The following is a 230686-nucleotide window of genomic DNA, read 5'->3' on the forward strand; positions in this document are numbered from 1 at the left end:
AAAATGTTGAAGACTTAAAAAAATATTTTTTCATAGATACTTATAACTTCTTCTGGACGGTAAGCCCGAGAGAGTTTTTTGCAAAATTTGAAGATCAGTATAATGAATTCTGGACCAGTGAAAGAAAAAACAAGGAACAGCAGTCCGGTTTAACAAGAGATCAGATCTATGCACTGGCGTCTATTGTGTATAAAGAATCCGGAGGGAAAAAGGATGAAATGAAAACGATAGCGGGATTGTATCTGAACCGTTACCGAAAAGGAATGAAACTTCAGTCTGATCCTACGGTAATCTACGCCATCAACAAGCAAACTAATTTTAAGGAATCTATTAAAAGGGTTTTATATAAGCATTTATCAACTCCTTCTCCGTACAATACCTATGCGAATGCGGGTATTCCTCCAGGGCCAATCTGTGTGGTGGATAAGAATTCTGTAGATGCTGTTTTAAATGCAGAAAACAATAATTATATATTTATGTGTGCTGATCCTGCAAAATTTGGATATCACAAGTTTACGGCAAGTGCAGAAGAGCATGCTGTAAATGCAAAAGCCTATCAGGATTGGCTTAATTCAAAAAATATAAAATAGGCTTAGCAAGCACTTAAAAAACTTTATACAGTAAAAAATTAATAAACGAATCATAACGGTATGATAATCAGAACAATCTGAAAACCTATACTGTTAAGGGTATCCCCTCATGATTTTATACAAAAAATAACCTATGAATAAGACGGAAATTGTCAATATTTTCACAAAAAAAACGCTAGGGCTCACCTTGGTTCTTTCAGCCGCCGCTATGGCTTTTGCTCAAGAGAAATCAGGTATTTCAGGAATTATTGTCAATAAGAAAAACCAGCCTGTACCTTATGCTTCTGTAACGTTTAGCAACAAAGCTAACAAAACATTAAGCGATGCTGTACTCACTGATGAAAAAGGGCAATATAAGCTACAACTTGTTCCCGGGGATTATGACATTACAGTAGAAGCGATAGACTATAAGAAAAGCATAGTCAGCAAAAATATAACCGCAAACGGAAATATTGGTGCGCTCTCCATAGAGCCCGAAGCTTCCACTACTCTGGATGGAAAAACCCAGGAGTTACAAGGTGTTGTAATTACGGCAGCAGCCACTAAAGCCTATAAAGTGGAACTGGATAAAAAGACTTATGACCCATCACAGGATATTGTAAGTAAAGGAGGAAGTCTTCAGGATGTTTTAAGTAATGTTCCTTCTGTTACCGTAGATACGGATGGAACGGTTTCTATGCGAGGAAGTACTAATGTAAAATTCCTGATTAACGGAAAACCTTCTTCTCTTCTGGGAATTGATGACGGAGCTAACGCATTACAGAGTATTCCTGCTGATCAGATCGAAAGAATTGAGGTCATTACCAACCCTTCATCAAAATTTGAAGCAAGCGGAACTTCGGGGATTTTAAATATTATTCTTAAAAAGAGTAAAAAAGTAGGATTTAACGGAAGTGTAGTGGGTGCTTTAGGATATTTTCCGAGGACATCTCTGAATGCCAACCTAAGCTGGAGAAAAAATAACTGGACCTGGTTTGTGAATGGCGGCGGAGGCTATACAGAAAATAAAACCAAAAACAATTCTGAAACAACCTATCATAATATTGTATTCCCTGATCTAACTCCAGGTATACAGCCTAAGGATGTACCTGTACATCAACAGCAGAACTCTGTCAATAAGACCTACAACAAGAACTATAATGTAAGTGCCGGTTTTGTATATGATATTTCTGACAAAACATCACTAAATCTAACTGGATTAGTGAGAACTTTTGACGGGGACGGAAATGAACTTGTAAACACTTACGATACTTTTTACAGATATACAGGAGATGCCTCTAATCTTTGGAGTCTCAAGAATCCTTATACTCTGAGAGATTCCAAGACCATTTTTAACAATCTTGCCTTCCAGGGCGATGTAGGTTTAGACCATAAGTTTGACGATAATGGACAGAATCTATCGCTATCTGTAAGTTTACAGAGAAACAGAAGCAATAATAATGCTGATATTCTGGAAAGTGTTGATTATGTACCCTCAGTACAGGATATTACCAGAAGACATTCTGTAACCAAAACGGTAATAGGTAAAGCAGATTATGAATTACCATTAGGAGAAAACTCCAAACTTGAAGCCGGCTACAGATTGGATGTCAATGATAATACTTATGATAATTTTGTAAGCAGTACTTCTAATAATCCTCTTATTCCGAATTATAACAACAATACGGATTACAGAGAAATGTTCAATGCTTTCTATTTGCAGTTTAAAAGTAAGCTCGGAAATCTTAGCTATCAGGTAGGATTAAGAGATGAGCTTTCAAATGTTAAAATCAATTATATCAGTCAGAACCCTGATAAACCTCCATTAAATAAAAACAAGAATTACAACAATTTATTTCCAAGTGTATTCTTAAGCTATGATATATCCAAGAATAATCAGATCTTAGTAAACTATTCCCGCAGAATAGACAGACCGAGATCATTCTTTATGGTTCCTTTCCCCAATTATACCAATAACCAGAATATTTTTGAAGGAAATATCGACCTTAACCCATCGTATGTAGATTCTTATGAGGTAGGTTATAATATTACCAGAAAGAAATTCACCATCAACCCTACTCTATATTACAGGCATTCAACAGACGATACAAAGATGCTGGTTTACAGACCGGATGAAAGACAAAGAGTTTTCTATACAAAGCCGGAAAACCTGGGTAATGATGACCGTTATGGTTTGGACCTGAACTTTACCTATGACCCTTTTGCCTGGTTCAAAATTATGGGTAGTGTAGATCTTTTCGGGTACAAAACGACCGGAATTGCATCTTATGAAACAAAGGATATCAACGGACTTACTCAGGTACGTTCATTAGATTTTACCGGAAGTGGTTTCTCTACAAGGTTACGTCTTAATACAACATTTAAACTTGATAAGACATTAAGTGTACAGCTGCAAGGCTTCTACAGAGGGGGACAAAAAACCGCCAGCCAGGACAGACAGGATATGTATGCATTAAACCTGGGAGCCTCCAAAACGATCTGGAAAGGAGACGGAACTATTTCCTTCAACATTCAGGATATCTTTAATACAAGAGGAATGACGACAATTAACTACAGCAATGACTATACGCGTAGCAGCTATATGCAATGGCAGCCAAGACAGTTTTCTATTTCTTTAACCTATAGATTCAAACAAGGTGAAAAAATAGAACAGACCAAAAAGAAAAAAGACATCAATGCCAATGAAACCGGCGATGACCAGCAAGGTGGCCCAATGTAATAAAAACAAAATCCCGAAATTATTTTCGGGATTTTTTATTGTCTTATTTTACAGATTCTTTCTTTGTATCTTTTTCTTTTTCTGCTTCGTAAATTCTTCGTCTCAGATCACTTGTAGAAAATCGGTGATCTCTTTTGTTATAAAAGATCTCTATCCCTTTTTCTTCACAATATGTTTTTCCGGTAAAATCTCTATCCATATAATCGTCTCCTATGATCCTTATATCGATAACAAAAGATTTCAAAATATCCAATAGATCTTCTTCTGTATAATAAGGGATAATCTCATCTACAGCATTCACAGCCTTCAACTGAATATATCGTTCAACGATAGTCTGGCTTGGCTTATTCTTGTTCGGACGGTCGTGGGATGGATCAATCTGAAGTCCAACGATCAAATAATCGCATACTGTTTTAGCTTCTTCAAGCATTTTAATATGCCCTGCGTGTAATAAATCAAATGAGGAAAATGTAATACCTATTCTTTGTGTCTTCATATTAATTTTAAAATTAAAACTTCGCTGAAATAAATGTTCTTTTAAATGGATAAAAGACCGGTGATTCAGGGAAGATGTTTTGTAATTCGTTTTTATAATCGTTTTTAAATTGTTCTTTCATATCATCGGGAAGCCTCTCAACATAAGGAAGCATAGCTGTTCCTGAAGCCCATGTAAATACCGCATCGGCATTGTTCAGAACATGGGGGAATACTTTTTCATAAACGGTGATTTCTCTACCTTTATTATCGAATAATATTCTCGCATAATCTTCAATATGCAAAACAGTATACGCTCTCTCCCAAGAATTGTACGCTGTTTTATAAGGTTCCTTCGCTGCTATTTTTCTAAGCAACTGATGCACTACATATTCATGATTGGATGGAATCTGTACCGCCAATTGACCGCCTTCTTTAATCTTACTTATAATCCTTGGAAAAAGTTCCTTATGGTTATCACACCATTGAATCGCTGCATTGGAAATAATCAGATCATACATCTCGGTAAGATGAAGCTGATCCTCAATACTCCTTTTCTCAAAGGTCAGTCTGCTTGTTTCAAAATGAGCAGCTTTCTCCAGCATCTCTTCAGAAGAGTCTATTCCCAACACCTTAGAATCTTCAAGATAATCTAAAAGTTTAGAAGTAAGTTCTCCGGTACCACAACCTAAATCTATAACGGATAAACCGGATCTTGACTCTACGAGCTTCAGTAAATCAAAAAAGGGAGCTGAACGCTCATCTTTAAACTGGTCATATACTTCAGGATTCCAAGCCATATTATGTGATTTTAAGGATTAATTTCTAGTATTCAGATATTTCTGCCACTCCCAGGTTGTACGCAAAGATTCTTCCAGTGAAGTTTCAGACTTCCATCCAAGCTCTTTCTCTGCTTTACCAGGGTTGGCATAGGCAATCGTAATATCACCTTCCCTTCTGGCGCATATCTGATAAGGGACTTCTACATTATTTGCTATTTCAAAAGCTTTTACAACTTCCAAAACAGATGATCCTTTTCCTGTTCCCAGGTTATAAATATCTATGACAGCTTCTTCAGATTGATTTTCAATGAGTTTTCTTAAGGCTGCCACATGAGCTTTGGCCAGATCAACTACATAGATATAATCGCGAACTGCAGTTCCGTCTTCTGTTGGATAATCATCTCCCCATACACTTAGCTTCTCACGGATTCCCGAAGCAGTCTGCATAACGTAAGGAACCAGATTATTGGGAATTCCAATGGGTAGCTCTCCAAGTTTTGCAGACGGATGTGCTCCAATGGGATTAAAATATCTTAACAACGTTATTTTTCTGTGATACGCTTTTGCAAAATCAATCAGGATCTCCTCTCCCATTTGTTTGGTTTTACCATATACACTTTCGGGCATTTTTAAAGGAGTCTTTTCATCAATTGGCATTACATCAGCCTGCCCATATACTGTACAGGATGAACTGAAAATAAAATTAGAGATTTCTCTTTCTTTAAATTCCTGAAGAATATTAATAAGAGTAAACAGATTATTCTCATAATAGTCTACAGGCTTTACCTGACTTTCTCCTACTGCTTTATACGCAGCAAAATTAATACAGCCATCAATCTTATGGGCTTCAAAAACCTGATGGAGCAATTCTTTTCTTTTTAAATCAAAAGGATAGAAAACCGGCTTTTTACCTGTAATTTCCTCAATATTATTTAAAATAAATTTCTCTGAATGGGACAAATCATCTACAATAACAACCTCAAAGCCATTATTAAGAAGCTCTACCACTGTGTGGGAACCAATGTATCCAAGTCCTCCTGTTACAAGTATCGTCATTTTTATTTTTTTAATCTTCGTGTTTTCCTATGTTTTCTATTTCGTTGATTCCTCTGTTTAGTCTTACTTCAAACATATTTACAATGATTAAAATAAGTATCAATAAAATCCAAAAACTAAATCTGAGATTCCATACATCATAATATTTCCCACTTAAAACCTTCAATAATATAGGGTATCCCAGCGCAATTATGAATAAAGATAAGCTAAGGTTTAGAAATAAAACTGCTCTATCGTATTTTTCAATCAAATTAATAAATGCAAATAAATTAATAACAATTGAAGTACAAATAAATATCGTTTTAAATATACTGAAATCATTAAATAAATTCAGAATTGAAAATGCTGATATTATGAAAAATAATAGGCTGGCTGCTACCGCTAAGTAATATACCAGCCTATATTTAAATATCTTTCTTTTCATTACTTCATAAACTCAAGCACAGCATCTGTAATATACTTCAGTTGCTCTTCGTCTAATTCTGTGTGCATTGGCAGAGAAACTACCTGATCCAACAGCTTGTCGGTATTCACAAAATCAGCATCATTGCTTTCCTGAAAATAGGCTTTCTGCTTTCTCAATGCCACCGGATAGTAGATCATAGCCGGAATTTCTTTCTCTGTTAAGAATTTCTGAAGTTCATTACGTTTTCCATTCAGAATTCTTAATGTATACTGGTGGAAAACATGGGTAGAGTCTTCGGATCTTTTTGGAGTCAAAATATTGGCATTACCTGCAAATGCTTCATCATAATAATCTGCCGCTTTTCTTCTTGCTTCGTTGTAAGAATCCAGGTGAGGAAGTTTTTTTCTTAAAACTGCCGCCTGAATACTATCTAAACGGGAATTTACGCCTACTTCATCATGATAGTATCTTTCATACATTCCATGGTTTACAATACCTCTTAGACGGTGTGCCAGCTCATCATTATTGGTAAAAATAGCACCACCATCACCATAGCATCCCAGGTTTTTTGAAGGAAAGAAAGACGTTGTTCCAACAGTAGCCATTGTTCCGGCATACTTTACCGTTCCGTCAGAGAACGTATATTCTGCACCAATTGCCTGTGCATTGTCTTCAATAACATATAAATTATGCTCTTCTGCAATTTTTAAAATCTCCTCCATATTGGCACACTGTCCAAATAGATGTACCGGAATAATTGCCTTTGTTTTTGGCGTAATTGCTTTTTTTAATTCTTCTGTTGAAATCGTGAAGGTATCGTAATCAACATCTACCAAAACAGATTTTAATTTAAGCAGGTGTATCACTTCCACCGTTGCAGCAAAGGTAAAATCAGCAGTAATAACCTCATCCCCTTCTTTCAGGTCCAGCGCCATCAGGGCAATCTGTAAAGCATCCGTTCCATTAGCACATGGAATCACATGTTTTACGTCTAAATAAGACTCCAATTCATTCTGGAAAGACTTTACTTCAGGACCGTTGATAAAAGCCGCAGAATCCATTACATTTAAAACTGCATTATCTACATCATTCTTTATTTTGTAATACTGACTTTGCAAGTCAACCATCTGAATTTTTTTCATAAATAAATATTTGTGTAAAAATAAGGAATTTAAAATCCTATCAAAAATTTTATTGATTTTGTTTTTATCTTTATACAAAATAATACTATGAATAAAATTTTACTCTTTTGTTTATTAGCAGGTTATTCTATTTTTCAGGCTCAAACACAGCTTGTTTTTGTTTATTTTACAGATAAACCCAATAAAGCCGCTTTTTTTGCCAATCCACTTTCAGAACTTTCCCAAAAATCACTTAACAGGCGTACTGCACTGGGAATTTCCCTAAATGACCAGGACGCTCCTATTGAGCTTTCTTATTTACAGAATCTGCAAAATATGGGGTTCACTGTTACCGATTATTCCAAATGGCTGAATGGAGCTGCTGTGAATGCCACTCCAGCCCAGATAGTCAGCTTACAGGCTCAGCCTTTTGTGCTATCTGTTCAAAGTTTTGCAAGAAATGGATCGGGAGTTCCTAAAATAAAACCCATTGACAAATGGAAAAATAATTCAGACACCGGTAAAACGCTTACGACCTTTGATTATGGAGCGGGTACCGCACAGATAGATCAGCTCAATATAAAACCCCTTCATCTGGCAGGATATACGGGAACAGGAGTTTCTATTGCTGTTATTGATGCCGGATTTCCTTTTGTAAATACCGGTTCTGCATTCTCAAGATTACGAACGAATAATCACATAAAAGGTGGTTACGATTTTGTGACTAAAACCGATGATATTTATAATATTTCCTTAAGTGAGCATGGCTCAATGATTTTAGGGGCTATGGGAGGTTATTTGGAAAATACATTTGTAGGATCTGCTCCGGATGCTGATTTTTATCTTTACCGCAGTGAAAAGGCTGGAGTAGAAATCCCGGAGGAGGAAGTATATTGGATTGAAGCCGCTGAGGAAGCAGACAGAAAGGGAGTGGAAATGATCACCTCCTCCCTGGGATATAGTGTTTTTGATGACTCCCAATATAATTACACATATGCAGATATGAATGGAACAACTTCTTTTATTGCAAGAGCGGCACAAATAGCCGCCGAAAAAGGAATATTTGTTCTTGTTGCTGCAGGAAATTCCGGTCAGGAACCCTGGCATTATCTGCTAACACCTGCGGACAATGCAAAAGTATTCACGATTGGAGCAGTAGACGGTTCAGGGAATTCTTCAGGATTTTCTTCCTACGGACCTAATTCTTCGGGAACTATAAAACCTGACGGAAGTGCCCAGGGTACAGCCACTACCACAGTCTACAATAATGCTACCATTATTCTCAATGGAACATCTATTGCCACTCCTATCGCAGCAGGCGGTGTCGCCTGTTTCATTCAGGCATTCCCCACCATGGACAGAGAACAGATAAGAATAAAACTCAGACAAACAGCTTCTCTTTATCCCAACCATACCGATCAGATGGGATATGGCATCTTGAATTTCGGAAGTTTATATAATTCAGTATTAAATACTTCGGAAATTCTGAAAAAAGAGACTTCCATCATCTATCCGAATCCTGCTAAAAACATGCTGAATGTAAGAACTGAAAATGAAATAACATCACTGGAGGTTTATGATCATTTGGGAAGACTGATCAGAAAAAACAACAACCAGAAATCTATAAAGGTAGAAGATGTTACAAAAGGGGTTTATTATCTTAAAATTCAGATGAAAGACAAGTTTTATTTTGAAAAATTCATAAAAGAATAAGAAGTTTTCTATCTGCTTTTTTAAACACTAATATCACAAATATCTTTCACGAATGACACTATTTTCATCTCCGTTAATTTAGCTGAATTAGGAAATAATAAGGCAGAAAGACCTTCGTAATTTATAGAAGATTTCAATGGTATCTTACCATACAAAGAACCCTATTGTTTTCATGAATATGATCTGCTTTTGTCATAGAAATTAAATTAGGCTGAAACCATTAGGCTTAGACTAGATATCAAAAAAAAACGGACTGAAGCCCGTTTTTTTTGATATCTCTTATTATTGTACTTGTACGAAAATTATATTAAGCAGAATTTCTGCTTGCATTAATATTTCCGAATAAGGAACGGGTTACCAGCTTCTCATAGGCTTCTTTATTGCCCTCTCCTTTCTGAATCTTCATCAATGCATACTGCTGAATACTCAGTAAAGGAAGTACAATTTTTTCACGGATTTTCACAGATTTTCTGGATAAAGGATCTTCTTCCTGAAGCATTTTAAAACCGGTAAGTTCCAGCATGATCTCTCTTGAAAGTTCATATTCATCAAACAGAACGTTCCAGAATGCACCGAACTTCGGATTATTTTTGATATAATATGTCAAAGGAAAATAAGACTTGTTCATACTCATCATAGAGTTTAAAACTAAAGTTTTAAAGAAATCCGAACCTTTGTACAGTTCTCTTACTTCTTCAAACCTTCCCTCCTCTTTCATCTGCTTCATAGCATACCCGAAGCCAAAGAATCCAGGGACATTTTGTTTTAGCTGAGACCATGAACCTACAAACGGAATAGCTCTTAAATCTTCAAATTTCAATTCATTTCCGTTTCCTCTTTTGGAAGGGCGACTTCCAATATTGGTTTTCCCATAATATTCCAAAGTACTCATTTCCTGCAGATAGGGAACAAACATTGGGTGCGCCTTAAGATCTGAATATTTTTGATAGCTAATATTAGCCAGTTCAATAATTAATGCTCTTTCTTTTTCAGTAAGGTCTTTTTTAGCATTTTTAAATACATCATTTTCAACTCCGGCCGTCAGAAGCTGTTCGAAGTTGTATTTTGCCTGTTCTTTATTTCCAAAAATACTGGTAATGGTTTGCCCCTGAATAGTGAGCTCAATTTTATTATTGGCAATTGTTTTTCCCTGTGAAGCATAGAAGTCATGGGTTTTACCTCCTCCTCTTGCTGGCGGGCCACCTCTTCCGTCAAAAAATACGACTTTAATGTTATTCTCTTCAGAAAGTTTAGTAAGAAGTTCTTTTGCCTGATAGATTTCCCAGTTTGCCTTCAGATAACCACCATCTTTCGTTCCATCAGAAAAGCCAAGCATAATGGTCTGCTGATAGCCTCTTTTTTCAAGGTGCTTTTTATATACCGGATTCTGATAGAGCTCATTCATTACATTTTCCGCATTGGCAAGGCCTTCCATTGTTTCAAAAAGCGGAACAATGTCCATATTGATCTCTTCATCTTTGTATCCACATATTTTGAAGAAAGCATATACGTTCATGACATCTTTCACGGCATCAGAATTGGAAATAATATAACGGTTCATTCCTCTTAATCCATTCAGACGCTGAATTTCCGATACCTGTGATACTGTTAACAGAGTATCCTTTACAATATCTTCAAAATCATCCGCATTTACTTTATCCGAAATCTGAATCAGTGTATTGAATTTCTGTTCTGCATCGGCGTCTTCATTTCCATATATTTTCGCAAAAACATCATCTATTACCTTCTGATGGATCCTGCTGTCCTGTCTGATATCTAAAGTCGCAAAATGAGTTCCAAAAATTTTCACACGGTCCCTGAAGTTGACCAAAAGATCTAAGAACAAAGAATTATGTTCATTGATTAATATTTTCTCTGCTTCATCAGTTCTCTTTAAAATTTCTTCTGCCGTAATACTTTTACCATCAAAAATAGCAGCATACAATTCTTCACTTACCTGAGTTAAAACCTCCGAAACCCCTCTAAAGCTTAATCTTCTTCTGATAAATTTCAAATGGCTGTAATACGATTTCAAAATTGCAGAGCGAAGTTCTTTTGATACTCTTTTAGTAACATCTGCAGTAACAAAAGGATTCCCGTCTCTATCGCCTCCAGGCCAGAAACCAAGCTGAATAATATCTTCATGCAGGTGGAAATGTCCGTTTCCAAAAGTTTTCTTAATCTTCGTAAACAGCTCACCAATAGTATCGTAATAGACATACCTCAAATAGGAGATAATACTCAGCGCCTCATCTATTGGCGTCGGTTTTTCCTTATTGACAAAGGGTGTTTTCCCTAACTGCTGCAAAAGGGTATCAATCTGTGTGACAGAATCACTGGTAATGGCTCCTCTTAAATCCTGTATAATTCTCTGTACTGAGCTTGGATAAAACTGGGTAGGGTGAGCCGTAAATACAACCTTAACTGTAAAGTCCTTCAACTTTTCGCGTACTTTTTCAATTTTATGATCCTGAAAAGAACGTTCAAAAAGATTGGTCACAGTTCCGCTGTCACTTTCAGAATGTAGGTTAGGAAAGGCAGCATCTTCAATACTGTCAAACAAAACAACCTGCCTCTCTATATATTGAATAATTTTAAAAAGAAGCTCCAGCTTTTGTTCCTCCGTCTGAAGATCTGTATGGTTTTTAAAAAATTCTTCTACAATTTCCTCAGGGGTCTTCCCTGCTTCATAGCCGGTTCTGCTTTCTTCATAAAGAAACGGAAGAAGCATCCCGATATTAGTCATTTTATCATAAGGCAGGCTCATAAATAATGAATTGTAAATCTGGAATTTATTCTCCACAATCTGCCTGAATTTTTCTGCGCGTTGGTCGTGTATCATATAACAAATGTAAGTGATTTTGAAATTAAATTAATTGACAAATGACAAAAAAGAGGGATAGAAAATGTAAATATCAATGTTCCCTATTCTCCATAAATATTCTGTAACTTTGACTTCTAATTTTTTCTTAAATATAATCAGTAATACACTGAAATTATAACAATTTACTCAAAAAATTCCTATGGGTTACATCAGAGCATATTACGAACAGATTGTCAAATTGCAGGAGTCGGAATGGGCATTTATTGCAGGGCATTTCCACAAAAAAGTATATGCCAAAAATGAAATTATTACCCAGCACGGAGATACCGAAGAATTTTTATCCTTTATAGAATCGGGATTGGTAAGATTTTATATTCCTGATGATGAATATGGGTATACCTTCAGTTTCGGTTTTGAAAAAGAATTTACCTGTGCCTATGATTCCTTTCTTACCCAAACCCCTTCTGAATATGAAATGCAGGCTTTAACAGAAACTGTGGTATGGCAGATTTCTTATGATGATTTACAGAAAATTTACAGCCACACCAACGTTGGAAATCACCTGGGCCGTTTTGCTTCTGAGAAATTATTTTTAGCTAAGAGTAAAAGAGAGCTTTCTTTACTAAAACTTACCGCCAAAGAGCGTTACTTAAAATTATTCACCGAGCAGCCTCAAATGCTGAAACGTGTTCCTTTAAAATATATTGCTTCTTATATTGGAATCACTCCACAGGCCTTAAGCCGAATTCGCAGACAGATTAATTAACATAGGTTCATTGTATACCTGCAAGCTTCTGCAGAACTTTGCAAAAAAATACGACAATGAAGTTATCTATTTGGGCATATGGAAACGCTATTTTAAAACAAAAATGTTCGAAAACAGAAAGGGATACCCCGGAAATTCAGAAGCTCATAACCGACATGTGGGAAACCATGGAAAATGCCGATGGCTGCGGTTTGTCATCTTCACAAATAGGAAAAGCGTTACAGCTTTTCATCGTTGACAGTAAAATTGTTTTTGAAAACCTGGGGAGTGAAGAGCAGATACTCTACTTTGGTAAAAATGATAAGGGAATAAAAGAAACTTTCATCAATGCTAAAATAATCAATAGCTCAGCAGAAACATGGGAAGACTATGAAGGATGCTTAAGTATTCCCGGTCTTTCGCAAAAAGTAAAAAGACCCTGGGAAATCACCCTCGAATATCTGGATGAACATTTCCTGCTGCAAACCAAAACCTATATAGGGCTTACTGCCAGAATTATTCAGCATGAATATGACCATACGCAGGGAATCTTATATACTGACCATCTGAAACCTCTGACCAAAAAAATGATGGAATCTAAGCTTAAAAAAATCACCACCGGAAATGTTGCAGTGGGATACCCGATTAAGTTTTTGTAGATTTGACATCAATCAAACATGTCAAATTCTATGAAATGATAAAGTTTAATTTCGGTATTATTTTTTACACGATTTTTGGGATTTTAGCCTTATTGACAGGTATTTATCTACTACAATATTTTATTCCTCTTTCTATTATTTTTTTCATTGCTACATTCATCAATGGAGTTTTCATTCATAAAGAATATTCTCTTCATAAAAGTGATAAAATTAAATATACTGAGAATTCAGTTCCTGATGAAATTATAGTCAAATACTCGCGTTCAGGTAGAATTATTGCTATTGCTACTTACAGTATGTTTGCAATTCTGGGACTATTTTTTCTTTCAGGTTTTAAGTTCAAATTTAATGGAACAGCAATATTTGTATTATTTATACTTCTTGGATTTACTGGTTATTTTATTTTTAAAATAATTTCCGAAATCAAAAAAACATCACAAATGATCATCTCCATCAATGGAGAAGGAATTCAGATAAAAAATAATGCAAGGTATTTGTGGAATGAAATTCAACTTGAAAAGATTATTGTAAAACGTTTGGTAAGCCGTGATTCTAAACATGATTATAAACCTGAAATAAATTATTTATACTTTTTTCACAACAACGAAAAAATAGAAATCAATATCGATGATTTTGATATCACAGATGATCAGCTTGCACAGCTTTTGAAAATATTTAGAGCCCGTTTTAATAATTCAGGGGTAGTATCGTTTTGATTACAAAATATTAATAATTAATTTTACTCTTCATACCATCCATAGTCCATGAAAAAAATATTCTTATTCTTATTCTTATTAATAACTTTCATATTCACAGCCTGTGAAAAAGATTGTTACAATGCACCTCTTCCGATACTTTTTAAGTTTGTAGATTCTAATGATGAAAATCTTATTACAAACGGAAAACTTACTTCTTATTCAGTGGTTGAAGAAAATCAAGCTGGAGTAAGTCTGACAAAAACATCTGATGATATGGTTATTTTGGAAAATGTAGGTGCATATAATGGTATAAAAAAATATACTTTCTCTTCTAATCTTAAATCTTTTGATTTTTCAATACAGTCATCGGAATTTAAAGGAGGTTGTGATGGTTATCAAATTAATAAATTAACATTTACAGGCATAGGTATTGATGTAACTGATGAAAAAGGGTATTATAAAATTATATTGAAATAATTCTCTTTCTTAAATTTGCACTGGAAACACACTCTCTATGAAAGTAATCATCGCATTTTCCCTTATTCTTTCCAATCTGCTTTACAGCCAGATCAAGGTTCCTGATGATTATAAAAAAATCCCTGATATCCTCGATACCGTAGATTATCTCTATCCTTTCATTGTACCTAATAAAGATTATGCTTACTGGCGTGTTCTCAGTAATGATTCAGATTATGAAAAAGCAGTGATCTACGAAAGCCAGGCTCCTGAATTTATGACGATTAATGAACCCGTTCCTGAAAAAGGTTTTTTCCAGAAATGTATAGGTAACAACTGCTTTTCATACATTCTGGCTTGTAAAAACGAAAGATCTATTTATTTTTCCAATGAGCAGCAATTGAGAGATTTTATCGGAACCGTTGATAATCTTCCAGAGGCTATTCTGCTGGCAAAAACTTATGGATATTCTGTTGACACGAGTAACCGCTTTACGGGAGCGTATAAAATTGAAGACCGTCATATCTCCATGTTTCTTATGCAGTCTAAGGGCTGTCCGGCTGTGAAAGAGTCTTTTTCCGTTAAAATCAACAGAAAAACCGGAAAACTGGAAGCGAAAACTAATGGTATTTATACAAAGGATGAGAACTGTTCTTCTTTGTAACTGAAGCTAAGACGCAAGGATTTTATCTGTTATAAAATCGATAATCTAAAATTTTAAACCATTAAGATTGTTGAAGAAAGTAAGAATAATTAAGATTCATCTTAGATGAAAAAATAAAGCACATTGCTAAAAAAGGGCTTTAGCTATTTCCTTAACTATTTTTATCAGCTTCAACAATCTTAATGGTTTATTTTTTATATATTAATTGCACCCTGGCCTGATGCAATCAAATACGCTTCTTTCAAAGTTTCAGAATAAGTGGGATGGGAATAAGAAATACGGAACATATCTTCTGCCGTCACTTCATATTCCTGAGCAATAACCCCTTGTGCGATCAAATCTGCGGCTCTTGCTCCTATGATATGAATCCCTAAGATTTCTCCATATTTAGGGTCTACCAAGACTTTTGAAAATCCATCTGTATCCATAGAAGCTCGTGCTCTTGCACTGGCAGAGAATGGAAATTTCCCAACGGTATAAGCTATATTATTTTTCTTTAAATATTCTTCTGTATATCCTACAGAAGCTACTTCAGGCCACGTATACACCACAGAAGGAATACGATCGTAATGGATATGATGTTGCTGCCCGTTGATTGTTTCTGCTACAAAAACACCCTCTTCCTCAGCTTTATGTGCCAGCATCGCTCCCCCGATTACATCACCGATAGCATACATATTGGGAACAGCTGTCTGGTTTCTTTCATTTACTCTAATAAATCCCCGGTTATCAATCTGTATATCTGTATTTTCCAATCCCAACCCTTTTATATATGGGCTTCTTCCCACGGCTACCAAAATATACTCTGCCTCCAGTTCGTTCTCTGTTCCGTTTTTATCTTTAAAAAGAACTTTAGCTGAGGAACCTAAGTTTTCAGCTTTATAAACGCTCTGATTTAAACGGATGTCAATACCTTCTTTTTTCAAAATCTTCTGAAGGTTTTTTCCTAATTCATGATCCATTGTGGCAATCAGATGGTCGGCGTATTCCAGAATGGTTACCTGTGTTCCGATACGGTTAAAAATAGATGCCATTTCAACCCCAATCACTCCTCCACCGATGATCACCATAGATTTTGGCTGTTCTTTTAAAGCGAGGGCTTCTGTAGAAGTAATGATTCTTTTTTTATCTATTTCTACCCCCGGAATACCTGAAGGTTTTGAGCCTGTAGCAATGATATAATGTTTAGCGGTAATATTTACAACGCCCTCTTCATTAACCACTTTTAGCGTAGTATTATTTACAAAACCTGCCGTCCCTTTCAACCGGGTAATTTTATTTTTATTCATCAGAAAATGAAGCCCTTCCGTATTTTTTGAAACGACTTCAGATTTTCTTTTGTACATCTGGGAAAAATCCAGGGCTAGCTGATCTACTTTAATTCCATGTTCGTTAAACTTATGCTGAACTTCCGCATAATGGTGGCTACTGTCCAGCAAAGCTTTTGTCGGAATACAGCCTACGTTGGTACACGTTCCTCCCAGTGTATCATATTTTTCAATGATGACCGTTTTATATCCAAGCTGTGCACTTCTTATCGCAGCTACATATCCACCAGGTCCGGAGCCGATCACGGCAATATCATAATCTTCCATTGTATGTATTCATTTTTATGTTTAAATTTACTTGCAAAATAAAAGCAAAATTAGAATAAAGACTTTCATTTTGCAAGTATTATTTTAAAATTAACATTATGGGTAAGAAAAGATCAGACTGTCCTATCAGTTGCTCCCTGGAAATCTGGGGAGATAAATGGTCATTATTAATTATACGGGATCTCATGCTTAAAAAAGAAAGCACCTATGGCGAATTTCTAAAAGCAGATGAAAAGATTGCCACCAATATTCTGGCATCAAAACTTCAGCATCTGCTGGAAAATGGTATCATCGATAAGAAAGACCATCCTGAAAACAAGTTGAAAATCCTCTATTACCTTACAGAAAAAGGCATTGATCTCGTTCCGGTAATCGTTGAAATTAACCTTTGGGGAGATAAATATCTCAGTATCCCGGAAGATAGAAAAAAACTGCTGGAAGACATTAAAAAGGATAAAGAAGGTTTTATAAAAAGAGCAAAAAAACACCTCTCCGCTAATCTATAGAATGTGATCACGGGAGTATTGCCCAATCTATATTGTTTGCAATAGCTTTCATTAAAATCAATCATAGGAATTTTAAAACTTCCTTAACTCATTTTTCTTTTTTCATTCCGTAAATTTGGCTTAAAATAAATTTAGAACAATGCTTAATTTCGAGTTTAAAAACCCAACTAAGATACTTTTCGGAAAAGGCGAAATCGCTAAAATTTCCAATGAAATTCCTAAAGACGCCAAAATATTAATGATTTATGGCGGAGGAAGTATCAAACACAATGGTGTTTATGATCAGGTGAAAGATGCTTTGAAAGATCACGACTTACATGAATTCGGCGGCGTTCCTGCCAATCCGGAATACGAAGTGCTGATTAAAGCGATCAGCTTCATCAAAGAAAATAACATCACTTATCTTCTTGCTGTAGGAGGAGGTTCCGTAATTGACGGTACCAAATTCATTTCTGCAGCGGCTAACTATAACGGAGAACCATGGGAAATTCTGAGAAAACAGGTAAGAACATTTGAAGGGGAAGGAATGCCTTTCGGAAGTATTCTAACCCTTCCTGCTACAGGTTCCGAGATGAATTCCGGGTATGTGATTTCCAGAAGGGAAACTAATGAGAAGTTATCTTCCGGGGGTCCGGGATTATTCCCTCAATTTTCTGTTTTAGATCCTGAAGTAATCAGGTCAATTCCTAAAAATCAGATCATTAATGGAATTACCGATGCTTACACCCATGTTTTGGAACAATACATGACTGCACCGTCTTCTGCTGATCTTCAGGAAAGAATTGCTGAAAGTATTTTGATCAGTCTGCAGGAAACAGCTCCAAAAGTATTGGCTGATGATTTCAATTATGATGCTGCCGGAAACTTTATGTGGTGCTGTACAATGGCCTTAAACGGGCTGATCCAGAAAGGAGTAATCACCGACTGGGCTGTACACGCAATGGGCCATGAACTGACAGCTTATTTCGGTATCGATCATGCAAGAACTTTAGCGATCATTGCTCCTTCTCATTACCGTTATAATTTTGACGATAAGAAAGGAAAACTGGCACAATATGCTGAAAGAGTTTGGGGTATTAAAGACGGAACTGTAGAGGAAAAAGCTGAAGCAGGAATCAAAAAATTGGAAGACTTCTTCCATAGCCTACAGATTAAAACAAAACTTTCTGAATATACAGAAGACTACAAAGGAACTGCTGAAAGAGTAGAAAAAGCTTTTACAGACAGAAAATGGCTGGGACTTGGAGAATATAAAAAACTGACTCCTCAGGATGCTTCTAAAATTGTAGAAATGAGCTATTAATATAGACTGGAAAACAGTAATTGATATCAAAAAAGCGGGCTATGGTCCGCTTTTTTAGGTTTCTTACTAAAGCTTCAAACATATTATAATGATGGTGTTCATTGAAAATAGTATGTTTGGGTTAATTCCGGGGATTTTTTGGTGGAGATTATAGAGAAATTAAAATTCACTTCTATTGAATTTTAATAATAAAGCCCTGAATCTTTAAATGAATTGTTTTCTGCGTACCAGCCTGGTAGCTTAAAAGCAGTACAATAATTCCAAATTATCTTATTTATAAACATTTGTTTAAAAAATAGTGATTTCATTATAGATATTTCAAATTTATTTATATTTTAGCATATTCTTAAATTTGTGAAAATGAAAAAACAGCTACTTTTATTTGCCTTTTCTGCTTTGGCGCTTACTTCTTGTAAAGATGATGATATGCAAGCTTATGAAATGGATATTATTAAAGGAGATTGGAAAGAAGCCAAAAGAGAAGTTATTTCCGGAAAAGATAATAAAACGGTGCTTTCTTCTTCTACTCCAGAAGGGTGCGATCAAAAAAATACTCTTTTCTTCAGAACAGACTTTTATGTCAGCTATACAGCTTACTCCGGAACAGGAGGTGCAGACTGCCAGGTGAATGGGAAAAGTGAAGGAAGATACACCTATGATGCTGATGCTAAAATTTTAGGGATCAAGTTTGACCAGGATGAGAACAATAACTATAAAGTTGATATCCTATCCAATACAGAACTTAGATTAGCTCAACAGTTTGGTAACTATGACCAGGATGGAGATAAGATCCCGGATGTAACGTATGTAACCTACAAAAGATAAATGATAAACTCCCGTTAATCGGGAGTTTTTTATTACTTTTATCTGAAATTAAAAATTGAAACAATGAAGAAGATTCTCTCAGCATTTCTCTTGCTGTTTTTTGTCATTTCCTTTTCTCAGGAAAAAAAGCCAATGTTCTGGCAGGATATCCAAAATTTCAAAAAAGAAGATCAACAAAACCCACCAGCTAAGGATGCTATTTTGTTTTTAGGAAGTTCATCTTTTACCAAATGGACTGATGTAGCGTCTTATTTTCCCGACAAAACCATTATCAACAGAGGTTTCGGTGGCTCAAGGCTTACAGACCTCAATGATTTTGCAGATGATCTTTTAGCACCCTATCAGCCTAAACAGATCATTATTTATTGTGGTGAAAATGACTTCGCAGACAACCATCAGCTGAAAGCGCAAAAACTAGTTAACCGTTACAAGGCTTTCTATAAAAAGATCCGTGAAAGATTTCCGAATATTGAAGTGGATTATATTTCAATAAAGTACTCTCCGAGTAGAGAGAAGCTGTGGCCCCAGATGAAAGAAGCCAATAAAAAAATTGCTGCTTTTATGAAAAAACAGCCTAACGCTGAATTTATTGATGTTACCAAAGCCATGGAAGATGCTAACGGAAATGTAAGAAAAGATATTTTTGTGGAAGATATGCTTCATTTTAAACCTGAAGGATACCAGATCTGGAAAAAGGTTTTGGATCCTTATATGAAATAAACTATTTTCAAGAATAACATAAAAAAAATAGGCTGTCTCAAAAGCGAGGCAGCCTATTTTTTTATTTCTTTCTCTTAGATTTTGATATTGCCTTTTGCTGAGCTCTGTTGGCTCCAAATTTTTTCGGCTCTTTCCTTTTTGAAGGTCCACCCCAGTTTTCCTTTTTATTCTTATCCTTTTTCTCGTGAAATGCTCCTCCTCCTTCATTCAGTTTTACCTGTACAGGGTTCTTCATGATCACTTCATCTTTCTCAGAAGCAATCTTGGCAGGATTAATTTTCACCCCTTCAGGGAAATCATTAAAGATTAATTCTTTATCCATCAATAGCTCGATATCAAGAATCAAAGGCTCTTCTTTCTTCGTTACGAAAGTGATTGCTTTACCGTCTTTATCTGCTCTACCGGTTCTACCGATTCTGTGGATATACTGTTCCGGAATATCAGGTGTTTCAAAATTGATAACATGAGTAATATTGGAAATATCAAGACCTCTGGCCATAACATCCGTGGTAATCAACCCTCTGATCTCTTCATTTTCAAAACTTTTCATAGCCTTAAGCCTGTAGTTTTGAGATTTATTTGAGTGAATTACATCAAACTGACCAGGAAATAACTCATCAATTTTAGTAAAAAGAAGGTCAGCATGTCTTTTATTGTTATTAAAAATAAGCACCTTAGACATATCAGTCTTAGTCTTCAATAAGTGTTCAAGTAAATTGATTTTGGTATTGAAGTTTTCAACTTTATACGCCGTCTGTTCTATTTTTTCAAGTGGAGTACCGGATTTTGCCAATGAAATTTCTATTGGACTGGCAAAATACTCATCCAGCATCACATCTACAGCTTCAGTCATGGTTGCAGAGAAAAGAATATTCTGTCTCTTCTCTCTCATCATTTCAAAAATATGGGTAAGCTGTGGTCTGAAACCTAAATTAAGCATCTCATCAAACTCATCGATAATCAGTCTCTGAACTTCTTTCAGGGAAATGGCATTGTCTATAGAAAGGTCCATTACCCTTCCTGGAGTACCTACCAAAATATCGCAACCGTCATTGAATAACAGTTTTTGAGTATTGATATTTTTCCCTCCATATATTCCAATTACTCTTGCAGTAGTATTTACAGTCAGTTTTTCAAGAATTTCAGCTACCTGAACTACTAATTCTCTGGTAGGAACAAGTACCAAAACAGTTGGATTCCCTGCTTTATTATATTTCCATGTTTTAAGAACTGGCAGAAGATAGGCTAATGTTTTTCCGGTTCCGGTCTGTGCAATTCCCATTACATCTCTTCCGGAAAGAATAGGCTTTATACTCTTCTCCTGAATTGGAGTAGGTTCAAATAATTCCATATCCGCTAAAACATCAAGAATTTTAACCGGCAGGTCAAAATCTGCAAAAGTGAGTTTTTCCATTTTGCAAAGATAGGTATTAAAATGTATAATGTAAAATTTAGGTTGTAAGAGGTAAACAGAAGGCGCGGTGACAGTATTGGAGAAGAAAGGGATATAGAGACAGCAGACGGAGTGAATTGGAGATTTGAGACTTGAGACTGTATAACCAATAATCAGCAGCTTTTGATGCCAAAGATCATGTTTTTCAGAGAATAAAATCCGGATATAAGATGTGAGATTTCAGACCTGAGTAAAAACCGGATAATCATCAGTTTTTAACCTCCTATTCTTAATTTTTAATTTATTTTAAGGCTTTTACTGCTCACTTTAATATCATCATTTTCCCATTTGCTTGAGGTAATGATGACATATCCTTTCTTTTTAGGGTCTTTTTTAATAGGAAATTTTTCGTCTTCCCATTGATTACAGTGTGTAGAGATAGGAGGAACTAAAGGTTTCCAGCCGGCTTCACTTAATGTATATGCATAAAATGGGTGCCAGCAGCTTGTGCACCATCCGGGATAAAAACCCATCTCATCTTTTCCATCATCATTAAGATCTCCCAGGTTATATAAAGCACCGTCAAAGGCTGGAGAAATTATGAATGGTTTTATCTTTTTATCACTGAAATAAATAGTTGTTTCACATTGTCCGTCACAATCATCATTACAATCACTGACTTTAGTATAAGCATATTCTTTTGTTCCATTGCCATCAAAATCTCCCAATACCCCTTTTTCAGAAGTGATCTGAGCCATAAACAGTGAACTACAGAAGATAAAAGCAAGTATACTAATTGTTCTCATTGTTATTTTTGTTTTTTATGGGATAGGCGATTTTAAAGTTCAGGTTGTACATGTATTCATCTTATTTCAAAAACTCTTAACTCTTAACTCTCCTCCTACTTCCTTGTTATTCTGAGTAAAATGACTAGAACTAAAATGACTGAAAAAACAAACCCTAACACCGCGACCAGAGAAAGCTCCCCTATCCTCGGTCCTGATTCGGAGGCAAAAACAATGGCCGTAGCAATAATATTGGCTCCCAGCACCATCGTAAGAATCAGATTGGTCACACTGGATTTTATCAGCTGATTTGTCTTTTCTATATTTTTGATTTCACTGGAAACTGTAAATTTATTTTCATCCAGCTTTTGAAGTACAGAACGGAGTTCTCTGGGAATTTCATCCACATTGTCAGTGAAATTCATCATTTTATCCAATCCTGTTTTTAAAATATTCTTGGGATTGATCTTTTTTGTAAATATTTTTTTAGTGTAAGGATGAAGACTTTTTACAATATCCAATTCAGGGTTGATATTCCTGCCCACTCCTTCTATCAGGCTGATTCCTTTAAACAGAAGATAAAAATAATCGGGCATATAAAGCCTGTTATCTTTCAGGATATCCTTCATTTTATTGATGATAACCTGAATATTAATTTCCTGCAAGGATGAGCTGTGCACAAAATTCAGAATATCTTCTACATCATTTTCAAACCTTCTTTCGTCAGGAATCTCATAGCTTATTGCCATCTTTTTGAGATAGCGAACTATTTTATGTGGGTTTTTGGCCACAAAGCTTACGATCAGGTTTTCAAGAATCTCTTTATCGTTAGGCTGAATTTTACCTACTGCACCAAAATCAATGAAGACAATCTTTCCATCCTTTTTTACTAAAATATTTCCGGCATGTGGGTCTGCATGAAAAAATCCATAATCTAAAATCTGAGAAACAAAAAGCCTCAATCCGGCTTCTGAGACTTTTACCGGATCAATATGATTGGCTAAAAGAGCTGATTTATCGGTAACCTTTATTCCATCAATAAACTCCATACAAAGAATATTGTTATTGGAAAATTCTTCGTATATCTTGGGAACGTAGGTTTCTTTATTGTTTTTAAAATTAAGACGAAACTGCTGGATATTATTTTTTTCGTTGATCAGGGAAACTTCTTCCAGTAATGATTTCTCGAAAGTAGAAATGGCCTGTTTCAGGTTGAGTTTCTCTCCTATTTCGGAATAAGCAGACAAAAGCTTTTCTAAATCTTTGATGAGCAGCAAGTCATCTTCAATCACAGATTGTACATCAGGTTTTCTGAGTTTTAAGATCACCGGACTTCCATCCTGTAAAACGGCTTTATAAACCTGGGCAATAGAAGCTGTAGCCAAGGGTGCTTTCTGAATCTCCAGAAAATGGTCTTTTACAGAAATATTAAATTCATTTTCGAGAACATCTTCTACGTCCATCTCTACAGTTTCTACTTTGTCCTGTAGTTTCTGTAGTTCCTGAATCAGCTCCGGTGGCAAAAGATCTTCCCGGCTGCTAAATGTCTGTCCCAGCTTTACAAAAGTAGGTCCAAGCTCTTCCAGCACCAATCTGATCCTTTCATAAACGGTCCCTTTTGAGATGATTTCATCTGAATTGGCTGACACTTCTTCCTGTTTATTTCCCCCGTTCATTCTTGCCAGCATATCTTTAAACCCGTATTTACTCAGTACGGAGATGAGCCTGGCAGACCTTTTCAGTTTTCGTTGCTGCTTGTCGAACATAATATATCTATAATAGGTGCAATTTACTCCAAAAACCGTTCCCAAGTATGTTTTTATAAAAGTGTTTAATAAAAAAAACTGCCAGAACACTGACAGTTTTTTTGCACTCATCTTTTAGATTTATTTATCATTCTATTCTAGTCATTATCTACTACCCTGACATTTTCTGCCTGAGACCCTTTTGGACCCTGTACGATATTGAATTCTACAGTCTGCCCTTCCGACAAAGATTTCGAAGCGCCGACAATCGCTGAATGATGACAAAAAATGGTATTTTCACTTCCTTCCAAGGTAATAAAGCCATATCCTTTCTCTGTGTTATACCATTTTACAGTTCCTTTTTGCATAATTTTTTAGTTTTTATTAAAAAATAAATATAATCATTCTAAAGCAGATATTAAAAATTTCAAATACATAATCAATATTTTACAGCATTAAAACCAATCATAATAATAAAATTCTAACATTAGTGATAAAATGTAATATATTTTTCTATATTTACAGCGTACAAGAAAACAAACCAATAAAAGTATTACAAAATGAAAAATTTACGTAACAACAAACTTTCAAGAGAACAATTAAAAGGTATTGCAGGGAGTGGTATCATCATCGGTAACTGCTCACATCAGTGTTGTCCTACTGATGGAAGACCTCAGTGCCCGGGATTAATTTGCCCCGCTGTAGTATGTCCGCAGTATAAATAATAATAAATTCAGGTCCTGACAACGGATAATAGTTAAATCCGGAGAATTATCTCCGGATTTTTTTTGTTTTATTTATCAAATTAAAAAAATATATCTACAAATGGAGAATTTTGAACAATAAAAAAAGGATTTTGGATAATAAGAAAAATTCTTCTGCAACATACATTTGTATCATAATACAATAAATAGTAAAAAACCAAATTATGTTGCGAAAAATTATTTCAATAGGTCTGTTTACCATATTATTTACCATAACAGCTCAGTTAAAAGCACAAATGGGTTCTGCCAACTCAATTGCCGAAGCAATGACTTCTAAAATGGATTATTTAAATCTTACTGAAAGCCAAACCAATAAAGCTTTATATTTTAATAAAGTAGCAGCTGAATCTCTGGATACACTCGATGAAAAAGTGGGAGACAATTCCAATATCCTGAATAACAAAGCTATTTCCAGTGAATTAATAGGGATCATGGTACAGCGTGACAAATCATTAAAGACAATCCTGACACCTGAACAAATGACTAAGTTTGAAAACAACAGGATAAAAGAACTGGCAGGCTACAGAACTTTAGTGATGATCTCTTTACTGGATCTTACTGATGAGCAGATTCCAAAAGCTTATACGATCAATCTTAAAGCAGCGGAAGGTATGCAGAATGTGCTGGATAAAAGGAATAAAAGCAAGAAAAAAACAAATGATCAGGAAGCACGTCGCATCATTACTGATGGATTTAAAAGTGCCAATAAAGATTTTGAAGCTATCCTGAGCCCATCACAGTTAAAAACATATAAAGAGAATGAGCAGCTACTCGTAGATGCAGTAAAGCACAATAAAAAAGTATAAGGAAGCCCTTACTTAAACTTCTCCAATTTATTTATTCATAGATCCGTTTTTAAACCACCTCTGTTACTGAGGTGGTTTTTAAGTATTACATTTTTATACCCGTTATTTCAGGTAAGTATCATAAAGGTCTTTTCTCCTGTCATTCATGACCTGTACTGATCCATTATGATGAAGATCTTTGAGTAAGTTTAAGTCTACATCCACAATTAAGGTCATTTCCGTATTTGGGGTAGCTTCCCCTTTCACGGCATTAGACGGAAAAGCAAAATCTGAAGGAGTAAATACAGCAGCCTGTCCAAACTGGATGTCCATATTATTAACCCCCGGAAGATTTCCTACACATCCTGCAATGGCTACATAACATTCATTTTCAATAGCTCTTGCTGCAGCACAATGGCGCACTCTGATATAGGCATTCTGAGTATCTGTAAGATAAGGGACAAATAATATCTTCATGCCCTGATCTGCTAAAATTCTCGGTAATTCCGGAAATTCTACATCATAGCAAATTACCAGGCCTATTTTGCCACAGTCGGTATCAAAAACTTTAATTTCATTCCCTCCTTTCATTCCGTAATATTTTCTTTCATTCGGGGTAATATGGATTTTTCTGTATTCATCTATGCGGCCGTCTCTGTGCAGCAGATAGCTGACATTATACAAATCATTATTATCATGATCAAAAACAGGCATACTTCCGGAGATAATATTTACATTGTAGCTAATCGCCAGTTCGGAAATTTTGTTTTTAATATCCTCACTTAATTTGGCAAGTTCTATCATACTGTCTCTTTCTGAAAGTTTATTGAAGGGTGCCAGCAAAGGGGTATTGAAAAGTTCAGGGAATAATACGAAGTCTGATTTGTAGTCTCCCATTACATTGACAAAAAACTCTACCTGCTCATAAAAGGCTTCAATATTCTTAAAATGCCTCATCTGCCATTGTACCAGTCCTAAACGGATAATGCTGTCCTGCATGGTATTCGGTTTTTTACTGTAATAGATATTATTCCATTGCAGCAAAACAGCATTTTCCAGTGACGACTCGTCTTCAGGAAGGTATTTTTTCAGAATCTTTATGGGCAGAAAGTTATTGGAAAGCTGGAAGGACAATACAGGATCATAAATTTCCTTGTCTCTCACCCTGCGTATATATTCTCTGGGAGAAAGCTCATGACTGTATTTATGATAGTTCGGAATCCTTCCACCCAGAATAATTGATTTCAGATTAAGAAGCTCGCATAATTCTTTTCTGGCATCATAAAGTCTTCTTCCCAGGCGCAGCTCACGAAACTCCGGATCTACAAAAACCTCGATTCCATATAATACATTTCCTGTTGACAAATGGGTATTAAATGTATAATTCCCTGTAATATCCACATAGGTGTGGTCATCCCCGAACTCATCATAGTTCACAATAATGGAAAGCGCTACGGCAGCCAGTTTTCCATCTACTGTAATACAGATCTGACCTTTGGGAAATATCCTTGTAAGTTTTTCAATGCTTTTTTTAGACCAGATTGATTCCGACATCTGGGGATAGGCACGCTTCATTGTTACAACCAGTTCATCATAATCCTGAACACTCAGGGGTCTTGTTTCTATTTGCATTTGATGTAATTTTACCTAAATTTAGGGAAAAATAATTAAGAAAATATAATAGAAGTGGGTACTTACATAAAATACACTGATGAAAATAATATTGAAATACCGAAAGAACAGCTTCATAAGCTTTCAGAATTTAACTGTTTAACTTATGATTCTACCACTAATGAGCTTAAAAAAATAGAACGGTTTTTAAAAAACTACAGAACACAGCAAATTGAACAATTAGGAGGTGAAGTTTATCTTTCTCCTGAGGAAGAATCATCAGAAATCATTAATAATCATATAGATATTGGATCATTTGGCAAGCCCTGGACATTCTATTATAATAAAGAAAAGAACAATCAGGGAGATACACAATGGGAGTACATATTTTATCGTAATCGAAGTCTGTTGGGCAAGGGTATTTTAGTATTTGATAATAGAAATAGAAAATTAGCCGGCTGTGCAATAGATCTGATAACAGGATTTAAAACTGAAAAATTTAAAAACTTCTATGGTGATCCTTCTGTATTTGATTATGAATTCCAGAATGAAACAATACCTAATATTGAATTTAAATATAAACAGGATGATTCTATCGAAGAAGTTTATTTCCGGGATGATGATTATTCGTTAAGAGACTTCCTTAATAATGATGAAATAATTACAAAATTTCCCTGGAAAGAAAACCAATATTATCACTCTTTTGATCCTATGCTTTACTAAAAATAAAATCCTGCCCAAAAGGGCAGGATTTATATTGTCAATTCAATTCAAGATTATTCCCACTCAATAGTTGCAGGTGGTTTACTTGAAATATCATAAGCTACTCTGTTGATTCCTCTTACTTCGTTGATAATTCTGCTTGAAACAGTATCTAAGAATTCATAAGGAAGTCTGCTCCATGTTGCAGTCATGAAGTCAATGGTATTAGCAGAACGAACTACTGCTGTATATTCGTAAGTTCTTTCGTCTCCCATTACTCCTACAGATTTTACAGGAAGAAGAACTACAAATGCCTGAGATACTTTTTCGTAAAGGTCATTTTTATATAATTCTTCAATGAAAATATCGTCAGCTTCCTGAAGTATTCTTACTTTCTCAGCATCTACAGCTCCTAATACTCTGATTCCTAATCCTGGTCCAGGGAAAGGGTGTCTGTATACCATGTGGTGAGGAATTCCCAATTCTTCTCCTACCCTTCTTACTTCGTCCTTGAAAAGCTCTCTTAATGGCTCTAATAATTCGAATTCCATATCTTCAGGAAGACCTCCCACATTGTGGTGAGATTTAATGACTGCAGATGGTCCGTTTACAGACTGGCTTTCGATAACATCAGGATAAATGGTCCCCTGAGCAAGGAATTTAGCACCTTCAATTTTGTGAGATTCTTCATCAAAAACGTGAATAAACTCGTTTCCGATAATCTTTCTCTTCGCTTCCGGATCATCTACTCCCGCCAATTTTGAAAGGAATCTTTCCTGAGCATCTACCATTTTAATGTTCATATGGAAATGTTCTCCATATTGATCCATTACTTTTCTCCCCTCATCTTTTCTCAATAATCCTGTATCTACAAAGATACAAGTCAACTGGTCACCAATTGCTTTATGAATCAACACTGCTGCTACCGAAGAGTCTACACCTCCTGAAAGACCAAGGATTACTTTGTGGTCACCTACTTTCTCACGGATTTCTTCAACTGTTTTTTCGATATAGTTAGTCAGCTTCCAGTTCTTCTCTGCATTACAAATTGCAAAAACAAAGTTTTCCAGCATTTTCCCTCCTTCTTCGGTATGCGAAACTTCCGGGTGGAACTGAACACAGTAGATTTTGCTTTGTTCATTGGAAATAGAAGCAATTACTCCTGATTTTGCATTTAATTCAAAACCTGCAGGAAGCTCCCCCACTTCATCAAAGTGGCTCATCCAAACCACAGAGTTTTGAGTAACCCCTTTTAATAAAGAGCTCTCTTTAACGATTTCCAGGTTTGCTTTACCGTATTCTCCTTTTTCTCCTTTATTTACTTTACCTCCTAAAAGGTGAGCTGTCATCTGCATTCCGTAGCAAATTCCCAATACAGGAACTCCCTGCTCATATAATGCTTTCTCAACCAGGTGAGCATTTTCTGCATTTACAGAGCTTGGCCCCCCGGAAAGGATGATTCCTTTAGGTTGTTTTGCTAAAATATCTTGTAAAGGTGTATTGTAAGGTAAGATTTCAGAGTATACCCCCATCTCACGGATTCTTCTTCCGATAAGCTGGTTGTACTGGGATCCGAAATCTAAAATAATAATACCGTTGTTCATTTTTGATGATTGATTTTTTAAAGATATCAGATGTAAGACATCAGATTTTTAGGTCTGAAGTCTGAGATCCGGCATCTTATTTAATATTAACTGTTTTACAAAAAAAGACTTGGAATGTCTCCAAATCTTTTTCCGTGATTTTTATTAGAACTTTCCGATGTCTTCTCTGTAGAAGCCGTAATCGAAATGTACATGGCTTGCATCTTCGTAAACTTTCTTGCGGGCATCTTCGAAAGTAGCTCCTGTCGCTACAATGTTCAGAACTCTACCGCCATTGGAAACCACTTTGTCTCCTTTTCTCATAGCCCCTGCGTATAATAATTTACTGTGGGTTACTTTATCTTCTCCTGTAATCTCGAAACCTGTTTCGATATTTCTTGGATATCCTCCCGAACACATAACAAGACATATTGCTTTTTCGTCTTTAAACTTAAGCTCAATATCTTTTCCGTCCATACAATCCTGAATTACATCCAGAAGATTGTTTTCCATAAGAGCCATCAATACCTGAGTTTCAGGATCTCCGAACCTCATGTTGTATTCAAGAAGATAAGTTCCTTTTTTAGTGATCATTAATCCGAAGAAAATGATTCCTTTAAAGCTGAAACCTTCTGCTTTAAGACCTTTAACGGTAGGCTCTAAAATATTCTGTTCGAAGTCTGCATAATGCTCCTGAGTAAATTCAGGGCTTGGTGCTACTGAACCCATACCTCCTGTATTAGGTCCTGTATCTCCTTTTCCAGCCTTCTTATAGTCTTTTGCTGCGATACAAGGGAATAATTTTTCTCCGTTAGAGAATGCAATAATTGAAGCTTCAAAACCTTGTAAATATTCTTCAATAACTAAACGGATACCGGCATCACCATAGATTCTTCTGATCATGAAATCATGAATGGTAGCTTCTGCCTCTTCAAGTGTATCACAGATTACCACTCCTTTTCCGCCTGCTAAACCGCTTGCTTTGATTACTAAAGGATATTCCTGTGTCTGTACATATTCTTTAGCTTCGTTATATGAATCAAATACTACAGCTTTTGCTGTTTTGATATCATAGGTCTGCATAAACTTCTTAGAGAAAGCTTTACTTCCTTCCAAGCTTGCCACTTTTTGAGTAGGACCAAAAACTTTAAGATCGTGCTGCTTAAATTCATCCTTTAAACCGGCTACCAATGGAGCCTCAGGACCTACAATCGTTAAGTCAACTTTTTCTTTAATAGCGAAATCTCTAAGTTCTTTGATTTCTGATAAATGAACATTTTTTCCTATTACATCGGTAGTAGCATTCCCGTTGGCAAAAAACATTTTAGAAATTCTAGGGTCATTCTGAAGTTTTGCCGCCAGAGCAGATTCTCTACCGCCTTCACCTATGATTAATATTCTCATACTTTATTTATTATCTAGTCTAATTTACAAATATATAATTTTGAATGCTATAAATACAATCCCTAATTATTTTTTAATTCTATTTTAATTAGTGGAAAAAGTGTCTCACACCTGTAAACATCATTGGGATGCCGTGTTCATTGGCAGCTTCTACACTGTCCTGATCTTTTACACTTCCTCCTGGCTGAATGATAGCTTTGATACCTTCCTGAGCGCAGAAATCCACTACGTCACGGAAAGGGAAAAATGCATCAGAAGCTAATACAAGATCTCCTGAGAATTTTTCTTTTGCTCTTTCAATAGCCTGTTGTGTTGCCCAGATTCTGTTAACCTGTCCTCCACCGATTCCGAAAGCCTGAACTCCGTTGGAAACAACAATTGCATTTGACTTCACGTATTTTACCACTCTCTGTGAGAAAAGTAAAGCTTTTTTCTGTTCTTCAGTAGGCTGTACCTCAGTAACTACCTTGATATCATCAGAGAAGTAAGTATCGTTATCCTGAACCAAGATACCACCGTCTACTTTTACCCAAGTCTGCTTATCAGAAACAGGGTTTACAATTTTGATGATTCTTAAGTTTTTCTTTTTTCTTAAAACTTCCAGCGCTTCTTCGTCAAAATCCGGAGCCATCACAATCTCAAGGAATGTTTTGTTCAGCTCTTCAGCTGTTGCAGCATTTATTGTGTAGTTCATTGCAACAATTCCGCCAAAGATAGAGACAGGATCACATTCGAAAGTTTTTTGGTAAGTTTCCAAAGCTGAAGTTCCGATAGCCACACCACAAGGTGTAGAATGTTTCACGGCACAACAAGCCATTTCTTCTTTGAATTCAGTAACTACTTTCCAGCAAAGGTCCATATCACGTAGGTTATTGAAAGAAAGCTCTTTACCTCCAAGCTGTTCGAAGTCTTTCATTGCCCCGTTTTCAAAAGTAGAAACATAGTAAGCTGCTGTCTGATGAGGATTTTCACCGTATCTTAAGTCAGAAACCTTTTTATAAGATGCATTTAAGTAGGTAGGATATTCCTCATCTAAAAGCATTCTTGAAATAGCAGCATCATAAGCGGAAGTAAGGTTGAATACTTTTCCTGCCAGCTTTTTACGGGTTTCGATGTAAGTATCTCCGTTTTGTTCCATTTCCAGTTTTACTGCTGTATAGTCTTCCACATCAGTAATTACAGTAACGGAGTCAAAGTTTTTTGCTGCAGAACGAAGCATTGAAGGGCCTCCGATATCGATGAATTCTACCTTTTCATGTAAAGAAATGTCTTTATTTACATTTTCAAAGAAAGGGTAAAGGTTTACGATAACCATGTCTATCAAACCAATTCCGTGTTCCTGAACGGTTTTCATGTGCTCCTCGTTGGTACGAACAGCCAGTAATCCTCCGTGAACTTTAGGGTGTAACGTCTTCACCCTACCGTCCAACATTTCAGGGAAATTGGTAACCTCATCAATCTGAATGGGATTTAAACCAGCGTCTTTCAAATGTTTGAACGTTCCTCCTGTAGAAATCAACTCATAATTCTGAGCTTCCAAAAACTGCGCGAATTCAATTAATCCACTTTTGTCAGAAACACTGATTAAAACTCTCTTTTTACTCATTTTACTTTCAATTTTTTACTTTTTACAGCTATTTCAAACTGTGTCCGGGTCTTTCACCTCCGAACTTACTTTTATTTTACTTAGATTTTCTTATCAATGTATCAATCTAGTAATGTAACAATACCTTTAGTATTGGTAAACTGCTACACTAGTACATTGGTATATTTATTAATTTCCCAGGACCTTATTGATCGCTATCGGAAATATTTCATATTCAATCTGGTGAACTTTTCCTGCCAATGTTTCAGGAGTATCTTCCGGTATTACTTCAAAAGACTTCTGAAGAATAGCTTCTCCTTCATCAATTCCCGGAGTCACAAAATGTACCGTAGCACCACTTTCTTTTTCTCCGGCTTCTATCACGGCATGATGCACGTTCATCCCCCACATTCCTTTTCCTCCGAATTTGGGAAGTAATGCAGGATGAATATTGATTATTTTACCTGTCCAATTCTCACAGAATTCAGATTTTAAAATGGATAAGAATCCTGCCAATACAATTAAATCTGTATTTTCAGGGATTATCTTAGCCAGCTCACTGCTGAAATTTTTTCCTCTTGGAATGAGTACAGTATCTATATGATGGTTTTTTGCTCTTTCCAATCCGTAGCATTCTCTGTCAGCTACTACCAAAGCTACTTTTGCATTTTGGATTTCTCCAGCTTCAATAGTATCTATGATTCTCTGCAGATTGGTTCCTGAACCGGATACAAGTACAACGATGTTCTTCATATTTTTTTTGGCAGCCTTGTCAAGGTTTAGAACCTTGACAAGGCTTTCTTTAATTAGCCCCGATTGCAGCGGCATCCTTTTTTGAAATGGCTTTGTAAAAAAGCATTGGCGAAAAAGATATAGCGAAAAGCGGGATTAAGCTTCTAAAATTTTAAATCGATTTTTTCTGCTCCTTCAGTGATTTCTCCGATTTCGTAAGCATCATCCAAAAGGTGCAATACTTTTTCAGCATGCTCAGTATCAACTACGATGATCATCCCTACTCCCATATTGAAAGTTCCGTACATTTCTTCACGTGCAATTCCACCTCTTTTCTCCAATTCAAGCATAACACTTGGAATTTTAACTTTGGAAGCGTCAATAGAAGCACATAATCCTTCCGGAATAATTCTAGGAACGTTTTCGTAAAGTCCTCCACCCGTAATGTGAGCAATTCCTCCTACTTTCACTTCTTCCAATACTTTATGAATATCTTTGAAGTATAATCTTGTTGGAACTAAAAGTGTTTCATATAAAGGTTTTCCTTCAAACTCTTCTTCAAAGTTCGGGAATACTTTTCTTACTAAAGAGAATCCGTTTGAGTGGAATCCTGAGCTTGGTAATGCAATAATCTTGTTACCTGCTTTAATTTTAGAACCGTCAATAATCTGGTCTTTTTCTACAATTCCTACACAGAATCCAGCAACATCATAATCTCCCGGCTGGTACATTCCCGGCATTTCAGCAGTTTCTCCACCAATCAATGCACAGTTGTTGTCCTTACAAGCTTCTACCATTCCCAGCACGATTTCTGCTGCGATTTCTGAATCCAGCTTTCCACAAGCTAAATAATCCAGGAAGAATAGTGGTTTTGCACCATGACAAAGGATATCATTAGCACACATTGCAAAACAGTCGATACCAATGGAACCATATTTTTTGGTATCCAAAGCTACTTTCAGTTTTGTTCCTACTCCATCTGTTCCTGAAACAAGGACTGGGTTTTTATATCCTCCGATTTCATAGAAAGCACCAAAGCTTCCCAACTGATTCAGTACATTAGAATTATGGGTTTCACCGACCGCTTTTTTGATCTTGTCAACCGTTTTGTACCCTTCTTCTTTGTCTACTCCTGCTGATTTGTAAGTGTTGCTCATGTTTAATAATTTAATAATGTAACAATATATCAGTTTAGCAATATAACAATAGCTTCACTTTGGAAACCGGAGAATTGGTAAATTGGTACATGAGTATATTGGTACATTTTATTTTAATAATTACTTTTTATATTCAATTTAGAAAACAAAAAAGCCGACAATCTTTTCAGATTATCGGCCGTTATTTTATCTCAGAATTTCAGAGCCCACAGTTTTCCCTTTCTCAGAAAAACATTGTTTATAGGAGGTCTGAATTTTCATCTCTTTTCTTTTTGCAAAAATAGTAATTTTAAATGAATATTCAAATTCTATTTTTCAAGGATCGATTCAATGGCTGCAATCTTCTTAATTTTTTCTTTTAATTCACTGTCTTTCTCTTCGTTAGAAATCTTCTGACCTGCTTTATCAAAATTATCATTAAAGAAAGGAAGCGAGAATGTTTCTACTACATTTCCACCATGGAAAGGGAAACGCTTTGATGCTGCTTCCAAAACTCCGGCTCCTCCTCTACCTCCAGGGGATGTAGACATCAATAACATTGGCACTTCATTCCATACGGTTCTGTCCTTGATTCTCGATACCCAATCGAACACATTTTTAAATGCTGTAGAATAGGTTCCGTTATGTTCTCCTAAAGAAACCAGTAATAAGTTTGCTCCATCAATTTTGGCTGCAAAATCATGGGCTTGCTGAGGAACACCTCCTGCTAATTCTCTCTCATGCTTATAGATGGGCATTTCGAAAGGATTCAAATCCACTACCTCTACTTCTGCATTTTCAAATAATGTTGATGCATAAGCCACCAACTGCTTGTTCATTGAAGCCTCAGAATTACTTCCTGCTATTGCTAAAATTTTCATATGTAGTATTTATTTTTTTTGTATACAATCACCATCTGCAAGAATTTTGTTGATGATCATTCTATATTGTTTTTAATTTTTAAGGATACAAATTTAGTTTTTTATTTAAGATAAGCAGGCAATTCCATGGGCACTTCCATTAATAGTACTTCTGTGTCTTCCTCTGCTTCAATATTAAAGCTTTGGGTATCCCAGATTCCCAACCCGTCTCTTTCATTGAGGATACGGTCGCCCACTTTAGCACTTCCTTTTAAAACAAAAGCATAGACTCCGTTTCCTTTTTTGTTGAGCATATAGTTTTTACCGTTTCCTTTTTTAAAATTAGCCAGATTAAACCATGCATCCTGATGGATCCAAACTCCGTCATCATTTTTATTTGGTGACAAAATCTGTTGAAAACCATTGATCTTTTCTCCTTCTTTTATGCTTTTCTGATCATATCTCGGTTCAACATCCAATTCTTTAGGAAAAACCCAGATCTGTAAAAATTTCACCGCTTCATCTTTATTTTTATTGTATTCACTGTGCATTACACCGGTTCCGGCACTCATCACCTGGATTTCTCCTTTTTTGATCACTGCTGTAGTTCCCATTGAATCTTTATGTTCCAGATCTCCTTCTAAAGGAATGGATATAATTTCCATATCTCTGTGAGGGTGTGTTCCGAATCCCATTCCCTGAGAAACGGTATCATCATTCAATACTCTCAAAACACCGAAGTTTGTTCTTTCTCTGTTTTGATAGTTTGCAAAACTGAATGTATGGTATGAATTTAACCAACCATGATCGGCATGGCCTCTTGAATCTGCTTTATGATATACTGTTTTCATTTCTGTGATTATTTATGGTACAAATGTACGGGATGTACAATAGGAAATTGTTGATGTAGGTTAAGAAAGGAAATTGTTGAGAGAAAAGGAGGAAGCTAAGATTTCCAATAGGCTTATGAAGTTCCTGTATGATATATTGTTTACACGCAAGGACGCTAGTTTTTTTTTCTGCCTAATGCTTTAGGGCGCAAGGATTTTATCTGTGATAAAATTTTACAGGTGTTTTTTATGGATGATCGGGTGATTGATAAGTGATTGATAAGCTAATGGATGAAGAGATTATTAAATAATCCGTATTTAGATTCTTTCAGGGCGCCCTAAAAAATGCAGGGTATAGGCTGGGGCTGAAGCCTTTGGAAATATTGGAAAATATAAGAGTGGGCTAAAGCCCACTCCTATTGAATATTAATTTTGTTGTTTTATATTATAGATGCTATACCTGCGGTTTCATTTTTCCATCTCCCAAGCCTAGCTCCTAGCTAAAAATGTACCTGTTGAATTTCTTTTTCAATTTTTTTGGGTGTTTCGTTATCTGACTGAATAAAAATCATAGTAACCACAGCTCCAATCAGCATACAAACACCTCCTACCACGACATAATCCATTGCCTGTTTACCAAAAACATTGCTTACAATAGGCCCACCAAACAAACCATTAATGATCTGTGGGATTACAATAAAAAAATTGAATATTCCCATATAAACTCCCATTTTCTTTTGTGGAATTACCTCAATCAACATTGCATAGGGCATTGCCAGAATACTTGCCCAGGCAAAACCCAACCCTATCATGGAAACCCAAAGATGGTTTACATCTTTAATGAAATACATAGAGATCAGTCCCATACCCCCGCAAAGTAAAGCTAATGCGTGAGTCTGTTTTTTACCAATCCATTTGGCAATAGGTGTTAGTAAAAAGGCAAATGGAACTGCCCAAAGGTTATACATTCCGAATAATTTACCGGTTAAATCTCCGGCATTATTAAATTCTTTAGAATGGGTATCTTCCGGGGAAAGCCCAAAATGGTGAGTTGCCAGCGCACTTGTGGTAAATACCCACATGGTAAATAATGCAAACCAGGAGAAAAACTGAACAATCCCCAGTTTTTTCATCTGGGTCGGGATCGTTGCAAAATCTTTAAAGATATCTGAAAACCTGGAATGTTCTTTTTCTTTTTCATCTTCCTCGAATTCGGCAAACTCCTTAGGAGAGTATTCCCGGGTACTTATAATGGTATATAGGATAGCTGCCAAGAGCAACGCTGCCCCCACATAAAAAGAATAAATCACATTATCTGCCACAAAGCCTTCTGGAGCGACATTGGAAACGCCTAGTTTTGTTAACCAATCCGGCAGGTATGAGCCAAGGACCGCTCCAATACCAATTAAAATCGTCTGTATGGAAAACCCTAATGTTCCCTGATGCTTCGGAAGCATATCTCCCACTAGTGCCCGGAAGGGTTCCATGGCAATATTAACGGAAGCATCCATCATAGCGAGAAAAATAACAGCTAATAAAAGTGCATTGGCGGCAAACATCTGAGTTACGGAAGCAGCATTAGGAAGTAATACCAATCCTATTGCGCACAAAACGGCTCCAATCAGGAAATAAGGCTTTCTTCTTCCTAAAGGACTCCAGGTATTATCTCCCATATGCCCGATAATGGGCTGAACAATCAGTCCGGTAATGGGGGCTACGAGCCAGAACCATGACAATTCATGAACATCAGCTCCTAAATTGGCAAGGATACGGCTTGCATTTCCATTCTGCAGTCCGAAAGCCATCTGGATTCCCAGGAATCCCATACTCATGTTGATAATCCGGCTAATTGACAGCTCCGGTTTTATTTTTTTAGCCATTATTTTTATGATATTATTTAGTTTTCAACTGTTGGATCAGCACATCTTCAAGGGCTGTTTTTTCAGCAACTACTTTATCTACCACATCATTAGGAACCGTCACAGAAAGGACATATTGCTTTACCTTCCAGCTTCCGTTGATTTTTTCTACCACTCCTGAACCCCTGCATATTTTCATTTGAGTATCCAATAACTCATCAAACCAGGCCAGCTTTCCATCTTTACTGAAATAAATATTTCTTTTAAGAGAGGTAAAATTCCAGGTTCTCTTTTTGTCAAAGTGAGGTTTTGCCCAAACCATGAATTCTTTTTTATTCCAAACTTCAGTAGCATCTGTTCCAATAAAGGTAGATTCATCCGCAAAGAAATTAAAATAGGCGTTGTAATCTGCTTTTGCTGCAGCTACATTGAATGCATCAAGCATTGTACTGATTTCCGACTTTTCTTTCTCAAATCCATTTTTTGATTGTGCGGAAAGTACAGAGAATCCTAATAAGAACAGGATCAGTGTATGTATTGTTATTAATTTTTTCATAAAGTAATTATTTTTCAAGTTCGATGATCAACGGGGTTTTTGCAGGTACCATTACGCTGTTTTGTATTGTCAGTTCTTTTCCTGAAATAACATCTTTTCCTTTTGAAAATCCTTTGAGTGATTCTTCAAAACGTTTTAAGTCTAACGTCTGATCTTTTTCATTATTATTCACAATCACCATTACGCTTTCTTTTTCGTTATATCTGAAATAAGTAAAAATACCATCCTGAGGAACGTAATTTTTAGTTTTACCGTTATGGATCACCTCTTTACCTTTTCTCCAGTTCAGTAATTTGCTGGTGAACTGAAAGAATTCTTTTTGTTCAGCGGTTTGTTTTGACGGATTGAATGCATTCTGTTTATCTGATTTCCATCCGCCGGGAAAATCTCTGCGGATATCTGCATCTCCTCCTTTGTTTTTATCTCCACGCATTCCTATTTCAGATCCGTAATAAATCTGGGGGATTCCGCGGACTGTGGAAATCATGGCAAGGCCCATTTTATAAGCTTTGGGATCTGCATTGAAGATTTCGTTCCATCTTTCGGTATCATGATTTTCAAAGAATACCAGTACATTATTAATATCCGGATACAGGAAATCGCTGGTAAAAGAATCGTAAATTTTTATCATTCCCGTATTCCAGCTTTCTTTTTCTTTAAAAGCCTTTGGCATATCTGCAAACAGCATAAAATCCATTACTGACGGTAAATTGGAATTATAGCCTGCTGCTTCCCCTGTTTTGGAATTTTTCTGCCAGGCTGAAATTTGCCCTGCTGTATATAGCCAGGTTTCGCCTACGATATTAAATTTGGGATATTCGTCGGTAATCGCTTTGGCCCATTTTGCCATCGCTTCTTTATCGTTATAAGGATAGGTATCTACACGAAAGCCTCCTAATCCTGCATATTCTATCCACCAGATCGCATTTTGTGTCAGGTATTTTAAAACTAAAGGATTGTTTTGATTGATATCAGGCATTGTTTTATCAAACCAGCCATCCAGTGCATATTTTCTATCAATATCTGAAGCATTGGTATCAAACTGTGTGGTGGTTTTATAATTGGAACGTTTGAAGCCTTCATCTCCATCCTTAAACCAATGAATCCAATCTTTTGTTGGAAGATCTTTGATCATCCAGTGTGAAGTTCCCCAGTGGTTGGTCACATAATCCATCACCAGCTTCATATTCCTTTTATTCAGTTCGTGGGATAAACTTTTGTATTCTTCGTTGATTCCGTATCGGGCGTCTATTGTATAGAGATCAGTTTGGGCATATCCATGATAGGAATAGACTTTTTCATTGTCTTCATTCACCGGAGTTAACCAAACTGCTGTGGCACCAAGGTTCTGAATATAGTCCAGGTTATTAATGATTCCCCGAAGATCTCCGCCATGTCTGCCATTGGGTAAACTGCGGTCTACTTTCTCTGTCAGTTCCGGTTTGGAATCATTCTTTTCGTCACCGTTGGCAAAACGATCCGGCATAATCAGGTACATGACATCTTTTGAGGTAAAAGATTCCCGGTTTGCAGAATTAGGTTCTCTCTGTTTCAGTTCGTACATATAAGAGGCTAGATTCTTCTTCCCTTTTTTGATATTGATAGAAAACTTAGGAACATTTATTTCACCGGTATTGACAGTAATAAAAACATAGTTTGGATTTTCAACTTTCTGAACATCCTTAATCTGTATACCATCTGAAAGAGTGATTTCACGATTCGCGATATCTTTCCCGTACACTAAAAGCTGTAGTTCGGGGTTTTTCATTCCCTTCCACCAAAATGCCGGCTCTACTTTTTCCAATGTTCTTTGAGAAAAAGCGGCAGAAGCTACGGAAAGGGCTAATGCTGCATAAATTGTCTTCATAGTAATGGACAATTTAGCATTAAAAATTTAAATAGAGGGTATTTAATAATGACTAAAATTTTACAATTCAATTCTACCAGATTATAATGACCAATTGATTTTCATAATTAAATGATCTTTAAAACCTATATCAATAAAATAGCCAACTCAGAGAGCTGGCTGTTTTATGATATGCTATTGAAGGTATGAATTTATTTTTTGAGGATTATTTTTTTTAGAATATCCAGTCTCTGATCTCCATTTATTTGTTTTCCGGTAAGATCATTCTTAAAAATTTCACTAATAGTATCATTTTTAGTAAAAAGTTGAACACTTTGCCCTGCATATTTTCCTGCATAATTTCTGTTAAAATAATCTCGTGACCATACCATTATACTATCATTGAATATATACTTAACATCTACTTTGGAGAAGCTTGTAAAAGCTTTCTCAGAATTGGCTAGTGGTAATTGATGTTCACAATACCAATATGTCCCTTTATTCAAATATAAAATAGAATCAAATTTATAAAAGGTAGTATTCTTTTTATTGATTGAGATTGTCTTTACTGAATCTTTCTCTTTAAATATCTGATAAAAATTTCCATTATAGGAATCAATATCATTTATTTTTTCAATACCTGACAAAGAAAACTCATTAAAGTACTTATAATTAACCTCCTTAGTTATGTTCTTGTCTTTTTGGGAGCAAGAACATAATACCAAGAGCACGAGAATATTACTTAGTGCTATCTTTTTTATTCCAATTGAACCATCCATTTTGTCTAATTTTTAAATCATATACTTCTTTTGATTTTTGATTGGGTGAAAAAATATGATAATCATTTACATCACCACCTTCACTTGCTTCGGGAGAATTTAAATAACTTGAATTCCCCTTATAGGTATAACCAGAAGGTACACTATGATCAGAGGTAAACACCATTGATTGTGTAATATCTGAAAATGACTGCATCATTTTTTTGGCATCAGCATCATTCTGGGCTGTAACGAGACATTCTCCAATAAACACCAATTTACCTTTTAATAAGTTACCTAAATGTTTAAACTGAGAGCTTGTACTCTCCAGTATTTTCGTTTCTGTACCATTTGGTGTTTGAACCTCCACTGGACCACCGTTTGGCATTTTTGCATGATATGCAGATTCACTTCCTATTTGGAAAAACCCCTGATTACCATGTTGAGAGACAGACAAGGCACTGAAGTCCACATTTTGACTTTTCAATTTTTTAATTGACTGGGCAAGGCCATTTATTCCTGATACAAAAATCATAGGCATGCCCTGTTGCTTGGCTGATTTATATTCGGACAGCATAGCAGCATCTGATTTATAATTTAAAGGCAGGACTAAAACAGTACCATAGTTTTTATTTTTACTGATATTTTCATATCTGTATCTAGGGCGAGGCTCTCTTCCATCGGGATCTATCAGATTTATTGGATTGTCAAATGTATAAGCATATGGATTCCAGCTAGCATAGCTTCCTGCCATAGGATCCACTCCATACCAAATACTCAACCTAGGATTATAATATCTTGCTCCATAATAATACAGACTAGTTTCTTCATCTAGTTCTTTAGCATTAAATTTATAAGGATTATTATAAGCTCCAGTCATCTGCTCTGCCATAGTTTCTCCAAAAGGTAAATTTAAGAAAAACTGAGTAGGTTTCATATCCTGGTTCGTCACAAAAGTAGCTGTTCCCAAATGATCTCCATGCAGATAATAAACACCTGCCTGAAGTTGTGGTCCCTTAGCTAATTCAATTTTTACCTGACTGAAATCTATTCCTGCTTTTTCAAGATACCGCTTCAGATCAGCTCCATTATTTTTATCTTTTGAAGCAATCCCGGGGTTAGCCTGCTGTCTCATGGTTGGAAAGTCAAAGTCCATAATTCGGCTTGCTACTCTTTCTGATCCTGCAAAATAGTGTTTTGTGAGCATTTTATTTGAATTCTCCACATGATAAGCATTAGGATATATCTTAAAACTATTGACCTGGATTGTTCCTGGATCTATAACCTGTCCATTCTGGTAGAGTTGCGCTCCTTGTTCCAGGTTACATTTAATTATTCTTTCTCCTTTATCATCGTAAACATAATACTGGAAAACACCTTGACTTTCTCTGTTAACAGCCTTCAAACGATCCTGCTCGTCCCATAATAACTGGTCGGATTCTCCATACTTATTATATCTTGTTACATTCCCATTATAATCGTATTCAAATTTTTCATACTGCCCGGTACTTGCATTTTCAATATGCTCTACTTTATGGGTACCTGATACATAATAATATCTGTTATCATATGAATTCAAATCATTTACATTACCATCCTGATTATGTTTCTGATACTTCTGTTCAATTCCACCAGCATTATTGTATGCCATAGTCATTTCAAAATCTGAAGCGGTTGTACCAAAATGAGTCTGTGGATCTCCGGTAAAGCTTCCATCAGAAGAAGTAAGCCTGTTCAAATGATCATATTTATAATTGAAAATATAATTCCCTCCCATTTCATTATATACTCCAGCAGTATTTTTCAGCTCTGTGATATTCCCTACATAATCATATTTATAATCATTTCTCAGAAGATCCGTTCCATAATAATCTTTAAGACGGTGGGTATTCAGTTTTCTGTCAGCTGCAGTGTATGTAAATTCCGATTTCGTACCATTACCTAGCTCAATAGAGGCTCTCTGCTCATATTGGTCATAAACAATCTCTTTAACATATTCATACCCCTCCTTGTTGTGTATTCTTTTAAGATTACCTCCAAGATCGTATTCATACTGTACAAGCTCTCCATCTGCATACGTAAGGTTTTGGATTCTGTTCCAGCTGTCATACTCAAATAAAGTCCTGAATTCCATATTGGGAATTCCATATCCTGAAATCGTTTTATGCTCCATTACCACTTCCCCCATATTTCCATATTCAAACTTGGTTGTTCCGGAATTATCTGATTGGAAAATAACTTTTCCAGCATTATTTCCTGAACCTGGAGGCCCATATTCATAATGAACATTAGAAGGATTAGCTCCTGGCAGATCCGGGAATTTTACATCAGAAAGTCTGTTAATATCATAAACATAATGAATATACTGCTGAGCAGAACTTGTGTTTTCCATATTAGTAGTAAACAATCTGATCATATTTCCAGCAGGGTCATATTCATATTTATTTACACCATGATCAGGATGTTCCACCTGGGTTCTTCTTCCTCCCTTGTCATAAGTATACAATGTTTTAATACCTGTTGGATCTTCAGTGGACTTCAATTCTCCAATCGTATTATAGTTGTACTTCGTAGTCAATGCCTGTCCATTCAGATAACTTTTAACCTGCATCGTTTTTCCTTCTGAACTTGTAAATGTTTCGGATTTAAGCTGAGTATTACTATTCTGAAATAGAACTAACGTACTCTTTAACATATTATTTTCAACAGAATACATTGTATTAGCTGTATGGAATAATTCATCGACCGTAACTGCAACTCTATCTTTAGTATCTCTTTGGATTGAGGAATAAAAAGGTGAAGGCGCACTCATATTAAGCCACACATTTGTATGATTCGGATCATTAGGAGGATACTTATTTTCAAAGATCGGATGATGCTGTGAAATAGCCCTTCCCACCACGTCATAAATAGTTCTTCCTGACACTGACATTTTCTCCTCTCCATTCAGCAGTATATCTTTTTTAGTCTGCACCACTTTCCCCCAACCATCTGAAAACGTCATCGTTTCTATCGGATTGGATGGGTCCTGTGGATTATAATTTTGTGTTAAACACCAATAATAATTACTAACATATCCCAAATTTGGATTGGGTGTTCCATATGTATTATAAGAATATTTAACGGTATAGGGTGCCCCTGCTTCTTTTTCTTTAGGAGCCAGTATTTTGGCAATACGTCCTTTAGCATCATATTCATATTCGGTAGTATTCCCAGAAGCATCGGTAGTTTGTCTTACCACATCAAATTTTGGATCATAATCTGATGATGAAGTAAACCCAAAAACATCCTTTGTAGTCACTACATACTTATGGGTATCCGTATCATATTGATAATCTAAAATATACCGTTCTCCGTTTTCATTCTCTGGATACATAATGTTCACTATATTTCCAAAAGAATCGTAGGTAATATCGGTATTTGCTATTTCTGAACTGTTCAATTTAGCGGAAACCTGAAGTATTAGACCTGTGTTAGGATCTATCTTTGTTGATCTTTCACGGATTGGATTGGATGTGGATAATGCTTCATAGACCTTTATTGATCTAGGTACGCTTATAATATTGTTAGGAGACGGATAATTATGATAATCAATCACGGTATTATAAGTAGCAGAATTGCTAAAATGCATCATTTGCTTAACAAAACCTTTATCCGTATAATCTAATCCTTCTCCCACTTGGGTATATCCTCCATTTTCAATATTTTTCTTTCTGGTATTCACCAATAATGCAATGGCCATTTTTCGACCTTCCTTACCTCCTGTATCAAAAGTTTCAGCAAGGGAACTGTTCATATCCAGTCGTGTGTTATTATCCTTAAATTTATAAATATTGTAAGTATACTCTGTTGAAGCATTAAGGTCATTTACACCTGTATACATCTCAACTTTTTTCAATTTACCATTTAGAAAATAACTCTTATTTTCATAATAATCTATCTGTGATCTGTAGATATTATTGCTATACCACATATCATAAGTAGTTACTTTTTCAAATCCAAAAAACTCACGTTCACGTCTGTCATATTTTCCCCCTTCATATTTAAATGTTTTTACAATATCCTTATTATTTGTTGGTGATAGGTACGTTGGTGAGAAGATATCCGGATTCATCACTCTGACTTCTTTCATCACCAATCTTCCATGAGAATCATTATAAGTGGGTTTCACAAACTCGTAATCCAAACCAAAAACACTAAATGGCGCTTTATCTTTGAAATTGGTAACAGTTTTCAGTTTATTGGTTCTTCCAATTGTTGAATAATTTACTACAAATCCGTTGTCTTTAGAAACTACCAGATCCGGGAAGCCATCACCATTCATATCTTTAAAGGATTTATCTACTTCAGCAATGGAAAGCCCCATATTTCCGGTCACCTGACCTCCTATTTTCAGATAGATCAGTGGAATTGGTGGGAATGGCCACCATACAATCGGGAATGTGTAGTAATAGCCTGCTCCTACAGAAACTCCCCCTCTATAGGTTTTAGATTCGTTATTATAGTCTAATCCTCCACCATTTCTGAACAGTTCAACAGCATTAGAAAATCTGTTTCCAAGGTTGTACTTTACATACGTATTAGAACTTCCAACAATTAAAATATCTGCCAACCCGTCAGCGTTGATATCTTCAAAAGTGGTTTTAGATGAACCTAATGCTGCAGATGCACCCGCACTCGCACTTACTACCAGTCCGCTCATCCCTCCAAAATCAAATCCCAGACTGAAACCAAGTGATCCTACAGGACCCGATGCAAAGGTTTCTGCGTTTTTATAACTGTAGCCACTATCCAAACCATATCCTAAATTAAGGTAATACTTCATATTGCTTGAACCTCCGCCTGTGATTCTATCTGCTAATCCATCTCCATTCACATCCATCCAATAAGATTCTCCCGAATCTTTAGAATCATAATTTACAGAAGCCTGTGCAGACCATGATGCAGAGGTTTCGATTCCACTATTCATTGCTACATTAGGGCTATATGAGTACTGATTGGTATTACTTCTTACTTCTCCGTTTCTGGATGAAGCCCCTGTCTGGATAAATTTAGCCGCTGAATATTGTGGAGACAATGATTTGGAATAACTGTCTGTGTTTGATATATAAGCATTTACAAAAGGATTACGCAATCCTCCATGTCCTCCAGTAGAATTAGTGATCTGCATAGCATCTTTATACACCACATCCGGATAACCATCACCATTCATATCCATAAAGTCCTGTAGTGCTATATTCCCATCTCCTACTAAAACAGAGCTTGCATTTTGAATTCCAAAATTAAATAAGCTTCCGCTTAATGTATTCGTTCTCGATTTACTGTAATATTTTTTATTAATAGAGAACATTTTGGTATCTACATTACCCTGAAGAAGCAAATTATCCGGTAAGTCAGGATTTGCAGTCTGTGGATTAAAGAAACCACTGGCTGTTTCATTATCCTTAAATGAATCTGCCATTGCGTATTGTTCAGGACCTACTCCAATCCATTTTTCAGTATAAGTTATTACCTGATCCTCTCTAGGACCTGTTACCTGCTTATATACAGTTGGGTTTAATACCGTTACCGGTTTAGGCCCAAAATTAGCGGGGTTTTGATAGAATCCTGTATTGCTGATCTGCTGGGCAATACACTGTGCTGTTTCATCCTGTGTAGCAAGGTTATTGCACATCGGGAAGTTAAGGTTTACCGGTATATTCACTTCCTGCATGGATGCAAGATTGATCAAACGTCCATAATTATCTGAAGGAGTTGCAGGATTCAGCATAAAACCATCAGTATTCCCAGTAGGAACTACATCAGCATATTCATTATAAAGGAACTGGCTCCAGTTATGATAAAACTGACCTATATTTTCCAATGCTGAAGAGTTGATTGAAGTATGATTAACTGAAGCCAAGAAGACATTTCCTCCATAAGAAATATTAAAAGGTTTATTTTGGACTACAGCGCTATATGCCTTATAAAAATCATAATCTGCTTTAGTTTTGCAGTATACCTGAATATTTATAGCATCCATAAATATAAAACCGTTATTCAAATCACCTGTGTAAAATGGAGCAGGCACATCTCCAGAAACAGTCTGATTATTATTAGCCATATCCACTTCAACAATATTTCCGGAATTATTCATCGGAGCTATTATTCTCCTTTTACTGATAACCGTACCTTTCTTTTTAACGATGTAATAAAAACTACCACTAGGCAATCCAGAATTGAGCGGAATATTTTTATTGATTCCAATTCTATAAGTATTAGTACCCGTTGGAGTATTCGGAATCTCTTTTAAATTTATGGTAGGATTAAATTCAGTAATAACGTCTGATGGATATCCCGCTACAGCAGTATAATTTTGAGAATTCCCCGTAGTTGGATAATAATCTACATTGATTCTATTCCAGTTAGTATCTTTAAATGCAGTATGAGAATCTGATTCTACCACAAAACTGATAGTAGCAGGAATATCATTTTGTGTAAAAGACAAGCTCGTTACATTTGCTACCCCGGGATATAATGGAACTGTATCAAAAGGAATATCACTTTTAGCATAGGTCTTTGAATATATTACATCTCCAGTAGTTGAAGTTGCTGTAGTTTTAATAATTTTAAAGGTAATATCATCCTTAGAATCCGGAAAAGTAATTTTTGGCACCGTGATACTAACCGTTCCCGGAGTATCTATAGAAATAGGCTTTGTATGATTATTTAATAAAAAATTATTACTATACTTACCATTATTAAGGCTAAATCCATCTTGATTAAGGCCAATCATAATAGGTTTTGGAAGCCATCCATAAGTTATGCTTGGATTAGACATTACTTTAAAACTATAATTATCGTTTTTATGTAATCTTATAAATATCTTATCCCCAGAATTCACATATAATTGTCCTGGATTATCAATCCCCAAATGATTCACACCAACAGGGGCCATAGATTGTATATCAGCATAATGCATATTATAGTTAGATATATTTATATTTTCTACAGCCATACCTGCTGTAAACTCCTTTAAATATATCCTTCCATTCTTATCGGGATTTGAAGGATTTTTAATTTCAACAGAATACAGAGCCTTTGCGTTAGGTACATTTTCCACCTGTACACTATCATCAAACTGAATATATCCATCCCTTGGTGCCACCCAAACTTTAACAACATCATTTTTAGAGATATCCTGCCAAGTTCCTTCCAGTGGAGAATTATGCTGGATCATGGTATCTGCAACAATCACCATATTTTCTGTATTGTCACTATATTGAGTCATTTCAACAAATCCATCTGTTGGATTGATTCTTCCGAAAAGGACCCGCCCATCCTGGGCTACATCCATCACTCCGTCAGAGTTGGCATCCAAAATAAAAGATGAGGTTTCACTTTTACTGGTGGCCCACATCTGTGAGAAGTTGAATCCAATTCCAAAAACGTTGACACCAGCATCATAACCTATATTCTGGGTTTTGGTTTTAGTAAGGGAAAAATTACTGTTCAGATAGCGTATAGGTCTTTCCTGTCCGAAACTGATATTCGCACCCGAAAGGTTTCCTGAACGAAGAAATAGTCCGCTACTTGGCTTTCTATAAATCAGATCTGGAATTCCATCGCCATCAAAATCCATAAGTTCCTGGGCTTTTTTAGCTTCTGCTTCTGAATGGCCCAAATTAAAAGATGCCATTACATGGCCATACGCTCTGGTAGGACCAGGCAGAAGAAAGTCTAAACCAACCCCTGGTACTCTTCCGTTCACCCCCCATTCAAATGTATTGTTAGCTGAAATCTTAGAAGGTTTCAAAAAATTAGGTAAAATGGGAAATGCATCTCCCCCACCTCCGGCATTAATATCTACAGAACCTCCAAAATTGACAGGACTGCTATTGGGTGTACTTTTGATATCATCAAAATATTCAAAGTCAAATTGTTCAGTTAGTAAGCTATTGTAAGCAACATCATTAGATGTATCCTTGTGTACTACACTTCTCAATAATGTTTTAAAAAACTGACCTTCCTTATAGGTGAATGTATAGGTTCTTATCAGTTCTCCATCATATTTTACATATATTTTAGATAGTTTATAGGGTTCTACTTCCTTCACTCCTCTTTTAGCATTGATACTGATATCCTGTCTGGTAATCCTGCTTTCTTTTTCAAATTCAACGGTATAATACTTGAGGTTTTGACCATCCATCTTCGTATAAGTGATTTTACTGATATGGAAATATTGTCCTCCGTTTAAGTTTTCATTTTCAGCAGTAAGCCCCTGTAATTTTATATTTTCATATTCATATTCAATGTAATTTTTGAGAGCGTCCTGCTCTCTCCATACTCCCCAGTGAACAATATTACCATTGCCATCTTTAATAACCGTATTTTCAATAACTCCAGATTCATTACCTCCATAGTAGACTTTACCTCCCTTCGTGTTGGTAACTACCCATCTGTAATCTTTAGGAGTCGTTCCATATCTCTCAATTTTTGAAAAATCGTGATTTCTTCTAAGGAAAAAAGTCTTTTTATTATCGATTAACAGAGTATCCCGTTTTTGCTTCCTAGTAGTGAATATACTGCTGGTTTCACTGATATCATTATGCCTATGAGGCAAATAATTACCGTCATATACTAGGGTTTCACCATTTAAAGAATATAATTCAGTTTCTGTCTGACTATCAAAGCTTGGTGCACCCCAACGAGTATCTATACTGAGCGATAAAATGCCATTAACATCCCATCCTTCTCCCATCCAGCCATTAGATTTATTACTATCATAAGAAACACTGATATTAGGCTGCATCCCTTTCCTTCCAGATGGAATTACAATAGGGTACGACACATTTGATCCTCCCTTTTGATTCGCACTTGGAGGAGAAATAAAATTCCTCGCAGCTGCTGCATCACCTGCTTTCAATCCACTTATTCCCGTAGGATTAGAGGCACTGAGTTGTGGAGATTCTGGTACGGAAATAATTCCATTGATATAATCTCCATCCCCGTCTGTTTCTACTGTTACCATTTTGGTATCCGTATTCACTACAGAAGTAGGGTCTTCAATCCATTTTCTTGAATTATAATCAAAATGGAATGCTTTAATTTCTTTAGCGGATCTTACTCCAAGCTTTTTCTCATCATAAGGAAAGGACAGTTTCACTTTTTTGGTAAAATTTCCTGACTTGGTATTTATACGATACGCAGCAGCATTTACAGATAGATTTTTAATCTCTCCGACAACAGAAGGGTAATCCTTTTTTCTTAATTTCAGTATTTCAACCTGCCCGGATTCTGCTACTGAATTCTTTTCAATGCTTACCGTAGCATTCTCATACTTTTCATTGTATTCCGAATCTTTTGATACAGTGACAATGAAAGGTGTAAACCTGGCTTCATTTACAATTTTAAATGAAGGCACACTTTGAGACAGCGGATATTGTTTTGTACCGGCAGAAGAAGAAACAGATACAAATCCTCTTTTCTTATCTTCATCTGAAAGTTTAACAAGTGTTTCAAATTCTCCTCTGGAAGATTCCACCATCTGGCCATTGATGTTTACAGCCTGGGATCCCCAATGGCTATCCGAACCTTTTACATATAAATGGTCTTCGGAAAGAAGTGTAGAAATCCCGTTTTGTGGATTCAGATTTTTTTCAAGTACTATTTTTACATTCTTTACCCGATATTTTATTCCGTTCAATGAAGAGGTAAAGAGAATCGTATTTTTCCCCTGATGTAATGAATTTAGGCTGATCTCTTCTTTTTGTGCACTCCATTTATTCCCCGGAACAATAATATCCCCACCGAACGCAACATTTTTGTTGATGGATCTGGAGACTGATTGGTAAGAATCAAGCCCGAACAGGTCATACTCCAGATATGCTGCACCATTTTGGTTTTTAACTTCCGGAAGGTTTATGGTGAAGAAATTATCTGTTGCATCATCTGATTCATCATCAGAGAATTCACCGATAATACCTTGTTTTTCTATTGATTCAAATACATTCGCCGGTTTTTCAATACGTGCGGATACTATTTCATGGAATCCTTTATTCTGAACACTCAAGCCTTCTGTGGGAGAAGGAGCTGTCGATATTTTATTCAGCAGAGGAGTGGAATGATTAATATGATCGGATAAGGAGGATGCTGTAGTGCTATCATTTTGATGATAGACATATTTCTTCATAAGCTGAAGTTTGAAAGCCCTCACTTTCTGTCTGTCCTCTTTCGTAAAACTTGCAAAAGTAAATACTGAAGCAAAGAATACTAAGATGAGAAGATGCTTTCTTCTCAACCTAATGGGTAATTTAGTTTTCATATATTAAGGGAAATAGTATTAATTAATCAACGACCACTTTAAAAGCCTTAATCAGTTTTTTGTTTTGAGTAAGTACGACCAGGTAGGCCCCTTGTATCTTGAGGCTGTTTTGATATATCGTAATTTTCGAATCTATTTTTTCGGTAGAAAGAATTCTTCCTCCTCCGTCATAAATGGCAATCTCCAATCCTTCTGTCGGTGGGAACTTCACTGTAAAATTATTGTTCATTTTCACAGGGTTCGGATACAGCATATATTGGAAATCTGAAGTAGCATCACCCGGTCCTTTTGTATAGGCTGGATCATGAATATTATTTTTATCCGGTTGCTTTTCTCCGGTACTATTGGTAGCAAAAGTAAAAACAGCTGAATTTTTATCTTCAGGAAATTCTACTCCCGAATATTCTACCATTTCATCGTTAGCCTTTCCTTCTATTTTTTTTAAACTGCCATCCTCATTTTTAATAAGCATCCAGTAGTTCAAACGTGAATTTTCAGGATTCATCAGCTTTTTAGCAATCTGCAGCACATATCCTTTTTTAGGAATAGTATTGCCGATAAAGTTGATTTCCCAATTTCTCTTCAGTACCCTTAAGTTTTCTTTCTCTTCAAAACTGAGATCTTTGTTATCATCAGACCATATCGCAAATGTATAGTTGTCTAACGGAGCATTATTTTCAAAATTAGTCCTTGAAATCTTTTCTCTTCCAATACTGATTGTCTTATCCTCCTGGTTACTGGATTGCTTCTGATTAAGCTCATTGGCATCATCTCTCCCAATACCGGTAGGTCTGTTTTTAAAATCTTTATGTTTTTCAGGATCCCAGATGACATCCCCTTTACTGTTGACATATTTTACACCCTCCAGCGAGATCCCGTATTTAATAGACAAATAGGTATGAACCTTTTCCAGGTCCTTTTTTGAAAGCTTCCTGGGAACAAAAATAGCCTCATAAAGATTTTTATCTTCAAGGCCTATATTCAGACGGTCTTTAGGGTTACTGGAAATTTGTTTAGATCCCAGATAAGAAAAAATACTGGGTTTCTTTTTCAGTTCAATAAGCTTGTCGCTTCCACTGCTTTTGAAAGAAGTATTGCTAAGCTCTGCAATAATATCTTTATTATACCAGATGTTTTCGTCTTCACCTGAATGATGTACAACGATTAGAGATTGGGCATCATTTTTACTGTAGGTAATAGGCTTTGGAAAGTGTTGCCTTATATTACAATTGAAGTTGAGCAATGAGCCATAATCGCATTTTGAGGTTTCTCGCAACGATTCGGGTTTTGCTTTTTCCCAGATCTTATTTTTCTGATCAATAAGTTGTGCATTACCATAGAAGATACCTAAGCACAATGCAAGGCAGCTGCACACATTTAAACGGTACTGAGTTTTCATTCTCTATGAGGGTTATTAGTACAGCCAAATTAGCAAAAAATATGAAACGAGCATTAAAAATTTAAAAAAATTCAATATTTTAATAAAAAATAACCTTTACAAACCAATAAAACAAGTAAATAAATCTTATTTCACTATTGTAATAAAAAACTGAAAACAGCTTCAAACAGGACATTTTCTTAGAAAAGTAATAAGTATTGAGAGCTTAAAAATCAGTTAGGTTAGAAAGTAAAAAAAATATTTTTTTTCCCCTACGAGAGAATTTTGACTTAACATAATAACAAATTATTTTGAATAAAAACACCTTGAAAAGTCAATTTACACATTGAAAATAAGTTAATTATGTTCAAAATTTATTATTTCGCATGATATAGTCCTCTATTTTTGAAGACCGTAACAATTATCCCCAAATAATGATCATCCTAAACCTTATTATTCTTTTTTTATAAATTTTTGAAAATATCATAGGAGGTAAACTGGAAACATATTTTAATTTATCTTCTGTCTTTTCTTAAAACAGCATCCTTTTATTCATAATAACATCATCATTTTTCCATTTTAATTCATTTATTATGGATTTATATAAAAAATATTGTGTGGGGAAGAATATTTTTCCTAAAAAACTGGCTTACAATCTCTTTTTATTTTTAGTTTTACAGAAAAAATGTTTGATTTTAGTACTATGTTCCATACTGAGGGCCCAGACGTTGTTTACACATGGACCATTCCTGTATTTGCTGCTATTATTTTTATAGAGATGGCCTACAGCCATTTTAATAAAGAGAAAATTTATGAAACCAAAGATGTAGCAACCAATGTTCTTTTTGCCCTGTTAAACTATGGACTGGACATTATCATGAAGGGCTTTTCTCTTTTTGTTATGATGTTTTTTTATCATCACCGCATTTTTGATTGGGAAGTTGGAATATGGTATTGGATTGCTGTATTTCTTGCCCAGGATTTCGCTTATTATGTCCACCATTATGTAGACCATCACTCACGGGTGTTCTGGGCTGTACACATTACCCATCACAATTCTGATTATTTCAATATCAGTACAGGCTTCAGAAGCCCTGTATTCCAGCCTTTGTACAGGTATTTATTTTTCTCCCCGCTAGCATTCATGGGATTCCATCCATGGCATATTTTAGTAGCGTATTCGGCCATACAAATCTATGGTACCTTTGTGCATACTCAATCTATTAAAAGCATGGGATTTTTAGAGTACATTTTGGTAACTCCTTCGCATCACCGTGTACATCATGCCTGTAATATCAAATATTTAGACCGTAATATGGGAATGGGACTGATTATCTGGGACAAAATCTTTGGGACATTTGAAAAAGAAGACCCTGAAGTTCCTGTAAAATATGGAGTATACCCAAAAATAAAGTCTAAAGACCCTGCTACTATGCTCTTTTACGAATGGAGAAGAATTGGAAAAGATATTCGCCAGCCAGGACTTTCTTTTAAAGACAGGATAAAATATCTTTTTTACTCTCCGGGCTGGAAGCACGATGGCACCGGAAAGACGGTAAAACAATACCAAAAGGAATATAACGAAAAGATAAAAAATAAGCCGTTACCTGAAAAAATAGAAGTTCCAGAACCAGAATATCAATATTCAGATCAATAAAATATTCAATGAAAAATCAATACTTTATTTAAAAAAATAACTGCCCCGGCTCTGTGAGCCGGGGCAGTTTTATAAGCAATTATAAAAATTTATTTTACAGGTTTGATAGAAACCGCGAAACCACCGCTTCTTACCATTTTAAAATTAATCTTAGACTTGCTGGTAATCTCTTTCTTGTAGATATTATAGCTTTGAGGGTTGTCGATATAATCAGCATCTTTTCCATCTTCATAGATGGTTGCTTCATATTTCTTTCCTTTATCCAGGAATGAGAAATCTACGGTATACTCACGCTTATTTTCGTCTGTAATACCACCTACAAACCAATTTTCAGTACCTTTTGCTTTTCTGGCAGTGATCACGTAATCTCCTGGCTCTGCAGATAAGATTTTAGTATCATCCCAGTCTGCAGCAACATCCTTGATAAACTGGAATGCATCCATATGCTTCTTATAGTTTTCAGGAAGGTCAGCTGCCATCTGAAGAGGCATATACATCGTTACATATAATGCTAACTGCTTAGCTAATGTAGTTTTTACAAAACGCTTATCTCCAGGGAAATAATAGTCTAATTTAGTTTGGAAAATTCCCGGAGTATAATCCATTGAACCACCCATCCATCTTGTAAAAGGAAGGACAGTCTGGTGATCAGGCTTATTTCCTCCGAAAGCCTCATATTCCGTACCACGTGCTGCTTCTGCAGAAATATAGTTTGGATAGGTACGGCTTTCACCGGTAGGACGTACAGATTCGTGAGAGTTGACCATAATCTTATACTCATTGGCTTTTTCAGCAATTCTGTAGTAATGGTTGATCGTCCATTGAGAGTAATGATGTTCTCCTCTCGGGATAATATCTCCTACATATCCTGTTTTTACTGCATCATACCCATATTTATTCATCAGCTGGAATGCTTTATCAGACCATCTTTCATAGTTGGCTGCCGAACCGGATGTTTCATGGTGCATGATCAGCTTTATTCCCTTAGAATGAGCATAATCATTCAGCATTTTGATATCAAAATCCGGATAAGGAGTAATGAAATCAAAAACAAAATCTTTAGAATGTCCGAACCAGTCTTCCCAACCGATATTCCATCCTTCGATCAACAGTCCCTGGAATCCATTTTCAGCGGCAAAGTCGATGTATTCTTTAACTTTTGTATTGTTGGCAGCATGTTTTCCGTTTGGAGTCAGTTTCGAGAAATCCGTTTTATCAATATGAACATTCTCCGCTGTAGAATACGCCCACTGTGATTTTCCGATGATCATTTCCCACCAAACACCCATGTATTTTGTAGGGTGAATGTAAGAAGTATCCGTATACTTTGTAGGCTCATTAAGGTTAAAAATCATCTTAGAATCCATCACCTGTTCCGCTTTTGGAGCGACAATAATTGTTCTCCACGGTGTTGTTGACGGAGTCTGAATATACCCCTTAGCTCCCTGTCTGTCTGCTGTCAGGTGCGTTTTGAATCTGAAGTTCTGTGCATCAACTTCAAGATGGGATGCAGGGTAATCCAATACTGCAGCTTCAGCAACGTTGATATACAAAGGTTCTTTTCCTTCTCTTTTAAGCATTAAGGGTGACTGAACTGCATTTTTCACTAATGACTGTGATGCATTGGCATCGAATGCCTGATCCCACTTAGCAGGAATTTCAGAAACTTTAGTTTCCTGATATTGATATTCCTGAGAGTCATAGTCTGCAACCAACCACCAAGCTTTCATATCTGTTGGGAAATCAATTTCAGAATCCTCTTCTCTGATAACGAAATAATTAAGGTTTTTCTGTTGTGGAAATTCATATCTGAATCCCAGACCATCATTAAACAATCTGAATTTTACCACAATACTTCTATCTGTAGAAGCCTGGTTCAAAGTAACTGCCAACTCATTGTAATTGTTGATGTAGTTTTTCTTTTCCCCAAGAACCGGCTGCCACGTTTCATTTTTAGAATCCCTCTTTTCATCTACCTTAGCAAAACCGTTGTTTAAGTCGAATTTTGCATCTTCCGGTTTAGCAATTTCGGAAGCGAATTTTATGGCTGTGTCTTTAAATAATCTTAATCCTAACTTAGAATCTTCAACCACTACTCCTCCATTATAGGTAAGGTTATAGTAAGGTACTCCATTTTTCAGCTGAAAATTCATTTCAAACTTTCCATCCGGAGATTTTAAAGATTGTGCTTTCACACCTACAAACATCATGGAGAGCAACATTGCTCCAACTGTAATTTTCTTCATATTGACTATTTATAATCTTAAAAATAGATAAAGTGCTGCGGTAAAGCAACACTTTACTATATAATTCATTTAACTTATTATAATGGCTCGATTTTGTAGATTCCCAGTTTCAGGTCTACAGAAATTTTATAGTTTCCTCCGTTTCCGTTAAACATAACATTTCCATTATTTCCTTTTGGAGCCAGATATCCTGTATTGCCATCTCCTAAAAGATTTCCCCAATCCAGCTCTCCAAAGCTCTGCTGGCCCAGAAATTTAAACTGAGAGCCTGCCGGAAGGGCAAGGGTATGCTCAAACTTACCATCCCCCATGTTGGTCATAGCAATTGCTGTCGCAGCATTCCATGAATTAATCGTACCTACGATGTACAGGTTTGCAGGATTCCAGACTGTGATTGGAGATGCAGATACTGTGATTGTTTTTTTTGTAGCTTCTGCATCAATAACAATTTTATACATTCCAGTCGCTCCGTTAAACTTAATATTTTCCGCCGGTGCAGCAGATAAATTGGAAGACCAGGTTTTAAAATATTTGTTTTCCTGTTTCATTCCTGCGAAATCTAAGCTGTAATTTAATGGGTTCCAGTCCTTCTGTCCCAGGAATCTGAATGTTTTACTGCTTTCCAAATAAGTATATATTGTAGAGATATTCTCATTTTTATATAACAACTGGGCCTTACTTGCATCCCAGCCTATAGCAGACGCTTCACCTACTAAATAAAAAGAAGGGTATGTAGTCAAATAAGGAGTTACCTTCATTGAAATCACATTAGAATAAAATACAGCATTCCCTATGGAGGCCTTCATTCTTATTTCAATATTTTCTGCAATTTCAGGAAGAAATCCCGCATCGATAATAATTTTATTAAAATCTTTTACGGTATAAGTAGCAGTCAAATCACTGGCTATAAGATCTGTACTTTTAGCATCTTTAAACCCGGTTCCGGCTTTGGCAATGTCCAGCGCATTATTATTTACGACAGCAAGATTAAATGTCGGATTAGTCCAGGTAAATTTTACAGCTTTATCATTTTCGTTAGCCTTCAGCATAACCAATGTAGTAGCATCCGCTGATAAAGTAGGAGTTTTTGTCATCTCCAGTACAGCTTTGTCTTCATCCTTCTCACAAGAAATCATGAATATCCCAATGAAAACCGCAGCTAATATCTTGAATAAATTTTTCATTTTAAACGGTATTTAAAGGTTAGTAACCAGGATTCTGGATAAGATTAGGATTCGCAACAATATCCCTGTTCGGGATAGGGAAAAGGTTTCTATAGCTTTCCACCGCTTTTCCTTCTTTTACATTTCCTTTCCAAGGCCAAAGGTAATCCCCTGTGGTATACTTGTTGAAACGAATAAGATCTGTTCTTCTGGTAGTTTCCCAGGAAAGTTCTCTTGCTCTTTCATCTAAAATGAAATTCAGATTGATAGAAGTTACATTCCCATTGGTATTACCGTACGCACGTTCTCTCAATTGGTTAACGTAAGTAACTGCAGTTGCTACACTTCCACCAGAACCACCTCTGAGAACAGCTTCCGCATACATAAGGTAGATATCGCCCAAACGGTATAAAGGAATATCCGCCTCTACCCAGTTATCGTGAGCGCCGGGAGTTCCGTTACTTTTAATATTTTTATACTTGATAAATGCATATCCATCCGTAAAAACACCTAAATTATTAATTTCCAGATTCTGTCCTGAGGTAAAGAATCTTCCTCTTTTATCAGCTCCATCGGCAGGAAATAAACCTACAAATGCCTTTGTGGTCCTCAAACCACCCCATCCGCCACTGACTCCAAAATCAGAAGCCTTCATATCTCCACCTATTGCCGCATGCACCAAATAAGTCGTTCCACCGTTGGTCTGAGTATTGATTCCGTCAAAATTTACACTTAGAATTTGCTCTGGATTATTGATGTTGTTATCTGCAAGGAATAGCTCGTCATATTTTGGTTTTAAAGAATATCCTGCTGCAATTACTTTATTGCAATAAGTGATACAATCTGTATTTCTCGGTGTTCCCGTATATACTTCAGCATTCAAATATAGTTTTGCAAGCAGTGACCATGCCGCCGCTTTGTCTGCTCTTCCATACTCATTCGTTTTAGGGTCTTTAAGTTCGCCAGCTACTGCCAAGAGTTCAGACTCAATAAAAGTAAACAAAGCCTTTCTCTCTATTCTCTGTGGAGGAGTTAAAGATCCCGGTACATAGGTTTCATCTACAAAAGGAACATTCCCAAACATATCAATTGCATGATAGTAAGACTGTGCTCTCAGGAAACGTGCTTCAGTTCTCATTAGCTTAGCTTGTACAAGATTGTCACCGGTAATATTATTTTCCGCTAATTTTTCATCCGTCACATTTCGCAGAAATTCATTACAGAAAGCAATTTCTGTGTACACTCTGTAATACATGGCTGTGATAAATTCGTTGGAAGAATCCCAAGTCATTTTATGCAGTGTGTGAAGATTTCCGTCATTCCAGCCGATTACAGCTTCGTCCGTCGTTAAAACATTCAGGTTGTACATCAGCCTCGTGTATTGGGAAAAACCTCCATTAATTCCGTTGATATCACTGTCTGGCTGGTCACCGTCACCGCTTATCTGCCCTCCCATAGCAAGACCTCCATATAGTTTTGCCAGAATATTTTTATAATTGGAAAAATCTTTATAGATCACCTTAGCTGTAACATCCGTAATCGGTTCTCTTTCCAAATCATTAACGCATGACGCTGTGGTCAGTAGAAAAGCCGCAGAAAGAGGCAGTACTATATTTTTAAGTTTGATTGTATTTAGTTTCATCGTAATTATTATTTAAAATTGAAAGTTAAAGCCTAAAGAATATATTCTAGGCATCTGATAGTATCCGTTATCGATTCCGCCAAAAACTTCAGGATCTACTCCTGTGTATTTTGTGATCACAAAAACGTTTTGCGCCATACCGTATACTTTCAGATTACTTCCTTTAGAAAAAATTTCTCCGAAATTATAACCTACGTTGATATTGTCAAGTCTTAGAAAGGATGCATTCTCTACATAAATATCTGATTTGTATTGAGGTACTGAAAACTTATATTCCGGTGCTGTAGAAAATACATTCTGAAGATATTCGTTGGTAGATGCAGACTGTAAAGAACTGTTGGATGCCATATTGTTATACACATAGTTTCCTAACACGGCTCTTGCACTAAGGGCAAAGTCCCAGTTTTTATGAGAAACCTTGGTAGAAAAGCCTAAAATAGCATCCGGAGTAGTCGATTTATAATAATACATATCTTTCGTATTAATCACCCCGTCTGCATTTCTATCTACATAAGCTCCGTCTACAGGTTTTCCGTTCGTATCATATACCTGCTGATATACCCAGAATGCGTTGGGAGCATACCCTACCGCATGAGCCTGAATTCTATTTCCAGAACCACCCTCAATACCTCCAACTTCCATATTGAAAGATTCATCAGCTCTGTCTTTTAACTTCGTTATTACCGGCTTGTAATGAGTAGCATTGAAACTTACTTCCCAGGTTGTTTTTTCATTTTTAACAGGAACAATAGTAATACTTCCTTCGATCCCTTCATTTTTCATATCCCCTACATTCTGCCAGCTGGCGTTGCTCAAACCTCCTGCAGGCTCATCAGCATACACCAATAAGTCTTTAGTATCTTTTCTGAAAAGGTCGATGGATCCCGTAATTCTATTACCCGCAAAGCCATAATCTATACCTATATTCTTTGTAGTAGTAGTTTCCCAGGTAAGATTTGGGTTATAGTTGGTCGGTCTGAACATAAAATAATACTCATTCCCAAATTGATAGCCCGCTCCCGGATAACTTGGATTGTAGGAAGCAAAAGCAGGGTAATTATTGGGTTTATTCCCATTAACTCCCAGTGCCGGAAGTTCTTGCTGTCCTGTTTTCCCCCATCCTGCTCTCAGTTTCAATGTGCTGATTGCAGAAATATTTTTGATGAAACTCTCTTCGTTAAGCTTCCATGCTAAGGAAACCCCCGGAAAGACACCCCATACATTATCTTTCGTTCCGTTAAAGAATCGCGAAGAACCATCTCTACGTACAGATCCTGAAATAATGTATTTATTAGCTACCGTGAAAATTGCTCTTCCATAAAAAGAGATCAGTGTATTTTGCGTTTCAAAATTCAGGTCCTGTGCATTGATTCCGGTTCCTCTATAGGTAACGGCTCCTGGAATACTCAAACGGAAATCCTGATAAGCATATCCTGCTGTAATGTCTACACCAGTATTGATTGCACTTATATTCTTTACATAATTAAAGTAGGTTTCCAAGAGCTTGTTATTCTTTTCCATAGAATAAAAATTCGAGCTCCCTTTATCGGTATACCCTTGTCTTAAATTACCATCCTTAAATTTATGTCCTTTACTTTTTGTATAATCGTATCCGGCATTTACGTTGAAATGCAGGTCAGGAAGAAAATGAAATTTATAATCTAACTGGATATTCCCCAGTCCTCTTGTTACTGATGATACATCTCTTACCCCATTAATCATTCCCAGCGGGTTTGAATTCGCATTGGCATTAAATCCGGTGGCAGCTCCCGGATCCAGCCACTCATAGTAACCTCCATACTTAGTATTTCCTGAATACACCGGCTGTGTAGGATCAAAATAAGTAGCAGCCTTGATTACTCCACCGTCTACAAATTGGTTATCCGTAAAAGTTCCTTTCGCATTTACATTCACTGATAAATGATTGTCAAAGAATTTTGGATTTAAGTTCAAACCTACTGAAGTTCTTCGGAATGAATTTGACTTTACAATTCCATTCTGCTCGTTATAGCCTAATGATAAGCGGTAAGGCAGTCCCTTAATACCTCCTGAAAGGGCCACATTATTATCTGTACCCCATGCTGCCTGATAAATCTTGTCTTGCCAGTTGGTATCTGCATTTCCCAATTTTGTTTTGTAGCTGTCCGGAGCATAAGTATTGACAAAGTCTCTAAATTCCTGCGCACTCAGTACATCTACATTTCCCATTTTGGTAGACACTGAGGTAACAGTGGAAAAATTCAATTTGAACTTTCCGGAACTTCCTTTTTTGGTTGTAATTAAGATCACACCATTGGAAGCTCTGTTACCATAAATCGCAGTAGCTGAAGCATCTTTCAGGATATCAAATGTTTCAATATCATTAGGGTTGATGAGGGATAACGGGTCAGAAACCCCATTCATTCCTACAAAATCCTGAGGAACTCCATCAATAACAATCAATGGAGAGTTTTCCCCACTTAAAGAAGAAGTACCCCTGATTCTGATTTTTGTTCCGGAACCCGGAGCACCACTGTTATTGGTAATCTGTACCCCGGGTGTTTTCCCTTGGATCAGCTGTCCGGCAGAAGTTGCCCCTCCGTTGAAGTCTTTTGCAGTGACAGAAGTAATAGAACCGGTAAGATCAGATTTTTTCTGCTTTCCATACCCAATCAAAACCACTTCTTCAATCTTTTTTTCTTGAGGAATAGAATCCTTGTTCTGCGCATGCATTACTGTACTGGCCAGTAAAAAAGCAGGCGCGATTTTTAATACTGTTGTAAAGTTATTCACAATCATATTTTTTTATAGTTTCGTTTTTTCAGTCATATTTTGGCCTGAAGCCAGACTCGCAATTTATAAAAAAAATAGAATTATTATAAATTTAATATAATTTTAGTTAAAATTATGTATATTACGAAACCTATTTTAGTTAAAATTTTAAATTCCAATATTTTACAACGACTTATGCATAGCATAGTATTTATGCTAAATTAACAAATTGTTAAACATTTGTTTAACTTTATTTCATATCCACATGGAAAAAAATAAAGGTGTCAGGCATAATAACTCCACAAAGAGCGGTATTCAAGAGATAATCCTTATCTTTGCAGTCAAAACTTTACTATAAATGTCAAACAGAAAGATGATTACGGCAGCTTTGCCTTATGCAAACGGACCGGTTCATATAGGGCATTTGGCAGGTGTCTATATTCCTGCGGATGTTTACGCAAGATTTCAGAGAAGATCAGGAAAGGATGTAGCGTTTATCTGTGGATCAGATGAGCACGGAATTCCTATTACCATAAGAGCTAAAAAGGAGGGGGTTACCCCACAGGATATCGTGGATAAATATCACGAGATCATCAAAAAATCCTTTTCAGATTTAGGAATCTCTTTCGATGAATATTCAAGAACAACTTCCAAGAACCATTATGAGACCAGCCAGGATTTCTTTAAGGTTCTCTATGAAAAAGGAAAGTTTACTGAAGAAATTTCTGAGCAGTATTTTGACGAGCAGGCAGGAGAATTCCTTGCTGACCGTTATATTGTAGGAACCTGTCCCAACTGTGGCAATGAGAATGCTTATGGTGACCAGTGTGAGAAGTGTGGGTCTACCCTTTCTCCTTCAGAACTGATCAATCCGAAATCCATGCTCAGTGGAAATGTTCCTATTCTTAAAGAAACGAAGAACTGGTATCTTCCTTTAAATGAATATGAAGACTTCTTAAATGAATGGATTATTGAAGGGCACAAAGATGACTGGAAACCGAATGTATACGGACAAGTTAAGTCATGGTTAAATGACGGACTGAAACCACGTGCAATGACCAGAGATCTGAACTGGGGAGTTCCTGTTCCTCTTCCGAATGCAGAAGGAAAAGTACTTTACGTTTGGTTTGATGCTCCTATCGGGTATATTTCATTCACTAAAGAATGGGCTGAGAAAAACGGAAAAGACTGGAAGGATTACTGGCAAAGTGAAAACAGTGACTTAGTACATTTTATTGGAAAAGATAATATTGTATTCCACTGTATTATTTTCCCTTCGATGATGAAAGCTCACGGAGACTATATCATGCCTGACAATGTTCCTGCTTTTGAATTCCTGAACCTTGAGAACGATAAGATCTCAACATCAAGAAACTGGGCGGTATGGGCTCATGAATATGTGGAAGATTTCCCTGGCCAACAGGACGTATTAAGATATGCTCTTCTTTCTTCAGCTCCTGAAACAAAAGATAATAACTTTACATGGAAGGATTTCCAGACTAAGAATAATTCTGAATTGGTGGGGATCTTTGGAAATTTCATCAACAGAGTTGCTGTTCTTGTTCATAAATATTATGATGGTGTCATTCCTCAAGGAGATGTAAACAGTCCTGAATTACAGGAAATAAACAAAGCAGCAAAAGAAATTTCAGGATTCCTGGAAAACTACGAATTTAGAAATGCTTTATCTGCATTAATGAATCTTGCCCGTTTTGGAAACCAGTATCTTCAGACAGAAGAACCATGGAAAACAATTAAAGACAACCCTGAAAAGGCTGCACAGTCTTTATTTGTAGGAGCACAGATTGCTGTAGCTTTAGCTCAGTTGTGTGAACCTTTCATGCCTTTCAGCTCTGAAAAGCTATTGAATATGTTCAATGTTGAGAAGAAAACATGGAATGATATTGAAACCCAATCTGTTTTAATTGAAACCGGACACAAAATCAACGAATCCTCTCTTCTTTTCTCAAAAATTGAAGATGACGTGATTGAAGCTCAGATTCAAAAATTAGAAGATACCAAACAAAACAATAAAAAAACAAACCCTAACGCAACCCCTATGAAAGAAGAGATCTCTTTTGATGATTTTACTAAAATAGACCTTAGAACAGCAACCATTTTAGAAGCTGAAAAGGTAGAAAAAGCAGATAAACTATTGAAACTTACTGTAGATACGGGAGTAGATGTAAGAACTGTTGTTTCAGGAATTGCCGAAAGCTTCACTCCGGAAGAATTGATTGGAAAGCAGGTAATGATCTTACTGAACCTTGCTCCAAGAAAAATCAGAGGAATTGAATCTCAGGGAATGTTACTATTAACGACTAAACCTGATGGAAAATTATCTTTCGTAACACCGGATGACAGCAATGTCGAAAACGGTATTGAGATCGGATAATTACCCATTCACTCATATACAAAGAGGCTTTCTTCCAAGATAGCCTCTTTTTGATTCTATATGATCCGCAGTATCATTTATAAACACAGGATAAGGTAAATATTTCAATATAAAAACGTTTTTACAAATATATATGGTAAATAAAAGCGTACTGAGGAAACTCTCAGATTCCGAATTAGAAAAATATATAAAAGAAGGCAATCGTTTTGTGTCAGAAGCTGTCTCGATGGCTTTTGAGCTATTAAAAGAAAGAGGACGGGTTTTTACCGAAGAGGAAAAAGCCGCAGTTCAGGAGTTGATTCAAAGTAAAAAAAATGCAGAAGAAGCAAAGCTTACGGAAGAACAAGAGCTTTGGAAGGATCATATTACAGAAGATTCTACTGCTATCAAACTGTATTCCAGGATGACCGTTTTTATAAGCAGTGTTATTCTGGGCACCATTCCTGGAGCTATTCTATTGTGCCTGAATTTAATAAAATTAAAAAAATATTTCCCGGCTCTCCTTACATTGATATTCGGCTTTCTTTTTTTCTTTTTGCAGGAATATGTATTTCAATCTCATTTTGACTTCACCACCACCTCACGATCCAGTCCTGAAATGGGAATTATAGTAATCGGAACATTAAGCCTGGTCGGTATCTGGGTAGCTACTATTCCCAAAAAGCTTCCTTATCAGGCAGAGTCCTATATTTTCCCTGTTATTTTATGCATTGGAACGGCAGTTCTGATGTCCTATTATTACCGGGATTGGTTTTCCATATATCCATTGCTTAAGATTCTCCGTTTATTCAGATAAAATATTGGTTTTACCATACGTTTTTAGAAGCTGATTCCCGCTATCCACTTTTACTCCTCGCGCCCAAGCTAAACAGGCCAAATCTGGCTGCGGGGTAACCGTTTCTATCGGGGCTAAAAAAATCATTCCGTAAGACTGGATCTTACGGAATGACAATATATATGAACATCGGCAAAATTGCTTCGTAGGCCGATGATTGCTATTTCTTGGTCAGTTTTGCCAAATAAGAATCCTCATCCTTCAGAATCCGTTCTATTTTAAATCCATTATGCTCCGCTGCATTTTTAAGGGTATTGAAATCGAGATACAGCCATGTGATCGGCTCCTCAGATTCCCCTTTATAATGAACCACATAGTCTAGCTCCCCATAATATCCACCGGCAGGAATATACACACCACCATCTTCATCCCGGTCAAACATATAGAGAATATCAGTACTGTCGATCAGAATTTGCCCGTTATCATTTAATAAAGCATGTAATTTTTGAAGATAGGGGTCTATTTTAGGTAGACTTTCAAAAATTCCGGTACCATTCATCAGTAATAAAACAGTATCGAAAGTTTCTCCCGAAAAATCAAGAATATTTTCACAGACAGCATTTTTGATCCCTCTCAGTTTACAAACCTCAACAGATTTTGGTGAAATATCCAGCGCCACTACCTCAAGGCCTTTTTCATTCTGAAGATACAAAGCATGAGAACCGGCCCCTGCCCCTATATCCAAAACTTTTCCTCCGGATAACTGCAGTGCCTTCTGCTCAATACCATTCATTTCTTCAAAATCTCTGAATAAGTAATCTACAGGAAGTTCATCCAGTTCAGAAATTGATGTTTCAGTCTGCAGATCTTCCGGATTGTCATTGTGATAATAATCCCAGATTGCTCTGCCCATTAAATCTTTCATGCTGCAAAGATACAAGTTAAAAATGGAGAATTAAAAGTTGAAAATTGAAAATTTGCCGTCCCAATCTCACTAATACAACATCCGCAACACTGTCAACCGAAGGCTTTGCTTCGGTCTTTAAATGATAAAGATGAGTGGAATAATTAATATTTTAGGTTTTGGCTAAAGCCAGATGATATTTGATGGATATGGTAAGCAGACTAAAGTCCACACCTCTTGAATTTTAACAATACATCCTTATTTTTTACTTTCTTTTGTAAAAAATAAATCTTCTCTTCACCACAACCTATCACCTATTACCTACTCCATCGAATCCTTCTCCCTATGTCTGTCCGCCTGAGACTCATTTTCAGCTACTCCCGCTTTCCAGTAAGAATACGCATATAGTTCCTGGGAAGTCCAGTTTTTATCTTTTCTCAGATAAGTACGGATTTCTTTAACACTTGAAAACTCGCAGGCCACATAACCAAACTTCCGGGTTTCAGGAATTTCGATATTTTTTACCGCTTCCGGCATCTTACTACCGGTCTGAGGTTGTGCATTATGAAGCCACTTAAAATCAATATCTGCTTGAGTTGCTAAGAGCTGCTCATCTTCTTTTCCATGAACTTCAATGATACAGACCCCTTTTGCAGTTGCCGGCAGGGTTTCTAAAATAGCACTTAAAACAGGAATTGCGGTAGCATCTCCCACCAATAAATACCAATCGGCTTCCGGATACAGCTCTTTTCCATCCAGCCGCATCATCACTCCCAGTTTGGAACCAGCTTCTGCATCTCTCACCCACTTTGAGGCCGGACCACCGTCTCCATGATCTACAAAATCAATGATCAGCTCATTTTTCTCAAGATCAATTCCTCTATGTGTATAAGTCCTGATAGCCGGAGCAATTTCCTTAGCAGGATATACCCATTGATGATTTTCATCCAGGGTTGGAAAATGAATTTCGTTTAACCCAGCCGGAGGAACTGCAATTTTATTATTATCTCCTACCACTGTGTTTTTAAACAAATGGGCTTCAGGTGAATATAAATAAACCCTGATAAAATGGTCAGTGATGTAATCTTTTCTGGTCACTTCGGCAACAATCTGCCCTGTTGAAATTTTCGCCATAACTGAAATTTTTTTTAAAATTAATATCCGGTTTCCAGCTAGCGTCAGAAACCGGATGTCTAAGAAAATATCATTCAGATTAAGGCTGTATACCCTAATCTATTTTTAAAAATCAAATGTATAAGACAGATTGAATGTTCTTCCTCTTCCTTTGTAATTAAACAGTTCAGGAAGTCCGTAAGAAGAATATAAAACCTGAGAACGCTTGCTCCAAATCGTCTGATAATCCGTATTAAACAGGTTCTGGATTCCTACATTGAATTTACCCCAGTTGAATCGGTAGCCAATCATTAAATCAGAGGTATTATATCCTTCCACTACATTATTAAGCTCATCTTTCTGTTTGAAATTCTGCAACGATTGGAATCTGAACGACCAGTCCTTAATAGTATATCCGATATAAGTCACTAATTTTGATGGAGAAGCGTTATAGATCTCCTGCTTTTGCCATTCTCCTTTATTATCTACCTCAGATTTAATCAAAAGTCCGCTGGCTCCGAAGTAAACCCCATTGCTTAAAGCATAGGAAACCTCAGCTTCGATTCCCATATTCCTTAATTTCAAATCATTCACCAGGATCTGAAACGTTTTTTTATCTACTGCAACACTCTTGTCAGAATTACTTAAAAATCCTGCAACCTGTGCTCTCAATCCACCTTTATTGACACGGTACCCCACTTCAAACTGATTGGTTTTGATCGCCTGTAGTGGCTGATCTTTTACATTGATACTTGATACCACATCCCAGTTCGTCCCATTCAATTTATAGGTCCCGATGCCATAAAACTTTGCAGGATCTGCCAAACTTGCCCCCTGAGAAAATGTTCCCCAAACCTGGTGCTGTTCATTGAATTTATACAGTAATCCGGCATTCGCAAGGGTTACATTGTAAGAACTCTCCCCGCCGGGAATGGCAGATGCTGATGTTCCGTATCCCATTGCTACCTGAGTCTGCTGCTCAGAGCCTACAAAATCATCCATTTTTACAGTGATGTTCTGATAACGGACTCCTGCATTAACCTGTAACTTGGGAAGGATATTGTACTTTGCCTGAACATATCCTGCATAACTCTGAGAATGGTTGGTAGGATATCTTCCTAATCTGTATTTTGTTTCATTGATCAATCCACCGCTTGACATTGTTTTAGCAATATCATAAACCGACTGATTTCCTTCAAATTTTTCAAAATCAATATCCGCTCCATAAGTAACATTCAGTCCTCTCCATGATTTTGATAATAAAGCTTTGATCCCTGAGTAGTAGGTATCCTGCTGTGAAGATGACATATAGGCTATTTTTCCGCTCTGCAATGTCACATTTCCGGGGAAAGGATAAAATCCTAATTTCTCACCACGGGTAGCCAGCTGTACATATAGGTCCTGTCCGCCAAGAATTCCGGTCCCGGTATAGGCTACGGTTCCCATATAACGTTCTGTTCCTACATTTTTATCGGAAGAAAAACCGTCTCTCATTTCCAGCAAAGAAGCATTTTTCTTTGTAAAAGCACTTAAATTTTCTCCTAAAAACAGGCTTCGGTCTCCATTAAACTTAGAGTTATAATACTGAAGGGAAGCTGTTATTTTATGTTTATTATTAAACTGGTATCCTCCTGTAGCCATGATGTCAACAGACTGGTTGTACTGAAGGTCGGTTTGGGTAATATCGGTAAAAAGCTGATGCTGGTCTGCACCATAGACTCCCCCATTTTGCTGGTAAGCAATTCCTAATCTTCCGAAGAATTTTTCTCCTTTTCCTGCAATAGACTGTGCAGCACGGAAGTCATGGTCATCTTTACCCATAAATCCTGAACGTGCTCCCAATTCAGTTTCTCCACTGATTCCTTTTTTGGAAGGGGTTTTTGTAATAATATTGATGATACCCCCGGTTGCATTTCCTCCATAAATGGAACTTGCTCCGGAAAGCACTTCAATTCTTTCAATATTAAACGGGTCAATAGCATCCAGCTGACGACTGATGGCACGAATACTGTTCAATGAAACTCCGTCAATCATTACCAGCGCAGAACGTCCTCTCATATTCTGTCCATAGTTGGTTCTTCCCTGTGGACCAATATCCATACTTGGAATTAGGATCGAAAGCATTTCTTTAATAGGAACCCCGCTTTTGGCCTGTTCCTGAATTTTTTCTTTCTGAACCACCCAGACTGTTCCTGGAATTTCAGAGATTTTTGTAGGTTTTCTGGAGGCTACGATCACCACATCGTCAATACCTTTAGAGGCTATAGAATCCTTAGCGGTCTGGGAAAATAATAATCCTGAAGCTAACAGACCTATGAATGCATACTGCTTTTTCATTCTTTCTACTCGAAGTTTTATAATCCCACAAAGATAATTTTTATTACTTCTAAATAAAAATAACTAAAGCTGAAATTATTCATAATTTAAAAGACTATGCAGTCTGGATTTCATGTATAAAATTCATAAAAAACGTAAAATCCCAGCCTATACAGGATCCGGGATTTTACTAGTGAAAAACAAGGTTATTTTTTATACCGCAGGTCCGGCTGCGTCTTTTATTTCTTCTAATAATTTTTTTCGTTCATGAAGTCTTCTTCTTGCAATAACAGATTTTCCGCCAATTACTCTTACAAATCTCAGGTATTGGAAACGTTTGGCTCCAAAATGATGGGTAATTACATAAAACAATACTCCGAAACCAACCATAATGATATATCCGAATATCTTTTTGGTAGCTATAATAATAGCATTCAGCTGGATAGCCTTCATATTGGCAGCTACATTCTGAGGAGTAACCGTCATTCCGTCCATATAGACGGCAAGGTCTCCTACTGCTGTAATCTGAAAACGGTATTGAAACCACGAATACAGGGTTGAAAAAATACCTACAGCCAAAAAGGTTCTCCAAACCAATACCAGCCCTATTGCGGCAAGCATTTCATCCATTTCAAGCTTATCTAAAGTATAAAACCATACTGAAATAAACAGTGAACACATTCCATAGCCTTTTAAGAACATGGGCAGATACCAATGATCATAACTAAATTCCAATACCATCGAAAAATACATAATGATGGCATATCCTATCATCCCGGCAAAACCTGAAAATATATACATCTTCAGCGGTTTTTCCTTTTTAAACCAGAAAACAGCAATAGCTCCGGCTAAGATAATTCCGGGAATCATCAGTAGACTAAGACCGGCATTCGTCACTTGGTCATATCCCAAAACTCCCACTGCAAAAGTATTCTGAAGAGAGGCTGTTCCTAAAAACATTCCCAACCAAAACAACATAAACAAACCATGCTGAACATTATTTTTGGTAAATATTTTAAATGAAAGGTAAGGCCGTTTTAAAGTTAACTGACGGATACTAAGCAGAGCAAAGCTTATAAAGGCCGCAATACTTGCATTAATGATATGTTTTGAATTCAGCCAATCCTGTTGTCTTCCGAAAGCATACACATATGCCGAAAACATAAAAGTGGATATAAACAGCAGTATACTTAGCCAGTCGATGTAGTGCAGAGGGACTTTCAGTGCAAAATACTTATTGTGCATGAAGATCCAGTGGATAAGCGCCAATGCAAAACATAAAACTGCAGTAAAGATGTAAAACTGTTGCCAGTTGTACAGAAGGGCAAACTTAGCAGCGTAATAAGCTGCTACCTGGTTCATTACCAGAACAAATGTATAAAACAATCCGTAAAACATTCCCCGGTTACCGATCATCATCATTAATGGCAGAAACAGTTCTATAGTCACCATCATTTTCATAAATCCAATCAGAAGAGAGGTAGAAACAAAAATCATGGGTTCTAAAGTAGTGGCATTCACATAGCTCAAAAGCCCCAAAAGCACAAGCAGCAATACCATTTTATCTCTCACTTTGAATCTCATTTTCATTCTGAGAACAACCGGCATACACGCTCCCATCCCAATGGTAGTGGCATAATTGGCCCACATGAAATATTCTGTTAACGCGCCGGTACCGCTCACCAAATGGCTGATATTCCCGGTATACACCCCACCAAGCGGCATTACCACTGCAAGCAGTAATACAATCAGCAGCAGCTGTACGGGTTTAGGTACCCAGTCGTTATATAATCCTTTGTTGTACATGTTTTTTTTAGATAATAGATTTCAGATATCAGATAACAGACTTTTAATTCATCTTCAGTTCTCATTCAAAGCATTTGGTCTGAAATCTGACATCTTCCACCTTTTAGTCTTGATTAATATTCACATTCATGTTCATTCCTGCACTTAGTTTATCCATATCTTCTTTTTTATTGGAAGCTGTAAATTCAATTCTTATAGGGATCCTTTGCTGCACTTTAATGAAGTTTCCGGTAGAGTTATCGGTAGGTACGCTTGAATATCTTGATCCGGTGGCCGCAGACACTGCTGTCACCACTCCTTCAAACTTTTTACCCCCCAAAGCATCTGCCGACATTGTTATTTTTTCACCGATTTTAATATTAGGCATCTGACTTTCAAGGAAGTTAGCGGTAACCCACTTCTGACCGTTCAGTACAATGGTAGCTACCTGCTGTCCCGGCTGAATCAGCTGTCCTTCAGAAATCGTTCTTCTTCCCATTACCCCATCATAAGGTGCTGTGATGACCGTATATGAAAGGTTGATTTTTGCCATGTCCAAAGCAGACTTCGTTCTTTTAATTTCTGCATCATTGATTCCCAATCTGCTCTTCACTTCTGTTGTAGAAAGATTCGCCGACTGCTTTTGATTGACCAATGTTTCATAAGCTGCTTTCTGGGCATCATATTCAGTTTTTATCTGGTCATATTGCTGTCTTGTCACTGCTTCAGCGGACAGAAGATTTTTATATCGGTTTAAGTTTTGTTCGGCATTCCAAAGTCTGGCTTTGGCACCGGCAATATTGGACTCCATTACATTAATGTTGTTGGAGACTGTGTTTACAGAAGAACCTGTAGCTGTTTTCTGAGCTATTGCATTCTGATAAGCAGCTTCAGCTTGTCCCAATTGTGTCAGGATTTCACGATTGTCAAGAACCACCAGGGTATCCCCTTTCTTTACCTTTTGGTGTTCTATAAACTTAATGTCTTTGATATAGGCAGAAACCCTTGTATTGATTGGATTAATAAATTCTTCAACCTGAGCCGCTTCCGTATAGGTTTTATTCCCGATATGGAAATATTCACGGATTAACCAAAACAATCCGAAACCAATCAACATAAAAACGATGATGTTGGAAATGATTGCTCTGATTTTATTTTTTTTATTTTGCTTTTTTTTACCTTCTCCACTTGGTTTTGCAGGAGTTTGAGGTGTATTTTGAGTCGTTTGTTCCTTGTTTTCCATTGTGCTGATTTTCAGTTTAAAATTAAAGTGTTCCTGTAGATTTCAAAAGGTTATAGTACTGGTACAAAACATTGATCTCCGCATTGGCATAATCAAGTTCTGACTGCAGTTTCTGGTTCTGGGCATCAATCATTTCTGCCTGCACGGCCAATTGGTTCAGATACTTAGCTTCCGTGATTTTATAGTTCTCTTCCGCCAGCCTTTTTGAATCATTCAGGATATCCGCCTGCTGAATTGCTTCCTGGTATTTTGTATAGGCTGCATTCACTCCCATGTCTATATTCTGCTCTGTCAACGTTATGACATCATCAGCCTGGTTCTTTTGCAGTTCACCTAATTTTACCTTTTCTTTTGTTTTATACAGTGTATCTATATTGTAGCTAAGGGAAACACCGGTCTGCCATCCTCCGGAATACATATCCAACACAGGGTTTCTTGTGGTAATTGGCCTTTGCAGGGTATACCCCCCAAATCCAGCTATGGTAGGCATGTTATCAGTCTTTATAATTTCGATATTCTTGTCAGCTATAGCTCTGTTTTTCTGTGCTGATTTCAGCAATGGATTACTGTCGTGAGCAAGGCTCATATAATAATCCATACCGATTCCTGATTCTTTATTTTCAATACTTTCGGTAGGAACAATTTCAGTATCAGATGGTAGACCTAACGCAATATTTAAATTATAGTTAAGGATTTTTTTATTGTTGGAAAGGGTTAGAATTCCCTGGTCCAGGTTTTTAATAGCCAACTCACCACGGATCACTTCATTTCGGGTTACCATACCCTGCTGGTAGAATTTCTGGATATTTTTAAGACGTTCCTGAGCCAGCTTTTTGTTGTTTTGAAATACTTCTTGCTGATTTAGGGTTTTGTATACATCCAGATAATTTGAAATCACTAATAATTTCACATCCTGCTTGTTCTTCTCCAAGTCCAATTCTGAAAGCTGCTCCCGAAGGCTGGCCATTTCAACAGACTTATTCACCAATCCTCCTTTGAAAATCAGCTGTGTCGCCTGTACCGCATACGAACTTCCGTAATGAGGCATGGGAATAGTGGTGGAATTTGAAAAATCTTTGTCAATAGCTACTGCATCTCCCAAATAGAACTGGCTTGTAGAAGCCGTAATGGTGGGTAATTTTTGAAGTTTTACAACATTGGTGTTCTGTTTGGCGATGTCAATATTCTGTGCAGAAACTTTTAACTGCTGGTGATTTCGGACTGCCAGTTCGGCAACCTCCCCGGCGGTCATCTGTTTAATCTGTTGTGAAAAAAACAGCGCAGGAAAAGCTGCTATCAAAAGAGATAGTGCTGTTTTTATTTTCTTTGTCATTTTACCTTGTTTTACGGATACAAAGTTAAAGCAATAACAAAATCAATCAAATGTTTGATTTTTGGAAAAAGATGTTCAAATGTAGGATTTCAGTTTTCAAACTGATGCCTGTATTGTTTAGGGCTTACCTCAAGATGTTTCTTAAAAAAGTGTGAAAATGAGTATTGATCACTAAATCCGAGAATAGAAGAAACCTCTGAAACCGGTTTATTAGAGGAGTTTAAAAGCACTTTTGCTTCATTAATGACAATAACGGCAATAATCTGGCTGGCGGATTTTCCTGTAATAGACTTCACGACCGACGAAAGATGTCTGGTTGTAATGGATTGCCGTTCTGCATAGAATTCTACGGTCCTTTCTGTAAGATGATACTCTGCAAGATCGGTAAGAAATACAAAAACAATCTCTTCCTGTCTGGACATCTGGTTCATAGAGTTGTTATCCTCTTTGGAGATAATTCCTGCCATCTGGTAACAGAAAACAGAAAAAAGATGTTCCACCATTTCTTTTTTGTACAGCATTTCCGTTTCAGAATCCAGGATATACTTCAGGAAATTGACGCTTTTCCAAACCACCTCCATTTCACTTTCCAGAAAAGGGACTCCTTTGTTCATCTGCTGTCTGAAGTAACGATAGGTGATCAAGCGATTGAATTTCAATGATAAAGTAGAAATAAATTCTCTTTTATAGGAAACCATTCGGGATTGGAAATCATCGCTTACCGCTACAACTTCATAAATCGTTTGTGGATCGGTTACCATAAACATATTGGATGAAAGCTCCAGGTCATTGAAATGCTGCCTAAGTTTTAGAGTTCCGGATTTAATAAAAATAAACGCCGGATTATCGGGACGGAACGGCTTGTCAACAGCAATTCTCTCAAAGATATTGCGTTGGGTAAAAATTTCAACTCCGAATTTTTCTAGGGCAGACATATCACAAATTTAAGCAAACTTATTCCCGATTACAAAATTTTATTATTTTAGCATTTACCAAATTCACTATAACTATGAGAAAGGTTGATTTATTATTTGCAGAATATAGCAAGAGCCATAGAAACGCAACCAACAAATTGATCCACTGGATCTGTGTACCTTTGATTTTCTGGGCTCTCCTGGGCTTCGTTTCTCTCATCCCATCACCACATTTCTGCTTTTATTACTTTGGATGCATCAGTATTGTAAGTATGATTACCGTTTTATTGGTTACTTTTTTCTATCTACGGCTTTCCTTCCTGATCAGTGTCATCATGATTTTCATGATGCTGGCAACGGAACACTTTATCTATCTTACTAATGTCCAATTTGGAAAACAATCATGGATCATCTATCTTACCATATTTATTATGACATGGATCTTCCAGTTTATCGGTCATCAAATTGAAGGTAAAAAGCCTTCCTTTCTAAAGGATCTTCAGTTTTTATTGATCGGTCCAATCTGGCTGCTGGGTTTCATCCTTAAAAAAACAGGAATCAGATACTAACCTTCTTCAACATTTGCACTTACCACCGAACAATCTCTTATCTGCCATTCAGAGTTCCCTTAAAATATTATTTTTATTTGTTTGCCAAAGATAATTCGGGTTCCTTACAACCTTTACCATAATAAAAGCATCCTTTATAGTATATTAGGCAGTATTGCCTTGGAAATAAATTTTTCAAGCATACTTTTTGATAACATTATAATAAACTATTTATGAGAACTCTATTGTTACCCCTATTTTTTATTATCCTTATAAATTGCAGTAAATCAAATGCTGACAAACAGGCCGTGAGTGTAGATTTAATGGAGGTAATTCCTGAAGATAAGGTTTCTTCTGCTCCACCACCACCTCCACCACCCGCTGAAATTTCAAAAGCATCTGCATTAACCTCTACCGGTATTCCCAAGAAAATAGATACGATTTCAAGAAAAGTGATTAAAAACGGAGACATGAGAATCCAGGTAGGAGATATTAAAAAAGCACAATCTCAGATCAATGATATCTTAAATAAGAATAAAGCTTATATTCAAAAAGAACAGTTTCAAAATACCGATACCGATGATCATCTGGACCTGACCATTCGTGTTCCCCATAAAAATTTTGATGAACTTGTTAATTCTTTTTCAAATGGGGTGGGCTCTGTTCTTTCCAAAAACATTTCATCCAACGACGTTACTGAAGAATACACCGATATCTCCATAAAACTTGCCAACAAGAAAATATATCTTGAAAAGTACCGTGATATGCTCAAAAGTGCTGCCACCACAAAAGATATGCTGGAAATCCAGGAGAATATCCGGGAACTGGAAGATGAAATTGATGTAGCAGAAGGAAGGCTTCGTTTTATTGACGACCGGGTCAATTACAGTACTCTGGAGGTAAGTTTATATAAAGAAAAAGTAAGAAGTTCAGCGACTTCCAAAATAGGATTTGGAAGCCGGTTCATAGACTCCCTTACAGAAGGCTGGAATGGTTTTGTAAGCTTTTTCCTTGGGATTATCTCATTGTGGCCTTATTTCCTGCTTCTTCCATTCATTGTTTTTCTTTGGAGAAAATGGAAATCACGTAAAAATAAATAAAGGAGTTTTCTCTTTACAACACCTATAAATACAGAAAAAATCCGGGCATCTGCGATGCCCGGATTCTTATTGCACTATCACAATGTAATCATTAAAATAACTTAACTTATCTCTACATTTTTGTCATCCGCATATTCTTTAAGTTATATGATAATAGACAAGAATGATGCAAAGGATGCGTTAAGGGCTGTTAAATATTATGAGATAAAAAGATAAAAAAAACTTAATAAATTCATCCTAGGAATTATTGAGTAAAACAAGCCAATCCTAATTTTTTACCGCTCTCAGATTAAATACTTAGATTTTATTAAACTCTGTTTTCATTTCAACAAACCTGCAATCTAAATCATTCATATATATATAGCATTTTAGCTCTAACAGGTTGAGCAGATCCTGTATTTTTTTATTGCTGAAATCAACTTTATTTACTCAATCTCAGAGAGAACTTATTTTCCAAGAACAAATACTGCCGGGATCTTATGAAGTTCCGGCTTTTGTTTTTGCCAGTCTTTTATTGTTTTTGTTTTTATAAATTCATGTTCAGGATCGTTGATATTGGCAGCGATACACAGCTTCGTGTTGGAGGGTAAGAATTTCGTTAAATCTTCAAAAAGCTGATTATTCCGGTAAGGTGTTTCCATAAAGATCTGTGAATACCCTGTTTTTTGAACCAAACTTTCCAGGTGCATAATCTGTTTCTTCTTCTCTCCTTTATCAATAGGGAGATAGCCGTGAAACGTGAATTCCTGTCCATTGAATCCGCTTGAAATCAAGGCAAGAATGATGGATGATGGCCCGGAAATAGGAATAACTCTGATATTCTTCTCGTGACACCATTTTACAATCAAGTTCCCCGGATCAGCAATACAAGGCAACCCGGCCTCTGAAAGCAACCCAAAATCCTGTCCTTTTACCATAAGATCCTGTGCTTCTTTAATATCAGCTCCTTCCGTGTATTTATCCAGTAAGAACAGCTTCAGATCAGCCTGTTTCTTTTCCGGAGCAAAGAATTTAATCACCTTTCTCGCCGTCTTTTCATTTTCGACGAAGAAATAGTCCGTCTGCATGATATAATCCTTCAAAACGGGCGAAAAATGGTTAATAGAAGTGTTTTCTGATAAATAAGCTGGGAGTAAAAAAAGCATTGTATTATTTTTTTGTTCTTTCGTTGAGTGAAGGTTGTGGGAAATATTTGGTAAGATCCATAGAAAAGGTAACGGAAGTGATTTTCCAGACGCCATTGATTTTCATTAATGTCCAGATTTCTTTTCCCCAGTTTTCCATTTTACCGTCATACCAAAAGCTGTAATCAAAATTGGCTGACGCTATGGCTCCGTCTTCAATAATCTTTATATTGTCAAATTTTTCTTCAGATTTGTCATCTGAAAAACTCTTGATAAAGGCCTTATAATCATCTGCGAAGTATGCACCGGCTGTAGGACTTTTCTCCTTACGTTTTTCCTGACTTCTTTCTTTATAAATCCCTGTCCAAAGTACGGGTTCCTGGAATAAAGATAAGTATTTAGCTTCATCCCTTGTTTTGATGCAGGCCATAAAATCATCCATCAGTTTACGGATTTCGGTTTCATCTTTGGTTTGGGCAAAAGAGAAACTGAAACTCAATAAAAATAACAACACTAGTTTTTTCATGATTATTATTTTGGTATTTGTTCTTTGATGGCATTACAGCCTTTGTCCAACAATTGAAAAACGTTTTCAAAGTCTTTCATATCGCCCCAATAAGGATCCGGAACTTCTGCATTTTTATGATCTCCTGCGGCTTCTAAAAATAAGGATATTTTCTGGTGCTCGTCTTCATTTTTAGCTTTTGAGACCACATCAGCATAAACATCAGTATCCATACAGTAAATCTTATCAAAAGTCTCAAAATCAGTTCTGGTGATTGGTCTTGATCTTTGTTTAGAAATATCAACCCCATGGTTGGCAGCTGTTTTTATCGCTCTTTTATCGGGATGCTCCCCTTCATGCATAGAAATTGTTCCTGCAGAATCTACAATAAAGCTTTCCGGAACTTTTGTTTTCATAATTCCTTCTGCCAAAGGACTTCTGCATATATTTCCCAAACAGACCATTAGTATTTTCATTCTGAAAAAAAAATTAATTATAAGACCCTTTTACTTCAGCAAAACTAAATAAAAAATGAAGAATAAACCTATTCTTCATTTCTATTATTTAATTTCAGTGATTATTTTCTACTGTTTGATTCTTTCTGTAAGGTCTTTGACGTACTTCTTTACTTCTTTGTCTATTTTTGATACATCTTTAATGGTATCACAAGCATACATTACAGTTGAATGATCTTTTCCGCCCATTTCTTCACCAATTTTACTAAATGTAGAATTCGTGAATTCTTTAGAGAAATACATAGCCAATTGTCTTGGAAGAGCAATTTCTCTTTTTCTTGTTTTGGATAAAAGCTGTTCTTTTTTGATTCCAAAATAGTCACATACCACTTCCTGGATATAAGGAATATTGATGATCTTCTTCTGGTTGGCAGCAATCCTGTTGATGGTTTCTTTTAACAGCTCTAAACTTAAATCTGTTTTATAGATCGTAGAATAAGCAATTACAGAGTTGATGATACCAATAAGCTCTCTTACGTTTGTTTTCGCTTCAGAGGCAAGGAACTCAAGCATATCGTCAGGAAGAACAATTCCGTCTCTGCTCAGTTTATTCTCAATAATTCTTTTACGTGTTGTTAAATCCGGAGATTTTATTTCTGCAGAAAGTCCCCACTTGAAACGGGAAACAATCCTGTCCTGAATATCCATAATATCTGCAGGAGCTTTATCAGAAGTAAGGATAATCTGCTTTCCATTTTGATGCAAGTGATCAAAAATGTGGAAGAAGCTGTCCTGCGTTGCTGATTTTCCTGATAAGAACTGAATATCATCAATGATCAATACATCCACCATTTGGTAGAAGTTGGCAAATTCTGTTTGCTTATGTGCTTTAGCAGCAGAAATAAACTGCTGAATAAATTTTTCTGAAGATAAGTAAAGAACCACTTTATCCGGAAACTGGCTTTTTACTTCAAGACCTACAGCCTGCCCTAAGTGGGTTTTCCCAACACCATAACCTCCGTATAAGAATAATGGGTTGAAAGCGGTTGCTCCCGGTCTCTTTGCAATTGATCGGGCTACTGTAGCCGCAAATTTATTACTTTCTCCTTCTACATAATTATCGAAAGAAAAATCGGCCTTCAGATTAGAATCAATATTAACTTTCTTAATTCCTGGAACTACAAAAGGATTTACAATATTGGAAGAAAATCCCTGAGGCATTGTTTCCTGTACTTTTGGGGTTGGAACGCTTTTTCCTTTCATATTCATGGTAACAGGTTTTTCCAGTCCGCTTGGTCTGTTTTCCATTACCGAATACCATAATTTCACTCCTTTTCCAATATTTTTTTTCAGGGCTGCAGAAAGAAGGGATAGGTAGTTGTCTTCTATATATTCTTTGTAAAAATCACTGGGAACAATTAATGTAAGGTTGTTGTCAGCAAGGGAAAGTGGCTGTACTTTATCAAATAACAGGTCGAAAGATTTCTCAAGCTTTTTCAAATCAGAATCATCCTCAGCTGCGTTTAAATTATCACGCATAAACTGAAGACACCTCTGCCATATCATCATTAAATTTTCGTCCATATTTGGGCCCCGATTAATTGTTTGTTAGTATTGTTTTTAGAAGGATGACAAAGGTCCAATATTTTCTTTTTAAAAAAAAATATTGCAGGTATTGATTATTTAAAAATATATTTGTATGTATAATTTAACACTAAAAATGATACACACAACACACTCAATACGAGTACGTTACGCAGAAACCGACCCTATGAAATATGTCTACTATGGCAACTATGCCGAGTATTTCGAAGTAGGGAGAGTTGAACTCTTCCGAAGCATAGGAATTTCATACGATGAAATTGAAAACCAAGGAATTTGGCTGCCTGTTTCAGATTACAAAATTAAGTATATTCGTCCAGCTTTGTATGATCAAAAATTAGAAATCCATACCTACATCAAAAAAATTCCGGGAGTAAGAATTGAATTTGAGTATGAAATATACAATGAAGACCGTGTTAAGATTACTGAAGCTTCCACTACGCTCTTCTTTTTAGATGCAAAAACCAACAAGATTATAAAATGTCCTGATTTTTTGATGAAATTCATTGAAGCCAACTGGAAATAGATGACAGACAGCAGGGACTAGAATTAGAGATCAGGAAAATGGCTTTTATTCAATGATTCATACGTTTAGTATTGCATTTTAGGCTTTAAACCTTGAATTTTAACTCTTTTATATCTGAATTAATTTGCACCTTTGCATTTCAGTTTAAACAAAACCTTATATAATTTATGAAGATTGCATTTTTGGGACCTCATGCCAGTTTTACACAGCTTGCGGCAGCCCAGCTCTTTCCGGAAGATGAAATTTTACCTCAGGCGAGTATTTTAGATTGTTTTAATGCAGTGGAAACCGGTGAAGCTGTAAAAGCGGTAGTTCCTTTGGAAAACTCTATAGAGGGAACCGTTTCAATGACTCTGGACTATTTATATAAGACTCCGTCTATCAAAATAGAAGCAGAAGCGGTAATGCCTATTGCTCATCATCTGATGATTCATCCTGAGAACACCGTAGAAGATGTAGAAAGAATATATTCTCATCCGCAAGCTTTAGCGCAGAGTTTCCATTTTCTGGATACTCATTATAAGGGAATCACTAAACAGGATTTTTCCTCCACTGCTGCAGCTGCAAAATATGTTTCAGAAAATAAAGATCTTAAGATTGCCGCTGTTGCCAATCAGTTCGCAGCCAATTTATATGGTCTGAAAATAATCAACCGTAATATTCAGGATTTTGAACAGAATCATACACGGTTTATTATTATTTCCAAACAACAGAACCAATATCATAGTGATCATCTTGAAATTTTAGGCGAAAAATCAGGGATGCTTATCACTCTACCTGAAGATCACGCAGGAGGATTACATCAGGTCTTATCAGTTTTTGCCTGGAGAAAAATGAACCTCAGTAAAATAGAATCCAGAACTCTGAAAACAGGATTGGGCAATTATTTCTTCTTCATTAATGTTGTAGGCCAGTGGGAAGAAATCCTGCATGGGAATGCACTTAAAGAGCTTGAATCTATCAATGCAGAAGTAGATTTTCTGGGAAATTACAAAGAATTTCTTTTAGAAAGCTAAACTATACATTTTATTACAAAAAATATAAAAAACACTGTCATTATGGCAGTGTTTTTTGTTACTGAATACACAATAATAAACTGTATATCAATAATATACATATAGAATCCATGAGTTTAAAACACACCAAAGAAAAAAATACAATTCAAAACTGTAAGATATATTATATTTTTTATTAAATTTGATACAGTAAAATTTAAAGAATTCAAAACCGTAACCAAATTATGAAATACACTAAAAAATGATATAAACATATGTTTAATATATTATCAAATAATTAATATTAAACTTACGTAATCAGCAACCGAAAGCAAATCACTGCTTTTACCCAAAAAATAGAAACTAATTAAAAAAATTCGATCATGAAAACTAAAATTTACAGCTTACTACTAGCTTGTTCCACCCTATCTCTATTTTCCCAGGTTGGTATTAACACAGCAACTCCCTCAGCAACATTAGACGTCAATGGAAACGCTAAACTACGTATCACCCCGGCAGCACCTTCATTAACAGGATATCAAGTGCTGGGTCTTAACACTGCAACCTCGGAGATGACCAGCATAGACCCTCAGCTTCTTTTCGCCGGAGCCAACACCAATTCTTCTCTTTATGCTGCAAAGAAAACTGCAGGAATCAGCCTTTTGAGTCTTGGACTATTCCCTTCAGGATTCAGAGCTGTTAACTTCGTAGCAGCTGAAAGAACTATTGGATCTGCAGCTTTATTCAATGACACAGACAACACATTTACAATCCCATCAACGGGGGTGTATGCTATAGGATTCGCTTTCCGTTATGGAACAGGATTACAGGCTTCTATATTAGCAAACTCTCCGGGAATCGGTATTGTAAGAACAAGAGCCGGAGTAGCCACTACTATTGACAGCCGTGCATTTAGTGGTGCCAATCTTATCTTGTTAAGTTTGACGATTTCTGAAAGTTCTCTTAGCTCAGTATATTCATTCCAGGCAGGAGATAAAGTCTCATTTGGTCTTGTAGGATCCACAGCTTTGGACGTAGGTTTACTAGGATCCAGTGTTGCTTCCTTCTATATCTACAAGGTATCCAACTAGTAAAAACATATTGTTAGTTATTTATATAGTTAATCCATCACATGAATTGTGGTGGATTAATTTTTGCAAGTCATTTCAAACATTTAGCTATATTTGATAAAAACTAAGAAATGAATGAATATCTCTTTGCTATATTAATTATTATCATTGCAATTATTTTCAATAATCTGAATACTAAAATCAGAAAACTTGAAAAAGAGGTATCGGATCTTAACTCCAAAATCAACCCGTTATCGAATCATTCTCAGCCTGTTCAGGAAGAAGCTCCTGCTGAAAAAAGTACTTCTCCGCAACAGATTCAACCCCATGAAATTTATAACAGAGAAAGCCCGGCGCATATTATCCGTGAGGATCCACCAACTCCTCAAAAAGACTGGCTTAGTCCAGTTTTTGAATTCTTAAAACAAAATGCACTCACCATTGTAGGTATTTTCACCCTTGTATTAGGGATTGGCTATTTTGTAAAGTATGCTATTGATAAAAACTGGATCGGAGAAACAGCACGGGCCGGAATAGGACTTTGTACAGGTATTGTCATTATCCTAACCGGACATTTCTTACGAAAAAACTACGCAACATTCGCTTCAATTATCACAGGAGGAGGGATTGCCGTTTTATACTTTACCGACACCATCGCTTTTCGGGAATATCATCTTTTCACCCAGAATACTGCATTTATTATCACTACTTTGATCACAGCAGGTTCTATCGCACTATCCTATTATTATAAAAGCGAGGTACTGATTATTTTTTCTCTGTTAGGTGGATTTTCAGCTCCTTTAATGATCAGCAGCGGACAAAGTAATTATACTTTCCTTTTCATTTATATCAGTCTTTTAAATATAGGAATGCTTACCACCGCCTTTCTTCAGCATTGGAAAAGTGTTGGCTGGACAGCCTTTATTTTCACCAGCCTCTATTTGTTTTCCTGGACTACAGAAAAACCGCAACTTTTAAGTATTGTATTTTATAGTATCAGCTATATTATTTTCTATATTTTCGCCCTTCAAGACTATATCAAGAAGAACAGCCTTTCGACTTCAGGGATTTTAATGCTTGCCCTAACTAATTTCTTTAGTGTTATAGGCCTTGTTTATATTTTCAATAAATTACAATATGAACCTGTCATTATATTTCCTGTAGTGTTTGCCATTATCAATGCACTGCTTTTATTCAGAGAATATGGAAGAAAAAATTCAGGGATTTCTTATTCTGTATTTGCAGGAATAACAGTGAGTCTTATGACTATAGCCACCGCACTTCAGTTTGAAGCCCACCTCATTACCAGTGTATGGGCTATAGAAGCGAGCCTTCTGCTTTTTATCTGGAAAAAAACCGGACACAAAATTTTCAAAAACTGTTTTTATATTTTATTTCCCCTTGTTATTGTTGCACAGATAATCACCTGGACAGAATATTTCAATGCAAAAAATCTGAACATCATATTCAATCCCGTATTTTTAACCAGTCTGGTAACGATTGCTTCAACCATTATTAATTTATTCCTATTAAAACAAACACAGGAAAGACAAACCCCAAGGAGCAATATACTTGAAGAGCTCATTACAATGATTAGCTATGGAACCATCTATACGGCTTTATTGTCTGAAATGATTTACCATATTTCCGGAATACCCTGGGAAGCCATCATCAATGCGGCACTGTTATTTAGTATATATTACGTCTTCATCTTATTACTTTTCAGAAAAAAACTGAATATCAACCCTAGTATTCAGACTGCATTTATTTATCTTTTCCTTTTTTTACTGATCACCATCTCGTCTGTTTCCACCCTATCAGTGGTTACAGCAATACTGTCAAAAAAACTTCAGACCGGATTTTATTTCATCCATCTGCTGCAATGGATTCCTTTTATTTATATATATGTCAGCGTAATTCCTTCATCAGATTTCAACAAAACAAAAATCTCTTACTGGATCTTTGCACTGGCACTTACTATTGCCGTTAGCTGTGGGCTTCACCACACCTATCTCTTGGTTAACGCCAACGATGTTCTTCACTCCTATAAGATCACAGAACACTTCAATATTTTATATTTACCTATAATATGGACTATCTTAGCCAGCGTTTTTATCTATGCAGGGTTAAAAAAGAATATTCAGGAATACAGCAAAATAGGTTTTGCCCTTATTGGTATCATGGTCCTCAAGCTCTACAGCTATGATGTATGGCAGATGGATAATATCTCAAGAGTGATTGCATTTATTATCCTTGGACTGATCTTGCTATTAAGCTCATTTACCTTCCAGCGCCTTAAAAACATGATCACAAAGATGGTGGATAAAAAAGATAAAAACACAGAAGAAATACAGCCACCATCTGAATAATCCCCATTATCAGTAAACAAAATTTAAAACATCCTGAAATTATATTCACATTTCACAAAAAAGAACTATATTTATCACGTTTTTAACAGTTACATATTCTGATTATGAAAAAAATACTCTACTCTTTTTTACTTCTTTCATCTGCAATGTTATTTGCACAGAAAAATACATCTGCAAAATTTGCAATCGCGCATGATATCGTCGGGACAGTAGATATGTTTAATGCAAACAAAAGCATTATCCAAAGTTCAAAAGTTTATAACACGCCAGCCAGCCTACCCCAAAATCTGAAAAAATACAGTTTCATTTCAGAAAACGGGATTACTGAATACAAAATCAAAAGTAACTATGGACTGGACAGAATTTCATTAGCCTCTCTGAATAACCAACATAACCTTCCGGAAACCAATCCGGTATTTATTGAAGGGTATGAATTCACGGATACCAGTACTTTAATATATGGAGATATCCTGGCAAGATCGGAAGTCAAAGACCATAACGGGCAAAAAACACTGTATATTTATACTACCCGTTAATTTAATAATATAAAAAAGGATACTGCACTACAGTATCCTTTTTATTTTAATATTTATTATTCCATTTTTTCTTGAGTTCTTCATAGATTTTCTTTTCCGTTGCATTATTTCCGGGCTCATAAAGCTTTATATCTTTTATTTCTTCCGGAAGAAAAGTCTGATCTACAAAATTTCCTTCATACGAATGGGCATATTTATATTCTTTACCATAATCCATATCTTTCATCAGCTTTGTCGGGGCATTTCTCAAGTGGAGAGGTACAGGCAGATTTCCGGTTCGTTTTACCAATGCCAAAGCTTCATTAATAGCCATGTATGCAGAGTTACTCTTGGGAGAGACAGCCAGATAAACAGCCGCTTCACTTAATATAATCCTTGCTTCAGGGTTTCCGATTACATTGACCGCCTGAAAACAGTTATTGGCAATAACCAGAGCATTAGGATTGGCTAACCCAATATCTTCTGCTGCCAGGATAAGCATTCGTCTGGCAATAAATTTAATATCTTCACCTCCAGCAATCATTCTGGCCAGCCAATACACGGCCCCATTAGGATCACTCCCGCGCATAGATTTGATAAAGGCCGAAATAATATCATAATGCTGCTCTCCATTTTTATCATACAAAGCCATTGTCTCCTGAAGGATCTCAAGCACGTTGGCATTATTGATTTCTTTAATTGCTGAATTTTTATACTGATTCAAAACCAACTCTACAGAATTGATCAGTTTTCTGGCATCACCACCGGAATATTGTAATAAAGCTTCTTTCTCAATAAATTTAAAATCCGTTTTCTCATCTTTATTATACCGATCAGAGGCGGTATCGATAAGCTCTTCCAGTTTTTCATAGCTTAAAGCTTTCAAAACATATACCTGGCTTCTCGAAAGCAAGGCCGAAACCACTTCAAAACTTGGGTTTTCTGTGGTAGCCCCTATTAAAACAATCCAGCCTTTTTCTACCGCATGCAGTAATGAATCCTGCTGGGATTTATTGAAACGGTGAATTTCATCAATAAATAAAATGGGTGATTTTCCCGAAAACAAATTCTGCTTTTTAGCATCATCAATCACATCACGTACATCTTTCACCCCTGAAGAAACCGCTGATAACTTATAAAACTTCCTCCCGGACTTCTCAGAAATAATTTCCGCCAGTGTGGTTTTCCCCGTCCCGGGAGGCCCCCAAAAGATCAGAGAATTCAGGGTATTATTTTCAATCATCTTCCTGATGGTCCCTTTTTCTCCGGTAAGGTGCTCCTGCCCCAGAACTTCATCCAGGTTTTTGGGTCTTAATTTTTCAGCTAATGGAATATTTTGATTCAAGGTAATTTTATTTTTTATGATCAATACTTCAGATTTCAGATCCCTGAAACTTCTAACAAAATTAAACTAATTTTAAATTTTTTACCCTATTTTTGCATTGTTTTGAAACTTACATTCAATAAAATCATTACATTTCCGTTGGTAATTTTGATAAAATTTTACCAGTGGTTCATCTCGCCATTACTTCCCAAAAACTGCCGTTATGAACCTACATGCTCTCATTATATGTTGGAAGCTCTTCGGGTTCACGGTGTCTTTAAAGGATTCTGGCTGGGGTTCAAAAGAATTTTAAGGTGTCATCCCTGGGGAGGAAGCGGATACGATCCTGTTCCCCACAAACATAAAAATCAGTAAACAAACTATTAAATCAATAGAAATGAATAATATTTTTTTCAGACTCTACCTCGTAATGCTTGCATTCGTCACACAATTCCTTTTTGCACAGCAATATCCAGGAGGTTTATCTGACGGAACTTTAGAAATAAACGGAAACAATGTTCCTGTAAAAATCTATTCTACGACGGAAGTTGGCGACCTTAATGCTTTTCCGGAAAGAGGAATCAATAATGTTCTGGTCATTCTTAATGAGTCTAATTTTGAACCTGCCTATTTTAATTACAGTGCAGAAACTCTAACAAGATTCAAGGATTCAAAATATCAGTTTTTTGATAAAAATTTTAAACTATTAAATTCTCCGGTTACCCAGGATAATATTACAGATTATAAATATGCAGTAAAGTCTGATAAAGTTATTACTACTTCTGATACAGTAGCGCTTGAAACTCCTTTTAAAATCTGGGACCCTTCAAAAGGGATTAAGATCTTTTCATTCACCCTGCATTTCTATAGCCTGATGTTTGTGTTTGCATTTGGTTTCGGATATATTGTCATGACAAGGATATTCAAAATCGACAATATAAACCAAAAATACCTGGAACCTCTTTTTACATGGACCTTAATAGGAACCATTCTTGGAGCAAGATTAGGACATGTTATTTTCTATCAGCCTGAACTTTTTAAAGAAGATTTCTGGAGTGTATTTTTACCAATCAGTACGAAAAACGGTTTAAAATTCACAGGTTTCTCAGGACTGGCAAGTCATGGTGCTGCTATTGCTTTAATCATGACTACTTTATACTACTCGTTTAAAATCATCAAGAAAAATCCTTTTTGGGTATATGACAGATTAGGTATTGTAGTGGCTTTAGGGGGAACATTTGTAAGAATGGGAAATTTTTTCAATTCAGAAATCTTAGGAAAACAGGCAGATCCAAATTCTCCGTTTGCTTTACTTTTCCCTCAGCAAAGCAGTGAATATGGTATTACAGTACCACGTTACCCAAGTCAGTTATTTGAAGCTGTGGGATACCTTGCTCTTTTCATTTTACTATGGGTGTTATATAGAAAAACAGACAAAAAATACCAACAGGGCTGGTTATTTGGTTTATTCTTTATCATCCTTTGGGCCATCAGATTCTTTGTAGAATTCTTAAAAGAGCCACAAGGTGATGAGTTCATCCAGATTGGAGGTTTGAACACCGGGCAAGTTCTTTCTATTCCATTTATGATCGCCGGAGTTATTATCATGATTGTTTCCAAAAAATTCAAAATCACTCCTGAAGAAAACGGAAAACCGGAATAATTTCAAAGACAAAAACAGATTCGTTCAGCAGGATGACAACATCCGATACTGGCAGATCTCAGATACTATAAAAAAAAGGCAAATTTGTAATTACAAATTTGCCTTTTTTTATAATTGAATTCAGTAGTTCTTAAAAATTCTTAGCCCTCCTTTTGTTCAGCTCCTTAAAAACACTTCCTAATTCATCAATAACATCGGTAGGAAGCATGGCTTCTTTTGAATATTTCACAGACGCCCAATCAGCAGCTTTCCCGTGAAGCCAAATCCCCAGTATACATGCCTGTTCTTCTGAATATCCTTGTGCTAATAGGGATGTGAGAACTCCTGTAAGGATATCTCCGCTTCCTCCTTTTGCAAGACCGGCATTTCCTGTTATATTATAAAAAACGTTTCCTTCCGGAGTAACAACCTGCGTATGATGGTCTTTTAAAACAATATAGATATTCAGTAATCTTGCTTTTTCCCGAGCCAAATCCAATCTTTCAAAAGAGTTTTTGGTAGTCCCGAATAATCGTTCAAATTCTTTTGGGTGTGGGGTAATAATTGATTTCTCAGGAATTAAACCATTTTTCTTCTCTTCTTTTGAAATGATATTTAAAGCATCAGCATCCAGGACCAAGGGTTTAACATAATGTTTCAGAAATTCCAAAAAACTTTTTTCCGTCTCCGGATCAGTTCCTAACCCAGGGCCAATTCCACAAACCGCATCTGAATCTGTATCAAAATCCTTTATAAAATCCACTCCTCCTTTTATAAACATAGCCTCAGGACACACAGTTTGCAGTACTTCATAACCACATGCAGGAGCCAAAGTAAATGTTAATCCCGCTCCCGCTCTTAAGGCAGCTTTTGTAGCTAATACTACAGCACCTATTTTCCCATAGCTTCCTCCTACAATATTCGCTTTGCCGTAGTTTCCTTTGTGAGAGAATTCTTCTCTGGGAACAAAAACAGAATCCACGGTTGGATCATCAATAACAAAATATCCGGTATCTGTTTCTTCAGAATATTCTTTATTCAGCCCAATATCGAGAATAATCACTTTTCCTGTATATTTTCCAGCTTCAGGATGCAGAAAACTTCTTTTCCAGCATTGAAAACTCAGTGTGTAATCAGCTTTCAGAATCACCGCATCTCTCTCCAACATTCTATCAGCAAACATTCCGGAGGGAATATCTATTGAAATTTTAGTATTTCCTTTTGCATTCAGCTGGTCCACCAGTATTTTATATTCTCCTTCTAAAGGCCTTGACAAGCCAGTTCCCAAAAGAGCATCAATAATAAGTGTTTTATCATCCAGATAATGGCTATCAATATCCCGGAATTTTCTGACGGAAATCCCGGAAAAATCCCGGAGTCTTTTCAAATTCACTGATGCATCTCCTGAAAATTTTCCTTTCGGATCATATACAAATACATCTACATCAAAACCTTTTATATAAAGCATCCTTGCAACAGCCAAACCATCACCTCCATTATTCCCATTCCCACAAAACACAGCCAGTTTTTTGTGATTCTTACAGTTTTCAGAAATCCACCCTGCAACAGCCATAGAAGCTCTTTCCATCAGCTGAACCGAAGAAATTGACTCATGGGAAACAGTAGCCAGATCCCAGTTTCGTATTTGTTCTGTAGTAAATATTTTCATAGGCTCCCTCAAAATTGTAAGCAAATTACAAAAGATTTTCCATTGTTAACTGCCTATTCAAAGAAATGAGGTATCAAAAGACGACTCAGTTTACGATCCATTATTACCCATATCTTTCTTTATCATTCTGGGGTAAAATTTCGGCCACTTTAGACCTGATCCCATTTATTGAGGTACCAGCCTGCAGTATATCTACCGCCCCACTTAAAAGATTATAAGGAAAAGGCAATTGAGGCATTGATAATACGTTCAATAATTCTAAGTCTTCTTCAGACAGTTTCAGTTCTGAAGCTTTTATATTCTCTTTCAGCTGATCCAGGGTTCTTGCTCCAAGCAAAGTTGAGCTAACACCCCGCTGCTGCATTACCCAGCTAATAGCTATAGCGGAAACCGGCATATTTCTTTCCTTTGCTATCATGTGAAGCTTATCAATTATTTCATACGCTCCTTCAGAAAGCTCGGGGCTTAGTCTATTATTATTTCTTTGACTCATCTTTTGCCCTTTATTTTCTCTGGTATACTTACCACTCAAAAGACCTTCCTTTAATGGAGACCAGGGCATTACTCCTAACCCCATTTCCAGAGCCATTGGAATCAGTTCATTTTCTACTGAACGTTCTAATAGAGAATATTCCAATTGCAGACCAATAAAAGGTGCCCATCCACGGAATTTGGAAATCATTTGAGCTTCTGTTATTTTCCATGCAGGGGTGTCTGAAATAGCGATATAACGTATTTTACCATCCCTTACCAAATCATTAAGTGTTGAAATCGTTTCATCAATGGGAGTATGCGGATCAAAGGCATGCATCCAGTACAAGTCAATATAATCCGTTTTCAAACGCGTTAAGGAACTCTCCAATGCCTGTATAATACCCTTTTTTCCTGCACCTCCGCCATTGGCATCGTAGGGGAACATATTTCCCCAGAATTTGGTAGATAAAACCAATGAATCCCGACGAACATTCTGTTTAGCTAAAAAGTTACCTATGATCTCTTCTGAATGTCCCTTAGTGTAAATATTAGCTGTATCAATTATATTTCCACCCTGATCAATATAGTGTTCTAAAATTTGATGGGCATCTGCCGGACTCGTTCCCCAGCCCCAATCTTCACCAAAAGTCATTGTTCCTAAAGTAAGAGGACTGATTTTCAATCCCGATTTTCCTAACGTTCTGTAATCTGCCAAGCTCATATTATATTTTTTAAATTTTAACCAAAATTATAGCAAGCCCCAGAATAAGAATAGCTGTAATCAAGCCAAGGCTATCGAAAATCAATCCGCATTTAATATACCAACGCTCTATTTTAATACATTTGTAGAATGAACAATTCTGATGCAATAGCTGATTTCTATAAAAAGAAAAACATCAACATCCCCACTCATTATCAATGGGGTACAGGATATTTTGACATTATAAGAATTGACAATCTACAAAGACGGGAAGAACTTATTTCACTGATATCCTTTACGAGAAAAAACTTATATAAAATCAAATTGGTAAAAGGAAAATGTAAGTGCCATTACGCTGATAAAACTATTGAAATAAACCAATATGCGCTGATGTTTATCAATCCCACTATTCCTTTTTTACTGGAAGAAAGTAATGGGCCTATAGAGGAATATTTCTGTTTATTCAATGAAGAATTTTTCAGTAATTATGGGAATATAAAAGAATATCCTGTATTTCAAAATACACAGGAAAATATTTTTGATCTGTCAGAAGTACAATATCTGGAATTTGAAAACATGCTGAACAAAATCCAGACAGAACTTTCATCAAATTACGATTTCAAATTTGATGTAGTCCGGAATCTAACTTATGATCTTATTCATACTACTGTAAAAATGCATAACAGCCTTAGTACATCCTCTGTAAGAAAAAATGCCTACAACCGGATCACTTTACTTTTCGAAGAACTGCTTGCTTTACAATTTCCATTGCATACAGCAACAGATTATATCAGGTTCAAAAAGCCCAAGGATTTTGCAGCCCAGCTTTCCATTTCTATTAATCATTTAAATAAAGCGGTAAAGCACACACGGAATAAAACCAGTTCTGAAATCATCACAGAAAGAATCTTGCAGGAAGCCAAAATTTTGCTAAAACTAACGGATTGGTCAGTTTCTGAAATAGCATATCTCCTGGGCTATGAAACACCTTCCCGCTTTACCTTTACATTCCGAAAGAAAATCGGTATTCCTCCACTGCTGTATAGGAAGGATCAGGCAAAATAAATAAGACGCTCACCATATGAATGTTATTCATGTTTTAAGAACCTTATCAATAAGATTACTTTTACTTCAGACTCTTATTTTTCATGAATAAAAAACATGAGTTTTTAATGTTTTTACATTTATAAATTATATTTTTGTGTGTATACTAATTAAAAAAATATAAATTATGGGATTTATTAAAGAATTTAAAGCTTTTGCTTTTAAAGGAAATGTTCTCGATCTGGCTGTCGGTGTTATCATTGGAGCAGCATTTGGTAAAATTGTTACCTCTTTAGTAGAGGATGTTGTAACTCCTTTATTACTAAACCCAGCCCTGAAAGCTGCAGGTGCTGAGAACATCTCTAAGCTTACCTGGAATGGTGTTGCTTATGGTAACTTTCTTTCTGCCGTTATCAGCTTCCTGTGTATTGCAATGGTTCTTTTCTGGATCATTAAAGGAGCCAACAAAATCAGCAAGAAGGAAGAAGCTGCCCCTGCAGGACCTACAGATGATCAAAAATTATTAGCAGAAATCAGAGATTTGTTGAAAAGCAAGAACAATCTATAATAAAAGATATCGATGCTGTCACACAGCAATCATTTGAAAAACCGGAGAAGCTTTGCTTCTCCGGTTTTTTTGTCCTATCCGAAATTTCAAATTGTTCAGTTGATTTTACTTTCTGCCCGCTGTATTAGTCCGTTCAGCAGAGAATGTCAGCTTTGCTGAGTGAATCACTATTGCAATCCTACATACTTTAAGTTGTTAAAACATTTTGTACTCTATACCTCTTAAAGAAACCGTTTATTAATATCGTATACCGAAACCTGATAATATGAATAAAAAAGCGGATTCAAAAAAATGAACCCGCTTGCATTCTATTGGCTTTAGCCTAAACTTAATATAAAAAAGTTAAGAGTTAGGAGTTGAGAGTTGACAGCACTATTGCCTACCACCTATCATCTGTTACCTATTACCTATATCAATTTCTTGATTATTGAATCTGTAAAATACTTGAAATCTGTTCTGCTAAGGAAAGTCCTATTCTATCCTGAGCTTCAAGTGTAGAAGCTCCTGTGTGAGGAGTCAGAGAGATTTTAGAATGATTCAGTATCTCTTTCGAAGGTGTCGGCTCATTAATGAAAACATCTAATCCTGCAAATTTCACTTTCCCGGAATCCAATGCTTCAATCAATGCTGCTTCATCAATCACTCCACCTCTGGAACAGTTAACAACAGCAACCCCATTTTTCATGATTTCAAACTCATTCTTACCTATCATATATCCGTCTTTCTGAGCAGGCACATGCAAAGTAATAAAATCTGAATGTTTCAGAACATCCTGTAAAGGTTCTGTTTCTATATCTACATTGATAAACTGGTTATTGTAAAACTTCACCTTAATACTGGCTTTTCCTACATTATTATCAGCTGCAACGACTCTCATACCAAGACCTAAAGCAATTCTGGCAACTTCCTGTCCTATTCTTCCCATTCCTACAATTCCGATTGTTTTTCCTCTCAGTTCAATACCGGCAGCATATGCTTTTTTAAGTCCAGCAAATTCTGTATCTCCTACTAAAGGCATTTTTCTGTTGGAATCCTGAAGGAATCTTGCTCCTGAGAACAAATGTGCAAAAACAAGCTCAGCCACTGATTCTGAGGACGCAGATGGAGTATTGATCACATGGATTCCTTTTTCTCTAGCATATGCTACATCAATATTATCCATACCAACTCCTCCTCTTCCTATAATTTCAATGGAAGGACAACCGTCAATAATATCTTTCCTTACCTGAGTTGCGCTTCGTACCAATAAAGTACGGATCTTATGCTCATTAATGTAATCCACCAAAAACTCCTGTGGAACTTTTGCTGTAATAACTTCAAAGCCTTTTTCTGCTAATGCATCAATTCCTGATTGATCCAGGCCGTCGTTTGCTAAAACTTTCATAAATACAACTATATTTAAAATTAAAAAGATTTAAAAATTAAAGAGATAGGCTCTCATTTAATCTTTAAATCTTTGAATTATTTTTTTATTCTCCGTCTTCTTTGAATACTTCGATCGTCACTTGCTTCTCTACCAAATCCGTAAATCTGCCTTTGTATCTTGTTGCTCTTACCAGGTGATTATCTATCCAGTGATAATTTCCGCCTCTTGGTTTTCCGCAGAGTACACTGTGGTACTTGAAGCCGTGTTTATCCAGCCAATCAATGGTAATTTGTTTAAGATTTTCTGTTCTTGAAGTAAAAAAACAAATCTGGTGTCCTTCGTCATACCATTTGTTTACTGTTGCCAATGCATCCGGGTAAGGTTCACAGGTAACCATTCTTTCCGGTTCTTCATTAGGAACATCATCTGTAATGGTTCCGTCAATATCAATTAAGTAATTTTTTACTCCATCCTTAAGAATAGGACTTATGTGCTCTATGTATTCTAATTCCATCGGTTAACATTAAGTAACAAAGTTAGGGTTTTTACAACTATCAAGCACATGAATCTTAGTTTATGTTAAAAATTTACTACAAAAAACGCTATTTAATGAATAATATAAACATTTTATTCATCATTTTACCATTTATGATTAAAAATTTTCGTTTCGGAAATTCATTTTATACAGGAAATATAGTATTTAGATAAGAAATAAGGTTAAAGTTCATTTTAAAACACCAGAGTCCGAATTAGACTTTTTATATAAAAGCTTGAAACCGCTGTTTTATTCTTTTTTCAAGCCTGATCCTGTCGCTTTATTTCTCAATTTCATTACAAACGCATGATGTTTATCTAAAAATTTCCAAAATACATTTATTACGCTTACATTTGTAGAAATGGAAGAATTAGTAGTTTTAGTAAATTCTAAAGATGAAGTTTTGGGTCTGATGGAAAAACAACAGGCTCATATCAATGGCTTATTACACCGTGCTTTTTCTGTTTTTCTATTTAACAGTAAAGGAGAAATGCTTCTTCAAAAAAGAGCTTCGGGAAAATACCACTCCCCCAATCAATGGACCAATGCAGTGTGTTCACATCCCAGAAAGGAAGAAACCTATCTGGAGGCCGCAAAACGCAGGCTGAAGGAAGAATTGGGTATTGAAACAGAACTTTCAGAAAAATTCAATTTTATCTATAAAGCTGATGTAGGCGGAGGTCTTTGGGAGCATGAACTTGATCATGTGTTCGTAGGAAAACATGAGTCTGAATCTGATTTTAATTTGAATAAAGATGAAGTGGAAGAAATAAGATTTATATCCGCGGAAGATCTGGATAAAGAAATTGTTGAAACTCCTGAAAATTTTACAGAATGGTTTAAGATCATTCTTGAAGAATACAAACACCATTTTTAAAGATGAAAAGAATATTGCTTGTATCTGCTTTATTTTTTGGAAGTCTACTTTTTGCACAAAAAGCAAATGTTTACGACAGTCCCAATTATTCTATTAATGTTCCTGAAGGCTGGAAATCTACCAATGACAGTGATATTGTCAACATTTTTCCTACCAGCGAAATCGGAGCTATTACCATTTCTGAATATCACGATCTGGGTCTTCCAAAAGAAGAAATGAAAAAATTTATCCTGGCATTGTATAAATCAGAAGATTCTGAGAATAAAATAAAGCAAAATAAGAGTAAAAAAGGATACACAGAATATTTCTACGAATATTTTGATGAAAAAGAGAAGCTTTTCTGGACTACCAGAGCTTTTCAAAAAGACAAAGATCTATATCTGGTAACAATCAACTGTGGTCAGAAATTCTGGAACGGAAATTATATGACCCTTTTTAATGAAACTTTCAACAGTTTTAAAATAAAGAAATAAATTAAATATGAAGAAAACAGCCTTGTACGACACTCATGTTTCTTTAGGAGCTAAAATCGTACCTTTTGCAGGTTTTGAAATGCCTGTTCAATATTCAGGAGTAACGGAAGAGCATTTTGCAGTAAGAGAAAAAGCAGGATTATTTGATGTTTCCCACATGGGACAATTTTTCATCGAAGGTCCCGGTTCAAAAGACCTTTTACAGTGGGTAACAACCAATAATGTAGATGCTTTGGAAAACGGAAAAGCTCAATATTCATGTCTTCCTAACGAAGATGGGGGTGTTGTGGATGATCTTATCGTTTACAAAATGGAAGATGATAAATATTTCGTGGTTGTCAATGCTTCAAATATAGATAAAGACTGGAATCATATTTCAAAATATAATACTTTCGGAGCTACAATGACCAATGCGTCTGATGAGATGTCATTATTGGCAATTCAGGGACCTAAAGCTACGGAAATCCTTCAGAAGCTTACAGAAGTTAATCTTTCTGAAATCCCTTACTACCATTTTACAGTAGGAAGTGTGGCTGGCGTAAACGATATCATTATTTCAAACACAGGATATACCGGAAGCGGAGGTTTTGAGATCTATTTTAAGAATGAAAGCGCAAAACAGCTTTGGGATGAAATTATAAAAGCAGGTGAAGCTGAAGGAATTATCCCATGTGGATTAGCTTCCAGAGACACTTTACGATTAGAGAAAGGATTCTGTCTGTACGGAAACGATATTGATGATACCACTTCTCCTATTGAAGCAGGCTTAGGATGGATCACAAAGTTTGACAAAGATTTTGTTTCCAAAGATATTTTTGCAAAACAAAAAGAAGAGGGGGTTACAAGAAAGTTAGTTGGATTCGAATTACAGGATAAAGGGGTTCCAAGACATGATTACCCTGTAGTAGATGCAGAAGGCAATGTAATTGGAAAAGTAACTTCAGGAACACAGTCTCCAATGAAAAAGATCGGTTTAGGTCTTGCTTATGTAGACAAGCCTCATTTCAAATTAGGTTCTGAGATCTTTATTCAGGTAAGAAATAAAAATATTCCTGCAAAAGTAGTGAAAGCTCCTTTTGTATAATATCAATACACAAAAAACCGCAGTTTAATAAAGCTGCGGTTTTTTTTATCAATTATTTTTCAGACAGGTGGATACCGGATTATACATTATCTCCTTCACCATCCATCCATCTTCTCATCTGCACTCTATGAGCCGGGGTCTCCTCTATTCCTCCAGCTAAAACATGTAAGATTTTATCCCATAGATTTTTCTTCTTAGACTGTAATTCTTTTATTTCGCCATAGGCAACCAGATATTCTTGTTCATACTGATAGGCATCTTCGTCAGAGTAATTCCAAGGGATATGATTAAGAATGTCCTCTGTTAAGGTATCAATCTCATCAGGTTCCAGTGTTTCCATCATTTTTAGCTTGAGATGATAGGTTTCAGATATTGACAATATTTTGTTTAAAGAGGTCTTTATATCTTTCCAGATACCTTCCCATTTTTCAAGATTGTCGTCCATAAAAATGGTATTCCCCATTCTTTCCAGTGTCACAAAATTGTCCAACACCAAATTTTTATATTCTTCGTGGGTTTCCCAGATTCCGACCAAACTTGAAGCATCTTTTTCTTTAAATTTTTCTTCAATTTTTTCCAAAACCTTAAGCAAAGCATTAGAATTTTCTACCAGTTTGGATTTTTCTCTTATCCATAAGTTAATAACCATACTATCATTTGTAGTGGTAATTAGCTTTCCGCAGTCTTCAATTTTCCGTCTTATTTCATCATCACTTGTTTGAATTTCTTTATTTGTGGTCTTAATATCCAACGAAAGTTTCCTTAAGCTTTGTACCGCTTTAATTACGGGATTGAATTGTTTTTCCATCATAATCTGTTTTAATTATTTTATTGTAAAAGAATGAATGTGTTTTTTAAGGGAGCCAAGAAATTCAATGTCTCGCGGTCACTAATTTACGAACTTCCCAATAAAACAACCAATTAACAATAGAAAACAAATCAATTATGAATCAAATTCAAATTATCAATATAAAAAATCACAATAAAATAATAAAACACAAATAAAAAATAATATAAAAAATCATAATGGATAATTTTTTTTAATCACCCTACTGATAGAAACTTCTATTTACTTTCAAATTCATTAAAAAAAAGAGGTTGTATTTTCTACAACCTCTTTTTTTTAATAGCAAATACAGCAAATCTTTCTGTCCGGGCTACAGGCGTCGCCTACTCCCGGTGTATTGGAAATGACACCCCCTGCTGGTCCACATAGGGTATAGCAGTTAACAATAAGAGGTCTTGCTCCTCCATCAATCTTCTTTAATGCTGATCTGTTAAGACTTTTCATTTTTAAAAAACTTGTTTTCATGATTTTATTTTTTGGTTATCATAAATATAAGTATTTAATAATTAAGTGTTTAAAAATAAATCACAAAATATGGATAAGAAAATTACTTCTTCAGCAAAGGAAAACAGACAGTATTTTTATGCATGGGTTTCAAAGAACTCATGCAAAGCTTCCACATTTTTCTTATCATTCCCTACAAAAATTTCTTTATCAGTAAGGAAAACCGGTCTTTTTAAGAATGTATAATGATCCAGCAACAGTTCCTTATAATCTTTTTCAGTTAAAGACTTCACATCCAGCCCTCTCAATTTGATCTGAGTAGACTTTTTGCTGAACAATGCTTCATAAGACTTCGTTTTCTTATGCATCTCTGCAAGCTCTTCTTCTGTAATCGGTTCTTTTTTGATCTCTCGAAGCTCCCAGCCTGTAAGGTCAAACTGTGCTAATATTTTTCTGCAGGTATCGCAGGTATTGAGATGAAATACTTTTTTCATTGTTGTTTACGAATCTTAAATTAATAAAAATTCTCGTCTGTAAGAATTTAGTCTTTCAAAAGTAGGATTTAATCTAAAAATTTGAAAATTATTAAATAACTTTATTCAAATTTTATAAAGATGCAGAACAAACCTATTACATTTCAGTTTATTTCAGAGCCTTCGGATGTTAATTACGGAGGAAACGTACATGGCGGAAGCGTTATGAAATGGATTGATCAGGCTGGTTATGCATGTGCTACTACCTGGAGCGGAAATTACTCCGTAACAGTGTATGTGGGTGGCATTCGTTTTTATGACCCTATTAAAATAGGTGAGGTAGTAAAAGTAGATGCACAGGTCATCTTTACCGGAACTTCCAGCATGCATATCTCGATCAATGTTTTTTCACGAAATCTGAAACAGCCAACATTTGAAAAAAAGACCCATTGTATCATTGTCTTTGTTGCGGTGGATGAAAACGGAAAAAAACTCCCTGTTCCCAAATGGATTCCTGAAACCGAAGAGGAGAAACAACAGGAGAAGTATGCCAAGCGCCTGATGGAACTGAGAACACAGATTGAGGATGAGATGAAACCTTTTCTGTGAATACGGGATAAAAAGCTAGATAATGAGCAAGTATAAAAAATTTGCTATTTAGATTAATATCATACAACATCATTTTTAATATACATAGTATGAGAAATATTTTCACATTATCTGCTTTACTGCTTATCATTTTATGCCCGTCCCAGATACATCGATTTATCTATGAAATGCAATACAAGATGGATTCTACAGAAAATGGGCTTGAAAAACTGAATATGATCCTGGATATTGGCTCCAAAGAAGTGAAGTTTTATGGGCAAAATCTGGCCATTACGGATTCTTTGAATAAAAAATTCGGAATGAATTCTGACTATACAGACATGTCCGGCCAAGTGATAAAAAGGAGAATCAACTCTTTTGATAATGAAAATTACATCAATATCAAACAAGGGTATTATTCTTTTAAAACAACGGATAAAATCAATTGGACTATTTCTGATGAAATTAAAAAATCTGAAAATTATATTTTGCAAAAAGCAAGTGCAAGATTCGGGGGAAGAAGCTGGACGGCATGGTTTTGTAAGGATATTCCTTTTAATGAAGGCCCATTTAAGTTTCGCGGACTTCCAGGCTTAATTTTTGAGCTCTCCGATGCAGGGAAAAATTTCATCTATACTCTTGTCAGAAGCCAGGTACTTCCAGATTCCTATTCCACTGAAAACTTTGTAGAATCCAACTTTGGAAATAAAGCAGTCCCTATCAACGAAAAACAAAAGCATAAGCTAATGATAGAGTTTTACAATGATCCTTTTACTTTTGAAAGAAATACTTTCAGCAAAACAAATAGTGATTTAAAGATTAATATTAATGGAAAAGAGATCCATAGTGTTGATGAACTCAATACTCAGACCAAAAGTATGCAGGAAGTGATTAGAAGGTACAACAATCCTCTTGAAATTGATAAAGCTGTTCATTATAAAGAATAATAAAATTTAAAACTTCTTTAATTCTTTTCAGTTTTTTTGAAAAACAGATTCTTCTTTTTATATTTGTATCATCAAAAAGGAAATGGTGTTCTTCCTTCCCCAACCGCTCCACAAAAGCTGATGACGCCTGATTGAAAGATTATTAACAATAACTGATCAGGATTATTATGTCAAAAAATCAAAGAACACTTGCTAAAAAAGCAGTTTTTCACACCCATTTTTTCTTCAGAAAATTTCCGGCACTGCCCTATATTTTAAAATGGCTGTTAATCAGTATTATTATCGGTATTTTGGCAGGAACCGCTTCAGCAGGATTTTTACAGTCATTGGAATGGGCCTCCCGTTTTAGGGAAAACCATCTTTGGATGATCGCTCTACTCCCTGTTGCCGGTTTTCTGATTGGGCTTTTATATTATTATTGGGGGAAAGATGTTGAAGCAGGAAATAATATTCTGATCGATAATATTCTGGATCCGAAAAAAATTATCCCTTTTAAAATGGCTCCCTTTGTTTATCTTGGAACAATGGTCACTCATTTATTCGGAGGTTCTGCCGGCCGTGAAGGGACCGCTCTTCAGATGGCCGCGGCTCTTGCGGATCAACTTAGCAAGCCTTTTAAACTTGATCGAAATGAAAGAAGAGTATTACTGATTGCTGCCATTGCTGCAGGTTTTGGGTCTGTTTTCGGAACCCCGCTGGCTGGTGCGGTCTTTGGACTTGAAGTATTTCTTATCGGAAAGATACGTTACAATGCTATTTTTCCAGCTTTTGCTTCAGCTATACTGGCAGACTGGACAACCAATTTATGGAACGTTAAGCATACTCATTATCATATTGATTTTATTCCTAAATTAGAATTTTTGCCCATTTTATACAGTATTCTGGCTGGAATAGCTTTCGGAATCTGTGCTGCAGGCTTTAGCAGAATAATCCATTGGGCAGGAGTTTTTTTCAAATCAAGAATTCAGTATCCGCCATTTCGCCCGGTAGCCGGAGGTATCATAATAGCTTTGGCTGTTTTTGCGCTGGGTAGCACAAGATATATCGGACTCGGTGTTCCCGTCATTGTAGAGTCTTTTCAACAACAACTTCCCTTATATGATTTTGCCTTGAAAATGATCTTTACGATCGTTACCCTCTCCGCAGGATTCAAAGGAGGTGAGGTCACTCCACTGTTCTTCATAGGAGCCACACTGGGAAGCGCTTTATCTCTATTTATCCCGCTTCCATTTGGATTATTGGCAGGAATGGGCTTCGTAGCTGTATTTGCCGGAGCCACCAATACCCCTCTTGCCTGTATGCTAATGGGAATTGAATTGTTCGGAGCTGAATCTGGTGTGTATGTAGCGATTGCCTGTATTGTTTCTTATCTTCTTTCGGGGCATAACAGTATTTACAGTAAACAAAAAATAGGAGCTGCTAAAAACAAAAGATATGAAAGCCAACAGGATAAATCTATTTCGGACTTTTTATAGGAGACTGTTTGTGTAATGTGTAATGTATAATGTATAGTGTATAGTGTATAGTGTATAGTGTATAGTGTATAGTGTATAGTGTATAGTGTACTAAAATAATACTGTTATACTATCCGCTAAAACTCTCAGACTCTAAAACTCAAATAACAGCTGCTATTTCTTAACTTATAAGTATAATTCTTACCTTTGCAGCATGTTCGATTACAGGTTAAAAGTTTTTCATACTGTGGCTTCAAGACTAAGCTTTACCAAAGCTTCGGAGGAGCTTCATATTTCTCAACCGGCTGTCACAAAACACATCAAAGAAATTGAAAATCAACTGTCTGCAAAATTATTTGACCGTAAAGGAACTTCTATACAACTGACACAAAGCGGAAAGATCCTGTATGAATATGCTGAAAAGATCAGAGGGCTTTATCGGGATCTTGAATTTGAAATCAGCCAGGTCAATCAGCAACACAAAGGAAAACTGATCATTGGAGCAAGTACTACCGTTGCCCAGTATATCCTTCCGGAAATTTTAGCAAAATTCAATGCTTATTATAAAGATATTAAGATTGAACTTCTTACGGGGAATACTGAAGCTATCTCTGCTCTTTTAAAAGATGAAAAAATAGATCTTGGCATTATTGAAGGAGAATCCCAATCTTCTTACTTTGATTATAAATCTTTTAAAGCTGATGAAATTGTGCTGGCTGCAAAAACCAATCATTCATTAGCCCACAAAACATTGAATATAAAAGACCTGTACTCTATCAATCTGATTTTCAGAGAACAAGGATCAGGAACACTTGAATTCATTCAAAACAGACTTCGAGATAACGGAGTTAATATCAATGAATTAAACACTGTTATTCAGCTGGGAAGCAGCGAAAGTATCAAAAACTACCTCCTCCATTCAGACTGTATGGCTTTTCTCTCCATCAGCACGATCCTTACCGAACTGAAAAACAATATCTTAACTGTCGTAGACATTAAAAATTTCAGTATTGAAAGGGATTTTCACTTCATCCTTCCAAAAGGGGAACAATCTGAGCTGATAGAGCTTTTTTTAAGGTTTACGGAATTATGATGTATGTTGTATAATGTACAATGTAGAAAGTATAAAGTACAATGTATAAAGTACAATGTAGAATGTTCTTTGGGAAATTATTTAAGTTATAACCTATAGTTATTCAAGATAACAAAATACGATTTACTTTGTAATACTATATTGCCGAATTTTGAAACATAATTTAAAGTTCGCAATATGAAAGATTTCATTCAACATGAAACAATACGCAAAATCGTTTTTATCATACTGGCTGTATTATGCCTTACTCCACTGATCTCCTCTCCTATAGCTCTGGCGTTGGGTTTTTTACTGGCCGTTTTTATCGGAAACCCTTTTGAAAAACATCTTCATCAATACATTCATCTGCTACTACAAATTTCCATTGTAGGCCTGGGATTTGGATTAAAATTGGATGAAGCGTTACATGCAGGAAAAACAGGGTTAGTGTTAACAGTAGTGAGCATACTAACCGTGATGATTTTAGGATATTTTTTAGGAAGATTATTCAAACTTGAAAGACCGTTATCCTATCTTATTTCTGCAGGAACCGCCATTTGTGGTGGGAGTGCTATTGCAGCTGTTTCTCCTATTATTAAACCCAGCACAAAACAGATTTCCCTGGCTTTAGCTATTGTTTTCACATTGAATTCTATTGCTTTATTCGTATACCCGGCTATTGGACATCTGCTTCATCTCTCTCAGGAACAGTTTGGTCTTTGGTGTGCCGTGGGAATCCATGATACCAGTTCTGTAGTAGGTGCCGCCAGTAAATATGGCGATGAAGCTTTAAAAATTGCAACCACTGTAAAGCTGGCAAGAGCATTGTGGATCATTCCCGTTTCCCTGATCACGATGTTTATCTTTAAAAATAAAGAATCAAAAATAAAAATCCCCTGGTTTATCGGGTATTTCATCCTTGCTATTCTGTTGAATACTTATTTTCCTTTTATGGACCGTTTCAGCAGTGAGATCACCACCTTTGCAAAATCAGGATTGAATCTGACATTATTTTTTATAGGCTCCAGTCTTTCTATTCAAACATTGAAAACAATAGGGATTAAACCTTTAGTGACGGCGGTACTTCTTTGGATCACCATCAGTATAGGCAGCCTTCTTTATATTATTCAATAAAAGCAGCGGGACCCTTTTGAAATCAAAAGGGTCCCGCCTGTTAAATGTGGAAATGTTTATTTCAGTTGAATAGTATCTTAAATAACCAATCGGTTAGCAAGTCATCACCTGTGGGCATCCAATTAGCTCAACACAGTATTTAGGGCCTGTTACAGCTCCCGTACAACTGCATCCGCAAAGTGAAGCATCCGGAGTTCCAATTCCGGAACCTCCAATACCACCTGTAATATTCTTCAGATCTTCTTTTCTTAATTTTTTAGCATTTTTAATAATGTTCATGTGATTTGATTTTGATTAAACAATATAATTTAGTTGCCTCCCAAAGTTAAACAAATATTAATTATTCGCAACATAATTTAATATATTTTTAACTAATACATTGATTTAAAATTAATTAATATATTAAAAATCATAAATCACACTTTGCCAATTATTAAACAGATATAAATATTACTTTAATCCAAGACGTTATCAATATAGTACATAAAACAGTTTTTCTTTTTGACTGGTTTTGGTACAGCTTTCCCAACTAAACAGGCTCAAAAAAATAAATATGGCTATTTTCATTGTATTTTATCCACCCCAGACTCCTTTTACTTTATATTTTTTAAGAGGGATTTCTTCACTTTCACATTGTACAGACAGCTTCATCTCATTATACATAAAAGTTGGTGTGATTATAATATCTATTGGCTTATCCGGATATTTTGCTTTTAATTTCTTGAAAATATCAAGCATTTCCATATCATCAAAAAAAACTTCAGTATAATATTTTGTAAATGAAAATTCCACATTATAAGGAATTCCATCCTGCCTGTATGTTTCAACTGCTTTAGCATCCATTAGAAAGCCAGACTCTCCATCATAATTAATACGGTAAATTCTTCTAATCTTATCTTGTTCATCATAAGATCGTAATGCAAAACGATACTTATATTTCTCTCTGTATTGATCCCATATCCCAAAAGGAATACCATTTTCTTTGATCTTCTGTTTAGTACTGTCAGGAACTAATATTTTATATGATAATTCATAGAACTGTTCCTGAGTTTCCTTAGGATCAATTCTTCTCATAAACTCATCTTTATTGACAAAAGTTTCTTTGGCCTGCAAACGGCAAACCTCTCTTTTATGATGGTTGCCTGACAACCAGACCACTATCACACCGCCCGGAGCGGCTCCTATGGTAAGTTCGTCATAAGTACTCTCTTCCCAGGGAAATTCACCTTTATCATCCGGATTACCCTGTATCATAAAACCTTCTCGAAATAACTGAAGTATTTTTTCCTTAGGAAGATCAGCATCCACCCGCCAGAACTTCTTTTCCACATAACTTACATAAGTAAGATCCAAATGAGAGGGAATCGTACTCCCTCCCTGACCTGCTTTAGCTCCGTCATACTGCCAACTTCCCGTTGTAACCCCGGCCTTAGGCACTCCACAGATCAGTTTTTTTTTATCATCAGTTAATACTCCTATATGTACTTCTACAGGATATTCATCAGGTGCTGTCATTGTTACCATATAAGGAAATTTTTCTTTTTGGCTGTTTTTCATCTTTGATATATCATTTTTTTTGCACGCCTGTAGCAGAAATATGCTACAAAACAGGCCTAGAATATATACTTTCATGTGCTAACTTTCTTACTATCTTTTATTCCTGACCATCATCAGGTTTCATTAATATATTTTCCTTTTCCGCTTACCATTGACAATATTAGGATAATTTTTCTGAGAAATAAGGTCAGATCCTGACTGTCCATATGTAGCATTCCAATGCAGGTAATGGTTTCTTAGAAATTTAATTTCCCTGTTCTTTTTATGGGCTTCTACATTATTACGCTGCTGGCCTTCCAACTGGCGTTGCTGCCACTCAAAAACCGCATGTCGGTCACCTGTGGCATGTACTACCGGAGGTTCTTTATACACCTCAGGTTCGACAAATGCCAAAGGACTTCCCCCATTAAAGGTATACTTTTTCAGCTTCTCTTTGATGCCTTCTAAAAATACAATATTACCAGCAATCCAATTGTCCTGAAATTTATATGCTCTTTCTTCAATATTAGCTTGATCAATAGGTATATGTTTTTTGATACAGAACTCTGCCATCAGATGCAGCGGAATAAAACTATACTGATTGCTTAATTTTCTCTCTCCTTCCAGTCTGTAATTGTTAACACTAAGTCTATAAAAAGGATCTTTTTTAATACTAAGCTCTCCCTGCAGAAACCATCCCTGCCTGATAAGCTCCTCAGAAAGGAAATATAATGAGTCTTTCACAATAGTGGCATCAATTCTTTTGGGGTTATCAGTCCACCCTTCTACATAAGCACCTCCTACATCACAATGTACTCCCGGATAGTATAATTCAATTCCTCCTTTTTTTCCACTGTCCGGTGACGTTTTGGGTACAGAAGAAATATCGACCAGACTGAAATTCGCCCGGTGTTCATCTGCAGCTACCATATGGACTACGTAGTCTGCTTTGTTCACATCATTCAGTCCAAGATCCTTGCTGTCATTCGACTGAAACAATCCATGATGGGGTACAGTATCATAAATTCCCACAAATCTTATCTGCACTTTTGTCTGCTCATCCATCAATCCGGCTTCGGAAAGCAATTGTCCCAGGTAGCCAAAGGCAGGCATCACCCCATTAGCATAAGACTCAGCCAGATTGTATCCAAATTTATCCTTTACAATAAACCCTTCCTTCCATGCTTTTGTATGAGCCTTATATCTTCCCTCTGTCACCACATGAACAAAATGCCTTGCTGCCGCTGCCCCCCGACTAAACCCAAAAACATCAAAAGTAAGAGTTCCTACTGTTTTAAATTCTTTTGAAATATTATTCAAAATCTCAGTTTTAACATCGTTAATCGATTTTCTTACCCTATCCATAATTCCGGCTGCTCCCATTCCAAAAGCAGGTCCCATCATCAGATCATCCCCTTTATAATCATCAACCTCCAAAGCATCTCCATAATATTTAGGTGCTGTGTTGGTTCCCATTCCTTCTGTATAAATTTTAAAAATAGTTTTTGAGTCTATAATATAGTTCTTAAATAAAATAGCCGGATTAGAAAGATCGTTCTCAAAACTGGTTTCCCCTTTGGATGGATCTCCATCTACAGCACCCCCTTTTTTCCTATAAATATTTTGGGCTTCCGCAGCACTTGCTTTTGATCCTTCAGCATTCTTTACTCCTTCTTTCTCAGTCACTTTTTGCCTTAGTTCTGTATTGTACATATTATTCAATGTGCCATCCAGGAAAACGCCAAATGTAAAGTTCACATGTTCTTTTTTTAGTTTGGCAACAGATTCCGGTTTACCCACCACTACAGGCATATTGGTGGCTTTGGGCGTATCAATATGCGTTTTGAGTTCATTTTGTACCACAAGCTGTATCTTCTCCTGGGTATGGTTTATATGATTTTTGTATTCAACCTTTACATAGTACTCGTGTTCACTTTCATTTACATAGTCTATTTTGTTAAGCTTAGCCTGATAAAGACTGATGTTATTGAAATAAAGATAGGCTCTGCCTTTATCATCCACTCCGGAAGTTGTATACGTACCCATAGAGCGGTCTCCTGTTACATCATCTTCATATACAGAAACCTTCAGTGTATCTCCCTTAGGAATATTGAGGGTCTTTACAGCCAACTGTACTTTATCCAGATAACCTATTTTCCTTGTTCCCACAGGTCTCCCTCCGGAATCCTGCCATTCCATGGAAAGGAGTTGCGGTTTTCCAGCCAGAATATAGAGATTGATGGAGTAATTTACCTCTCTTCCGTTCTGGACTACTACAGCGATGAGTTTTACTGTTTTTTCAGCCAGATTTACAGCAAATCTAAAAACCCCTTTTGTATTGCTGCCAAGGATTTTACCATTATATTCTATTTTCCATTCTTTTACCATCACCTGTACTGTAGCATTCAATATGGAATACTGATAGGTTGTATTCGTCAATGGCCTTGTTTCCCCTATGACTTTCATATCCAATTAATTACAGGGTTATAAAAGTATCATATCCGTCTGTTTCTTCCTCATCACGATACAGATTTATAAATGGAAAGAGCTCTGCAAGTACCTCGGGATCTGCATTTTTCACATTCTGTTCGGAAGCTTCAACGGTTTGCCCATGAAATATAATTTCTATACTGGCTATTCCGCTGATGGCACATACAGCCTTACTATCTTCCAGCAAGGCTTTTCCATTATTATCTGCTAGGGTAATGTTTTCATAATAACCTTCCCAGCCTGTAACCGTGGGAGTACAGGGATTATTATTCATTTTAGCACAATTTCCGAAGGTATTCTTCTCAAAAGTAGATCCGATATCCACATGAGTAGCCATCAGTTTTTCTGCTCCGTCTTTGTCGTTGATGTATCTTTTGCTTTGGGTTTTTACCTTAAGTGTATCAGGAGTAGTACCAAACCGGCATTGGCATACCGCCCCCTGGCATACGAGATGTTTTTCGCTCATTGTGTGTGTGTTTTTTATACTTACAATTTACTAATTTTCTGTAAGTACACAAACATTTTCAAATATTAAATCTCTTTACAGGGAAAAAAAATAAAGCATTATTCAAGCTGAAAGACCAGGTAAAACAGACTTACTAAAGTTCTCTTGATCCGGGTTTCAATTCTATTCTATGAATTCAAGATCTTTATCATGGGTTTCTGAGATCGTAAGTGCAGAATAAAAGGCAAGTCCAAATACAATCACTCCCACGATAGCGGCACTCCCAATTACAGAAAAATAAGCTTTAAGAGAATCAAAAGCCAGAATCATGACAGGAACCAACCCTCTTACCATATTCGGAACCGTAGTGGTTGCTGTATTTCGGATATTGGTTCCGAACTGTTCTGCGGCCAATGTCACAAACATTGCCCAATACCCCGTTCCAAGACCCAGCCATATGCAAAACAGATAGTATTTTGTTTCGGTATTGGTATTTCCAAACAACATAATTGCGGCTCCAATCAGAGTAAAAATCAACATATAAAATATGGCCATCTTACGGGATTTTAATGCATGAGAAATAAATCCACTCATCAGATCACCGACAGAAATCCCTACATAAGCCCACATGATTGCTTTTCCGGGATTAAGATCTTTAATTCCAAATTCAGGAGCAAACTGATTGGCTAAAACCGCCAGAATACCTATGCAATACCACGTGGGTAAGCCTACGGCAATGCATTTTAAATACCTTATCAAACGGTCTTTATGGGTAAAGAAGGAAAGGAAATCTCCTTTGGAGACACTTTTATGTTCAATATTTTTATAAATTCCGGATTCTGAGACGCTTATTCTAAGCACTAATAACAAGATTCCCATAACTCCACCAATGATGTAAGAGATATTCCATCCCCCTGATAATTCTACGGTCAGCTGAGCGACTACCGCACCCATTAATCCAAATCCGGCAACAACGGACGTCCCAATTGCCCTCAAACTCTTCGGCAAGCTTTCAGAAACAAGGGTAATTCCGGCTCCAAGCTCTCCGGCGAGACCAATCCCCGCAATGAACCTTAATCCGGCATATTGATACACTAAATGTTCTTTTGGAAAATAAGGCAGAAAACCACATGCTATATTTGCTATGGAATACACCAGAATAGAGCCGAAAAGTACAGAAAGCCGTCCTTTTTTATCTCCAAAAATACCCCAGAAGACTCCTCCAATCAGAAGTCCTACCATCTGGCAGTTTAGAATAAAAGTGCCGTCAGCATCAGGATTGAGCCCTAAAGCCTTCAGGCTGGGAATCCTTACAATCCCAAATAAAAGGAGGTCATAGATATCTACAAAATAGCCTAGGGCAGAAATAATAACGGGAATAGAGAAAATGTACTTCATTTTTGAAGACAGGGACAGTTCTTGCATTTTTAAATTTTGATAAAAATAAAAAACCTTTCAATTTCTTGAAAGGTTTTTATATAATATCTTAATCCGATTATTATCTTGCAATATTCACAGCTCTCGTCTCTCTGATTACTGTTACTTTTACCTGACCTGGATAAGTAAGTTCGTTCTGGATCTTTTCAGAGATATCGTAAGATAGCTGAGAAGCAATTTCGTCATTTACTTTTCCGCTCTCTACCATTACTCTTAGCTCTCTACCTGCCTGGATTGCATAAGCACTGGACACTCCGTCAAAGCTTAATGCAGCAGATTCAAGGTCTTTCAGTCTCTGGATATAAGATTCCAATACCTGTCTTCTTGCTCCCGGTCTTGCTCCTGAAATAGCATCGGCTACCTGAATAATCGGAGATAATAATGATTTCATTTCAATCTCGTCGTGGTGAGCACCAATAGCATTCACTACTTCCGGATTTTCACCATATTTCTCAGCCCATTGCATTCCTAATAAAGCGTGAGGAAGTTCAGACTCCTGCTCAGGCACTTTACCGATATCGTGTAACAGACCAGCTCTCTTAGCTAATTTTACATTTAATCCCAGTTCAGCAGCCATAGTTGCAGCAATGTTCGCTACCTCTCTTGAGTGCTGTAACAGGTTTTGTCCGTAAGAAGAACGGTACTTCATTCTACCCACAATTTTAATCAATTCAGGGTGCAATCCGTGGATTCCCAAATCAATAATTGTTCTTTTTCCTACTTCAATGATCTCCTCTTCAATTTGCTTTCTTGTTTTTTCTACCACTTCTTCAATTCTTGCAGGGTGGATTCTACCATCTGTAACCAATCTGTGAAGTGATAGTCTTGCGATTTCTCTTCTTACAGGATCAAAACATGAAAGAAGAATGGCTTCCGGAGTATCATCAACAATAATTTCTACTCCTGTAATCGCTTCCAAAGCACGGATATTTCTACCCTCTCTACCGATAATTCTACCTTTTACCTCATCAGATTCAATATTGAAAACTGATACTGAGTTTTCGATAGCCTGTTCTGTTCCGATTCTCTGAATCGTCTGAATAACAATCTTTCTGGCTTCATTCTTAGCATTCAGCTGAGCTTCTTCCATAATACCCTGAACATGAGCCTGAGCTCTGGTTTTAGCTTCAGCTTTCATGGTTTCTACCAATTCTGCTTTGGCTTCATCTGCGGTATAATTAGAAATTTTTTCAAGAACTTCAACCTTTTTAGCGGTAGCAGTATCCAATTCCTGTTGTTTTCTTTCTAAAACTTCATTTTTCTTAGAATAATCAGCAATCTGCTTATCTAAGTCTTTTTCAAGTTTTCCTACCTTGCTAAGTTCGTCATTCAGTTTGTGTTCTTTGTCTTTTGTTCTTTTTTCTACTTCCTGCATTTTCTTTTCGCGAGACTGAATGTCAGCGTCATGCTGAGACTTCAATTCCAGGAATTTTTCTTTTGCCTGAAGGTTCTTTTCTTTCTTTATGGATTCAGCTTGTACATTAGCTTTTTCTATAAGGTTTTCGGCATTTTTATTGGCATCATCGATGATGAATTTTGCTTTAGTATTCAGTGAGCTTTTGGAAAAAAACATTCCAACGACAGCCCCGATTACTAAACAAACAACGCCGACTATAACTTCTATCATAATTTATATTGAGTTTTAATTGTATTTATATTTTTCAATAAAAAAAGCCCACAATAATCCAGGGATTGAGAGTAAACTCCTAATCAACACGATTTGAACTGATTTCCACTATCTGTAATCCGGGAATCCGGCACGCCATTTAATGGACATTCGTTCGGCAATTGCTTAGCGTTGAGTTTACCTTTAATGTGTTAGAATTATTGTAGGCAGTCTTTTTCAGGAAAAAAAATCTATTTCCCGATTTCATTCAACGATTGATTAATCTGTGCTAACCTCTCGTTGGTAGAATTAATATTTTTTTCGTAGTTAACAGAAACTACTTCTGCATTGGTTCCCAGTTTAAGGGCACACATGGCTAAAGCATCCTGTTTATCTCTTACGTCAAAGTTTTGTTCAAAATCTTTAATCATATTCTCTATCTGCTTCCCTACTTTACGCAACGTTTCTTCTTCTGCTGCGGGTACGTTCAGCGGATATACTCTTCCTGCAATGTTTACGGTTATTCTCCTTACCTCCATTATAATCCACTGTTTTGAAGCTGTGCAATACAGAAATCTATTTCTTTCACCAATCTGTTGATATGATTTTTCATTAACCTATTGTGTTCAGGATTTCCTGATATTGCTGAATAAAGTTTTATATTTTTTTGTTCTTCTGCTAATACCTGATTTCTTCGTCTTTCCTCATCATATTTCACTTTCAGTTCTTCATGCTCAACACTTAGTTCTGATAAACTTTCAGTAAGATTTTTATAATTCTTTTGTAGAGCCAAAATCTTTTTTTCTAATTCTGAAAAATTGTTTTCTAAATCTTGAAGCATTTCAGGTTTGTATATTCTAACTAGAAGCAAAAATAAAAAAATAATAACACTAACAAAAATAAAAAGCCTTATATTTTGGTATACCCACAAAAAAGGAGATGCTAAAGCACCTCCTTTGTATTTTTAATATGAATTTTTCTTATTCAAATTTCAGAACAAACATGATTGCTCTTGTCTGTAATGTAGAAACTGCGGACGCCCAGTAAGGAGGTGTATTGGCATTATCAGCTACTTTTTCGTTATTCATGAAAAATGTTCCTCTAATGGCAGGAGTTAGTTTAAATTTGTTGAAATAAAACTGGATTCCCATTTCAGCAGACCATGCAAAGTTGTGCGTGGTAGATCTGAAAATTCCCTGCATATTATCATCCGTAGAAGCTGCATTAGACTGAAGATTTACGATATAGTTTACCCCAGCTGCAACGTAAGGCCTTGAATTGTACCATCTTTGCCCATGAAGTTCCAAAAGCACGGGAACATCAATCAATGTAGATTTGATTTCTCTCACTTTATCTTTATCCTGTAAAGGGAACGGCATGAAAGGAGGATTGGTTAAAGATCCACCTGCATAGATGTCATTAGATTGAGTATTAAAAGTCAACTGTCTTTGTGCAAACTGTAAACCTGGTTCTATTCTCACGTCCAGATAGTCATTCAGTCTCCATTTTGCAATAAGCCCGGCACCGAAACTGTAGCTTTCTTTAGAAGTCACAAGATTCTGATTATCGTTCATCCCATATCTTGGGTGCAATACGATGCGGTAGTCCAGTCTATTCCCGTTCAAATAAAAACCCCAACTGAATTTCTGCTCGTCGAAGTCTTCCAACTTGTCCATTCTGTTTCGGGTTCTAAATTGCGCGTCTGCAAAAACGGCAACATTTACTGAGGCTAAAACCAGTGCTCTTAATAAAAATTTATTCATAGGTTACTTTGTTGCTTTATAAATTGTGGCTATACCTAAACTTAGTTTTTTATATTCTACTTTCTTAAATCCCGTATCTAAAAGAATTTGCTTCATCTTCTCCCCGAAAGGAAAAGCATTTACAGAATCCGGAAGGTATGTGTATGCCCTATTATCTTTGGAAACCATTCTGCCAATGGCAGGTAATATATTTTTAAAATAAAACATATACAGTGGTCCCATCAACCCCTCAACCTTTGAAAACTCCAGTATATAAACACTTTTGTTATCCTTAACTACTCTTCTTAACTCTGCTAAACCTTTGGTAAGATTTTCAAAATTCCTTACTCCAAATGCAACGGAAACAGCATCAAATCTATTGTCCTCGAAAGGTAAATTTTCCGCATCTCCTTTTTGCATGGAAATTTTGCCGTCTAATTTAAGTTTTTTTATTTTAATAACGCCAACATTCAGCATTTGTTGTGATAAATCTAAACCAACTACTTTTGAGCCGGTTCCTTTTTCGATGGTAATAGCCAGATCTCCCGTTCCTGTAGCCACATCCAGCACTTCCTGCGGGTTATCATTTTTCATCCATTTTACCAGTTTATTTCTCCATAAAACATCAATTTTCATGGATAAAACACGGTTTAAAAGGTCGTACTTCGGTGCAATATTGTCGAACATATCCTCTACCTGGCTCTTCTTAGTAGCCTCTGAATTGTAGGGAGTAACTTTGGTGATATCTTTTGTCAAAACTTAAAACTTGTAATATTCTTTATAATAATTTAGGTAATCCTGCTTTCTGAAGATTTTGGATCTTGATTCCACTTTCTGGATATTTTTGATCACTTTATCGTAATCTTCATCCACATTGTAATAAAAATCTTCAGTGTAAAGCTTATTGAAGCGCTTTGCTCCTCCGAAATAATCTTTTCCGTCAATTTTAGTCTTATCAAGCGCTAAAAGTAACGAATCTTTTTTAAGGTTATATCCGTAGTACTGATCGTTAACATAATAATCCTGGTGGGAAATGTTAATCAAACCACGAAGTTTGTTTACTTCAAATGCTGAATCGTAAAGCATTTTTTTATTCTGATCGAAAACCTGAATAGAGTTTTTTCCCTTATTCAAATCCACATGCACATACTGCCCCGCTGAGATGATTCCTTCAGAACCGTTATTGATTTTAAAGTAATACGTATTGGGGGTAGGATTATCTACAACATAATAATTCTTCTTGGCTAAAAAAAGGAAGTAGATCCCAAAGGCAACGATAAACGCCACAGCTGCAATGAGTAAGCCTTTTAAGGACGGATTGTTTTTCATAGATTGTAAAGTACAATTTTTGCAAATTTAATAATATTTTTAATTCTCCGTTATTAATATTAATTATTAACTTTGCATCTTTAAAAAAATCATATAAACGAATGCCGAATACGATCATTATTGGCTCTGGATCTTACATTCCGAACAGAGTTATTGGTAGAGATTACTTCATGAATTCTGAGTTCTACACAGAGGATGGGGTAAAGATAGAAAAGCCTGTGGAAGAAACTATTGCGAAGTTTGTAGAAATTACAGAAATAGAAAACAGGAGATTCATTGAGGACGGTCTTTCCAATTCACAGATCGGTTATGAAGCCGCAAAAATTGCCCTTGAAGACGCAAAAGTAGACGGCGAAGAACTGGATTATATTATTTACGCGAGCAATTTTGGAGAGGTTACCGAGAATGGATATGCTGATTTCATGCCTACTATGGCTGCAAGAGTAAAGAATAAACTAGGCATAAAAAACAGAAAATGCGTAACATACGATATGCTTTTCGGGTGCCCGGGATGGGTAGAAGCAATGATTTTAGCAGATAATTTAATTAAAGCTAAAGTTGCAAAAACCATTTTAGTAATCGGAGGAGAAACTCTAAGCCGTGTTACAGATCCACACGACAGAAACAGAATGATCTTCGCTGACGGTGCCGGAGCAGTCGTGGTAAAAGCTACCGATAACGAAAATGTAGGAATTATTGCCCACAATACAATCTGTGACAATGGCCCTGAATTAAATTATCTTGAGAATGCACCTTCTATCAACAAAGAAGTAGATCAAAGACGTCTTTATGTAAGAATGCTGGGAAGAAAAATCTACGAGTACGCTCTTAAAAATGTACCTGTTGCGATTAAAGATACAATTACAGATGCAGGACTTTCTATTGAAGATATAGATAAAATCCTTATCCACCAGGCCAATGCCAAAATGGATTATGCTATGATTGAAAGACTTCACAGGCTTTATGACATCAAAGAATACGATCATTCAATCTCTCCAATGACAATTCAGGATTTTGGAAATACCTCTGTAGCAACCATTCCAACCATGTATGATTTAATAATTAAAGGAAAAATGGATGGTCAATCGTTTAAAGAGAATGGGAATGTTGTGATGACTTCGGTAGGTGCCGGAATGAACATCAATGCTCTCGTTTACAGATTTCCTTAAAAGATAATTTTTAACATAAAAATATAAAAAGCACAAAGGAAGTCTTCTTTTGTGCTTTTTTTGAAAACAGACTTATGCAAAAGAACTTTTTAATCATTGCCGGAATTTTCCTGTTTCTGGAAATTTACATCTATCAGGCCATAAGAACTCTGACCGATAATTTTTGGTTACGAACTGGATATTGGGTAATATCGTTACTTATTTATGGAGTTTTCGCTTATGAAGTAACTCATTATCAGAGATCGGACCGCAGTACGATAAGACCTCAAATTATGATTTCATTATTTTTGATATTTATCTTTCCGAAAATTTTCGTGGTTTTATTTTTATTAATTGATGATTTATTCAGAATAGGGGGCTACTTTGTAAATATGATAGGCTCTAAGGAAACATTCTTCCCGGAAAGAAGGAAATTCCTGAGTCTTGTAGGCCTGGGAATGGGAGGTGTTCTTTCAGCCCTTTTCATAGATGGAATTACTTTTGGCAAGTATCGCCATACCGTAAGAAGAGTTAAGGTAAAGTTCGCCAATCTCCCAAAGAGCTTCAAAGGATATAAGATCATTCAGATTTCTGATGTTCATAGCGGAAGTTTCTCTGATCCGGACAAATTGAAGCATGCAGTAGATCTTATCAATGAACAGAAGCCTGATTTGGTTTTATTCACAGGAGATATGGTGAATAATGTAGCTGATGAATTCAAACCTTTCATTCCTCTTTTTTCAAAAATAAAGGCTAAAGACGGCAAGTTTGCAGTCCTTGGAAACCATGATTACGGTGATTACGTAAGCTGGACTTCTCCGGATGCCAAAAAGAAAAATCTTGATACGCTGATCGACTATGAGAAGCAGGCAGGTTTTGATATGCTGAGAAATGAAAACAGGGTTATTGAAAAAAACGGAGAAAAATTGTACATCCTGGGCGTTGAAAACTGGGGACTGAAACCATTTCCACAATTCGGAAAGATCGATGACGCTTTAAAAGGAGTTCCGGAATCCGCTACAAAGATTTTAATGAGCCATGACCCTACCCATTTTGATTATGTGGTAAAAAAACACCCCGCAAACATCCACCTGACCCTTTCGGGACATACACATGGGATGCAGTTTGGGTTGGATCTAAAGAATATAAAATGGTCACCGGTTCAGTACCGTTATCCAAAATGGGCAGATTTATATGAAAGTGAAGGTAAATTCCTGTATGTCAACAGGGGCTTTGGAGTGCTTGGATATCCCGGAAGAGTGGGCGTACTGCCTGAGATCACTCTTTTTGAATTGAGTTAATGGGAATGGAGTGAGAGAGCTGGAGCGTTTGAGAGCAAAAAGGTTTGAGCATGCAGAAGCAGCGTTCGAAGCTCAAAGTTTAGAGTAAGAGAAATCAAATGGACTTGCAATGGAAAAAGGATTCCTAACCTCTATCACCTAACCTCCACTACCTATCACCTGCAACCTAAAAAATATAATCTTTCATACGGGAAACGGCAAGTTCTTTCTCGTTGATAAAAGTAAGGAGGGCATCTAATTTGTCCTCCATTTTTTTGCCCGAAAACAAGCTTCTGTAAAAGGGAATATCAAAACGGTATTTTTTAAAATCTGTAAACTGCCACGAGTTCAGATAAATCAGTACAAACTCTTCATTCTGCAGGGTCTCTAAAACCATATTCTGATAATACTTCATGGGTAGAATCTGAAATACAAAATCATTGTATGGGAGCTGACTGTAGGGAGAGATGCTTTCCGGGATAATACTTAAGCCATCCTCTTCTGTAATTTCCGTATCTCTTTTGAGACGTTTGAAAGGGAAAAGTATATCTGCATTATCGATATTGGAGACATAATTAAACTCCAATAATTTCAAATTTTCCTGAGGTATTTTCACCTCCTTCTGACGAATTCCTCTGATCTGTTTTTCCAAAAGATCCTGAATTTCTTTCTTGGCATTTTCAATTTCTGTAAGGTTGGAGTCTTTATTATAAAAAGCAATTTCATGCCCTTTGGATGAAATTGCTTTTATAAGATTCTGCAGTTTTCCGGAGAGAGAAACCTCTACAAAAAAACTGGCTTTAATATCATGAATATCTAAAATTCTAAGAATTGCTTTGGTGTTATCTTCTGTGATTTTCAGTCTTTCTTCATCGGTAATTTGAAACCCTTCTTTTGGGTCAGCATCAATATTTACCATGTTAAAAGTTAATAATATCATTTAAATTAAATTTTATATAAAAGTTATAATATATTAAAAATCAGAAGTTAAAGCAATTATTAATTAAAGTATTACTTTACATTATTAATCCTTAGCTAATTTTACTTTCAGATTCTTGATCATGTCTTTTGACATTTCAGAAATTCCGAAATCATACGTCAGCCCCCAGTCTTTTTTAGCCACTGAATCATCAATTGAAGCCGGCCATGAATCTGCAATTGCCTGTCTGAAATCGGGTTGATAATCGATGGTAAAATCCGGAATTTCTTTTGCAATTTCCTCCGCCAATTCTTTTGGAGTAAATGACATTCCACCCAAGTTATAAGAAGAACGAACCGTCAGACTTTCTTTTGGAGCTTCCATTAATTTTAGTGTGGCGTTGATCGCATCATCCATATACAACATCGGCATTCCGGTGTTCTCAGAAATGAAGCTTGTATACTTCCCCTCCTCTATTGCCTTATAGAAAATCTCAACAGCATAATCTGTTGTTCCTCCACCTGCAGGAGTCTTCCAGGAAATTAATCCGGGATACCTGATGCTTCTTACATCCACCCCATATTTATCAAAATAATACTCACACCATTTCTCTCCTGCCATTTTAGAAATCCCATAAACTGTAGTTGGATTCAAAACAACATCCTGCGCTACATTCTCTTTTGGAATTCCTTTTCCAAACACAGCGATAGAACTTGGCCAGAAGATCTTTTTAAGAAGCCCCTCCTTTGCCATTTCACAAAAATGCAGCAGAGGTTCCAAATTCAGTTTCCATGCAAAAATAGGCTGCTTTTCTGAAGTTCCGGATAAAAGCGAAGCCAGGTGATACACTGTAGTGATATCATAATCTTTCACTACCTGTCTCACCAATTGCGTATTGGTAACATCCATTCTTTCATAGTGTCCCGCAGCGGTAATTCCTTCTTGCCATCTGTCCAGTCCTGAAGCAACTACATTTTCTGCTCCATGGATTTCAACAAGTCTATTCGTCAGTTCGGTGCCGATTTGTCCCAAAGCACCCGTAATCAGTATTCTTTCCGTATAGGATTCCATTTTTAGATTTTTTTTAGAATGGTACAAAAGTAAAAAAAACATGTTAACCATAATAAAAAAGGTGTATTTAAAAATACACCCATGGATTGTTATAGAAAATTATTTATATACTGAACTCAGGATAAGGCATTTCTATATTATAATTAAGAAAGGAAGCGGTTATTAAGAATATAAAAAAATGAGTGAAACCTATTTCATTAGCTTTTAAACATTTACAGATCAGCAGTATCAACCAGTAACTTCTAGCCCTTTTCCCTGTCTAAACATGACTAAAATTTATAAGCTCAAATTCATCCTTACAAACAGAAACCTTCCATTCATTCCAAACTGTGAAACATTTCTGGAATACACAAACTGATCCTGATTGGAAAGATCTATACTATTAATTGGGCTCCCAGAGGCATCTACAGAAGGCGTTTTCAGAGATCTGGGTCCATAATTTTTATCCGGATAAATATCAAATAAATTATTAGCACCAATGGTAAGCCTTAAGCCTTTTGTAAATTTATACCCAATCGACAGATCGGTAATGACTTTGCCTCCCCAAACCGGATGCTCGACAGGCACCTGCTTCCCATTGATTATATTGCTATCGACAATACCGTCTCCATTCACATCTGTTGTATTAGGATCAGTCACTTTTCCAAAATATACGTTCCTCACAAGGATACTAAAATTATTAAGCTCTAAAGCATTATTCAATGACACTTTAAACCTTGGGACTGCCTCTTCCAGGTAGACGCGACTGGTTTCAGAATAATAACGGTTTACCTGACCAGCCTGAATCAGAATATCCGAACCATGGATCTCTCCCACCCTATTGGTTTTGGATACCGTTGCTGCTAAATCAGAATTCAAAGTAACCTTTTCAGAGATTTTCAACCTGTGAGAAATTACACCTTCTATTCCTTTGGTCTGAGTGTCAATAGCATTGGCAAAGAATGTTGCAGCGGTGGCATTAGCCTGATCAAAGCCTTTCTGAAGATTATATTCAGGGCTGTCCACCGGAAAAACTCCGGAAGGTCTGGAAAACTGATCCGTTAATACTACTCTGTTTTTTATTTTAATATAATACCCATCTACCGTAAATGTCAGATTAGCACTTGGTATTTTAGCGGTAAAGCCAGCAGAAAAACTATTAGACTCTTCCTGCTTCAATTGGGGGATTCCTAAAATCTTTGCCACTTGAGAATCATTAGAAAATGTCCCGACTTCATACGCCGTCCCTCCCACAAACTGGGTAGCTGTTGCATTGAAATAAATTTGCTGTAAGGAAGGTGCCCTGAATCCGGTGGAATGCGCTGCCCGGATGTTAATATGATCCGTAAGTTTATATCGGGATGCAATCTTATAATTGAATGTAGAGCCAAAATCTGAATAATTTTCAAACCTAAATGCTGCACTCACCAACCAACGATGGGTAACATCCAATTCCGTATCCAAGTAAGCCGCTACAGAGCTCCTCCCTTTTTTCAATGCATTCTCCGGTCTGAAGCCAGGAAATACCTGTGCCCCGCCGGGTCTTGTAGCCCCCATGAAATCTGTCGGTTTCAACGAAGCTGCAGTTTCCGGATTCTGAATATTTCCGTTAATATCATAAAGAGCCCATGAGGCTTCTTCTCCACTTTCTATTTTATATCTTTCCAATCTCACCTCTCCGCCAAAAGCCATATTGAAGCCCTGCAGCCAATCAAATTTGGTATCAAAATCAGCATTGATCGTATTCTGTAAGAACCCCAGTCCCCCAGCTCTAAACTCCCTTTGTATGGAAGACAGCATGGATGCATTAGCCGTATTTTTTATAGTATAATCAAAGGTATTCTGTCCAAAGGTATTACTGATATCATAATTTACATTTCCTACTTTTCCTTTAAAACCCGCTGCTAGTGAAAGGTCAATCACATCAGATGCAATCTCCGGTAAAAAACCGTTGGGATACAATGAAGTGGAAGTCCTGCTTTGGTTAGGTCTTCTGTAAAATCCTGCAGCATTTCCGCTTCTATAAGAAATTCCTCCAAATGCATACCCACGTACTGATGAAGAAATATCAAATTCGGAATTCATAAAAACCTGTCCCGATCCAAGCTTAGACTGCCCTACTCTCATATTAAAATCATTTCTCTCAAGCCCTCTGTAAGTTAATTCATTAGCTGTAACATCTGCTCTTAAAATCGCTTGCAGTTCCGGAATCGTATTGGCATTCTGAATACTCATCAGCATCCCGGGACTGAAATAGTTTACATAAGGAGCATATTGATGAATGTAATTAACGATCTGTTGAGTATTGGAAGTGTTTGTAATATTACCAAATAGAGAGTTAATATTAACTCCATTTTCAAGTGCTCTCTGCTCAATAGCGTTGTAGGCGTTGAAAATATCACCCGTAGCCGTTCCAGCTCTTCCTGTAGCAGCTCTATTCAGAAAACTGGCTGTAAAATTCAAAAATCCTGTAGCACCAAGCTTTGCACCATAATTAAGATCCAGCTGATATTTTTCCCCATCCCAGCCACCACTGTGGTCATTAGAGCCTTTCGAATTAAACCCTCCTGCTGTAATGGCTGCAGTGAGGTTATTTGTACTTTTCTTCATAATAACATTGATAACACCCGCAATAGCATCAGAACCATATTGCGCTGAAGCACCATCCCTCAGTACCTCTAATCTTTCAATCGCAAAGGCAGGGATTGCATTTAGGTCTGTTCCTACCGAGCCTCTTCCCGGTGAACCATTGATATTCACCAATGAAGAAGTATGTCTTCTTTTTCCATTAAGCAATACAAGAACCTGATCGGGACCTAATCCTCTCAACTGTGCAGGATCTACATGATCTGTACCATCTGCAACTGTGGTAGAATTGGAGGTAAAGGAAGGTGCCGCATAATTTAAAATTTGATTAAGATCTGTCTGAGGACTCAACACTGACTGTGATCCAATATTAATCACATCTACAGGAACCGGTGTGTCGGTAGCCACTCTGCTTTTGTTTCTGGATCCCACTGTAATTTTAACTTCATCCACAGTTTTCACCTTAATCGAATCCCCGGTTTGTGCATAAAAATTTACAGAAATAAAGAATAGCGCCCCTAACGAGACAATTTTTTGACTGTTTTTTTTCATGTGTTTTTTTTCAAATGTACAAATCATTTTAAAAACAACACAGACATTATCAATAAAATATCATAAATTATTAAAAACAAATCAATAAAAACCATTATTTATTAATTTTTAAATACAGATTTTTAACAATCAATACCAAATAAGCAAAACCAAACAGTCCTAATCCTGCCAGGTCAGGTGAAAAAATTAAAAATACATTTCATGAGACCAGCATCGGCAATGATTTACAAAAAAACTATATTTTTGTTATAAAGAAAATCATATGAAGAAGTTTTTAATTGTTTCGGTCCTGTTAGCAAGTCCATTAAGCTGGGCCCAGTTTACAGATATCAGTATCGTAAAAGAAGTACAGGTAAAAAAGAAGGGTGTAGTAGTCTCTGCTCATCCTTTAGCCAGTGAAGCAGGGGCAAAAATTCTAAAAATGGGAGGAAACGCCTATGATGCTATTACGGCGACACAGTATGCATTGGCAGTTGTATACCCTCAGGCAGGAAATATCGGTGGTGGTGGATTTTTGGTGGGCGTAAAAAATAATGGTGAAAAATTCACATTAGATTATAGGGAAACGGCTCCCAAAAAAGCTTCCCGGGATATGTATCTCGATAAAAAAGGTAAAGCAGATACTGATCTGTCTCAAAACGGAAGACTTGCAGTGGGTATTCCGGGGAGTGTAGCTGGTTTTTTCGCTACCTTAAAGTATTGTAAACTTCCTATGGAAAAAATCATACAACCTGCCATTGATCTGGCAGAACAAGGTTTTACCATTACAGAAAAGGAAGCCGATATGCTGAATAACAATAAAGAGAAATTTCAAAAGCATAACAAGTCCTCTATTATTTTTGTAAAAGACACTCCCTGGAAAGCCGGTGATATTTTAGTGCAGAAAGAATTGGCAGAGACTTTAAAGCTTATCCAAAAATTAGGGGCAAAAGGTTTTTATGAAGGAAAAACAGCGGATCTTTTGGTGGCAGAAATGAAAAGAGGTAATGGAATCATTACTCTGGAAGATCTTAGAAATTATAAAGTTGCAGAAAGAAAAGCTTTAGAATTTGAATATAAGGGAAATAATGTAGTATCCATGCCTTTACCCTCAAGTGGAGGTTTACTGCTGGCTCAGATGTTGAGAATGGCGAGTTTTGAAAATCTTGAAAAATACCAGCAGAATTCTACAAAAGCTGTTCAGATTATGACTGAGGCTGAAAGAAGGGCTTTTGCAGACAGGGCTGAGTACATGGGTGATCCTGATTTCATCCAGGATAAAACGGCTTATCTGATCTCTGATGCCTATTTAAAAGAAAGATGGAAAAGTTTCAGTTTTGATAAAGCCACACCTAGTGCTGAAGTGGGTAAAATTATAGAACAACCGAAAGAGTCTACCCAGACTACCCATATTTCTGTACTGGACAAAGACGGAAATGCAGCTTCTGTAACCACTACCCTTAACGGATATTACGGAAGCAAAGTACTGGTTTCAGGGGCAGGATTCTTCCTCAATAATGAAATGGACGATTTCTCCATCAAGCCAGGTGTACCCAATATGTTTGGAGCTGTAGGCGGAGAAGCCAATGCGATCCAGCCTAATAAAAGAATGCTTTCTTCTATGACACCTACTATTTTGCTGAAGAACGGAAAACCTTATATGGTGGTGGGAACACCAGGAGGAACAACCATTCCCACTTCCGTATATCAATCTATTGTCAACGTTGTTGATTTTAAATTAAACGCCAATATGTCCGTGAATGCACCCAAGTTTCATCACCAATGGCTTCCGGAAGTTATAACAGTGGAAAATAACTTTCCTGAAAGCACTATTTCCGAGCTGAAAAGCAAGAATTATGTTATTGAAAAAATAAAACAAATCGGAAAAACAGAAATGATTGTTCTTGATGACAATGGTAGTATTCACGCTGTAGCAGATGGCCGTGGCGACGACTCTGTTGCTACTGAATAATTAAAAGCAACTTTACTCACATAAAAAATCCTGTTTTAATTATTTTAAAGCAGGATTTTTTATTGAAACTTTACAATACAATCCTTTATTTACCAGAGGTCGGCACATAAAGACAAGTACTCCCCTCACTACGTGATATCCTGTATTTTTTTTAAAACTTTAATGATATTCATCATGTTTTTGGAAAAAATTCATAATTTCGCCCTTCTAAAACCACTTCTATTGAAAGCAAAACAATTTTATCAGCAGCTTTATTTTCAGGTTATTATAGCCATTATTGCAGGTATTCTTCTCGGAAGATATTATCCTGAGCTGGGAGAAAAAATGAAACCATTAGGCGATGGTTTTATTAAGCTGGTAAAAATGATTATTGCTCCGGTTATTTTCATTACCCTGACCCTGGGAATTGCGCATATGACCGATCTTAAAAAAGTAGGGAGAATTGCAATAAAGGCAATGATCTATTTTTTTACGTTCTCAACTTTAGCACTCATCATTGGACTAATAGTGGGTAACCTTTTACAGCCCGGTCATGGTTTAAACATTGATCCGGCTACCCTTTCAGGAGATATTTCACAATATAAAGAAAGAGCTCATGATTCTACACTTACCAGTTTCATCATGAATATCATTCCGGATACTCTTTTCAGTCCTTTAGTGGGTGATAATATACTTCAGGTTCTCCTTGTGGCAATTTTAATGGGTGTTGCTTTGGTACTGACTAAAGAAAAAAGTAAGAAAGTAACTGATTTTCTTCAGGATTTGTCTACTCCTGTTTTTAAGATTGTCCATATGCTTATGAAGCTTGCCCCTATCGGAGCCTTTGGTGCTATGGCTTTTACGATTGGAAAATATGGACTTCATTCTGTGTTGAACCTTATTTTTCTGGTAGCCACATTCTATATCACATCTATTCTTTTTGTGGTCATTGTTCTGGGCGCTGTTGCATGGTACAATGGGTTTAGCATTTTCAAACTCTTGTACTATCTTAAAGAAGAGCTTCTTCTTGTATTAGGTACAAGCTCTTCCGAATCGGCTCTTCCGGGTCTTATGGAAAAACTGGAAAAAGCAGGCTGTTCAAAAGCTATTGTAGGTTTAGTAGTTCCCACCGGTTATTCTTTTAACCTGGACGGAACCAATATCTATATGACATTGGCTTCACTTTTTATTGCTCAGGCATTGAACATCCATCTTCCTCTTGAAAAACAGCTCATGCTTCTGCTGATCGCCATGTTGAGCTCTAAAGGTGCTGCGGGAGTTACAGGTGCTGGATTTGTTACACTGGCTGCTACATTGGCCGTAGTTCCTGAAGTTCCTTTAGCCGGAATGACATTAATTTTGGGAATAGACAAATTCATGAGTGAATGCAGAGCATTAACCAATGTTATAGGAAATTCTGTGGCTACAGTAGTTGTTGCTAACTGGGAAAAGCAGCTTGATAAAAAACAGCTACAATACTGCCTCGATCATCCACAGGAAATTGAGAAAAAACTTGAAGTCTGAACAGGTCTTTACACCAGGATATTAAGGCTTGCAGGCTGTACTTTAACATGGATGGGTGATTCTATTTTATTAAACTCACCATCAAGATGCCAGTTTTTGGTATTCACCTCGAATGAAATTTCGGAAACCGGAAGATAGGTAACATATTCATCGTCCTTTAGTCTTTTGGTAAACATTCTGAAAGCAAACAATGCAGAATAGGTCAGAGGAAATTTCTTCACCAAAACCATATCAACCAAACCGTCGCTTTTACTTGCTTTTGGAGCAATATAGGCGTTATTACCAAACTGACGGGTATTGGCAATATTCAGCATAAGATATCTGCCATTGTACTGCTGATACTCTTCACCAAAAAATTTCACTTTGATCGGTTTGTAATTGAAGAATGTTTTCAGGGAAACTTTAATATAGTTTTTGAATCCACGGCTTGTTTTCTCAAACTCTTTAACCACTTTTCCATCAAAACCTGTTCCTGAAACATTGATAGAAAGCCTGTCATTAACCGTAAATGTATCGATTTTTCTGGATTGCTTTGCTTTTATTTTCTCTAAAAGTCCATCCAGATTTTTACTGAAGCGCGTTTCATTGGAGAATCCATTTCCGGAGCCTGCCGGAAAAATAGCCAGGATCTTATCTGTAGAAATAAGATTTTTAGCCACGGTAGAAATAGTTCCATCCCCCCCAATTGCCACAAAAATATCGATATGATCAAAATGAGTTTTAATAAACTCATCTGTTCCCGGAATAGATTCGGAGACGTAATACAAAGGATTTCCAACCTTTGCTTTAAGTTCATTCAGAAACGGCTGATAATTTTTTTTGGCCGAAAAAGGGTTGATGATAAAAGCTACTTTTTCCATTACCGCAAAAATAAACAATGCTTCCTGAACCGGAAGCATTTATTTATTTAATTTTCATTCTTTCTTTAAATTCTGCATTCAATGTCACGCCTAATTCTTCCCAAGAAATAGGAATGGTGATATCTCCTGCTGCAAAAGCTGCAATTTCGTACGGGCTGTAATGAAAATAAAGGTTTTTCTGATCAAAATAGAAATTATTGTTCGCCGGAATTTTTTCCACCAGCAGCATTTCGGAATTTTTAACTTCTCCTTCAGCATCTGATGTTCCACTATTAATATTATTGATATTCTTCATCAGAATAGCTTCAATTTTAGCCTTTGGCATTGAGGTGATGTCCTTCAGCTCAAGTTTTTTATTCTTCTTAAGATCAAAAACCCTTTCAGAAAATCCGTAATTATCATGAGCCCCGCCCTCATAACCGCTTCCTACATACTGAATATGCATATATCCATTGGTATTGGATATGAGATTCATGTAAGAGCTGGTATACCAATCCTGAGCATAGGTGATATCTGAAAGCCAGTCTTTATTGTCATTTTTTACAGAAGAGAAATATCTTATTTTCTCATTTTCCAAATAATTCTGAAGCCCGGTTTTGGAAAAATCTTTAATATCTTTATTCTGAAAATAAATACTGTCTAATAAGGTTTTATCTTTCAATTCCGGGAAGACCAGCAATTTTGAAGTATATTTTACTTTTAAAGAGTCTGTGATTTTTGTAGAATCACTTACTTTAACAGAATCTACTATCAGTTTTCCGGATTCTTTGTAGTCTGACTTTTCGGTAGCCGGTCCTGTTGATTCATTTTTCTTACAGGCCGTAAAAACAAAGAATGAAGATAGTGCCAAAACAGTAATCGTATTTTTCATAATTAATTTTTTTGGTACTAATACAAAAACCATTCAAAAGCTGAATGGTTTTAAAAAAATATTATCGATAGTGTTGATACACATTAAAAATCAAATACTTATGATTTCTTCACTAAACTAATCACCTGATTTTCATGTTTTGATGCAACTCCCCAAATTTGCTTGAAAGCCGGGTAATATTCTTTTGGATAATCCGGACTGGCTACTTTAGTGGTAGCTGTTACCTCCAGCTTATTCCCTTTTTGTTCCACTACATAGCTGTATTCTATTTCTTTATCCTCTGTAACAATTTTCTTAGTTTGAGGAATCTCTTCAATAGTATATCCTTGAGGGATTTCCAGGATAACTTTTTTCACTTTCGTAGAACCCGATCCAAAATCTATAGGATGTTTCCGAGCTTCCGTCTGATCAAAATCGTTAGAATTCCTATTCAAAAACAGCATGGGGTTGATAATTAATTTTTTACCTACCCTGTCTACCATATCTGTAGATTCGAATTTCATGGTACTCTCAAATTCCCCGTTCTCTAATACTTTTGAATCAATTCCAGTAAAATCTACAGAAAAATTTTCTTTATACTGTTTTTTATATTTATCGGGATTCTCATCATAAGCATCCTTAACATACATAGCAAAAGTCCCGGTATCTTTATCAGAATACGTCCCGGAAACACTTCCATCCTCATTAATTTTAGCATCCACAGTAAGATAGGTATTACTTAATTTATTGTTGACCATCTGAATCTGTACAATTTTATCATTCGTCATCAGAATACCATACTGATTCCAATCTCTTAAAGGAAGCTGATCCATAGAAGACTGTTTTGAAGTTGCATCATAAATATGAAGCCCTCCCGCTGTTTCAATAGCAGCCAATACAAAGTTCATATTTGATATATTGGGTGATATTAAATTTACCCATCCGTTATCAACAGTAGAAATTACAAGTGGATCCGCTTTAATTCCAGCTTCACGAAGAAGCATTACCAGATAAAGATTAATTTCTGCAGCATTCCCTGTTTTAGTATCTAAGAGCTTTTTAATACCATCTTCAGTATAAACTCCTTTCTCTTTATTCCAGGTAAAGTTTTTTTGAACATGTTTAAATATTGCATTCGCTTTATCAAGATCACTGCTCTTCATTTCTGAAATCCCAGCCGGCATATTATCTTTGGCAAGCTTTGATTTTTTCAGCTCGCTTCCAAAATAACTATTTTCATAAAGTCTTTTTCTGATTTGCTCCCAGGAAGAAGAATACAGTTTAAGCTCACGGAAATTTGTAGAGTTAAGTTCGGTGCTCACTTTTGTACGGAAATTCCTGCTGTTTCTTACAAATTTTTCATTTTTAAAGCCTTTTACATTTTCAAAACCAAATCTATAAGTCTTATACTGGGCGCCATATAATGTCTGTGGCTCTGCTTCTCTAAATTTCGGAGCTAAATCACCCGTATAGTTGATATTATAGTCTATAGTATAAGGTGTATCCAAAACGTATTCTGTATACAGTGAAGGAGTATCAGATTCAATCACTATTTCAGGAATAGCAAACAAACCCGGAGATAGTATTTCATATTGATACTCTAAAATTGATCCATCTTTGACATTTGGAAAGGCAAATTTGTTTACTGTCACAGATTTGCTCTCTTTACTTTTATATTTAGAGCTATTCTCCACTTTTACAGGAACCACCTTTCCATTCTCCAGATTATAGGTTAATGCCTTCATTTTATACAAGGACTCTTCCTGGTCTTTACCGCCACCATAGCTATAAATAGGAACCTCAAGATTTAACCATTCCTCAGCTTTATCTTTATTATAAATTTTTACTCTATAAAAAAATTTCTTGTGTAGCAAACCTGTGCTTGTATCAATCATGAAGTGAACAGATCTGTATAAAATTTCAGCAGGTGCATTTTCATCTAATAAAGATTTTGTCTTAGACAAATCCGCATCATTAAATTTCGGAACGTTTAAAAACTCATGTTTTTGAGCCAAAACCATAATATTAGCTGAACAAACAATCAACAATATAATTTTCTTCATCTTTATATTTTTGTAATTAAAATTTTTGAATTATCCATGTTTATTATTTTTTTTCTGAAGCCTACATATTCATTGTATTTTTCCTTTGTGTACATTCCTTTATTAACCTGTACTTTTCTTTTTACTTTAATTTCTTCTCCATTTTTAACAAAGCTTAAATTATAATACCCAAATTCAGATTTTAAATTGATGTCTTCCGGAGCCTCATCAATTTTATATCCTTTAGGAATGGTAAAATTAATTTCATACTCGTCTTCAAAAGATTGTCTGATTTCAAAAGGAAGCTCACGGCTTTCTTCAGTTTTGTAAATAGTATTATTATAAATAGGAACAGCTCTGAATATAAGACTGTTTCCTGCTTTTTTTGCAAAATTACTGGCCTTGAAATCTATATCATACGTTATAAAAGCTTTATCCTTATCGTTGACAAAGTTTTTCATTTCAACTTTCTCAAAGTTTAAAACATCTAACGAATTTCTCAGCGCATCATTTTTTTCTTTGGGATTAAGTCCGGTAAAGCCTAAAGTATAATCATACTGACTTCCTGTATAATAGAAGTTACCCTCTCCTGAAATACTGTTATCATCTCCTACTTTTACCTTCAGGACTTGTTTTTCTTTATTTTGATCAGCAGTATATACGGGTGTATTAATCAGTTCTATGCCGTTTTTCTTCACAGAAAGTACATTTCTATCTGTTGTACTATACCCTAAATGATTAAATGCAATTTGCTGTGATGTATTTTCAAGCCATATATTTCCCTTTTCGGTAGGAACCATTAAAATAGCATGATTCCCTCCCATTTTTGGAAATTCAGGATCAAAAGACACTTGGGAAGGACTGGAATTAATTACACAATAATGTGAAGGGATTCCTGCTTCATCCAATAAAATCTTCATATAGTTGGTAAGACCTTTACAATCTCCGTATCCTTTCTTATCCACCTCTTCAGGCAGCATAGGAAGCCATCCTCCAATTCCTAACCCCACAAAGATGTATCGGGTTTTGGTCTGCATATACTGATAAATTTTCTTTACTTTATCTTCTACCGAACCTTCCAGTTTCAGGGCTGCTATTTCTGCCTTGATCGCAGGGGTAGAAACAGCAACAGGTTCTACCAGATTATTATAATACCACGTTCCGAAATCTGTCCAATTATTTAAAGATCCCTGTTTACCCGCCAGATTAAATTTTGCCAATGCAAAACTTACCTTAGGTAAAATCTTCACAGGCTGCGGAATCAATGAAACATCATCAATTGCCGAAACATTCTTATAAGAATAGGTCTTTTCATTACCACTTCCGTTTTCTACAACAGAAGCATAGTTATATATAGAAGGATAGATTTTAGTTCGAAGTTCAATTCCTGATGTATTGATTATTTTAAGTTCTCCTTCCTCCAGTGAGGTATTGGTAGAGAAAAATGGAACGAAATCAGGAATGAAAATGGTATTCTTATCAGAAATCTGATAAGAGAAGTCTATAGTGTATGGATATTGAATCGGTGTATAATTAAAAACCAAAACCCTATTATCAGAGTAAAATACACCTTGATTGTTATTGGCAAAATCACCGAAATCAGATTTGGAATAACTTTTAATTTTCTTTCCGGAATCATCATAGATGGTCACCTTTACATCTGAAATACTGTTTCCTTTATCATAAGGAATATAGGCCACAGCTTTATTATCTCCATCTTTATTTAAAACAGTTGTTACCTTATTATATTGATATTTTATCTCATCAATTTTATTAATCTGAACCGTTGTAAAATCTTTTCGGACAACAATATTCGCATTTTTCTTTAAAGTTTCAGGAATGGCAGAGACAGGATATGTCTGAGCAAAATACATTGAAGCGGCAGATAATGCTCCAATCAAGAATATTTTCATCATGGTTATTAAAATTATGCAAACATAAGAAAATCTTAATAACTGTTAAATTTTTATTTAAAAAAACTACTCCATCCGGTGAAGTATTTAATTATTTCAAATAAAAAAACATCTTTATATTATTGTCTATAAGCTATTTACGAATAATTAAAAGATATTTATTGATTTTTACAGCTGTTTCACTAAGAATATACTTGTATCAACCGAATTTAACTTTTCATTATATTTTTCATGTTTTATTTTGCAAAAAAATGCGAAGCTAATATATAATTATAAAAAAAGACTCCATTTCTGAAGTCTCTATTTTTATTTTCTCTTTATTGTTAGTCGTTAGGAATTCTTTTGCTATCATAAGAATCACTTCCAAGACCCAGCACCGGGATAAAAATAAATCCCAAGAAAAACAACAAAAGGGTGTATAAAGGGGTCTCTTTTGCAAAACCCTTCGCTAATCTGTCGTTGACTACCCAACTTGCAAAAAGATTGACAAAAGGAATACAAAATAAAATGATCCACCAAATAGGTTTCTTTACAATATCCAGTAAAACAATGATATTGTAAATAGGAATAAATGCAGCCCATGCATCTTCTCTTCCTGCTTTCTGAAAGATTTTGTACATGCAGTATCCATAGAATATATAGACCAGTAAGCTCATGAACAATGTTCCGATTCCTAATCCTGCTGCCGCTGCTCCGGACACCGCATCTACCCCTTCATAAGGGTCTGTTTGTAAAAGAGTTAACATATTATTATTTTTTATTGGTTTCTTCAAATATAGAAAAAGCTTCTAAATAATTAGAAGCTTTTCTTGTATATTTTATATGTACTCTTTAAATACTCTTATGCATCAATTTTTGCATACTTAGCATTTTTCTCAATAAACTCTCTTCTTGGTGGAACTTCATCTCCCATCAACATTGAGAAAACACTGTCTGCTTCTACAGCATTATCAATAGTTACCTGCTTCAGAATTCTGTGCTCAGGGTTCAGAGTAGTCTCCCAAAGCTGTTCAGGATTCATCTCTCCAAGACCTTTGTAACGTTGTACTTCTACTCCTTTTCCGTCCGGAGACATCTCCAATGTAAACTCTTCACGTTCTTTTTCGTTATAAGCATACATTTTTTTGTTTCCTCTTTTTAATAGATATAAAGGTGGCTGAGCAATATAAATATATCCGTTTTCAATAAGTTCTTTCATATATCTGAAGAAGAACGTAAGGATCAGGGTAGAAATGTGAGATCCATCAATATCAGCATCGGTCATGATTACGACCTTATGATATCTTAGCTTAGCCATATTCAATGCCTTGCTGTCTTCTTCTGTTCCTACAGAAACTCCAAGAGCTGTATAGATATTTCTGATTTCTTCATTATCATATACTTTATGAAGCATAGATTTCTCAACGTTCAGAATTTTACCTCTTAACGGGAGAATAGCCTGGAAGTGTCTGTCTCGCCCTTGTTTAGCTGTACCTCCTGCGGAATCTCCCTCTACAAGGAAGATCTCAGATTCAGCCGGATCTTTTGATGAACAGTCAGATAGTTTTCCCGGAAGACCAGAACCTCCCATTGGAGATTTTCTCTGAACCATTTCACGGGCTTTCTTAGCCGCCTGTCTTGCTTTTGCAGCCAGAACAACTTTTTGAACAATTATCTTCGCTTCATTAGGATTCTCTTCCAAGAAATTAGTAAGCATCTCCCCTACAATCTTATCAACAGCTCCGGAAACTTCAGAATTTCCTAATTTTGTTTTGGTCTGTCCTTCAAACTGAGGTTCCATTACTTTTACAGAAATTACAGCTGTCAATCCTTCACGGAAGTCATCACCAGTAATTTCTACTTTCTCTTTTGCTGGAAGTCCCAATTCATCTGCATATTTCTTAAGAGTTCTTGTTAAAGCTCTTCTGAAACCAGCAAGGTGGGTACCTCCTTCATGAGTATTAATATTATTAACGTAAGAGTGTAAGTTTTCGTTAAAAGATGTATTGTAACGCATTGCTACTTCAACCGGAATATCATCTCTTTCACCTTCCATGAAAATAACGTGCTCCATAATAGATTCACGGCTTCCGTCAATATAGGCAACAAATTCCTTCAGACCTCCTTCAGAATGAAAAATTTCAGTTTTAAAAGAACCATCTTCCATTACCTCTCTTTCGTCGGTAAGTGTAATGGTAATTCCTTTATTAAGGTAAGAAAGTTCTCTTAAACGGCTTGCTAACGTATCGTAGTTATAAACTAATTCCGTGAAAATAGTATCATCCGGCTGGAAAAACTGTTTTGTTCCTCTTTTGTCACTGTTACCAATTTCTTCTACTCCTGTTTGAGCTTTTCCTTTAGAATAAACTTGCTGATAAACATTTCCGTCTCTGTAAACGGTAGTTATCATTTCGTTGGAAAGTGCATTCACACACGATACCCCTACTCCATGAAGTCCTCCTGAAACCTTATAAGAATCTTTATCAAACTTACCTCCGGCTCCGATTTTTGTCATTACAACTTCAAGAGCGGATTTCTGTTCTTTCTCGTGAAAATCAACCGGAATACCTCTACCATTATCACTTACTTCAATTCCGTTTCCTTCTTTAATGGCCACAAAGATCGTATCGCAGTATCCTGCCAACGCTTCATCAATAGAGTTATCTACTACTTCATAAACCAAATGGTGAAGACCTCTTGTCCCTACATCACCAATGTACATTGAAGGACGCATACGAACGTGCTCCATTCCTTCTAATGCCTGAATACTACTAGCTGTATATTGTTTCTGACTCATATTAAATATTAAAAATCTTGCTATATGCAAAGACTTACAAATATCGTGATTTTTTTCGAATTATGAAAGTTAAAATGTGTCAAAAAATGTAGACTTTTCTTAGTGAAAACTTAAATAAGAGTGGATTTATAAAAGATTCAAAATTACATGGTATTCCTGAATTATCGGCTGTTTTAAATCATACTTAACATCCATAATTTATACGTAAATTTATGTATTCAAAAGTTGATATTATGGATGATTTTATTGCTGCACGTGCCCAGATGGCTCTATCTCTGGGCTTCCATATCATTTTTTCCTGTGTGGGTATGGTAATGCCTTTTTTAATGGCCTTTGCCCACTGGAAATATTTAAAAACAAATAATGAAGTATATAAAGGTCTTACCAAAGCCTGGAGTAAAGGGGTAGCCATATTATTTGCTACAGGTGCTGTTTCCGGGACCATGCTTTCCTTTGAACTGGGACTTCTGTGGCCGGGATTCATGAAGCATGCAGGGCCTATTTTCGGAATGCCGTTTTCCTTAGAGGGAACCGCATTTTTTATTGAAGCTATTGCTATCGGTTTCTTTTTATATGGATGGGAAAGATTTAATAAATGGTTTCATTGGTTTTGTGGCTTCCTTGTAGGAATAAGCGGGCTGGCTTCCGGAATTCTGGTAGTCGCAGCCAATGCCTGGATGAACTCTCCTACCGGCTTCGATTATATTAACGGGCAGTATCTGAATATTGATCCCATCAAAGCAATGTTTAACGATGCCTGGTTTCCCCAGGCTCTCCATATGACGGTTGCTGCTTTTTGTGCAACAGGATTTGCTGTAGCCGGTGTACATGCTTTATTGATTATTAAGAAAAGGAATGTGGAATTTCATACCAAAGCTTTTAAAATCGCTGTTGGATTTGCTCTTATAGGTGCTTTTGGAGCCCCTTTAAGCGGTGATATTGCTGCAAAATCTGTAGCGGAAAGACAGCCTATTAAATTGGCAGCTATGGAAGCTCACTTTGAAACAGAAAAGGGAGCAGCCTTTGTGATCGGTGGAATTCCGGATGAAGAAAAGGAAGAAATAAAATATGCGGTAAAAATTCCAAAAGTGCTAAGCTTTCTGGTGAGCAATGATTTCAATGCTGAAGTAAAAGGTCTTAAAGATTTTCCAAAAGATGAATGGCCCCCAATAGCTGTTACCCATTATGCATTCCAGATTATGATCTTCTTTGGAGTGATTATGATCTGTATTGGAGTAATCTACTTATATGCTTTATTCTTCAAAAAAGAATGGCTGAAAAAAACCTGGTTGTTAAAAACATTTTTAATTGCCACCCCTTTCGGATATATTGCCCTGGAAGCAGGATGGACAGTCACTGAAGTAGGTCGTCAGCCCTGGATTATTTATGGAGTCATGAGGACCATAGATGCTGTAACACCAATGCCCGGAATACAATATTCTTTCTACTTTTTCACTGCTATTTTCGTATCATTATCACTGATTCTTATTTTCCTTTTAAAAAGACAGATACAAATGGTACCTAAAATTTATGACCCTACAGACCCAAAGTTTAACGAAAAAAACAAAAAATCATGATTTACATTGTTATAGGCTTTCTATGGCTTTCCATCTGTCTTTATATTATTCTGGGGGGCGCGGATTTCGGAGCGGGTATTGTAGAGCTTTTCACCAATAAAAAAGCCCGTCATAAGACCCACGAAATCATGTATGAATCTATTGCTCCCGTTTGGGAGGCAAATCATATGTGGCTTATCATCGCCATTGTGATTCTTTTTGTAGGGTTTCCTGAAATCTATACGACCATGTCTACATATCTTCACATTCCTTTAGTACTGATGCTTTTAGGGATTATTGCAAGGGGAACAGCTTTTACATTCAGGCATTATGATGCCGTGAAAGATAACTGGCAGGTTTTATACACCCAGATATTTTACTATGCCAGCCTTTTAACACCTTTTTTCCTGGGGTTAATAGCTGCGGCTACGGTTTCGCAATCTATCGATCCTAACGCTACCTCTTTCCAGGATCTTTATATTTTCAGCTGGCTGAACTGGTTTGGGGTTTCTGTAGGATTATTTACGGTAGCGCTGTGTGCTTACCTTGCTTCCATCTTTTCATTAAGGGAGACTAGAGATAAAGCAGATCTGCTTCTGATGATCAGAAAATCCAAACAGACCATGATCTTTGTAGTTATTACCGGAATTCTTGTGTTTTTCACAGCTTATATTTCGGATATTCCGCTTGTAATATGGGTATTCTCAAAACCTTTGGGGATCATGTCTATAGCTTTCGCTACTATTGCTCTCCTACTTATCCTTCGCGCTATGAACCGTCAGAAATTACTTCCTGTACGTGCTTTAGCTGGCTTTCAAATGGTAATGATCCTTGTAGCAGCAACCTATCAGCATAATCCTGATATTATTTTATTGGCAAACGGACAGCATCTTTCCCTTTTCGCTACTGCAGCTCCAGCCAAAACGATTGCGGCATTAGGATGGGCGCTGGTGCTTGGTTCCTTATTTATCCTGCCATTTTTATTTTACCTGATGTTTTCATTCAGTCGTTTAAGAAAATAAGTTCCGGATATAATTCAACCTGAATTCCGGATAAGAATAAGATGTTCGAAGCCTGAAGTTTATATTGTAAGTATTTTTATCATAAAACATAAATAAAATTGAGCTTCAGGTTTCCATCCCATGATAACACTCTTATTCAGCTATCTTCTCTGAAAAGGGCTTACCCAGAATTCAGTTTAATTCAGGATTTATTTTTAAAAAACTCATCAACTTTATCTGCGCATTGTCTGCCTTCCGCAATAGCCCATACTACAAGGCTTTGTCCTTTTCTGGCATCACCACAGGTAAAAATTTTATCTTGATTGGTTTTGTATTCTTTATTATTTCCGATTAAGTTCCCTTTGGGATCCAGGTGAATGTCTAATGCTTCAACCAGTCCTTTATGCTCAACATGAGTATATCCTAAGGCAATAAAAATAATATCACATTCGAGTACAAATTCAGAGGCTGGTTTTTCTGTATATAAGTTCCATTTTCCTTCATCAGAATCTTTTGTCCATTCTGCTTCCACCAGGCGAATTCCCTTTAGGGTTCCGTTTTCATCTTTCACAAATTCTTTTGAATTCACGGACCACATACGGTCACATCCTTCTTCATGGGAGGAAGTAATCTGTAGTAGAGCCGGATAACTGGGCCACGGCATCGTTTCATCCCTTTCTGTTGGCTGCATAGGTTTATAATAAATCTGATATACCACTTCTGCTCCCTGACGGTTAGAAGTTCCTATACAGTCAGACCCTGTATCTCCACCTCCTATGACCACTACTTTCTTTCCTTTCGTATTAATTTCTTCTTCCTCAAAAGGAATCCCGCTTACTTTTTTATTACTCTGTTTAAGAAAATCCATAGCGAAATAAATACCTTTTGCATCCCGGTTGGGAATCACCAGGTCTTTGGGAACAGTACTTCCCGTTGCCAATACAATTGCATCAAAATTACGGTTCAGTTCTTCTACAGCATAATTAACACCTACATTAATTCCCGTACAAAACTCAATCCCTTCTTCTTTCATCCATTGAACTCTGCGTTCTACAATATTTTTATCCAACTTAAAATCTGGTATTCCAAATCTTAATAATCCTCCTATTTCAGGATCTCTTTCAAAAACCGTAGTCGTATATCCCATCTGGTTCAACTGATAAGCTGCCGCCAATCCGGCAGGTCCGGAACCTACGACAGCAACTTTTTTATCTGTCTTCAGCTTGGGAAGTCTAGGCTTGGCAAAACCTTGCTCAAAAGCCATTTCTACAATATTCTTTTCTATTTCTTCAATAGTAACGGCCTTGTCATTAATTCCCAACACACATGCACTTTCGCAGGGAGCAGGACAAATTCTTCCGGTAAACTCAGGAAAATTATTTGTAGATATTAAAATCTGATACGCTTTTTGCCATTGTTTTTTATACACAGCTTCATTAAATTCAGGGATGAGATTTCCCAGAGGGCAACCATTCTGGCAAAATGGAACCCCGCAATCCATACATCTTGCCGATTGACAATTCAACTGCTGATCAGAAGGCTTCTGGATAAATTCTTTATAATCCTTAAGTCTCTTTTCAACATCCAGTTTAGAGGGAAGTTCCCTCTCATATAATAAAAATCCATCTGTCTTCCCCATTACGTAATATCATTTATCTGGTTTTCAATCACTTTCTTATATTCTCTCGGATACACTTTCGTAAAATGCTTACAGCTGTTATCCCAATCGCTTATAATATATTCCGCTAATGTACTTCCTGTATTTTCAGAATGTTCTTTGATCAGTTTAAAAATCAATTCTTTATCCTCCTCTGTAATAGATTCCAGATCCGCCATATCAGGATTAAAATGATATTCCAAGGTTTTATTTACATCCCAGACATAAGCAATACCCCCGCTCATTCCTGCGCCAAAATTTCTTCCGACCCCTCCCAGGATAATAACTTTTCCTCCGGTCATATACTCACATCCATGATCACCAATTCCTTCTACAACTGCAGTAGCTCCAGAGTTCCGAACAGCAAAACGTTCTCCTGCCATGCCACTGATAAACACCTTTCCTGAGGTGGCTCCATATAAAGCAACATTTCCAACAATGCTATTTTCGTTGGCATGAATAATAGCCTCTTTATGAGGGAAAATCATCAGCTGAGCACCAGAAAGCCCTTTCCCCAAATAGTCATTGGCATCTCCTTCTAAACGCATGGTAATTCCTTTATTACAAAATGCTCCAAAACTTTGTCCTGCGGTTCCTTTAAAATTAAATAATAATGAATTTTCATTCATTCCCTCAGACTTATAAATTTTGGTTAATTCATGGGAAAGAATAGTCCCTACAGTACGATCCGTATTCTTTATATCAAATCCGGCCTCCATTGATGTATTATTTTGAAGAGCGTATTGAGCAGCTTCAACCATTTTCCAGGAAATAGAATTCCCCAATCCCGCATCCTGGTCTTCAGATTTAATTACCGGCAAATCGGTTTTTATTTTATAAAGAACCCTGCTTAGGTCTATCCCCTGATGTTTCCAGAAGGTAGTATTTGTTTTTCTTTCAAGACATTGAGACTGACCTACCATTTCATCAATGGTCCTGAAACCTAAATTAGCCATAATCTCACGAACTTCCATCGCAAGAAATCTAAAATAATTCACCAGATGTTCAGCTTTTCCCTTGAATTTTTTTCTTAATTCTTCTTTTTGAGTGGCAATCCCGACAGGGCAAGTATTCAAATGACATTTTCTCATCAGTATACAGCCTTCAACAATGAGCGCAGAAGTAGCAATTCCCCATTCTTCTGCCCCCAACAAAGTAGCTATAGCCAAATCACGTCCTGTTTTCATCTGTCCGTCAACCTGCAGAGTAACCCTCTGTCTCAATTTATTTTTAATCAGAGTCTGATGGGTTTCTGCCAATCCCAGCTCCCAAGGTAACCCGGTATGACGGATTGAACCTAAAGGTGATGCTCCTGTACCTCCGTCATATCCTGAAATCAGAATATGATCTGCTTTTGCCTTGGCAACCCCCGAAGCTATAGTTCCTACTCCTGCTTTTGAAACTAACTTTACCGATAACCGGGCATGGCGATTGGCATTTTTTAAATCAAAAATAAGCTGAGCCAAATCTTCAATAGAATAAATATCATGATGTGGTGGTGGAGAAATCAGCCCAACGCCAGGCGTCGAGTGCCTCGTTTTACCAATCCACGAATCCACTTTATCACCCGACAATTGCCCGCCTTCTCCAGGTTTAGCACCCTGAGCCATCTTTATTTGAATTTCATCTGCTTCTGCAAGGTATCTGGCAGTAACCCCAAACCTTCCGGAAGCTACCTGTTTAATGGAAGAACGCAAGTTATCTCCATTCTTCTCAGGTGTATATCTGGCTTCATCTTCTCCCCCCTCTCCCGTATTACTTTTTGCCCCTATCCTATTCATTGCAATTGCCAACGTGGTATGTGCCTCCCAAGAAATAGACCCAAAAGACATCGCTCCTGTTGCGAAACGCTTCATTATGCTTTCTATGGGTTCAACTTCTTCCAGCGAGATAGACTCTCTGTCATTTTTAAATTCCAGTAAACCTCTCAGTAGAGTTGCTTTACCCATTTGCTGGTTGACAAGTCTTGAATATTTTTTAAAAACATCATAGTCATTGTTCCAGGCAGACTGTTGAAGTAAGTGAATAGATTGTGGATTAAACTGATGATACTCATTATTACTTCTCCACTGGTAAATACCTCCTGTATCCAGTAAAGAGTTTTCCATATCCTCCTTAAATGCGTCCTGATGTTTTAGCAAAGCTTCTTTCGCGATTTCATCAAATCCAATGCCTTCAATTCTGGAAACAGCTCCTGTAAAGCACGTATTGACCACCAGCTTATTCAGCCCTATAATTTCAAAAATTTGTGCCCCATGGTAGGATTGTAAAGTGGAAATTCCCATTTTAGAAAATATCTTTAAAAGTCCATCTCCTACCGCTTTTTTATAATTATCTCTTAGCTTTACTAAGTCTTCCTCTTCAAATGCTCCTTCATCAAACATTTGTCTGATACTTGCCAATGCCAGATAAGGGTTAATTGCCGTTGCTCCAAACCCTAATAGTGTTGCAAAGTGATGAACTTCCCAAACATCTCCAACCTCCATTACCAAACCGATCTTTCTCCGGATTCCTTTTCTGATCAAATGATGGTGTACTGCTGAGCATGCCAGTAGTGAAGGAATAGATGCATGCTGAGAATCCAGTGACCGATCTGAAAGTATAATTACTTCAAATCCATCATCTACTGCATCTACCGCATACCTGCAAATCCTGTCGATCGCTTTTTTCAATTCACCTTCCTTTCCTCTCGCATTGAAATAAGTATAAATAGTTTTGGCTTGAAATCTGCCGGTATCAACGCTTCTTAATTTTTCAAGCTGATTATTGTTAATAACAGGATTTTCCAGTTTAATAGAATGTGCAAAGTTTTTATCTTCTTCTAAAAGATTTCCATTTCCTCCGATAATGGTAGTCAAAGACATGACCAGTTTTTCCCTTATCGGGTCTATCGGTGGATTAGTTACCTGGGCAAATAACTGTTTGAAATATGAACTCAAATGCTGTGGTTTCTCACTCAGCACAGCTAACGGAACATCAAATCCCATTGACCCAATCGGTTCTTTACCATGAGAAGCCATTTCTTTAATCACTCCGTCCAAATCTTCTCTGGAATATCCAAATGCCTTCTGATACTTAAAAATATCTTCTGTCTGAAGTTTATTGAACCGAATTTTAGGGTTGGGTAATTCGGTGATATTAATCCTCATACTATCCAACCATTCCCGGTAGGGTTTTGAGGTACATATTTCTTTTTTCAATTCATCATCACTGATGATTGTTCCTTTTTTCATGTCTACAAGAAACATTTTGCCCGGCTGAAGATGACCTCTTTTAATTATTTTTTGGGGATCTACAGACAATGCTCCTGATTCGGATGCCATAATCACCAAATCATCCGATGTAATACAATATCGTGAAGGACGAAGTCCGTTTCTATCCAAAGTAGCTCCTATCATATCACCATCTGTAAAGGAAATGGAAGCGGGTCCATCCCAGGGCTCCATCAAGCAGGCATGAAACTCATAAAAATCTTTTTTGTAGTGCTCCATCTGCTCATGTCCATCCCATGCTTCAGGAATCAGCATCATCATTGTATGAGGAAGCGACCGCCCCGAATGATACAACAGCTCCACCATATTATCGAGATATGAAGAGTCTGATTGTCCCGGTTTTGTTAAAGGGAGAAGCATATCCATTTCCTGAGGGGTAAAAAAAGGGCTTTGGAACATTTTTTCAGAAGATCTCAACCAATTAAGATTTCCGCCTAAAGTATTTATTTCGCCATTATGCGCTAAAAATCTAAATGGCTGTGCCAAGCTCCATGTGGGAGAAGTATTGGTAGCAAAACGGGAATGTACCATTCCAAATGCAGAACGAATTTTGGGATTGGTAAGGTCTTTAAAATAATTCCGAACCTGAATACTTCTCAATTGGCCTTTATAAATAAGTTTTTTACAGGAGAAAGAAGCCACATAAAATCCAATAGGATCATTATTGGTAATACTGATCATCTGATGAGAAATATAATTTTTAAAAATAAATAACTTTCTCTCAAAATCTTTTTCAGTATCCAGATCAAAAGGACGCTCAATAAAAAGCATCTCCATCACGGGTTCTACACTTTTCGCCAAATCACCAAGATCAATATTACTCACCGGAACAGGGCGATATCCTAATATTTTAAGATGCAGCTTTTCTGCAGATTGTGCGATGACCTCTTTACATTCTTCCCGAATAAAATTATTCTGAGAAAAAAATAACATTCCAACACCGTAATATCCAGATTCTGGTAAATCTATCCCAACGTTTAATGCCTCATCATATAAAAGCTCATGAGGGATCTGGATTTGTATCCCTGCACCATCCCCGGTATTACTTTCATATCCGGTAGCACCGCGATGCTCCATGTTCTCCAGCATGGTAATAGCATCACTTACAATCTTATAACTTTTTACTCCTTTGATATTCGCTACAAAACCAACTCCGCAGGAATCAAATTCAAATTCAGGCTCATAAAGACCCTGGTTTTTTGTAAAATTATCTGGATTTTTTTTTCGTGTTGTATTCATCTACATATTCATTTTCATATCAAATGTAATGAAAAGAACAATTCTAAAGAATATAAATTACATTTATTTCAATAAAATATATTCAAAGCATAATTTTACATAATAAAACAAAACAATAAATAAACATAATATCACAAACACGACAAATACATATATATTAAACAATAGCAATACAAAATATTAATCTATAAATTCCAATCAATTAATAATAAAATTAAGTAATCTTTAGTGAAAAAAAGAAACCGGTACAGACTTATTCTGTACCGGTTTTTTATTATTTATTTCGTTAAAACTTATACCAGTTTCATCAAAAGAACTTCATCAATCTTATCAACTTTCACAAGGTTGTTCTTGGTCAAAGTCTTAGAAGCTTTATCCCACTTCTTCCCTGATAATTGGCTTCTTTCTTTTACTTCTGCCAAAGCAATTGCATCTTCCTGAGAATTCAGAATTTCAAGAATTACTTTTTCATCTTCTCCTAATTCAATTTGAGGAACGGTTTTCTCCGGTCTCATCTGAGGGAAGAATAGAACTTCCTGGATAGAAGCATTATTCGTTAAGAACATAATCAATCTGTCCATCCCGATTCCTAATCCTGAAGTTGGCGGCATACCATATTCAAGAGCTCTTAAGAAATCCTGGTCAATAAACATCGCTTCATCATCACCTCTTTCAGACAAGGCCATTTGCGATTCAAAACGCTCTCTCTGATCAATAGGATCATTAAGCTCTGAATAAGCGTTTGCGATTTCTTTACCACATACCATTAATTCAAAACGCTCCGTTAAACCTTCTTTACTTCTGTGTTTTTTAGTCAATGGAGACATTTCAATAGGATAATCTGTAATGAATGTTGGCTGAATGAAATTTCCTTCACATTTTTCACCAAAAATCTCGTCGATTAATTTTCCTTTACCCATTGTTTCATTCACCTCAATACCGATAGACTTTGCGAAATCATATAATTCCTGCTCAGTTTTTCCGGTGATATCAAAACCTGTAAATTTCAGAATGGCTTCTGTCATTGAAACTCTTGGATAAGGAGCTTTGAAATCTACATTATGCTCTCCAAAAGTAGCTGTTGTAGTTCCGTTTACCTGGATAGCACAGAATTCCAATAATTTCTCCGTGAAATCCATCATCCAGTTGTAGTCTTTATAGGCCACATAGATCTCCATTGCTGTAAACTCCGGGTTGTGCGTTCTGTCCATCCCTTCATTTCTAAAGTTTTTGGAGAACTCATATACTCCGTCAAAACCACCTACGATCAATCTTTTCAGATACAACTCATTGGCAATTCTTAAATATAATGGAATATCTAAAGCATTGTGATGCGTGATAAACGGTTTTGCTGCTGCTCCTCCAGGAATAGACTGTAAAATAGGAGTTTCCACTTCAAAGTATCCGGCATCATTAAAGAAAGTTCTCATCGCATTGAACAATTTTGTTCTCTTCACGAAAATTTCTTTCACCTGTGGATTTACTGTTAAATCTACATAACGCTGTCTGTATCTTAATTCAGGATCTGTAAATCCATCGTGCACCACTCCGTTATCATCAGTTTTAGCCTGAGGAAGAGGACGCAAAGCCTTAGTAAGAAGGGTAAAGTTTTTCACTAAAACGGTCATCTCTCCTACCTGAGTCGTAAACAAAGTACCCTCAATACCGATAATATCACCGATATCCAAAAGGTGCTTGTAAACTTCGTTATATAATTCTTTATCTTCTCCCGGACAGATCTCATCTCTGTTAAAATATACCTGGATCTTACCCTTAGAGTCCTGCAACTCAGCAAAAGAAGCCTTCCCCTGAATTCTGCGGGACATTAATCTACCAGCGATCTTCACCTGTTTATTCTCAGAAAAATCCTGTTTTATAGATTCTGTCGTATCTGTAATAGTATACTCCTCCGCTGGGAACGCATTAATCCCCATTTCAGTAAGCTTGTTCAGCTTTTCTCTTCTAATGATTTCTTGTTCTGATAATTGCATTTCTTATTTTTCTAAAAGCGTACAAATTTAGTCATTTTTGAGGTGACCATCAATCGCTTTTTAAGAAATTTTTCAAATTGTAAGGATGAATGGTAAATTTTGCAACTAAGATACGAGGACATAAGAGTAAAGACAGGAGACTTTGAGACTTGAGACGGTAACTGGATTACCAATCTCTTTACAATGGTATAGAAATCCAATTCTGAACATTGCTCCTTCTCAGTAAATTTGCTTTGTCGTGAATGGATCAGTTACACCGCAAATTGACCTCTGAGATTTACAACCAGTCTTTACGATTCTGTTTGGGAATAAATGTCCAGGCCAGTATTCTGCTTATTTTCTGTCCCTGAGCCATATCAATGATCTTGAACTCCACCACTTTTATCTTTTTTAAAAGCGAACTAAGTTTATAAAGATTATCTTTTTTAGAAACAAGGCATGTAAACCAAAGAACCTGTGAGGAATACAACAAGCTCTCGTTAATCATTTTTGTAATAAAGGCAAGTTCGCCCCCTTCACACCATAATTCTGTCTGCTGGCCTCCAAAATTAAGTAATGGCTTCTGGTTCCTGGAACGGTTAAGGTTTTTTGTTTTTCTTATATTTCCCTTCATGGCAGATTCCTGAGAATCATGGAAGGGAGGATTACACATTGAAAATGCAAAACGTTCTCCGGTAGTAATGATATTTTTAAATATATGTTCGGAGTTTTTTTGATGTTTTAACTGAATAGCCGGTGAAAGATCAGGGTTTTGATCTAAAATAAGCTGAGCACTAGCTAAGGAATCTTCACTGATATCCGTTCCTGTCATGGTCCATCCATAAGATCTATGGCTGATCAAAGGATAAACAAGATTTGCTCCCACTCCTATATCTAAACCTTTTACAGAAGCACCGGTAGGAACTTCATGGTGTTGTTCCGCCAACAGATCTGCAATATAATGTACATAATCTGCTCGTCCCGGAATAGGCGGACATAGGTTAGTGTCAGGAATATCCCAGTTTTTAACCTTATAAAAGTGCAACAGTAATGCTTTATTGAGCAGCTTAACTGCCTGAGGAATACTAAAATTAATGGTTACCGTCTGATAAGCATTAACAAAAACATACTGCTTCAGTTCCGGCACACAAGAAATGAGCTGATCAAAATCATAAGGATTACGATGCAGATTTCTTGTGTGCAAACTGGATTTTTCAGTAGACATATTTTATTTCTTCTGACTTAAAATATACTCCACCATCTTTTTGGCATCTTCTTTAGATACCTGTGGATGGGCAGCCATAGGGACACCTCCCCAAACACCACTTCCGCCTTCTATAATCTTGGAAGCAAGCATTTCCATATCCTTTTCAGAATATTTACCCGCTATTTCCTGATATGAAGGTCCTATCATTCTCTCGCTAACAGAGTGGCATCCTGAACAGTCCAATGTTTCGATGATCTGATCACCTGAAAGATTAGATTTTGCAGGTTCTGAAACAACAGCGGTCTCAGAAGATACAGCCACATCTGCTGTATTTTCTTTTTTAGAACAGGAAAAGGCTAAAAAACCTAAGGCTCCTGCCAAAAATATTTTTTTCATTATTTCTTCGCTGTAGAGTCTGTTTTAGCAGCTTCAGGAGCAGGTGTAGCAGGAGTTGCAGCAGCCGGAGCAGCAGTCTTAGCCGTAGAATCTACTACAGTTGTTGCTTCAGGTTCCGGAAGCATGGTGTTGCTGTCCTGTAATGAGTGATCTGTCTTTTTTGAACAGTTTACTACTAATAACCCTCCGATAAATGCGATAGCTAATACTTTTTTCATTTTTTTCTAATTTGGAAGCAAAAATATAAAAAATAAAGTTTTAAACTTATGACAAATGTTTTCTTTGAACATATTTTTTAAAAACCAAGTATTTGAAATCAGCAGCCAGAAAATAATTCATTTTTCAGGGATATTTAAATTTGGTTAGTATTTTTGTTACATCAACCATTCAAACCCAATACAAAATTATTATGATTAGAAAAAATGTATTAACTACAACCTTATTTGTAGTGCTAACTTCCCTCGCCTCATCTTGTGACAATTCATCACACGATGATCAGAAATCAGAATATTCCGATGAAATAGAATCTGTATCTCTTTTAAAAACCACAAAATCATGGGATGGGACACCATATCCCAATTATCCGAATGGCCAGCCGGAAATATCCGTTCTCAGAATTTCAGTTCCTCCCCATAAAGCTTTGAACTGGCATAAACATCCTGTTATCAATGCAGCGTATATAGAAAAAGGAGAAATTCAGATTGAGAGAAAAGAAGACGGCAAAACCCAATGGATCAGACAAGGACAGGCTGTTCCCGAAATGGTCAATATCGCCCATAGAGGTAAAACCGGAGAAAAAGGGGCCACCTTAATTGTTTTCTATAGTGGAACCACAGATCTTCCTTTATCAGAACCGGTGAATTAAATGATTTTTTGAACAGAATTTTTGAAATTTAATATTTATTCTAAATTGATATTAAAAAGATAATAGTAAATTTAAGCTATGATTCTACTATCAAAAATTCTGTTTTTTACCAGTCATCACGGTTTTTATACTGTGATCATTATCATTTTATTCTTTGGGTTGCTTTCATATTTGACAAGAAAAGCATGGTTTCTTGCTCCTATTCTTCCTTTGGCCATTCTAAACGGATTTGGCGGACAGTTTCTGAATGCCTGGTTCTTACATAAATATGGTGTGGAAAGTACAGCTATTATCACTTCTGATAAGGAAACCAATTCTACACTGAATGACATGTATATACATGATTACGAAGCTATTGTAAAGAAACAGGATGGAAAATATGTCTCCACTTTTTTTTCTACAACTTCGGCTTCCATCTACCCTATTGAAAATGCTATCAGAATCCCAAGAATGGAAGAACCCTTTCCGGTAAAATATATCCCCGGATATGAAAAAAATATAGTTATTCTTTATAATCAATCCATAGAAGGACAGATGGCTGTTAAATATTCAAAGCTTGCTCCGGTCAATTCTGCAAAGATCAAATATGAAGCAGACAGAACCAACAAAGATTTTATCCGGGAGTACATTTCAGCATTGGAAAACTACCTAAACGATTATGATGATGAAACTTACGAAACAAAGTTAAAAGAACTCAAACAAGAGCTTGAACAAGTGGAATAATAAAATGTAATACTTATTTTTTTATTTTTTAAATTTTTTATTTTTTGTATTAAAAAAATTTCTACATTTGTCCCATGTTAAATATGAGCAACAATATTTGGTGGTGGCTTTCAAACTCTTCGTCGGGTCTGGAGGTATTGTCATGTTGCTAATCATACAGCAGAATTAATTTAAAATACAATATATAGGCTTTGACGGATTCCGTTAAAGCCTTTTTTTTATTCCTTAATCTCACATAAAAATAAAACTACAGATGTTTACTGATACTATCAAAATAAAAACCGTTTCGAAAAAAACATTAGGAGATCTTCATACTCCAATGAATATTTATCTTAAAATCAGAGACAAATTCAGGGACACCATCCTTCTGGAAAGTTCTGATTCCAAAAGTATTGACAATAATTTTTCTTTTATTGCCATCAATGCGATTGCAGGAATTGAAGTAAAAAACCTCAACGAATTTGAAGTTAAACTTCCTAATTCCGCTCCTGTAAAACAATTAATCATGGAGCGTGACATTACGGAGATCTTTGAAAGTTTTCGTACCGTTTTCAAATGTGAAAAAACAGATGACCCTATCGAACAGACTGCTCAAAGCCTTTTTGGATATACAAGTTTTGAGGCCGTACAGTTTTTTGAAAATGTAAATCTGAAGAAGCAAAGCCCTGAAGTAGAGCTTCCGATCCTCAGATACCGACTGTATCAATATGTGATTGCCATCAACCATTTTAATGATGAGATGTATATTATTGAAAATCAAATTGACGGCATAAAATCTGAACTTCGCTTTTTGGAAAATATTATTAAAAACCAGAATACCCCGGTTTATCCTTTTGAAAAAAATGGCCAGGAAACTTCCAATATTACCAATGAGGATTATATCGAATTGGTAAAAACGGCTCAAAAGCACTGCATGAGAGGGGATGTATTTCAATTGGTTTTAAGCAGAAGGTTTGAACAGAAGTTTAAAGGTGATGAATTTAATGTATATCGTGCTCTAAGAAATATCAATCCTTCTCCTTATTTATTCTATTTTGATTACGGAAACTACAAACTATTCGGATCAAGCCCTGAAAGTCAACTGATTATCAAAAACAATAAGGCCATTATTCATCCGATTGCCGGAACATCCAAAAGAACAGGGAATTTTGAAACAGACCTGGAATCTATCGAAATATTAAAAGCTGACCCAAAAGAAAATGCCGAACATACCATGCTGGTAGACCTGGCAAGAAATGACCTTGGAAAGCTTGGAAAAAATGTAACCGTTACCAAACTGAAAGAAATTCAATTATTCTCCCATGTTATTCATATGGTAAGTGAAGTAACCGCTGATTTACTGGAGAACATCAATCCTCTTGAAATGGTTTCTGCAACTTTTCCACAGGGAACTTTAAGCGGAGCACCCAAACACAGAGCTTTACAGCTTATCAATCAGTATGAGAAAGATTCCCGTGGATATTATGGAGGATGTATTGGGATGATTGGTTTGAATGGGACCTGTAACCAGGCTATTATGATCAGAACATTTTTAAGCAAGAACAATACCCTGTATTACCAGGCCGGAGCCGGAATTGTAGCTAAATCTGTTCCTGAAAATGAATTACAGGAAGTTAATAATAAATTGAATGCGCTGAAAAAAGCGGTAGAAAAGGCGGGAAAGATAGTTGAAAGTTAAAACCAATACACTAAACAGTATATCTGACCCAACTACTCACTAACAATTGGCCAATCAAAAAAAATAAAAAAAATGAATAGCAATATAAACAACCAACACTCAAAATCTAAAGTTTTAGTTTTCGACAATTACGACAGCTTCACTTATAACCTTGTTCAGATCATCGAAAAAATTCTGGATCAAAAGGTGGATGTGGTAAGAAATGATAAGATCACTTTAGAAGAAGTGGGAACATATGATAAAATAATCCTTTCTCCCGGTCCCGGGATTCCGGAAGAAGCGGGAATTCTATTGGATCTCATCAAAGAATATGCTCCTACGAAAAGCATTTTGGGAGTATGCCTTGGCCAGCAGGCTATTGCAGAAGCTTTCGGAGGAAGTCTTGTCAACCTGTCTGAGATTTTTCATGGAGTGGCAACGACTACTGAAATAGTAAAAGAAAATACCCTGATTTTCAGGAATATTACTTCAGGTCTGGAAGTAGGAAGATACCACAGCTGGGCTGTGAATCCGGAAAACTTCCCTGAAGAACTGGAAATTACCGCAGTAGATAAAGACGGAATGATCATGGCTTTACAGCATAAAACCTATGATGTACATGGTGTACAGTTTCACCCGGAAAGTATTTTAACTCCCGAAGGAGAAACCATCATCAAAAATTTCCTTTTACAATGAAAACAACAGAAATCTCTTCAACAATAAAAACGCCCCAAATGAAAGAAATACTACAATACCTTTTTAATCATAATACGTTATCAAAATCTGAGGCAAAAGCTACTATGATTGAAATTGCCCAGAATAAATTCAATGCTGCAGAAGTGACTGCCTTTGTCAGCGTTTTCCTGATGCGTAATATTACCTTAAAGGAGTTGGAGGGGTTTAGAGAAGCTCTCTTACAAATGGCCGTTCCTGTCCATATAGAAGCCCATGACGCTATCGATATTGTAGGAACAGGAGGTGACGGAAAAAACACAATCAATATATCAACATTGGCCAGCTTTGTAGTGGCCGGAGCCGGGCAGAAGGTAACAAAACATGGAAATTATGGTGCTTCAACCACTACAGGCTCATCCAATGTACTGGAAGAACTTGGATATGAGTTTAAAAATAATTCAGATCAGCTGAATGAAGACCTTGAAAAGGCCAATATCTGTTTTTTACATGCTCCTTACTTCCACCCTGCCCTTCAATCTGTTGGACTATTGAGAAAATCATTGGGATTGAGAACTTTTTTCAATCTTCTGGGCCCTTTGGTAAATCCTGCCAAACCTCAATATTCTGTCATTGGAGTATACAATCTGGAAATTGCAAGAATATATCAGTATCTCCTACAAAAAGAAGATCGTGATTTCATGCTCGTTCACGGATTAGATGGTTACGATGAGATCAGCCTGACTGATGACACTAAGATTATCACTAAAAATGGTGAAAGCATCTATTCTGCAGCAGATTTAGGTTTTAGCCCGGTAACACTGGAAAATATTAAGGCGGGTGAGACAACTCAGGAAACGGCAAAAATTTTCAGAAATATCCTGGAAGGTAAAGGTACAGAACAACAGAATTCCGTAGTGCTGGCCAATGCTTCCGTATCGCTTCATCATACCAATAAGTTTGGATCTTATGAAGACTGTCTTCTTTTGGCTAAAGAAAGTTTGGAAGGCGGAAAAGCACTGAAGAGTTTTGAACTTTTAATGAGCTAACAGTTATAAAGCAGTTTAAGAACCATTGTAATTTCTATTATTAAAAAAACAAAAATGACTATACTGGATAAAATTATTGAAAGGAAAAAAGAAGAGATTGCTGCTGCAAAATCAGGAATTTCCGTTAATCGCTTAAAAGAGGCCGAGTTTTTTGGAAGAAAGACGTATTCTCTGAAAGAATCTGTAAAAAATAAAAACGGAATTATTGCTGAATTTAAAAGGCAATCTCCCTCAAAAGGAATTATCAATAATAGTATTTCTCCTTTACATGTAGTTTCTGCCTATGAAAATTTCGGGGCGAGTGGAATTTCTATCCTTACAGATAAAGATTTTTTCGGAGGCGACCTCAGTGATATTCTGACCGTAAGAAATCAGATCAACATCCCTATTTTGAGGAAAGATTTTATGGTTGATGAGTATCAGTTCTACGAAGCAAAAAGCATTGGAGCGGATGTTGTTTTGCTGATTGCATCCTGTCTTTCAACCAGTCAGGTCCAGGAGTTCACAGAATTGGCTCATGAGCTTGGTCTGGAGGTTTTGCTGGAAATTCACACTGAGGAAGAGTTGAAACATTTCCATTCAAATATTGATCTGGTAGGAATTAATAACCGAAATTTGAAAGATTTCAAAGTTGATTTGCAACATTCCGTACAGTTAAAAAATTTACTTCCAAAAGGCGTTTTATCTGTCGCTGAAAGCGGCATTTACAACCTTGAAGATTTCACCTATTTAAAAGAAAAAGGATTTGATGCCTTCCTGATGGGTGAATATTTTATGAAGAATCCTGATCCTGCAAAAGCATTTGAAGAGTTCAGCATTGAAATCAGCCAGTAAGGCTATTTGAGAATCTGAGAATAAATGAGTAACAACAAAATATATACTGAATGAACCTGCACCCTCACCTCAAAGTATGTGGCTTAACAAAAACTGAACAGATCCAGGAGCTGATTGGTATGAAAGCAGATTTTCTCGGCTTTATATTTTATGAAAAATCCCCGAGATATGTGCTGAATCATCTGGGTCTTCAAGATATTGCAAACATTGAACATTCAGGAAAAACGGGTGTTTTTGTGAATGAAACAATTGATCAAATTGTAGAAATAGCTGAGAAAGCTCACTTAAACTACATCCAGCTTCACGGCGATGAAAACCAGGACTTCACCATTGAATTGAGAAAAAAATTAAGTCTGGAAATTAAAATCATTAAAGTCATAAGAATTGGTCATGACGCTGCAGAAAACAGGAATAAAATACAGCAGATCATCAATTCTCCACTCTCCACTCTCAATTATTTGCTATTTGATACCGACAGCAAAGCCTTTGGAGGAACTGGAAAACAGTTCGACTGGATAGTATTGAATGCATTTAAAATCCCTCTTCCTTATTTTTTAAGTGGTGGTATTTCGGAAGAAAATATAGAAAATATTAAATTTCTGCATCAAAAACCTTTTGCCCTAGACATCAATTCAAAGTTTGAAATTGAACCCGGCAATAAAGATATCAACAGGATTAAACGATTCCAATCAATATTACACAAGAAAGAATCCCAACGGGACAAATTACTATAGAATTGGGATGAAAATAATATTACAATTATGAAGTATCAGATAAAACAAGCAGAAGAATTGACGGAAACTGAAATAGAACACATTCTTCAGCTTTGGGATGTTCCTGTGTGGAGCAGTATGAAACCTTCCTATTTCCGAACTTTCTTTAAAGACTCAGAATTTCATCTTCTATTGGATACCGATGAATCTATACTGGCTGTTATCCGTAATAATTTTGATTTTACATTGGAAATATCCGGAGAACAAATTACCTTCACAGAGGCTGTAGGGCTTGTTTCAGCTCATAAGAAAAAAGGTTATGGAGCCAGGCTTGTTCAGTATTTTAAAGATAATGCCAATCAAAGAAATATGGAGACCATTGGATTCTGTCACGAGGAACTCCGTCCTTTTTACCAGAAATGCGATATTGAAATTCTATATGATAAAGCAAAATCAATCAAAGAGAATGAGAATTCGGAATGGGTTAATTCTGAAGACGATGACATTTTAATTTTTAATATTTCAAAAGAAAGAAAGGAACAGCTCAGCCAGCTGAGTGCAGAGAATACTGCTTATTTAATTACTAAAGAATAAAGATATGAATTATAAAAACCCCGATGAAAACGGATATTATGGAGAATTTGGAGGAGCTTTTATCCCTGAAATGCTCTATCCGAATGTAGATGAACTGCAAAAACACTATCTTGAAATTATTGAGTCTGAAGATTTTCAGAGTGAATATCAGGATTTGCTTACCCATTATGTAGGAAGGGCTACCCCACTTTATTTTGCAAAAAATTTAAGTAAAAAATACAATACTCAGATTTATTTAAAAAGAGAAGATCTGAACCATACCGGAGCTCATAAAATCAATAATGCTTTAGGACAGGTTTTACTTGCCAAACGTTTGGGAAAAACAAGGATTATTGCTGAAACCGGAGCGGGACAGCATGGCGTTGCTACAGCTACCGCCTGTGCACTTCTTGGTCTTGAGTGTATTGTTTATATGGGAGAAATAGATATTCAGAGACAGGCTCCCAATGTTGCCAGGATGAAGATGCTTGGTGCAGAGGTTATTGCAGCTACATCAGGCTCAAAGACACTGAAAGATGCCGTGAATGAAGCCTTAAGAGACTGGATCAATAATCCTGTAACGACACATTATGTAATCGGAAGTGTAGTGGGACCTCATCCTTTTCCGGATCTTGTGGCAAGGTTTCAGAGTATTATTTCAAAAGAAATTAAGGAGCAGCTTAAGGAGAAGATCGGAAGGGAGAATCCCGATTATGTAATTGCCTGCGTGGGAGGAGGCAGTAATGCTGCCGGAACTTTTTATCATTTTGTAGAAGAAAAAGAGGTAAAAATCATTGCTGCCGAAGCCGGAGGTTTAGGAGTGGATTCAGGAAAATCTGCTGCCACCACCTTTTTAGGAACTTTGGGAGTTCTTCATGGAAGCAAAAGTCTGGTAATGCAAACTGCAGACGGGCAGGTCATAGAACCCCATTCTATCTCTGCCGGACTTGATTACCCGGGAATCGGACCTTTCCATGCTCATTTGTTTCAGGAAAAAAGAGCAGAGTTTTTTAGCATCAATGATGATGAAGCTTTACAATCTGCTTTTGCCCTTACCAAGTTGGAAGGTATTATTCCTGCTTTGGAAAGCTCCCATGCTTTAGCTGTTTTGGACAAGAAAAGATTTAATGAAAATGACATTGTTGTTATTTGTCTGAGTGGCCGTGGAGACAAGGATATGGAAACGTATTTGAAAAATCTGTAAAATGTCTGGTGTAGAATGTACTTATTCTACTTTAATACAATAAGAAATGAAAAAATTAAATATATACTTCACAGCAGGAATTCCACAACTGGAAGATACTCCTGAAATTATAAAATTAATTCAGAATTCCGGAGCGGATATGATTGAAATCGGAATGCCTTATTCTGATCCGGTAGCAGATGGGCCCGTAATTCAGCAGGCCCATGAGCTTGCTTTGCAAAACGGAATGACCATTGAAAAGCTTTTTTCCCAGTTAAAAACCATAAAAGAAGACCTAAAGATTCCCATTATTTTGATGGGATACATTAATCCTGTCTTAAGCTTTGGATTTGAAAAATTCTGTAAAGAGTGTTCAGAAAGTGGGGTCTCAGGACTTATTCTGCCAGATCTTCCTCCTATTGAATTTGAAAAAAACTATCAGCATATTTTAGAGAAATACCATCTCAATTTCACCTTTCTGGTTACCCCGGAAACGTCTGACGAGAGAATTCTCTATTTAGATTCTTTAAGTTCAGGATTCCTATATGCGGTAAGTTCTTCCTCTACGACCGGAAATGAAAATGCTGTTGTAAAGAATGATAATTATCTGGCAAGATTAGCTTCCCTTCCTCTTACAAATCCTGTTATGATCGGCTTCGGAATCAAGTCAAAGGAAGATTTTGAAAATGTGACTGAAAAAGCAGATGGCGGGATCATTGGAACAGCCTTTGTGAATATATTATTACAGCATAAAGACTGGACGAAAAAAGCTATAGATTTTATCCATTCCATAAAAGACTAAAATTCACTAAATTTGTATGTCTAAAAATTGAAATGAATACAAATCAAAATAAAGCAGTAGAGTTTGAAGATTTAGGGGTCAAAGAATACCAACCCGCCTGGGATTATCAGGAAACACTGATGAAGAGTATTATTGATACCAAGATAAAAAACCGTGATCTTCCTGCAGAGCAGCATATTACTACGCCCAACCACCTTCTTTTTGTAGAACATCCCCATGTGTATACTTTAGGAAAAAGCGGCCATGAAGAAAACATGCTTGCCGGTATTGATAAACTGAAAGAAATAGAAGCGACTTACGTGAAAACAAACCGTGGAGGAGATATTACCTATCATGGATACGGGCAGGTCGTTGGTTATCCGGTTCTGGATCTTGAAAATTTCTTTACGGATATTCACTTATATATGAGAAACCTGGAAGAGGTTATTATCAGAACTATTGCAGAATATGGCCTTAAGGGAGAACGTTCTCAAGGTGAAACCGGAGTATGGCTGGATGTAGGAAAACCTTATGCAAGAAAAATGTGTGCTATGGGAGTGAAAGCTTCCCGATGGGTAACTCTGCATGGTTTTGCTTTGAATGTCAATACGGATATGCGGTATTTTGAATACATTATTCCATGTGGAATTAAAGATAAGCAGGTAACTTCTCTAAAAAGAGAACTTGAAAGAGAACTGACACCGGAAGAGGTGGAGGAACTGAAAGCAAAGATCAGAAAACATTTTGCTGATGTTTTTCAAGCTGAATTGATCTATAAATAACGATTAAAAAAACATAAACTCCCTATCCATTGCAACGGGAGAAAACCTAATCCAGTTTCAAAATATTGAGACTGGATTTTTTCTGAAAATAAACAAAAGAATAGCACATTTTAAAATTCATGAAAATCTATATTTTAAACTATATGATTATTAATATACGCCTATTTAAGCTTAATGCTTGGGTTTAAAAATAAATATTTTATATTTTTTTGAAATTTTTACAAAAATAATTTGGTGACGTTTTATTTTTTTTTACTTTTAATATCACTTTAAAGTGAACTAATTTCACGATAAAGAACAAATTTTTAACCACCAAATTTATGAGAATTATGAAAAAATTTTTGCTATCAATGATGGTATTTGTATCAGTACTGTCATTCAATTCCTGTTCGGATGCGAACGCAAATCAGGAAAACATGAGTTCGAAAGAGTCTAAAGAAATTGCTCTGAAAGACTTCGGAAGAACTGTCCCGGTAGGGATACAAAAAGAAAACGGGAAATTTAAAGTATCATTTATCATTACTGCTCAGCCTTTTGAAATTCAGGACAGCAAGGAAAATGAAAACTATATTTCCATGATCAGAAAAGCTGTAGCTGATGAAACTCCAATTCATGTCTTTTTAAAGCCTAATAGTCATGAAATTGCAAAAGTAGATAAAGCAACAGAGGAAGATGTCCGTTATTTCAAATCTGTTTTAACGAAAGATGTCCAGGTAGAAGCAAGGAGATTAACCAGTGTCATTCCTAATTTGGCTACTTTAAACAGTTTATTTACCCAAATTAAAAATCAGGCATGCGGAACTTCTACTGCTTCTTCCCCTTGTATCACTTTCAGATATCCTGTAGACGGTTGCTATGCAAGAGCTCACAAAATGAGACAAATACTGATCAATGCAGGTTATGATTGTGAAAAACAATTCGTCTATGGTAACCTGAGAGCTTCTACAGGTACCTGCTGTGTATCATGGGTATACCATGTTGCTATCCTTGTAAGCTTTAAAAATGCTTCCGGAGTGGTAGAAAAAAGAATTATAGATCCTTCTTTATTCTCCAGCGGCCCAGTAACTGATACGGCATGGAGAGCTGCCTGCACGAATACGTCTTGTGGATCTGCTTCTGTTTCATCTTTTGCCAATACTGCAGGAAATGTTTATTACAGAAGCCCATCCGGTTCTTTACTGTATGACAATAATTATGTGAATACCAATTGCGTATTGAACATATTCTCATCTTTATCAGGATGTTCTCCTTCTCCTGCACCTAATGTAGGAGGTTGTGGATTCTAACTAACTTTTATATAGCTCCTGCACTTATTTTACATACATTGCAGGAGCTTTTACTTAATACATTTTGCTATGAAAGCCTGGACCTATATATTATTACTTTTTATTATGATTACATCCTGTTCCGGTAATGCCAGTTCACAGAACCTAACCTGGTATAATAACTCAACGATTTCAAGTATTATCGAAGATCCGGACAAGCCGAACGATCTTGTACGTGTAGCCATCGGAATAAGTGCTCAGGTATTTTACCTCTCAAAAAAATCACCGGAATACAAAGTTCTGATGGAAAAGCTGAATCAGAGCTATAAAAATGGGAAAGCATTTGATATCGGTATTGAAAATAATACGAATATCATCAAACAGGTCAAAGAGGTCAAATAATCTACGGGCTATCTTATGACAGAAATCCCGGCATCTACCTTGATCTCTGCTCCATGGATATAGGAAGCCTCTTCCGAAGCAAGGAATAAAACCACATTGGCAATCTCTGCCGGCTCTCCCTGCCTTTTAAAAGGGATGGTAGGAATAATATCCCGGACGGCTCCTTCTATTTGCCCGGCAGTTAATCCTGTATTATTAAAAATATTGGTTTTGATATGTCCCGGGCTTACTCCGTTGACCCTAATACCACGTTCTGTAAGTTCTACAGCAAATGTTTTAATAAAAGACTGAGTTGCCGATTTTGCTGCAGAATACACTGAGAAATTGGGCATAGCAATATCTGTAGCTACTGAGGTATTAAAAATAACCGAACCTCCCCTTTTCATCAACGGCAATATCTGCTGAACGGTAAAGAAAGGACCTTTGACCAATACATTGAAAAGCTCATCAAACTGGTTTTCATCTACATATTCAACAGGAGCAAATTTTCCATAGCCAGCATTGGCAAAAATGATATCAATATGGTCTGTATATTTTCGGACCTCTTGCTGTACATTCATCAGATCCTTCATATTCCCAGCATTGGATACAATTCCAAAAGCATTCTCTCCTAGCTTAGCCAAGGCACTCTTTACAGTTTCATCTGTTCGCCCGGTAATAATTACCGTCCCACCTTCTTCTATAAATTTTTCGGCTGTGGCCAATCCCATTCCATTGGTACCTCCTGTAACTAAAGCTGTTTTGTTTTTAAATCTCTGCATTGTTTTTTGTTTAAAATGATAGGACAAAGATTGGAATATCACCGCTTTGAAAAAATCCGAATCTTGCTTAAAATCAAATTAATCCCATACTTTCCTTCAATTTAAAATTGACGACAATAAAATTTTTCAAAATTAAATTGCACACAATTTAAATTGTTGTATATTTGCAGTGTTAATTTGTTCAATTTAAAATTTCACGAACAGATAGCAAGTAAGTATTTAATTTAAAAACATAAGAAATGTCATTAATAGAAAATTTAAACTGGAGACATGCTGTAAAAGCATATGACCCAACCAAAAAAGTATCGGAACAAGACTTAAACACAATTTTAGAATCAGCAAGACTGGCTCCTACTTCGTCAGGGCTACAGCCTTTCCGAATTATTGTAGTGGAAAGCCAGGAATTGAAAGAGAAAATGGTAGCCGGAGCTTTAAACCCTGAGGTAATGAGAGATTCTTCTCATGTTTTGGTTTTTGCAGCATGGGATAGCTATTCTAATGAGAAAATAGATAAAGTATATGATCATCATACAGATGTAAGAGATCTTCCAAGAGGACGTTTTGGAAGTTATACAGATAAAATTAAAGAAATGTATGGAGCTCAGACTCCTGAAGAACATTTTGCACATACTGCCCGTCAGACTTATATTGCTTTGGGAATAGCCCTTGCACAGGCAGCAGAACTTAAAATCGACAGTACTCCTGCAGAGGGATTCAGCAATGAGGTAGTAGATGAAGTATTGGGATTAAAAGAATTAGGATTGAAAAGTGTAAGTCTTTTATACCTTGGATACCGTGACGAAGCAAACGACTGGTTGTCTTCTATGAAAAAAGTCCGTGTTCCAATGGATGAATTTATCATAAAAAAGTAATACCTTCATCGAATCTTTCGTACCCGAAAATCATGGAAAATTTAAAAACACCTAAACTAGAAAACCAGATCTGCTTTCCGCTATATGTCATTGCCAAAGAGATTACCGGTCTTTACCGTCCTTTTCTTGATGAGCTGGACATAACGTACTCTCAATATCTTGTTATGATGGTATTGTGGGATAGTGACGGACTTACCGTAACGCATATCGGAGAAAAGCTATTTCTGGACAGTGGTACTTTAACTCCTCTTCTCAAAAGACTTGAGACTAAGGGGTTCATTACAAGAAAAAGAAAAAAGGAGGACGAAAGAGTGGTTGAAGTATTTTTAGCTGAAGCTGGCAAACAATTACAGCAAAAGGCCTGTGCAATTCCGGGGAAAATCCAGGAAAAAATTGGGATACAGCCTGAAGAGCTGTTAGAACTTAAAGACACAGTCTTAAAAATATTAAAGAAAATAGAAAAATAAATGAAAACATTATATACAACAAAAGTCACTGCCCAAGGCGGAAGAAATGGCCACGTACAAAGTGAAAATGGAGTTTTAGATCTTGAGGTAAGAATGCCTAAAGCTTTAGGAGGAGCCAATGACGACTTTACCAATCCTGAAATGCTGTTTGCTGCCGGATACTCTGCATGTTTTGACAGCGCACTCAACAGAGTGATCAGTTTGGCAAAAGTAAAAACCGGTGAAACCACTGTTGCTGCTCAGGTGAGCATAGGACAGATTGAAAACGGAGGTTTTGGACTTGCTGTAGAACTGGATGTTAATATTCCGGGAGTTTCTATGGAAGAAGCACAATCATTAACGGATAAGGCACACCAGATTTGCCCTTACTCTAATGCTACCAGAAACAATATTGAGGTTAAGCTTTCAGTGACCAATAACGACTAATCCAATTTTTTTAAGCATAGTTATAGCGAAAGGAGCTGTTTTATTTCTAAAACAGCTCCTTTTTATTTTTTATCAGATCAACATAGATCATTCTACATTTTTAAAATGCATCCAGATAATCAGATAATATTGAAACAGCCCATACTTTGTGATCTTAGGGTAATCATTAGTGCAATTTGTGTTTTCTTAAACGCAAAGAAAAATAATACGATGGATAAGAAAGTGAGCAAAATATGAATCGATTCCTCGATTTGACTAAACGAGCTTCCTCGCAGCTGCACTCATCACTTACCTTCTGTTCAAATCACTTTTCTGATACGCTTCTACCTTTTTATAAGAATCATTCTTTTCTTTTTCTTTTTTATCTGAAATCAGGATTCCGAAAAGATGGTCGATCTCATGCTGGAAAATGACCGCGGTAAATCCTTCTACTATCTCAGAATATTTTTGCCCTTTTAAATCCACATATTCCAATTGAATAACCTTGCTTCGGTAAAACTGGTCTCTGAAATCAGGAATCGATAAATCTCCTTCAGGTCCAAGATTTTGAAGATCAGATCTCCATACAATCACCGGATTGATAAAATATTCCAGGGGTGTTCCTTCTTTATCAAAACGTTGTACCCAGATTATCCTTCTATTAATTCCAACCTGCGGTGCAGCAATTCCTACTCCGCCATCCGTAGACAGGAGAGATTCTTTCATCCTTTTTACCAAAACCGCCGTATTAGGATCTGTAGGATTGATTTCTGCAGAAAAGCTCAACAATGTTTTATGCTGATGGGCATCTGTAGTTTGGTATATGGGAAGTGCTGCATTGATATCACCCTGATTGATAAGGGAAACTTCATTGGGGGATAATGTTTGTGCTTGTAGCAGCCCTACACAAAATACAACTAAAATGGTCAGTTTTTTCATATGGATTGAATGTGATACAAAGGTAAATAATGTAATCTTAAGTTTTGGCTAAAGCCATTGGAATCTGTATATAAAAAAACGGGCTAAAGCCCGTTTCTATTCATATTTTTTCCGGTTGTATAAATTAAAACCTTACACAATAGACATTCCGCAGGAATCTAAATCACGTTTTAATTTTTCAAGCTGGATTCACAAAGACTCTGATTAAATCCTTACGATTTGCCAGAAATTAAAAAGTCTTCGTCATATCACTTGGAATGATCAGATTAAAATCTGTCGGGACATATTCTTTTTCGGGAACTTTAAGCTCCGGATTTTCAGATTCAAATACTGAAATCACCGCCATTTTCAGATTCGGGTTCTTCTGCTTGATATACCAATAAATTCCGCCAAACTCTTTGCTGTGATAGTTTCCGTTATAATGGATAAAGGTTTTTCCGGCCTGAAAGTTTTTCAGAATAGATTCCGCCATTGTAGCATCTTTTGTAGCCTGTGCCGAAATAAAATTCATCACTTTGGTTCCTTCAGCATGATCGCCCATCATCGCTTTCATCTCCTGATATCCCGGAGTATCCAGTGTTACTTTAATAGGTAACTGAGCAATATACGTTTTCTCTTTTTCACTGAGTTTATTCAAAGACTCTAGTCCTTCTTTTGCGGTCTGGGAAGCATATCTTCTTGGAATATTCGTCGCCACAAAATTCAGTTTTTTGTTCTTAGCAAAATCAACCAAAGGTTTGTAGTCTGTTGCGTAGTTATTCCATAAACGGGCTGAGTCTTTGAATGTTTTAGCATCAAATTTTCCATTTAAATATTGGTTGAGCTGAGATTGGTTGTCTCTTTCAAACATTTCAGCACCTAAAATAAGCTGTCCCTTTTTCTTTTCAAACAGAGCTTCTGTAATTTTCAGCTGTAGCCAGTGATTGATAGAACTGTTATGGTTCTCACCAAAGAACACCACATCATAATCTGCCAGTTCTTTGACTATTTTATCGGTCTTTACCTCCTTTCCTTTTTTATCATAAAACTGATATGCTTTAAAATCCTGTGCACTAAGTGTACAGAACCCTGAAAGCAAAATCGCCATAAGAATATTCTTCATTTTATATATTTAACCACAAATTACACAAATATTTTGGCAGAAAGAATCGTAAAAAAGTAAATTTGAAAACCCACTTATTTTGCATTCTCCTCGTGCTGCCAAAACTCAAAATGAAAAGACCGCTTTGAATCTTACAAAACAAAACGGCCCATTCAAATCATCTAATTATTACTTTTCTAATTCTGCAACAAGGTCTTTCCATTCTTGTAATTCTGGAATCCCCGGTTTTCTTTTTCCAAAGAACTGAACGATAAAATCTCCGTCTGCATTGAATACTTCAATTGCTGTTACCTCACCGTCTTCAGTTGGTTTTTTCACGATCCATGCTTCTGCAATCTTCGTTACATCAAGGTGCAGGTTGAAATCAGGGTCCATTACATTGAACCATTGCTGATGCCAAAGGGTTTTCTTCACATTTCCGGTGTGGATCTGGATAATTCCTCTGTTTCCTACAAATGCCATGATAGGAGTGTTTTTTTCAGAAGCATCTTCAAGAACATTTACCACTTTAGCGTTATCAATTTTTTTGGTAAATCCTTCCGGAGCCAATCGTAAAGCCTGTGTTCTGCTTACCCCGAATTTTCTTGTCATCATAAAGAAATCGTGAGTATCTTTTAATTCTGTCCATGCTTTTTTAAATCCGTCCACATCAATTTCTGCGTCAGCTTTTTCTGCCTGTTTCGGAGCTACTGCTTCAAATACAAAAGCCTGATTCTGATCTTCAGCTTTGAATTTTTCAACAATAGCCTCAAAAGCTGAGTCATTACTATCTTTAGTCAAATAGATTTTGTGCAATGCCAATCCATCTTTACCAAAGAACTGAAGGCTTTTTTTATCTCCTTCCACTACTGCAAAAGCAAATTTCCAGTGGTTCAGGAAAATTCTAAGATCAATATCTTCACCTACAAAAAGCTGTGCGTGCGGGCTGCTGAAATCACCATTCAGATAAGTTCCTTTTCTTTCATGAACACATTCATCATTACGGGTAAGAGCCATTACTTTCCCCAGCTGGCCGGCTTCTGTCAGAATACCTGGAAATTCAGGTTTCAAAACAGTTACTCCTTCACCTACACCGGTTGCTAATAATTCTGCCTCACTTACTCCCAATTGAGCGGCTGCATTTCTTATTCTTACATGTGGATTTTCTGCTTTCAGAGCCTCCCATTTTTCCTTTAAGTCATTAACTATTGTGCTCATTTATTTATTTTTTTATGGTTAAAACTGTATAAATTCTCTGTATTGTTTCTTCTCCTGTTTTGCTTTTTATCTCTTCTTCTCTTTCAGAAGTTTTCATTCTTTTAAAATGGCTTTGGGATATCAATTCTTCCATCTCTGCATTATTATAGAGCGTGAAATCATAAGCCGTAAACGGTAACTTTTCCATGAAATCTTTTTGTGCAAACGTAAGAACAAAGGTTCCGTCGTCTTTTAAAACTCTGTAGATCTCATTTAAAAATGCGACAGGATTCTCCCAAAAGTATACGGTATTGACTGTAAATATTTTATTAAAAGTTTCATCTTTAAAAGGAAGTATACTGCCTTCATACAAAACAAAATCTGCCTGATTTCCAAACGCTTCATTGAGTCTTCGGGCTTCCTGATGCATTGTTTCAGAAATATCTATTCCTGTATATCTTATATTTTGGGCTAAGCCTATAATAGTCTTCAGGTGTGCTGCATTTCCGTGTCCTATTTCAAGAATATGTTCATCATCTTCTATCACAAGTGCTTTAATGCTTTCCAGGGTCATCCCTATATTGGTAGCATTCATCATTTCACCGATTTCAATGCCTTTTTCACCTTGAGGATTGGCAAGGTTATGGGCGAGGATTTTTAATTCTTCTTTTTCCATGGTTATCCAAAAATGATCATTGGGTTATTAGTAATGGGATGTTCGCAGATGGTACATGGGAAATTATAGGCATTACTTATATTTTCAGCCGTAAAAACTTCCTGAGGTGTTCCATACGCAGAAACTCTTCCTGATTTCATCAGTAAAATTTTATCTGCAAATTGTGCAGCAAGGTTCAGGTCATGTAAAACAACAATCGCACTATTGGCTTTTTGTGTGAATTTTTTGATAATATCCAACGCTTTATACTGGTGTTTTATATCCAAATTATTCAGCGGTTCATCCAGAAACATCAGTGTATGGGCAATTTCATTTTGAAGCTGAGCCATCACACGGGAAAGGTGTACCCGTTGTTTTTCTCCTCCGGAAAGCGTATTATATTCCCTGTCTTTAAGGTGAAAAACATCTGTTTCGTACATCATATTATTCATCGCTTCAAGGTCTTCCTTCCCGGGTTGGGAATCAAAATAGGGATATCTCCCCATCATCACAACATCTTTTACTTCCAGGGGAATATCATTGCTGTTGTGTTGGGAAAATTTGGCTTTATGTTTAGAAAGTTCTTTTACATTCCATTCGCTGATGGGTTTGTCTTTAAATAAGACTTTTTGTTTTCCGGTTCTCACCTCATCTGCCAAAACACTTAGCAAACTGGACTTTCCGGCTCCATTTGGACCTACAATTGCCAGAAATTCTCCGTATTCCAGAGAGACATCTACTCCATCCAGGATATGAAAATCTTTATGCTTATAATTAATCTGATGGGCCTTGATCATTAGAGTGCTTTTTTAAATTTAACTAAAATAGCGATAAAAATAGGGCCTCCCATTAAAGCGGTAAGGATTCCTATCGGCAGTTCTGAAGGTGCTACAATACTTCTGCTGAAGGTATCTGCCGTTAAAAGCAGAATACTTCCACATAGGGCTGATAATGGCAGAATAAATGCATAATTGGATTTGAATAAAAGTCTCAAAATATAAGGGACAATAAGCCCCACAAATCCAATGGTTCCTGAAAATGCAACGCATGTTCCCACCATTAAAGCTACAATAATAATAATCTGCTTTTTCAGCCTTTCTACATTGATACCCAAATGCTGTGCATCTTTTTCTCCCAGCATCATTGCATTGAAAGCTTTTCCTTTTGGAAGCAGAATAATGTAAGCTATGATTAAAACAACTCCCAAAATAATATTCTTCGTCCAGGTAGCTGCCGCCAGACTTCCTAAGTTCCAGAATGTCAAATCCCTCAGCTGTTCATCTTTTGAAATATAGATCAGGAATCCGGTAATGGAGAATCCAATTGCCGTAATGGCAACTCCTGTCAACAGCATCATCACCACGTTGGTTTTTCCTCCGCTTGTTGAAATCCTGTACACCAACATCATTGATAAAAAAGATCCTATAAAAGCCGAGATTCCTACCAGTGAGAATTGTACAGCCTCAGGAAGATATTCTTTGAAATGCCCTCCTAAAACAATTGCAATTGCTGCCAATAGTGTCGCTCCCGATGTAAGTCCTATTAAATCTCCCGTCGCCAGAGGATTCTTAAACAGCCCCTGCAGGCTTGTTCCTGAAACCGACAACATGCTTCCTATTAAAATAGCCATAATAATTCTGGCTGCCCGTACATCCCAAACCACATATTTATCACTTAAAGATAAATTGGGGTCTCCTTTTATAAACTGCCACAGTACTTTGAATGCGGAATTTCCGCCAAAGTCATAGACTCCTGTATTAAGTGACAGTACTGCTATAATAACAAGCAGTACTGCACTTATAGTAAGATAAAAGTATAGTTTACTTTGTGTTCTCAATTAAAAGTTTATTTAATCCAACTGCTGCTTCTCCTAGTCTCGGTCCAAAACCTGAAACTAAACCTCCGTCCATTGCAATGATCTTTTTATTTTTCCCTGCATTGGTTTGGGATACTCCCGGCATCTTAAGTGCACCTTCGTTTCCTCCTGCTCCCTGTAAACCTGTTGTAAAGAAAAATAATACATCAGGATTGGCTTTTACCACAGCTTCCGGAGTTAATGGTTTGAAATCTTCAAATTCAGTAACTGCATTTTCTGCTCCTGCAAGGTTGATCAGGGAAGCCATTGGTGTGTTTTTACCTGCTACCATCAGCATGTTTCCTCTCGCGTAGATAAATAATACTTTAGGTTTTTTAGCGATAGGCTGTACCTGTTTCAGATCTGCATCTATTTTATCATTCAGCTTTTGGTAATCTGTATTTCCAATTGCTTTTGCTACTTCTTCGATCAGTTTTTTAGTACCGTCTACCGTGTACTCCTGCTTGAATACTTCTGCTTTGATTCCTGAAGAATTGATTTTCCCCAATAATTCCGGATTGATATCTTTATCAGAAGCCAGAATTAAAGTGGGATTTACCGCCATGATCGGTTCAATAGTCATTGATCTTACATGCCCCAGGTCTTTAGCTGTAGCTTTTAAACTTTCAGGATAAGTACTGGTAACATCAGTTCCCACGATTTCTTTTTCATGCCCTAAAGCACTTACGATCTCGGTGATTCCACCGCTTAATGTTACAATTTTATTATTGCTTTTGGGAGCTTCAGATGAAGCTTCCGTAGTATTTTCTTTTTTAGCTCCTTCTTCTTTTTTGCAAGAATATACTGCTACAAGAACAGAAGCTGCAAGGATGAATTTTTTCATAAGTACAGATTTATTTTTTCTAGGTCTATGCAATTACCATCCTCATCTGCCTTTGTTTACCGGAGAGTTTCGTTAATGGCAATTTCATGATATATGATTATTTGATTTTTTATAATGCTTTATACTGGAACATGGGATGTCCTCTTTCTCCTTTGTCATCGGTAAGCTGTACGAATCTTAGCTTAAAATAAGATCCCGATGCATCTTTAATGATATAAAATACATCTCCTTTTACCTTAGATCCGGAAGGTCCTACTTCTCTCCAGTTTCCTCCAATTACTCTTTGTTCGTTATACACCAGCTTTGAATCATCCACATCAGCTTTTTTAAATTTATTATAAGCTTCTACAGCAGACCCGGAAGCTATTTTCACTTCATAAGCTCCTACCTTAGCAACATTATTGATGGTTACAAAATCTGAATTCACATAGCTTCCTGCCCCCTGAACAATATTGGTAAACACAGAGAAACTGATGTCCCATTTATTTTTCTCAGGCTGAACAGCTACTTCCTTCCCTGTTTTTGAATTGAAGAAAGTAAAGTTATAGGCGTTATTTTTCTTGATGATCACCTCTTTTATTGCGCTGCCAACAGCATTGATATCTCCGTATCGTACTTTGTAATCATTAGCCTGTCTTGTCACCTGTATTTTCATCCAGCCTCTTTCATCTCCTCCTGCAATGGTAGATCCCACAGCAATGCTTCCTTTATAGATTTCTTTCCCCAAATTCACAAGATAAACTGCATTTTTAGCAGGATCAGCATCGATTTCTGCTATCGCAGTTTGACTGGAAGGATAGTTCCCTTTCACATCGTCAATATAAATGGTATTTTCAGTATCAAAGTTGGCAACCTGTACTACCTCTTTTAGACTGCTTACATCAGATTCTTTCACAGATGCAATGTCTGCAACATTGGGAATTTTAGCCGCAGCCATCATGATGGATGTATTTAAAACCACTTTAAATTCAGTCCCTGAATAAAATGCAAGATCCCAGTCTGTCCGGCTGTTTACCGTCTGTCTTGGCTGTCCTTCCTGATCTACATCACTAAAATCTATCCATACCTGATTCGGCTGTGCAGAGCCTCTTACATCCGGTTTTACAGATACTCCCTCTGAAGGAACTACAGGTACCGGATCTTCGTTATCATTGATGCAGGACTGTGATACAAATGACACTCCCAGCATAAGATAAAATAGTATTTTTTTCATTTTTAGAATTTTAAAAATTGTAGCTTAATCTGGCCAGATAGCTTCTGCCATAGAAAAGATTAATATTCGGATCTGCAGCCTCATGTGTATTTCCCGGAAGTGTTGTATCCCTTATGGCAGATACATCAAAAATATTCTTTACTCCCAGGCTTAGTTCCAGTTGGTTCTTGAAAAAAGGCTGCGTAACAATGAAATTCATCATATGGAAATCATCTCTTTCTCCAATTCTGTATTCAGGATTCTTCAGGTCAGATGATAATACAAACTCCTGAGTTTTTCCGGTGTATTTATAGAATAGTGAAAGTGTAGTATTGATATTCGGAACAGTATAATTCACCACTGCATTAGCTTCCAGTGTATAGAAGAAATCGTTGGGTGAAACTGCATCTCCGTCTTTTAACTGCTTAGCAATGCCATAGTATGCTACATTGGCAGCTAAAGCAAGCTGATTTTTCTGTGCTCTGAAATTGGCTTCAAATAAATAGGATTCATATTTATTCAGGTTAAGGTACTGGTATTTCAAAGGCTGTCTGCTTACTGTTACAGACTCTATTCTATCCTTCACATGAAGATAAGTAGCACTCGCTCCTACCCCTAAATTCCAGCCTGAATTTGTAGCAATCTTTTTTTCTCCGTTTACGGAAACGGTCATTCCCTGTTCCGGTGTAAGGTTTTCGTTCCCTCTGATATCATGATTACTGTCTACCATATAGGTATAGAGCTCATCAAAATTCGGGAATCGGTTGGCACTTCCTACGACCAATCTGAAATTATCATTTTCAGTTGCTTTCACTCTGGCAGTCAATGAATAATTATGTTGGGCATCAAACTTATCACTCAGTGCAAGGCGATATCCCGGACGTAATGATAACCAATCTGTTGCATTCCATTCGATGGACATAAAATTGGCATAGTTAAATATCTTTCTTTTTATATTATCCGTTCCCTGAAAGGTTCCTGCAATATTTCCTGCATATCCGGAAGTGTGATCCAACTCATATCCTAACTGGAAATCAATCTTTTTACTGTCTAAAAAGTTACTGAATACCCCTCTTGAATAGAAAACATCTGCTTTATTATACGACTGGTAGGCCACTTTGTCGCCAATTACCTTTCTGTTAGGAATATCGTATTTGAAATCTCTGTATTTTCTGTCCTGAGTTTGGTAAGAAAAATCTCCGGTATAGTTTACCGCGCCCAGTTTGGTTTGCACGTTAAGCTGGTGCAGATATCGGGTGGTCAGATAATCTCTGTCATTAGAGAAGTACGTTCTGTCGGTGACACTGTAAAAATGTTCTCCTACCGTTGGATTATAATAGTTTAGTTTTTCATTGACAAAACCAAATTTGTAAAAAATAGAGGTTTTATTTTTACTGTATCTAACAATTCCGTCTACATTCAGAACGTCCTTAGGCTGCCATAGGTATCCTCTTTTCCCGTCCTGTTCAAAATATTTATATCCTTCCTGAGTTCCTCTGAACCCCTGAAAATCATTATGATTGATATTGGCTCCTACATACCAGTGATCATTGATATTGTATCCTACATTCAAAGTCTGGATATGTCTTCCTTCTCCTTTTTTCTTGAAATCATACTCTTTTCCCACTGTTTCTTCCTGTACAGAAGCGTTCAGGGTTAAGGGTTTCTGACTGTTTTTCTTGGTGATGATATTAATAACTCCGGCAACAGCATTGCTTCCATAATCAACACCCATTGAGCCTCTTACAACCTCTATTCTTTCAACATTATTGATATTAAGCTTGGTAAGGTCTATATTATTTCCAAGACCTATGTCTCCTACAACAGGAATATTGTCTATCAGTACTTTAGTGTACTCTCCTCCAAGTCCCATTAAATTGGCTGTAGAGTTTCCTGATTGACGATCAGAAATAATCAGTACATTCAAACTTTGGTTAAGAACATCTGCCACATTGGTAGCTGCCATATTCTTAATCTGTTCCGCATTAATAACTTCAACTTTATATATAGATTTATTAATAGACTGTTGTGTATATTGTCCCGTAACGACAACTTCTTCTATTTTTTTCTGTTTAAGAGAATCCTGCTGCTGTGCACTCACCAAAAAAATGGCTGACAGAGATAGTATTGAAAGCACTTTCTTCTTCATAAAGGCAAAAAATTTTCGACAAATATAAGGCTTTATTTAGAATAGTTAAAAATAATTATATATTTTTGTGGAATAATTCTAAATAAAAATAATGTTATGAAGTTACAATTACTTTTAGGAACTTTAGTGTTAACAGCAGCTACAGCGAATGCTCAGTTAGCCACTATTAATGAAAACTTCGATACTTTCGTTGCGGGTCCTGCAGGTCCTGCTGCGGCATGGCCACAAAAAAACTGGAATAGAGTTCAAAATGCGACGGATGGTCCATGGGTATATGCAGCCGGAACAACCAATAAGACAGTTCAATATTATAGCTTCAGTTCAGCCAATACGGCGGGTTATCTGATCTCTCCACAGATTGTGGCTCCGGATGGAACAAAAACAGTTACCTTTATTGCAGCACTTACTTCAGGATCAGCATCCGGTGCTACAGGAACTATAGAAGTTGGGCTAGTTAACAGTACTTCTGATATGTCATCATTTACTCCGATAGCGCCTGTCATCAGCTTAAACCCAACGAATACGCAGTATTCTTTACCGGTACCGGCTTCTTCCAATCAGTATGTCGCTTTTAAAATTATCGGAAGTGCCATGCACACGGCTATTCAGATGGATGATGTGATCTACAACAATGCAACGCTTGCTGTGACGGAAAATACAAAATCCAATGACGAAATCAGATTCGCTGTCAACACCAATAATACAGCATTGGAATTTGTGGCAAAAAAAGACCCTAAAAACATACAGATCTACTCTGCTTCAGGTCAAAAAGCAGCGGAAGGAAAATTAGACAGACAAAGTTTTGATATCAGTACACTTCATACCGGGGTATATTATACTATCATTGAAACAGCTGATGGAAAAACCATCAAATCAAAATTCATAAAAAAATAAGGTTTATTAGACTATTACCTTTATAAAGCCGGTGAGAAATAATTCTCACCGGCTTTTTTTATTCCATTGTATCAGTTTCAACCGAAGATTAATAGGGAAACACGATATAAATCATGTTTTTATTTAGACTGATTAAAAATAATTATATATTTTTGTAGAATCATTCTAAATAACGTTATAAAAAATAAGTTATGAAAACAAAACTATTATTGGCTTCAGTATTGGCTCTTTCTGTTCAGCAGACTGTTTTGGCACAAACTGATGCATTGGGATACTCTCAGGTAAATATGACGATGGGAAATCAATATCAAAACCGTGTATTTTTTGATTTTGCAGATGCAAACGTGATTTCTCAACCAGCCAATACCTGGGATATTGCATTTTATAGAAACTCATCCTATGCATTTGGTTCAAGAATTAATGATGCTCTTGACATCCAAGTCTATGCAGTTTCAACCAATTTAGCCGACTGGGATAATATTAACCTGAATAATGAATCTTCGTGGGGTGAACCTCTCTACAACCCGGATCAGACCACTGATATAAGCCAGGGAGCTTTTGAACAGGGGCCTGTGACCCCAACAACTCCAAACCAGATATCAACAGGCTGGGGTCTGTACAACGGTATCACTCACCATATCGATGGAAAAGCAATTTTTGTTTTAAAATATCCTACAGGAGCTTACGTCAAATTTGCTATTGTAGATGCTTACGGCGGATATACTTTTAAATATTCAAAATGGGACGGAAGTGCATGGGGCCCTACGGAAACAAGAACCCTTGCTAATGGAACAGATGACACTTTCTTTAATTATTTTTCATTTAACACAGGGGCTAAAGTTCCCAATATGGAACCATCCAGAAGTGCATGGGATCTGATGTTTACCAAATATTATACATTCTATATGGGGGTTCAGATGTATCCTCTTTCCGGACCTATCCAAAGCCCCAACATCAAAGTGGCAATGGTACAACCTGAGAGTCAGGCAACTTCTGCTTATACAATCCCCGCCACGACGAGCTTCTCTTCCAATATTACAACTATTGGCCACTCATGGAAAGGGATCAGTACCGTGAAGAGTGATGTGGTATATTACATTAAAAAAGGGAGTGACTATTACAGAATGTACTTTGTAACCAATGGAGGAGCAACCACCGGAGATATGTATTTCAAATACAAAAAAGTGACGGCTACCTTAGGAATAACAGAGGTAGGAAAAAAGGCTTCTTTTGGAATTTATCCGAACCCTACTTCAGCTGACAAAAAAGTTACTGTTCTTTTTGATGTCAAAGAAAGAGCCGGCAACAAAGGAAGCGTAGAGGTTTACGATCTTACCGGAAAACAGGTTTATTCATCAGAATTGACCAACCAGACCGGTTTCTATAAACAAGATATTAACTTATCTCACCTTACTTCAGGAAATTACCTTGTAAAAATAACTTATGGTGGTACTACTGAAACGAAAAAACTTATCGTGAAATAATTTATTTTAATACTTTCTATTTTTTCTAATAAAAGGGCGGTTTCAGAATGTTGAAACCGCCTTTTATATTATTAATAGATTTTAAATCCTTTGTATACTTCTGCTGAACTTTCCATCATTCTGGAAGTGTCTCTGCGAAAGTCTAACAGGTGGTCCTGCCCTATATGCCTGTTGTGATGATCAACACTTTCCCAAAGCTCTATCAGGAAGAAAGTTCCTTTGTTATCTTTGTCTTCCACAAGATCATACTGCAGGCAGCCTTCTTCTTTTCTTGTTTCTTTTACAAGCTTCTGAAACAGCTCTACAGCATCCATCAGGTAATTTTCATTAAACTTAAAAAGTGCAATGATATGTAAATTCATTTTTAATTATTTAGTGATGTAAAAGTAAAATATTTTCAAAATCAAATACACTTTTGAGCCTTTTATTTTTCAATACCGGGCCATAAATTTTAACTGAATACTGATTTATAAATAGTTATAGAACTCATCACAATCACCAGCAAGCCTATGAACACAAACATTTTCTTTACAGGAAGCTTTGCCGTAAGCATGGCAGAAAAAGGAGCTGTAATAATCCCGCCTATTAAAAGTCCTAAAATAATGTTCCAGTGCTGGATGCCGAGGGTAAAGAAAAAAGTAACTGCAGCTGTTATCGTCAGTATAAATTTTGCAACCGTAGAACTTCCTACGGCAAATCTTGGAGTGAAAGCATTTTTAATTAATGTTCCTGTTACCAGCGGGCCCCACCCCCCTCCTGCGAAGGAGTCTATGAAACCTCCGATCACTCCAAGTCTTGTCAGATTAGTCTTCTTTTTAAGTGCTTTATTCTGTTTTCCTTTAAAGGCATTGGATAGGATCTGCAGTCCCAGGTAAAGGGTATAAAAGGCAATAAGTGTTTTAGTAATCTTAGCATAATATTCTCCAAGATAGGTTAAACTTACAGCCCCAATGACCGCTCCGATAACAGCAGGGATTGCTAATTTTTTCACCAAAGTCTTACTTACATTTTTGAGTTTAATATGACTTATACTTCCGGCAGCTGTGGTAAAGCTTTCTGCAGAATGTATACTAGCGCTTACAATATGGGGTGGTATCCCCAGAAACATAAGAGTGGTTGTACAGATGACACCATATCCCATTCCCATAGAGCCAGCCACAACTTCAGCAAAAACACCCACCAGAAGCATCCAATAAAAAATGTAATGGTCTTTAGCCAAAATGGCTAAAAGCTCATCGAGATATCCCCATTCATACATTAAAAAACCAGCAGTAAATAATACTGCAAGGGTTACAAAAAGTACATTGAGTCTGATCTGAATTTTTCTTGAAATCACCATATTATAAAATCTTTATAACTTCAACAGCATTTATCTTGTTTCCAGGGGTTTCAAAATTTTTAAAAACTAATGGTGTAAGCTGCTCCAGTAGATCTGCTTCTTCTTTTGAAATCATAGTTTATTCATTTGAAGTTATGCAAATATCCAATAAAAATATTATCCTACCAAACAAGTAGACTAATAATTCAAAAAAAAGGACCGGGTTAATCAACCAGATCCATTAAAGTTTTTTTCTCAAGAATATTCAGTGAGGCATCCCGAACCTCAATCAGTACATCATGGAGACCGCAGTGATCTTCATTACAGTCTTCACATTTTTCATAGAAGTTCAGGCTTACACAAGGAAGCATGGCAATAGGGCCATTAACCAGACGGATAATTTTGGCCAATTTTACATTTTCCGGGTTTTCTTTCAAAAAGTAGCCTCCTCCTTTGCCTTTTTTGCTGTCGAGGATATCTGCTTTTTTCAATTCAAGCAGAATATTTTCTAAAAACTTTAAGGGTATCCTTTTATGTTCCGCAATTTCGGAAATAAGAATAGGACCTTCATTTCTTTTTTCTACAAGAAATGAAAGTGCTTTAAACGCATATTGAGATTTTTTTGAAAGCATTACAGCAAAAATACGAAATTTGTTTAATATGGATCATCTAAAGTAAAAAGGCCTATCGTATGTACAAATGTGTGTACAAATTTGGGGTATTCTATTGCCCTATTTTGCCTTTTTGCCATTAAATCATTAAGTTTGTCTTTATGTTCAGTAAACAAGAAGCACAGCAATTAAAGAAGGAATTTTGGACTGCTTTCGGGAAATCTTTTCCCAGGAAATGGGTCTTATATGATACTAAAGTAAAAGATCTCTCCTTCAAATTTTCTGCAGATAACAAAAAAGCAGAGGTTTCCTTAGACATCGAAATGAAGGATGAGATCTTCAGAAATGCATATTATGAAAAAATATGGTCTTTGGAAGATATTCTTAAAGATTTTATCGGTGATTTTCAAAAAGAGGAATATTTTTCACTGGAAAATGGCAAGGTAATAAGCCGCATATGGGTTGATATACAGGGAGTTTCAATTTTTAATAAAAATAAATGGCAGGAAATTTTTGAATTTTTCGTTGATAAAATGGACGGATTTGAAAGATTTTACTTTGAATATGAGGATTTTATAAAGGATATTTGAAATACTTACGAAATAAATACTATTTTAAGCTTACCATTAAAATAAAAAAAGAAACTTATCTTTGCTTCACACCCGCTTAAACTAATAATGAAACTAATTAACGTGCTAAAAAATGAGAAAAGTGTACAAAAACATTTTTGGAGAAGTTATTTCCAAAAATAATGCTGTGAAGCAAGATGAATATCATCTCTATTATTACGAGAAGGATTCAGACGTCTTGAAAGAAATTGAGTTTATTAGTGAAGACAGTATCTATAACATCAATTATTTCATAAGTGAAGACGAGAATGAAAACCAGGTATTAAACTACCTGAAGGAAAAGTCCGATTTTTTTGATGTTGAAAAAAAGGACACTGTGGATGGTTTCATTATTTCTACCAACAAACTTTATTCATTATCTGTAGATGATCAGCCTTTAATTTCAAGAACTGTTTTCAATAATGATGATCCTGAAAATTTTATTTGTTCTCAGGTCATCAATAACGAAACCCAGAAACCGGAACTTGAAAAAACTGTAAAATGCTGGTATACTACTGATGAAAACGGGGAAAAGTATGCAGCTATTGAATGCAGCTACCAGGAAGACGGAAAACTGGAGCTTGCAGTAGATAAAACTTCTGACCCTGAAAATGAGCAGAACTGGGAACATTTTGATTATGATACTTTCCAGGATCTGCAGGCAAAATTTGATATGGATATCAGCTATTACAAAACGGCTGAGTTACTTCCTCAGGAAGCATTTCAAAAATAGTAGTATATTTCTCCATTATCAAAGATCAACCCTATCCATTTGGAAAATAACTACTAACTATTTTTTTGGCAAAACGGAAACAGCCAAAATAGAAAAATGATTAATCGTAAAAAAACAAAAGAAGCTTCAGGGCTTCTTTTTTTATGGTACTGCTCTGGAACAAATCTTGAAAATTCACTATCTGTACCAGTTATTTTATTACTTTTGCACAAACTAACCCATGAAAAACACTTACCTCACGTATTTTACCTTGCTGTAAAATTTTGAGAAAAAATAATTTCAATACATAATTTCAAATTTCTAAACATGAGAAAACTTTTATTTTCTATCGCAATGCTTGCGACAGGATTTGCTTTTGGGCAAATAAACTTAGTACATACATTTCCGGCTTCCGAGGATGCAGCCATGTACATCAATGACAATCAGCTGTTATATTGTACTCAAATAGTAGATACCCCTGTCATTAAAATTTACGGTCAAAATTTTAATTATATCAAAACCCTTAATATCACAATGCCTGCAGGGTATGATTGGATGACATTTGACACAGATTTAGACCACCAGGTTTCCAAAAACATATTCAACAGCAATGATAAACTGGAATTTATCGTTTATTTCAAAGCTAATGGAACTCCGGATTCCAAGGTGAAAATTATTGATGAAGACGGTGCTATTATTAAAGATTTCCCAGGCACTTACAGAATTGAATACACTAAAATCTATCATGATCCTGTAGACAACACCAATAAGATAAAATTATTTAACGAAACGACTCAACAAACAGAAATTTATTCACTACCCACCTCCACTCTTGGCAATAAAGAGATTTTGACTGTAAAGAGTAAATTGGTTGCCTTTCCTATCCCTGCAAAAACAGTATTGAAAATCAACAATCCTCAGAACAATGCTCATAAAGTTGAAGTTTTTGATACCACAGGAAAATTGGTTATTACCCAACCTTTCGCTTCCCACGACGATTCTATTAGTCTGAATGTACAAAACCTGATCAATGGGCTTTACATTTATAAAATTGGAGATCTGAGTGCTAAATTTATTAAAGAATAAAAACAAATAAAAAAGAGAAGCTGATGAGCTTCTCTTTTTTATTGTCTATCCGAATTTCTTCTTCCTCAGCCAGAAGAATAATCCTCCCATAAGGCCGATTATAATCAGTGGAAGCAATAAATTCAGCCACTGCCAATTGGTTTTTTCATCAGTAATTCTCTGTCTGTCCAGCAGTCTTTCTTCAATATTTCTGTTTCTCAGTTCCATCAGGTTGCTGTCATCTAACAGATAATCTAAAGCATTTCTCAGGAACTGCTCGTTTCCGAACTGTTCATTGGTCAATAGATCTACGCCTAACGGAAGCGGTTTTCCTTTGATCACTTTATTTCTTCCAACGTCTCCGTCAGCAATAACGATCATTTTATTTTCAGGACTGCCTGCTTTGAAGCCAGGATAGCCTTTTCTTTCAATTCTTGAAGCATAAGCAGAGTTAAACTTCCCTTCCAGTGCTACCGCAAAAATCTTTGGTGTGCTTGGCTTTTCCATTTGACCAAGACTGTCTACACTGGCAATCTCCTTCAGATCCACATAATTCGGAACCTGCTTCAGCAATGTTCTTTCACTGGATTCAAAAAGAACCTTTGTCTTGACATTCTTTCTGCCTCCCAACGTATCTATGGAAGTAGGGAATTCAAATTTTACAGGATTGATATTTTTAGTGATTGGATTGTTGTTCTCAGCAATTCCCAACGGATAATATGGCCACGGTAAGCTTGTATACTGAGGATTTCCACTCACCTCTCCTGTGACTAATCTTAATAGCGCAAACTTCTTCACATCTTTTACCAAGGCTGGATTAATTCTTAACCCATAGTTGAAAAAGAAATCTGTCATATTGATATCAACCGGGAAAGGCATTACTTTTTTAGATCTTGTCAAAGTATCCATTTCAGCATTTACCGCATCGATCATCCAAAGTGTTTTCCCACCATTCATGATGTATTGATCAAGGATTACCTTTTCATTATCTGTAAAAGCTTTACGCGGTTTTGCAATCACCAGGGCACTCATCTGCTTCAGCAAAGGAACATCTTCCAATGTAAGCTCTGTCTGATTTTTAGGAATAATAGGTCCTGCATCATAATTTTCCATCGCCAACTGAACAAATCCCTGAAATTCATCAGGATTCAGCTCGTCATGGTTGACCAGAATACCTACTTTCTTTCTCTTCGCAGCTGCAATATTTTTAATATTGGAAACAAGACTGTATTCCAACCCTTCAATCGATCTTGTAAGCTGTTGATCTGCATCAATACCTGCCTGCTGCACGACCAAAGGAATAGACACCCCATTTTTGTCATATTTTATCACCGCATATGGGAAAAGCGTGATCTGTGAAATTTTTCCGTCTTTAACATCGGGAAGAATGGAAGGCTGCATTCCCATCGCCATCAGGGTATCCTGAGACATTTTTGTTTTGATGGGATCAATAAACTTAAAGTCAATCTTTGGATTGATCTTTCTGAATTCTTCCAGCATAAATTTCGTTTCTCCCTGAAGCTGTTTAAAGCTTGCCGGAAAATCACCTTCCAGATACACCTCAACCGTTAAAGGTTTCTTCACAGATTCCAGTACTTTAATGGTATTATCGGAAAGGGTATATCTTTTTTCTTTTGTTAAGTCTAATCTGATTCCTGAATACGCCAGGATTACAACCAAAGGAACAATAATGATCAGGAAAATTCCCAGTGGAGATTTAGCATTGAACTTCTTCATAATTTTACTTCTTCTTGTTAATAAAATGATTGGACAATACTAAGGAAGCACCAATAACCAGTACAAAATAGGCAATATCTTTACCGTCAATAAGACCTCTGGTAAAACCTAAGAAATGCTGGTAAAAGCCTATATTCTGAAGGATAAAATCTGCTCCACCCAATAATTTATAACTCGCCAGCTGCTCGATTCCAAAATACATAATAAAGCACATGAAAACCCCTAACAGGTAGGCCATAATCTGGTTCTGTGATAGTGAAGAAGCTAAAATACCAACTCCTGAAAATGCGGCAATCAGAATAATCAATCCGATATAACTTCCGAAAGTCATTCCAAGGTCAATATTTCCTTCCGGAACTCCTAAGACATAGACCGTATAAAGGTAGATCAGTGATGGGATAAGACATAAAATCCCAACAATCCATACCGAAAGGAATTTCCCGGCTACCAGGTCGGAAACTTTTAAAGGTTGCGAAAAAAGCCAGTTCAGTGTTCCTGTTTGCTGCTCTTCTGCAAAAGTCCTCATAGAAAGTGCCGGAATAATAAACATCAGCAGCCATGGGACTAAAACAAAATAGCTTTGTAAGGATGCCATCCCGATCTCAAAAATATTAGAATCGTTGTCGAAAAAGAACAGAAAAAGAGTGGCTATCAGACTGAATGCAGCAATAATAACCCATGCGCTCCAGTTTCCAAAGTAACTCCAAAGTTCTTTCTTTAAAATTGCAATCATAGTTTTTTTGTAAAATGTAAAAAGTAGTAATGGATTAACGCATACATCTACTCCACAATTATTTGTTTTTTTTATTTTTATTAACGAGTTTAACGGTCATCATGATCAGAAATACAAGAACGAAAAATCCTGTAATTAATTGCCACCAATAGTCAATTACCATAGATTTTAAAATAACGGTAAATACAACCAGAAACAGAATAAATGTAGCAATCTCATTGGCCTGTCTCAGTTTAATATTAGGGATTTCTAAGGTATTTCCACTCAGCGTCTTCAGCTGAAGCACTTTCTTCCAGCACCAGAAATGATAAGCCGCAAGACCGATAAGGAAAGTCAGTTTTAAATGAAACCACGGCATTTTCATAAGCCCGGGATTCAAAAAGATCATTACCAGTCCGCATACTGCCATAATAATACCGGCAGGAACGGTAATGATATTCCACAGCCTTCTGGCCATGAAGGTATACTGCTCTCTGAGAATTTTCTTTTTTTCTTCCGGAAATTCATCAGTATCTTTATAGTAAACAAAAATTCTCACGAGATAAAAAATTCCCGCAAAATAGCTTACCATAAAAATAATATGCAGCGCTTTGATTATTGTATAAAGCATTCAGAAAAAATTAAAAGCAAAGATAAGCTTATTATATAATTGGTAAAAATAATTTTCTTTTGATCAGGAAAATATAACCAAAAATGGATTTATATAAAAAATAGTTCGGCTCGGGGCAGCAAAGCTGCCCGAGCCGAACATTATATTTTCTGTACTCTGGTCAAATTCAGTATTAAGAGATCACTCCCAGCTCTTTTCCTACTTTTTCAAAAGCAACAATTGCTTTATCAAGGTGCTCTCTTGTATGTGCTGCAGATAGCTGAACTCTTATTCTTGCTTTTCCTTTCGGCACTACCGGATAGAAGAACCCAATAACATAAATTCCCTCATCCATTAGTTTTTCCGCCATTTTTTGAGCAAGCGGAGCATCATAAAGCATTACCGGAACAATAGCAGCATCGCCATCAGGAATATCAAAGCCTTTGGCTTTCATTTCCGTTCTGAAATAGTCTGCATTCTCCATTACTTTATCACGAAGTGAAGTATCATCAGAAATCATATCCAATACTTTCAAAGCTGCTCCCACAATTCCTGGCGCTAATGAGTTCGAGAATAAATAGGGACGTGAACGCTGTCTCAGCATATCAATGATTTCTTTTTTACCGGAAGTAAATCCTCCTAAAGCACCTCCAAGGGCTTTTCCTAATGTAGAAGTAATGATATCTACTCTACCCATTACTTCATTAGCTTCATGAGTTCCACGGCCTGTTTTTCCGATAAATCCTGTAGCGTGAGAATCATCAACCATTACCAAAGCATTATACTTATCAGCAAGGTCACAAACTCCTTTTAAGTCTGCCACAATACCGTCCATTGAGAAAACTCCGTCTGTTACGATAATTTTGAAATGGTGATTTTTCTCAGAAGCAGCAATCAGCTGAGCTTCAAGATCCGCCATATCGTTATTTTTGTAACGGTATCTCGCTGCTTTACAAAGACGAACTCCATCGATAATAGAAGCATGGTTCAGTTCGTCAGAAATAATAGCATCCTCATCGGTAAACAAGGGTTCAAAAACACCTCCATTAGCATCAAAAGCGGCAGCATAAAGGATAGTATCTTCAAGACCTAAGAAATCTGCAATTTTTTTCTCCAATTCTTTGTGAATATCCTGAGTTCCACAGATAAAACGTACAGATGACATTCCATAGCCATGAGATTCAATCATATCCTGTGAAGCTTTCATCACTTGCGGATCATTGGATAATCCCAAATAATTATTCGCACAGAAGTTTAAAAGCTTTTTCCCATTAGCTTCTATTTCCGCACTCTGCTGAGAAGTGATAATTCTTTCTCTTTTGTAAAGTCCGTCATTTTCAATATTCTGAAGCTCATTCTGTAAATGTTGAAGGTATTTTTCAGAGATCATTTTTAGTAATTTTTTAGATGTGCTAATTTACTAAAAAGGCCGTAAAATAAAACCTTTTATAAATTTTATTCTAAAAATATAAGGTAAAAAACAGTTTTAACAGTATTAGTCTACTAATTTACTAGGATAATATTTATATTTGTTTAAAATTTAGAGAATATGAGATTGATCCCGGTAGAAAAAACAAAGAAAATAAGTTCAAGAATCTTTATCAACAAGCATATGAAACCGCGGATTCCCATTATTCTTGAAGATTTCGCAGATCCCGAAAGCCCGGCTTTTAAAAAATGGAACTATGATTATTTTAAGGAAATAGCAGGCAGCAATAAAGTTAATATCTATGGAAGTGAGTTTGATTCTATGGACAGAGTGGCGAGCAGCCCTATTGCACAGACTACCTTTTCAGACTATCTGAATCTTATAAAATCCCAACCAACAGAACACCGTCTTTTTCTATTTAATTTACTGACCGTTAAACCTGAGCTTAAAGAAGACATTATTTACAATGATGTCACCGGAGGCAAGATATTAAAATGGCTACCTTTTATGTTTTTTGGAGGCGAAGGCTCTGTGACCAGAAATCATATCGATATAGATATGTCTCACGTTTTCATCACCCAATTCCAGGGTATCAAGAGAATTTGGCTTTTCCCCTGGGAGCAGTCGGACTTTATGTATAAACTGCCTTATAATTTTCACAGCCTGGCCAACATTAAAGAACCTGATTACAGAAAATACCCTGCACTCCTCTACTTAAATGGTTATGAAGCTGTGTTACATCCGGGAGAGACATTGTATATTCCCTCCGGATGGTGGCACTATATACAATATGATACCGAAGGCTATTCCGTTTCAATAAGGGCACTACCTTCCAGTCTTCTTGAAAAATGGCGAGGCTTTAAGAACCTAGTTGTGACAAGGAATTTTGATAATATGATGCGTAGTCTCTTCAAAGAAAAATGGTTTACCTACAAAGTAAAAGTTGCTAAGGCAAGAGGAGCAAAAGCTGCCAGAAAACAAAGAAGCTTTCACATATGAAAGCTTCTTTGTTTTTAGTATCCATAAAGTTATTCGATAGGATAACCTGTTCTGTATCTTTTTAATGTTTGATAAATTTAATATTTTTCTCCTGAACAGTAAAGATATAGGCTCCCGGAACCAATTCTGAAATCCCTATTGCTTTGCCAGGCTGATAAGTCCCTTTTCTTAGTAATTTCCCATCTATTGCATGAATAGAGAAATCTGTTGTTTTTGTGATCCCTTTCAGATAAAGTTCATTTTTTGCAGGATTAGGATACAAGCCAAAGTTTTCTTTGTCTACAGAAGCAACACTCAGGGTATTATCCTGGGTAACAGTAGAGTTTCTTTCCAGGATCTGGTATTCATAATTAAACTTCACATTTGCTACCGGAAAGGTTACGGCTTCAGATAGGTATTGATTATTAGAAGTATTGTTCAGGACAAGATAAGCGATCTGCCCTCCCGTTCCTGTTACTTTTATAGGTAAAGGCATCTCAAAAAAGCTTACCGAAGAATGGCTTTGCGTCTGACCAATATTAAACACAAGCTCATTTCCCAGCTGTCTCCATTTAATGGCATAAGTAGGATATCCTTCCCCATAGATCCAATCGTTAAAAAATTCAGTAAAATCTTTTCCCGTAGACTGAAGCAGTGAGGCATTAAAATCTGATGTCCTTACATAATTATAAGCTAAATTGGGTCTGGAATGATAGTCTTTAATTGCTTGATAAAAATTGGCATCACCCAAAATCCATTTCAACATTCTCAATACATAGCCTCCTTTTGCATAGCTAAGTCTTCCGTCAAATATTCTTCCTACACTGGAAAGGCTCGCATCAGGAACATTGACGCTTCCCCCGGTATTACCTGTTATAAAATTAACCTGGCCGGATAAATAATTAAGGAATTCAGGATTCGACATCAACAGTTTTTCATATGCTACATGTTCTCCAAAAGTAGCAAACCCTTCATTCAGCCAGATATCATTCCATGCACCGCAAGTTACTTTATCACCAAACCACTGATGGGCAAGCTCATGAGCAATCAGTGTTTTGCTCCATCCACTCATGGATGACATCGTCTGATGCTCCATTCCTCCTCCATTGAGATATTCCATATGTCCATATTTCTCATTACGGAAAGGATAGGCACCAAAATATGTTTCAAAGGTATTCATAATCTGTTTGGTCCATTCAATACCGGACATACTGTTAGGATCTGCATTGGTAGAAGGATATATATAATTCACAAAAGGGAATGGTGGGCTTCCAATAGTATCATTCAGTTTCACATAATTGGTAATCCCCAATGCTATCAGATAGGCAGGTGTAGGGTACATGGTTCGCCAAAATGTAAGTTTTCTTCCGTTTAAAATAGGAGTTTCAGACATTAGCTTCCCATTGGCAGCTACACTATATTGTAAGGGTGTATTGATCTTAAAGTCAAAACGTTCAATCTTATCATTCAGACTCTGCTTTGTAGGAAACCAATCCTGGGCACCATAAGGCTCATTAAGAGTAGACATAGCGGGTGTATTCGCTCCCCCTTGGGTTCCAAACATAACAGTACTGTACACAGGATCCGGAGCTCCGGAATAATGAATGGTAAGGGAATCAAGGGTATTAGCCGGCAGAGCGGAAGGAAAATTTATCTTTATTTCCTTTGTAGGAAGCTGCTGGAAGCTAAGGTTTGTTCCGTGATATTGTACCTGAGAAACTGTCAAAACATTTGATAGATCAAAATAAATGCTTCCCATACTCTGATTAGGTTTAAAATGAGAAGTCACCGAACCTGCAATACTGTTAATACCGGGATCTAAAACAACATCCATTCTTTGATACTGGAGGTCATAGTTCAAGGTATTAGGATTGACATTTCCTGCAGCCATCTTATTGGTATAGGATTTCATTTCCTTTTCAATGAGCCCTTTCATCTCAATGCTTTGATGATGCTTTTGTCCATAAGACGGTTGAGATACTAAGAATCCCAACATCAGTAGGTAAAATTTTCTCATAGGTACAAATATTGTAAGATTCAAATATAAAAAAAACCTTTTAATCATTGATTAAAAGGCTTTTATAATATTCAAATATTTTTCTAAAGATCCAGAGCAGGTTCCAGAATTTTTTCCATCCTTTTCTTCACCATATCAACAGATCCTGCATAATTGTTCACCATTAAAGAAAAAACTAAAGTCTTTCCTGAATTTGTCTTCAAATAACCGGCTAACGTTTTCACCTTATTTAAAGTTCCTGTTTTTGCAAATACCTGTCCGTTTCCTCCCCCGATAAACATTCTTTTTAATGTTCCGGATTGTCCGCCTACCGGCAGTGAAGTAAGATAAGACTTATAGTATTTCTCGTCCATTAAAGAAGTTAAAAACTTCACCTGAGAAATAGGAGTTACATTATTACTTCTTGAAAGTCCGCTACCATCCATATAGTTCAGACCATTCATATCAAAACCGGCATCTCTTAAATGACCTGTTACGACAATTCTTCCTGAATCTGAAGTCTGATCCCCCATTTTCTGAAATCCTACGGTTCTCAGCAGGGCTTCAGCTAATGAATTATCACTATGTTGGTTGGTATAATAAATGATATCCCCTAAAGTTGGAGATTTATACGCTGAAATCATCTTTCTGCTTTCCGGAGCTGCATCCGTCATTTTAGGAGTCACTTTTCCGGTAACGGGAATTCCACTTTTCGTTAAAGTTGTTCTGAAAGAATTGGCCAAATACGCCGGTGCATCAGGAAGTTTGGTTGTCAAAACCCCTTCTCCATCATATTTTTCGGCATAAACCATCTGGTTGGCGTAAGGCGAAACGTAGAAAAACTTCTTCTCCGGAGAGAAATTAGCTTTTTTGACGATCAGCTTTTCGTTAGCAGGATTTATTCCACGGGTTGTTCCTACAGGCAAATAATAATTATTGTTCTCTAGCCATACAACATTTTCCGGAAGCATTGAAATATTGCCTTTGAAAAGCGCTGTCTGAATAATAATATCACCATTTACCTTTCTAATCCCTTCTCGTGAAAGACCGCCAATGAAATCTGAAATAATATCCCTGTAAGACCAGGCTCCTGCCTTATTGGTTCCTAAAGAAGGGTCACCACTTCCTACGATATAAAGATTACCATTCAACACTCCATTTTCATCTACAGCTCCTGAATACTCGAGCTGGGTCATCCAGCGATAGTTTTCTCCAAGTAAGCTTAAAGCTGTTTCAGTAGTCAGCAGCTTCGTGGTAGAAGCCGGAACTAACGGAGTATTCTCGTTGTACGAAGAGATTACTTTCTTCGTTTTCGGATCATACACTACGAATCCCCAGGTTGCATTTTTCAGCACAGGATCCGCCATCATTGTGTTTACATTAATATCTACTAATTCTTTAGCCGACAAAACAGTCTTCTCCACCACCGAGCTAACGGGTGAGGGTAGATTTAAGCTGTTTTTCTGATTGTCATAGGCTTGTGAGTAAAGAACAGTAGAAACGGTAGATTGAGCTAGGAAAAAACCAGAAGCCAATACCGCTGCGCTTGAAATATATTTTCTGAAATTTACCATCTATCTTCTTTTTGTTCTATAGTTTCGACGCTATAAAAAATGATAAGTTATATCATTCAATAAAACGGCCAAACACTTAATCAACGTCCAAAAGTAGAAATTATTGTCAGAAAACAGGTCATCACCCCGTTATAAAAGAGGCTAAAGTTTGTTAAAAATTGTTAAAAATCAACAAAAACACCTTTTTTAATACTTTGATATGCAGTGATTTCATCAAATTCCTTCAAACTTATCAAAACCATACTCTTGAACTTTTCATAGTTTTTCCCACGGGGAAGTTTCAGTAAAATCTGGAATTGATATAAATTATTCAACCTTGCAATTTGTGCTCTTTCCGGTCCTAAAACACAATCTTCAGGGAGGTATTTTCTTAAGATAGATCCCAGAAACTGTGAAGCACGGTCCACTTTATCATCTCTTCGGTGTTTCAGCTCTATCATAATCAGCTTGGTAAAAGGCGGATAATGGAATTTCTGACGTTCTGTGAGGATGTATTTATAGATCTTGGCAGGGGTGTTCATCTTGATCAGCTGAAATACAGAATGCTCCGGATTGTAAGTCTGGATCAATATCTTTCCTTTTCCGGAAACCCTTCCTGCTCTTCCGGAAACCTGGGTGATCAGTTGGTAAGCTCTTTCTTCAGCTCTGAAATCCTGAACATATAATAAGGAATCAGCTTTTGGAATCGCCACCAATTCTATATGATCAAAATCAAGACCTTTGGAAATCATCTGCGTTCCTACCACAATATCAGTTTCACCTTCTTCAATTTTTTCATAGAGCTTTTCATAGGCAAACTTCTTACGCATAGAATCCACATCCATCCTGTCCACTTCATTCTCCGGGAACAATTTGGAAACCTCTTCATGAATCTGCTCTACCCCTACTCCTCTTTCATTCATATTTTCAGAATTACATTTCGGACAGGTTTTAGGTTTTGAAGCTCTTTGCCCACAATAATGGCATTTCATTTCATTGGCTGCTTTATGATAAGTCATTACCACATCACAGTTGGAGCAATAGTTCACATAACCACAGCTTTCACATTCCACAACATTAGCATAACCACGGCGGTTGTGAAGAACAATAGCCTGTTTGTTTTCATCCACAGTCTTTTTGATCTCGTCAATAAGCCTTGTAGAAAAATTTCCGGAAACTTTTTTTGAATCCTGAGCTTCTTTAAAATTGATCAGTTCATATTCAGGAAGGTCTACATTTCCAAACCTTTCAGTCAGGAAAATGTATTTCATTTTATCTTTTCGTGCGCGGTAATAGCTTTCCACAGAAGGAGTAGCAGAGCCTAATATCACCCCTGCTTCATAGAAACCACCAAGCACCAGCGCTGCATCTTTAGCATTGAAATAAGGCGTAACTTCTCTGGGTCTGTACGCAGAATCATGCTCTTCATCCACCACAATTAAGCCTAAATTCTGGTAGGGTAAAAACAAAGCGTTCCGGGTACCAATAAGAATCCGGATATCATTTTGCCTGATTCGTCTCCAAACCTCTACTCTTTCAAAATCAGTCAGTTTTTGATGGTAGAACCCAAGTTGTCTACCGTATTTTTTTTCTAATCTTTGAGTAATCTGCTTAGTCAGAGAAATTTCAGGAAGCAGAAATAATACATTCCGTCCCTCTTTAATGCATTCCTCTATTTTCTCTAAATAAATATGGGTCTTTCCGGATGAAGTAACCCCATGCAGTAAAACATTTTTCCCTTCTTCGAAAGCTTCATCTATCTCAGATTTTGCCAGTTTCTGCTGTTCGGAAAGTTCTTCCAGCTCTTCTATTTCTCCTTCATAGCTTTCAATCCTGTCTTTCTGCATATAATATTCCTCAACAAGACCCTTGTCTGCCAGGGCTTTAAAATGAGAACTTCCAAAATAGCCGTCTTCAAACAGCTCAGCCTTCTTAACAGGAAGGTCAGGATGCTCAGTCTGTTTCTCCAGAATAAGAAGGAACAGATCTTTCTGTTTAGGAGCTTTATTGAGCTTTAAAAGGATTTCTGTAAGATTTTGGTTGCCTAAAACATCATGATTGATTCTTACATAGGCAACTTCCTTAGCTTTATATTTTTCAGCAATTTTCTCATCAATCTCAATATACTGCAGATCAATCAGCGAATTGATGGTTTTAATAATATCCTTTTTGGGGATAAATGCTTCAATATCTGTTAAATTAATAAGCTGACGTACTTCCAATGCCTGGATAAGATACATCTCATTAACATCGAGATTCTCAAAGTTTACTATAGCCCCCGGTTTCAATTTTAAATACGTTTCGCTTTCCAGCTTTAAAGAAGAAGGAAATGCTAACCTGTAGATTTCTCCCAAACTGCATAAATAATAACCTGAGAGCCAATTCCAGAATCTGATCTGTTCTTCCGGAAGTATTGGTTTATCATCCAGCAGGCTGATCACTTCTTTTGCTACGAAGTTTTCCGGTGCATGATCATGAAGCTCAAAAACAATTCCCGTATAAATTTTCTTACCTCCAAAAGGAACCAAAACACGCATCCCTATTTCGATTTCCGGCATCAGGTCTTCCGGAACTTTGTATGTGAAAGATCCTTTTAAATTCAGGGGTAAAACAATTTGGACGTATTGCAAGGGAAATATTTAAAGTGTAAAATTAAATTTTTCTTCAGAGAACTGCAATCTTTTATTGATGATTCCCTTTTTTTTGTCCTACCTTTATTTACTATTCTTTTTCATGGAAAACTATATTTTATTATTTTTAATCGGACTTATAGCTGGAGCTCTTAATGCAGCGGCAGGTGGTGGGTCTTTCATTACTTTTCCAGCTTTTATTTATGCGGGAGTTCCTCCCATTCAGGCCAATGCTTCAAGCACAGTAGCGTTGTTTCCCGGCAGTCTGGCCAGTGCATGGAAATTCAGAGAATACATTCAACCTTTTCCTAATATCTCAATAAAGGCAATGCTTATCCTTACTTTATTAGGTGGGTGTGCAGGTGGATTACTGCTTTTATATACTCCATCAGCAGGTTTTAACTTAATTGTTCCATGGCTTCTTTTATTGGGTTCCCTTGCTTTTGCTTTTGGAAAACAAATAGGGCATTGGCTTAGAAAAAAAATACATATTGGCTCTGGGCTGGTATTAGGAGCTCAATTTATTTTAGGAATATACGGTGATTATTTTGGAGGAGCTGTAGGAATTATGATGATGGCAGTATGGTCATTATTTGGATTATCAGATATTAAAGTGATTAATGCTAATAAAACTCTTTTTACAGGAATAGCGAATGCTGCAGCTGTTATTTTATTTATTTCGGCCGGAAAGGTATATTGGCCGGAAACCTGTACCATGATGGCCGCAACCATTTTAGGAGGCTATTTTGGGGCATATTTCACTAAAAAAATTGATCCGGTGAAGTTAAGAACCGGAATTGTAATTTTCAATTTTGTCATTACTACTGTTTTCTTTATCAAAACCTATATTTTGACATCTTCTATCTAAAAAAACAATTCGGTCATCTCATACCAAAAGGCAGAAGTAAAAAAGCCTACAATAATGCTGACTCCTATAATCAGATTGGTTAACTTCGTATTCAGCCTGAACTGTTCTGCAATAATGCTTGAAGTAACCAATGTAGGCATGGCAGCTTCAAATATGGTTATTTTGGCAATATCTCCTTTTATTCCCAGCAGTAAAGCCAGTCCTAAGACCATTGCCGGTGCCAAAATAAGTTTATAAAGCATGGACATGGACATCTGAGGGATCAATTTTTTCCATCCGTTAAACTTTAACTGTAATCCTACTGAAAACAAAGCTAAAGGACTTACTGTAGCAGCCAGTTTATCAAAGAAGGGTTCTGCTGCAGTAAAATCTATAAACTGAGACAATACCAAAGCCGAAATACAGCCTATTAATGGTGGAAATGTCACCAAACGTTTTAGAATAAACTGAGCACTCACCTTTCCTGATCTGCTGCCTCCTTTCACGGCTGCAATAATTCCCAGTGTTGAAAGGGCAAAAAACATGGTCTGATCACAGATAATAGCAATACTAAGCAGCCCTTCTCCATAAAAGGCACTAATCAAAGGAAAACCGATAAATGAAGTATTGCTGTATCCGCTTGCCAGTTCTAAAGTACTTCTCGATCGCCTAGAATATCCTCTGCTCTTACTGTAGAACATCATAAAGAAGAAACAGAAAACAGAGATTAAAAAGGTCGCTACAATCGGGAACAGCATTTCTGTCGTCCATTTTACTTTTGGAAGATATTTAAATGAAACTGCCGGCAGAGCAAGATAAAGAATCCAGGTATTGATACCTTTATGGGCATCAGGGTGGATAGATTTTGTTGCTTTGAATACCATTCCTGCAATAATGCACACTGCAATCAGAACAAAATTTACCATAACTATAGAGAAATATGGTACAAATTTACGGTTGATTTTTGAGTTGGAAAGGTAAAATTTATATTTTTTAGAGTATTATTTCTCATTTTTTTTACAACCTTACAGGCTTAGAAAGCCTATAAGGTTGATTGTTAAAAAAGAATTCTATTGCTGCGCCTTACTCACAGAATAAGTGATCAGGGAATAGATTAAAAATAAGATCCCACATACAATAATATATAATGCAGGTTCCTTGAAACCTATCAGTGAGAAGGTAAGATTGCTTATGATCGCCAGTCCAAAAAACAGCGCTGAAACTGTTTTTATCAGTGAAGTTGTACGGGGTAGATGGAATGTAACACCAACCGTTAAAGCTAAGGTCGGTATCAGGAAAATCAAGCTTCCGACAGTCAGTAATTCTTTATAGTCTCCGGTGTTCAAAGTATAGAATCCATAAGCGATCAGGCAGCTTACAGCAACGGCAATTATGGTTTTAATAAAATCTAATTTCATGGTCTTAAATGGTTGGTGGCGGCGGTGGTGGTGTTACACTAAATAGTCTGGCAGTTTCAGGGGTATTCCCTGCTAGTTCCCAGTTTTGCATTCCTTCTTTCCAGACATGATGGTTCATGGAAAACTGCCCGGATTGTGCAAGCTGTCGAAGGGTTTCAAGATTGTAAGGGCCGGATTGCTGACCGTTCACTGCAATATGAAACATTGGATCAGAAGCAATATTGGGCGGTGGCGTATGGGTCATAGTATCCATCATACCTCCAAGCTGATTTCTCATTGAAGCCCCTACTCCCATTCCTACCATAAGTCCGGCAGCATTTAAACCGTCTCCACCACCCAGATCTACATGGCTCATTCCTCCCAGGCTGGCGGCAGCTGTCTTCAGGACATCCGCATGCTGATTCAACTGATGAACGGCAAAGTGCTTCCCTTCTACTCCCAGCTCCAGGTCTTTCCGCTGAATTCTGGTCATTTCGGAAAGGTTTTCAATTTCAATAGTTGTTTTCGCTTCAGTAAATTTCGTCTGCTGATCTGCAGTTGCCCTTTTAAGCTGTATGTAATGAGGATGTTGCTTGTCTAGCTCAATGCTTCCGATATCCAGACGTTTTAAATTGACCCCGAAACAGTCTTCTAATTCTCCTTTTAATCTGCTTTGTATGATATCACTTACCTCATCTATTTTTCTTTCAATCTGCATCACAGGAATAGTATAGTCCTGGGGCGCGCTGATAAGGACAGATTTGATTTTCCTTTGAAAAAAATCTTTGATCTGCGCCTTAAAATCATCAAGGTTAAAATTGATTAACCGGTTTAGTTTAATGAAATTTTTATAATCGGTAAGGTTAAAAGTGAGTGTTCCACGAACGGCACAGGGTACCCCAAGGTCCATAAACCTCGGATCATACATATCAAAATAAGGGATTCCAAATCTGATCTGTATATTTCCGGAAAGGTTAATAAAGTAAATCTCTGCCTGAAACGGAGAACCGCCTCCGAATGCCGCACCCACCATATTGGTGAGAACCGGGAAGTTTGCCGAATGAATGGTCTGATCGTGAGGTCCCTGGATAAAATCCTGCATGCTTCCGTCATTTTGTTTGTAAAAAAACACGGCAAGCTCTCCCTCCTTCACGCGTAAACTGCTTCCATAGCGGATACTGTTTTCTTTATTTGTAGAATTGGCAGAACCGGAGGGTCTCCATTTCCAAACCAGATATTCCTGTTCGTCACAACGGATCACATCCATTAGCCCGCCTTCTCTTTTATTTCCAAATAGTTTCATCGCTTTTCTTTAAAATTTATAAGTACATGCTTTCAATTACGGCTCTTTTTCTTTCCGGTAACTGATTGTTAATCGCTTCTTTCTTTTCTACAAAAATTTTGTAGGAAACAGTCTCGATATCCTTTGTTTTATAATCTGATTTATTACTGACTCTGGCCCATCTCAATTTTTCCAATGCCAGACGAATCTTGGAATATTCTTTATTTTGGATTAATGGTTCTAAAGTATCCAGCTGTTCTGTAAGCTTTGCCAGCTGTATCTTACTCCTGATTTCAATGCTATGGTCATTATCGATATCGGCAGCAAGCGCTTCAGCTTCATCATATTTTTTACTTTCTATAAGTTTCTCAGCTGATTTAACTTTTGAAGCATAATTACTATTTCTGTTTTCATTCAATTTATTTGAAATACCAATGCAGATACCAACGGCAATCAGCAGGATAACCATTCCTCCTAATACTTTAAAAACCTTCCTGTTATTTTCTTTGGTAATACTTCTGGAACTTTCTACAATGGTAAGTACTTCGCTGTAAGTTTCAGTGTCACTTTTCATGGAAATGGAGGCTTTGGAATTAATCTGTTCTATTTTCTTAAGCCATATCTTATTCCATGTATTTTTATACTTGGTTTGTTCTGAAAACAGAGAGAAATAAGATGCCGTATTGATTTTACTTGCTGATAAGGTTAAAAATTCAAGTATTCCTTCTTTGGAAACAGGAACAGGATAGTTCAGTACCAGCTCTTCTTTTCGTGCATCGGTGGTAGACCATTTGGCGGGTTTGGATTTATTGATGATAAACTGTAATCCTTTGAAAAATATAAGAAAAGGCCAGAAAAACAGCCAAAGTGCAATAGTAACAAGATTAATATTACTACTGGTATTCTGAGTGTAGAAGCTACTATCTCTGGTTGCTTCTATTTCATCCAATTTTTCAAAAAATCTGATGACACTGCTTGAGACTTCTATATTCCTGAATTCTGTTCCGCAATCTGAGCATTTAGTTGCAAAACTTTCTGCAATCGCTCCACAGGCTGGGCATTTTCTTACATCTCCCAATTTGTCAGAGTGAGGGGCTGCTGATTGCGAATTTTTATCATTTGTTTTTTCAAAAAGCCTGGCTTCCAGCACAATTTCAAATTCATCCAGATCGATTCCTTCAGCTTCTGCATTTTTAAAAAGCACCTGTTTTTCTTTCTCTGTTAATTCTCCATCGGCCAATGCCAATTCAATGAGTCTCTCCAATTTTTCGTTATACATACTATAGGTATTAGTAATTTTTTACAATGTTATAAAAAAGCCTCAGGGAATTTTTACGGGTTCCCGTAACCACTCATCACCGGATAGGAGGCAACAAAAAAAGGACTGGCCATTTGCCAATCCTTTTTACTTACCTTTCACGTCCTTATATCTTTTAATTTTTCATCGTCTCCCAAAGACTCAATACTTCAATGTTATCCAAAGGTTTTGAAAGGATAATTCTCTTTGAGGTCTTAGGTAACAGATCAAAAAAGTTATCGCTAAAATGAGCATCTCCAATTAAATAAACATCTTTTGCCAAAACATCAGTAGACAATTCAATTTCTGTAGGTGAAATTTTCTTAATACTAATAGTGGGTTTCAGAAGCTTTAGGTCTTTAGGTTTATTAAAAAAGAACAGCTTCTCCTGTTGTACTGAACCGGTTGTAAAATACACTCTTAATACAGATTTTGATAAATCGAATTTTGAGAAGTTATCTTTTTTTACTTCCATATGTTTTGCACTTGAATTGGCCAGTAGCTTATCCTTAGCTTCCATTGACCAAAGAACCTTACCTTCAAAATCAATCAGTTCAGCTCCTGAACTGATTTCTAAATCATTAAGCAGATCATTAACAAAATACATATCAAATGCTTCCTTTGTTTCAGAAGCAGATATTAATATAGGTTCAAAACTTCTTTTTGCCTGATAATGAAATGCTTTCCAGTTCCCAAGATAATCAATGGAAGACCATGAAACTACCGGCCAACAGTCGTTAAGCTGCCAGTATAAAGTTCCCATATTATAAGGTCTGGCCCGGCGATGGGCTTCAATAGCAATCTGCATTCCTCTGGCCTGCAGCAATTGAGAAACATAATTATACTGTACAAAATCAGTCGGAATTTTATAATCGCGCTGCATATATGCATTGATAATCTCCCAACCCCGGCCATGTTTTTCATGAGCTTTAATTGCTGGGTTCTGCAGATTCAATTCCGGAGTTCCACTAAATATAGATTTTGTAGTTTCTAAAGTAGGCATTCCCTGAAATCCATATTCAGACATAAAACGTCCTACTTTTTCATTATAAATTTCAAAAGGCTGTTCGCCCCACCAAACGCCCCAATAATGGGAATCTCCTTCTGTAAGGCTTTCCTTATGCCCCCATCCGATTGACGGAGAACTCGGCCAATAGATATTCTTATCTGCTGTAAGGTTTTCTTTTAATGTATTCGGAATAAGGTCATGGAAAAGTTTTTTATAGTCTTTCCAAACCTGTACGGAATCGTTTTTGGAATATTTAAACTGCTTCTGATATCCCCAGTTGACAATCGCTTCATCAATTTCATTATTCCCACACCATAAAGCTATAGACGGATGGTTCTGAAGCCTGTTGACCTGATCTTTTACTTCTTCTTTTACATTATTTAAAAATGCGGCATCTGCCGGATAAAAACTTCCCGCAAACATAAAGTCCTGCCACACTAAAATTCCGTTCTCATCACAAGCTTTGTAAAATTCATCATCCTCATAAATTCCACCTCCCCAGATACGGATCATATTCATATGAGCTTCTTTGGAATCTCTGATGAGTTTTTGATATTTTTCTTTGGTAATCCTTGGAGAGAAACTGTCTGCAGGAATCCAGTTTGTCCCTTTGATATAGAGTGGATTTCCATTAACTTTAAAATAGAAAGACTTCCCTTTTCCATCCTTTTCCTGTACCAGTTCTACTGTTTTCAGACCAATCTTCAGTGTTTCATCAGACAAGAGTTTTGAGTCTTTCTGCAACACAATCTTTATGTTGTATAAGTAAGGTTCTCCCCATCCATTAGGCTGCCAAAGTCTGGGATTTTGAATGTGGTAAGGAATACTGATCTTATTCTGTCCTTTTTTTAAATGTATACTGTTAGCTTCCTGGTTAATGTTTACCGTATATTGTCCCTCTTTATCAGCAAATACTAAAGTATGAATACTGAGATCTGCATTTTTATCTGATATATTTTTCTGCTCAACCTTTACATTTTCCAATCTGGCTGTATTCCAGAATCTAAGCTTTACATCTTTCCAAATTCCTGCCGTGACAAGCCTTGGTCCCCAATCCCATCCAAACTGATACTGTGCTTTTCTCACAAAACTTCTTGGTGATTCCGGCATTGTAAAAGGAACTTTTTGAGCCAAAACTTTTCCTGTTGCAACTGCTGATTTAAATTTGACCTGCAATATATTCTCACCACTTTTCAAATCCTGTTTCACCGGAATTTCCCATTTCCTGAACATATTATCTGTTTTTTTCAACAGTTTCCCATTAAGATAAATTTCAGAAAACGTATCCAGCCCATTAAAAACCAAGTCGATATTATGATAGTCCAGCTCTTTCGAGGAAACTGTAAAAGTGGTTTGATAATCCCAATCTTCGTTCTCGATCCACTGTGCTTTTTTTTCATTCTCATCTTTGAAAGGATCCTGAATGATTTTGTTGCTCATTAAATCCAGATGAACCGTTCCCGGTATCTTGGCAGGAAGCCAGTTTTTATCTTTTGAGTTTTTAAATTGCCAGTTTTCAGAGGACAAATCTCTTGCTGAAGATTGTGCAAAAAGAATATTCTGAATGAAAAAGAGAGCAAAAAAGATCGTTTTATTCATTAATAAGTTTATTTACATTAAGAGGTGTATAGTAGTTTTGTCATTCCGAGGAACGAAGGAATCTCAATAATGTAGGTTGGGATTCTCTCTACGTTCGAAATGACAAAACGAACTTTATATTACCATAATCACTTAGTCTTCAAGGCAACAACCTCACCGGCATTAGCAAAAGCGCCGCCATCTGTAATTGCAGAAGAGTGAAAATAACCGGCATGGGTCAGCGCACGTATTTCTTCAATATTTGTGGAACGAAGTCCACCACCTACAAGGATTTCTATTCTTCCATTGGAAAGTTCAACCAATTTTTTAAGGTTTTCTTTTCCTTCTGACACATTAGGTTTCTGACCTGATGTAAGAATGGTTGTAAATCCGCATTCTATTACTTTTTCCAAAGATTCTTCCAGGCCTTTCGCTCTATCAAAAGCGCGGTGAAAAGTACATGGAAGTGGTGTTGCCAATTTTACCAGCGCTTTGTTCTGCTCTGTATTCACCTCATCATTTTCGTTCAGAATCCCAAAAACAAAACCGTCAACCTTTAAAGATTTCAGCTGAATCAAATCATTTTTCATTTGTTCAAATTCTGCTTCTGAATAGGTAAAATCACCTCCTCTTGGGCGGATCATCACAAAAATCGGAATGTTTATTTTTTCTCTGAGTTCCTGGGTTACTTCAACACCCGGTGTAGTCCCTCCTTCACTTAATCCGTCGCATAATTCTATTCTATCCGCTCCATTTGCAAAGGCAATTACTGCGGATTCCGGATTGAAACATGCTATTTCTATTTTTGACATTTTTATTTTTTATATACTAATTAAACTTTGGAATTTCCTGCAGTACATCTGCAATCAAAAAGGAAACATTCTCTTTACTCACTTTAACCTTAATTGGATATTCAGCCTTAGTTTCTTTATCTGAAAGGATCACGTCAAACATAAAACTATTCCCATTTTCAGAAATCAGCTGACATTTTGCTATTTTTATTCCAGTCCAGTCCTGCCCAGATATTAAGAATCCAACTCCAATTCCGGCCTGTTTTGTATTAAACTTAGTTTTCCATTTATCTTCAAACTCTTTTTCGGTAAGACTGCCATCAACATCCATATCAACATTCATTGCATCTGTTTTGTAGTCGAAATAGTCTTTAGTGGTTATTTTCCGCATCGCCTTTTCTTCATTCCCAATATCAGCTTTAAAATAATCTTCGATACTTTTTTCCAACCATTTTTGAGCTTCTCCGGATTCATTAACCTGAGGTTTTGCTTCCTGGACGACCTCTTCTTTCACCTTAGGTTCGGTTTGTGCTGTGATCTCCTTTTTTTCTTCCTTACAGCCTATAATTAAAAATAAGAAAGCGATAATCGTTCTTTTCATATTTTGTTTGATCTATATTTTGTCTTGGCTAAAGCCAATATACCTATGACTTATTTGTTGGAATACAAAAAGACGCAAAAGCTTGTTCATTTGTATGTTTATAAGGCGCAAGGATTTTATCTCCGATAAAATTGATGAGTGTTTAGTAGAGAAAATATACCTCTTGCTGAAAATATTCGACTTTCTCTTACTACTTAAATGCAGCTTACTATTTTAAAATTTTTGTGTCTTTGCATATTCCAAATTCATTTATTTTAAAGCAAATTCAGGGGTTTCAAGGCGGTTTCCTTTCTGGTCATATACCGCAAAATTAAATCCATCCTGAATGCAGTAAGATCCGTATTCTCCTTTTTTATTAAGGGCAATAAATCCTACCTGAATATCTTTTAAGTTTTTATTTCTTCTCTGATTGATCTTTACAATTCTCTCTACAGCTTCTTTACAGGCTTCCTGTGGATTTCTTCCCTGCCTCATCAGCTCAACCACAAGGTGTGTTCCTACTGTTCTGATCACCTCTTCTCCATGGCCGGTTGCCGTTGCTGCCCCTACTTCATTATCTACAAATAACCCTGCTCCAATAATGGGAGAATCCCCTACTCTTCCATGCATCTTGAAAGCCATTCCGCTGGTAGTACAGGCTCCGGATAGATTTCCTTGTGCATCCAGGGCTATCATTCCTATAGTATCATGGTTTTCAATATTGGCAATAGGTTTATACTGACTGGTTTTAAGCCATTCTTTCCATTCTTTTTCTGATTCGGGAGTAAGAAGATTTTCTTTTTTAAACCCTTGTGAAAGGGCAAACTGAAGGGCTCCATCTCCTACGAGCATAACATGGGGAGTCTTTTCCATTACTGCTCTGGCCACAGAAATAGGGTTTTTGACATGTTCCAGGCAGGCTACTGAACCTATATTATAATTTTCGTCCATAATACAGGCATCAAGCGTTACCCTTCCATCTCTGTCCGGGCGTCCACCATATCCTACACTTCTTTCCTTTGGATCAAGCTCTACAAGACGAACTCCCTTTTCAACCGCATCTAAAGCTTTTCCGCCTTTCCCAAGAACAGTCCAGGCTTCTTCATTGGCTTTTAGCCCGAAATTCCATGTAGAAAGGACTATAGGTTTGTTTACCACTTTGGTATTTTCCGGTAATTCACTAGCCATTAAGTCTAAAGGATTTACCGCAAGTGCTGCTGTTGCGATCCCCAGTTTTTTGATAAAACTTCTTCGGTTATTGTTCATTGTATTCAAAATTATATAATACAACGCAAATATCTAAAAAAAACTTCAATGAAATCCCCGAGATGATGCAACTGGAGCATCATCTATTATTTTTATTTATCTTTACCCTCGTAATGGACTTATTCAAAACTTTCAGGAATATTGTATTCTTTCAGGAATTATCTGATGAGGAAATTACCATTTTGGTCAATATCAGTACTCCAAAATTTCTTCACAAAAAAGAAAAGCTGGTAGAGCCTGACCAAACTTTCACCCATTTATTTATACTTTCTCATGGGTTATTAAGATTTTTCTTTGATGATGAAAACGGGGTTGAAACTAATCTTTTTTTACCTTCAGAAAAAGAAGCCGCCATTATGGAAAGTCCGGAATCTTATTCACAGGGAAGTACCAGAAGATATACAATTGAAGCGGTCATTGACACTCAGATTTTTCTGTTTAATAAAAATGAATTTGAAGAAATAGCATTTCAGCACAAAGGCATCTATACGATGTACCTTAGATCTTTAAAACAGATTATAAGTATATTAAAAGTACGCACGGAACAATTCTGTTCTACTTCTCCGCATTCGCGTTATGAAGATTTTCTGGAAAACCGGCCCTTTACCTCTCAAAATGCCAATAGAAAGTATATTGCAAACTTTCTGGGAATTACTCCCAACTCTCTTTCACGGATGACCGCAAGGATTCATAAAAAAAGGAACGAAAGAAAAAAATAACTTAGGAATATTTTTTCTCATTTTATTCCTCCTACTTTTGCTTACTCAAAGTACTAGTACACAAATAAGTAAGCCATATGATAAAAATATCACCCATAAAAACAGTATACTATTGAACAATCTTTAATCTTCCCTAAGATTCAAAGTGGCCGGCCGGATATGCATTGATGGTAAGGTTACACCCTTGTTTTACACTTAATTTTCATTATTACCTTATTCAATTATTTTATGCAAAGAATATCCTTACTTCTTTGCCTGTTGTTATCATGCAATTTGGTTCAGGCATCAACGGGCAATATGGAAGACAATATAGCGAATGCCGCTTCATGGTTGATTTTATTTATTCTACCCATTGCGGGAATTTACCTTTTCTGGAAAGTTCATATTTATCCGGAAAAAGTAGCAGAAAAAAAGAATCACCCTCAATTGAAAGCCATAAAAAGTATGTGCCTCCTTTCCCTTGTTTTTGGAGGCTTATTATGGCCGGTTGCTTTAATCTGGGCCAACTATGATTATGATGATCAAAAAAAAGAAACAGACACTCCTGAAAAAGAACTTACAACGATAGAAAACTAACACGTATGCTGGAATTACTCATTGCCATATATGCCGGAATCTGCTGGCTGCTTATTAAAAAATTTAAACTTATTCCCTGGACATTTACCACACAGGTGGTTGTTTATTCACTTCCTATTTTTGGTAGTATCGCTTTAATATTAAGCCTTAACTATTATTGTCCTATTACCTCTGATGTTAAAGTTGGAAACAGAAGTGTAGATATAACCACCCAGGTTCTGGGAAAGGTAAAAAAAGTCTATGTAACGACCAATCAGGAAGTGAAGAAAGGAGATACCTTATTTGTACTTGACAGAGAACCTTACATACAGGAAATTAAATCTTTGGAAGCCAAACTCAGTAATATGAAAGCTACTGTAAGCTCTTACGATACTGATATCTACGCATCCAAAAAAAATATTTCCGGTTTACAGTCACAGCTGGATCTTGCTAATAAAAGAGTGAGCCAGTATCAGGAATTGGTGGAAGCCGGGGCAGCCAATAGATTTGATCTTGAACAAGCTGTCGCCAATGCACGTGATTTACAATCCCGTATCAGTGCCGCCCAATCTCAGCAACAATCTTTGGAAACCAAATCCAACGCTTCCTACAATGGAGAAAACTCTTCTGTATCTGAAATTCAGGCTAAACTGGATCAGGCAAAATGGAATTTATCTCAAACCGTTGTTTTGGCTCCTACAGATGGGATCATTCCTAATGTTCAGCTTAATGAAGGGGCAATTATGGCACCTTTTAAATCAGCTTTTGTTTTAATTCAAAAGCAGCAGTCTATTATCGGTTTTTTTGCTCAAAATGAATTGGAAACGGTGAAAAAAGGAGATGAAGTGGAGCTGGCTCTTAAAACAGAACCGGGAAAGGTGGTGAAAGCCAGACTTGAATATGTAATCGATGCAACCAGCCAAGGGATCATGAATAATGCGGGAGGAATGCTGGGAGGAAACGGTTCTACTGCCGGACTTCCTGATACGGCCAGACAATTACCGGAAACCGACGGAAAGCTTATCGCCAAATTTGTACTGGAAGAAAACCAGAAACAGCTCACTGTAGGGGCAAGAGGAACAGCTGTCATCTATTCTGATCACATCAAACCTTTGCATCTTATCCGAAAAGTGATGGTCCGTGTAAGTAGTAAAATTAACTTCTTGATTCCCAAACTTCATTAAAATGTATAAAAAAATAATTTTGCTTGGAGTACTTTCTATAAGCTTAAGTTCCTGTATCGGCTATAAAGAGCCCACTGAAGAAAATATGCATCAGCTCAAGGAGAACAGTGAAATTGCCACTCACATTCAAATTCCGGATCATTGGATTTTTGACAGAAAAGCAAATGCAAGATCACTTTCCTATGAATGGATTACAGAGATAAAGACTCCTCAGCTGGATACACTGATCCATGAAGGGATGCTGTATAATGCAGATATTATCATTGCTAAAGAAAAGCTTAATCAGATTGAATTGGCTATGGAAATTGCAGGAAGTGATCTTTATCCAAGTATCAGTGCCGTAGCCAACACATCCCATAATTTGGTGAGTGAAAGGCAAATCCAGCGTCTTGCGGTCAAAGCCAGCTGGGAAATAGATCTGTGGGGTAAAAATAAAGCTTCACAAATGGCGGTTACAAGTGATTATTTTTCAGCAAAGTATCAAAATATCCTCCTGCATCAATCTATAGCTACGATGATAGCCAAAGCTTATTTTTTAAATATTGCAGGAAATATCCAGGAGTATAAAATTGAAAGTTATATTCAAAAATCAAAAGAGCTGGAAAAGCTGTATATGATCCAGAAAAAGGTGGGGACAGCTAATGCATTAGACATATCCAATATATCTGCAGAAATTATTTCACTACAGGGATATCTTGAAAAGGTTAAAAATGCAAATATCCAATCCAGAAGATCCCTGGAATTACTGACGGGGAAATATCCGGAAGGAAAACTCACTACACAAAATTCTTTTGCTGCTTTAGAAAGTGATATCCCATCCTCTTTCCCGTTGCAGCTTTTAGAAAACAGATCGGATATACAGGCTCGCCATTTCCAAATAGAAAAAGCTTTTTATGAAGTACAGCAGGCCAATGCAGCAAGACTACCTTCACTGAGCATTAATACTTCTTTAGGAACAGCCAGCAGCAATGCAGAGTCTATCAATTCTTTGTTTTCCAATCCATTGGTAAAAGTGGGCAGTGGACTGGTTTCCCCGTTATTCAACCATGGAAAGCTGAAAAAAAATGTAGAAATAAAAAATTCCCAACAAAAGCAAGCTGTAGAGGAATATTCAAAAACAGTTCTGAATAGTTTGAGTGAAGTAGAATCATCTTTAGCAAACCTGCGTTCTATAGAAAAACAACATTCTTATAACCAAAGTGCCATCGATGAACTTAAAAACAATATTGAACTCACTCAAAAGCAGATAAAAGTGGGTTCGAGTAATAGTTTCATCCTGGTTCGAAAACAGAGGGATCTTCTTAAAAATGAAATGAATCTCATCAATCTGGAACTTCAGTACAGGATAGAACGGATCAACCTCTATATGGCTTTAGGAGCAGGAAACTTCATATTTTCATAATTTTATACCAAAAGACTGCTGATAGAATCAGCAGTCTTTTTTATTCAATACCCATTAAATCTTTAGGCATTATCACGTCTTCAACGGTGATGTATAAAGTTGGCCGTTGTCTATATTCGACATCAATGGGGAAGTTTATCTCTGAAATATCCGTACACCCATGTTCCTGCAACAGCACTTATAAGAGTAATGGATACGGCTACAGCTCCTGTACCTATCTGAGCAAAGAGCGGCCCGGGGCATGCTCCTGTAATCGCCCATCCAAAACCAAAAATCAAACCTCCGTAAATCTGGCCTTTATTAAATTTTTTAGGAACCAGTGTAATAGGTTCTCCGTCAATTGTTTTTATATTCATTTTTTTGATCAGCCATACCGAAATTATTCCCACTAAAACAGCACTTCCGATAATTCCGTACATATGGAAAGATTGCAGGCGAAACATTTCCTGTATCCTGAACCAACTGATCACTTCGGCCTTCACAAAAATAATTCCGAATACTACTCCTGCTATAAGATACTTCAGGTGATGATACCATTTATTATTATTCACACCGATACATTCCGTATCAACTACATCATTATTTTGATCTATTTTTTTTATCATTACTTTTTATTCAGTTTCTAAAATTAGACTTATAAGGAAAGGATGACCGGCAGAATCAGATTGGCCATTAAAAATCCTCCTGCCATAAAGCAGATGGTAGCGACTAAAGATGGCCACTGTAAATTGGAAAGCCCCATAATAGCATGTCCACTGGTACATCCTCCTGCATATCGGGTTCCGAATCCTACCAAAAATCCACCTACCACCATTATGATAAACCCTCTCAGGGTAAGCACACTTTGGAAATTCATCAGCTGTACAGGAACAAGGTTGCTGTAATCTGTAATTCCATAGCCTGCCAATTCTGTTTTCAGATGAGGATTAACATTGATTTCTGCTGGATTAATCAGAAAATGAGCCGCGACAAATCCTCCGAAGAAAATCCCCAGCACAAAAAATAGATTCCAGGCTTCTTTCCTCCAGTCGTACTTGAAAAAGCTCACATTGGACGGTATACAGGCAGCACATATATGCCTCAGCGAGGAGCTTATCCCAAAGGATTTATTTCCCATAATCAGTAAAGCGGGAACGGTAAGCCCGATCAACGGACCTGCGATATACCAGGGCCATGGTTCTTTTATAATCTCCAACATCTTTATTTTTTTAATCTAATTTATTTAAAATTTTATTCTGACACATAAAATCACTTTTAGGAACATCGGTAGAAGCTATGGCTTTAAAACCTCCCTCAATTTCTGTAAAATTCCTGTAGCCTCTTGCCTGAAGAATACTGGCAGCCATCATGCTTCTGTACCCCCCAGCACAATGCAGATAAAAATGTTCTTCAGCGTTGATCCGGTTGATCCATTCGTTAATGTAGGCTAACGGCTTGTTATAGGCATTATCTACATGTTCAGCACTGTATTCGCTTTCTTTTCTTACATCAATAATCTGAACCTCTTTATCTTTTATTTCTTTCTCAAACCGGTCTGCAGTAATCCGCTTTACCGAGTCTGTTTCTTTTCCGCTTTGCTTCCATGCTTCAAAACCTCCTCCTAAAAAGCCTAAAATATGATCGAAACCTACTCTGCTCAACCTTGTTACAGCTTCTTCTTCCTTTCCGATGTCTGTTACCAGCAGAACAGGTTGATTAACGTTTCCAATCAGTGTTCCTACCCACGGAGCAAAATCACCATCTAATCCTATGTTCACAGATTGAGGGATAAAACTTTTGGCAAATATACCGTTACTTCTTACATCCAAAATTAATGCACCTGAAGCTTCTGCCAATTCTTCAAACTGCTCCGGAACAAGAGCGTGTAGCCCTTGTGACAGCACTTCATCAAAGCTATGATATCCTTTTTTATTCATCAGCACATTCATTCCAAAGTAAGCTGGTGGAGGCAGAAGCCCATCTGTAACGGCATGAATAAAACTTTCTTTGTCTTTTTGATTGAGTGCATAATTGGTTTCTTTCTGATTTCCCAATGTATCAATGGTTTCTTTCTGCATATTTTTTCCACAGGCAGAGCCTGCTCCATGGGCCGGATATACCGTTATATCATCCTTCAGGGGTAAAATTTTCTTATATAAGCTATCGTACAGCAGCCCTGCCAACTCTTCTTTGGTCATCTCTGCTGCTTTCTGAGCGAGATCCGGACGTCCTACATCTCCCAAAAATAAAGTATCACCACTAAACAGGGCTTTTTCCTCTCCATTTTCATCAATCAGCAGGTAACAAGAGCTTTCCATTGTGTGCCCGGGTGTATGAAGAACTTTAATCTTAATATTTCCCACTTCAAATATCTGATTATCTTCAGCTATTATAGCCTGAAACTCAGTCTGAGCAGTGGGGCCGTATACAATCCGGGCTTTTGTCTTATTACTTAAATCAACATGTCCGCTGACAAAATCGGCATGAAAATGAGTCTCAAAGATGAATTTCAGTTGAACTTTATCTTTTTCCAATCTTTCCAGATAAGGATGCACTTCCCTAAGTGGATCAATAATTGCCGCCTCTCCGGCAGAAGTAATATAATATGCTCCCTGGGCCAAACATCCTGTATAAATCTGTTCTATTTTCATTTTATTTATTTTTGATTTTGTTTTCCTATACAAAGTTCCCTTTTTCTGTTTTCTCCTACAGTTACTTTTGTTACATAGCAGAATTTTGAAACAGATATTTGCGTTTTCTAACCACAAAAGGCACAAAAGATTTTTTTAACACTTTAGTTCACTTAAGAAAATTTAGAAACTGTTGCATAACAAGTTCACAGAAGATGAAAATCTATGATTTTCATAAAAATTAAGTGCTCTTTCCACCACATAAATACTTATAGAAATATTTCCCTGGTAATAATGTAAATGCCCATCACCAGGATAAACCATCCAAATATCGGCTTCAACTTTTTACCATCTATTTTTTTTGACAATTGCGAGCCTATTATAATTCCTATGACAGCAATAGCTGTAACAGATACCAGTAAGTTCCAGTCTATTTTTGTATTATGCACGGAAGAGAAGAAACCGATCAGAGAGTTTAGAGAAATAATAACCAAAGAAGTCCCTATTGCCGTTTTCATAGGAATTCTCAACAGATTTACCAATGCCGGAATGATCATGAAACCACCTCCTGCTCCAACAAATCCGGTCAATATGCCCACCATTACGCCCTGTCCGGCGGCCAACAAAGTTTTACGGCTTTCTGATCGGGTCTCTAAAGTTTTCAGAGGAGAATTATTTCCTATCATTTTATAGGAGGCCAGAATCATTAAGCCTGCGAAAATCAGGAGGAGAAAAATATTTTTGGTGACTATAAAAGTATCTATTCTGGCAACTTCTTCAGGAATTAAAGGCAGCAAGTAGCTTCTGGTGAGAAAAATTGAAATAATGGAAGGTAATCCAAAGATCAACGCCATTTTACTATTGATCAATCCTTTTTTGAAATATGACAAAGAGCCTACCGCACTGCTTATTCCTACTATAAAAAGAGAATATTCTGTTGCCAGAAAAGTGTCTAGCCTAAAAAGATAAACCAATACAGGAACTGTCAGAATACTTCCGCCGCCACCAATCAACCCAAGAGAAATTCCTATTAAAATTGCGGCTGTATAACCTATGATTTCCATTTGTTCAAATAATTATAATGCAAAAATGGAAATGTTTAAGAACAGCCACAGCTACTTTTGTTACATAACGAAGAAGCTAAACACAAATAACACCATTATTATCATAGTGGAAGATTTTGCAACCTAAGAATATTGTGAAGAGATTAAAGGATATAATATAACCACCCCGTCAAATCTTTGATTTGCCCCCTCTCCGATGGAGGGAAATATGAGGCTTATTATTAACCTGGGGGTTTGCTACCCATTGTCTTTTTTCAGGAGAACGATTTTGTTTCTGCCCAGTTTTAGTCTTCCTTCTTCTTCCAGTTGTTTAAGAAGCCTTGATACCACTACCCTGGCTGTTCCCAGTTCATTGGCAAGCTGTTCATGGGTGGTACTGATCGTTTCTGAGCCGGTAATTTCAGATTTTTTATAGAGCAGCTTCAATAATCTTTCATCCACCTTTTTAAAAGCAATAGCATTGATGATATCCAATAAGTCTTCAAAACGTTTATGGTAAAGCCTGAAAATATAATCCAGCCATTCCGGATGTTCTTTGATAAAAAGGGAAACCTGATCTACCGGAAGAAAAAGAATCTCCGCATCTTCTTCTACCTCAGCTTTAACGATACTTTTCTCATTGTGCATTCCACCAAGGAAGGACATGATACAGCTTTCCCCGGATTTAATATAATACAACAGGATTTCCCGGCCATCTTCTTCCGTTCTGATCACCTTGATCATTCCCTTCATTACAATAGGAATAGAACGTATAGAAGCATTTTCGTCTAAAATAATATCTCCTTCACTGTAATTTTTCGTTACTCCCACCCGGTACAGTTTTTCTACAAGATCCGGTGATGATGAGAATTCTGAATAAAGTACGCTGTCCTGCATTTTATTTCAATTTTGGCTAAAGTACACCAATTTCATCAACAAACAACCACGCTTTTGAATCAGCTCCAGGATTTCCTGCCGGAATAATTCCTGCATTTTCTATGATCACCTTCAGGTATTTTGCATTTTGAGAACCTGCATTCAATTTTATTTTCCCTTTGGTATTTTGAATCTCTTCTTTTCCGATCTCTTTTATAAGTTTAAAATTCTTATTATCGTCAGAAACAAAAATTTTGGCCGACTTAGCAAGATGAATCCAGCTTCCTTTATTTTCCAGGGTATTAAAGTAAACTTCTGAGAAACCTGTTTTCTGCCCAAAATCTATGGTTGCCACCACATCTTTTCCCTGAAATCCCAGCCACGTTTTACCAAGCTGTTTTACATTACCTATAATACCGTCTACTAAAGTAAAAGCACCTCCAAAGGAATAGTTTTCGCTCGGTTGTTGCTCAAGAGTGATTTTTTTCCCTGTCGTTTTCGAAATGCTAAATTCCTGAGATGAAACAGCACTTTTCAGCTGACCATTCTCAAAATATGCGGATTGAATTGTTAAAGAACCTGGGATTGAAACAGGTTTTTGATAGGTATTAGAATTGATGGTGGGAGCTGTTCCGTCTACTGTATATCTGATCCCATCTGAATTTTGTGAAGTGGATAGTTCGTAAGCAATACCATTATTGGCCGGAATTACCTTTCCTGAGATATTGTAAATACTCTTGGCATAATTCACCTTCATTTTATCCAAAACTCTGAACTGGCTGATCACTCTGTTTTCAAATTCTTTATAATTTTTAGGATCTGAGGTTCCCCATCCTACTTCAGAAAGTGCCAGTAACCTTGGGAATATCATATACTGTACCTGTTTAAAGTCCAGAATATATTCCGTCCATAAATTCGCCTGAACTCCCATAATGTATTTTGCCTGTTCTGCATTCAATTCAGCAGGGATAGGGTTATAAGAATACACTTTATCAAGTGGTGTAAAGCCCCCAAAAGCATTGGGCTCTGATTGCGGATCTCCCTGATAATGGTCAAAATAACAGTATGCACCCGGTGTCATTACTGCAAAATGTTTTGATTTTGCGGCTTCAATACCACCATTTACTCCAGTCCAGCTCATTACAGCAGCATTTGGAGCTAATCCTCCTTCCAAAATCTCATCCCAACCGATGATTTTTCGGCCTTTACTGTTTACATATTTTTCTATTCTATGAATAAAATAGCTTTGCAGGCCATGTTCATCCTTTAAATTATTTTTCTTAATCAATTCCTGGCAGTGGGCACATTCTTTCCATCTTGTTTTCGGACATTCATCACCACCAATATGGATATATTGGGAAGGAAACAGCTTAATCACCTCATCTAAAACATTTTCCAAAAAGGTAAAAGTTTCATCTTTAGGGCAGAAAACATCATCAAAAACACCCCATTTTGTAGCGGCTTCAAAAGGTCCTTTGGTACATGCCAATTCAGGATATGCTGATAAAGCTGCCAAAGCGTGTCCCGGCATTTCTATTTCCGGAACAACGGTTATATGTCTTTCCTGTGCATATTTCACCACATCTTTGATCTGTGCCTGGGTATAAAAATAAGGCCCATAAGGTTTTCCATCAAAAGTGTTATCAACATAAGCTCCAATCATAGATTCCTTACGTTTGGAACCTATCTGCGTAAGTTTCGGATATTTTTTAATTTCAATTCTCCATCCCTGATCATCGGTTAAATGCCAGTGAAAAGTATTTAATTTATACATCGCCAAATAATCGATATACTGTTTCACCTCATCCACTGTAAAAAAGTGGCGACAAACGTCAAGGTGCATACCACGCCATGCAAATTTGGGCTGATCTTCAATTCTTAATGCTGGAATTTTTCTATCTTCTCTATGTTCTTCAAAAAGCTGAAGCAAGGTCTGAAGTGCCAGAAAATATCCCTGTTTTGTATGGGACGTGATAAAAATTCCTTTTGATGAAATGGAAAGTGTATATTTTTCTTTCACCTCTTCAGTAGTCACAGGAATTTTGGGCTGTGGAACCAACGCTTGGGTAAGTTGAGCCTCTTCTCTTTTACTGCTGTACTTAAATTTAACCAGTGAGCCGAGACGCTTTTTGAAATAGTCAGTTTCTTCTTTTGGAAGCTGATCACTCAGTATCAATGTTTCCGGAATGATAAACACTCCATCTTCCAAGGTTATATTTTGTGGATAAGGAATCAGATTAAGCTTCTTTTGAGCCCCCAAAACAGTTGAGAAAAGAATAGAAAATAAAAAAAGAAAACGTTGCATTTAAGTATGATTAAGGTTTTAGCTAAGATAATTATTTTCTAAAACTTATTGACTCATTTTAGATAATTAAAAACTATTTCTGGTAAAAGCTACAACCGGCCTCACAGATAATGAAAAATCGATAAACATTTAAGAATAACTTTTTAAGAAGATTGAAGTAATCCCAGGGGTAAAAAAAATTGTGGTTTATTTTTTGCTAAGTGTAAGCAACTACAAAGAATAAACATTTAAATTTGTAAAAAAAATACGATGAAAAAAAACATTTTTATAGCAGCCGGATTATTATTTTCAATTTCTACACAGGCTCAGCTTTTAGATATTTTAAAATCTACAGTGAAAGATAAAACAGGTGTTGATCTTAATGCTCCTGTAAAAACAAAAGGTTCAGCCACAACAACAGCGACCACTCCTTCTACTTCTACGAAGACATCTGCTACTTCAACTGCCAATCTTGGTAATCTTACGTCTTCACAGATCTCATCAGGATTAAAAGAAGCTTTAAACATTGGAGTCACTGATGGAGTGAAGAAACTGGCTTTAACCGATGGATTTTTCAAGAATGAAGCTGTAAAAATTTTAATGCCTGAAAAATTAAGAAAAATTGATACGACCTTACGTTCTCTGGGAATGGGAAGTCTTGCTGATGAAGGGGTAAAATTACTAAACAGAGCTGCAGAAGATGCGGTAACGGAAGCTGCCCCTATCTTTACCAATGCCATTACCTCTATGACGATTACAGATGCTAAAAACATTCTGTTGAGTACTGATAATGCTGCGACCAATTATCTTCAGGGCAAAACCCAAAGTCAGCTATTTACTGCTTTTCAGCCTAAAGTAAAAGCTTCTCTTGGGAAAGTAGGTGCAGACACAGTATGGAAGAACCTTATCTCAAAATACAATACCTTCACAGGACAAGCCGTAACTACTGACCTTAACGAATATGTTACTACAGAAACCATCAATGGAGTTTTCAAAATGGTGGCTCAGAAGGAAAGTGGAATCAGAAACACTCCGGCAATGAGAACGACAAGCATTTTGCAGAAAGTTTTTGGGGCGCAGGATGGGAAATAAATTTCATTTGTCTTGAAACAAAAATTCAGGATCCGGATTTCTTTGCTAACCATACATTCTGTTCTCTGAAAATTCTAAACTCGTGCCGATCGGTATGTGTTTACAACCTATTAGAAGAATTTATATCACATAAAAAAGCCTTGTCAGTGACAAGGCTTTTTATTTTATTTAGAATTGCATTTCAGGAATTTCTCCTTCGATGATCAGATCCGCTTCTGTAGCATTGATGATATGTTCTACTGAAATACCGGGAGCTCTTTCCACTAGTTTGAAACCTTCGGGGGTAACGTCCAGTACGGCTAATTCAGTAACCACTCTTTTTACACAGTTGACTCCTGTCAGTGGAAGTGTACACTTTTTCAGGATTTTACTTTCTCCTGCTTTGTTGACGTGCATCATGGCTACGATAATATTCTCAGCAGAAGCTACTAAATCCATAGCACCTCCCATTCCTTTCACCATTTTTCCAGGAATTTTCCAGTTGGCAATATCTCCGTTCTCTGAAACCTCCATAGCCCCAAGAATGGTAAGATCTACTTTCTGGCCACGGATCATTCCGAAACTGAATGCAGAATCAAAGAATGAACCTCCTTCTAAAATAGTGATTGTTTGTTTTCCGGCATTGATGATATCTGCATCTTCTTCACCTTCGAAAGGGAAAGGTCCCATCCCCAAAACTCCGTTTTCACTTTGGAATTCTACGGAAATACCATCCGGAACATAGTTGGCAACCAATGTAGGAATTCCTATTCCCAGGTTTACATAATAGCGATCTTTCAGTTCTTTTGAAATTCTTTTGGCAATTTGTTCTTTTGTAAGCATAATAAAAACTTAGACTGCAATTTAATTATTTTCAACTGAATACAAAAGGTCTTTGTTGCGCTTGACAATTAACAGTGTTAGTTAAAATAATATCTGTAATTTTGCAACATTATTTACTAGAATGAAAATACTTTTAAGATACCTTAAACCTTACCAATGGTTGATCATTATATCTTTGCTATTGGCAACTATTAATCAGGTTTTCTCATTATTTGCTCCGGCAATTACAGGGAATATCCTGGACCAGTTGGTCACCCATCCTAATTTTTTTGATAAAGAAAAACTCTTACCGAGAAATCTGGATGACTATTTATACGGAAACAAAATATACCATGGTGCCTTTTACTTTTTAGGATTGCTTATCGGAACAGCAATGGTAAGCAGAATTGCCAAAGCTTTTCAGGATTATGTGGTAAGTGTTATCACCCAGAAGTTTGGGGCAAAAATCTTCACAGACGGCTTAAAGCACTCCATGGCACTGCCTTATCAGGAATTTGAAGATCAAAGGAGTGGTGAAACATTATCTATTTTAACGAAAGTAAGAGAGGATTCTGTAAAATTCATCACCAATTTCATCAATATTTTCTTTGGAATCTTAGTCAGTATCATTTTCGTTTCTGTGTATGCTATCCGGTTACATTGGTCGATTATGCCGGTATATATCTGCGGAATATTTCTGATCGCATTTATCACCAATTTACTGAGTAAAAGGATAAAAAGCATTCAGAAAAATATTGTTTCTGAAACTACGGCTTTAGCGGGAAGTACAACGGAAAGTTTAAGAAATATAGAAATTGTAAAGAGTTTAGGACTCACCAATCAGGAAGTTATCCGATTGAACAATAATACCTACAAAATTTTGGGTCTTGAGCTTAGAAAAGTTAAAAGCATCCGTTCTTTAAGTTTTATTCAGGGAACGATGGTCAATTTTCTTCAACAGCTGATCACGCTGACCTTATTATTTTTAATTTTTAAAAATGTTGTGACTCCCGGACAATACCTGTCTCTGATGTTTTATGGTTTTTTCATTTTCGGACCGATGCAGGAAATTGGGAATATCATCATTTCTTACCGTGAAGCCGAGGCTTCTCTCTTCAATTTTGACAGTTTAATGAAAAAAAATGTGGAAGAAAAACCTCTTCATCCCAAGCAGATTGGTGCTATTGAGGAATTGGAGTTTAAGCATGTTTCTTTCAAACATCAAACGGCTCAGTATAAGGCGCTGAATAATATTTCTTTTGACGTTAAAAATGGAGAAACCATTGCTTTTGTGGGACCCAGCGGTTCTGGAAAAAGTACATTGGTCAAATTACTGGTGGGACTTTACAGGCCTCAGGAAGGAAATATCTTTTATAATACCATTAATGGAAAAGAATTTGATTTTGACGAACTGAGAAATCAGATTGGTTTTGTAACTCAGGACACTCAGCTATTTGCAGGAACCATTAAAGAAAATCTTCTTTTTGTCAATCCGAAAGCTACAGAATCTGAACTGGCGGCAGCTTTGCAGAAGTCCAGCTGTACCGCATTACTGGAAAGAGCAGAAAAGGGTATAGAAACAGTGATTGGAGAAGGAGGACTGAAACTGAGTGGTGGTGAAAAACAAAGAATTGCCATTGCCAGAGCACTTTTAAGAAAACCCCATCTATTGATATTTGATGAAGCAACTTCAGCATTGGACAGTATTACTGAAGAAGAAATAACTTCTACAATAAAAGATATTTCAAAAGAAAAAGAACAAATTACCGTTCTCATTGCTCACCGTTTAAGTACGATCATGCATGCAGACAGAATTTATGTTCTTGAACGTGGGCAAATCGTGGAAACAGGATCTCACGAAAACTTAATTTCCGAAAAAGGGTTGTACTATGCCATGTGGCGACAACAAATCGGAGAAAGGAAAACGCTTATTTCACAAGCATAAAAAAAATAAAGCGCTGAATGTATTTTCAGCGCTTTATTTTTTTATGGTAATCAGGAGTTACTCTTTAGTTCTCACTGTTCTCTGCTCTATTCTCTTTTCAAATTTTTCTCCCTGGAAAATCCTCTGGATCATGATTCCCGGAATATGAATCTGATTAGGATCCAGTTCTCCCGGTTCCACCAATTCTTCCACTTCGGCAATGGTTATTTTAGCGGCTCCCGCCATAGGGTGGTTAAAGTTTCTGGCAGATCCTTTAAAAATAAGGTTTCCGGCATGATCCCCTTTCCATGCTTTCACAATAGAAAAGTCTGCATCGTAAGCATGTTCCAGGATGTGCGGTTTTCCGTTAAATTCTTTTACCTCCTTCCCTTCTGCAACTTCAGTACCATAGCCTGCCGGCGTATAAAAAGCTGGAATTCCGGCCTGAGCTGCTCTGCATTTTTCTGCTAAAGTTCCCTGTGGAGTAAGCTCAACATCCAATTCACCTGAAAGCATCTGTCTTTCAAATTCAGCATTTTCGCCTACATAAGAAGAGATCATTTTTTTAATCTGTCTTTTGTGAAGCAATAATCCTAACCCGAAATCATCTACTCCTGCATTGTTTGAAATACAAGTCAGCTCTTTCACATCACTTTCTACCAAAGCATTGATTGAATTTTCAGGGATACCGCAAAGCCCAAACCCTCCAAGCATCAATGTCATCCCATCTTTAATTCCGTCGATGGCTTCCTTTGCATTTTTTACTCTTTTATCTATCATGAAATATTAGATTTTTCTGTTGGCTAAATTTAATAAATTTTCCCATATATATGATGATGGGAAATGATACTGAATTCCCCATTCTACCAAATGGTTCTTTTTTACTATTTAAAGCCATAAAAATCAAATTATTACTACCAAAAACGAACAAGTCTGTTCATTTTTTTCGTATTTCTCAACAAATTGATTTATATTTGAAGCTGTAAATTCAGAAATATTATACACTATACTTCCGATGTAATTTATGTAAACACAATTTCAATGTAAAATTATTTCCCGGCAGCCCAGTCTCTGCCCTACTATCCTTTTCGACCTTATAGGCTTATCTATTTTCAATACGAAAACACACTAATCAGTACATAAACCATAAACTTAATAAAAAAGCATGAAAAAATTATTTACGTCAGCGTTACTGGCTCTAGTACTCAGCATCAACGTATATGCACAGGAAAAAACTTATTTTGATGAAAACTGGGAAAAAACAACCCAGGCTAATATGGAATATTACCGTGAGACTACTCCCAAAGGTAAACTTACCCTCATCAAAGATTTCTATAAAAACGGAACGCTGCAAATGGAAGGTCTTGCTTCTGATACCACTCCAAACAGTGAAGTTTTCGAAGGTAAAGTAACCTGGTATACTCCTGAAGGCAAGATTATGAACTTCGTCACCTACTCCAACGGCAAACAGGTAGGTCCTTCTCAATCCTATGATGCCAGCGGAAAACTGATAGAAGATTTAGTATATAAAGCTGACGGTACGTTCAGTGGAAAATCCTTTAGCTATAAAGACCCGGAAAGTGAGTATTACTACAACTCTCTCACTCTATATGAAAACTCTACACCAACCCAAACGATTATTTATGACGAGGATATCAAAGGGATCAGATCTGAATCCATTATCAATAAGAATGGAGGCTATGAAAATAAATACTATGGTGAAAAGGGTAAGTATATTGGCAGTGCAACCTCTGAATCCGGTAGTGAAAGCACACAAGTAGAATATTACTATAACCCGATGAGGGTTTCCAAAATTGAAAAATATAAAAGCGATGGCAGCATAAAAGAAGGTGTTATCTATGGAAAGAATGGAAAAATTCTGCAGGAACAGAAAAGAAATAAAAAAGACGGCTATAAAACTACATATGATGAATCCGGAAAAAAAATAGCCCATTTAATTTATCAATACGATAAAGAAAGTGATACCTATACCCCTATGGACGGTGATGACTATCAGTTCAGCTATGATTACAGCTATATTTCAACCGTTGATGTTTATAAAAACGGACTCGTCACACTTAATAAAGTATTTGACGAAAACGGGAAGCTTTCTACGGAAACGTTGCTAAAGGACGGTTCTACCCAGGAAATTAAATACTATTCGCCGGAAGGTAAATTAAGGTCCACATTGACGTATAAAGATGATTTGCCTTTTAGCGGGACTTCCTATGATGGACTTACCGAAAAACAGTATAAGGATGCCGTTTTGGTCAGCAGCAAAGTATATTATGAGGAAAAAAAGCTGAAATCCGAAAAGAAATTAAACTCTAAACAGGATGCTTATGATGCGACGGTTTATGATGATAAAGGAGTAATTTTGTATACCTATAACCAGCCAGTAAGCGAAGATGGAGATGATGATTACAGTTTTACAGCACAGGTTGTACAGTATGTAAAAGGAAAACCTGCCAACAAATCTTCTGTAAAAGCCGGCATTCTTCAGAGTGGAAAAATCAAATTCAAATTAGCCAGCGGAGCAAGGGAGCTTGAGCGCAATGGAAAATGGATCTTGTTAAAAATTTACAGTTCGGAAGGAAAACTTCTTCAGGATACTAAGATTCTGGCAGATACCGGGGAGAATTCTTTTGCTACGGATAATCAAACTTTTATTCTCGAAGAGTATTTACACCCAGATTTTGAATAACATCTCAATCACTTTATGATACGAAAAGCGGCTTCAGTTTTTGAGGCTGCTTTTTTATAAAATAAAAGTTCAGTATCCTGCAGTGACCGGGTATGATGTGCAAAACCTTTTTATTTACTGTAAAAAAACAGGCTGCCATTTCTGGCAGCCTGTTTATCTCTTATGTTAATTTCCTTTTTACTGAATAATCAGTTTTAAAGTGAATAATTTTCTACCGTGTACTTTCACAAAGTATACTCCTTTCGGAAGGTTTTCATTCACTAAAGAGAAACGTTGATTATTGATATTTTTTGATACATACAGCAATTCGCCTGATGCGGATACCAATTCAATTTTCTCAATTGGATAATCACTCTTAATGAAAGTAGGTTCTCCCGGTTTAGTAGGGTTTGGATATAACACTACATTTTTCTCGGTACTTCTTGTCTCCTCTGTTCCTAAAGTAGGTGAAGTCACCTGAAACTGTACTCTGTTTGAAACCTCGGTATAAGAATCATTGGTAAACATCACCATATAATAATTGCCCGGTGTGGCAGGTACTGCCGTTCCCTGAATTGTTTTTGTTCCCTGTGTAATCCCGTCAAAGTAAGTATAGGAAACAAAATTATCATCCGGAGTCTGAATATTTTGCGGATAAATTCCTAACCAGTCTTTAATAATTCCCGGAGAATCTGTCCATGATGCAGTAATACTCTCTCCAAGGGTATAAACAGGTTTGTTGGTCCATAATTCGGTAACAATGTCTCCGACTTTAAAGAATACTTTCTCCCCAATTCCGGTATAGCCATCTTCCAATAGGTACTGAGCATAATAATATCCTTTGGGAAGACCTGTAAAATTAAGAGTTCCTGATGCCGCTGTCACATAACTCCATTTTAAAGAATTTGTGGTTCCCGGAGTCTGTCCCATTTTATAGATCCCGATCCAGTCTTTCACCAGGTTGGGTCCGTTGCTGAAATTAATCACCACAGTCCCTCCTACAGGATAGGCATCAGCAGTAGTTTGCAGCTGAACTTTCGGGCCTACATAGAAGTTTTTTCTTGGGGTAATTTCCGTATATCCACCGTTGGCAAAAAAGCCTGCAAAGTACTGCCCCTTCGCAGCTAAACCATTATTGAAAGTAACCGTTCCTGCAGTCTGACCGTTGGTATAGATAAATCCCTGTGAAGTTGTAGTGGCCGGTGTCTGTCCTTTTTTATAAAGTCCTACCCAATCCTGCTGATTTCCGGGACCTCCTGTAAAAGTGGCAACAATAGGTTCGCTTTGAGTGTATTCAGTTTTGTCTAAAGCAAATGTAGGGTTGGATACCACACTTCCTACAATTTCAAATTGTTTTACATCACTCCATTCACTCCATTCAAGATTTCTGTCTCTGTATCTTGTTTTCACATAATAAGTACCGTTCGGGATAGAATTAGCTGCCAGCATTACTTTTGTAATATCCACTCCATCATTAAGGTTTTTGGCTTTATCCGGATTTCCGTTACCGTCTTTTCCGAACCAGTTTTCAAAATCACGGTAGACTTCTTTTTCAATGACAGAAAAATCTGCTGCTTTACTGATCAGGAACTGAGTGGTATTTAAAAGTTCCCCGTTTGAAGATGAAAATGCACTTCCATTCAATGTCAAAGGTAAGGTAATTGGACCGGTAAAAGTATTGGTAACAGATGGTTTCGCAGGTTTTGGCTGGTTCTTATATCTGTGGAAAGAATCTACCAATTCATTGTTTTTCTTAGTATATACCCCTCCGATAGAGTAACACTCTACGTCTACCTTTCCGCTTTGTACATCTACTTCTACGATCTGGTACGTCCAGTCCGTTAGCGTTTTCTGAACATCATCAAAATCCTGCTCATTAGACATTCCCCAATATTGATCCCAGGCAGTTCCTCCTGAAATAATCTGATAATTCGGTGTATTTTTCAGCTGACCTCTGTGGTACAGGTGATGGTGAGCTCCTACATGCATTAAGTATTTATCAGAAGTCACTAAAAGTGGTACCGCATTATTTCTTACCCACGTAGAAATATCTCCTACATATTGTTCTGCCTGATAGGGTCTGTGGCTTAAAGAGATGATCCAGTCTACCGTAGGGTCATTGTTGGCTTCATTTAAAATCTGCTGCAGCCAGGTCTGTTGTGCAGCACCGGTATGCTCAGAGCTCAAACTTACAAACAATACATTTCCTGCCTGCTGAGCATAGTAATTCTCATTTCCGGAAGTGATATTCTTATATTTAATCTCATCAATATAAAAATGAGCATAATAAGAATTCATTCCTAAAGTTCCATAGGTTTCATGATTTCCTACTGTTGTCTGGATAGGCAGGTAAGGTGATAATTTGATATTCTTTTTAAAATGAACATTTTCATAATGATCCAATGTTCCTACATCTACCTGATCTCCTACCATAAACGTAAGGGCAATATTATCCGAAGGGTCGGCTGTGGCACCAAACTTTTGCTTTAATTTTTTAAAAGCATTCAAAGTAAGGGTATCATATCTTGGTTCTGCCTTGATCTGATTATCTCCCATGATAAGGAAACGGATTTTCCCATCAGCCGTTACAGGTTGCCCCGGTAAAGGAAGTGTTCTGAAATTATAAACTGCAGACTCACTGGTTCCTGTTTTTATCTTATAATAGTATTTTGTATTGGGCTGTAAGTTGGTAACTTTTGCCGTGTGATAATAGTAATTGTTATTATATCCTGTATCCGAGAAGATATTGGTTGTCCCGGTTACAGTTACATTCAGATTCGTTGGAGAGTTTCCGTAAATCACGGTTGTTTCGTTATTGGAAGCTGTTTTCCAATTGACGATCATAGAATTCGGAGTAGGGTTTTGCAGATAGGGAAACAAAGCCTGCCCGAATGCCATCTGGACCGCGAAACAAAAAAAGAAGAAATAATGTTTCATAGTAGTTTAATTTTAAAATAGCATATAGAGTTATAAATTGTAAATCAGTGCTTTAAAAATCTTTATTCTGATTTTTATTTCGGGCAAAAGTAGACTTCCCATATAAACTGTGGCTGATGGAATCTTAACGAAAATGTTAAATTTTTAACAAAAACTCAATGAAAAAATTATAGTTTTTACTACATTATTTGTTTGGTATATATAAAAACTATTTTGTACATTTGCAACCTGTTATTCAACCTCTGACGAAAAGCGTGTAAGTTGCTTAGCTTTAACATTTTATTTATTAATAATGGATTTATTAAAGTACGTACAAGACAAGTACATTACAAAAAAAGAATTCCCTGAATTCAAAGCAGGTGATACAATCACTGTGTATTACGAAATTAAAGAAGGACAAAAAACAAGAACTCAGTTCTTCAAGGGAACAGTTATCCAATTAAGAGGTGCTGGATCTACAAAAACTTTTACCATCAGAAAAATGAGTGGTGATGTAGGTGTAGAGAGAGTATTCCCTATTAACTTACCTGCACTTCAAAAAATTGAAGTTGATAGAAGAGGTAGAGTTAGAAGAGCTAGAATTTACTACTTCAGAGACCTTAGAGGTAAAAAAGCAAGAATTAAAGACGCTGCTTACAAGAAGAAATAATTCAGACAACAATACATACAAAAAGAGGCTGTTTACATACGTAGACAGTCTCTTTTTTTATAAGTGATAAATGATAGATAAGTCACTCTGTATATGGATTTCCTTTTCCGGTTTCCAGGAATTGTTTCAGGCTCCCGGTAAATTGTATCCAGCCTTCAGAGCATATGTCGTAGCATTCAATAGCCGGGTGTAATCCCATGTGGGTAAGATGCAGCAATACATCTGTTTCCTTCTGCTCTATCTCCCAAATTATTGTTGTACCTATCCATTCCGTCTGATTCTTTAATTCAGGAAGGGCAATCAATGAATCTTCCACATACCAGATTATTTTTGAATTGGAAACCAACTCTTCCACCCGTATTGTTTTGTGAATATTTTCCCCGAATCTTATAGTGAATACTTCACCGGCCCCTGCTGATGAGCCACTAAACATTTCAGACCACCAGAGAGAAACCTGATGGGTCAGAGCTTCATACACCTTATCTGCTGTTGCTTTCATTGCAATGATAGTACTGTAACTTTCCATAAAATCAGTATTTAATATGGTTTTGTCATACAATTTTATGCAAATTATTTTTCAACAGACTTTGCATAAGGCAAGAAATTGACCTCTTTATCAAATCTTCCACTGGCCACTCGGAAACAAGTATGTCTTATACAGATGTTTGCTGTACGTTTTACTCATTTTTCATCAGATACTGTAAAGGCGTAGACCCTGTGTGTTTTTTGAAAAACTCTATGAATGCACTATCTGATGAGAAATCTAGAATATAAGCCACCTCTCCAATAGAATTCCCTTCCACTAAAAGTTCAATCGATCTCTGGAGACGCCATTGCTGCCTCCATTCCTGATAAGACAATCCGGTTTCTTTCTTAAAAATACGGCTTATCGTTTTTTCAACAGCGCCAATTTCTTTGGCCAAATGAGTCAACATAGGTGGTATAGAAAGTCGCAAAGTCCATTGCTCTACTGTTTTTTTTAGCCGCATGTCCTGAGGCATGATAAGTGTTAGCTTTTCTTCAGGTGCAGTAATGATTTCGTTCCAGAATACACTTAGAATATTCTCTTTATTAAGATCAGGAGCTGTCCATTCCCAAAAGCAGATCCTTTCAATAATTTCTTTTAATAAAGAATTGACATGCAAAACTTTAAGTCCTGAGCTCATATATTTTTGAGCGTAGCTTTCATCAAAATAGATCGATCTGTACGCCACCATATTCCGAAAATTTACCCTATGAATTTCATGGGTAGGAATCCATAGCATTCTGAATGGCGGAAGAACAAACTGTCTGTCAGAAGTCGTAACCGTCATACAGCCTGAAGGAGCATACAGCAACTGGGCTTTAGCTTGATGAAAATGAAACCCGGAATCATGCAAAACCATATCCGAAGCAATCCCTATAACTTTTCCGGGGATGATATCCGCATCAAATTCCTGATCCTGTTTCAGTATAGCCATGTCCTATTTTTGATATTTTTTGTTTTTATATCATTATAAATATACGTTCAATTTTTCAAAACTTTGCAGAAAAAAATGAAAAAGACAAATCCCCTTTGGCTGATGATACTGCTGGTCATGCTTCCACAGTTTGCAGAGACTATATATAGCCCTGCTTTACCATTGGTACAGGAGCATTTTGGAGTAAAAGAAGGATCAGCAGCACTCACTATCAGTCTGTATTTCATCGCGTTTGCATTGGGAGTGGCATTCTGGGGAGTTCAGTGCGACAGGATCGGAAGGAAAAAATCATTGGAATATGGGCTTATCACCTATGGAGTAGGAACGCTGGCTGCTGTCTTCGCTCCCAACTTCACCATCTTACTTATTGCCAGGATTATTTCCGCGTTTGGAATTTCTGTAGGATCCATTGTTACCCAAACTATTCTGCGTGACAGTTATGATAAAGAGAATATCAGTAAAGTATTTTCCTGGATTGGAATAGGTTTATCCATCAGCCCGGTTATCGGCATGATTACAGGTTCTGTATTGGCTTCTACTACAGGGCATCAGGGTATTTTCATTACCTTATATCTGCTGGCTGTTTTATTTTATATCCTATCCAGAAGAAAGGTATCTGAGACCCGCTATCCGGGAAAAGAAATAAATAGGAGAACTCTGACTGATCTATTAAAACGAATGCTTAAAGACCGCGAAATAATCAAATGCTGTTTATTAATTATGAGTTTTAATGTACTCTTATTTTCTTACTATGCGCTGGCTCCTTTTATTTTTAAACAGAATCATTATTCTTCCTATGCTTTTGGATACAGCAGTATTATCCTGGCTGGAGGAACGTTTATAGGGGCAAAACTTAACAGGTTTCTGTTATTAAAAAATACATCACCCAAAACTTTAGTTAAAATAAGTACCCTGGGATCATGTATTGCTTCTGCTTTTGTATGGATACTGGCAGGTAAAGGAATATACTTCTTAATCCCTTATTTTTTCATTGTCATGGCATTCAGCATTGCCATTCCCAATATCCTGAGTACAGCACTGATACAGTATAAAAATGAAACAGGAAGTGCAGGAGCCCTGCTGGGTCTTATCTATTATAGTATGATAGGAACAGGACTGATAAGCGTTGGGTATATTCAGAACTTAGGACTTTCTTCTCTCATTTTTTCAGGAATCGGGGCCATGGCCCTATTTATATTTAGTGAGAAAAAGAATTAATCTAATGTGAAATATTATTATAAAAAAATGATTACCAGAAATATATACAAATAACAAATCCCTGTTATCAACCTGCTTACAGCTTAAAAGCTTAGAGCTTGTTTAAATTTTATTCGGGAATTCTTATATATTTTGTTGACAAGACTCGATAGGTCAGTTTGAAATTATTTTTTGATTAAAAAGATAAACGCAAAGCTTATGAATAATTCCGCTTTATTTTAAGTGGGATGTATGCTTATCCATACGCTTCGACGAATCAACGAAGTTGATTCTATCCTTTTCTCCCTGAAAATACGGATAATGAAGCTAAAGCTTTGCGCTAGGAAAACACATCATCAGTACATGATCTTTTTAATCAAAAAAATCCTTAAAGAATGTGATTGGGATAAAGATTTGAATGTTATACAAAAAATCAAATTTAGAAATAAAAAAGGCTTAGTATTTCAAACAGTAAAATATTTGAAATACTAAGCCTTTTCGTTTCTATCCTATTGTATAAAATCATATAAAGCTTTAAAAAATTTAGGATAGACTTCTATATGTGGCAAATGTCCTACATTCTCAAGTTCCACAAGTTTTGAACCGGCAATCTCCCGCTGGGTTTTCTTTCCCAATTCCTGGTATTGCCCCATTTTAGGTTGAAGTTCTTTAGGAGCCCTATCCTTTCCTATTGCCGTTCTGTCCCTGGTTCCTATAATCAGCAAGGTTGGAGTCATTATATTTTTAAATTCATAGCAAACCGGCTGGTTATAAATCATATCAGTAGTCAGGGCAGCATCCCATGCTACCTGTGGATAGTCTTTATGAAGCGTCCATCCGGCAATCAGATCCAACCAGGGCTGATATTCATCTTTCCATTTATTGTCATAATAAAATTTCAACTGATAATTTTTATAAGTTTCGGCGGTATTTTTCAGCTCTGCCTGGTAGGCCTTATCTATGGTCTGATATCCGGCAAAGGTTTTATAATCTTCAAGCCCTATGGGGTTTTCAAGGATCAGTTTCTGAACTTTTTCCGGATATAGCAGAGTAAACCTGGTGGCTACCATCCCTCCCATTGAATGTCCAAGGACAATAACTTTATCAAGCTTCAATTCATCCAACATGGCTTTGGTATTTTCTGCCAACTGTGAAAAGGAGAACTGATAATTCTGAGGTTTAGACGACTTACCAAATCCTATCTGGTCCGGAATAATTACCCTGAACCCCTTAGCAGACAAATCTTTAGCCGTATGTTCCCAATAGGCCCCATTAAAATTCTTCCCATGAAGAAGCATAATTGTCTTTCCATTGGGATTTTTGGGTTTTACATCCATATAAGCCATTTTTATATCATTATTCTGAGATTGTAAACTGATAAAATGGACATCGTAAGGATATTTATATTCTGAAAGTACAGCATCTAACGGTTTTACCTGGGAAAATGCTACTCCCGGGCTAACGGTTAACACCAGCATCGCAACTATATTTCTGAAATATTTCATGAACTTTATTTTAGTTATTAAAATTAAAAAAACCGCTTCAAAAGAAGCGGTTTTCAACTGTTATTTTTATTTAAATATTATTTTTAAGATAATTCTGCAACGGAAATTTCCTTTTCTTTTTTGGAAGGCAGATTCATTAAAACAATGGCAAAAAGAATCAAAACGATGCCTACCCATTGTATCAAAAACACTTTTTCACCCAGCAAAACAAAAGCCATCGTTACTGAAACCGGAAGTTCCAGAGAAGAAACAATACTTCCAAGTCCCAGACCTGCATTAGGGAAACCAATATTAAATAAGATTGGTGGAATAATAGTACCAAACAGTGCTAAAACAAATCCATATGTCCAGAATATTGAATAATTAAAGGAGTGTATATGCTCTGTATTTTCCGTAAAGTTTAAATACAGTGATTTTAAGCCATCAAAATACATTGGGCCTATCTGCGCAAAGAATAAAAATGTAAAAACCACTATAGAACCTCCCGCCAGCATAATAATACTCTTTCTGAATACCGGAAGATGGGTAGCCAGTGTATTGGACGTAAACATCGTCAAGGTATATGAAGCAGCGGCCATTAATCCCCAGAACACTCCATGCCAATCCAGTTCTATTTCCATATTAATAAGATTAGTAGCCAGCACTGTTCCCAGCAATACGATCACTACAGAAACTACTTTTCTTGCATTAGGCAGTTTTTTTGCCAGAATGCTTTCTACTACCACACTGAACCAAACCGACTGCATCAGCAGTACAATAGCAATGGAAACATTGATATACTGCACAGCAATATAATAAAACAAACTTGTTCCTCCCAGGGAAGTTCCCGCAAGGATCAACATCCTTACTTCCTTAGAATTCGGTAATGATAATTTTTGTTTTGAGGTAATCGTCTGGATAAAATTCAGGATCAGCAAACCAAGCAGTCCCAATACAAACTGAGAAGTGGTAACTTCTGAGGTTGTAAAGCCATCATGATAAGCCATTTTCACAAAAGTGGCTAACATACCATATATACTAGCTCCAATTCCTACAAATAAAACACCTTTTAGTATATTTTTCTTCTTCATAATTTTTTTTACAGCCTGCAAAGTTACGACATATAAATTAAACTACCCTGCAAGCTTAATCTTAATAGATAAAATAAGATCACCACAAGCAAGCTTGTGGTGATCTCTGAAATTACTAATGATATAAAAATTAATTATTTTTTTATGATTACTTTAGAAGTAGATTCAAAACCAAGTCCTTTTACTTTTACCATATATACTCCATTGACTAAATGAGTTGTAGAAATGGCTTTTTTAGCATCCGGTGAAATTTTATCTTCGGAAGAAACCAACTTACCACTTGTATCATACAATTCCACACTTACTTTTCCAAGGGCATTGCTTGGGAAGTTAATGTAAAACTCATCTTTAGCAGGGTTCGGGTAAATAGAAATCTTGCTGTCTTTCACAGATTTCACCTCATTCGTAGCCAACGTACATTCTGCCGGTACCGAGAAGTTTTCCACCTGGTCATTGATATTGTTTTTAAGTCCTGCCGAAGCACCCACTCCCAGTCCTCTTCTTGCAAAAACATTCCAGATCATACATTTATCCTGACCAAGATTTGATGCTGCGTCTGCAGCTAATATAGCATCTCTTCCATCAATGAATGAAGGGTTACAGCCCTGAAGTTTCAATGCATCAGTTACGATCTGTAATACCCTGCTGCTTCCGTTAGTGGAGTTTGCCAATACATCAGATGAATAGCCATATTTTTCAACATATTTCCAGTGAAGATCCCACAGCATGGTGGCCCAAACAAATCCAATAGAATGGACATCAAGAGATAGCCCTCCACTCGCATTAGTATATACCATACCATTAGTACGTCCATAGGTATAATTATTAATGGTAAGGTCCGGAGAATACTTAGCAGGTCTGATACCTCCTCCATCTATCGGCTGACCTCCTACATAAGTTCCCATTCCTCTTGGCACCGATGCATTATCTCCCGCTTTATTGGTAAGCATTAAAGCAAAGAAGTCTGACCATCCCTCACCCATCTGTTCTCTACTGACATTTGCATTCAAACAATTAGAACCCGTTCCTGTAAGTCTATTAGATATTCCATGACCATACTCATGGGTTACAATACCATTATCAAAACTTCCATCCGGTGTTACGCTGGTAGTCGGATCATCCTTAAGGGTAACATTTACCGTTACATTAGCAGTAAGCTGACCATTAATATAATCTCCTTCAGACTTGGCAACTAGAACAGTAGGAATAGTAACTGCAGGATCTGTTCCTGACATGTTACCTATCGATTCTCCATTTACTGCATTGTTATAAATAATTACAGCTGTAGCTCCGGCATCCTGCAGGTTTTTTGTTTTAACAACAAAAGAACATGTTCCTCTTTCTACCAAGCCTATTTTTCCTGTAAGCGATCCTGCAGGTAAAGCTGTACATCCTTCCGGCACTGGAGATAACTGTACATTACCCGTAATTCCGGTAGCGCTTAAAGGAGCACCAAATTCTGAAGTTCCTGCCCTAGGTTTACGTATAACAGCTCCCGCAGGGGTGTTATAATAAAACAACTGATTCACTCTATTCCATAAATACATTTGCATTCTAGGGTTAAATCCGTCTGCCGGAGAAGAAAAGTTGGCATTATTTAAACCACCACCATCTTGAGCTTCCGCATATACAGAATCATCATCTTCCCCACCTTTTCCAAAGTTATTCTGCTGAAAATTTTTAGCAGATTCAGTGAATCCAAACTGATAAAAAACATCATGAATTCTATTATTCAGGTAAAATAAATTAGTAATTGATGCATTTCTGTTAGCCACAGGAGTTCCATTGATACTAAAAGGGAAATCAAAGCTTCTTGCCGCACCTCCATCTACCGGTGTTCCGGGTAGATAATCAGGATCCGTTAAAGCTGTTCCGGCAACATCTTCATAAGCAAAAACGTTGTTTCCTCTCGTTACGGTGTAATGATTAACACCATCAGAGTGCCATCCCTCAGGAGATGCAACAGAAATCCATGGATTGGTAAGAATTGATCTTGAGCCAAAAGTAGGGGCTTCAATAGGCATAGGAAAAACGTTATAGGAAGCATTGTCCGGAAGTAATACGAAAGCGCTGTTTTGAGCTGTTTTATTATCAGGGCCTATAAGTAAATTTCCAAGATGTGTATGATGATCATGCCCAGCCTCAGAGCCATATGCGTCAGGAAGGAAATTACATGATAACGTTAAATTACTTTTCTCAAGGATATTTCCATTATAAGCATCAACCAAAATATTCCAATGATTTGGAGATTTAGGCTCCATCAAACTGTATTCGTACACGAGACGTAAATTCCCGTTTCCATCATTGGCATATACTAATCTTTGATTGGCCGATCCTGTTCCTTTCTTTTTATTTTTCTCAAGATATTCCAGAATCGTAAAATGAGCAATGTCTGCATTATTTAGCTCCTCTGCTATCTTTTGAAGTGCCGTAGTTTTATTGATAACGGCAACACTTGATGTTGCTGAAACATAATCTTTAATAAAATTGTCCGTATAATATACAACTTTATGATCCTTAATAAGTGCTGTTCCTACAGAACTGTATACTGGTAGGCCGTTATAGGTCTGTACAAATTTTACAACATTCCCATTCAGTGACTTTGAGTCATCTACATTATCTATAATAAAATGAGTAAGGTCTGATTTTTTATATTCTCTCATTTTGTTTTGAGAAATATAATCCTTAATCAAATTTTCATTATCTTGTCCAAACAAAAAAGCTGGAAATGCTGAAAACACAGCAAATAAAATAGGTAAAGTTTTATTTTTCATGTCAATTATTAAAGCTGCTAATCTACAAATAATTCACAATACAAAAGCTGAATTATTAGCTTTTTAATTAAAATAAATCAATATATATAAATTTAAAAACAAAATATACTATTGAATATTTCTCAACAAAGAGAATCCACACTCTGTTTTATGAGTATAAGACAGTATGCAGCTACCATATTATTTTTCTTCACTTACATTTTGTACCCCAAATACTCATTAAAAAAAAACTGCCCTTACGGACAGTTTCGTTACTAATAATTATTTTTTTATAATTCTACCCACGTTTATTTCCCCTTTATCTGATGTCACTTTTATAACATACACACCCTGCTGTCTATTTTTTAAATCTGCATCAAATGCTTTTCCTTCTACCGTTTTGGTGAGCAATACATTCCCATTCAAATCCAATACTTCAAGCTTTCCTGATCCAATTTCTCTATTCAAAACTCCCTTGAATTTGCCATCAGTAGGGTTAGGTGTAATTTTAATGGAGCTGTCTGCAACTTCAGGAACTCCTCTTGTACAGGAAACTCCCAGATCCAGGTCGTAAGGGAACATAGGATAATGATTCCAGCTCATTACATCCATGGTTCCACTGGAAAAACTATACTGCACGGTCATGATAAATTTATATTTCGCTGTAGATCCCGGAGGAAAATTAATATCCGAAGGATAAAAGTGAAAATACACCTGATTACCATTGATGAAGGTAGGAGTTGTGGAAATACCGTAATCCACTCCTGTACTGATATCCCGAACCACCATTTTACTGTGGGTCACTGTAGCTCCGGGAGGCAATGTATAATCACCATAAATATTAAAGTCTGGAGATACCCCACAACTATTGTATTCGTAATAGAATTTCAAACTTCCCCACACTCCGGTATTACAAGTACTATTAATTATTTCATCAACTTTAGGCATCTCTGATACAGATTCAAATACAAAAGATTGAGGTCTTGGATAATACAGTCTTGGTAAAACTCCGTAATCCGGGTCATTAACATTAGTTTCAACTCCCCCGGAATATGATCCTCCGGCACTCGCAATAGAGACCCCCGTAGCAGAAGACTGCACATTAGGACTCATATGCATCATTACAAATTTAGCACCCCGGTTTACTTTAAAGTCTGTCACATTTTTAAATGCTCCCGGAGTATTTAATGCTGTATCATAATAATTCGCAAGATATGATCCTGTAAGTAAATCTCCTGTATTTCTGGAGCCGTCAGTAAGCACCAATACTGCAAGCTTGGAGCTTCCATTTTTATGTAATGAAGTCTGCGGACTTACAATCTCCGGGCTGTAACTGCCATCCAATGCATTCCCTATTAACCCCAACGCTTCATTAAAATGCTGACCATAGCTAAGCCTTCTATTGAGATAAGGTTCCGGAAAGGTAAGTGTAGTAAAATCTGACTCTATATATATTCTTGGGGTAAGCCCTAAGCTGGGACCGTTATTCAGGCCTGTTCCGTAATGAACTACCGCATATCTGTTTTTAGGATGACATGCCATGATACGTTCAATTAATTTAGCTGCTGTAAGCTTCATCTCCTGGAAGCGTGCGTTATTTATGGTAGAACCATTATCAAGACAGATAATATAGTCCGTCTGTGCCTTTAAAGAACTTCCCACCATCAGACAGGCTAAAAAGAAAAATAAGAATGCTTTTTTCATAAATCAATATTTTAAATTAAGTTGAATTAAAAATAACATTAATATTATCCATAACATAAAATATTTAACCATTAACCATTCATTAACGTTAGACCATGAAAGAGTAATAAAAAACACCTATCTGTTATCATAAATTAATAAAAGTAAGTGATCTGGATTGTATCCATTACCAAGCATAAAAAAAGCCGCTCAAATGAGCGGCTCCATATTATAAATGGTTTCAAAGATTATTTACCCTCTTCCATTTTTCTTTTCAATTCTGCTAATGCATCGATATCTCCAAGAGTTGATCTTTCTTCGTTGTTTGAAGAAGAGATATTTCTAGAAGAAGAGTCTTTCACATTTTTCTTTTCCTCATCTCTGAAGATTCCTGTGTGAGAAACTACTACTCTCTTGAATTCTTTGTTGAATTCGATTACTTTGAATTGAGCATCTTCACCTTTTTTGATTTTAGATCCATCTTCTTTCTCTAATAATCTTGAAGGGCAGAATGCTTCTACTTCAGCATCTTCGAATTGTACAGAAGCTCCTTTATCGTGAACTTCTACAGCTTTACCAGCGTGGATAGTTCCTTCAGCATACTTAGTTTCGAATTTATCCCATGGGTTTTCAGTCAATTGCTTGTGACCTAGAGATAATCTTCTAGCTTGGATGTCTAATTCAAGAACTACAACATCTAATTTATCACCTACTGCACAGAACTCAGATGGGTGCTTGATTTTCTTAGTCCAAGAAAGATCAGAAATGTAGATTAATCCGTCGATACCTTCTTCTAACTCTACGAATACACCAAAGTTAGTGAAGTTTCTTACAGTTCCTACATGCTGAGATCCTACCGGGTACTTAACCTCGATATTCTCCCATGGATCTTTAGATAATTGCTTGATACCAAGAGAAATTTTTCTTTCTTCTCTATCTAAAGTTAATACTTCAGCTTCTACTTCATCACCTACTTTCACAAAGTCACCAGCAGATCTTAAGTGAGTAGACCAAGACATTTCAGAAACGTGGATTAATCCTTCTACACCTGGAGCGATCTCTACGAATGCACCATAGTCAGCAAGAACTACTACTTTTCCTTTTACTTTGTCTCCTACTTTCATGTCAGCAGAAAGAGCATCCCAAGGATGAGCTTCTAATTGCTTCATACCTAATTGGATTCTTGTTTTCTCATCATCGAAATCAAGGATTACTACTTTCACAGTTTGTCCGTCTTCTAGGATTTCAGATGGGTGGTTCACTCTAGACCAAGAAAGATCTGTAATGTGAATTAATCCGTCTACACCTCCTAAGTCGATAAACACACCGTAAGAAGTAATGTTCTTAACAGTACCTTCAAGAACTTGTCCTTTTTCAAGCTGAGCGATGATTTCTTTTTTCTGACCTTCGATATC

General features: G+C 36.6%; 192 protein-coding genes and 1 riboswitch (2 of these 193 cut by a window edge). Of the genes, 75 read left to right on the plus strand and 117 right to left on the minus strand.

Features of this window, described 5'->3' with window-relative positions; all coding sequences use genetic code 11:
* Positions 1–590, plus strand: the 3' portion of a protein-coding gene (gene mltG, locus B8967_RS09790; RefSeq protein WP_084085966.1) for an endolytic transglycosylase MltG. The gene continues 436 nt to the left of window position 1, outside the view; only the last 590 of its 1026 coding nucleotides appear in the window; the start codon falls outside the window, past its left edge; the stop codon is at positions 588–590.
* 133 nt (positions 591–723) lie between these two features.
* Positions 724–3309, plus strand: coding sequence for a TonB-dependent receptor domain-containing protein (locus B8967_RS09795; RefSeq protein WP_084085967.1), 2586 nt, complete (start codon positions 724–726; stop codon positions 3307–3309).
* 43 nt (positions 3310–3352) lie between these two features.
* Here the strand turns inward: B8967_RS09795 and B8967_RS09800 are convergent, their stop codons facing one another.
* The 4 genes from B8967_RS09800 to B8967_RS09820 all read right to left on the minus strand — a co-directional run bounded on the left by B8967_RS09800 (position 3353) and on the right by B8967_RS09820 (position 7169).
* A complete protein-coding gene (locus tag B8967_RS09800) occupies positions 3353–3805 on the minus strand; it encodes an adenylyltransferase/cytidyltransferase family protein (RefSeq protein ID WP_047485274.1) in 453 nt (150 codons plus the stop codon).
* A gap of 13 nt (positions 3806–3818) precedes the next feature.
* Positions 3819–4583: a methyltransferase domain-containing protein gene (locus tag B8967_RS09805; protein WP_084085968.1), complete on the minus strand. Its 765-nt coding sequence runs from the start codon at positions 4581–4583 to the stop codon at positions 3819–3821.
* 18 nt (positions 4584–4601) lie between these two features.
* Complete coding sequence (gene galE, locus B8967_RS09810) at positions 4602–5621, minus strand: UDP-glucose 4-epimerase GalE (RefSeq protein WP_084085969.1); 1020 nt, start codon at positions 5619–5621, stop codon at positions 4602–4604.
* 423 nt (positions 5622–6044) lie between these two features.
* Positions 6045–7169 carry a DegT/DnrJ/EryC1/StrS family aminotransferase gene (locus B8967_RS09820; protein ID WP_084085971.1) on the minus strand — a complete coding sequence of 375 codons (1125 nt, stop codon included), beginning with the start codon at positions 7167–7169 and terminating at the stop codon, positions 6045–6047.
* 87 nt (positions 7170–7256) lie between these two features.
* On the opposite strand from B8967_RS09820, the gene B8967_RS09825 reads away from it, so the two are divergent.
* Positions 7257–8861 (plus strand): S8/S53 family peptidase, encoded by a 1605-nt coding sequence (locus B8967_RS09825; RefSeq protein ID WP_084085972.1) that lies wholly within the window; start codon positions 7257–7259, stop codon positions 8859–8861.
* 307 nt (positions 8862–9168) lie between these two features.
* Here the strand turns inward: B8967_RS09825 and B8967_RS09830 are convergent, their stop codons facing one another.
* On the minus strand, positions 9169–11703 hold the full coding sequence (locus B8967_RS09830; RefSeq protein ID WP_084085973.1) for a phosphoenolpyruvate carboxylase: 2535 nt from the start codon (positions 11701–11703) through the stop codon (positions 9169–9171).
* 181 nt (positions 11704–11884) lie between these two features.
* Here B8967_RS09830 and B8967_RS09835 point away from each other — a divergent pair, with 181 nt between their 5' ends.
* The 5 genes from B8967_RS09835 to B8967_RS09855 are packed head-to-tail and all read left to right on the plus strand — an operon-like array spanning position 11885 to position 14907.
* Entirely contained in the window at positions 11885–12451 is a 567-nt protein-coding gene (locus B8967_RS09835; RefSeq protein WP_084085974.1) for a Crp/Fnr family transcriptional regulator, read from the plus strand.
* 56 nt (positions 12452–12507) lie between these two features.
* A complete protein-coding gene (gene def, locus B8967_RS09840; protein ID WP_084085975.1) occupies positions 12508–13089 on the plus strand; it encodes a peptide deformylase in 582 nt (193 codons plus the stop codon).
* Positions 13090–13124: 35 nt separating this feature from the next.
* Positions 13125–13805: a hypothetical protein gene (locus B8967_RS09845; RefSeq protein WP_143330499.1), complete on the plus strand. Its 681-nt coding sequence runs from the start codon at positions 13125–13127 to the stop codon at positions 13803–13805.
* Between the two features lie 48 nt (positions 13806–13853).
* Positions 13854–14264, plus strand: coding sequence for a hypothetical protein (locus B8967_RS09850; RefSeq protein WP_084085977.1), 411 nt, complete (start codon positions 13854–13856; stop codon positions 14262–14264).
* Between the two features lie 37 nt (positions 14265–14301).
* Entirely contained in the window at positions 14302–14907 is a 606-nt protein-coding gene (locus tag B8967_RS09855; RefSeq protein ID WP_084085978.1) for a hypothetical protein, read from the plus strand.
* Positions 14908–15101: 194 nt separating this feature from the next.
* Here B8967_RS09855 and lpdA read toward each other — a convergent pair whose 3' ends face one another.
* A complete protein-coding gene (gene lpdA / locus B8967_RS09860; protein WP_084085979.1) occupies positions 15102–16502 on the minus strand; it encodes a dihydrolipoyl dehydrogenase in 1401 nt (466 codons plus the stop codon).
* Positions 16503–16600: 98 nt separating this feature from the next.
* Between lpdA and B8967_RS09865 the strand changes: the two genes are divergently transcribed.
* The 4 genes from B8967_RS09865 (at position 16601) to B8967_RS09880 (ending at position 19856) form a co-directional block, all read left to right on the plus strand.
* Positions 16601–17008, plus strand: coding sequence for a winged helix-turn-helix transcriptional regulator (locus B8967_RS09865; protein ID WP_084085980.1), 408 nt, complete (start codon positions 16601–16603; stop codon positions 17006–17008).
* A 139-nt stretch (positions 17009–17147) separates the two neighbouring features.
* The gene (locus tag B8967_RS09870) at positions 17148–18311 is read left to right on the plus strand and encodes an iron-containing alcohol dehydrogenase (RefSeq protein WP_084085981.1); all 1164 of its coding nucleotides are present in this window, start codon (positions 17148–17150) and stop codon (positions 18309–18311) included.
* 360 nt (positions 18312–18671) lie between these two features.
* A complete protein-coding gene (locus tag B8967_RS09875) occupies positions 18672–19136 on the plus strand; it encodes a lipocalin-like domain-containing protein (RefSeq protein ID WP_047485305.1) in 465 nt (154 codons plus the stop codon).
* A gap of 63 nt (positions 19137–19199) precedes the next feature.
* The gene (locus tag B8967_RS09880; protein WP_047485307.1) at positions 19200–19856 is read left to right on the plus strand and encodes a GDSL-type esterase/lipase family protein; all 657 of its coding nucleotides are present in this window, start codon (positions 19200–19202) and stop codon (positions 19854–19856) included.
* Positions 19857–19917: 61 nt separating this feature from the next.
* On the opposite strand, the gene B8967_RS09885 is transcribed toward B8967_RS09880, so the two are convergent.
* From B8967_RS09885 to B8967_RS09900, 4 genes are all read right to left on the minus strand, one after another.
* Entirely contained in the window at positions 19918–21270 is a 1353-nt protein-coding gene (locus B8967_RS09885; protein WP_047485309.1) for a DEAD/DEAH box helicase, read from the minus strand.
* 275 nt (positions 21271–21545) lie between these two features.
* Positions 21546–22055, minus strand: coding sequence for a hypothetical protein (locus B8967_RS09890; RefSeq protein WP_084085982.1), 510 nt, complete (start codon positions 22053–22055; stop codon positions 21546–21548).
* A gap of 95 nt (positions 22056–22150) precedes the next feature.
* Entirely contained in the window at positions 22151–23911 is a 1761-nt protein-coding gene (locus B8967_RS09895; RefSeq protein WP_228406112.1) for an ABC1 kinase family protein, read from the minus strand.
* 26 nt (positions 23912–23937) lie between these two features.
* Positions 23938–24147: a cold-shock protein gene (locus B8967_RS09900; RefSeq protein WP_084085984.1), complete on the minus strand. Its 210-nt coding sequence runs from the start codon at positions 24145–24147 to the stop codon at positions 23938–23940.
* A gap of 192 nt (positions 24148–24339) precedes the next feature.
* On the opposite strand from B8967_RS09900, the gene B8967_RS22460 reads away from it, so the two are divergent.
* Positions 24340–24504 carry a hypothetical protein gene (locus B8967_RS22460; protein WP_167449345.1) on the plus strand — a complete coding sequence of 55 codons (165 nt, stop codon included), beginning with the start codon at positions 24340–24342 and terminating at the stop codon, positions 24502–24504.
* 203 nt (positions 24505–24707) lie between these two features.
* Positions 24708–25349 carry a hypothetical protein gene (locus tag B8967_RS09905; protein WP_084085985.1) on the plus strand — a complete coding sequence of 214 codons (642 nt, stop codon included), beginning with the start codon at positions 24708–24710 and terminating at the stop codon, positions 25347–25349.
* Positions 25350–25451: 102 nt separating this feature from the next.
* Here B8967_RS09905 and B8967_RS09910 read toward each other — a convergent pair whose 3' ends face one another.
* Complete coding sequence (locus tag B8967_RS09910) at positions 25452–26960, minus strand: carbon-nitrogen hydrolase family protein (protein ID WP_084085986.1); 1509 nt, start codon at positions 26958–26960, stop codon at positions 25452–25454.
* Between the two features lie 54 nt (positions 26961–27014).
* Here B8967_RS09910 and B8967_RS09915 point away from each other — a divergent pair, with 54 nt between their 5' ends.
* Positions 27015–27662: a hypothetical protein gene (locus B8967_RS09915; protein ID WP_084085987.1), complete on the plus strand. Its 648-nt coding sequence runs from the start codon at positions 27015–27017 to the stop codon at positions 27660–27662.
* A gap of 53 nt (positions 27663–27715) precedes the next feature.
* On the opposite strand, the gene guaA is transcribed toward B8967_RS09915, so the two are convergent.
* From guaA to B8967_RS09980, 13 genes are all read right to left on the minus strand, one after another.
* Complete coding sequence (gene guaA / locus B8967_RS09920; RefSeq protein ID WP_373866352.1) at positions 27716–29275, minus strand: glutamine-hydrolyzing GMP synthase; 1560 nt, start codon at positions 29273–29275, stop codon at positions 27716–27718.
* A gap of 114 nt (positions 29276–29389) precedes the next feature.
* Positions 29390–30628 carry a phosphoribosylamine--glycine ligase gene (purD, locus tag B8967_RS09925; protein ID WP_047485326.1) on the minus strand — a complete coding sequence of 413 codons (1239 nt, stop codon included), beginning with the start codon at positions 30626–30628 and terminating at the stop codon, positions 29390–29392.
* Between the two features lie 88 nt (positions 30629–30716).
* On the minus strand, positions 30717–32234 hold the full coding sequence (gene purH, locus B8967_RS09930) for a bifunctional phosphoribosylaminoimidazolecarboxamide formyltransferase/IMP cyclohydrolase (RefSeq protein WP_047485328.1): 1518 nt from the start codon (positions 32232–32234) through the stop codon (positions 30717–30719).
* Positions 32235–32402: 168 nt separating this feature from the next.
* Positions 32403–32966, minus strand: coding sequence for a phosphoribosylglycinamide formyltransferase (purN, locus tag B8967_RS09935; RefSeq protein ID WP_084086298.1), 564 nt, complete (start codon positions 32964–32966; stop codon positions 32403–32405).
* Positions 32967–33109: 143 nt separating this feature from the next.
* Complete coding sequence (gene purM, locus B8967_RS09940) at positions 33110–34102, minus strand: phosphoribosylformylglycinamidine cyclo-ligase (RefSeq protein ID WP_047485331.1); 993 nt, start codon at positions 34100–34102, stop codon at positions 33110–33112.
* Positions 34103–34410: 308 nt separating this feature from the next.
* Positions 34411–34962, minus strand: a complete 552-nt coding sequence (locus B8967_RS09945) for an NADPH-dependent FMN reductase (RefSeq protein ID WP_047485332.1) — start codon at positions 34960–34962, stop codon at positions 34411–34413.
* Positions 34963–35063: 101 nt separating this feature from the next.
* Positions 35064–35792 (minus strand): pirin family protein, encoded by a 729-nt coding sequence (locus B8967_RS09950; protein ID WP_047485334.1) that lies wholly within the window; start codon positions 35790–35792, stop codon positions 35064–35066.
* 479 nt (positions 35793–36271) lie between these two features.
* Positions 36272–37651, minus strand: a complete 1380-nt coding sequence (locus tag B8967_RS09955; protein ID WP_084085988.1) for an MFS transporter — start codon at positions 37649–37651, stop codon at positions 36272–36274.
* A gap of 13 nt (positions 37652–37664) precedes the next feature.
* Positions 37665–38186 (minus strand): nuclear transport factor 2 family protein, encoded by a 522-nt coding sequence (locus B8967_RS09960; RefSeq protein ID WP_084085989.1) that lies wholly within the window; start codon positions 38184–38186, stop codon positions 37665–37667.
* A gap of 7 nt (positions 38187–38193) precedes the next feature.
* Positions 38194–40053 carry a glycoside hydrolase family 13 protein gene (locus tag B8967_RS09965; RefSeq protein WP_084085990.1) on the minus strand — a complete coding sequence of 620 codons (1860 nt, stop codon included), beginning with the start codon at positions 40051–40053 and terminating at the stop codon, positions 38194–38196.
* 191 nt (positions 40054–40244) lie between these two features.
* A complete protein-coding gene (locus B8967_RS09970; protein WP_084085991.1) occupies positions 40245–40811 on the minus strand; it encodes a hypothetical protein in 567 nt (188 codons plus the stop codon).
* The gene (locus tag B8967_RS09975) at positions 40771–51093 is read right to left on the minus strand and encodes an RHS repeat-associated core domain-containing protein (RefSeq protein ID WP_084085992.1); all 10323 of its coding nucleotides are present in this window, start codon (positions 51091–51093) and stop codon (positions 40771–40773) included. The genes B8967_RS09970 and B8967_RS09975 overlap by 41 nt, the downstream gene beginning before the upstream one ends.
* 22 nt (positions 51094–51115) lie before the next feature.
* Positions 51116–52492 carry a T9SS type A sorting domain-containing protein gene (locus B8967_RS09980; RefSeq protein ID WP_084085993.1) on the minus strand — a complete coding sequence of 459 codons (1377 nt, stop codon included), beginning with the start codon at positions 52490–52492 and terminating at the stop codon, positions 51116–51118.
* A gap of 664 nt (positions 52493–53156) precedes the next feature.
* Here B8967_RS09980 and B8967_RS09985 point away from each other — a divergent pair.
* Positions 53157–54128: a sterol desaturase family protein gene (locus B8967_RS09985; RefSeq protein ID WP_047485354.1), complete on the plus strand. Its 972-nt coding sequence runs from the start codon at positions 53157–53159 to the stop codon at positions 54126–54128.
* Positions 54129–54217: 89 nt separating this feature from the next.
* Here B8967_RS09985 and B8967_RS09990 read toward each other — a convergent pair whose 3' ends face one another.
* The 4 genes from B8967_RS09990 to B8967_RS10005 all read right to left on the minus strand — a co-directional run bounded on the left by B8967_RS09990 (position 54218) and on the right by B8967_RS10005 (position 61951).
* Positions 54218–56374, minus strand: coding sequence for a glycoside hydrolase family 97 protein (locus tag B8967_RS09990; RefSeq protein WP_084085994.1), 2157 nt, complete (start codon positions 56372–56374; stop codon positions 54218–54220).
* Between the two features lie 77 nt (positions 56375–56451).
* On the minus strand, positions 56452–57558 hold the full coding sequence (locus B8967_RS09995) for a SusE domain-containing protein (protein ID WP_084085995.1): 1107 nt from the start codon (positions 57556–57558) through the stop codon (positions 56452–56454).
* A gap of 19 nt (positions 57559–57577) precedes the next feature.
* A complete protein-coding gene (locus B8967_RS10000; RefSeq protein ID WP_084085996.1) occupies positions 57578–59179 on the minus strand; it encodes a RagB/SusD family nutrient uptake outer membrane protein in 1602 nt (533 codons plus the stop codon).
* Between the two features lie 12 nt (positions 59180–59191).
* Positions 59192–61951, minus strand: coding sequence for a SusC/RagA family TonB-linked outer membrane protein (locus B8967_RS10005; RefSeq protein ID WP_084086299.1), 2760 nt, complete (start codon positions 61949–61951; stop codon positions 59192–59194).
* Positions 61952–62288: 337 nt separating this feature from the next.
* Between B8967_RS10005 and metG the strand changes: the two genes are divergently transcribed.
* Both metG and B8967_RS10015 read left to right on the plus strand, forming a co-directional pair.
* Positions 62289–64325, plus strand: a complete 2037-nt coding sequence (gene metG, locus B8967_RS10010; protein ID WP_084085997.1) for a methionine--tRNA ligase — start codon at positions 62289–62291, stop codon at positions 64323–64325.
* 133 nt (positions 64326–64458) lie between these two features.
* The gene (locus tag B8967_RS10015) at positions 64459–65121 is read left to right on the plus strand and encodes a hypothetical protein (RefSeq protein ID WP_084085998.1); all 663 of its coding nucleotides are present in this window, start codon (positions 64459–64461) and stop codon (positions 65119–65121) included.
* A 199-nt stretch (positions 65122–65320) separates the two neighbouring features.
* Here B8967_RS10015 and B8967_RS10020 read toward each other — a convergent pair whose 3' ends face one another.
* The 7 genes from B8967_RS10020 to B8967_RS10050 form a co-directional block, all read right to left on the minus strand.
* Positions 65321–66025 (minus strand): class I SAM-dependent methyltransferase, encoded by a 705-nt coding sequence (locus B8967_RS10020; RefSeq protein WP_084085999.1) that lies wholly within the window; start codon positions 66023–66025, stop codon positions 65321–65323.
* Between the two features lie 300 nt (positions 66026–66325).
* Positions 66326–67138 (minus strand): siderophore-interacting protein, encoded by an 813-nt coding sequence (locus B8967_RS10025; RefSeq protein ID WP_084086000.1) that lies wholly within the window; start codon positions 67136–67138, stop codon positions 66326–66328.
* A gap of 105 nt (positions 67139–67243) precedes the next feature.
* Positions 67244–69454: a TonB-dependent receptor gene (locus B8967_RS10030; RefSeq protein ID WP_084086001.1), complete on the minus strand. Its 2211-nt coding sequence runs from the start codon at positions 69452–69454 to the stop codon at positions 67244–67246.
* A 192-nt stretch (positions 69455–69646) separates the two neighbouring features.
* Positions 69647–71239: a hypothetical protein gene (locus B8967_RS10035; protein WP_047485367.1), complete on the minus strand. Its 1593-nt coding sequence runs from the start codon at positions 71237–71239 to the stop codon at positions 69647–69649.
* A 103-nt stretch (positions 71240–71342) separates the two neighbouring features.
* Positions 71343–72461 (minus strand): HlyD family secretion protein, encoded by a 1119-nt coding sequence (locus tag B8967_RS10040; RefSeq protein WP_084086002.1) that lies wholly within the window; start codon positions 72459–72461, stop codon positions 71343–71345.
* Positions 72462–72483: 22 nt separating this feature from the next.
* Positions 72484–73794, minus strand: coding sequence for a TolC family protein (locus tag B8967_RS10045; protein WP_084086003.1), 1311 nt, complete (start codon positions 73792–73794; stop codon positions 72484–72486).
* Between the two features lie 89 nt (positions 73795–73883).
* Positions 73884–74729: a helix-turn-helix domain-containing protein gene (locus tag B8967_RS10050; protein WP_047485374.1), complete on the minus strand. Its 846-nt coding sequence runs from the start codon at positions 74727–74729 to the stop codon at positions 73884–73886.
* A gap of 74 nt (positions 74730–74803) precedes the next feature.
* On the opposite strand from B8967_RS10050, the gene B8967_RS10055 reads away from it, so the two are divergent.
* On the plus strand, positions 74804–75277 hold the full coding sequence (locus B8967_RS10055) for an Mpo1 family 2-hydroxy fatty acid dioxygenase (protein ID WP_084086004.1): 474 nt from the start codon (positions 74804–74806) through the stop codon (positions 75275–75277).
* Between the two features lie 287 nt (positions 75278–75564).
* Complete coding sequence (locus tag B8967_RS10060; protein ID WP_228406115.1) at positions 75565–76356, plus strand: DUF4349 domain-containing protein; 792 nt, start codon at positions 75565–75567, stop codon at positions 76354–76356.
* Between the two features lie 446 nt (positions 76357–76802).
* Here B8967_RS10060 and B8967_RS10065 read toward each other — a convergent pair whose 3' ends face one another.
* The 4 genes from B8967_RS10065 to dnaA form a co-directional block, all read right to left on the minus strand.
* A complete protein-coding gene (locus B8967_RS10065) occupies positions 76803–77501 on the minus strand; it encodes an SAM-dependent methyltransferase (RefSeq protein WP_084086006.1) in 699 nt (232 codons plus the stop codon).
* 4 nt (positions 77502–77505) lie between these two features.
* Positions 77506–78006, minus strand: a complete 501-nt coding sequence (locus B8967_RS10070; protein WP_084086007.1) for a DUF4440 domain-containing protein — start codon at positions 78004–78006, stop codon at positions 77506–77508.
* Between the two features lie 5 nt (positions 78007–78011).
* The gene (locus tag B8967_RS10075) at positions 78012–78461 is read right to left on the minus strand and encodes a low molecular weight protein-tyrosine-phosphatase (protein ID WP_084086008.1); all 450 of its coding nucleotides are present in this window, start codon (positions 78459–78461) and stop codon (positions 78012–78014) included.
* Positions 78462–78569: 108 nt separating this feature from the next.
* A complete protein-coding gene (gene dnaA / locus B8967_RS10080) occupies positions 78570–80024 on the minus strand; it encodes a chromosomal replication initiator protein DnaA (RefSeq protein WP_047485393.1) in 1455 nt (484 codons plus the stop codon).
* A gap of 136 nt (positions 80025–80160) precedes the next feature.
* On the opposite strand from dnaA, the gene B8967_RS10085 reads away from it, so the two are divergent.
* The 5 genes from B8967_RS10085 (at position 80161) to B8967_RS10105 (ending at position 85538) form a co-directional block, all read left to right on the plus strand.
* On the plus strand, positions 80161–80568 hold the full coding sequence (locus B8967_RS10085) for an acyl-CoA thioesterase (RefSeq protein ID WP_084086009.1): 408 nt from the start codon (positions 80161–80163) through the stop codon (positions 80566–80568).
* 167 nt (positions 80569–80735) lie between these two features.
* Complete coding sequence (gene pheA, locus B8967_RS10090; protein WP_047485398.1) at positions 80736–81584, plus strand: prephenate dehydratase; 849 nt, start codon at positions 80736–80738, stop codon at positions 81582–81584.
* A gap of 362 nt (positions 81585–81946) precedes the next feature.
* Complete coding sequence (locus B8967_RS10095) at positions 81947–82654, plus strand: hypothetical protein (protein ID WP_047485400.1); 708 nt, start codon at positions 81947–81949, stop codon at positions 82652–82654.
* Between the two features lie 110 nt (positions 82655–82764).
* Complete coding sequence (locus tag B8967_RS10100; protein WP_084086010.1) at positions 82765–85002, plus strand: DUF2339 domain-containing protein; 2238 nt, start codon at positions 82765–82767, stop codon at positions 85000–85002.
* A 104-nt stretch (positions 85003–85106) separates the two neighbouring features.
* The gene (locus tag B8967_RS10105; RefSeq protein WP_084086011.1) at positions 85107–85538 is read left to right on the plus strand and encodes a hypothetical protein; all 432 of its coding nucleotides are present in this window, start codon (positions 85107–85109) and stop codon (positions 85536–85538) included.
* A gap of 46 nt (positions 85539–85584) precedes the next feature.
* Here B8967_RS10105 and B8967_RS10110 read toward each other — a convergent pair whose 3' ends face one another.
* Complete coding sequence (locus B8967_RS10110; protein WP_084086012.1) at positions 85585–86862, minus strand: replication-associated recombination protein A; 1278 nt, start codon at positions 86860–86862, stop codon at positions 85585–85587.
* 102 nt (positions 86863–86964) lie between these two features.
* Between B8967_RS10110 and yidD the strand changes: the two genes are divergently transcribed.
* A complete protein-coding gene (yidD, locus tag B8967_RS10115) occupies positions 86965–87216 on the plus strand; it encodes a membrane protein insertion efficiency factor YidD (RefSeq protein ID WP_179140053.1) in 252 nt (83 codons plus the stop codon).
* A 439-nt stretch (positions 87217–87655) separates the two neighbouring features.
* A complete protein-coding gene (lgt, locus tag B8967_RS22665; protein ID WP_047485725.1) occupies positions 87656–88504 on the plus strand; it encodes a prolipoprotein diacylglyceryl transferase in 849 nt (282 codons plus the stop codon).
* Between the two features lie 130 nt (positions 88505–88634).
* Here lgt and B8967_RS10125 read toward each other — a convergent pair whose 3' ends face one another.
* Positions 88635–90152 (minus strand): NAD(P)H-hydrate dehydratase, encoded by a 1518-nt coding sequence (locus B8967_RS10125; protein ID WP_084086014.1) that lies wholly within the window; start codon positions 90150–90152, stop codon positions 88635–88637.
* 103 nt (positions 90153–90255) lie between these two features.
* Positions 90256–91347: an aldo/keto reductase gene (locus tag B8967_RS10130; RefSeq protein WP_084086015.1), complete on the minus strand. Its 1092-nt coding sequence runs from the start codon at positions 91345–91347 to the stop codon at positions 90256–90258.
* A gap of 129 nt (positions 91348–91476) precedes the next feature.
* On the opposite strand from B8967_RS10130, the gene B8967_RS10135 reads away from it, so the two are divergent.
* Both B8967_RS10135 and mscL read left to right on the plus strand, forming a co-directional pair.
* Positions 91477–92391, plus strand: a complete 915-nt coding sequence (locus tag B8967_RS10135; RefSeq protein WP_084086016.1) for a helix-turn-helix domain-containing protein — start codon at positions 91477–91479, stop codon at positions 92389–92391.
* A gap of 166 nt (positions 92392–92557) precedes the next feature.
* Positions 92558–92938, plus strand: a complete 381-nt coding sequence (gene mscL, locus B8967_RS10140; protein ID WP_084086017.1) for a large conductance mechanosensitive channel protein MscL — start codon at positions 92558–92560, stop codon at positions 92936–92938.
* A 424-nt stretch (positions 92939–93362) separates the two neighbouring features.
* Here the strand turns inward: mscL and B8967_RS10145 are convergent, their stop codons facing one another.
* Together B8967_RS10145 and B8967_RS10150 are read right to left on the minus strand one after the other, a co-directional pair.
* The gene (locus tag B8967_RS10145; protein ID WP_047485418.1) at positions 93363–94322 is read right to left on the minus strand and encodes a D-2-hydroxyacid dehydrogenase; all 960 of its coding nucleotides are present in this window, start codon (positions 94320–94322) and stop codon (positions 93363–93365) included.
* Positions 94323–94407: 85 nt separating this feature from the next.
* Positions 94408–94818, minus strand: a complete 411-nt coding sequence (locus B8967_RS10150; protein ID WP_047485420.1) for an LNS2 domain-containing protein — start codon at positions 94816–94818, stop codon at positions 94408–94410.
* A gap of 382 nt (positions 94819–95200) precedes the next feature.
* Between B8967_RS10150 and idi the strand changes: the two genes are divergently transcribed.
* The 3 genes from idi to gcvT are packed head-to-tail and all read left to right on the plus strand — an operon-like array spanning position 95201 to position 97273.
* Positions 95201–95716, plus strand: coding sequence for an isopentenyl-diphosphate Delta-isomerase (gene idi / locus B8967_RS10155; protein WP_084086018.1), 516 nt, complete (start codon positions 95201–95203; stop codon positions 95714–95716).
* Positions 95717–95718: 2 nt separating this feature from the next.
* Complete coding sequence (locus B8967_RS10160) at positions 95719–96189, plus strand: hypothetical protein (protein ID WP_047485424.1); 471 nt, start codon at positions 95719–95721, stop codon at positions 96187–96189.
* A gap of 7 nt (positions 96190–96196) precedes the next feature.
* Positions 96197–97273 carry a glycine cleavage system aminomethyltransferase GcvT gene (gene gcvT, locus B8967_RS10165; protein WP_047485426.1) on the plus strand — a complete coding sequence of 359 codons (1077 nt, stop codon included), beginning with the start codon at positions 96197–96199 and terminating at the stop codon, positions 97271–97273.
* A 79-nt stretch (positions 97274–97352) separates the two neighbouring features.
* Here gcvT and B8967_RS10170 read toward each other — a convergent pair whose 3' ends face one another.
* From B8967_RS10170 to B8967_RS10180, 3 genes are all read right to left on the minus strand, one after another.
* Positions 97353–98084: a hypothetical protein gene (locus tag B8967_RS10170; RefSeq protein WP_047485428.1), complete on the minus strand. Its 732-nt coding sequence runs from the start codon at positions 98082–98084 to the stop codon at positions 97353–97355.
* Positions 98085–98396: 312 nt separating this feature from the next.
* Entirely contained in the window at positions 98397–98585 is a 189-nt protein-coding gene (locus B8967_RS10175; protein WP_047485430.1) for a hypothetical protein, read from the minus strand.
* Positions 98586–98701: 116 nt separating this feature from the next.
* Entirely contained in the window at positions 98702–99058 is a 357-nt protein-coding gene (locus B8967_RS10180) for an arsenate reductase family protein (protein ID WP_084086019.1), read from the minus strand.
* A 120-nt stretch (positions 99059–99178) separates the two neighbouring features.
* Between B8967_RS10180 and B8967_RS10185 the strand changes: the two genes are divergently transcribed.
* The 5 genes from B8967_RS10185 to B8967_RS10205 all read left to right on the plus strand — a co-directional run bounded on the left by B8967_RS10185 (position 99179) and on the right by B8967_RS10205 (position 104232).
* Complete coding sequence (locus B8967_RS10185) at positions 99179–99646, plus strand: acyl-CoA thioesterase (RefSeq protein WP_047485434.1); 468 nt, start codon at positions 99179–99181, stop codon at positions 99644–99646.
* Positions 99647–99735: 89 nt separating this feature from the next.
* The gene (locus B8967_RS10190) at positions 99736–100572 is read left to right on the plus strand and encodes a GLPGLI family protein (RefSeq protein WP_084086020.1); all 837 of its coding nucleotides are present in this window, start codon (positions 99736–99738) and stop codon (positions 100570–100572) included.
* 69 nt (positions 100573–100641) lie between these two features.
* A riboswitch (Fluoride riboswitch) is annotated at positions 100642–100709 on the plus strand.
* Positions 100710–100739: 30 nt separating this feature from the next.
* Positions 100740–102047 carry a voltage-gated chloride channel family protein gene (locus B8967_RS10195; protein ID WP_143330502.1) on the plus strand — a complete coding sequence of 436 codons (1308 nt, stop codon included), beginning with the start codon at positions 100740–100742 and terminating at the stop codon, positions 102045–102047.
* A gap of 193 nt (positions 102048–102240) precedes the next feature.
* Complete coding sequence (locus B8967_RS10200) at positions 102241–103119, plus strand: LysR substrate-binding domain-containing protein (RefSeq protein WP_047485436.1); 879 nt, start codon at positions 102241–102243, stop codon at positions 103117–103119.
* Positions 103120–103296: 177 nt separating this feature from the next.
* Positions 103297–104232: a YeiH family protein gene (locus tag B8967_RS10205; protein ID WP_084086021.1), complete on the plus strand. Its 936-nt coding sequence runs from the start codon at positions 103297–103299 to the stop codon at positions 104230–104232.
* 93 nt (positions 104233–104325) lie between these two features.
* On the opposite strand, the gene B8967_RS10210 is transcribed toward B8967_RS10205, so the two are convergent.
* The 11 genes from B8967_RS10210 to B8967_RS10260 form a co-directional block, all read right to left on the minus strand.
* Positions 104326–104511 carry a hypothetical protein gene (locus B8967_RS10210; RefSeq protein ID WP_047485441.1) on the minus strand — a complete coding sequence of 62 codons (186 nt, stop codon included), beginning with the start codon at positions 104509–104511 and terminating at the stop codon, positions 104326–104328.
* 294 nt (positions 104512–104805) lie between these two features.
* On the minus strand, positions 104806–105789 hold the full coding sequence (locus B8967_RS10215; RefSeq protein ID WP_228406117.1) for a DUF2931 family protein: 984 nt from the start codon (positions 105787–105789) through the stop codon (positions 104806–104808).
* Between the two features lie 123 nt (positions 105790–105912).
* Entirely contained in the window at positions 105913–108234 is a 2322-nt protein-coding gene (locus B8967_RS10220) for a T6SS phospholipase effector Tle1-like catalytic domain-containing protein (RefSeq protein ID WP_084086023.1), read from the minus strand.
* A 10-nt stretch (positions 108235–108244) separates the two neighbouring features.
* Complete coding sequence (locus B8967_RS10225) at positions 108245–108724, minus strand: DUF4280 domain-containing protein (protein ID WP_084086024.1); 480 nt, start codon at positions 108722–108724, stop codon at positions 108245–108247.
* 162 nt (positions 108725–108886) lie between these two features.
* Positions 108887–110128 (minus strand): MFS transporter, encoded by a 1242-nt coding sequence (locus tag B8967_RS10230; protein WP_047485449.1) that lies wholly within the window; start codon positions 110126–110128, stop codon positions 108887–108889.
* A gap of 73 nt (positions 110129–110201) precedes the next feature.
* Positions 110202–111767, minus strand: coding sequence for a ribonuclease Y (rny, locus tag B8967_RS10235; protein ID WP_047485450.1), 1566 nt, complete (start codon positions 111765–111767; stop codon positions 110202–110204).
* Between the two features lie 230 nt (positions 111768–111997).
* Positions 111998–112285, minus strand: a complete 288-nt coding sequence (locus tag B8967_RS10240; protein WP_047485454.1) for a cell division protein ZapA — start codon at positions 112283–112285, stop codon at positions 111998–112000.
* Positions 112285–112587: a hypothetical protein gene (locus B8967_RS10245; protein ID WP_047485456.1), complete on the minus strand. Its 303-nt coding sequence runs from the start codon at positions 112585–112587 to the stop codon at positions 112285–112287. Before B8967_RS10245 ends, B8967_RS10240 begins: the two co-directional genes overlap by 1 nt.
* A 139-nt stretch (positions 112588–112726) precedes the next feature.
* Complete coding sequence (locus B8967_RS10250; RefSeq protein ID WP_047485458.1) at positions 112727–113509, minus strand: type IX secretion/gliding motility protein PorT/SprT; 783 nt, start codon at positions 113507–113509, stop codon at positions 112727–112729.
* Positions 113510–113512: 3 nt separating this feature from the next.
* On the minus strand, positions 113513–114244 hold the full coding sequence (gene ubiE / locus B8967_RS10255) for a bifunctional demethylmenaquinone methyltransferase/2-methoxy-6-polyprenyl-1,4-benzoquinol methylase UbiE (RefSeq protein WP_047485460.1): 732 nt from the start codon (positions 114242–114244) through the stop codon (positions 113513–113515).
* A 3-nt stretch (positions 114245–114247) separates the two neighbouring features.
* On the minus strand, positions 114248–114817 hold the full coding sequence (locus B8967_RS10260; RefSeq protein ID WP_084086025.1) for a hypothetical protein: 570 nt from the start codon (positions 114815–114817) through the stop codon (positions 114248–114250).
* Positions 114818–114918: 101 nt separating this feature from the next.
* Between B8967_RS10260 and B8967_RS10265 the strand changes: the two genes are divergently transcribed.
* Together B8967_RS10265 and B8967_RS10270 are read left to right on the plus strand one after the other, a co-directional pair.
* Positions 114919–115986, plus strand: a complete 1068-nt coding sequence (locus B8967_RS10265) for a 3-oxoacyl-ACP synthase III family protein (protein WP_084086026.1) — start codon at positions 114919–114921, stop codon at positions 115984–115986.
* 74 nt (positions 115987–116060) lie between these two features.
* Positions 116061–117266, plus strand: a complete 1206-nt coding sequence (locus tag B8967_RS10270) for a metallophosphoesterase (RefSeq protein ID WP_084086027.1) — start codon at positions 116061–116063, stop codon at positions 117264–117266.
* A 166-nt stretch (positions 117267–117432) separates the two neighbouring features.
* Here the strand turns inward: B8967_RS10270 and B8967_RS10275 are convergent, their stop codons facing one another.
* The 3 genes from B8967_RS10275 to B8967_RS10285 form a co-directional block, all read right to left on the minus strand.
* Complete coding sequence (locus tag B8967_RS10275) at positions 117433–118185, minus strand: polysaccharide deacetylase family protein (RefSeq protein WP_084086028.1); 753 nt, start codon at positions 118183–118185, stop codon at positions 117433–117435.
* 84 nt (positions 118186–118269) lie between these two features.
* Positions 118270–119235, minus strand: coding sequence for an NAD-dependent epimerase/dehydratase family protein (locus tag B8967_RS10280; RefSeq protein ID WP_047485731.1), 966 nt, complete (start codon positions 119233–119235; stop codon positions 118270–118272).
* 276 nt (positions 119236–119511) lie between these two features.
* On the minus strand, positions 119512–122352 hold the full coding sequence (locus tag B8967_RS10285) for a TonB-dependent receptor plug domain-containing protein (protein ID WP_084086029.1): 2841 nt from the start codon (positions 122350–122352) through the stop codon (positions 119512–119514).
* Between the two features lie 262 nt (positions 122353–122614).
* On the opposite strand from B8967_RS10285, the gene ggt reads away from it, so the two are divergent.
* Complete coding sequence (gene ggt / locus B8967_RS10290) at positions 122615–124303, plus strand: gamma-glutamyltransferase (RefSeq protein WP_084086030.1); 1689 nt, start codon at positions 122615–122617, stop codon at positions 124301–124303.
* 222 nt (positions 124304–124525) lie between these two features.
* Positions 124526–125806 carry a dicarboxylate/amino acid:cation symporter gene (locus B8967_RS10295; RefSeq protein WP_084086302.1) on the plus strand — a complete coding sequence of 427 codons (1281 nt, stop codon included), beginning with the start codon at positions 124526–124528 and terminating at the stop codon, positions 125804–125806.
* 8 nt (positions 125807–125814) lie between these two features.
* Here the strand turns inward: B8967_RS10295 and B8967_RS10300 are convergent, their stop codons facing one another.
* The 6 genes from B8967_RS10300 to gyrB all read right to left on the minus strand — a co-directional run bounded on the left by B8967_RS10300 (position 125815) and on the right by gyrB (position 134247).
* On the minus strand, positions 125815–126705 hold the full coding sequence (locus B8967_RS10300) for a diacylglycerol/lipid kinase family protein (protein ID WP_373866349.1): 891 nt from the start codon (positions 126703–126705) through the stop codon (positions 125815–125817).
* A 4-nt stretch (positions 126706–126709) separates the two neighbouring features.
* Positions 126710–127537 (minus strand): RsiV family protein, encoded by an 828-nt coding sequence (locus B8967_RS10305; protein WP_084086303.1) that lies wholly within the window; start codon positions 127535–127537, stop codon positions 126710–126712.
* Between the two features lie 98 nt (positions 127538–127635).
* Positions 127636–129579 carry a transglutaminase-like domain-containing protein gene (locus B8967_RS10310; RefSeq protein WP_084086031.1) on the minus strand — a complete coding sequence of 648 codons (1944 nt, stop codon included), beginning with the start codon at positions 129577–129579 and terminating at the stop codon, positions 127636–127638.
* Between the two features lie 2 nt (positions 129580–129581).
* A complete protein-coding gene (locus tag B8967_RS10315; protein WP_084086032.1) occupies positions 129582–131474 on the minus strand; it encodes a DUF3857 domain-containing protein in 1893 nt (630 codons plus the stop codon).
* Between the two features lie 320 nt (positions 131475–131794).
* A complete protein-coding gene (locus tag B8967_RS10320; protein ID WP_084086033.1) occupies positions 131795–132217 on the minus strand; it encodes a DUF5684 domain-containing protein in 423 nt (140 codons plus the stop codon).
* Positions 132218–132312: 95 nt separating this feature from the next.
* A complete protein-coding gene (gyrB, locus tag B8967_RS10325; protein WP_047485479.1) occupies positions 132313–134247 on the minus strand; it encodes a DNA topoisomerase (ATP-hydrolyzing) subunit B in 1935 nt (644 codons plus the stop codon).
* Between the two features lie 233 nt (positions 134248–134480).
* Between gyrB and B8967_RS10330 the strand changes: the two genes are divergently transcribed.
* Together B8967_RS10330 and B8967_RS10335 are read left to right on the plus strand one after the other, a co-directional pair.
* Entirely contained in the window at positions 134481–135824 is a 1344-nt protein-coding gene (locus B8967_RS10330; protein WP_047485739.1) for a cytochrome ubiquinol oxidase subunit I, read from the plus strand.
* A complete protein-coding gene (locus B8967_RS10335; protein ID WP_084086034.1) occupies positions 135821–136825 on the plus strand; it encodes a cytochrome d ubiquinol oxidase subunit II in 1005 nt (334 codons plus the stop codon). Before B8967_RS10330 ends, B8967_RS10335 begins: the two co-directional genes overlap by 4 nt.
* Positions 136826–137006: 181 nt before the next feature.
* Here B8967_RS10335 and B8967_RS10340 read toward each other — a convergent pair whose 3' ends face one another.
* From B8967_RS10340 to B8967_RS10365, 6 genes are all read right to left on the minus strand, one after another.
* Positions 137007–138443 carry a glutamate synthase subunit beta gene (locus B8967_RS10340; protein WP_084086035.1) on the minus strand — a complete coding sequence of 479 codons (1437 nt, stop codon included), beginning with the start codon at positions 138441–138443 and terminating at the stop codon, positions 137007–137009.
* Entirely contained in the window at positions 138443–142972 is a 4530-nt protein-coding gene (gene gltB / locus B8967_RS10345) for a glutamate synthase large subunit (RefSeq protein WP_084086036.1), read from the minus strand. Before gltB ends, B8967_RS10340 begins: the two co-directional genes overlap by 1 nt.
* A gap of 293 nt (positions 142973–143265) precedes the next feature.
* Positions 143266–144963: a lysine--tRNA ligase gene (gene lysS / locus B8967_RS10350; protein WP_047485488.1), complete on the minus strand. Its 1698-nt coding sequence runs from the start codon at positions 144961–144963 to the stop codon at positions 143266–143268.
* A gap of 277 nt (positions 144964–145240) precedes the next feature.
* Positions 145241–146167, minus strand: a complete 927-nt coding sequence (gene rlmF / locus B8967_RS10355) for a 23S rRNA (adenine(1618)-N(6))-methyltransferase RlmF (RefSeq protein WP_084086037.1) — start codon at positions 146165–146167, stop codon at positions 145241–145243.
* 3 nt (positions 146168–146170) lie between these two features.
* Positions 146171–146545 (minus strand): c-type cytochrome, encoded by a 375-nt coding sequence (locus B8967_RS10360; RefSeq protein WP_084086038.1) that lies wholly within the window; start codon positions 146543–146545, stop codon positions 146171–146173.
* The gene (locus B8967_RS10365) at positions 146545–146763 is read right to left on the minus strand and encodes a hypothetical protein (protein WP_047485494.1); all 219 of its coding nucleotides are present in this window, start codon (positions 146761–146763) and stop codon (positions 146545–146547) included. Before B8967_RS10365 ends, B8967_RS10360 begins: the two co-directional genes overlap by 1 nt.
* Positions 146764–146954: 191 nt before the next feature.
* On the opposite strand from B8967_RS10365, the gene B8967_RS10370 reads away from it, so the two are divergent.
* From B8967_RS10370 to B8967_RS10430, 13 genes are all read left to right on the plus strand, one after another.
* The gene (locus B8967_RS10370) at positions 146955–147410 is read left to right on the plus strand and encodes a cupin domain-containing protein (protein ID WP_084086039.1); all 456 of its coding nucleotides are present in this window, start codon (positions 146955–146957) and stop codon (positions 147408–147410) included.
* Positions 147411–147488: 78 nt separating this feature from the next.
* Positions 147489–148133, plus strand: a complete 645-nt coding sequence (locus B8967_RS10375) for a hypothetical protein (RefSeq protein WP_084086040.1) — start codon at positions 147489–147491, stop codon at positions 148131–148133.
* 253 nt (positions 148134–148386) lie between these two features.
* Entirely contained in the window at positions 148387–149811 is a 1425-nt protein-coding gene (locus B8967_RS10380; protein ID WP_084086041.1) for an anthranilate synthase component I family protein, read from the plus strand.
* A gap of 72 nt (positions 149812–149883) precedes the next feature.
* Entirely contained in the window at positions 149884–150486 is a 603-nt protein-coding gene (locus B8967_RS10385; RefSeq protein WP_084086042.1) for an anthranilate synthase component II, read from the plus strand.
* 38 nt (positions 150487–150524) lie between these two features.
* Positions 150525–151511 (plus strand): anthranilate phosphoribosyltransferase, encoded by a 987-nt coding sequence (gene trpD / locus B8967_RS10390; protein WP_084086304.1) that lies wholly within the window; start codon positions 150525–150527, stop codon positions 151509–151511.
* A gap of 54 nt (positions 151512–151565) precedes the next feature.
* Positions 151566–152345 carry an indole-3-glycerol phosphate synthase TrpC gene (trpC, locus tag B8967_RS10395; RefSeq protein ID WP_084086043.1) on the plus strand — a complete coding sequence of 260 codons (780 nt, stop codon included), beginning with the start codon at positions 151566–151568 and terminating at the stop codon, positions 152343–152345.
* 50 nt (positions 152346–152395) lie between these two features.
* Positions 152396–153079 (plus strand): phosphoribosylanthranilate isomerase, encoded by a 684-nt coding sequence (locus tag B8967_RS10400; RefSeq protein WP_084086044.1) that lies wholly within the window; start codon positions 152396–152398, stop codon positions 153077–153079.
* Positions 153080–153106: 27 nt separating this feature from the next.
* The gene (locus B8967_RS10405; RefSeq protein WP_084086045.1) at positions 153107–153652 is read left to right on the plus strand and encodes a GNAT family N-acetyltransferase; all 546 of its coding nucleotides are present in this window, start codon (positions 153107–153109) and stop codon (positions 153650–153652) included.
* Between the two features lie 4 nt (positions 153653–153656).
* Positions 153657–154835 (plus strand): tryptophan synthase subunit beta, encoded by a 1179-nt coding sequence (gene trpB, locus B8967_RS10410; protein WP_084086046.1) that lies wholly within the window; start codon positions 153657–153659, stop codon positions 154833–154835.
* A gap of 46 nt (positions 154836–154881) precedes the next feature.
* Positions 154882–155616 (plus strand): tryptophan synthase subunit alpha, encoded by a 735-nt coding sequence (trpA, locus tag B8967_RS10415; RefSeq protein WP_084086047.1) that lies wholly within the window; start codon positions 154882–154884, stop codon positions 155614–155616.
* 32 nt (positions 155617–155648) lie between these two features.
* On the plus strand, positions 155649–156377 hold the full coding sequence (lipB, locus tag B8967_RS10420; protein WP_084086048.1) for a lipoyl(octanoyl) transferase LipB: 729 nt from the start codon (positions 155649–155651) through the stop codon (positions 156375–156377).
* A gap of 329 nt (positions 156378–156706) precedes the next feature.
* Complete coding sequence (locus B8967_RS10425; RefSeq protein WP_179140054.1) at positions 156707–157663, plus strand: protein-glutamine glutaminase; 957 nt, start codon at positions 156707–156709, stop codon at positions 157661–157663.
* 69 nt (positions 157664–157732) lie between these two features.
* The gene (locus B8967_RS10430) at positions 157733–158044 is read left to right on the plus strand and encodes a hypothetical protein (RefSeq protein ID WP_084086050.1); all 312 of its coding nucleotides are present in this window, start codon (positions 157733–157735) and stop codon (positions 158042–158044) included.
* A gap of 8 nt (positions 158045–158052) precedes the next feature.
* Here the strand turns inward: B8967_RS10430 and B8967_RS10435 are convergent, their stop codons facing one another.
* Positions 158053–158805 carry an SDR family oxidoreductase gene (locus B8967_RS10435; RefSeq protein WP_084086051.1) on the minus strand — a complete coding sequence of 251 codons (753 nt, stop codon included), beginning with the start codon at positions 158803–158805 and terminating at the stop codon, positions 158053–158055.
* Positions 158806–159044: 239 nt separating this feature from the next.
* On the opposite strand from B8967_RS10435, the gene B8967_RS10440 reads away from it, so the two are divergent.
* Genes B8967_RS10440 through B8967_RS10450 form a run of 3 tightly spaced genes read left to right on the plus strand, consistent with a single transcriptional unit; the run spans position 159045 to position 160570 of the window.
* Positions 159045–159677, plus strand: coding sequence for an NAD(P)H-dependent oxidoreductase (locus B8967_RS10440; RefSeq protein ID WP_084086052.1), 633 nt, complete (start codon positions 159045–159047; stop codon positions 159675–159677).
* Between the two features lie 32 nt (positions 159678–159709).
* Positions 159710–160144, plus strand: coding sequence for a MarR family winged helix-turn-helix transcriptional regulator (locus B8967_RS10445; RefSeq protein WP_047485522.1), 435 nt, complete (start codon positions 159710–159712; stop codon positions 160142–160144).
* Entirely contained in the window at positions 160145–160570 is a 426-nt protein-coding gene (locus B8967_RS10450) for an organic hydroperoxide resistance protein (protein ID WP_047485524.1), read from the plus strand.
* 288 nt (positions 160571–160858) lie between these two features.
* Here B8967_RS10450 and B8967_RS10455 read toward each other — a convergent pair whose 3' ends face one another.
* The 9 genes from B8967_RS10455 to B8967_RS10495 form a co-directional block, all read right to left on the minus strand.
* Positions 160859–161488, minus strand: a complete 630-nt coding sequence (locus B8967_RS10455) for a peptide deformylase (protein ID WP_084086053.1) — start codon at positions 161486–161488, stop codon at positions 160859–160861.
* A 229-nt stretch (positions 161489–161717) separates the two neighbouring features.
* Positions 161718–162590, minus strand: coding sequence for a ChaN family lipoprotein (locus tag B8967_RS10460; protein ID WP_047485528.1), 873 nt, complete (start codon positions 162588–162590; stop codon positions 161718–161720).
* 168 nt (positions 162591–162758) lie between these two features.
* Positions 162759–163787, minus strand: coding sequence for a hemin-degrading factor (locus B8967_RS10465; RefSeq protein ID WP_047485531.1), 1029 nt, complete (start codon positions 163785–163787; stop codon positions 162759–162761).
* Positions 163788–163791: 4 nt separating this feature from the next.
* A complete protein-coding gene (locus B8967_RS10470) occupies positions 163792–164442 on the minus strand; it encodes a class I SAM-dependent methyltransferase (protein ID WP_084086054.1) in 651 nt (216 codons plus the stop codon).
* A 2-nt stretch (positions 164443–164444) separates the two neighbouring features.
* Positions 164445–165218: a heme ABC transporter ATP-binding protein gene (locus B8967_RS10475; protein ID WP_084086055.1), complete on the minus strand. Its 774-nt coding sequence runs from the start codon at positions 165216–165218 to the stop codon at positions 164445–164447.
* Positions 165218–166258, minus strand: coding sequence for a FecCD family ABC transporter permease (locus tag B8967_RS10480; protein WP_084086056.1), 1041 nt, complete (start codon positions 166256–166258; stop codon positions 165218–165220). The genes B8967_RS10475 and B8967_RS10480 overlap by 1 nt, the downstream gene beginning before the upstream one ends.
* Positions 166242–167120 carry a heme/hemin ABC transporter substrate-binding protein gene (locus B8967_RS10485; protein WP_047485540.1) on the minus strand — a complete coding sequence of 293 codons (879 nt, stop codon included), beginning with the start codon at positions 167118–167120 and terminating at the stop codon, positions 166242–166244. The genes B8967_RS10480 and B8967_RS10485 overlap by 17 nt, the downstream gene beginning before the upstream one ends.
* A gap of 109 nt (positions 167121–167229) precedes the next feature.
* Positions 167230–168333, minus strand: a complete 1104-nt coding sequence (locus B8967_RS10490) for an HmuY family protein (protein WP_084086057.1) — start codon at positions 168331–168333, stop codon at positions 167230–167232.
* Between the two features lie 10 nt (positions 168334–168343).
* Positions 168344–170461, minus strand: coding sequence for a TonB-dependent receptor plug domain-containing protein (locus B8967_RS10495; RefSeq protein WP_084086058.1), 2118 nt, complete (start codon positions 170459–170461; stop codon positions 168344–168346).
* Positions 170462–170557: 96 nt separating this feature from the next.
* On the opposite strand from B8967_RS10495, the gene B8967_RS10500 reads away from it, so the two are divergent.
* Positions 170558–171355, plus strand: a complete 798-nt coding sequence (locus B8967_RS10500) for a T9SS type A sorting domain-containing protein (RefSeq protein WP_084086059.1) — start codon at positions 170558–170560, stop codon at positions 171353–171355.
* Between the two features lie 191 nt (positions 171356–171546).
* The gene (locus B8967_RS10505) at positions 171547–172839 is read left to right on the plus strand and encodes a T9SS type A sorting domain-containing protein (RefSeq protein ID WP_084086060.1); all 1293 of its coding nucleotides are present in this window, start codon (positions 171547–171549) and stop codon (positions 172837–172839) included.
* A 71-nt stretch (positions 172840–172910) separates the two neighbouring features.
* Here B8967_RS10505 and B8967_RS10510 read toward each other — a convergent pair whose 3' ends face one another.
* From B8967_RS10510 to B8967_RS10520, 3 genes are all read right to left on the minus strand, one after another.
* Complete coding sequence (locus tag B8967_RS10510) at positions 172911–173201, minus strand: putative quinol monooxygenase (RefSeq protein WP_047485551.1); 291 nt, start codon at positions 173199–173201, stop codon at positions 172911–172913.
* 89 nt (positions 173202–173290) lie between these two features.
* Complete coding sequence (locus B8967_RS10515) at positions 173291–174178, minus strand: sulfite exporter TauE/SafE family protein (RefSeq protein WP_084086061.1); 888 nt, start codon at positions 174176–174178, stop codon at positions 173291–173293.
* A 203-nt stretch (positions 174179–174381) separates the two neighbouring features.
* Positions 174382–174789, minus strand: coding sequence for an RrF2 family transcriptional regulator (locus B8967_RS10520; RefSeq protein ID WP_047485555.1), 408 nt, complete (start codon positions 174787–174789; stop codon positions 174382–174384).
* 140 nt (positions 174790–174929) lie between these two features.
* Here B8967_RS10520 and B8967_RS10525 point away from each other — a divergent pair, with 140 nt between their 5' ends.
* From B8967_RS10525 to B8967_RS10535, 3 genes are all read left to right on the plus strand, one after another.
* Complete coding sequence (locus B8967_RS10525) at positions 174930–175358, plus strand: DUF4268 domain-containing protein (protein ID WP_047485559.1); 429 nt, start codon at positions 174930–174932, stop codon at positions 175356–175358.
* 112 nt (positions 175359–175470) lie between these two features.
* A complete protein-coding gene (locus tag B8967_RS10530) occupies positions 175471–176109 on the plus strand; it encodes a hypothetical protein (protein ID WP_047485561.1) in 639 nt (212 codons plus the stop codon).
* 306 nt (positions 176110–176415) lie between these two features.
* Positions 176416–177174 carry a T9SS type A sorting domain-containing protein gene (locus B8967_RS10535; protein ID WP_084086062.1) on the plus strand — a complete coding sequence of 253 codons (759 nt, stop codon included), beginning with the start codon at positions 176416–176418 and terminating at the stop codon, positions 177172–177174.
* 45 nt (positions 177175–177219) lie between these two features.
* Here B8967_RS10535 and gldG read toward each other — a convergent pair whose 3' ends face one another.
* From gldG to kbl, 4 genes are all read right to left on the minus strand, one after another.
* Positions 177220–178890, minus strand: a complete 1671-nt coding sequence (gene gldG / locus B8967_RS10540; protein WP_084086063.1) for a gliding motility-associated ABC transporter substrate-binding protein GldG — start codon at positions 178888–178890, stop codon at positions 177220–177222.
* Between the two features lie 4 nt (positions 178891–178894).
* Positions 178895–179623 carry an ABC transporter permease gene (locus B8967_RS10545; RefSeq protein WP_047485567.1) on the minus strand — a complete coding sequence of 243 codons (729 nt, stop codon included), beginning with the start codon at positions 179621–179623 and terminating at the stop codon, positions 178895–178897.
* A gap of 58 nt (positions 179624–179681) precedes the next feature.
* Positions 179682–180233 carry a CopD family protein gene (locus B8967_RS10550; RefSeq protein WP_084086064.1) on the minus strand — a complete coding sequence of 184 codons (552 nt, stop codon included), beginning with the start codon at positions 180231–180233 and terminating at the stop codon, positions 179682–179684.
* A 172-nt stretch (positions 180234–180405) separates the two neighbouring features.
* Complete coding sequence (gene kbl, locus B8967_RS10555; protein ID WP_084086065.1) at positions 180406–181602, minus strand: glycine C-acetyltransferase; 1197 nt, start codon at positions 181600–181602, stop codon at positions 180406–180408.
* 159 nt (positions 181603–181761) lie between these two features.
* On the opposite strand from kbl, the gene B8967_RS10560 reads away from it, so the two are divergent.
* On the plus strand, positions 181762–182640 hold the full coding sequence (locus B8967_RS10560) for a cupin-like domain-containing protein (RefSeq protein ID WP_084086066.1): 879 nt from the start codon (positions 181762–181764) through the stop codon (positions 182638–182640).
* Between the two features lie 61 nt (positions 182641–182701).
* Here the strand turns inward: B8967_RS10560 and B8967_RS10565 are convergent, their stop codons facing one another.
* From B8967_RS10565 to priA, 3 genes are all read right to left on the minus strand, one after another.
* Complete coding sequence (locus B8967_RS10565) at positions 182702–184636, minus strand: M1 family metallopeptidase (RefSeq protein WP_084086067.1); 1935 nt, start codon at positions 184634–184636, stop codon at positions 182702–182704.
* Positions 184637–184719: 83 nt separating this feature from the next.
* Positions 184720–186189: a D-alanyl-D-alanine carboxypeptidase/D-alanyl-D-alanine endopeptidase gene (gene dacB / locus B8967_RS10570; protein ID WP_084086068.1), complete on the minus strand. Its 1470-nt coding sequence runs from the start codon at positions 186187–186189 to the stop codon at positions 184720–184722.
* Positions 186190–186350: 161 nt separating this feature from the next.
* A complete protein-coding gene (priA, locus tag B8967_RS10575; RefSeq protein ID WP_084086069.1) occupies positions 186351–188798 on the minus strand; it encodes a replication restart helicase PriA in 2448 nt (815 codons plus the stop codon).
* Between the two features lie 103 nt (positions 188799–188901).
* Between priA and B8967_RS10580 the strand changes: the two genes are divergently transcribed.
* Positions 188902–189666, plus strand: coding sequence for a sulfite exporter TauE/SafE family protein (locus B8967_RS10580; protein WP_084086070.1), 765 nt, complete (start codon positions 188902–188904; stop codon positions 189664–189666).
* Here the strand turns inward: B8967_RS10580 and B8967_RS10585 are convergent.
* The 8 genes from B8967_RS10585 to B8967_RS10620 all read right to left on the minus strand — a co-directional run bounded on the left by B8967_RS10585 (position 189663) and on the right by B8967_RS10620 (position 198845).
* On the minus strand, positions 189663–190571 hold the full coding sequence (locus tag B8967_RS10585) for an AEC family transporter (RefSeq protein ID WP_047485579.1): 909 nt from the start codon (positions 190569–190571) through the stop codon (positions 189663–189665). The two genes, B8967_RS10580 and B8967_RS10585, sit on opposite strands and share 4 nt — an antisense overlap.
* 144 nt (positions 190572–190715) lie before the next feature.
* Complete coding sequence (locus tag B8967_RS10590) at positions 190716–191063, minus strand: threonine/serine exporter family protein (protein WP_084086071.1); 348 nt, start codon at positions 191061–191063, stop codon at positions 190716–190718.
* Between the two features lie 4 nt (positions 191064–191067).
* Positions 191068–192345, minus strand: coding sequence for an SPFH domain-containing protein (locus B8967_RS10595; protein WP_084086072.1), 1278 nt, complete (start codon positions 192343–192345; stop codon positions 191068–191070).
* A 16-nt stretch (positions 192346–192361) separates the two neighbouring features.
* A complete protein-coding gene (locus B8967_RS10600; RefSeq protein WP_084086073.1) occupies positions 192362–193603 on the minus strand; it encodes a hypothetical protein in 1242 nt (413 codons plus the stop codon).
* Positions 193604–193757: 154 nt separating this feature from the next.
* Positions 193758–196229 carry a beta-mannosidase gene (locus B8967_RS10605; RefSeq protein WP_084086074.1) on the minus strand — a complete coding sequence of 824 codons (2472 nt, stop codon included), beginning with the start codon at positions 196227–196229 and terminating at the stop codon, positions 193758–193760.
* A 128-nt stretch (positions 196230–196357) separates the two neighbouring features.
* A complete protein-coding gene (locus B8967_RS10610; RefSeq protein ID WP_084086075.1) occupies positions 196358–197020 on the minus strand; it encodes a copper homeostasis protein CutC in 663 nt (220 codons plus the stop codon).
* A gap of 16 nt (positions 197021–197036) precedes the next feature.
* Complete coding sequence (locus tag B8967_RS10615; protein ID WP_084086076.1) at positions 197037–197600, minus strand: hypothetical protein; 564 nt, start codon at positions 197598–197600, stop codon at positions 197037–197039.
* A gap of 249 nt (positions 197601–197849) precedes the next feature.
* Positions 197850–198845, minus strand: a complete 996-nt coding sequence (locus B8967_RS10620) for an isoaspartyl peptidase/L-asparaginase family protein (protein WP_047485592.1) — start codon at positions 198843–198845, stop codon at positions 197850–197852.
* 113 nt (positions 198846–198958) lie between these two features.
* Here B8967_RS10620 and B8967_RS10625 point away from each other — a divergent pair, with 113 nt between their 5' ends.
* The 4 genes from B8967_RS10625 (at position 198959) to B8967_RS10640 (ending at position 202705) form a co-directional block, all read left to right on the plus strand.
* Positions 198959–199564 (plus strand): Crp/Fnr family transcriptional regulator, encoded by a 606-nt coding sequence (locus B8967_RS10625; RefSeq protein WP_047485594.1) that lies wholly within the window; start codon positions 198959–198961, stop codon positions 199562–199564.
* Positions 199565–199861: 297 nt separating this feature from the next.
* Positions 199862–200140: a DUF3302 domain-containing protein gene (locus B8967_RS10630; protein ID WP_228406120.1), complete on the plus strand. Its 279-nt coding sequence runs from the start codon at positions 199862–199864 to the stop codon at positions 200138–200140.
* A 5-nt stretch (positions 200141–200145) separates the two neighbouring features.
* Positions 200146–201303 carry an HlyD family secretion protein gene (locus B8967_RS10635; RefSeq protein ID WP_084086077.1) on the plus strand — a complete coding sequence of 386 codons (1158 nt, stop codon included), beginning with the start codon at positions 200146–200148 and terminating at the stop codon, positions 201301–201303.
* 1 nt (position 201304) lies between these two features.
* Positions 201305–202705 carry a TolC family protein gene (locus B8967_RS10640; protein WP_084086078.1) on the plus strand — a complete coding sequence of 467 codons (1401 nt, stop codon included), beginning with the start codon at positions 201305–201307 and terminating at the stop codon, positions 202703–202705.
* A 122-nt stretch (positions 202706–202827) separates the two neighbouring features.
* Here the strand turns inward: B8967_RS10640 and B8967_RS10645 are convergent, their stop codons facing one another.
* The 6 genes from B8967_RS10645 to B8967_RS10670 form a co-directional block, all read right to left on the minus strand.
* On the minus strand, positions 202828–203310 hold the full coding sequence (locus B8967_RS10645) for a DUF6691 family protein (protein WP_084086079.1): 483 nt from the start codon (positions 203308–203310) through the stop codon (positions 202828–202830).
* Between the two features lie 29 nt (positions 203311–203339).
* Complete coding sequence (locus B8967_RS10650; RefSeq protein ID WP_084086080.1) at positions 203340–203903, minus strand: YeeE/YedE family protein; 564 nt, start codon at positions 203901–203903, stop codon at positions 203340–203342.
* Between the two features lie 10 nt (positions 203904–203913).
* The gene (locus tag B8967_RS10655; protein WP_084086081.1) at positions 203914–205335 is read right to left on the minus strand and encodes an MBL fold metallo-hydrolase; all 1422 of its coding nucleotides are present in this window, start codon (positions 205333–205335) and stop codon (positions 203914–203916) included.
* Positions 205336–205583: 248 nt separating this feature from the next.
* Entirely contained in the window at positions 205584–206378 is a 795-nt protein-coding gene (locus B8967_RS10660; protein WP_084086082.1) for a sulfite exporter TauE/SafE family protein, read from the minus strand.
* Positions 206379–206615: 237 nt separating this feature from the next.
* Positions 206616–207254 (minus strand): Crp/Fnr family transcriptional regulator, encoded by a 639-nt coding sequence (locus B8967_RS10665; RefSeq protein ID WP_084086083.1) that lies wholly within the window; start codon positions 207252–207254, stop codon positions 206616–206618.
* Positions 207255–207270: 16 nt separating this feature from the next.
* A complete protein-coding gene (locus tag B8967_RS10670; RefSeq protein WP_084086084.1) occupies positions 207271–209538 on the minus strand; it encodes a glycoside hydrolase family 20 protein in 2268 nt (755 codons plus the stop codon).
* A gap of 249 nt (positions 209539–209787) precedes the next feature.
* On the opposite strand from B8967_RS10670, the gene B8967_RS10675 reads away from it, so the two are divergent.
* On the plus strand, positions 209788–210609 hold the full coding sequence (locus B8967_RS10675) for a DUF4197 domain-containing protein (RefSeq protein ID WP_084086085.1): 822 nt from the start codon (positions 209788–209790) through the stop codon (positions 210607–210609).
* Positions 210610–210777: 168 nt separating this feature from the next.
* Here the strand turns inward: B8967_RS10675 and B8967_RS10680 are convergent, their stop codons facing one another.
* Positions 210778–211431: a CoA transferase subunit B gene (locus B8967_RS10680; RefSeq protein ID WP_047485615.1), complete on the minus strand. Its 654-nt coding sequence runs from the start codon at positions 211429–211431 to the stop codon at positions 210778–210780.
* A 121-nt stretch (positions 211432–211552) separates the two neighbouring features.
* Between B8967_RS10680 and B8967_RS10685 the strand changes: the two genes are divergently transcribed.
* On the plus strand, positions 211553–213355 hold the full coding sequence (locus tag B8967_RS10685) for an ABC transporter ATP-binding protein (RefSeq protein ID WP_047485617.1): 1803 nt from the start codon (positions 211553–211555) through the stop codon (positions 213353–213355).
* 57 nt (positions 213356–213412) lie between these two features.
* Here B8967_RS10685 and B8967_RS10690 read toward each other — a convergent pair whose 3' ends face one another.
* Entirely contained in the window at positions 213413–214114 is a 702-nt protein-coding gene (locus tag B8967_RS10690; RefSeq protein ID WP_047485619.1) for a CoA transferase subunit A, read from the minus strand.
* Positions 214115–214499: 385 nt separating this feature from the next.
* Here B8967_RS10690 and B8967_RS10695 point away from each other — a divergent pair, with 385 nt between their 5' ends.
* Complete coding sequence (locus B8967_RS10695) at positions 214500–216038, plus strand: toxin-antitoxin system YwqK family antitoxin (RefSeq protein WP_084086086.1); 1539 nt, start codon at positions 214500–214502, stop codon at positions 216036–216038.
* Positions 216039–216215: 177 nt separating this feature from the next.
* Here the strand turns inward: B8967_RS10695 and B8967_RS10700 are convergent, their stop codons facing one another.
* Positions 216216–218954, minus strand: coding sequence for a fibronectin type III domain-containing protein (locus tag B8967_RS10700; RefSeq protein ID WP_084086087.1), 2739 nt, complete (start codon positions 218952–218954; stop codon positions 216216–216218).
* A 292-nt stretch (positions 218955–219246) separates the two neighbouring features.
* Between B8967_RS10700 and rplS the strand changes: the two genes are divergently transcribed.
* Positions 219247–219603, plus strand: coding sequence for a 50S ribosomal protein L19 (gene rplS, locus B8967_RS10705; protein WP_047485623.1), 357 nt, complete (start codon positions 219247–219249; stop codon positions 219601–219603).
* Positions 219604–219685: 82 nt separating this feature from the next.
* On the opposite strand, the gene B8967_RS10710 is transcribed toward rplS, so the two are convergent.
* Positions 219686–220129 carry an SRPBCC family protein gene (locus B8967_RS10710; protein WP_143330505.1) on the minus strand — a complete coding sequence of 148 codons (444 nt, stop codon included), beginning with the start codon at positions 220127–220129 and terminating at the stop codon, positions 219686–219688.
* Positions 220130–220280: 151 nt separating this feature from the next.
* On the minus strand, positions 220281–221063 hold the full coding sequence (locus B8967_RS10715; RefSeq protein WP_084086089.1) for an AraC family transcriptional regulator: 783 nt from the start codon (positions 221061–221063) through the stop codon (positions 220281–220283).
* Between the two features lie 75 nt (positions 221064–221138).
* Here B8967_RS10715 and B8967_RS10720 point away from each other — a divergent pair, with 75 nt between their 5' ends.
* The gene (locus tag B8967_RS10720) at positions 221139–222281 is read left to right on the plus strand and encodes a multidrug effflux MFS transporter (protein WP_084086090.1); all 1143 of its coding nucleotides are present in this window, start codon (positions 221139–221141) and stop codon (positions 222279–222281) included.
* A 488-nt stretch (positions 222282–222769) separates the two neighbouring features.
* Here B8967_RS10720 and B8967_RS10725 read toward each other — a convergent pair whose 3' ends face one another.
* The 5 genes from B8967_RS10725 to rpsA form a co-directional block, all read right to left on the minus strand.
* Positions 222770–223765, minus strand: a complete 996-nt coding sequence (locus B8967_RS10725) for an alpha/beta fold hydrolase (RefSeq protein WP_084086091.1) — start codon at positions 223763–223765, stop codon at positions 222770–222772.
* 83 nt (positions 223766–223848) lie between these two features.
* Complete coding sequence (locus B8967_RS10730) at positions 223849–224835, minus strand: EamA family transporter (protein WP_084086092.1); 987 nt, start codon at positions 224833–224835, stop codon at positions 223849–223851.
* A gap of 134 nt (positions 224836–224969) precedes the next feature.
* On the minus strand, positions 224970–227609 hold the full coding sequence (locus tag B8967_RS10735) for a T9SS-dependent M36 family metallopeptidase (RefSeq protein ID WP_228406122.1): 2640 nt from the start codon (positions 227607–227609) through the stop codon (positions 224970–224972).
* 261 nt (positions 227610–227870) lie between these two features.
* Positions 227871–229292 (minus strand): T9SS type A sorting domain-containing protein, encoded by a 1422-nt coding sequence (locus tag B8967_RS10740; RefSeq protein ID WP_084086094.1) that lies wholly within the window; start codon positions 229290–229292, stop codon positions 227871–227873.
* Positions 229293–229519: 227 nt separating this feature from the next.
* A protein-coding gene (gene rpsA, locus B8967_RS10745; protein ID WP_047485638.1) for a 30S ribosomal protein S1 crosses the window boundary here: on the minus strand, positions 229520–230686 show its 3' portion. The gene runs 621 nt beyond the window's last position; only the last 1167 of its 1788 coding nucleotides appear in the window; its start codon lies beyond the right edge, outside the window; its stop codon occupies positions 229520–229522.

It is taken from the genome of Chryseobacterium sp. YR221 (assembly GCF_900176315.1).
Classification (GTDB): Bacteria; Bacteroidota; Bacteroidia; order Flavobacteriales; family Weeksellaceae; genus Chryseobacterium; species Chryseobacterium rhizosphaerae.

Bases quoted from the DNA above. Each gene is read 5' to 3' on its own strand.
- B8967_RS09795 (WP_084085967.1), top strand. From the start codon at position 724: ATGAATAAGACGGAAATTGTCAATATTTTCACAAAAAAAACGCTAGGG.
- B8967_RS09800 (WP_047485274.1), bottom strand. From the start codon at position 3,805: ATGAAGACACAAAGAATAGGTATTACATTTTCCTCATTTGATTTATTA.
- B8967_RS09805 (WP_084085968.1), bottom strand. From the start codon at position 4,583: ATGGCTTGGAATCCTGAAGTATATGACCAGTTTAAAGATGAGCGTTCA.
- galE (WP_084085969.1), bottom strand. From the start codon at position 5,621: ATGACGATACTTGTAACAGGAGGACTTGGATACATTGGTTCCCACACA.
- B8967_RS09820 (WP_084085971.1), bottom strand. From the start codon at position 7,169: ATGAAAAAAATTCAGATGGTTGACTTGCAAAGTCAGTATTACAAAATA.
- B8967_RS09825 (WP_084085972.1), top strand. From the start codon at position 7,257: ATGAATAAAATTTTACTCTTTTGTTTATTAGCAGGTTATTCTATTTTT.
- B8967_RS09830 (WP_084085973.1), bottom strand. From the start codon at position 11,703: ATGATACACGACCAACGCGCAGAAAAATTCAGGCAGATTGTGGAGAAT.
- B8967_RS09835 (WP_084085974.1), top strand. From the start codon at position 11,885: ATGGGTTACATCAGAGCATATTACGAACAGATTGTCAAATTGCAGGAG.
- def (WP_084085975.1), top strand. From the start codon at position 12,508: ATGAAGTTATCTATTTGGGCATATGGAAACGCTATTTTAAAACAAAAA.
- B8967_RS09845 (WP_143330499.1), top strand. From the start codon at position 13,125: ATGATAAAGTTTAATTTCGGTATTATTTTTTACACGATTTTTGGGATT.
- B8967_RS09850 (WP_084085977.1), top strand. From the start codon at position 13,854: ATGAAAAAAATATTCTTATTCTTATTCTTATTAATAACTTTCATATTC.
- B8967_RS09855 (WP_084085978.1), top strand. From the start codon at position 14,302: ATGAAAGTAATCATCGCATTTTCCCTTATTCTTTCCAATCTGCTTTAC.
- lpdA (WP_084085979.1), bottom strand. From the start codon at position 16,502: ATGGAAGATTATGATATTGCCGTGATCGGCTCCGGACCTGGTGGATAT.
- B8967_RS09865 (WP_084085980.1), top strand. From the start codon at position 16,601: ATGGGTAAGAAAAGATCAGACTGTCCTATCAGTTGCTCCCTGGAAATC.
- B8967_RS09870 (WP_084085981.1), top strand. From the start codon at position 17,148: ATGCTTAATTTCGAGTTTAAAAACCCAACTAAGATACTTTTCGGAAAA.
- B8967_RS09875 (WP_047485305.1), top strand. From the start codon at position 18,672: ATGAAAAAACAGCTACTTTTATTTGCCTTTTCTGCTTTGGCGCTTACT.
- B8967_RS09880 (WP_047485307.1), top strand. From the start codon at position 19,200: ATGAAGAAGATTCTCTCAGCATTTCTCTTGCTGTTTTTTGTCATTTCC.
- B8967_RS09885 (WP_047485309.1), bottom strand. From the start codon at position 21,270: ATGGAAAAACTCACTTTTGCAGATTTTGACCTGCCGGTTAAAATTCTT.
- B8967_RS09890 (WP_084085982.1), bottom strand. From the start codon at position 22,055: ATGAGAACAATTAGTATACTTGCTTTTATCTTCTGTAGTTCACTGTTT.
- B8967_RS09895 (WP_228406112.1), bottom strand. From the start codon at position 23,911: ATGAGTGCAAAAAAACTGTCAGTGTTCTGGCAGTTTTTTTTATTAAAC.
- B8967_RS09900 (WP_084085984.1), bottom strand. From the start codon at position 24,147: ATGCAAAAAGGAACTGTAAAATGGTATAACACAGAGAAAGGATATGGC.
- B8967_RS22460 (WP_167449345.1), top strand. From the start codon at position 24,340: ATGAAAAATTTACGTAACAACAAACTTTCAAGAGAACAATTAAAAGGT.
- B8967_RS09905 (WP_084085985.1), top strand. From the start codon at position 24,708: ATGTTGCGAAAAATTATTTCAATAGGTCTGTTTACCATATTATTTACC.
- B8967_RS09910 (WP_084085986.1), bottom strand. From the start codon at position 26,960: ATGCAAATAGAAACAAGACCCCTGAGTGTTCAGGATTATGATGAACTG.
- purD (WP_047485326.1), bottom strand. From the start codon at position 30,628: ATGAGAATATTAATCATAGGTGAAGGCGGTAGAGAATCTGCTCTGGCG.
- purH (WP_047485328.1), bottom strand. From the start codon at position 32,234: ATGAGTAAAAAGAGAGTTTTAATCAGTGTTTCTGACAAAAGTGGATTA.
- purN (WP_084086298.1), bottom strand. From the start codon at position 32,966: ATGAAGAACATCGTTGTACTTGTATCCGGTTCAGGAACCAATCTGCAG.
- purM (WP_047485331.1), bottom strand. From the start codon at position 34,102: ATGAGCAACACTTACAAATCAGCAGGAGTAGACAAAGAAGAAGGGTAC.
- B8967_RS09945 (WP_047485332.1), bottom strand. From the start codon at position 34,962: ATGAAAATTTTAGCAATAGCAGGAAGTAATTCTGAGGCTTCAATGAAC.
- B8967_RS09950 (WP_047485334.1), bottom strand. From the start codon at position 35,792: ATGAAAACAGTATATCATAAAGCAGATTCAAGAGGCCATGCCGATCAT.
- B8967_RS09955 (WP_084085988.1), bottom strand. From the start codon at position 37,651: ATGGCTAAAAAAATAAAACCGGAGCTGTCAATTAGCCGGATTATCAAC.
- B8967_RS09960 (WP_084085989.1), bottom strand. From the start codon at position 38,186: ATGAAAAAATTAATAACAATACATACACTGATCCTGTTCTTATTAGGA.
- B8967_RS09965 (WP_084085990.1), bottom strand. From the start codon at position 40,053: ATGAAGACAATTTATGCAGCATTAGCCCTTTCCGTAGCTTCTGCCGCT.
- B8967_RS09970 (WP_084085991.1), bottom strand. From the start codon at position 40,811: ATGGATGGTTCAATTGGAATAAAAAAGATAGCACTAAGTAATATTCTC.
- B8967_RS09975 (WP_084085992.1), bottom strand. From the start codon at position 51,093: ATGAAAACTAAATTACCCATTAGGTTGAGAAGAAAGCATCTTCTCATC.
- B8967_RS09980 (WP_084085993.1), bottom strand. From the start codon at position 52,492: ATGAAAACTCAGTACCGTTTAAATGTGTGCAGCTGCCTTGCATTGTGC.
- B8967_RS09985 (WP_047485354.1), top strand. From the start codon at position 53,157: ATGTTTGATTTTAGTACTATGTTCCATACTGAGGGCCCAGACGTTGTT.
- B8967_RS09990 (WP_084085994.1), bottom strand. From the start codon at position 56,374: ATGAAGAAAATTACAGTTGGAGCAATGTTGCTCTCCATGATGTTTGTA.
- B8967_RS09995 (WP_084085995.1), bottom strand. From the start codon at position 57,558: ATGAAAAATTTATTCAAGATATTAGCTGCGGTTTTCATTGGGATATTC.
- B8967_RS10000 (WP_084085996.1), bottom strand. From the start codon at position 59,179: ATGAAACTAAATACAATCAAACTTAAAAATATAGTACTGCCTCTTTCT.
- metG (WP_084085997.1), top strand. From the start codon at position 62,289: ATGTCAAACAGAAAGATGATTACGGCAGCTTTGCCTTATGCAAACGGA.
- B8967_RS10015 (WP_084085998.1), top strand. From the start codon at position 64,459: ATGGTAAATAAAAGCGTACTGAGGAAACTCTCAGATTCCGAATTAGAA.
- B8967_RS10020 (WP_084085999.1), bottom strand. From the start codon at position 66,025: ATGAAAGATTTAATGGGCAGAGCAATCTGGGATTATTATCACAATGAC.
- B8967_RS10025 (WP_084086000.1), bottom strand. From the start codon at position 67,138: ATGGCGAAAATTTCAACAGGGCAGATTGTTGCCGAAGTGACCAGAAAA.
- B8967_RS10030 (WP_084086001.1), bottom strand. From the start codon at position 69,454: ATGAAAAAGCAGTATGCATTCATAGGTCTGTTAGCTTCAGGATTATTA.
- B8967_RS10035 (WP_047485367.1), bottom strand. From the start codon at position 71,239: ATGTACAACAAAGGATTATATAACGACTGGGTACCTAAACCCGTACAG.
- B8967_RS10040 (WP_084086002.1), bottom strand. From the start codon at position 72,461: ATGGAAAACAAGGAACAAACGACTCAAAATACACCTCAAACTCCTGCA.
- B8967_RS10045 (WP_084086003.1), bottom strand. From the start codon at position 73,794: ATGACAAAGAAAATAAAAACAGCACTATCTCTTTTGATAGCAGCTTTT.
- B8967_RS10050 (WP_047485374.1), bottom strand. From the start codon at position 74,729: ATGTCTGCCCTAGAAAAATTCGGAGTTGAAATTTTTACCCAACGCAAT.
- B8967_RS10055 (WP_084086004.1), top strand. From the start codon at position 74,804: ATGAGAAAGGTTGATTTATTATTTGCAGAATATAGCAAGAGCCATAGA.
- B8967_RS10065 (WP_084086006.1), bottom strand. From the start codon at position 77,501: ATGCTTTTTTTACTCCCAGCTTATTTATCAGAAAACACTTCTATTAAC.
- B8967_RS10070 (WP_084086007.1), bottom strand. From the start codon at position 78,006: ATGAAAAAACTAGTGTTGTTATTTTTATTGAGTTTCAGTTTCTCTTTT.
- B8967_RS10075 (WP_084086008.1), bottom strand. From the start codon at position 78,461: ATGAAAATACTAATGGTCTGTTTGGGAAATATATGCAGAAGTCCTTTG.
- dnaA (WP_047485393.1), bottom strand. From the start codon at position 80,024: ATGGACGAAAATTTAATGATGATATGGCAGAGGTGTCTTCAGTTTATG.
- B8967_RS10085 (WP_084086009.1), top strand. From the start codon at position 80,161: ATGATACACACAACACACTCAATACGAGTACGTTACGCAGAAACCGAC.
- pheA (WP_047485398.1), top strand. From the start codon at position 80,736: ATGAAGATTGCATTTTTGGGACCTCATGCCAGTTTTACACAGCTTGCG.
- B8967_RS10095 (WP_047485400.1), top strand. From the start codon at position 81,947: ATGAAAACTAAAATTTACAGCTTACTACTAGCTTGTTCCACCCTATCT.
- B8967_RS10100 (WP_084086010.1), top strand. From the start codon at position 82,765: ATGAATGAATATCTCTTTGCTATATTAATTATTATCATTGCAATTATT.
- B8967_RS10105 (WP_084086011.1), top strand. From the start codon at position 85,107: ATGAAAAAAATACTCTACTCTTTTTTACTTCTTTCATCTGCAATGTTA.
- B8967_RS10125 (WP_084086014.1), bottom strand. From the start codon at position 90,152: ATGAAAATATTTACTACAGAACAAATACGAAACTGGGATCTGGCTACT.
- B8967_RS10130 (WP_084086015.1), bottom strand. From the start codon at position 91,347: ATGAGCTTGGCAGATTACAGAACGTTAGGAAAATCGGGATTGAAAATC.
- B8967_RS10135 (WP_084086016.1), top strand. From the start codon at position 91,477: ATGAACAATTCTGATGCAATAGCTGATTTCTATAAAAAGAAAAACATC.
- mscL (WP_084086017.1), top strand. From the start codon at position 92,558: ATGGGATTTATTAAAGAATTTAAAGCTTTTGCTTTTAAAGGAAATGTT.
- B8967_RS10145 (WP_047485418.1), bottom strand. From the start codon at position 94,322: ATGAAAGTTTTAGCAAACGACGGCCTGGATCAATCAGGAATTGATGCA.
- B8967_RS10150 (WP_047485420.1), bottom strand. From the start codon at position 94,818: ATGGAATTAGAATACATAGAGCACATAAGTCCTATTCTTAAGGATGGA.
- idi (WP_084086018.1), top strand. From the start codon at position 95,201: ATGGAAGAATTAGTAGTTTTAGTAAATTCTAAAGATGAAGTTTTGGGT.
- B8967_RS10160 (WP_047485424.1), top strand. From the start codon at position 95,719: ATGAAAAGAATATTGCTTGTATCTGCTTTATTTTTTGGAAGTCTACTT.
- gcvT (WP_047485426.1), top strand. From the start codon at position 96,197: ATGAAGAAAACAGCCTTGTACGACACTCATGTTTCTTTAGGAGCTAAA.
- B8967_RS10170 (WP_047485428.1), bottom strand. From the start codon at position 98,084: ATGATGGAAAAACAATTCAATCCCGTAATTAAAGCGGTACAAAGCTTA.
- B8967_RS10175 (WP_047485430.1), bottom strand. From the start codon at position 98,585: ATGAAAACAAGTTTTTTAAAAATGAAAAGTCTTAACAGATCAGCATTA.
- B8967_RS10180 (WP_084086019.1), bottom strand. From the start codon at position 99,058: ATGAAAAAAGTATTTCATCTCAATACCTGCGATACCTGCAGAAAAATA.
- B8967_RS10185 (WP_047485434.1), top strand. From the start codon at position 99,179: ATGCAGAACAAACCTATTACATTTCAGTTTATTTCAGAGCCTTCGGAT.
- B8967_RS10190 (WP_084086020.1), top strand. From the start codon at position 99,736: ATGAGAAATATTTTCACATTATCTGCTTTACTGCTTATCATTTTATGC.
- B8967_RS10195 (WP_143330502.1), top strand. From the start codon at position 100,740: ATGTCAAAAAATCAAAGAACACTTGCTAAAAAAGCAGTTTTTCACACC.
- B8967_RS10200 (WP_047485436.1), top strand. From the start codon at position 102,241: ATGTTCGATTACAGGTTAAAAGTTTTTCATACTGTGGCTTCAAGACTA.
- B8967_RS10205 (WP_084086021.1), top strand. From the start codon at position 103,297: ATGAAAGATTTCATTCAACATGAAACAATACGCAAAATCGTTTTTATC.
- B8967_RS10210 (WP_047485441.1), bottom strand. From the start codon at position 104,511: ATGAACATTATTAAAAATGCTAAAAAATTAAGAAAAGAAGATCTGAAG.
- B8967_RS10215 (WP_228406117.1), bottom strand. From the start codon at position 105,789: ATGAAAAACAGCCAAAAAGAAAAATTTCCTTATATGGTAACAATGACA.
- B8967_RS10220 (WP_084086023.1), bottom strand. From the start codon at position 108,234: ATGAAAGTCATAGGGGAAACAAGGCCATTGACGAATACAACCTATCAG.
- B8967_RS10225 (WP_084086024.1), bottom strand. From the start codon at position 108,724: ATGAGCGAAAAACATCTCGTATGCCAGGGGGCGGTATGCCAATGCCGG.
- B8967_RS10230 (WP_047485449.1), bottom strand. From the start codon at position 110,128: ATGCAAGAACTGTCCCTGTCTTCAAAAATGAAGTACATTTTCTCTATT.
- rny (WP_047485450.1), bottom strand. From the start codon at position 111,767: ATGATAGAAGTTATAGTCGGCGTTGTTTGTTTAGTAATCGGGGCTGTC.
- B8967_RS10240 (WP_047485454.1), bottom strand. From the start codon at position 112,285: ATGGAGGTAAGGAGAATAACCGTAAACATTGCAGGAAGAGTATATCCG.
- B8967_RS10245 (WP_047485456.1), bottom strand. From the start codon at position 112,587: ATGCTTCAAGATTTAGAAAACAATTTTTCAGAATTAGAAAAAAAGATT.
- B8967_RS10250 (WP_047485458.1), bottom strand. From the start codon at position 113,509: ATGAATAAATTTTTATTAAGAGCACTGGTTTTAGCCTCAGTAAATGTT.
- B8967_RS10260 (WP_084086025.1), bottom strand. From the start codon at position 114,817: ATGAAAAACAATCCGTCCTTAAAAGGCTTACTCATTGCAGCTGTGGCG.
- B8967_RS10265 (WP_084086026.1), top strand. From the start codon at position 114,919: ATGCCGAATACGATCATTATTGGCTCTGGATCTTACATTCCGAACAGA.
- B8967_RS10270 (WP_084086027.1), top strand. From the start codon at position 116,061: ATGCAAAAGAACTTTTTAATCATTGCCGGAATTTTCCTGTTTCTGGAA.
- B8967_RS10275 (WP_084086028.1), bottom strand. From the start codon at position 118,185: ATGATATTATTAACTTTTAACATGGTAAATATTGATGCTGACCCAAAA.
- B8967_RS10280 (WP_047485731.1), bottom strand. From the start codon at position 119,235: ATGGAATCCTATACGGAAAGAATACTGATTACGGGTGCTTTGGGACAA.
- B8967_RS10285 (WP_084086029.1), bottom strand. From the start codon at position 122,352: ATGAAAAAAAACAGTCAAAAAATTGTCTCGTTAGGGGCGCTATTCTTT.
- ggt (WP_084086030.1), top strand. From the start codon at position 122,615: ATGAAGAAGTTTTTAATTGTTTCGGTCCTGTTAGCAAGTCCATTAAGC.
- B8967_RS10300 (WP_373866349.1), bottom strand. From the start codon at position 126,705: ATGCTTCCGGTTCAGGAAGCATTGTTTATTTTTGCGGTAATGGAAAAA.
- B8967_RS10305 (WP_084086303.1), bottom strand. From the start codon at position 127,537: ATGAAAAATACGATTACTGTTTTGGCACTATCTTCATTCTTTGTTTTT.
- B8967_RS10310 (WP_084086031.1), bottom strand. From the start codon at position 129,579: ATGAAGAAAATTATATTGTTGATTGTTTGTTCAGCTAATATTATGGTT.
- B8967_RS10315 (WP_084086032.1), bottom strand. From the start codon at position 131,474: ATGATGAAAATATTCTTGATTGGAGCATTATCTGCCGCTTCAATGTAT.
- B8967_RS10320 (WP_084086033.1), bottom strand. From the start codon at position 132,217: ATGTTAACTCTTTTACAAACAGACCCTTATGAAGGGGTAGATGCGGTG.
- gyrB (WP_047485479.1), bottom strand. From the start codon at position 134,247: ATGAGTCAGAAACAATATACAGCTAGTAGTATTCAGGCATTAGAAGGA.
- B8967_RS10330 (WP_047485739.1), top strand. From the start codon at position 134,481: ATGGATGATTTTATTGCTGCACGTGCCCAGATGGCTCTATCTCTGGGC.
- B8967_RS10335 (WP_084086034.1), top strand. From the start codon at position 135,821: ATGATTTACATTGTTATAGGCTTTCTATGGCTTTCCATCTGTCTTTAT.
- B8967_RS10340 (WP_084086035.1), bottom strand. From the start codon at position 138,443: ATGGGGAAGACAGATGGATTTTTATTATATGAGAGGGAACTTCCCTCT.
- gltB (WP_084086036.1), bottom strand. From the start codon at position 142,972: ATGAATACAACACGAAAAAAAAATCCAGATAATTTTACAAAAAACCAG.
- lysS (WP_047485488.1), bottom strand. From the start codon at position 144,963: ATGCAATTATCAGAACAAGAAATCATTAGAAGAGAAAAGCTGAACAAG.
- rlmF (WP_084086037.1), bottom strand. From the start codon at position 146,167: ATGTCTACTGAAAAATCCAGTTTGCACACAAGAAATCTGCATCGTAAT.
- B8967_RS10360 (WP_084086038.1), bottom strand. From the start codon at position 146,545: ATGAAAAAAATATTTTTGGCAGGAGCCTTAGGTTTTTTAGCCTTTTCC.
- B8967_RS10365 (WP_047485494.1), bottom strand. From the start codon at position 146,763: ATGAAAAAAGTATTAGCTATCGCATTTATCGGAGGGTTATTAGTAGTA.
- B8967_RS10370 (WP_084086039.1), top strand. From the start codon at position 146,955: ATGATTAGAAAAAATGTATTAACTACAACCTTATTTGTAGTGCTAACT.
- B8967_RS10375 (WP_084086040.1), top strand. From the start codon at position 147,489: ATGATTCTACTATCAAAAATTCTGTTTTTTACCAGTCATCACGGTTTT.
- B8967_RS10380 (WP_084086041.1), top strand. From the start codon at position 148,387: ATGTTTACTGATACTATCAAAATAAAAACCGTTTCGAAAAAAACATTA.
- B8967_RS10385 (WP_084086042.1), top strand. From the start codon at position 149,884: ATGAATAGCAATATAAACAACCAACACTCAAAATCTAAAGTTTTAGTT.
- trpD (WP_084086304.1), top strand. From the start codon at position 150,525: ATGAAAGAAATACTACAATACCTTTTTAATCATAATACGTTATCAAAA.
- trpC (WP_084086043.1), top strand. From the start codon at position 151,566: ATGACTATACTGGATAAAATTATTGAAAGGAAAAAAGAAGAGATTGCT.
- B8967_RS10400 (WP_084086044.1), top strand. From the start codon at position 152,396: ATGAACCTGCACCCTCACCTCAAAGTATGTGGCTTAACAAAAACTGAA.
- B8967_RS10405 (WP_084086045.1), top strand. From the start codon at position 153,107: ATGAAGTATCAGATAAAACAAGCAGAAGAATTGACGGAAACTGAAATA.
- trpB (WP_084086046.1), top strand. From the start codon at position 153,657: ATGAATTATAAAAACCCCGATGAAAACGGATATTATGGAGAATTTGGA.
- trpA (WP_084086047.1), top strand. From the start codon at position 154,882: ATGAAAAAATTAAATATATACTTCACAGCAGGAATTCCACAACTGGAA.
- lipB (WP_084086048.1), top strand. From the start codon at position 155,649: ATGAATACAAATCAAAATAAAGCAGTAGAGTTTGAAGATTTAGGGGTC.
- B8967_RS10425 (WP_179140054.1), top strand. From the start codon at position 156,707: ATGAAAAAATTTTTGCTATCAATGATGGTATTTGTATCAGTACTGTCA.
- B8967_RS10430 (WP_084086050.1), top strand. From the start codon at position 157,733: ATGAAAGCCTGGACCTATATATTATTACTTTTTATTATGATTACATCC.
- B8967_RS10435 (WP_084086051.1), bottom strand. From the start codon at position 158,805: ATGCAGAGATTTAAAAACAAAACAGCTTTAGTTACAGGAGGTACCAAT.
- B8967_RS10440 (WP_084086052.1), top strand. From the start codon at position 159,045: ATGTCATTAATAGAAAATTTAAACTGGAGACATGCTGTAAAAGCATAT.
- B8967_RS10445 (WP_047485522.1), top strand. From the start codon at position 159,710: ATGGAAAATTTAAAAACACCTAAACTAGAAAACCAGATCTGCTTTCCG.
- B8967_RS10450 (WP_047485524.1), top strand. From the start codon at position 160,145: ATGAAAACATTATATACAACAAAAGTCACTGCCCAAGGCGGAAGAAAT.
- B8967_RS10455 (WP_084086053.1), bottom strand. From the start codon at position 161,488: ATGAAAAAACTGACCATTTTAGTTGTATTTTGTGTAGGGCTGCTACAA.
- B8967_RS10460 (WP_047485528.1), bottom strand. From the start codon at position 162,590: ATGAAGAATATTCTTATGGCGATTTTGCTTTCAGGGTTCTGTACACTT.
- B8967_RS10465 (WP_047485531.1), bottom strand. From the start codon at position 163,787: ATGAGCACAATAGTTAATGACTTAAAGGAAAAATGGGAGGCTCTGAAA.
- B8967_RS10470 (WP_084086054.1), bottom strand. From the start codon at position 164,442: ATGGAAAAAGAAGAATTAAAAATCCTCGCCCATAACCTTGCCAATCCT.
- B8967_RS10475 (WP_084086055.1), bottom strand. From the start codon at position 165,218: ATGATCAAGGCCCATCAGATTAATTATAAGCATAAAGATTTTCATATC.
- B8967_RS10485 (WP_047485540.1), bottom strand. From the start codon at position 167,120: ATGAAAAAATTCATCCTTGCAGCTTCTGTTCTTGTAGCAGTATATTCT.
- B8967_RS10490 (WP_084086057.1), bottom strand. From the start codon at position 168,333: ATGAAAAAAATACTATTTTATCTTATGCTGGGAGTGTCATTTGTATCA.
- B8967_RS10495 (WP_084086058.1), bottom strand. From the start codon at position 170,461: ATGAAGAAGAAAGTGCTTTCAATACTATCTCTGTCAGCCATTTTTTTG.
- B8967_RS10500 (WP_084086059.1), top strand. From the start codon at position 170,558: ATGAAGTTACAATTACTTTTAGGAACTTTAGTGTTAACAGCAGCTACA.
- B8967_RS10505 (WP_084086060.1), top strand. From the start codon at position 171,547: ATGAAAACAAAACTATTATTGGCTTCAGTATTGGCTCTTTCTGTTCAG.
- B8967_RS10510 (WP_047485551.1), bottom strand. From the start codon at position 173,201: ATGAATTTACATATCATTGCACTTTTTAAGTTTAATGAAAATTACCTG.
- B8967_RS10515 (WP_084086061.1), bottom strand. From the start codon at position 174,178: ATGGTGATTTCAAGAAAAATTCAGATCAGACTCAATGTACTTTTTGTA.
- B8967_RS10520 (WP_047485555.1), bottom strand. From the start codon at position 174,789: ATGCTTTCAAAAAAATCTCAATATGCGTTTAAAGCACTTTCATTTCTT.
- B8967_RS10525 (WP_047485559.1), top strand. From the start codon at position 174,930: ATGTTCAGTAAACAAGAAGCACAGCAATTAAAGAAGGAATTTTGGACT.
- B8967_RS10530 (WP_047485561.1), top strand. From the start codon at position 175,471: ATGAGAAAAGTGTACAAAAACATTTTTGGAGAAGTTATTTCCAAAAAT.
- B8967_RS10535 (WP_084086062.1), top strand. From the start codon at position 176,416: ATGAGAAAACTTTTATTTTCTATCGCAATGCTTGCGACAGGATTTGCT.
- gldG (WP_084086063.1), bottom strand. From the start codon at position 178,890: ATGAAGAAGTTCAATGCTAAATCTCCACTGGGAATTTTCCTGATCATT.
- B8967_RS10545 (WP_047485567.1), bottom strand. From the start codon at position 179,623: ATGATTGCAATTTTAAAGAAAGAACTTTGGAGTTACTTTGGAAACTGG.
- B8967_RS10550 (WP_084086064.1), bottom strand. From the start codon at position 180,233: ATGCTTTATACAATAATCAAAGCGCTGCATATTATTTTTATGGTAAGC.
- kbl (WP_084086065.1), bottom strand. From the start codon at position 181,602: ATGATCTCTGAAAAATACCTTCAACATTTACAGAATGAGCTTCAGAAT.
- B8967_RS10560 (WP_084086066.1), top strand. From the start codon at position 181,762: ATGAGATTGATCCCGGTAGAAAAAACAAAGAAAATAAGTTCAAGAATC.
- B8967_RS10565 (WP_084086067.1), bottom strand. From the start codon at position 184,636: ATGAGAAAATTTTACCTACTGATGTTGGGATTCTTAGTATCTCAACCG.
- dacB (WP_084086068.1), bottom strand. From the start codon at position 186,189: ATGGTAAATTTCAGAAAATATATTTCAAGCGCAGCGGTATTGGCTTCT.
- B8967_RS10580 (WP_084086070.1), top strand. From the start codon at position 188,902: ATGGAAAACTATATTTTATTATTTTTAATCGGACTTATAGCTGGAGCT.
- B8967_RS10585 (WP_047485579.1), bottom strand. From the start codon at position 190,571: ATGGTAAATTTTGTTCTGATTGCAGTGTGCATTATTGCAGGAATGGTA.
- B8967_RS10590 (WP_084086071.1), bottom strand. From the start codon at position 191,063: ATGAAATTAGATTTTATTAAAACCATAATTGCCGTTGCTGTAAGCTGC.
- B8967_RS10595 (WP_084086072.1), bottom strand. From the start codon at position 192,345: ATGAAACTATTTGGAAATAAAAGAGAAGGCGGGCTAATGGATGTGATC.
- B8967_RS10600 (WP_084086073.1), bottom strand. From the start codon at position 193,603: ATGTATAACGAAAAATTGGAGAGACTCATTGAATTGGCATTGGCCGAT.
- B8967_RS10605 (WP_084086074.1), bottom strand. From the start codon at position 196,229: ATGAATAAAACGATCTTTTTTGCTCTCTTTTTCATTCAGAATATTCTT.
- B8967_RS10610 (WP_084086075.1), bottom strand. From the start codon at position 197,020: ATGTCAAAAATAGAAATAGCATGTTTCAATCCGGAATCCGCAGTAATT.
- B8967_RS10615 (WP_084086076.1), bottom strand. From the start codon at position 197,600: ATGAAAAGAACGATTATCGCTTTCTTATTTTTAATTATAGGCTGTAAG.
- B8967_RS10620 (WP_047485592.1), bottom strand. From the start codon at position 198,845: ATGAACAATAACCGAAGAAGTTTTATCAAAAAACTGGGGATCGCAACA.
- B8967_RS10625 (WP_047485594.1), top strand. From the start codon at position 198,959: ATGGACTTATTCAAAACTTTCAGGAATATTGTATTCTTTCAGGAATTA.
- B8967_RS10630 (WP_228406120.1), top strand. From the start codon at position 199,862: ATGGAAGACAATATAGCGAATGCCGCTTCATGGTTGATTTTATTTATT.
- B8967_RS10635 (WP_084086077.1), top strand. From the start codon at position 200,146: ATGCTGGAATTACTCATTGCCATATATGCCGGAATCTGCTGGCTGCTT.
- B8967_RS10640 (WP_084086078.1), top strand. From the start codon at position 201,305: ATGTATAAAAAAATAATTTTGCTTGGAGTACTTTCTATAAGCTTAAGT.
- B8967_RS10645 (WP_084086079.1), bottom strand. From the start codon at position 203,310: ATGATAAAAAAAATAGATCAAAATAATGATGTAGTTGATACGGAATGT.
- B8967_RS10650 (WP_084086080.1), bottom strand. From the start codon at position 203,903: ATGTTGGAGATTATAAAAGAACCATGGCCCTGGTATATCGCAGGTCCG.
- B8967_RS10655 (WP_084086081.1), bottom strand. From the start codon at position 205,335: ATGAAAATAGAACAGATTTATACAGGATGTTTGGCCCAGGGAGCATAT.
- B8967_RS10660 (WP_084086082.1), bottom strand. From the start codon at position 206,378: ATGGAAATCATAGGTTATACAGCCGCAATTTTAATAGGAATTTCTCTT.
- B8967_RS10665 (WP_084086083.1), bottom strand. From the start codon at position 207,254: ATGCAGGACAGCGTACTTTATTCAGAATTCTCATCATCACCGGATCTT.
- B8967_RS10670 (WP_084086084.1), bottom strand. From the start codon at position 209,538: ATGCAACGTTTTCTTTTTTTATTTTCTATTCTTTTCTCAACTGTTTTG.
- B8967_RS10675 (WP_084086085.1), top strand. From the start codon at position 209,788: ATGAAAAAAAACATTTTTATAGCAGCCGGATTATTATTTTCAATTTCT.
- B8967_RS10680 (WP_047485615.1), bottom strand. From the start codon at position 211,431: ATGCTTACAAAAGAACAAATTGCCAAAAGAATTTCAAAAGAACTGAAA.
- B8967_RS10685 (WP_047485617.1), top strand. From the start codon at position 211,553: ATGAAAATACTTTTAAGATACCTTAAACCTTACCAATGGTTGATCATT.
- B8967_RS10690 (WP_047485619.1), bottom strand. From the start codon at position 214,114: ATGATAGATAAAAGAGTAAAAAATGCAAAGGAAGCCATCGACGGAATT.
- B8967_RS10695 (WP_084086086.1), top strand. From the start codon at position 214,500: ATGAAAAAATTATTTACGTCAGCGTTACTGGCTCTAGTACTCAGCATC.
- B8967_RS10700 (WP_084086087.1), bottom strand. From the start codon at position 218,954: ATGAAACATTATTTCTTCTTTTTTTGTTTCGCGGTCCAGATGGCATTC.
- rplS (WP_047485623.1), top strand. From the start codon at position 219,247: ATGGATTTATTAAAGTACGTACAAGACAAGTACATTACAAAAAAAGAA.
- B8967_RS10710 (WP_143330505.1), bottom strand. From the start codon at position 220,129: ATGGAAAGTTACAGTACTATCATTGCAATGAAAGCAACAGCAGATAAG.
- B8967_RS10715 (WP_084086089.1), bottom strand. From the start codon at position 221,063: ATGGCTATACTGAAACAGGATCAGGAATTTGATGCGGATATCATCCCC.
- B8967_RS10720 (WP_084086090.1), top strand. From the start codon at position 221,139: ATGAAAAAGACAAATCCCCTTTGGCTGATGATACTGCTGGTCATGCTT.
- B8967_RS10725 (WP_084086091.1), bottom strand. From the start codon at position 223,765: ATGAAATATTTCAGAAATATAGTTGCGATGCTGGTGTTAACCGTTAGC.
- B8967_RS10730 (WP_084086092.1), bottom strand. From the start codon at position 224,835: ATGAAGAAGAAAAATATACTAAAAGGTGTTTTATTTGTAGGAATTGGA.
- B8967_RS10735 (WP_228406122.1), bottom strand. From the start codon at position 227,609: ATGAAAAATAAAACTTTACCTATTTTATTTGCTGTGTTTTCAGCATTT.
- B8967_RS10740 (WP_084086094.1), bottom strand. From the start codon at position 229,292: ATGAAAAAAGCATTCTTATTTTTCTTTTTAGCCTGTCTGATGGTGGGA.